Source organism: Pantoea sp. IMH (assembly GCF_000599885.1).
In the GTDB taxonomy this organism is placed as follows: Bacteria; Pseudomonadota; Gammaproteobacteria; order Enterobacterales; family Enterobacteriaceae; genus Erwinia.
Map to the genome: position 1 here is coordinate 800,648 of NZ_JFGT01000005.1, position 230,686 is coordinate 1,031,333.

Here is a 230,686-nt window from a genome sequence, read left to right on the forward strand (position 1 = left end):
CGTATTACGGCGCTCGGCCTGCCGCTGTTCGTTAAGCCAAGCTGTGAAGGCTCAAGCGTAGGCATCAGCCGCGTTAATGAAGCTGACGCGCTTCAGGCGGCGCTGAACGAAGCTTTCCGTCATGACGACGATGTGCTGGTTGAAGCTTTTCTGAGCGGCCCCGAATATACCGTCGCGGTAATTGGGGAAGATATTTTGCCTTCCATACGAATTAAAGTGATTTCTGAGTTCTATGACTATGAAGCAAAATATTTTTCTGACGATACTGAGTACTTCTGTCCGAGCGGTCTGAGCGCCGATCGGGAAGCGGAACTGAGCGATCTTGTGATCAAAGCCTGGCGTGCGCTGGGCTGTAGCGGCTGGGGCCGCGTGGACGTCATGATGGGCGGCGACGGTCAGTTCTATCTGCTCGAGGTAAATACCTCCCCAGGGATGACCGGACACAGTCTTGTGCCTATGGCGGCAAAACAGGCCGGAATGAGCTTCTCGCAGCTGGTAGCGCGTATTCTGGAGCTGGCCGACTGATATGTCTCAGGCGGCTCTGAATGTTCGTAACCGTGAAGCGCAGGAGAAAGCGCGCTCCGGAAGGAGTAACGGAACACGGCTGGCGGGTATCCTCTTTTTGCTGATGGTACTGGGTGTGATGCTGGCCGGCGGCTTTGCCGTGGTGAAGTGGATGAATGATGCCTCACGGCTGCCGCTGTCGAAGCTGGTGGTCACCGGGCAGACTCACTACACCACCAATGACGATATTCGTCAGGCGATACTCTCTCTGGGCGAACCGGGCACATTTATGTCGCAGGACGTGGATGTGATCCAGCAGCAGATCGAACGTTTGCCCTGGATCCAGCAGGTCAGCGTACGGAAGCAATGGCCGGATGAGCTGAAAATTCACCTGGTAGAATATGTGGCGGTAGCGCGCTGGAACGATCTGCATATGGTGGATGCCGAAGGCAAATCCTTCACCGTTCCGGTCAGCCATCTGGGCAAGGAGACGCTGCCAATGCTCTATGGACCGGAAGGCAGCGAGAAAGAGGTCCTGGCCGGTTATCACCAGATGAACAGCGCGCTGGCCGCAGGAAAATTTAAGCTGAAGGCAGCCTCAATGACAGCACGTCGGTCATGGCAACTGGTGACAGAGGATGATATCCGGCTGGAGCTGGGACGCAGCGACAATATGAAGCGGCTGAAACGGTTCATAGAGCTCTATCCTTCCCTGCTTCAGCAGGCGCAGACGGACAATAAACGTATCAGCTACGTGGACCTGCGATATGACTCTGGCGCGGCAGTAGGATGGGCACCGGCTCTTATTGAGAACACTGACAGTAATCAGCAACAGAATCAGGCACAGGTTGGACAACAATGATCAAGGCGACGGACAGAAAACTGGTAGTTGGACTCGAAATCGGCACCGCAAAGGTCGCCGCTTTGGTAGGTGAAATTCTGCCCGATGGCATGGTCAATATCATCGGCGTGGGAAGCTGTCCTTCCCGGGGCATGGATAAAGGCGGCGTTAACGATCTGGAATCCGTGGTGAAGTGCGTGCAGCGTGCGATCGACCAGGCTGAGCTGATGGCGGACTGCCAGATTTCGTCGGTCTACCTTGCGTTATCGGGAAAACACATCAGTTGTCAGAACGAAATAGGGATGGTTCCTATTTCAGAAGAGGAAGTGACGCAGGAAGATGTGGAAAATGTGGTACATACCGCTAAATCGGTCCGTGTTCGTGACGAGCACCGCATCCTCCATGTTATTCCGCAAGAATATGCGATCGACTATCAGGAAGGGATCAAGAACCCCGTTGGCTTGTCTGGCGTACGCATGCAGGCAAAGGTGCATCTGATTACCTGTCACAACGATATGGCGAAAAACATCGTTAAAGCGGTTGAACGTTGTGGCCTCAAAGTTGACCAACTGATTTTTGCCGGTCTCGCCTCAAGTTTTGCGGTGCTGACCGAAGATGAACGTGAGCTGGGCGTCTGCGTTGTTGACGTTGGCGGCGGGACGATGGATATCGCGGTCTACACGGGTGGCGCGCTACGCCATACGAAAGTCATTCCTTACGCGGGGAATGTTGTCACCAGCGACATCGCTTATGCGTTTGGTACGCCGCCGACCGATGCGGAAGCGATCAAGGTTCGTCACGGCTGTGCGCTGGGCTCTATCGTCGGTAAAGATGAGAACGTTGAAGTTCCCAGCGTGGGCGGACGTCCTCCACGGAGCTTGCAGCGGCAGACGCTGGCCGAGGTGATTGAGCCTCGCTATACCGAATTGCTGAATCTGGTCAATGACGAGATTCTTCAGCTTCAGGAACAGCTGCGTCAGCAGGGCGTGAAGCATCATCTGGCGGCAGGCATAGTGCTGACCGGCGGCGCGGCGCAAATCGAAGGGCTGGCGGCCTGCGCCCAGCGAGTATTTCATACGCAGGTGCGTATCGGCCAGCCCCTGAATATTACCGGCTTAACGGATTACGCGCAGGAACCTTACTACTCAACGGCGGTAGGCTTGCTGCACTACGGAAAAGAGTCTCACTTAAGCGGTGAGGCGGATGTCGAAAAAAGAGCCTCGGTGGGCAACTGGTTCAAACGAATCAACAGCTGGCTGAGAAAAGAGTTTTAATTTTGAGAAAAGGAGATCATGCTAGACTTTTTTATGATCTCCAGGCGACAGGCACATAACGGAGAGAAATTATGTTTGAACCTATGGAATTAACCAACGACGCGGTGATTAAAGTCATCGGCGTCGGCGGCGGCGGCGGTAATGCCGTAGAGCATATGGTGCGTGAGCGTATCGAAGGCGTCGAATTCTTCGCCGTTAACACCGACGCCCAGGCGCTGCGTAAAACAGCGGTCGGCCAGACGATTCAGATCGGTAACGGAATTACCAAAGGTCTGGGTGCCGGCGCTAATCCGGAAGTGGGGCGCAACTCCGCAGAAGAAGATCGTGAAGCACTGCGTCAGGCACTGGAAGGTGCAGATATGGTCTTTATTGCAGCAGGCATGGGTGGCGGTACCGGTACCGGCGCCGCGCCTGTTGTGGCTGAAGTGGCAAAAGACTTAGGTATTCTGACCGTCGCAGTCGTGACCAAGCCCTTTAATTTTGAGGGCAAAAAACGCATGGCGTTTGCTGAACAGGGAATTGCTGAACTCTCCAAGCATGTTGATTCCCTGATCACTATTCCGAACGACAAACTGCTGAAAGTGCTGGGGCGCGGTATCTCTCTGCTGGACGCCTTTGGCGCCGCTAATGACGTGCTGAAAGGCGCGGTGCAGGGTATCGCCGAACTGATTACCCGTCCGGGTCTGATGAACGTCGACTTTGCTGACGTACGCACCGTGATGTCTGAGATGGGCTACGCGATGATGGGCTCCGGCGTAGCATGCGGTGAAGATCGCGCGGAAGAAGCGGCTGAAATGGCCATCTCCAGCCCGCTGCTGGAAGATATCGACCTGTCCGGCGCGCGTGGTGTACTGGTTAACATTACGGCTGGCTTTGACCTGCGTCTGGATGAGTTTGAAACCGTGGGTAACACCATTCGTGCATTTGCTTCCGACAATGCAACCGTGGTTATCGGTACGTCACTGGATCCGGAAATGAACGACGAACTGCGCGTGACCGTGGTGGCGACCGGTATCGGCATGGACAAGCGTCCGGAAATCACGCTGGTTACCAACAAGCAGCAGACGCAGCCTGTGATGGATCATCGTTATCAGCAGCACGGTATGGCCCCGCTGCCTCAGGAGCAGAAGCCTGCGGCGAAAGTGGTCAACGATCCGGGTGCGCAGCCTAACAAAGAGCCTGATTATCTGGATATTCCGGCCTTCCTGCGTAAGCAGGCGGATTAAGAATTTCCTGAGAATTGGGATTCTCCGCTCTTTGTGTTAAAATCTTCGCCCGCTGGTAAGTTATACTGGCGGTCGGATGAGTAATTTTGCGAGATAATACGATGATCAAACAACGGACACTAAAACGTATTGTTCAGGCGACTGGCGTCGGTTTGCATACCGGCAAAAAAGTCACCCTGACGTTACGCCCTGCGCCGGCTAATACCGGGGTCATCTATCGTCGCACTGACTTGAATCCACCGGTTGATTTCCCGGCTGATGCCAAATCCGTGCGTGATACCATGCTCTGTACTTGCCTGGTTAATGAGCATGACGTGCGTATTTCAACGGTCGAACACCTGAATGCTGCACTGGCTGGCCTCGGTATTGATAATATTGTGGTGGAAGTGAACGCGCCTGAAATTCCGATTATGGATGGCAGCGCTGCCCCCTTTATCTATCTGCTGATGGACGCGGGTATTGAAGAGCTGAACACGGCGAAAAAATTTGTCCGCATCAAACAGCCAGTCCGGGTTGAAGATGGTGACAAATGGGCTGAGTTCAGGCCGCATAACGGCTTTACGCTTGATTTTACTATCGACTTCAACCACCCGGCGATTGATGCCAGCTCGCAGCGTTACAGCATGGATTTCTCCGCTGAGGCTTTTACGCGTCAGATCAGCCGTGCCCGTACCTTTGGGTTTATGCGCGACATCGAAGCGTTACAGTCCCGTGGCCTCTGCCTGGGCGGCAGCTTCGACTGCGCTATTGTGGTCGATGACTATCGCGTGCTGAACGAAGATGGACTGCGTTTTGAAGATGAGTTTGTTCGTCACAAAATGCTGGACGCCATCGGTGACCTGTTCATGTGTGGCCACAATATTATCGGCGCGTTTACCGCCTATAAATCGGGCCATGCGCTGAACAACAAGCTGCTTCAGGCAGTACTGGCTAAGCAGGAAGCCTGGGAATGGGCAACCTTTGAAGACGAAGCGGAACTGCCGGTGACCTTCAGGGCACCTAATCTGGTTCTGGCGTAAGCCTGCCTTACTTATTACGACTGGTTGAACTGGTACTCTCTCCGGCCAGCGAGGCCAGTCGTTCTATAATCTTTTTCAGTTTTTCCGGGCTACGGCTCGCGACGCTTCGTAAAATCTCCGCACTCTGCTCGCTGAGCTGACGTCCTCCGGTTTTTTCTTCTTCTCCTGACCGATTGCTGTTTTCCTGAACGCTTTCTGACCCTTTTGCTGCCAGCGAAGGATTTATCCTGATGTCGATTGCCGTCAATGATGGTAATATTTGCGCTCGTAAAGCTGAAAGCAGGCTGGACTGTTCATAGCGCAAGCGCATCAGCCAGCTGGCATTAGCCGTTTCGAGTACCAGAATGCCCTGGCGGAAATTCGCCACGCGGCACCAGGGATGAAGCTGAGCGGGGAGAACGCCCTGCACAGCGCGATTCAGCTTATTCAGGGCAATGGCCCGTTGCTGAATGGACTGTAGCATGCCCTGACCTTCGGTGGCTTCGAACAAACTTTCAATTGATTGCGGGCGACTATCACGCATGGCGGGCTCCGGCGGAAAACAGTGGGTATTCTAAATCGTTGGCGACAATTTGGCAGGCGTTACTTCTGGCCGCATCTCCTGTTGGGGATGGTCGCGGCAAGCCTCGGCCTGCCTCATGCGTCAGCCTGCGACCGTACAACTTTATCAGAATCTCCGGCCAGAAGTCTTAATATCAGCAGTGGGGTTCATGGCGATCGTCTTGCGCTCTTGCAGGAAAGCCTCCGCCGTTCAAATTTCACTGTAGATTACTGGCATCAGCATGCCATCCGCACCGTCATTCGCCACCTTTCTTTTACGCTGGCACCGGTCAGTCTTCCTGCCGCCGAGCAGGCAATGCCGCTGGCGGTTCAGAAGCTGGCACTGCTCAACACGCTCAACGCGCTGTTAACCCATGAGGCTCGCCCGCCGGTTATAGTCCGTCTGACAGCGCTGCCACAGCAGGCGACCGGGCTTCGCTACCAGACCGGGCTCTGGCTGGCGCAGGTGCAGGGCATTCGTGCCGGGCCCGTCTCTCACGCATAACGTCTGTAGTTAACCCTTACATTACACGCTAAGTGCTTCACCGCAGCGCGCGGTGGCAGAGAGAATTTATTTATTATGTTAACCAAATTATTGACCAAAGTTTTTGGCAGCAGTAACGATCGTACCCTGCGCCGTATGCGCAAAGTTGTTGACCAGATCAACAAGATGGAGCCGGATTTCGAAAAGCTGTCTGATGATGAGCTGAAGGCGAAAACCAACGAGTTCCGTGCCCGTCTGGAAAAAGGTGAAGTGCTGGAAAACCTTATTCCGGAAGCCTTTGCCACCGTGCGTGAAGCCAGCAAACGGGTCTTTGGCATGCGTCACTTCGACGTCCAGCTGCTGGGCGGGATGGTGCTGAATGACCGCTGTATCGCGGAAATGCGTACCGGTGAAGGTAAAACCCTGACGGCAACCCTACCGGCTTACCTGAACGCTCTGAGCGGTAAAGGCGTGCATGTGGTCACCGTCAACGACTATCTGGCGCAGCGTGATGCGGAAAACAACCGTGCGCTGTTTGAATTCCTGGGGCTGAGCATCGGCATCAATCTGCCTGGTATGCCTGCGCCGGCCAAACGCGAAGCTTACGCGGCAGATATTACTTACGGCACCAATAACGAATATGGGTTCGATTACCTGCGCGACAATATGGCCTTCAGCCCGGAAGACCGTGTACAGCGTAAGCTGAACTATGCGCTGGTGGATGAAGTTGACTCCATCCTGATCGATGAAGCGCGTACGCCGCTGATTATCTCCGGTCCCGCGGAAGACAGTTCAGAACTCTACATTCGTGTGAACAAACTTATTCCTCATCTGATCCGTCAGGAAAAAGAAGATTCGGATACCTTCCAGGGAGAAGGGCACTATTCGGTAGACGAAAAGTCGCGTCAGGTTCATCTGACCGAACGCGGCCTGGTGGCGATTGAAGAGCTGATGGTCAGCGAAGGCATTATGGAGGAGGGCGAGTCGCTCTACTCCCCGGGCAACATCATGATGATGCACCACGTCACTGCCGCACTGCGGGCGCACGTTCTCTTTACGCGTGACGTTGACTACATCGTGAAAGATGGCGAAGTAATTATCGTTGATGAACACACCGGCCGTACCATGCAGGGTCGCCGCTGGTCTGACGGTCTGCATCAGGCCGTAGAAGCCAAAGAAGGTGTGGAAATCCAGAACGAGAACCAGACGCTGGCCTCTATCACTTTCCAGAACTATTTCCGTCTTTATGAGAAGCTGGCCGGAATGACCGGTACAGCCGATACCGAAGCCTTCGAATTCAGCTCTATCTATAAGCTGGAAACCATCGTGGTGCCTACCAACCGTCCGATGGTGCGTAAAGATCTGCCGGATCTGGTCTATATGACCGAGAAAGAGAAGATCGATGCGATCATTGAGGATATCCGCGAGCGTACCGCTAACGGTCAGCCGGTGCTGGTCGGGACTATCTCTATTGAAAAATCTGAAGTCGTCTCCAATGAGCTGACGAAGGCAGGTATCAAGCATGCGGTGCTGAACGCCAAGTTCCACGCCCGCGAGGCGGATATCGTGGCACAGGCGGGTCAGCCCGGCGCTGTAACTATTGCTACCAACATGGCCGGTCGTGGTACGGATATCGTGCTTGGCGGTAGCTGGCAGGCTGAAATTGCCGCGCTGACCGACCCAACACCAGAGCAGATTGAAGCTATCAAGGCCGCCTGGAAAATCCGCCATGATGCCGTGCTGGCCTCCGGTGGTCTGCACATTATCGGTACGGAACGTCACGAATCCCGTCGTATTGATAACCAGCTACGCGGTCGTTCAGGCCGCCAGGGGGATAACGGTTCATCCCGCTTCTACCTTTCAATGGAAGATGCGCTGATGCGTATCTTTGCGTCCGATCGCGTCACCAATATGATGCGTAAGCTGGGCATGAAGCCGGGCGAGGCAATTGAACACCCGTGGGTAACCAAGGCCATCGCTAACGCACAGCGTAAAGTGGAAAGCCGTAACTTCGATATTCGTAAGCAGCTGCTTGAATATGATGATGTGGCTAACGACCAGCGTCGTGCTATCTACAGCCAGCGTAACGAATTGCTGGATGTGTCTGACGTCAGCGAGACAATTGCCAGCATCCGTGAAGACGTGTTTAAAACCACCATCGACACTTATATTCCGCCTCAGTCGCTGGAAGAGATGTGGGATGTGGCGGGTCTGGAAGAGCGCCTGAAAAACGACTTCGATCTTGAGCTGCCGATTGCCCAGTGGCTGGACAAGGAGCCGGAGCTGCACGAGGAAACGCTGCGCGAACGTATTCTTACTGAATCAAAAGCGCAGTATCAGCGCAAAGAAGAAGTGGTTGGCGTGGAAATGATGCGCAACTTCGAGAAGGGCGTCATGCTGCAAACCCTCGACTCCTTATGGAAAGAGCACCTGGCGGCAATGGACTATCTGCGCCAGGGGATCCACCTGCGCGGCTATGCGCAAAAAGATCCTAAGCAGGAGTACAAGCGCGAATCTTTCGCTATGTTCGCGGCCATGCTGGAATCGCTGAAATATGAAGTGATCAGCACCCTGAGCAAGGTTCAGGTGCGGATGCCGGAAGAAGTGGAAGAGATGGAAGAGCAGCGCCGTGAAGAGGCCGAGCGCCTGGCGCAGCAGCAGCAGTTAAGCCATGTCGATACCGAAACCGAAGCAGCGATGGCGCTGGCAGAACAGACCGGCGAGCGTAAAGTGGGCCGTAACGATCCCTGCCCATGCGGTTCAGGTAAAAAATATAAGCAGTGTCATGGACGCCTGGCATAATCGTCAGCCATGAGAGCGTGAAGGCCGGCGAAATCCGGCCTTTTTTACGCCCTGCGATCGCGCACTAAGGGGTTACTGCAAACGCCAGCCTGAAAGGTAATGCAGCCTGGTAAACAGTCTGGAACCTGAGATATTTTGTAGAAAGCGAGTTAAGAATGAAGCATTTACAAGTAGCCGTAGGCATCATCCGCAACAACCAGCAGCAGATCTTTCTGGCCCAGCGGCCTGCCACTTCCCATATGGCGGAAAAGTGGGAGTTTCCGGGCGGGAAGATTGAATCTGGCGAAACGCCCGCAGAAGCCCTGAAGCGCGAACTGCAGGAAGAAACAGGCATTGAGGTGACCAGCGCCACGCCTTATGAGGTTGTCGATCATACTTACAGCGATCTGCGGGTCACGCTCCATTTCTTTATCGTCGACGGCTGGCAGGGTGAGCCCTGGGGACGGGAAGGTCAGCCTTCGCGCTGGGTCAGCCAGCAGGCTCTGGTGGCCGACGAGTTCCCGCCTGCCAATGCAGAGATTGTCAGGCGATTACAGGCAGTAACAGACGCTGACAGAGACTGCTGATTGAAATAAAACAGGGTGTAGGCCATCTTCTGACTGGCCTGTTCCATGGCTGGCCCGCCCGGTAAAGCGAGCGGGCCTTAACGGCTCAGTCTCTTTCCGGCGGGTTCAGTTCGCTCCAGTCCTCATTCTCCGCGTAATCGCCGGCACTCGGGATCCGTTTTTCCTCTGCTGCCCATTCGCCCAGATCGATTAGCTGGCAGCGCTTGGAGCAAAAGGGCCGCCACGGGCTTAGTTCATCCCAGATGACCTCTTTACTGCAGGTCGGACAGTTCACTATCGTCACATCATTCATCAGTAATAACCTTAACAGCAGGCAAGTTCAAAATCGAGGCGGGCCGGGACATCGCCGTGTTCGCTATCCAGCGGCAGGAAGCGAATGGCGAAGCGGCTCTTATGGCCGGAAACCTGCGGATACAGCGATGATTCCAGATCCAGCTGCAGACGCAGAAGCTCGGCACCTTCCGCATTATCCTGAAAAAAGCCGTTCAGGCTGGTCTGATTACGGAAAATGCCTGACTGGCGAATCAGATCCAGGATAAGCGTCAGCGCCTCACGGATTGGGGTCAGCGTCGCCATCCAGCCAGCAACCTGCGCATCGCGTACGCTTTGCTCCAGATGCAACCAGATATGCAAGGTAGGAAGGTCGAAGCTACAGCAGCCGCCGGGAATGCTAAGACGCTGACGAACCAGCCCAATCAGACGCTCCTCACGCAGCTGCTGGCCCATACGCGGCGCGGCCATCAGGACGACGGAGCGGGTTTTCAGACTGTCGCTTAACGCGTTGACCCGTTCCATATCCACACCAGGCACTTCCGCCCAGGCACGCAGTTTCTGTTGCTGTTTTTCCAGCTCTTTAACAATTTCAGTGCGCAGCTCGCCGCGCTCAAACACATCCAGCAGCTCAGCCGCGTTACGGAAAAACGCCAGCGCACCGTGATGATCGCTGATCTGCTGACTCTTCTCTAGTTGTTTAATCAGGAATTCAATACGCAGCCAGGTACGCATTTTTTCATTCAGGGGATATTCAAATAAAACAGTTGTGCTCATACAGTTAATCCTGGTGTACTTCTGCGGCCAGCTTCCGGTAGCGCCGATCGAGAAGGGCAACTCGGGCGGCCACCGCATCGGGTGACCCGCCGTTATCAATAATGTCATCTGCCACGGCCAGGCGTCTTTCCCGCGTGACCTGAGCAGCAAGAATATGTTCCGCCTGTTCGCGGGTTACGCCATCCCTTGCCATGGTGCGCGATAGCTGCGTATCGCGATCTACATCCACAACCAGCACCCGGTTGGCCAGATGCTGCAAATTATTTTCTACCAGAAGCGGCACTACCCACAGGCACCAGGGTGACGTGGTCATCGCCAGCTGGCGTTGGGTTTCAGCCTGAATAAGAGGGTGAAGCAGCGCGTTAAGCCAGGCTTTCTCTTCCGGCACGGTGAAGATACGCTGCCGCAGCGCGGCGCGATTGAGCCTGCCATCAGGCAGAATAACCTCTTCGCCGAATTTCTTGCGGACCGCATTCAGGGCAGGCTGTCCCGGCTCAACGACCTGCCTGGCAATGAGATCAGCATCGACAACATCAATGCCTCTCGCCGCAAATGCGTTAGCGATGGTGGTTTTACCGCTACCAATACCGCCGGTCAGCGCAACAGTATAGCGCATCAGCTTCAGTTCCCCCGGCTAGTGAGTGGATGCAGCCTTTACACGTGAGAATGGGCAGCGGCTGCAGGGAAAAATGTGGCCCGGCTCACATGATGAGTTTTTAGATAGATTTAGGGGATTGTAGCGTAAATAATCTTGAATTCGCAGTCTTGTCGCGCCGTTTTTAGTGCGTATGATAGCGTCACTGGAGCTGGCAGCAGCACCCAATCGTTCGATTGCGCCACCAACCAGGAAACTCGTCATGCGTATTGAAGAAGATATCAAGTTAGGCTTTAAGGATGTTCTGATCCGGCCAAAACGTTCCACGCTGAAAAGCCGTTCTCAGGTCGACCTGAATCGTCAGTTCACTTTCAAACACTCTGGTATCGCCTGGTCAGGTGTGCCGGTTATCGCCGCTAACATGGATACGGTAGGCACCTTCAGCATGGCCGAAGCGCTGGCCTCCTTTGAGGTGTTAACCGCTGTGCATAAGCACTACAGCGTGGAGCAGTGGCAGGCTTTTATCGCCCGGGTTCCCGAGAGCGTTCTGCGCCATGTGATGGTTTCTACCGGCACATCCGAGGCGGACTTTACCAAACTTAAACAGATCGTTGCGTTATCCTCTGCGCTGAATTTTATCTGTATTGATGTGGCTAACGGCTATTCCGAACATTTTGTCAGCTTCCTCCAGCGCGCCCGTGAAGCGTTTCCGGACAAGACGATCTGTGCGGGCAACGTCGTTACCGGTGAAATGGTTGAAGAGCTGATCCTTTCCGGTGCAGACATCGTCAAAGTGGGGATTGGTCCCGGTTCGGTCTGCACAACGCGGGTGAAAACCGGCGTAGGTTATCCGCAGCTTTCCGCCGTTATCGAATGTGCCGATGCGGCACACGGCTTAGGCGGGCAAATCGTTAGCGATGGTGGCTGCTCCGTGCCGGGCGACGTTGCCAAAGCGTTTGGCGGCGGGGCAGACTTCGTGATGCTTGGCGGCATGCTGGCTGCGCATGACGAGTGTGAAGGCAAAATTGTGGAAGAAAACGGCGAGCAGTTTATGCTGTTTTACGGCATGAGCTCCGAGTCGGCGATGAACCGGCACGTGGGCGGCGTCGCGGAGTATCGTGCGGCGGAAGGAAAAACGGTGAAATTACCCGTCCGTGGTCCGGTAGAACTGACCGCGCGCGATATTCTCGGTGGCCTGCGTTCAGCCTGTACCTATGTAGGTGCGGAGCGCCTGAAGGAACTGACCAAACGAACCACCTTTATTCGCGTGGCCGAACAGGAAAACCGCGTATTTAACCGGTAATCTTCCTGCCCGCCGCACCGTTGCGGTGGGCAGATCGCCTGAACATGAGCAGGATTTCACCCTGCCAGGCGTTTCTTTTTTCCCGCCAGAAACTATCCACCCAGCGCATTCCCCAGATTGAACACTGGCAGATACATCGCCACAACCAGCGCACCGACAATAAGCCCGGTCACCATCATCATGAGCGGTTCAAGGGCGGCAGCCAACGTATCGGCACGTTCGCTCGTGCTGTTTTCATGCAGGGTTGCCAGTCTTGCCAGCATGCTGTCCAGCATGCCTGCTTCCTCGCCCACTTTGATTAACTGGCCGCAGAGCGGCGTAAATAGCGGATGCTGTTTCAGAATGGTATGGAGTGGATTGCCGGCAGAGATATGCTGCTGAAATTGCGCGATGCATTCTCGCCAGATCCGCTGATGAAGCGTTTGTTCCACAGCCTGAAGGCCCTGCAGCAGCGGCAGTCCAGCCTGTTGTGTCAGTGAGAGCGTAGTGAAAATCGCGCTGATCTGAGCGCCTTTGTACAGGGCGCCAGCGAGTGGTAACCGGATCAAACAGCGCTCCATGCTGCGCTGCCAGTTGACGGGCAGTCGCTGAATATTCTTCAGGCAGAGAGGTATCAGCACTACAGGCGGAAGCAGAGTGATGCCGTAGTGCTGAAGCCAGTCTGAAAATGCGATAACCGCTACAGTAAAAGCGGGTAAGGGCGCGTCGAATGAGTGATAGACTGCAGCAAACTCCGGCAAAATCCAGACCAGCATGCCGTATGAGACAATAAGAGCCAGCGCCAGAATAAAAAGGGGATAGCGCAGCGCTTTCATCACTTTTTTCTGCAACTGCTGCTCTCTTTCCTGTTGGCTGGCAAGCTGAAGACAGCATTCATCAAGCTTGCCCGTCAGTTCGCCAACGTTCATGAGGGAAGCGTAGAGCGGCGGAAATACCTCAGGCCACTGCGCCAGTGCCGCTGAAAAAGCTGTTCCTTCAGACACCCGTTGTTGGATATCCACAAGAAGCGCCTGCCAGCCAGCATCGGCGTGATCCCCTGAGAGAAGCCCCAGGCTGACTGAAAGGGTTAAGCCTGATTTCAACAGCGTGGAAAGCTGCCGGAAGCACGCTATTTTACTCTCACCCCGCCAGGCGCTTGGCGGGTAGCGTTTTCCGCGTGAAAGCTTCAGCGGAATATGACCCATAGCGATCAGCCGCCCGATGACCTGCTCGCGGTTTTGACAGAAGAAGGCCCCCTGCTGAAAACGGCCACCCTCATCCAGCGCCTGCCAGCTAAACAGTCGCAGCGCAGCCATCATCTTCACTCACAATGCGGTAGAGCTCTTCAAGCGTTGTATCGCCCCGGTTCACACAATGGAGCCCTTCGGTAAAAAGCGTGTTCATTCCCTGCTGCCGGGCAATGTCCGCCAGCGCCTCGGGCCTCTCGCCGGCGGCGATAGCGATTTGCAGACGTGGCGTAACCGGCATCAGCTCAAACAGCGCTACGCGGCCATAAAACCCTGAGAAACAGCGCTCACACCCTACTGCGCGCCAGTTACGCACGGTACCCGGCCAGACGGTCGCCGGAAAGTCGGCCACGGCAGCGGCTGGCTGGCGACAGTGAGGGCAGAGACGCCGGACCAGCCGCTGGGCAATGACCAGCTTAAGTGCGGAGGCGAGCAGGTAGCCGGGAATGCCGATCTGCCCCAGGCGGATTAGCGTTTCCGTCGTGGAGTTAGTATGTAATGTTGAAAGCACCAGGTGGCCCGTCTGCGCGGCTTTCACCGCCGTTTCGGCGGTTTCGCCATCACGGATCTCTCCCAGCATGATGACATCGGGATCCTGCCGGAGCAGCGCGCGGAGTACGAGGTTAAAATCCAGCCCTGCTTTCACATTGATTTGGGTCTGATTGACGCCCGGTAGAGGAATCTCTATCGGATCTTCCACGCTACACAAATTTCGCTGTGGATGATTAAGCCAGCTTAATCCGCTGTAGAGGGTAAAGGTTTTACCGCTACCGGTAGGGCCTGTGACCAGAATCAATCCCTGCGGCCGGGCCAGCGCCTGGCGGTAGCGCCGCAGCAAAGCCGGCGACATCCCAAGATTTTCCAGCGCGACATCCTGGGTATGGCTTTGCAGCAGACGAATAACGGCTTTCTCGCCGAAGCGCGTGGGGAGTGTGGCGAGGCGAAATGACGCCGTTGTGCCGTTCAGTTCAAGCATGAACTGGCCATCCTGAGGAATACGCCGTTCTGAGGTATCAAGGCTGGCCAGAATTTTCAGGCGTGCCAGCAGTGAACTGCCGGCGTCCGCCTGTTCTGCCGGCAGGGTCTGCAACACGCCGTCGACGCGCAGTCGTATTCTCAGTGAATCAGACTGCGGCTCGATATGAATATCCGACGCGCGGCGTTGAACAGCCAGGGCAAGAAGCCGGTCGATACGTTCAGGGGCCGCCTGTTGCGAATCGCCCGCAGGCTCAGCCTCGGCCAGCGGGACGTTATCATGGTTTTGCAGAAACTGTTGCAGGCGTGCCTGAGGCCAGTATTCCATCTCAATGGCACTCTGGCATGCAAAGCGCAGCGCCTCCATCATTGTGGTGGAAGGGGAGGCAGCAACGGCAATTTTCAGGCGTTGCGGCGTGTGTTCCAGAATTGCCGCCTGGTGATGCAGACAGAGTTCCTGGATGGCTTGCTGTGCTGAAGAGAAGCTCATTCAGTACCTCCGGTAGTTGCATCGTCAAAGCGAAAAATACTTTCGCAGGCTTCGGTTAGCGCAGCGGCTGTACTGGTGCAGCTTCGCCGCCAGCGGATCCCACCTTCCGTTTCTTCCCATTCAGGCGTCATTGTGACGTTCAGGCCGCTGAGGCTCTCCTGGCCGGTCAGGGTGATCGTCCCTGCCTGTACGGAGACGGCCGAAACGTAACGGGATCCTTTGCCCGCAGGAATGCCATTGCTGCCCGCCGTACAGTTCCCTGTTCCGCCGCTTTCCAGTGCGCAAAGTTCAACGGCAGTTTTGTAAGGCATCGCCACCTGTAGCATGTCGGTCAGTGCGGCTTTTTGCAGATAGTTTTGATAAGCCGGCAGCCCAATGGCGCTGAGAATAGCGACGATAGCGATAACGATCATCAGTTCAATCAGGGTGAATCCTTGCTGCTTTTCCATAGCAATACTCCTCTCACAGTCGAGACCGGCACGTTAGCCTTTGGCAAAGAAACGGACCAGTAGCAGAAGCGCTCTCAGGAATGAGGGATGGAAACAAACGGATGAGGTTGCACTGCTGTGTCATTCAGATGCGGAGGAGGCCGCAAAAACGAAGGTGTGGGAAACAACGCCATCCGCAACAGATGGCGTTGGTCAGCTCAGCGCCGTTAACGAAAGCGCATGGAGAGGTCCAGCGCCCGGACGTGCTTGGTCAGTGCGCCAACGGAAATATAGTCAACGCCGGTTTCCGCAAAGCTCCTGATTGTCTGCTCTGTGACGTTACCTGAAACCTCCAGCAGCGCTTTACCGGCGGTCAATGCCACAGCCTGGCGCATCTGATCAACGCTGAAATTATCAAGCATGATGATATCCGCGCCAGCATCAATAGCCTGGCTCAGTTCGCCGAGCGTTTCGACCTCAACCTCGACCGGGACATCCGGATGCAGCCAGAACGCTTTTTTCACTGCTTCCTGCACAGAGCCGGTGGCAATAATGTGGTTCTCTTTAATCAGAAATGCGTCAGAAAGTCCGAGGCGATGATTGGCACCGCCGCCGCACAGTACGGCGTATTTAAGCGCCGTCCGCAGCCCCGGGATCGTTTTGCGCGTGTCGAGCAACTGCGTGCGCGTGCCTTCAAGAAGTGCGACATAGCGGCTGACCTCGGTCGCCACGCCCGACAGCGTCTGGACAAAGTTCAGCGCAGTACGCTCGCCGGTCAGTATGATCGCTGAGGGACCAGTTACCTCAAACAGCGGCTGATCGGCACTAATTGGCTCGCCATCGTCAACGTGCCACACAATACGGGTCTGGTTGCCAAGCTGAATAAAAACTTCTTCGACCCAGCGTTTGCCGCAAAAAATGCCCGGCTCACGGGTAATGACGACGGCATGAGACGTTGTATCAGCAGGCAGCAGGCTGGCAGTAATGTCCTGGCAGGGATCCACTTCCCCACCCAGATCTTCCCGCAAAGCCTGGGCGACGCCCGGCGGGATATCTTCTTTAATGCGATTCAGTAAGGCGTCACGGCGGCTGTCCGGATCGTAGCGACGGGTGGACATTATTTCACTCCGGGTATCGGATAAGAGAGTCCGGCAATGCTAGCCTTTTTAGGCTTTTCTTACCAGATGCATGCAGACTGTGCGTCGGGCTGAGGCGTTTTTTAGCCTGTAAGGCAGGCTGAAAGCGTGTGCGTTAGTTGTACCAAAATGCCCTGAATCAGGCATGAAAGCCCGGTATTCCTTTAGTCGTTCGGAACCGCAGAAGTTTGGTTTTCCTGAAATGTTTCATGCTACTCTGATGAAATTGTTATAAAAGGAGAATAAAACATGCAGCTGCAAGCGGGCTGGATTGCGGGCGTCAGGCAGGTTCCTTCGCCGCATTTCGATACGCGACCTGAAAGCGACACGCCCAGGCTATTGGTTATCCATAATATCAGCCTTCCGCCGGGCGAATTTGGCGGTCCGTGGATCGACGCCCTCTTTACCGGAACGCTGGATCCTGAGGCGCATCCCTTTTTTGCCGAGATAGCCTCGCTGAAAGTCTCCGCCCACTGTCTGATTCGCAGAGATGGCGAGATCGTGCAGTATGTTCCTTTTCATCTGCGTGCCTGGCATGCGGGCGTCTCCTGTTATCAGGGCAGGGAAGCCTGTAATGATTTCTCAATTGGTGTTGAACTGGAAGGAACGGATACGCTGCCTTATACCGATGCTCAGTATCAGTCGCTTACTGCGCTCAGCCTGCTGCTGATAAGCCATTATCCTGCTCTGGCAGAACACATTACCGGGCACAGCGACATTGCGCCCCTACGAAAAACCGATCCCGGCCCCGCATTTGACTGGGTAAGATTCCGCCGCGCGCTGGTCGCTGGCGCTGATAACCGCACTGCGGATGGAAAGGAGTAGCGAGAATGACGCTTTTTAGTTTATTGCTGGTGCTGGGCTGGGAGCGCCTGTTCAAAATGGGAGAAAGCTGGCAGCTTGATCACCATATTGCGCCGCTGTTTCGCAAACAACACCGCTTTTCACTGATGCGTACGCTATTGCTGCTGCTGGTGGTAATGGCCGTTATTGCGCTCTGCCTGATGGCGCTGGAAGGCCTCTTTTTTGGCCTGCTGAAACTGCTGTTCTGGATCGCCGTCGGGCTGCTCTGCATCGGCGCAGGATCGGTACGTCTCCACTATCACGCCTACCTTAAGGCGGCCAGCCACAACGATACCGATGCGCACAGCGCGATGGCGGAGGAGCTGACGCTTATCCATGGCATCCCGGTCGGCTGCAGCGAACGGGAATATCTCTGCGCCCTGCAAAATGCCCTGTTGTGGATTAACTACCGTTTTTATCTGGCACCGCTGTTCTGGTTTGTGGTGGGAGGCGCATGGGGGCCGGTACTGCTGGTGGGTTATGCATTTTTACGCGCCTGGCAAGCCTGGCTGGCTCGTCATCACACGCCGCTGGAGCGTGCGCAGTCGGGCATTGATGCCATTCTGCACTGCATTGACTGGCTTCCGGTGCGTCTGGTCGGCGTAGCCTATGCGCTGCTGGGACATGGTGAGCGGGCGCTGCCCGCCTGGTTCGCGACGTTGGGCGATCGCCATAGTGCGCAGTATCAGGTGCTGACCAGCCTCGCCCAGTACTCTCTGGCGCGCGAACCGCATACCGATAAGGTCGAGACGCCACGGATTGCGGTGGCGCTCGCCAAAAAAGTCTCGCTGGTGATGTTGGTAGTGGTGGCGCTGTTAACGATTTACGGTGCGCTTGTTTAGCCACTCCCCTGAAACTAAACCGGCCATCATTCACTGATGGCCGGTTTACTTCCCTGACTCAGACAGGCGTTATCTGCGCTATAGCGCGGCCATCAACCGCGCTTTACGTTAACGTTCAACGCGCTGACTTCAGACAGTATCTGCCGGTGGAATACCAAACTGCGGCATGCCGTTATCATCCCAGCTGAAGGTTTTGATCCGCGTATGCCGGTTGGGATCGTAAAGGGGATCGCCTTCAATTTCCGTATAGTTTCTTGCGTGGTAGACCAGCACATCCTCCCCTGATTCCGTCACCGTGAAACTGTTGTGACCGGGGCCGAACTGGCGGTTTTCCCAACTGGTGGTGAAGACGGGTTCAGGTGACTTTTGCCAGTTTTCGACCGCCAGCGGATCGGCGTCGGCATCGATCCAGAGCAGTCCCATACAGTAATTTTCATCGGTGGCGCTGGCTGAATAACTGACAAACAGCCGTCCGCCGTGCCGGATAACCGCTGGCCCTTCATTCACGCTGAAGCCCACACACTCCCACCTATATTCGGGACGGCTGAGCATTACCGGTGTGCCTTTGATTGACCAGGGTGTCTCCAGCTCCGCCAGATAAAGATTGGAATTGCCCGGAATTGCCGGATCTTTTTGCGCCCACAGGTACCAGTTTTTCCCCTGATGGACAAAATGGGTGGCATCCAGCGCAAAACTGTCGATCGGAACCTGCATCTGGCCACATTCCTGCCACTCACCTGCAAGCGGATCCTCCGCTGAGCAGGAAAGCACGAACATCCGGTGCTGAAACAGGCCATCCTTGATCTCTCGCGTTGGTGCTGCGGCGAAGTAAATCACCCAGGTACCGCTGATACGGTGCAGTTCCGGTGCCCAAATCAGCTCGCTCATCGGGCCTGTCTCCGGCTTGCGCCAGACCACCACCGGTTCGGCTGTCGCCAGACCGGCAAGCGTGCTGGCGCGGCGGATTTCAAGGCGGTCGTATTCAGGTACGGATGCGATGAAGTAGTAGGCATTCCCCTCACGTAAAATGAACGGATCGGCGCGCTGTTCTATTAACGGGTTGGGCCATGTCTCTTTGCTCATCATGCTGCTCCTTCGGGATTGGCGGTGGCTTTACTCCCACGATAATCGTTCAGTTCCTGGTAATTGCGGCGGCGCTGTTCCAGATCGGACTGGATGCGCTGCATCATATGACGGTCGACCTTCATCAGCCTGACCACACCTGCGGTAATCAGATATCCCACGCCAGGGATCACGGTAAACAGCAGAATAATGCCGTGCAGTGCGTCAGGGGATTGTGCGGCAGCGCCCGCCTGATAACCATAAAATGAGAGCAGAAAGCCAACCATCGCTCCGGCCACGGCAAGGCCGACTTTCAGGAAAAACAGGTTGCCTGAGAAGCTGATGCCGGTGATGCGTTTGCCGGTTTTCCATTCGCCATAATCATCAACATCGGCCATCAGCGACCAGTGCAGCGGGGAAGGGATCTGATGCAGAATATTGAGGAAGAAGTACATGACCACGACCAGCACGGTAGCCTGCGGATTGAGGAAGTAGAAGCCGCAGGAGAAGATAGCCAGCGCGATGTTTGTCCAGAAAAACACCTTAAGTTTGCACCAGCGGTCCGTCATCACCTTAGCCAGCGTACTGCCGATCATCATGCCGATAACGCCCAGGCTGATAAACAACGTGGCGAACTGGGTGGACTGTCCCATAACCCAGGTAACGTAATACATGGTGGCTGCCATGCGGATAAAGCCCGGGCAGACGTTGCAAAATGTCAGAAGCAGAATACGTACCCACTGATCGTTTTTCCATACGTCTTTCAGATCGGCTTTCATCGCGTCGTTGGTCGGCACGGCGGGCTTGATACGTTCCCGTACGGTGGCAAAACAGAATAAAAACATGCAGAGGCCGATAAACGCCAGTACGCTCATCGCCATCTGGTAGCCGCGCGCTTTGTTTTCTCCACCAAACCAGTCGGCCAGGGGAAGCAGCGAGAGCGACAGGATCAGCGTTGCCACGCCGACCATCACAAAACGGTAGGACTGGCAGGAGACTCGTTCTCCCGGATCGTTAGTGATGACGCCGCCCAGCGAGCAGTAAGGGATATTGATCGCAGTATAGGTCAGTGACATCAGGAAATAGGTCACAAAGGCGTAAATAACCTTATTTTCATACGTCCAGTCCGGTGTGGTGAACATCAGTACGCTGAACAGGACATAAGGCAGGGAAACCCAGAGTAACCATGGACGAAAGCGTCCCCAGCGGCTCTGCGTCCGGTCAGCAATGGCACCCATAATCGGATCGGTGACAGCGTCCAGCACCCGTACTGAAAGCATCAGTATGCCGACCAGGGCGGGCGACAGGCCGAAAACGTCAGTGTAGAAATAACTCAGGAACAGCATGATGGCCCCGCCAATCATGTTGCAGCCGGCATCGCCCATGCCGTAGCCAATTTTCTCTTTAACCGAAAGCGCCGTGCCTTTCATGGATAATTCTCCCACCCTCTATTGAAGGCAACAGTATTAATGCCTTAAGCATGATTTGCGCTAGTTGAATGCGTCACAGAGATGGACAAAACAGCTGCCGGCACGAAACTGTGAGAAGGTTAACATTTAGTATCATAAGGAGTGGCGCGTAAATAAATTGTTAATAGACGCAAGGCGATACCAAAAGCGAAAGCAGTGATAATCGGACGCAGCGGGACAAAGATTAAATAGCGAAGCAGAGAAGTCTGGAGTTTTAGACGGAAAGCGGGAGTAAGAATTTCAGAAGGTAAGAAGGGGGCGCCAGCCCCCTTCCTCCATCACGCTTTTTGCAGACGGGATTTAAATGCATAGCCGACAGCCAGAATAGCGATCCAGACCGGAATCAGCCAGACGGAGATAGCCATGCCAGGCGTCATGGCCATAATCACCAGAATCGCGGCCATAAACAGCAGACAGATCCAGTTACCCAGCGGATAGAAGAGCGCCTTAAAGCGGGTTTCAACGCCCTGCTGGTCTTTTTTGCGACGAAACTTCAGGTGCGCAAGGCTAATCATCGCCCAGTTAATCACCAGCGCCGATACCACCAGCGCCATCAGCAGGCCGAATGCTTCGCCCGGCATCAGATAGTTGATTAGCACACAAATTGCGGTAGCCGCTGCCGATACGGCGATAGCCACTACCGGCACGCCGCGACTATCCACTTTCAACAGCGCTTTAGGGCCGTTACCCTGCTGGGCCAGGCCAAACAACATCCGGCTGTTACAGTAAACGCAGCTGTTATAAACGGAGAGAGCCGCCGTCAGGATCACCACGTTCAGCGCATTGGCGACCAGAGTGTCACCAAGGTCGTGAAAAATCATGACAAACGGGCTGGCGCCACCAATCACTTTGGTCCAGGGATAGAGCGACAGCAGCACGGTGAGGGAACCGATATAAAAAATCAGGATACGATAAAGCACCTGATTGGTGGCTTTAGGAATGCTTCTCTGGGGATCGTCCGCTTCCGCTGCCGTAATGCCGACCAGCTCAAGTCCGCCGAAGGAGAACATAATTACCGCCATCGCCATCACCATGCCGGAGATGCCATTCGGGAAGAAGCCGCCTTTTGCCCAGAGATTGGTGACGGTCGCCTCTGGTCCGGCATGCCCGCCGAACAGCAGCCACATACCAAAGATGATCATGCCAACAACGGCCACTACTTTGATGATCGCGAACCAGAACTCCATTTCGCCGTAAACTTTCACGTTGGTGAGGTTAATGGCGTTGATCAGCACAAAAAAGGCCGCTGCGGAAATCCATGTTGGGATATCAGGCCACCAGTACTGGATATATTTTCCGACGGCGGTCAGCTCAGCCATGGCCACCAGAACGTATAAAATCCAGTAGTTCCAGCCGGAAGCAAAGCCGGCAAAGTTGCCCCAGTATTTATAGGCAAAGTGGCTGAAGGAGCCTGCGACCGGTTCTTCAACGACCATCTCGCCAAGCTGGCGCATAATCATAAAGGCGATAAAACCGCCGATGGCGTAGCCCAGTAGGACGGAAGGCCCGGCCATTCTGATCGTATCAGCGATCCCCAGAAACAGGCCTGTGCCCACGGCACCGCCCAACGCGATAAGCTGGATATGGCGGTTTTTCAGACCGCGCTTCAGCGTTTCGCCCTGCTGTTGTTCCATATAAACCTCGTGGTGTCATTATTGTTCTTAACCCGGCCCACTGTCTTTGTAAGTCTGTTTTTACTGATAACGTATTAAAAGCTTTACAGCGCCAGAAGCACGAAAATGAGGCAGAGACTACCTTCGCGACAAGAATAGTGTTAAGCGCCTTTTAATGCACTCGCTTTCGCTTGCCAGCAGGCGGAATGATGAAATTTACAGCAGTTACGCGACCGATTCAGAAAGCACAAATGCATCAGAAAAGCGAAGATCGTTCCCTTATGGTCATGGGGGTTATTTCCCGCTAAGCGCTTGCAGAATTTCGGAAAAGTTAAAAAATTTAACATTTTCCGGGTAGTGTATTGCATCGCTGGCGTTCTGTTAAAACTGTGAGCTGAGTATGAAGTCACTGGCCTTTCGGTTTGCCACCTTATAGACATCAGGTGAATACTTTGTTACTTTACGGGCACCTTTTTGCAATTGGTATTACCAATTTACTCCGGCAGACGCAGAAGAAGGGATGATGGCTTACAGCAAAATCCGCCAACCAAAGCTATCCGACGCTATCGAGCAGCAGCTCGAATCCCTGATCATGGAAGGGACGTTGCGTCCGGGTGAGAAACTCCTCCCTGAACGCGAGCTTGCAAAACAGTTTGATGTCTCCCGCCCCTCTTTGCGCGAAGCGATCCAGCGTCTGGAAGCTAAGGGCCTGCTGCTGCGCCGTCAGGGCGGCGGTACCTTCGTCCAGACCAGCCTGTGGCAGAGCCTGAGCGATCCGCTGGTCGAGCTACTGGCCGGTCACCCCGAATCTCAGTTTGATCTGCTGGAAACGCGACATGCGCTGGAAGGCATTGCGGCTTACTACGCTGCGCTGCGCGGCACCGATGAAGATATCGAACGCATCCGCCACTGCCATTTGCAGATTCAGGCCGCCCAGAACAGCGGCGATCTGGATGCCGAAGCCGATGCGGTGATGCAGTATCAGATTGCCGTCACAGAGGCCGCCCATAATGTAGTGCTGCTTCATCTGCTACGCTGCATGGGACCCATGCTGGAACAAAACGTCCGACAGAATTTTGAATTGCTCTACTCGCGCCGCGAAATGCTGGCGAAAGTGAGCGGTCACCGCGCCAGTATTTTCGAGGCGATTGTGGCACGCGAACCCGAACAGGCGCGCGAAGCCTCACACCGTCACCTGGCGTTTATCGAGGAAATATTGCTGGACAGAAGTCGGGAGCAGAGTCGTCGAGAACGCTCCTTACGACGTTTACAGCAACGTAGGGACTAACGCGTAACCATAACGCGGCAACTCGCCCTGACGCCTCAGGCGTTAGGGATAAACGATGGGCCTGTCTCCTTGTGCTTTGTCAGCAGAGTACAGTGAGACAGGCTCCAGACAATTCAACGTATTAGACACAGATAAGGAATACCCCCCATGTCAGAACGTTTACACAATGACGTGGATCCGATCGAAACTCGCGACTGGCTACAGGCGATCGAATCGGTCATCCGTGAAGAAGGTGTTGAGCGCGCGCAGTTCCTGATTGACCAGGTTATGAGCGAAGCACGTAAAGGTGGCGTAAAGGTGGCAGCAGGCGTTGCTTCCCGTAACTACGTCAACTCGATTGCCGTTGAAGATGAGCCGGACTATCCGGGCAATACCTCTCTGGAGCGTCGCATCCGTTCCGCAATCCGCTGGAACGCCATTATGGCGGTTCTGCGCGCCTCGAAAAAAGATCTGGAACTGGGTGGTCATATGTCCTCCTTCCAGTCTTCGGCGACCATTTATGAAGTCTGCTTCAACCACTTCTTCCGCGCCCGCAGCGAAAAAGATGGCGGCGATCTGGTCTACTTCCAGGGTCACATCTCTCCTGGCGTTTACGCACGTGCTTTCCTTGAAGGCCGTCTGACCGAAGAGCAGATGAACAACTTCCGCCAGGAAGTGGATGGCAAAGGCCTCTCTTCTTATCCGCATCCAAAACTGATGCCGGAATTCTGGCAGTTCCCGACCGTATCAATGGGCCTTGGCCCAATCGGCGCGATCTACCAGGCGAAGTTCCTGAAGTACCTTGAGCACCGTGGCCTGAAAGATACCTCTCAGCAGACCGTTTACGCCTTCCTGGGCGATGGTGAGATGGATGAGCCGGAATCTAAAGGCGCGATCACTATCGCGACCCGTGAAAAACTGGATAACCTGGTCTTTATCATCAACTGTAACCTGCAGCGCCTTGATGGCCCGGTAACAGGTAACGGCAAAATCATTAATGAGCTGGACGGCATCTTTGGTGGCGCAGGCTGGGAAGTGATCAAAGTGATCTGGGGCGGACGCTGGGACGAGCTGCTGCGTAAAGACACTAGCGGCAAGCTGATCCAGCTGATGAACGAAACCGTTGACGGTGACTATCAGACCTTTAAATCCCGCGACGGTGCCTATGTGCGCGAGCACTTCTTCGGTAAATATCCGGAAACCGCTGAGCTGGTTAAAGATATGACCGACGATGAGATCTGGGCGCTGAACCGTGGCGGTCACGATCCGAAGAAAATCTACGCAGCGCTGAAAAAAGCGCAGGATACCAAAGGCAAACCTGTGGTTATCCTGGCCCACACCATCAAAGGTTATGGTATGGGTGATACTGCCGAAGGGAAAAATATCGCGCACCAGGTTAAGAAGATGAACATGGATGGCGTACGCTACATCCGCGATCGCTTCAACGTGCCGGTAGAGGATGCGGACATCGAAAAGATGCCGTACATCACCTTCGACAAAGAATCTGAAGAATACAAATACCTGCACGGTCAGCGTGAGAAGCTGGGCGGCTACCTGCCGACCCGCCAGCCGAACTTCACCGAGAAGCTGGAAATGCCTGCGCTGGAAGATTTCCGTCAGCTGCTGGACGAGCAGAACAAAGAGATCTCCACCACGATCGCTTTCGTGCGTGCCCTCAATGTGATGCTGAAGAACAAGTCGATCAAAGATCGCCTTGTGCCTATCATCGCCGATGAAGCGCGTACCTTTGGTATGGAAGGTCTGTTCCGCCAGATCGGTATCTACAGCCCGAACGGCCAGCAGTACACCCCGCAGGACCGTGAGCAGGTCGCCTACTATAAAGAAGATGAGAAAGGTCAGATTCTTCAGGAAGGCATCAACGAACTGGGCGCAGGCGCATCCTGGCTGGCGGCGGCAACGTCTTACAGCACCAACAACCTGCCGATGATCCCGTTCTATATCTACTACTCCATGTTCGGTTTCCAGCGTATCGGCGATCTGTGCTGGGCAGCGGGCGATCAGCAGGCGCGCGGCTTCCTGATTGGTGGGACCTCCGGTCGTACCACGCTGAATGGCGAAGGTCTGCAGCATGAAGATGGTCACAGCCACATTCAGTCGCTGACCATTCCTAACTGTATCTCTTACGATCCGGCGTATGCTTACGAAGTGGCAGTCATCATGCATGACGGTCTGGTGCGTATGTATGGCGAAGCGCAGGAAAATATCTACTACTACATCACCACGCTGAACGAAAACTACCACATGCCTGCGATGCCGCAGGGTGCGGAAGAAGGTATCCGTAAAGGTATCTACAAGCTGGAAACGGTAGAAGGTAGCAAAGGTAAGGTTCAGCTGCTGGGTTCAGGTTCTATCCTGCGTCACGTGCGCGAAGCGGCACAGATCCTGGCGAAAGACTACGGCGTGGGCTCAGATGTTTATAGCGTGACTTCATTCACCGAACTGGCGCGCGATGGTCAGGACTGTGAGCGCTGGAACATGCTGCATCCGACCGACGAACCTCGTGTGCCTTACGTCGCGCAGATCATGAACGATGCGCCAGCTGTCGCCTCAACCGATTATATGAAACTGTTCGCAGAGCAGATCCGGACCTTCATGCCAGCCAGCGACTACCGCGTGCTGGGCACCGACGGTTTCGGTCGTTCTGACAGCCGTGAAAATCTGCGTCACCACTTCGAAGTGGACGCGTCTTACGTGGTTGTAGCAGCGCTGGGTGAACTGGCCAAACGCGGTGAAATCGATAAGAAAGTGGTTGCGGAAGCCATCACCAAATTCAATATCGATGCCGATAAAGTCAACCCGCGTCTGGCATAAGAGGTAAAGAGTAATGTCTATTGAAATTAACGTACCGGACATCGGTGCAGACGAAGTGGAAGTGACCGAAATCCTGGTCAAGGTTGGCGACAAGGTTGACGTTGAGCAGTCGCTGATTACCGTCGAGGGTGACAAGGCCTCTATGGAAGTCCCTTCGCCAAAAGCGGGCGTGGTAAAAGAGATTAAAGTCGCCACCGGTGACAAAGTGGAAACCGGCAAGCTGATCATGATCTTTGATGATGCTGAAGGCGCTACTGAAGCGGCGCCTGCCCAGGCCGAAGAGAAGAAAGAAGACGCCAAGCCTGCGGCTGCCCAGAGCGCAGAAAGCAAAGACGTTAACGTCCCGGACATTGGTGATGATGAAGTTGAAGTCACCGAAATTCTGGTGAAAGTGGGCGATACCGTTGAAGCCGAGCAGTCGCTGATCACCGTTGAAGGCGACAAAGCTTCCATGGAAGTTCCGGCTCCCTTCGCGGGTACGGTCAAAGAGATCAAAATCAGCACCGGTGATAAAGTCAGCACCGGTTCCATGATCATGGTCTTCGAAACCGCCGGCTCCGGTTCAGCGCCTGCTGAAGCCAAGCCAGAAGTGAAAGAAGAAGCGGCAGCGGCACCTGCTGCTGGCGGCGGCGTGAAAGATGTCGCCGTGCCGGATATCGGTGATGATGAAGTTGAAGTCACCGAAGTGATGGTGAAAGTGGGCGATAAAGTGGCTGCCGAGCAGTCGCTTATCACCGTGGAAGGCGATAAAGCCTCTATGGAAGTCCCTGCGCCATTCGCCGGTACCGTGAAAGAGATCACTATCTCTACGGGCGATAAAGTGAAAACCGGTTCGCCAATCATGGTGTTTGAAGTTGAGGGCGCGGCTCCGGCGGCAGCCCCGGCGGCGAAGAAAGAAGAAGCTGCACCGGCTAAGCAGGAAACCAAAGCGGCGCCTGCGCCAGCCAAAGCTGAAGCGAAAGGCGAGTTCTCTGAGAATGACGCCTACGTTCACGCCACCCCGGTTATCCGCCGTCTGGCTCGTGAATTTGGCGTAAACCTGGCGAAGGTCAAAGGAACCGGTCGTAAAGGCCGTATTCTGAAAGAAGACGTTCAGGCTTACGTGAAGGATGCCGTGAAGCGTGCCGAAGCGGCACCTGCTGCTGCCGGCGGCGGAATGCCAGGCATGCTGCCGTGGCCGAAAGTGGACTTCAGCAAGTTCGGTGAGATCGAAGAAGTGGAAATGGGCCGCATCCAGAAAATTTCTGGTGCCAACCTGAGCCGCAACTGGATTGTGATCCCGCACGTCACGCAGCACGATAAAGCGGACATCACCGACGTTGAAGCCTTCCGCAAACAGCAGAACGCTGAAGCAGAGAAGAAGAAGCAGGATCTGAAGATCACCCCGCTGGTGTTCATCATGAAAGCGGCGGCGAAAGCGCTGGAAGAATTCCCACGCTTTAACAGTTCACTCTCTGAAGATGGCCAGAAGCTGACGCTGAAAAAATATATCAACATCGGCGTGGCGGTCGATACGCCGAATGGCCTGGTGGTTCCGGTCTTTAAGGATGTTAACAAGAAGGGCATCGTTGAGCTGTCCCGCGAGCTTGCTGTTATCTCCAAAAAAGCCCGTGATGGCAAGCTGACGGCGTCGGATATGCAGGGCGGCTGTTTCACCATCTCCAGCCTTGGCGGCATCGGCGGAACCGCGTTCACGCCGATCGTCAACGCGCCGGAAGTGGCTATCCTTGGCGTTTCCAAATCGTCAATGGAACCGGTCTGGAACGGCAAAGAGTTTGTGCCGCGTCTGATGCTGCCGTTGTCGCTCTCCTTCGATCACCGGGTGATCGACGGGGCGGCGGGTGCCCGCTTCGCCGCTTACATTGCCACCATCATGGCGGATATTCGCCGTCTGGTGATGTAAAAGTAACTCAGGCCGGCTTTCGCCGGCCTTCTCATAGCCGACTTTCGATGTCATAAGTCGACAAGGTAGTTGAAAACGTTTTGCATCAGGCAGTTTGCAGTTTGTTAACAACTCTGTAAACTCTTGCGGTGAAAACGTACCGGTAGGCGAGAGGAAGTTCTTCAGGGGATTGACGTTTTAGCAGGTAGTTAAGCACTCGCGTCCCGATGAGCTGACAGCGTCAGTGATTCAGGTAAAAGTTTGCAGCTCACCCCCGCTTAAGCGACAAAAGCCACGAGAATCGCCGGTAAAGTTAACTAAGAGGTCATGATGAGTACAGAAATTAAAACTCAGGTCGTGGTACTTGGGGCAGGTCCAGCAGGTTATTCTGCTGCTTTCCGCGCAGCAGATTTAGGTCTGGAGACCGTCATCGTTGAGCGTTTCAGCACCCTGGGTGGGGTTTGTCTGAACGTGGGCTGTATCCCTTCCAAAGCGCTGCTGCACGTTGCAAAAGTGATTGAAGAAGCGAAAGCGCTGGAAGAGCATGGCGTTGTGTTCGGCAAACCGCAGACCGATATCAACAAAATCCGTACCTGGAAAGATAAAGTTATCAACCAGCTGACCGGCGGTCTGGCTGGGATGGCGAAAGGCCGTAAAGTCAAAGTAGTGACCGGCGAAGCGAAATTCACCGGCGCGAACACGATGTTCGTGGACGGCGAAAACGGCGGCACCACCATTAATTTCGATAACGCGATTATTGCTGCCGGCTCCCGTCCGATTCAGCTGCCTTTTATTCCGCATGAGGATCCTCGCGTATGGGATTCCACCGCTGCGCTGGAACTGAAAGAAGTGCCAGAGCGTATGCTGGTTATGGGTGGCGGTATCATTGGTCTGGAAATGGGCACCGTTTATCACGCGCTGGGTTCACAGATTGATGTGGTCGAGATGTTCGACCAGGTTATCCCTGCTGCCGATAAAGACGTGGTGAAAGTCTTCACCAAGCGTATCGCGAAACAGTTCAACCTGATGCTGGAAACCAAAGTGACCGCGGTAGAAGCCAAAGAAGATGGTATCTACGTCACGATGGAAGGCAAGAAGGCGCCGGCTGAACCACAGCGTTATGACGCCGTGCTGGTAGCCATTGGCCGCGTGCCGAACGGTAAAGGCCTGGATGCCGGTAAAGCGGGCGTGGAAGTGGACGATCGCGGCTTTATCCGCGTCGATAAGCAGATGCGTACCAACGTGCCGCACATTTATGCTATCGGCGATATCGTCGGTCAGCCAATGCTGGCGCACAAAGGCGTGCACGAAGGCCATGTGGCAGCAGAAGTCATTTCCGGTAAGAAACACTATTTCGATCCGAAAGTGATCCCATCGATCGCCTATACCGAGCCAGAAGTTGCCTGGGTTGGTCTGACCGAGAAAGAAGCGAAAGAGAAGGGCATCAGCTACGAAACAGCGACCTTCCCATGGGCGGCCTCTGGCCGTGCAATCGCTTCCGACTGCGCGGACGGCATGACCAAGCTGATCTTCGACAAAGAGACACATCGTGTTATCGGTGGTGCGGTTGTCGGCACCAACGGCGGCGAGCTGCTGGGCGAAATCGGTCTGGCTATCGAAATGGGCTGCGATGCGGAAGATATTGCGCTGACCATCCATGCTCACCCGACGCTGCATGAATCCGTTGGCCTGGCCGCGGAAATTTTCGAAGGTAGCATCACCGATCTGCCAAACCCGAAAGCGAAGAAGAAGTAAGTCGCTTCAGGTATTAAGAATGGCTCCGCAAGGGGCCATTTTTTTGTCTTTATAATAATGCTCTCCTGCCTCTTTGTGTATGCATGACTTCATCCTTTATCCTGTCTGAAACAACTTACTGCAATCCGCCGTTTAAACGTCCTTCTTGATGATGACATTGTCGTGCAAAATGGTTTAAAACGACGGCAAAATTTCGGTAGAATTTTCCGTATAAGAAAAAATCAGTGGAATCATAGAGATAATCTTAGAGTGTTCCCCGCGTGAGCGGGGATAAACCGTTGTAGCGATTGCAATAGTTCCACATTGTGGTGTGTTCCCCGCGTGAGCGGGGATAAACCGGCCTTTGTGTAGGCTGGGGCGGGCTTGGGCCTGTGTTCCCCGCGTGAGCGGGGATAAACCGTTACAGGAAAGCAGCACCAGCACGTAAAACGCGTGTTCCCCGCGTGAGCGGGGATAAACCGCCTGGCTTGATGAGGAGCTTAATACAGCTGAAGTGTTCCCCGCGTGAGCGGGGATAAACCGAGTCCGCCCCGATCCCGGAATGGGCCGAAGATGTGTTCCCCGCGTGAGCGGGGATAAACCGATGCTCTGTAGTGACTACGCCAACTCGCCGCCGTGTTCCCCGCGTGAGCGGGGATAAACCGCACACTTCGATGATATGTGCGTTGCGGATGATGTGTTCCCCGCGTGAGCGGGGATAAACCGCGTGCTGAGGGTCGGCTGCAGGCATACGGGAAGTGTTCCCCGCGTGAGCCGGGATAAACCGACAGGGCTGAGTCAGCAGGTCACGTTCGTCGCGTGTTCCCCGCGTGAGCGGGGATAAACCGCTGACCAAACAAACCAGACTCCGATGGAGTATGTGTTCCTCGCGTGAACGGGGATAAACCGGCGAACGTCAGTACCCGCAACAAAATAAACCCGTGTTCCCCGCGTGAGCGGGGATAAACCGGGAGAATGAACATGGGCAGGGATTTCACAGAAGTGTTCCCCGCGCCAGCGGGATAAGCCATCATTTATTGAGCATCCACGCTTTCGGAAGGGAAAATAAAAAGCCCGCAGTTAAGCGGGCTGGTAGCGGTAATTAAAGGAACCATTGCGGCTTTACGCCGAACCGGTCTGAAAGCGCCTTAATATGTGAGATCGTCAGCGAACGCTGGCCGGAGAGGATCTGGCTCACCAGGGATTTAGAACCGATCTCCTCCTTCAGGTCAGCGTAGGACAGCTTATGCTGATCAATCAGTGTACGCAGCAGGGCGACGCCCACCGGCACTTCATCCACTGATTTATTGAACCCGGCGAACTGCTCGCTATGGTCCTCGTAGTCAGCGATTTTGGCTGCCAGAAAGTCAATCAGCGGGCTTTCGTCATCATGATTAATCAGATAGTCCACCAGCGCCAGTGCGTCACGGTAGTCCTTCTCAGAAACACTGCCTCCGAGGAACGGGACTGCATCCACCAGTTGCTTCGTTGCTTCAATAGCTTTTGTCGTGTCGGCGATCATTCTTTGTTCTCCCGATAGTAGCGAGTCAGCTTATCGTATTCAGCGTGGGTAACGATGTGCTTCACGTAGAAGCGTCGGTTCACAAAATTGATGTAAGCGATCACCCTGAGATTATTGCCACCAACATCTAAAACCCACCATTTATTACGGTACTTGAAATTGTCCAGGCTTGGCACTGCAGTGCGTAGTTCATCAGGCGATTTGAAATCGGTTTCACGAGCCAGACGATACAACGCCTTTATAGCGATAGCGTCGTTTGGGAAGAGCCGTGCCGCTTGCTCAAATGGTTCTCTGGAAATGACGTGCATTGAGCGATTCTCTTCGATTGTTCACATTATGTAAACACTTTAGCGTACATTGCCCGTACTGGCAATATGAGGAAACAGGGACAGAGATGAAGCGCGCCGCAGCGGGCGAGGGTTACAGACTCAGTAGGTAGCTGGATCCCTCTCTTGAACCCTTGATTGTGGGTTCTCAGTGCTGTGCTTTGATAGCAGGTTGCGCATCTGCTAGAGCGAAATTAGCGTCCCGCACCGCCTCCTCTCCGGTTCGTTAATATTGAAGCTGGGCGACCTTTGGCTATTAGTAATCAATTGGCAGATCACCGGGTAGCGCAGCAATTTTGCAGAAAGTCAGCGCAGTGGGATAAGCAATAGTTAGCGGCAACGGCACAGGGAGTACTACGCAGATTATGCTGGCAAGTACTTCGTTTACCTCCCATCATTAATGTCCGGACTGTTCCTTATGGCAGTAAGCCGTGGGCTCACCGGGTTTCCGGTAAATATAAGACGGAAAATCTGTGATTTCAGTTTCAGTATAAGAGGCGAAGTGTTCTGATCCACCAAAGCGAGTTCTGAATCCGTCCAGAAGGTTATTTTTTTCTTCATGGCTGGCACCTGGCAGGGATACCGCCATTGTGTCCGGATCGATGCGTAGATACACGCCCGACTGTTCAGCGCGTTCTGTGGACCGGAACGTCAGAGTCATGCCGCTGCTGTTTGCTCCCTCTGTCAGCCATGTGACTTTCACATCATAATCCGTAAGATTATTCCGACGGGTGATTACCGTTCCCCGGGTGGTTACAAGGGTGCGCCGGAGCATCTTTCCATCTCCGGGCAGGTCGGAGCGGCAGACAACAACACTACCGGGCGGATAGGCCGTATTGAGACGCTGAGCTTCCTCGAACGTTGCAGCTTGGGCACGCCCAGTCGTGCCGATAAGTATGGCTGCAATGCAAAACCCACCTGCGTAACACTTTACTTTTTTCATCTTCTTTTCATCCGGTTGCCAGACTGCTTACGCTTCCTGTGACTGGAACCAACAAATCTTGCTCGCACCTGCCACGTTTTTGCGATCTCAGGACGTCAATCACTTACTCACGGTCATCTATTAAGATATCGGGGATTGACGAGACCGCCCTTATAACCCAGGGGCATATCATGAATCTTACTTTGGCCCAGTTATCCACTCTTAAATCATTTCTGACCACAATTAGCCTTGTGCCCATACACGGATTTACAAGACGGGAAATCAGACTGTGTCATTATTTTGAGAAATCATAAACAGCCTGATATCAATCGTGACTGTATAGACAGTTTGATTGTCATCTCCTTTGGCCAGCTCATCAATATCCTGACGAACACACTTTGTCAGTATCAGCTAATAACTTAAGTTTTCGGCAATACGCGCTCCAGCGTCTTGGGTTCCAGAGTTTACTTTTTAGTAAAGCTTGATAAACCTGCCGTCGTTAGCCGTTTCAAGCTCCACATCCCTTCTTTGACCAGAGGATTGCACAGGCAGATGCGAAGCATATACATATACTTGCTATGATAGCTGCATGAAAAGGCCGTAAGGAGAGGAGAATTTCTATGAGAACCGTATCGATTTTTAAAAATGGAAACAACCGTGCCATCCGCCTGCCACGCGATATGGATTTTGAAGGGGCCAGCGAACTTGAAATTATCCGGTAAGGAGACAGTATCATCCTGCGCCCCATCCGGCCAACCTGGAGTTCATTCGCGCAGCTGGAAAAAGCCGATGAGGACTTTATGGCGGAGCGCGAGGACGTGATCGGCCATGAAGGACGGGGGATTCGTTAACAATTCCTATAGGCTCGATACCAAAACTTGCTCATTCATTATGCGCGAGCAGCCGGTAGCTGTTAGAGATCGCCTGGAGCAGGCGATGCTGCGCAATCACCGCAATGTGGTCCCAGCCATCACATACGCCGGAATGCATTGCGGGGCGATCTGATGACATACCGTCACGCTGGTGGCGTCAGTGCTGTTGCTATCAAGCCACACCGTCACGCCATATAAATGCGAGATGTGCGCCTCGGTTAACGCTGAAATATTCCCCACTGGCGTCAATAAACTGAAATAAGCTTCAGCCTGCAATGCTCAAAATGCCGTTTGTTACTCTGCCACGTGCTGCTTTTCCGCCGCTACCCGATCGATAAACATCTGTGCCAGTACGGCGATGGCCGCATTGCCCGGTAGCTTTTCTTCATTGATGCGGAGCACCAGTGACGTGGAACGCCGGCGCCCCTGCAACAGCTGAAGCGGGCACAGTTCGCCGCTTTCCAGCAATGCGGCGATGTTCTTCTCCGGTAGCCAGCCATAGCCCAGTTGATGCTGTACCGCCTCAATCGCCGCTGACAAGGTGGTAAATGACCAGTTTTCCGCCTGTTCGCCACTGACTTCTGACTGCTGCTGCTGCTGACGATCGAGAATGGTAATACAGGGCCAGCGCGCCAGCGTGGCAGCATTGAGCGGCGCTGGCTCGCGATGCAGCGGATGGTCGCAATGCGCAACAGCAATAAAATCGACGCTCATCAGGCTTTCACCGGCTAAAGGCTGGTCCCCACCGTGCGCCACCAGCCATAAATCGGCTTGCTGTTCTGCCAGCCTGCCCGGCGTTTCGCTGCGGACGATTTCGCTCAACCAGACTCTGACATGCGGATAACGCTGCTGAAACTGGTGAAGTACTTCGAATAACAGTGGCTTGGGCACAATGGCATCAACCATCAAATCGACGCGGGAAGGCTCACCACGTTGTAGCGCGGCAGCCTGTGCCTCAAGGCTGCTAAAACCAGCGAGCAATGGGCGCGCCTGCGCCAGCAACTGCTGCCCCTCAGCGGTCAGAACCGCCCGGCGTCCTTCCTGCTGAAGTAGCGCGATGCCCAGCCGCTGCTGTAGCAGACCGATCTGATAACTGACCGAGGACTGGCTGCGGTTATTTTTCTCCGCCGCCAGTGCAAAGCTTCCTTTATTAACTACCGAATCAAGCAGGAACCACTGTTCAAGCGTCGTTTTATGCATGGTGACCCATCGAAAAATTGAATGAAATAGTGCTAAAAATAGCGTTATTAATCGCTTTTGTAACGCGCAATAATCTCCTCAAGGCAAACAAATGAGGAATTAATCATGAGCACTTTTGATAAACATGACTTGTCTGGCATCGTCGGCAAACATCTGGTTTACACCTATGACAATGGCTGGAACTACGAGCTCTATATAAAAAATGGTGACACCGTCGATTATCGTATTCACAGCGGAATGGTCGGTAACCGCTGGGTTAAAAATCAGCATGTCTATGTGGTTCGTCTGGCGCATGATGTCTATAAAGTTTCCTGGACCGAACCAACCGGTACCGATGTTAGTCTGGCCGTTAATCTGACTGACAAAATCTTTCACGGCACCATCTTCTTCCCACGCTGGGTAATGAATAATCCGGAAAAAACCGTCTGCTTCCAGAACGAGCATCTGGAAGAGATGGCAAAATATCGCGAAGCAGGTCCGGCTTATCCTACTGAGGTAATTGACGAATTTGCCACGCTGACCATTATCCGTGATGTCGGTGAAAACAACGACAGCGTGATTGACTGTCCGCCTGACCAATTGCCTGCCAATTTCCCGGCCAATCTTAAAAATTAAGATGCGACAGAAGAGCTCATGGTGAGCTCTTCTGCTTTCTCTCTTATAAGGACGAAAAATGGAATTATCGACAAAGGTTTTTATCAGTAGTGATGCGCATGACGGATTCGGTGTCAGTTCCACCATTATCATGGGCGAGAAAGAGGCGATGCTGGTGGATGCCCAGTTCACCCTGGCGAATGCGCACCGGCTGGCCGCAGAAATTATTGAAACTGGTCTCGACTTGAAACGGATTTTTATCACTCACCTTCATCCCGATCACTTCCTCGGTCTTGAAGTGATCAAGTCTGTTTTCCCGGACGCTGAAATCCTTTCTTATAAGCAGGTAGCCGAAGATGTGAATGACGCCTTCGACTTCAAAATCGATTACTGGGGAAAACAGGTTTTGAAGGAGAATGGTGCCCGCACAACCTATCTTATTACGGAGACAGAGGAGGATACGTTCTATCTGGAAGGCCAGCAGATTAAGATTCTGGGGCTGCTCAGCGGGGATTGTATCAGGGTGACGCCGCTCTGGATCCCGTCGACCCGCACGCTAATCGCCTCCGATATCGTCTTCGCTGATGCGCACGTCTGGATTGCCGATATGCGCACGCCGGAACGCATTGCGAAATGGATGCAGAGTCTGGATACGCTGGAAGCGCTTGCGCCAAAAGTGCTGATCCCAGGTCATTCACGTACCACGTCGTCCCTTAGCCCTTCTGCGATTGGTTTCACCCGAACCTATATCAGAAATTTTATTAAAACGCTGCATCAGGTAAACAACAGTGCGGAGCTGGTGCAGGAGATGGAGAGAATATATCCCAATCTTCCTGTGAAGATTTGCCTCGACTACAGCGCCCGGATTTTAAAAGATCGTTATGTCTGGCCCGGTGACTGGCCTGTATCGTTGCGGGAAATGGAAAGCACCCTGTAGCATTATTATCAGGCCCGTTGTATCTGGCCTGATTTCAACAATACGGCTTCAATATAGCGTGCAAAAAGTATCTTCATTGCGGCGTTCTATTCCTGCCCGTTATCTATTCCATCTTTTACAGGGCAGGGGAAACCACGGCCGCCAGCTTTTTTCTGTGACGTTTTTGAGCAACGCGATCTTACTCTTCTCTGAGATAACCTCAGCGCGGCAGGCCTGCGCTGGCGGCGAAAAATCGGGCAGTTTTGGCCAGGTCTTTAATGTTGCTTTTTTGTAAACAGATTAACATCAGGCCGAAATCCTGCTATGCTGCCCCTCGCGAAACCGGGCACCTTACCCTACATAGAGCGAAACTCACGCCAAAGTGAGCATTGTGGGCCCGGTAAGCCAATAACAATGTGAGCGAGGAGAACGTCGTGCTAGAAGAATACCGTAAGCACGTTGCCGAGCGTGCTGCCCAGGGGATCGTTCCTAAACCGTTAGATGCTTCCCAAATGGCCGCGCTGGTTGAACTGCTGAAAAATCCGCCCGCGGGTGAAGAAGAATTCCTGACCGATCTGTTAATCAATCGAGTGCCACCAGGCGTGGACGAAGCGGCTTATGTGAAAGCGGGCTTCCTGGCCGCCGTCGCCAAAGGCGAAGCGACTTCTCCTCTGATTACTCCAGAAAAAGCGGTAGAACTGCTCGGCACCATGCAGGGTGGTTACAATATCCATGCGCTGCTCGACGCGCTGGAAGATGAAAAGCTGGCGCCTATTGCCGCTAAAGCACTTTCCCATACGCTGCTGATGTTTGACAGCTTCTACGACGTGGAAGAGAAAGCCAAAGCGGGTAACCCGCACGCCCAGCAGATCATGAAGTCCTGGGCCGAAGCGGAGTGGTATCTCTCCCGTCCGGAGCTGGCTGAAAAAATCACCGTAACCGTCTTCAAGGTGACGGGCGAAACCAACACTGACGATCTCTCGCCTGCGCCTGACGCCTGGTCCCGTCCTGATATTCCTCTGCACGCGCTGGCGATGCTGAAAAATGCCCGTGAAGGCATTGAGCCGGATGAGCCAGGCAACATTGGCCCGATCAAACAGATCGCAGCGCTACAGGCGAAAGGTTATCCGCTGGCCTACGTAGGCGACGTGGTCGGTACAGGCTCTTCCCGTAAGTCCGCGACCAACTCCGTGCTCTGGTTTATGGGTGATGACATCCCCTACGTGCCGAACAAAAAAGGCGGCGGCGTGGTGCTGGGCAACAACATTGCGCCTATCTTCTTCAACACTATGGAAGATGCGGGCGCACTGCCGATCGAAGTGGATGTGCAGAACCTGAATATGGGCGATGTCATCGACATCTATCCTTATAAAGGCGAAGTGCAGAATCACGAAACGGGCGAAGTACTGGCGACGTTCTCCCTGAAAACTGACGTGCTGCTTGATGAAGTGCGTGCGGGTGGTCGTATTCCACTGATCATCGGTCGCGGTCTGACCGCCAAAGCGCGTGAGTCACTGGGACTGCCGCAAAGTGATATCTTCCGTCAGGCGAAAGATGTGGCGGAAAGCAGCCGCGGTTACTCGCTGGCGCAAAAAATGGTAGGCCGTGCCTGTGGCACCGATGGCGTACGTCCTGGCGCTTACTGCGAACCAAAAATGACTTCAGTGGGGTCTCAGGACACCACCGGGCCGATGACCCGCGATGAGCTGAAAGACCTGGCCTGTCTGGGCTTCTCTGCCGATCTGGTGATGCAGTCATTCTGTCACACCGCCGCCTATCCTAAGCCGGTTGACGTCTCCACGCACCATACGCTGCCAGACTTTATCATGAACCGTGGCGGCGTCTCGCTGCGTCCGGGCGATGGGATTATCCACAGCTGGCTGAACCGTATGCTGCTGCCGGACACCGTAGGCACCGGCGGGGATTCCCATACCCGTTTCCCGATCGGCATCTCTTTCCCGGCAGGCTCCGGCCTGGTCGCCTTTGCGGCCGCCACCGGCGTGATGCCGCTGGATATGCCTGAGTCGGTGCTGGTGCGCTTCAAAGGAAAAATGGAGCCGGGCATTACGCTGCGCGACCTGGTTCATGCGATCCCTCTCTATGCGATTAAGCAGGGTCTGCTGACCGTTGAGAAGAAAGGGAAGAAAAACATCTTCTCGGGCCGCATCCTTGAAATCGAAGGTCTGCCGGATCTGAAAGTGGAGCAGGCGTTTGAGCTCTCTGACGCCTCTGCCGAACGTTCAGCTGCGGGCTGCACCATCAAGCTGGGTCAGGATCCGATTATTGAGTACCTGAACTCCAATATCGTTCTGCTCAAGTGGATGATCTCTGAAGGTTACGGCGATCGCCGTACGCTGGAACGTCGTATCCAGGGGATGGAGAAGTGGCTGGCAGATCCTCAACTGCTGGAAGCGGATGCGGATGCAGAATATGCCGCCGTTATCGAAATCGACCTGGCCGACATCAAAGAGCCGATCCTGTGCGCACCCAACGATCCTGACGATGCCCGTCTGCTCTCTGACGTGCAGGGTGAGAAGATTGATGAGGTATTCATCGGCTCGTGCATGACCAACATCGGCCATTTCCGTGCGGCTGGTAAGCTGCTGGACAGCCATAAAGGGCAGCTGCCGACGCGTCTCTGGGTAGCACCGCCAACCAAGATGGATGCCGCGCAGCTGACGGAAGAGGGCTACTACAGCGTCTTCGGCAAGAGCGGTGCGCGTATTGAAATCCCGGGCTGTTCACTCTGTATGGGTAACCAGGCGCGAGTGGCTGATGGCGCGACGGTGGTTTCCACTTCAACCCGTAACTTCCCGAACCGCCTGGGCACCGGCGCGAATGTCTTCCTGGCATCCGCTGAGCTGGCCGCCGTCGCCTCACTACTGGGCAAACTGCCGACGCCGGATGAGTATCAGCAGTTTATGGCGCAGGTGGATAAGACGGCGGTGGATACCTATCGCTATCTGAACTTCGATCAGCTGGCGCAATACACCGAAAAAGCGGACGGCGTTATCTTCCAGACCGCCGTCTGATCAGGCCGGGTGAGGCCCTGAGGTTTCACCCGTCCACGGCCAGAGTAGGACCGCGCACATTGCATATGAAAGGCGAATCATCGATTCGCCTTTTTTCTTGCCTGTAATCCTTACATACCTCTCCGCCTGCTTTTTTCCGTTGCCCCAAAATTGCCCCTCATTTGAAAAATTCTAATTTTACCTGGCTCTTCGCATTATATTTTCTCATGCTATTGCCTGTTACCGGCTGCTTTCTTTTTCCTTCATCGTCGGCTTCCGCTATTTTCTTCGCAGTTTTACCGCAGTCAATTGTTGTTTATGTGCGTAATGGCGCAGATTTATAGTGCAAAACTCTGGAAACTGCCTTCCCCAGGCTTCCTGCACCAAAAGGGTTCGGCCTTGTTTTTCTTATGGTTAAAGCACCTGTTCGGTGGTAACGTCAGGTCAAGGTTATCGTTTGCGTCGCGGCTCTTCAGGCCGGACGTAACCGTCTGAAACGTGTAAAAGCACAGGATTGTTATGACTCAGCAGACTCCCTTGTTCGAACAGCATCAGGCCTGCGGCGCACGCATGGTGGATTTCCATGGCTGGATGATGCCGCTGCACTACGGCTCTCAACTCGATGAGCACCACGCGGTACGAACCGATGCCGGTATGTTTGATGTGTCGCATATGACCATCGTCGATCTGCATGGCGCGCGTACCCGCGACTTCCTGCGCTATCTGCTCGCTAATGACGTCGCCAAACTGACTCAGCCGGGTAAAGCGCTTTATAGCGGGATGCTTAACGCTTCCGCTGGCGTAATTGACGATCTGATTGTTTACTTTATGACCGAAGACTTTTTCCGCATGGTGGTGAACTCCGCCACGCGGGAGAAAGATCTCGCCTGGATTTCCGGCCATGCGGAATCCTACGGCGTTGAACTTCACGTGCGTGACGATCTGGCGCTGATTGCGGTGCAGGGACCTCATGCAAAAGAGAAAGCTGCCACGCTGCTGGATGAATCTCAGCGACAGGCAGTGGAGGGTATGAAGCCCTTCTTCGGCATTCAGGCTGGCGATCTGTTTATCGCCACCACCGGCTACACCGGTGAGGCGGGTTATGAAATTGCGCTGCCGAACGAACAGGCGGCACCATTCTGGCAGAAGCTGGTGGCTGCGGGCATTAAGCCAGCCGGACTCGGCGCACGCGACACGCTGCGTCTGGAAGCGGGCATGAACTTATACGGTCAGGAGATGGACGAAGGCGTCTCGCCGCTGGCAGCCAATATGGGCTGGACAGTGGCATGGGAACCGGCAGACCGCAATTTTATTGGTCGTGAAGCGTTAGAGGCGCAGCGCGGGCAGGGCACGGAGCAGCTGGTCGGCCTGATCCTGACCAGTAAGGGCGTGCTGCGCAATGAACTGCCGGTGCGCTTTACCGACAGCGCAGGCAACCTTCAGGAAGGCATTATCACCAGCGGTTCATTTTCACCCACGCTGGGCTACAGCATTGCGCTGGCGCGCGTACCAGCGGGCATTGGCGAGCAGGCGATCGTTGAGATCCGCAATCGTGAAATGCCGGTTAAGGTGACCAAACCGATTTTTGTTCGCGCCGGAAAGCCGGTCGCATAATAACGATTACCTCAGGAGAGCAGCGCGATGAGCAATGTGCCAAATGAACTGAAATACCGTGAAAGTCATGAATGGGTGCGCCAGGAAGCCGATGGCACCTGCACGGTGGGAATAACCGAACACGCGCAGGAACTGCTGGGCGATATGGTGTTTGTGGATCTGCCGGATGTCGGGACCACCTATAATCAGGGCGACGACTGCGCCGTAGCGGAGTCGGTCAAAGCTGCTTCTGATATTTATGCGCCGGTCAGCGGTGAAATCGTTGAGGTGAACAGCGCGCTGGACGGCGAGCCGGAACTGGTTAACAGCGCCCCTTATGCAGAAGGCTGGCTGTTTAAAATCAAACCCAGCGACGCCGCCGAACTGGATTCGCTGCTTGACGCCGATGCTTATAAAACCAGCATCGACGAGTAATCCGCAACTGAACCGGACGGCGAGATCTTCCCCGTCCGGCAGCCTGTTCCATGCCGGGACAGGCTGTAAAAAGCGTGTTCGCCCTACACCCTCTTTTCATGCCGATTCAGGATTTACCGCTAATGACCCAGACTCTCAGCCAGCTTGAACATAACGGCGCGTTTATCGAACGCCATATTGGTCCATCGCAGGAGCAGCAGATCGCCATGCTGAATGCCACCGGTGCCAGCTCTCTCAGCGATCTGATCGCGTCGATCGTGCCGGCGGACATTCAGCTGCCAGGCCCGCCCGCTGTGGGAGATGCGCTTACCGAGCATCAGGCGCTGGCCGAGCTGAAAGCGATGGCCAGTCAGAATCAGCGTTATAAATCCTACATCGGCATGGGCTATTCGCCGGTGCTGACGCCGCCGGTGATCCTGCGCAATATGCTGGAAAATCCCGGCTGGTACACCGCCTATACGCCTTACCAGCCGGAAGTGTCCCAGGGGCGCCTTGAAGCGCTGCTCAATTTTCAGCAGGTTACGCTGGATCTGACCGGGCTGGATATCGCCTCAGCCTCGCTGCTTGATGAAGCCACGGCCGCCGCTGAAGCGATGGCGATGGCAAAACGCGTCAGCAAGCTGAAAACCGCTAACCGCTTCTTTGTGGCGGAAGATGTGCACCCGCAAACGCTGGACGTTATCCGTACGCGTGCGGAAACCTTTGGTTTTGAAATCCTGGTCGATAAGGCGGATAAAGTTCTCGATCACCAGGATATCTTTGGCGTGCTGTTACAGCAGGTTGGCACCACTGGCGAAGCGCATGATTACACAACGCTTATCGCTGAACTTAAAAACCGCAAAATCATCGTCAGCGTTGCGGCGGATTTTATGGCGCTGGTACAGCTTCAGGCCCCCGGCAGGCAGGGCGCGGATATCGTTTTCGGATCCGCCCAGCGTTTTGGCGTACCGATGGGCTACGGTGGCCCGCACGCGGCCTTCTTTGCCGCGCGGGATGAGCATAAGCGCTCTATGCCAGGGCGCATTATTGGCGTCTCCCGCGATGCGGCCGGCAATACTGCGCTGCGTATGGCCATGCAGACGCGAGAACAGCATATTCGCCGCGAGAAGGCGAACTCCAATATCTGTACTTCTCAGGTGCTGCTGGCCAATATTGCCAGCCTCTATGCGGTGTTCCACGGCCCTGAAGGCCTGAAGCGTATCGCTGCCCGTATTCATCGTCTGACGGATATCCTGGCGGCGGGTTTACAGAAGGGCGGCCTGACGCTGCGTCACGCGACCTGGTTTGATACGCTGACGGTTGAGGTGGCGGACAAAGCCGCGGTGCTCGATCGGGCGCTGAGTTTTGGCGTTAACCTGCGTACGGATATTCATAATGCGGTAGGGATCACACTGGATGAGACTACCACCCGTGAGGACGTGGTCGCGCTGTTCTCCATTCTGCTGGGTGAAGAGCACGGTCAGGAGATCGACGCGCTCGATGCCGCCGTTGCCCGCGAGAGCCAGTCGATCCCGGCTGCATTACTGCGTCAGGATGCGATCCTGACCCATCCGGTATTTAACCGTCATCACAGCGAAACTGAGATGATGCGCTATATGCACAGCCTTGAGCGTAAAGATCTTGCGCTGAACCAGGCGATGATCCCGCTAGGCTCCTGCACCATGAAGCTGAACGCTGCGGCTGAGATGATCCCGATCACCTGGCCTGAGTTCGCTGAGCTGCATCCCTTCTGTCCGGCGGATCAGGCTACCGGCTACCTGCAAATGATAGGGCAGCTCTCCCAGTGGCTGGTGCAGCTGACCGGCTACGACGCGCTCTGTATGCAGCCAAACTCAGGCGCACAGGGTGAATATGCCGGTCTGCTGGCGATCCGCCGCTATCATGAAAGCCGCAACGAAGGCGGACGTAACGTCTGTCTGATCCCAAGCTCCGCGCACGGTACCAACCCAGCTTCTGCACAGATGGCGGGCATGTCGGTCGTGGTGGTCGCCTGTGATAAGCAGGGCAATATCGATCTGCACGATCTGCGGATAAAGGCGGAACAGACCGGTGAAGCGCTCTCCTGCATCATGGTGACTTATCCCTCCACGCACGGCGTTTATGAGGAAACAATCCGCGAGGTTTGTCAGATCGTTCATCAGTTTGGCGGCCAGGTTTACCTTGACGGCGCCAATATGAATGCTCAGGTGGGCATCACTACGCCGGGCTATATCGGGGCGGATGTTTCTCACCTCAACCTGCATAAAACCTTCTGTATCCCTCACGGCGGTGGCGGACCTGGCATGGGACCTATCGGCGTGAAGGCGCATCTGGCGCCCTTTGTGCCGGGTCACAGCGTGGTGCAGATCGATGGTGTACTTACCCAGCAGGGCGCGGTCTCTGCTGCGCCCTTTGGCAGCGCCTCTATTCTGCCGATCAGCTGGATGTATATCCGCATGATGGGCGCGGAAGGGCTGAAGCAGGCCAGCTCCGTGGCGATTCTTAACGCAAATTATATTGCCACCCGCTTACAGTCAGCCTATCCGATCCTCTATACCGGACGCGACGGGCGTGTGGCGCATGAGTGCATCCTGGATATCCGTCCGCTGAAAGAGCAGACCGGGATCAGCGAACTGGATATCGCCAAGCGCCTGATCGACTACGGTTTCCATGCACCGACCATGTCTTTCCCGGTAGCCGGAACGCTGATGGTGGAGCCAACGGAGTCGGAAAGCAAAATCGAGCTGGATCGCTTTATTGATGCGATGCTCTCTATTCGCATGGAGATCGATCGCGTTGCGGCGGGCGAATGGCCGGCTGACGATAACCCGCTGGTCAACGCGCCGCATACCCAGATGGAGATTGTCGGTGAGTGGGCGCATCCTTACAGCCGCGAGCTGGCCGTTTTCCCGGCGGGGAGTGAGAACAAATACTGGCCAACGGTGAAGCGTCTGGATGATGTCTACGGCGACCGCAATTTGTTCTGCTCCTGCGTGCCGATGAGCGAATACGAGTAGTCTTCGTCACAAATGAAAAGGGCACCTGAGGTGCCCTTTTTAGTGGGGATAACGCTGTCCCCGCTGTCAGTGGACCTGCCGACCGTCTGATAATCCTCAGATATTTTCGCCGTTGCTGGCGATTACCTGCTGATACCAGTTAAAACTTTTCTTTTTCGAGCGATTCATCGTCCCGCTGCCGTCATCGTTTTTATCCACATAAATAAAGCCGTAGCGTTTACTGTACTGGCCGGTAGTAAAGGAAACGCAGTCAATGCAGCCCCAGGGCGTGTAGCCCATCAGCTCAACGCCGTCATAAAACACCGCCAGCTTCATCTGTTCAATATGCGCCTGGAGGTAAGCGATACGGTAGTCATCATTGATGGCCCCGGTTTCATCCGGCTTGTCGATGGCGCCAAACCCGTTTTCGACGATAAACAGTGGCTTCTGATAGCGCTCATAGAGCACCGCCAGGCTGTAGCGCAGGCCAACAGGGTCGATTTGCCACCCCCAGTCCGAGGCTTTCACGTGAGGGTTAGGCACGCTGCCTTCAAAACCAGAGACCGCGCTGCCGCTGCCCTGGGCATTCGCCTGCACCGCATTGCTCATGTAATAGCTCAGGCCAATGTAATCCGCACATCCCTCACGCAGGATGCGGTCATCTCCGGGCTCCATCTCGATCTGATAGCCTTTGCGCGCCCACTCATTAAGAATGTAAGAGGGGTAATAGCCGCGCATATGCACGTCGCCGAACAGATAGCGTTCCCGCATCGCTTCCTGGGCAAACATCACATCATCGGGATGGCAGGACCAGGGATAGAGCGGCACCATGGCGATCATGCAGCCAATCTGAAAATCCGGGTTGATCTCATGGCCCCGTTTAATCACGCGCGCGCTGGCGACAAACTGATGATGCAGCACCTGATACATCGCCAGTTCAGGCTGGTCGTGGTCGGTGAATACCACACCGGAGCAGCAGTAACCAAACAGCGGATATTTCCAGTTGCGCTGATTGTTAATTTCGTTAAAGGTCATCCAGTATTTCACTTTGCCTTTATAGCGCTCCAGCACCACTTCGCTGAAGCGGACAAAGAAATCGACAACTTTCCGGTTCAGCCAGCCGCCATACTCTTTCACCAGATGGTAAGGCATTTCGAAATGCGAAAGGGTAATCACTGGCTCAATGTTGTATTTCAGCAGTTCATCAAACAGATTGTCATAAAACTGCAGTCCCGCCTCGTTAGGTTCCTGCTCATCGCCGTTGGGGAAAATACGCGTCCAGGCGATGGAAGTACGAAAACATTTGAAGCCCATTTCGGCGAACAGCGCCACATCCTCTTTATAGCGCGAAAAGAAATCCACCGCTTCATGGTTAGGATAACTGTAGCCTTCCTGAATGCCGTCCGTCATGACGCGATCCACACCGTGGGCGCCGCCAGAAAGTACGTCGGCAATGCTGACGCCTTTGCCCCCCTGATTCCAGCCGCCTTCTACCTGATGAGCGGCAACCGCGCCGCCCCAGAGAAAGTTTTTTGGTAACTGCTGATGTGTGCTCATCAATCCCATCCTGTTTATCCGAAATGTTCTGAGGGTCAGCTGACCCTCCTGTATCAGGCCTTTGAGGTCTTAAGTTGTCTATTAGCGGTACGTGAAGCGTCCGGCTGCTCTTTAAAGCCCGCCAGCCAGGTAAAGAGCGCGCCCAGCACAAACGCCACGCTGATTGAGAGAAGGAAACCCAGGAACTGCGGCATATGGCCTTCCTTAAAAAACACCGGCAGTACGGCAATGCCAGGCAGGCAGTAGCTCCAGGAAACGGCGTTAAACAGCCCGGCAATTGCACCGCCAATCGCGCCCGCCAGACAGCCGCAAATCATAGGGCGCTTCAGCCGGAGCGCCACGCCGTAGATAGCAGGCTCGGTAATGCCAAACAGCGCTGTCAGACCGGCGGAGAGCGCGACGCGTCTCATCTCCTCATCTTTTGCCTTCAGCCAGACGCCGAAGGTCGCGCCCGCCATGGCAAAGACCGGCGACGCCTGCAGGCCGGTAAAGGTGTCATAACCCAGGGTCGCATAGTTACCTACCGTAACTGGCGTAATTCCCCAGTGGACGCCGAGCGTTACCAGCGGCATCCAGAGTGCGCCCACCACAAATCCGGCGATCGACGGGCTGAGAGCGTACAGCGTGTTATAGACGCCGCCAATCGCGCCGCCAATGGCGTTACCAACGGGACCAAAAGCCAGCAGCGTCATCGGCACCATAATGGCGATGCAAAACATGGGGGTGAACAGATTACGAACCACCAGCGGCAGGATGCGTTCAAAAAAGCGCTGCACGTAGGACATCGCCCAGACCATCAGAATGATCGGTATCACCGAGGCGGTATAACTGAGGTATTTGACCGGAATGCCGAAAAAATCGAGCGCGGGCGACTCAAGCGGAATACCGGCGACGCCGGAGAGGATTTTGGCAATTTCCGGATTGGTGACCGCCTCTTTCATCAGCTGCTGCATCGCCGGATCCGCTGAGTTTGCCAGCATAATTTTGTTGGCGGTCAGCATATTCATATAGTCAGGACTGACCAGCGCGCAAGCTGCGATCACTGCGGTGAACGGGTTGACGTTGAACTTCCTGGCCGCGGTAAAAGCAACCATCACCGGCAGGAAGGTGAAGCCGGTCCAGGAGACAAAGTTCAGGATCCGCCAGGCGCCGCTTGCCGGATCCATCCAGCCGAGCGCGGTCACCAGTGAGAGGATCCCCTGCAGGATACCGCAGGCGGCGAGAGGATAAAGAAAAGGGGCGAAAATACTGGAGATAATATCCATCAGGCGGCTGACGATGCCGACATGCGGCGCGGAAACGGGGGCATTTTCATCAATAGTGACGTGGCGAAGCACCTCGCGATAAGCATCGCCGACATGGTTACCGATAACCACTTGTAACTGGCCTCCCGCTTCAATAACGGTAATGACGCCTTTAACGCGTTTTAACGTTTCTTTATTAACCTTAGTATTGTCTTTTACTATAAACCGCAGCCTGGTGGCACAATGCGTGACGTTAATCACATTATCGCTACCACCAATAAGCTCAATAATTTCCACTGCTGTCGTGGCATAATTCAGCGCCATGGCTATCTCCTGAGTCGGGTACGGTTACTCCTCAGGCGGAAGGGCCCTGGAGCAGGATCTTTTATTATTGTGAGGAGTTTATCAACGGAAAAAAGAAAGTCACGATATAACAAATCCGTACCCGGCGTGATTTGTTACGCCGAAAAAACAGGGTGTTTTTTATTTTATCCGGCTGGCCAGGCGACGGCCAATGGTTTCCAGAATATAGATCACCGGCACCTGGGTCGTGACGTCATATTCATCGGAAACCAGCAGTTGCGGCATATGATAGGAGAGATTGAAGTCAGCCATCTTTGCCAGCGACGAATTATCATTATTAGTAATGGTAATAACCTGACAGCGATGCAGGCTGAACTGGCTGGCGAGCCGCAAAATTTCCGGCGTTTCACCTGAAACAGATAATATAATCGCCACGGCGTCTTTATACATATCGCTGTTAACAGGATAATAAGGATCGTCAATATGATTACTGAATTTACCAACATTCGAAAAGAAACGGGCGCCATATTTTCCCAGAGTACCGGAGGTGCCTGCACCAACAAAAATAATACGCTCGGCGCAAACCAGCTGCGTAACGGCTTTATCAATTAACGAATCGAACTCTTCATTATTGATGCTTTTAAAAAAGCTGACGATTTCGCTGATGCCGGAGTAGCCGGGCTGGCGCTGCTCCTGCTCAAGCCAGATCCTGAAGCGAATACGAAATTCGGAATAGCCGTCACAGTTCATCTTGCGGCAAAATCGCAGCACCGTTGTGGTTGACACGCCCGCAGCGTCGGCGAGCTCCCGAATGGTCATATACATGACCTTGTCGCGATTTTTAACCGTGAAGTTATAAACCTGGAGTTCAAGATCGTTCAGGGCGGCAAGATTGTGGTGCGTGAACATAGCGGCGCTCAAAGTCCCGGGAATCATTACCTTAACAGATTTTATCCGGGCCGGGGTGGCGTTTCGCCAGAGTTGCAGCGCGACTCACAGCAGCCAGCCTTTTTGCTGTGCCTGTTCAAGATGCCCTTTAAGATGTTGCCACAGCGTCGGCCACTCTGCCGCCAGCGCCAGATTTCGCGCCAGCACCTGTTCAAGGCGGATTTCATTTTCAATCCAGCTCCGGCCTTCATTATGCAAATTCTGAATAATCGGCAGGGCGCGGTCGAGCATATTGGCAAAGCGCGCCTCGGCGGTTTCACCCGCTTCATACTCATTCCAGAGGCCGCGAAAGCGGTCGCGCAGTGTGTCAGGAAGCAGGCTGAATATGCGATCGGCCGCCGCCATCTCCTGCTGGTGGATAGCTTCACGGGCGACAAGGTCATAGACCATCACATCACCGGCATCAATTTCCACCACGTCATGCAGCAACGCCATTTGCACCACGCGCGACATATCGACCGGAAACCCCACGTAAGGCGCCAGGCTCATCGCCGCCACGGCCAGGTGCCAGCTGTGCTCGGCGGAATTTTCGTGGCGCGCATTGCCGATAAGACGGGTGCGCCGCTCAACACGCTTCAATTTGTCCAGTTCCATCAGAAACTGCATAACTTCTGTCATTTCGCCGAAATTTAACGCGGATACCTTGCTGGACATGCTTCGCCTCGTCATCCCCTGAGGAAAAAAGTTGGGAAGGATTGTAAGGTAATCGTTTGCTTATTGCTTTTATAAAAGTGTTACATCCCTTCACAGACTTATTTGAGCGTACATCTGTACACTCAAACAAAACTCTGTCAGGCTGGGGCCGTCTGCTCAGTTATGCATCGCAACGTCAGCGCTTCGTAACGAGGCTGTCCGGAAAGCGTGCAGCAGACATCCCACCGAGGTTCAGGAGTCGCAAAGTCATGTCAGAGAAATCATTATCGGGTCAGGCCTATTCGTTTGCAGAAGAGATCGCCAACAGTATCAGCCACGGAATCGGTTTTATTTTCGGCATCGTCGGGTTGGTTCTGCTGCTGGTGCAGGCCAGTGAAAGCCAGGCGGGTATTATTGCCATCACCAGCTACAGTCTCTATGGCGGCAGTATGATCCTGCTGTTTCTGGCCTCCACGCTCTATCACGCGATTCCGCATCCGAACGCCAAGCTCTGGCTTAAAAAACTCGACCACTGCGCGATTTACCTGCTGATTGCGGGAACCTATACGCCGTTTTTGCTTATTGGACTGAAGTCACCGCTGGCGCATGGACTGATGGGCGTAATCTGGGGGCTGGCGCTGGCAGGCATTCTTTTTAAGCTGTTTTATGTGGACCGCTTTGAAAAACTCTCGGTGAGCACCTATCTGCTGATGGGCTGGCTTTCGCTGATCGTAATTTGGCAGCTGGCGCTTAAACTCCCTGCGGGGGGGATCTGGCTGCTGGCGGCGGGGGGCGTGATTTATTCGCTGGGCGTGATCTTTTATGTATCGAAGCGGATCCCTTATAACCATGCCATCTGGCACGGCTTTGTACTGGCCGGCAGCTTTTGTCACTTCCTCTCTATTTATCTTTATGTGATCTGAATGGGGGCCGTTTTGGCCCCCGGTCAGAGCCTCACTCCGTTAGCGAGTAGGGCAGCGTCTGGATGGTCAGTTTGCCGCCCTCATCACCTTTCACGCGCAGCTCACTCTCCGCTTCAAGGTCATTGTTTAAGACTGCCTGCACCCAGACCTCGCCGTTATCAAGCTGACAGGCCGCCAGAATAGTACCGGTACGACGCCAGTTCTCACCAAGCTTCAGCTCGAGAGAATCATTGGCTGCGGGAACCTGACTGGCCGCGCCAGCCAGCCAGTAGAGCGCCCGCTTGTTGGCACCGCGAAACTTGGCGCGCGCCACCATTTCCTGGCCGGTGTAACAGCCTTTCTTGAAGCTGATGGCCTCCAGCGCCTGGAGGTTAGTGGCCTGCGGAATAAACTGAGCGCTGGTTTCGGCGTCAATCACCGGCAGGCCAGCCTCAATATTCAGCGCCAGCCACTGCTTGCTGTCATTGGTCTGTGCCTGACCTTCCAGATGCCGGGCGATCGCCTGCGCTTTTTCAGCATCGGTCACCAGCAGAAAGCGCTCAGCGGGCGTGGGGAACCAGAGCAGGGTAGTGCCATCCTGCTGAACAACCGGATTTTCCGCATCCGGCAGGGTGGAGAACAGGGCGGTCAGTGCGGCGCGGCACTGAAAACCAGCCACGCCCAGCAATACGGCCTCATCATCGGCCGCGATAGTCACCTTAGCGAAAATGGCATACTTCTTCAGCTCGGCGATCTGATTGTCACGCAGGCTACGACGTTCGATATAAGCCAGACCTTCTGCGCGGTGGAAAAGGTGCAGGTTGCTCCACATCTTTCCTTTGGCATCGCAGTGCGCGGCAGGCAGATGGTTATTGTCGCCCAGCGCCGCGACATCCAGGGTAATTTGCCCCTGTAAATAGCTGACGCTATCGGCGCCGGTAACGTTCACCAGCGCCCACTCTTCCAGTGAAATCAGCGTAAGTGGCAGGCGCGCCGAAGCCGCAGGTTGACGTGGCGGAAAAGAAAAAGTCGGCATAATTCAGTCCTGAAGTGGGGTGAAAAAAACAGCTCTGTTTATCATGTTAAAAGAGCCGACCGGCTTTGCAACCAGTTTCCTGAAAACGACGCACAAAAGGTGTGATAACCCGGCAACGCATGCTGAGGTTGTGCGACAGGGCGCGAAAGGCGATAAAGGCCCGTCAACATTGCCAGTAAAACGCGTTACACTGATGCCCATCTTTGGCTGACTGACGATGGTGACAAATGGATATTAGCAATAAAGCACGGGTTCACTGGGCCTGCCGCCGGGGCATGCGCGAACTGGATATCTCCATCATGCCGTTTTTCGAATATGAATATGATTCCCTGAGCGATACCGATAAGCAGCTCTTCGTGCGGCTACTGGAGAGTGACGATCCGGATCTGTTTAACTGGCTGATGAATCACGGCGAGCCGGCGGATGCTGAGCTGAAACGTATGGTTAACCTTATCCAGCAGCGAAACCAACAACGTGGCCCTGTGGCAAGCTGATCTGCGGATCTCCTGGCGTGCGCAGTGGGTCTCGCTGCTGTTGCATGGCGCCGTGATGCTCGCGCTGCTGCTGGCACCCTGGCCCGCCAGCTATACCCCTGTCTGGATGCTGCTGCTGACGCTGGTTGTTTTTGAATGCCTGCGCAGCCAGCGGCGTATCCGCAGCCGGGAAGGCCTTCTCCGTCAGGTTGATCAGCGCGAGTTTGAGTGGCGGCGGCTGCGCTGGCGGCTTTGCGGGCGGCCTTTTATGACCCGTCAGGCGATGCTGCTGGCGCTGCGTTCGCCGCAGGGCGCAAAAGAAAAGCTGTGGCTGATGCGTGACAGCATGGATGAAGAAGCATGGCGACAGCTCAGGCAACAGCTGCTCAGCCTGTCGGAGGCTCCACCACGCCAGCCGGGACGTTAAAGCGATGCCGCCATTTCAGTAAGGATCTGCTCGCACCACTGCGCGATGCGTTCGTCGGTGACGTCAAACTGATTAATATCATCCAGCGCCAGGCCAACAAACTGCCTGCCATCTGCGGTGAGCGGCTTTTTGCTGGTGAACTCGTAGCCTTCATTAGGCCAGAAGCCGACAAATTTCACGCCCGACGGCAGCAGAACCTCGTGGAGCATACCCAGCGCATCCAGGAACCATTCGCTGTATTCAGCCTGGTCGCCCATGCCGTACAGGGCCACGACCTTGCCGCGCAGATTAAGTGCAGGCAGCTCGGTCCAGATGGCCTCCCAGTCTTCCTGCAGCTCGCCAAAGTCCCAGGTAGGGATGCCCAGGATCAACATGTCATACTGCTCCATGAGGCGCGGTGAGTCATCTTTCAGGTTATGCAGGGTGACGAGATCTTCACCGATAAAATCACGGATCTTCTCTGCTGTCATTTCGGTATAGCAGGTGCTTGAGCCGTAAAACAGACCAATTTTCATATCCGGTAAACTCAATTCGCTTGATGCAATGCCGCGAATTATATCAGAATTGAAACCGATGCCGGTAAATAAGGGGCGATGAAGTGCAGGATAGCGAGCGGATAGAACAGTTTCTGGATGCAACATGGATCGAGCGTAACCTGGCGGAAAATACCATCGCCTCCTACCGGCTGGATCTGATGTCGCTGGCGGAATGGCTGGCGCACCATGAAAGCGATCTGCTGCGGGCCAGCGCGGCCGATCTCCAGCAATTTCTGGCCGAACGGCTTGAAGGTGGCTATAAGGCCAGCAGCTCAGCCCGCCTGTTAAGCGCGATGCGCCGCCTGTTTCAGTATCTCTACCGGGAAAAGTGCCGGGAGGACGATCCCAGCGCACTGCTCTCATCGCCCAAACTGCCACAGCGGCTGCCGAAAGATCTCAGCGAGGCGCAAATCGATCGCCTGCTTCAGGCCCCGAGCGTGGAGGAGCCCATCGAACTGCGGGATAAGGCGATGCTGGAGCTACTCTATGCCACCGGGCTGCGCGTTACTGAGCTGGTGAGCCTGACGCTGAACAATGTCAGCCTCCGGCAGGGCGTGGTGCGCGTTATCGGCAAAGGCAATAAAGAACGGCTGGTGCCGCTGGGAGAAGAGGCGGTGCACTGGCTGGAGCAGTACATTGAGTATGGTCGTCCCTGGCTGCTTAACGGCCAGACGCTGGACGTGCTGTTTCCGAGCAGCCGTGCGCGACAAATGACCCGGCAAACTTTCTGGCATCGCATCAAACATTACGCCACACTGGCGGGGATCGACAGCGAGAAACTGTCGCCCCACGTGCTTCGCCATGCATTCGCGACGCACCTGCTGAACCATGGTGCTGATTTGCGTGTCGTACAGATGCTGCTGGGGCACAGCGATCTTTCCACCACCCAAATTTATACGCACGTCGCCACCGAGCGACTGCGGCAGCTGCATCAGCAGCATCATCCCCGCGCGTAGGGGAGCATTCTTTTAACAGCATAAACATCACGCCCGCGTGCGGATGATAACGGCCGCCTTTGCGGCCATGAGGATACCGAATGAACAAGCGTTACCTGTTACTTACCCTGTTGATGAGCGCCATCGGCGGCCTGGCGCATGCTGATGATGCGGCCATTCAGCAGTCGCTGAAAAAGTTAGGTTTGCAGCAGACTGAGATCCAGCCCTCGTCGCTGCCGGGCATGAAAACGGTGCTGACGGAAAGCGGCGTACTGTATGTGACCGAGGATGGTAAACAGTTTATCCAGGGACCGCTTTATGACGTGAGCGGCGGCCAGCCCGTCAACGCGACTAATAAGATGCTGGAGAAAAAAGTGGATGCGCTGGCGGAGGATATGATCGTTTATAAAGCGCCTAAAGAGCAGCACGTTATTACGGTCTTCACCGATATCACCTGTGGTTACTGCCGTAAGTTGCATAACGAGATGGCGGACTACAATGCGCTGGGTATCACCGTGCGCTATCTGGCGTTTCCCCGTGAGGGCCTGAATGGCCCGGTTGCCAAAGAGATGAAATCAATCTGGTGTACAGCCGATCGTCGTAAAGCTTTTGACGCTGCGATGAAAGGCGAAGAAGTTTCGCCCGTCGACTGTAAAACCGACATCTCACAACAGTATAAGCTGGGCGTTCTGTACGGTATCCAGGGCACGCCAGCCATGCTGCTGGAAAACGGGATGATGATCCCGGGCTATCAGGGGCCTAAGGAACTGAAACAGCTGCTGGACAGCCAGAAAGTGGGCGGCTGACGGGTGACGGGCAAAACTGAACTTCGCCGCCGTCAGGCGGTAGAAGGGGGAGAGCTTCCGGAAACGCTTCATCCTCTGCTGCGGCGGCTCTATGCCAACCGGGGCGTAACCCAGGCCGCCGAGCTGGAACGCGGGGCGAAGCATCTGCATGCGTTTCACTCCTTAAGCGGCATTGATCGCGCGGCTGAAATCCTGCAAAAGGCGATTGCCGACAACCTCTGCATTATGATTGTCGGCGACTTTGACGCCGATGGGGCAACCAGCACCGCGCTGACGGTGCTGGCGTTGCGCAGCATGGGCGGACGTAACGTTAAGTATTTAGTGCCGAACCGTTTTGATGATGGCTACGGCCTCAGTCCTGAAGTGGTGGAGCAGGCGGCGGCCCGAGGCGCACAGCTGATCGTGACCGTTGATAATGGCATCTCGTCTCATGCTGGCGTCAGTCTGGCTCACGAGAAGGGCATTGCTGTTGTTGTCACCGATCACCATCTGCCGGGCGAAACGCTGCCCGATGCCGACGCGATCGTCAATCCGAACCTCCATGAGTGTGCGTTCCCGTCGCGATCGCTGGCGGGCGTCGGCGTGGCGTTCTATCTGATGCTGGCACTGCGCGCGCGGTTGCGTGAAAGCGGAGCAGACACTTTGCCGAATCTGGCCGAGCTGCTGGACCTGGTTGCGCTTGGCACGGTTGCCGACGTGGTGCCGCTGGACACCAACAACCGTATTCTGGTCTGGCAGGGATTAAGCCGCATCCGCGCGGGGAAATGCCGGGCGGGGATCAAGGCGCTGCTGGAAATCGCCAATCGCGACGCACGTCAGCTGGCAGCCAGCGATCTCGGTTTCGCGCTTGGCCCCCGGCTCAATGCTGCCGGGAGACTGGACGATATGTCCGTCGGCGTGGCGCTGCTGTTAAGCGAAGATATTGCTCAGGCGCGCATGCTGGCCAGCGAACTGGATGCGCTGAACCAGACGCGCAAAGAGATTGAGCAGGGGATGCAAACCGAAGCGCTGGCGCTGTGCGATAAGCTGGAACGCAGCAGCGAAGCGCTGCCGCTCGGCATTGCCATGTATCATCCCGACTGGCATCAGGGCGTGGTCGGTATTCTGGCTTCACGCCTGAAAGAACGTTTTCACCGGCCGGTTATCGCCTTTGCACCTTCGGGAGATGGCACGCTCAAAGGCTCAGGGCGCTCCATCGCTGGTCTGCATATGCGTGATGCGCTGGAGCGGCTGGATACGCTTAATCCAGGTCTGATGCTTAAATTTGGCGGCCACGCGATGGCGGCAGGTCTGTCACTGGAGACGGCTAACTTCGATCTTTTTCGCCAGCGGTTTGCCGATTTGGTGGGCGAATGGCTTGATGCCGGGTCGTTACAGGGCGTCGTCTGGTCTGATGGCGAATTGATGCCGCAGGAACTGACGTTGCCAACGGCGGAACTGCTGCGGGAAGCCGGCCCCTGGGGCCAGGCTTTTCCCGAGCCGCAGTTTGATGGCAAATTCAAACTTATCCAGCAAAGGCTGGTGGGGGAGCGACATCTTAAGGTGATGATCGAGCCGCTGGGCGGCGGCCCGCTGCTGGACGGTATCGCCTTTAATGTGGATACCACGCTCTGGCCGGACCCCAGCGTCAGGCAGGTTGAGCTGGCTTATAAACTCGACATTAATGAGTTTCGCGGTAACCGGAGCGTACAGCTGATTATCGACCACCTCTGGCCACTCTAGCCGGACCGGGCGTAATCTCGCCCGGAGACGCTGTCCGCTCCTGCTCCTGTAGTGCGCCGTTCAGCCTGTGCAGGAGCAGGTCAGCGGAGAAATTGCCCCCGCTTCAACGCTACAAACCTCACAAGATTTCAGTTAAACTGCTTCGTTACATTCCAGTCCATTCGATCACCTAAAAAGATTCTAAAATCATGTTTGAAATTAACCCGGTAAAGAACCGCATTCAGGATCTCTCAGAGCGCAGCGGCGTTCTTAGGGGGTATCTTTGACTACGATGCCAAGAAAGAACGCTTAGAAGAAGTTAACGCCGAGCTGGAGCAGCCGGATGTCTGGAACGAGCCGGAGCGCGCGCAGGCATTAGGTAAAGAACGCTCCTCGCTGGAGGCGATCGTGCAGACGCTGGATCAGATGACCCAGGGCCTGGAAGACGTCAGCGGCCTGCTGGAGCTGGCGGTGGAAGCCGACGACGAAGAGACCTTCAACGAGGCGGTTGCCGAGCTGGATCTCCTTGATAAGAAGCTCGCGGAGCTTGAGTTCCGCCGTATGTTCTCTGGCGAATATGACAGCGCCAACTGCTACATTGATATTCAGGCAGGATCTGGCGGCACCGAAGCGCAGGACTGGGCGAGCATGCTGGTGCGTATGTATCTGCGCTGGGCCGAGGCCAAAGGCTTCAAAACCGAGGTGATCGAAGAGTCCGAAGGTGAAGTTGCCGGCATCAAATCCGCCACGCTGCGCATTATGGGCGACTACGCGTTTGGCTGGCTGCGCACCGAAACCGGCGTGCACCGCCTGGTGCGTAAAAGTCCGTTCGACTCCGGCGGACGCCGTCATACCTCTTTCAGTTCCGCCTTTATTTACCCGGAAGTGGAAGATGATATCGATATCGAGATCAATCCTGCCGATCTCCGTATTGATGTTTACCGCGCCTCTGGTGCTGGCGGACAGCACGTTAACCGGACCGAATCCGCGGTACGTATTACCCATATTCCGACTAATACCGTGACCCAGTGTCAGAACGACCGTTCTCAGCATAAGAACAAAGACCAGGCGATGAAGCAGATGAAGGCGAAGCTGTACGAGCTGGAAATGCAGAAGAAAAATGCTGAAAAACAGGCGCTGGAAGATAACAAATCCGATATTGGCTGGGGCAGCCAGATCCGCTCCTACGTACTGGATGATTCACGCATCAAGGATCTGCGCACGGGCGTTGAAACCCGTAATACCCAGGCGGTGCTGGATGGCGATCTGGACCGTTTTATTGAAGCAAGCTTGAAAGCAGGGCTATAAGGAACTGACATGTCTGAACAACAACCGCAGGGCGCCGACGTCGCACTTGAGCTGAATAATGAACTGAAGGCGCGTCGCGAAAAGCTGAGCGCGCTGCGTGAAAACGGCGTGGCATTCCCGAATGATTTCCGTCGCGACCGCACTTCTGATCAGCTGCATGCTGAATTCGATGCGAAGGAAAACGACGAGCTGGAAACGCTGGGCGTCGAAGTGAGCGTGGCGGGGCGTATGATGACCCGCCGTATCATGGGTAAAGCCTCATTTGTCACGCTACAGGATATGGGCGGTCGTATTCAGCTCTACGTTTCCCGTGACGATCTGGCAGAAGGCATCTACAACGAGCAGTTTAAAAAGTGGGATCTTGGCGATATCGTCGGGGCACGCGGCAAGCTGTTTAAAACCAAAACTGGCGAGCTCTCCATTCACTGTAGCGAACTGCGCCTGCTGACTAAAGCGCTGCGCCCGCTGCCGGACAAATTCCACGGCCTGGCCGATCAGGAAACCCGTTACCGCCAGCGCTATCTGGATCTGATCGCTAACGAAGAGTCGCGTAACACCTTCAAGATCCGCTCCCAGATTATGGCCGGTATCCGCAGCTTCATGGTCGGTCGCGACTTTATGGAAGTGGAAACCCCGATGATGCAGGTGATCCCTGGCGGCGCGTCAGCCCGTCCGTTTGTCACGCATCATAACGCGCTGGATATCGACATGTATCTGCGCATCGCCCCGGAGCTTTACCTGAAGCGCCTGGTGGTGGGTGGGTTCGATCGCGTATTCGAGATCAACCGTAACTTCCGTAACGAAGGCATCTCCCCACGCCATAATCCAGAGTTCACAATGATGGAACTCTATATGGCCTATGCGGACTATAAAGATCTGATCGAACTGACGGAAAGCCTGTTCCGTACGCTGGCTCAGGATATTCTTGGCACCACCGTTGTGCCTTACGGCGAGCAGGAGTTTGATTTCGGCAAACCGTTTGAAAAACTGACCATGCGGGAAGCCATTCAGAAATATCGCCCGGAAACCAACCTGGCCGATCTGGATGATTTCGAAAAAGCCTGTGGTATTGCACGATCGCTGGGCATTAAAATTGAGAAAAGCTGGGGTCTGGGCCGTGTGGTCACTGAGATCTTCGAAGAGACCGCAGAGGCGCATCTGATCCAGCCAACCTTTATTACCGAATACCCGGCAGAGGTCTCTCCGCTGGCGCGTCGTAATGACGATAACCCGGAAATTACCGATCGCTTTGAGTTCTTTATCGGTGGGCGTGAAATCGGTAACGGCTTCTCCGAGCTTAACGATGCGCAAGACCAGGCTGAACGTTTCCAGCAGCAGGTTAACGCGAAAGATGCCGGTGATGACGAGGCGATGTTCTATGACGAAGACTACGTCACCGCGCTGGAACACGGCCTGCCGCCAACGGCGGGACTCGGTATCGGCATTGACCGTATGGTGATGTTGTTTACCAACAGTCATACCATCCGCGACGTTATCCTCTTCCCGGCGCTGCGTCCGGGCAGCAAGTAAGCCTTAATCAGTGATTCCTTAAGGGGCGGAGTAATTCGCCCCTTTTGAAGCAGTCTGAAATGAAGCTTGAGCGTTAAAAAAACCATTAATTCATTACCTGATATCCAGCAACTCGCCTGGCTTCCCTTTTATATTGATAACTTTGTTGATCAGTTAGCCTATATTTTCCAGGCGGATTGCCGTCGCACGGAAGAAATAAACTGATAGCTGTTTTTTCTGTCATAAAACATCAACGCCTTTAGGACTTTTTCTGTTAAGAGACGGGTTTAACCAGCTGAAGTTCTATACCGAGACGCACAGCATGCCTTGAATTAGTCACACCCAACTTTTTGACTATGTTTGCCATGTGAAATTTCACAGTCGTTGTTTTTATTCCCAGAATCATTCCGGTTTCGGCATAGGTTTTTCCTACGCTGGCCCAATAAAGAATTTCGTTCTCACGAGTAGTCAAAATATCTTCATTGATGGGTTGATATTCATTTCTATATAAAGAGGTGAGTGCTAAATATTTTTCATGTACCGAGGCGAGTAAGAAATCTAATGTGCCTTTATTCTGATTAATAGCCCGTTCCGTTGCTTCTCTTTTTGTGGGGTCAATAAGTATGCTCAGGGTTACAAGATTTTTTTTGTAATCGTGTAGCACAAAAGTGTAGCCACTAAGGATGCTGTAAATCTTAGCATTTTCAAAAATAGTTGAGGGAGATATTTGTTCGCCCCAGCAAAATGGCGTCAGCCGGTTCAGAGCGGTAATGACAACAGGGTCAGTAAACTGGAGGTTATTATCCTGATAATATTTCACCCATCCCGAGGGGTAATTTGTTGCATAAGCGGAAATCGACATATTGCTTTTTGAGAGGACAACATAAGCCCAGATAAAATCACCTAACTCCTTTAGCTCGCATTCAAGGATGTTTTTAATGACGCCATTGATATAAAAGTCATATTCCATAAAAGCATATTTCCCTGTAAGTTAGTGTATTCAGCAGCGAGGTGGCAAGACAGACTATGATAAATATCTGGTTGGTTGTTAATCTACGGAGCCTGACGGTTACCAAAAATAAACAGGCAGCTATCTTAAGCTATAAAAAGTGCCGTTTAAAACGATTGTCTGCAACTTATTGATAAATTTAATATTTATTATATCGTAGACCGCTATTAGTCAGATTTTTTACTGAGGCTAGTGCGAATAAGGTTACTGACAGGTTTTAAGCTACGCTGAATTGTTCTAACAGGAAATGAGCATTGCTGCATCGGGAATCGAAGGTTGATAAAGCATAAGATGATGAAGCGCGAATGTGCTGTAATGAGAAGGTTATTTCCATTTCCAGCATCGCTTTATATCGCGCTTAAGGCAGATAAAAAATGACAGGAATTTATGAAATATTCCTGATTTTCAGTGGCTTAATCCTGTCCGATAAGCATAACGATACGCTTACAAAGCAGCATCTGAAATATTTATACCCCCGCCTTCTGACATGTTTTTAACTGCTTCTGACTTGTTGTAACCGTCATGCACAACCTGTATACCGGAGAACAAAACATTTGCCTCAACTTCCAGTATCACAGTTATGCCTACCACAAATCCGTAAAGCGTCTTAATTCATGACAAAGATGATGTACCTCCGTTAAGGTGGTCTGGTGCTGCATACCGCAGCTTCAGCCATTAAGGAAGGTTATGAACGCATCCCACCGTCCGGACTGTATCCGTCACTGGAAAGAGCTGGAAGAACCTGATAATACGCACTACCCGGGCAGCGATGAACTGATGGCGATTGGCTCGCCGCTGGCGCGTTCGCTGGGGCTGACCCGGCTGGGTATACATCATATCCGCCTGCTGCCTGGCCGCCGTATGTCCTATCCTCATGCTGAAAGCGCCGAAGAAGAGTTCGTCTATGTGCTGGAAGGCGCTCCGGATGCGTGGATAAACGGTGAAATTTATTCTCTCAAACCTGGTGATGCCGTGGGCTTTCCCGCCGGTACTGGCCTTTGTCATACGTTTATCAATAACAGCAGTGAAGAAGCCCAGTTTATGGTGGTGGGAGAAGCGAATAAAGCGGAAAACCTGATTCATTATCCCCTTAATCCCGTTCATGAAGCCACGCGAGAAGACCGCTGGGTGAATCCACCCGAACAGCAGTTTGGCGCGCATAACGGCCTGCCGGATAAAGTAAACCGTGACGACTGACAAATCACAAAGCGCAGAAAGGAGACAGAGATGAAAACTTTGGGACTGATTGGCGGCATGAGCTGGGCATCCACCGTGCCATATTATCAATTGATTAATCAGGGCATCAGCCAGCAATTAGGTGGGCTACACTCGGCAAAGCTGGTGCTCTGGAGCGTAGATTTTCACGAGATTGAGGCCTGCCAGTCATCTGGCGACTGGGAAAAAGCGGGACAGCTGCTGGCTGACGCCGCGCTGGCGTTAAAGCGGGCTGGCGCGGAGGGCATTCTTCTCTGTACCAATACCATGCATAAGGTCGCCGATCCGATCGTTGAGCAGAGCGGTCTGCCGTTTCTGCATATTGCTGACGGCACCGCAAAGGCGATCCTGGAACAAAAAATGTCTCGCGTGGCGCTGCTGGGCACGCGTTATACCATGGAACAGGACTTTTATCGCGGCAGGCTGGCAAAGCAATTTGGTATTGAAACCCTGGTGCCGGAGGAGGCAAATCGTAATGAAATTAACCGCATTATTTTTGAGGAGCTATGTCAGGGAAAATTCACCGCCGGGGCAAAAGCCTGCTACCAGAATATCATTGAAGGTCTGGTTGCACAGGGAGCTGAAGGGGTGATTTTTGGCTGCACGGAAATTGGCTTGCTGCTGAATAAGGAAGATTGCCCGGTTCCGGTCTTTGATACCACAGCGATTCATGCCTCAATGGCCGTTACGTTTATGCTGGAGTAATACCAGGAGTCGGCCAGCGTACATCAGCAGGCCGGCCTGTATCGTCTGGTTATGCCAATTCACCAGTTTTATAAAAGGTAACTGGTATGTTATACGTGGTTTAGTATAGTAAAAAAGGCGCACGGTATTAAAGTAATAAAATAGATTTTTAAATGTTTTATATATTTATAATGAAATTTAATCTCCTGGATAGATGACTGATTATCAATAGAGTAATGAGTTAGGGAGGGTAAATGTAATCGCTGCATTATTTATTATTGGTACCTGCAGTTATACTTTCTCATTTTAGTGCTCCGGCCTTCTGTTTTTGGTATGTTTGTTATTTTATTGTTAGCGTTGGCGGGGGCTTTCGGTTAAATCTTACAGCCTATTTTAGGCAGAGCGACGGATGCTCCGCATAACGCCTGAAAAGTTAGTGTCAAATAGGAATGGGGTGGCGCTTATTTGTTATGTTTGTTTTTTTAGATAGTTAAAATTCAGCGCTTTCACTCCGGTTTAGTTCAGTGTCCACTTAAGAAATCCTTTATCCCACAGGAAGAGGGGGTGGCTACCCAATGATAAACGTAACCTAAACAACAAGGTAGGTGTGCTTATCTGGTTATGAATGTTAAAAGTAAGGATATCGTATATTTATGTTGAAAAAAATCCATGTGATATATAGGATTGCCGTTTGAGATGATTCAAAATGTCCACATAATCAGTATTTCAATAATAAAAAGCATTTGAAGGGACTCTTTAAATGAATAAGGAACTATTTATTCTTAGTAATAATCAGATGTTGCTCGGTGGCGCCCAGCGACTCGCTGATCATATGATGTTAGGGAAAAATGCTACTGTAACAGTAAAGCGTGTTACCCTCATGGAGCTTATGAAAATTGATGCTAACTATAAATTCCACAAAAGATATAGCATCGCTATCGTACCTGATCATATTTATGAGGCCTTACATATTTTTTCTGGCCTGGAAAATATTAAGCTGATTCCCAGCAATATTAGCCTGTTGACTTTTTCAACATTACTTAGCGAATTGATGGTTTCTGCTTCCTTAACCCGATTGAAGAAAAAAAAGAAGAGTCTTTTTCTTACGGCAAAGGAAAGAAGGTACTGTTACCTGGTATTCAAAGGTGTATCTAATAAAAAAATCGCCTGTAACTTTCAGTGTACAGAGAAAAATATCAGTTATTTAAAGCGTAAAATTATGATGAAATGGAATTGTAAAAATAACGTGGAGTTTTTTAAACTTATTAATTATTTTTATTGTGGGGATTTGGACGGTAATGGTTCGCATGATTTTTTCTGACTGAGCTAAAGGGTTTTTTAGCCTGAATATTATTTCCAGAGTCGGTTGAATTCATGACGTTTATCATGATGAAAAATGACGGTGGCATCATGAGATCTAAAGTAAAAGACTTCTTTACAGTTGAAGTCTACCACTGTTAGCAAACTGGTTATCGATAAATTAACCTTTCTTATTTAGCGCTGTTTATAATTAATAAAATACTATTTTCTTTTGCCCGAGAAGTGCGCTTTTAGCAAAAAAGCGCACTTCGCTTGTATTATCAATGGGCCGAATGGAAAAAACTCAGTGCCGCATGCCAGACAGCATCGCAATTATCTCTCATTATTACACCAAAAAAAAACGCTATTTGCGTTTAATTAACAATGCATTTTTTCACACGCAATCTGAACGTAAAAGAGGCTTTTAACGAAAGATGCCTTGCACATCTTTAGAAGATAATAACCCTGAGTACAGGTTTAGTTGACATTTCGGCCTTTGTAGCATCCTCATGCTCAACGGGTTTACACATTGAGGCGATGATGATCTAAAATCATTCCTGATTGGTATTAAGTCAGCTTTGAACCACAGAAAATTCCGCAGTGTCAGCCTTGATTAGAAATGATGTAGAGTTCTTTTCTGATAATATCCTGCTATGCCTGAGTAGGGTGACCAGACTCCTCATCTGTCAAAATATTCCCCATATACTCAAGTCATGGGCAGCACTCTTTCTGAGCAATCAAATCAGGCATAATTACCCTATATAAGATAAACCCGTCATCCATTTTTAACATTCATCCTGTGGGATGCATCATTATGATGCACTGCATTTCATTAATTTTTGGGGAAAATATACTGTCTGAACTGATTGTTTTTTGAGCATCGCTTTCATTTTTACCTACTATAGGTTTTAAAGAAGGGGGGGTATCTCATGCTGAGTATTTTTTATTGCTTAATGAATGATTTGTTAAAATTATACAAAAAGTCAAAGTAAGGAATTATTATGGGTGTATTTTTGTCATGTTTAATGTTCTTTTTTCAGCGTTTTTAAAATATGCGGTTTCCTGTTGCTTTTCTGAATTAAGATAATTCACCATAAAACGTGAAGTAGCAAAAAAAAGGACACTTTTCAGGGCGAAAAGTCTGAAACGGCCTGATGAGGTTACTTAAATGGTTTTTTTGTAAGTTATTGTGTGGGTTGTGTTTTTTGATTTGTTTTTTTAATGCGACTTGTTTTGCTGGCTGGCATGTTTTTTATTTGGATTAATCCTATGTATTCCCGCATTCCCTTTATTTCTGTGTGTATGTATAAATAGCGCCGTGGAAAGTTGGGTAAGGAAGTTCATTTCCTGTCATATAACCAGCCACAAGATAAACAAACTGGCACCACTCGAATGCATGGAACAGTTTCGTTTATTCAATGAAACGTAATTAATCTACTTTAAGGATGATGTGAAATGAAAAAGCTTCAGTTAGCTATGGCTCTGGGTATGGTTCTGGCAAGCGGCAGCGTGTTTGCAGCAGATCAGGGTCACGGTACTGTTAAATTCACAGGAGAAATTATCGAAGCACCTTGCTCTATTACTGCTGATACCGTTGAGCAGACTATTGACCTCGGTCAGGTTGCCAGCTCAACATTAAAAGGTGGCAACAAATCTGCGCCAAGAACTTTCAGCATCAAGCTGCAGGACTGTGATGTGACTGGTCTGACTGATAAAACAGTTACTGCGACTTTTACTGGTAAAGTAGCGAGTTTCGATACAACTTCTTCCCTGCTGGCTCTGAGTGGTTCTGCGGCAGGTGCAGGTATCGCAATCACCGATAACAACGATGCTGTGATTAAACTGGGCACGCCTAGCACTGCTTATAACTTTACTGCCGACTCTACTGAAGCTGAGCTGCTGTATGCTGCTTACCTGCAGGGCGCAACCGATAACACCGCTAACCCAATCGTACCTGGTGAATTCACCAGCGTAGCCAACTTTACCCTGGCTTACGAATAATAATCTTATTGTAATAAACAGGCGTATTAACGCCTGTTTATTTCTAAAAAGCCAGCGAGTTTTAAAAAACAGAAAGCACCGGGTGTCGATTAATATGAGAATAGTTATTATCTCTATAATTCCCCTGGCTGTGCTGAGCCAGGTTGCGTTCGCCAGTGCTGCCGGACAAGGACATGGTAAAGTCCGTGTACAAGGCTCAATAATAGAAACCCCTTGTGCTATTGCGGCTGAAAGTCGCGATCAAAGTATCGATCTATCGACCATTCCATTAAGTACTTTAAGTAGTGAGGGAATGGGTCCAGCGAAACCATTCACCATCAAACTCCTTGGCTGCTCCCCGGAATCTTCTCTGAAAAGAAGTGCCGATTGGTCGAAGTTTTCAATCACGTTCGACGGTGCAAGTGCCCAGGAGAATCTGTTTAGCGTAACGGGAGAGGCCAGTGGCTTTGGCATTCAGCTAACGGACAGCGCAGGCAACATTGCGGTGCCAGGCAAAGCAATGCCTCAATATGCCATTACGCCAGACAGCATGAGCCTGAATTATAATTTACGATTAATGGCGAATCAGCAAAGGATGCGGGCTGGGGATTACCAGAGTACCATTCGTTTCAAAATGGATTATTACTGATGAATGGAAAACAGACAGCTTCAGGGGTGCCTGCCTTCAGGTGCAAGTTACGGCCATTAGTTATCAGTATATTATTTGCCTTAACGGGTAATTTTTATGCTGAAGCGGCAGGAAATGTTAACGGTCAGGAAATTCAGTTTAATACAGATGTATTAGACGTGAAGGATCGTGAAAATATAGACTTAAGCCATTTTGCGCGCGCTGGTTATATCATGCCAGGAAAATACCATATGATGCTGCGCGTAAATCATCATGAATTCGGCGAGCTGGATGTGGTTTTCCAGGTGCCTGCAGACGATCCTCAAGGCAGCGAACCTTGTATTACGCCTGAAATTGCAGAACAGATCGGTTTGAAAGAAGGGATGAAGGGCCAGTTAACCTGGTTAAATAACGGTGCCTGTTTAAATCTTGCTTCTCTCCCTGGCGCTAAGGCAACAGGAAATCTGACCGATAACGCACTGGATATATCTATTCCTCAGGCCTATATCGAATATATCTCTGATAACTGGGATCCGCCGTCACGTTGGGATGAAGGGATTCCGGGTGTGGTGCTGGATTACAATATTAATGCGCGTAATAGCCGTCGTTCGGATGATGGTAGAAGCGAGCAGGACGTTAGCGGTAACGGTGTCGTCGGAATGAATGTCGGGCCATGGCGCCTTCGTGGTGACTGGCAGGGTAACTATAATCACGTGACGGGCTTACAGCAGCCTTCGCAGCACCGGCTGCGTATGAGCCGGTACTATATGTATCGCGCTATCGGTGCCCTGCGTGCGAAACTGACCCTGGGTGAGAACTATCTCTACTCTGATATTTTCGATAGTTTTCGTTTTACCGGCGCGAGCCTGGTCTCGGATGACAGTATGTTGCCGCCAAATCTCCGGGGTTATGCGCCGGAAGTGAGTGGCGTAGCGAAAACAGACGCTAAAGTGACTGTTTCTCAACAGGGACGAGTCATTTATGAAACGCAGGTACCAGCCGGTCCCTTTCGAATACAGGAGCTAAGTTCTGCTGTATCGGGGACGCTGGATGTTCAGATCAAAGAGCAGGATGGTAGCGTACGCACTTTTCAGGTGAATACGGCTAATATTCCTTATCTGACAAGGCCTGGGTTGGTGCGTTATAAATTAGCATTAGGTAAGCCAACCGACTATTTACGCAACAGTCGCGGTCCAGGTTTTGCCAGCAGCGAGTTTTCCTGGGGGATAAATAACGGCTGGTCACTGTATGGTGGGGCGATCGCGGGGGGCGACTATAACGCGCTTTCTGCCGGTGTCGGTCGGGATCTTTTGGCGCTGGGCGCACTCTCAGTTGACGTTACTCAGTCCCGGGCGCATCTGCCTGTGCAGGGGAGCCAGACCGGTGAGTCTTATCGCCTGAGCTATTCAAAGCGGTTTGAAGAAATCAGCAGTCAGGTTACGTTTGCCGGCTACCGTTTTTCGGAACGTAACTATCTGAGCATGTCCCAGTACCTTGAGTTACGGTATATGGGAAATCATACCGGGCAGGGCAAAGAGCTTTATACGATTACCTTTAACAAACAGTTCGAAGATTTAGGATTAAGCGGCTATCTGAATTATAGCCATCAGACTTACTGGGACCAGCCAGAGAATGATAACTATACGCTTTCGGTTGCAAAGTACTTTGACTTTATGCGGCTTAAGAATGTTAGCCTCAATCTGACGGCGTATCGTTCAGTCTATAATGATACAAATGATGATGGCGCTTATATAACGCTGAGCGTGCCATGGGGGAATAGTGGTTCGATTAGCTATGACAGCCAGTATTATAATAGTAGCTCGTCACATTCAGTAAGCTTATATAATCGCATTGATAAAAACAGTAACTATCAGCTCAGTGCGGGCGTAGGGTCGAATGGTAATGGCAACGTTAGCGGTTATTATACGCATGATGGCGATTTAACCAGCGTAACAGCCAATGCTGGCTATGACAGTAACCAATATAGCTCCATTGGTATGTCATTACAGGGCGGAATGACGGCTACAGGTAAAGGCATGGCTTTACACCGTATTAGCACGCTGGGCGGAACACGCATGATGGTGGATACCGGTGGTGTGGGTGGCGTACCTCTGGTCGGAAATGGTGGCGTCAGCAACAGTAACATGTTTGGTAAAGCCGTTATCAGCGATCTTAATAGTTATTATCGCAGCAGCGTGCGTGTCGACCTGGATAAACTCGGAAATGATGTTGATGCTCCGCGCTCTGTTGTACAGAGTTCCCTGACTGAAGGCGCTATTGGTTATCGTAAGATGGGAATCGTTGCGGGCAAAAAAGCGATGGCGGTAATTAAACTAGCTGATGGTTCAACACCGCCTTTTGGCGCCACAATAAAAAATAAAAACGACTATCAGACGGGTATAGTTAATGATGATGGTAGCGTATGGTTAACGGGGATTAATGCCGGCGAAGTCATGAACGTGACATGGGGCGATAAAGAGCAATGTCGCGTGAATCTACCGGAGATTTTACCACCATTAACAAGCGCACTATTACTTCCTTGCGTAAAGGCTAACGTTAATTAATAACACGATTATTAAGAGAGAATTATAATGAAGATGAAAAATTTGTCCGGTTTACTGGCAGGGCTGCTGTTTGGCAGCCTCTTCCTGCCGCAGGCAGCATTTGCTGCTATCGCATTAGACCGTACGCGCGTTATTTTTGATGGTGGTAATAACTCACTAAGCTTAAATATAAGCAATAAAAACAAAGAGCTACCTTATCTTGCTCAGGGATGGATTGAGGATGCCAGCGGTAAAAAAATTGAGTCGCCGCTCATCGTATTACCCCCTTTGCAGCGAATGGAGCCTTCGGCCAAAAGTCAGGTCAAGATCCAGGCTTTGCCAGCGATTAATTTGAATGCTCAGGATAAGGAAACGCTTTACTACTTTAATCTGCGTGAAATCCCGCCGAAGAGTAATAAGGCGAATACATTACAAATTGCTTTGCAAACCAGAGTTAAAATGTTCTACCGACCTCATGCGTTGGTGAAAAATGCGGCGGAGATGATTAACACCTGGAAAGAAGACATTACACTCACGCGTGAGGGGGGGAAGTACCGCGTTAACAATAAATCACCTTATTATTTCACCATTGTTACCGTTGAATCTGCGGGTAAAGATGTTTCTGAAATAAAACCAGTAATGATTGCACCACGTAGCAGCGAGGTTCTGTCGGCCAGCGCTGATAGAATTGGTAACGCGCCTAAAATCACCTTTATCAATGACTATGGCGGGCGTCCAAAATTAACCTTCCATTGTGCAGGTACCAATTGCAGCGTTGCGGAATATAAAGAAGGCTAGCGCTAAAAGAAACGGTTTACAGTGAGTAAATATAAGCCATTAGGGAGGGCATATGGATAGCGAAGCTTCTTCTCCGGGAAAGCGTCCAGGTCAGATGAGTCGTCACGTAAGTGTAAGGCGTACAGCCGGTCTGCTTTTAGCATGTATTATCTCTGCATTACCTGCTGCGCAGGCAAAGGATTTTAGTCAGGTCGAGGGTGAAACAGGGGTGCTTCATATTAGCGGAACATTGACGCAGGGAGCGTGCCGCTTAGAAATGCAAAGCGCCTGGCAACAAATTGAACTGGGTTCCATTGTTACCGGCGACCTGACTTCAGTTGGTCAGCAGGGGACGGCGATACCTTTTCAGTTGATTCTCACTGATTGCCTGACGGATGGCGGCCTTCAGCGCGATGCGTTGACTAACAGCGCCGTTTGGGATAGCAAACAGCCGGTTGCATCCGTCTCTTTTGTGGCGCCTGCTGATGATGAAACGCCCGAACTGGTCAAAGTGGATGGCGCTGAAGGACTCGGCCTGCGGCTTCTCGACAGCCGTATGCGGGATGTACGCCTGGGTAACCAAAGTGAACCGCTATTGGTGGCACCCTATCATGACGTACTTACCTGGTATGTGGTACCTGAGCGGACGTCTGCGCCACTGGTTGCCGGTGCTTTTAAAACGACCGTTAGCTTTCGCCTGAATTATGACTAAGGTCTGGGATATGCTCATGCGACAGATTATAAAGCCGCTGCTGAAGTGCCGCTGTGTACGCTTATTTTTAAACGGGTGTGTGGCCGTGTTTGCGTTAATAGCCGCTGCACCTGGTTATGCGCTGGATCCGGTAGCGATAAATATTAGCGGGACTGTTACCGCCAGTGCGTCATGCCAGTTCAACGATGAAACAATAAATCTTGAATTTGGTAATGTGTATATTAATAAGATTACCGGTAATTTCTATAAACTTCCAGTTCCTTATTTCTTAAACTGTGAAGGTGATGCTGATGGAAAGAATATCCGCATGCGATGGGTGGGCACGGCCTCTTCATTTGACGAAACATTAATCGCTACCGATGTGACTGGTCTGGGAATAAAATTCCTCAAAGATAGCAGTAACGTTAGTGCTAATGCCTGGTTTGATATTGATGTAGATTCGCCGCCTTCATTGAATGTTGTGTTAATCAAAGAAGCCGGCGCCTTTCTGAGGAATGGGCAAGAGTTTAATGCATCCGCAACCCTAGAAGTGGCCTATTTATAAGGAATGATGAGGATGGATATCAGGCGTAAATACCTTCGTGGTATAAATATACCAGGCGCTCTATTACTGCTATTAATAGTTAATTTCGGAGCCAGTGCAGATCAGACTGGCGATACGCTTAACGTGAAAATTCACGGTACGCTCAGACGTATGCCCTGCGTGATAAATAATGACAAGGCCATAGTAATTGACTTTGGTAACGTAGGCGTGAATAAAGTTAACGGAGATAATTATAAACAATCAATTGATTATCTGCTTGAGTGTAAAGATCCTGATGCAACGGCAAATTTGAATATGACGTTAAGAGGTGTGCAGTCGTCATATAACACTGGTGCGATTAATACCAATGTGCCAGGTCTCGGCATTGAAATTTTACAGAATGGTTCCCCGGTCACAATAAACAAGGCTTTTGTTATTGATTATAACAATCCCCCCAGGCTGGAGGCGGTGCCTGTATCTTCTGGCGTACCACTTACTGAAGGGGCTTTCAATGCGACAGCAACCTTAATGGCGGAGTATGAATAATGGTTCAGGACACAGTAAAAATTTTTACCCGCCGTTTCGCTAACATCAGTCTGCTTTTTGCTGGCGCTTTGAGCATGCTGATACAAAATCACGCGATGGCTGTTACGGATAATCTGCAGTTTTCCGGCAATCTGGTGGCCGATCCCTGCGTACTTGATCCAGAAACTGAAAATATCGAACTCGATTTTGGCACCATTATTGATAAGTACCTTTACATCAATAAACGCGTACACAGTCAGCCTTTTACGGTGCGCTTACTGGAATGTAATTTAACGTTAGGCAATACAGTTTCTCTTACCTTCAGCGGCACGGCGGACAATGAATTAACCGATATGCTGGCGGTAACGGGCGCGGCCAGCGGCATCGCTATCGGACTGGAAACTACGGATGGCACAGCGTTACCCTTCAATCAGGCCACCCCAATGATGGCGCTGACTGCCGGGACAACGGATCTCGTTTTTAACGGTTATGTTCAGGGTAAGCCGACGGCTATTCAGAACCGTTCAATAGTCCGGGGTGCGTTTAATGCAACGGCGAATTTTACCCTTACCTATGAATAAGCCCGACTGATAGTTCTGCGAGTCTCTTTTCGGCTGTGACGCCGACTGATTGAATTACAGGGCAGTAATGAGCGTATGGCTCAGCTGAGCTATGCGGGAGAAAATAATGAAGACATTAATGAAGTTCGCCAGCTTGATCCTGACGAAGAGCGTTTTAGCGGGTTTTGTTATCTTAGTGGGGTCAGTTGACTGTAGTGCCTATGATTTTACCGTAACTTGCTATGGTGATAATGGTAAGTGCGGATCAAATATAAACTTTACTTTAACTAAAATATCCAATGCTCATGATGGGGTGCCAATAGGTTTGCCTCTCTCTGCAGTTGTTAATGGTGGTGCATTTCAAATATATTTGGCTCAATGTACTTCTGATACTAGTTGTACCAAAATGCCTGGGCCTGTTTATTCGCAATCACTCGGCACTCTCTATAGTGGGAATACCCCAGATTGGGGGGCTTTCGGTAAGCGGTTTCTTTCAGGAAATAATAATCTTAATGGTATGTTTGTTAAAACCACTAGTGCGGATCGTGGAGAATACTGGGAGCGGAGCAATCTTTGTCTAAGCCTCACCCTGGTTAATTCAACAACTAGCTGGTATATATGGGGTATAAATTATACTTATCCGATGGGAACTGTTATGTGTACCGTGCCTGTTAACCGGGCTCCGGCAGATACCTGTAGCGTTTCAACACCCAGTATCGATATCGCTTTTGGCCAGATTGAGCGTTCTACGATCGGCACTTCCACGCCTACCAAAAAGGACGTGACTAAAAACCTTTCGCTGAGCTGCACCGGTACCAGTACGCATAACTTTTCGCTGAAGCTGAATATGACGCCGACCTCCTGGTCCAACTCACAAATCGCGACCAGCAACAGGGCGCTAGGGGTGAGCATCAGCAAAGACGGCACCCTACTGAGTAACGGTACAGGGTTCGATATGAGTGTGTTAGGTTCTGGAACGGCAACACTATCGTTTAGCTTGCTTAAAAATCCGACGGTGGCCAGCAGCGATATCGCCACCGGTGATTTTACCGCCTCTGCAACGTTGATTGTGACGGAACAATAAGAGTGGCGGTTCTGAAAAGGGCATAACACTCTGGCATCATGTCAGACTGCCGCCAAACTCCTGGGAGGAAGCAGGGTTGGCAGGAAAATGTCCCGCGCCATGGCAGGCGCGGGACCCGCTATCAGCGAGAAGGTTTTTGCGACCTTACTGGGTTTTAATCTCTTCCTTTAACCAGCTCTCAAAACGCGCATAGGGAATATAAAGACCGACGTTTTTATAGAGCAGCTTACCGCTCGCATTATCGTTAATACGATCGCTGTAGCCGACGATAACCCCAGCCAGCGTATCATCGGCAGCGTTATATACCGCACCGCCAGACATGCCTTTGACCACGCCAGCATCTGTCGCGACCACCACGCAACTCAGCTTGTTCCAGCTATTTTTAAGTCCCGTGTTCACCAGGCTGGTGCCGGCTGACGACACCGGCAGCGCAGAAATAAAGCTGTAGCCGTAGAGCGTGATAGCGTCGCCAATGTGACCATTGCGAAAGCGGGGCGGCGTGATGCCGCTGTTTTTATGGTAAACCACCGCAAGATCGCATTCAGGATGGTAGGACTTCACCCGATAGAGCGAGTATTTCGCCACATGCGCGGCGGTCAGACTGTATTCGGGCGTCAGCGGAATAGTGGTGCCGAGCGTGCCGAGGCCCAGAATGGTGGGAATGCCGGTCACGGTCATATCCACCCGTTTCTCTGCCTCGCGGCTGTACTCATACTTCCCCACCGAACAGCCGCAAAGCAGCAGCGCCAGCAGGCAAACAGCGTGTCGCATTCTCTCTCTCCGGCAAAGAATCAGATCTCTTCCCACTGCTGCGTTCGCCGCATTTACTTACCTTAGCATTTTAGCCGACACTGATCGGCTGCAGGCATGCGGGTTTTCTGTACTGTCCATTTTTAGCATCTCAGCCCGTTCTATCGGCTTAATTTTGCGAAACTTTATTCCTGAATGCCTTGATCAAAGGTAGACCGTCGCAGATACACGCCACGCTTTTTATCACCCCCGAGCCTGGCAAGTTAAAAACACAGCAAGGATCGGGAAATGACACCGGCAGGCAAAGTGCAGAGAAAAGTCTGTTTAAGACAGGCAAAAGGTGAAGTTTTCAGCAGTGAAAAGGCGTAACTCCTCTTTTATCGACATTATTGTGCTCTGCGCAAAAGTCTCTTGCGCGGGCCTGCTGTCCGGCGGCGCCAGCCTGTGCTTTAATTGGAACTGTGACGTAGATCAATATTTCAAGCCGATCGGCGATTTTCATTTTACCCTTACTGAACTGCTGCTCCTGTGAAGGAGCCATTACTGGAGAGTGTGTTATGCCTGTTTCTCTGCTGGCGCTGGCGCTGAGTGCCTTTGCTATCGGCACAACGGAGTTTGTGATTATGGGACTGCTGCCGGAAGTCGCCGCCGATTTACAGGTGTCGATCCCCTCCGCAGGCTGGCTGATCAGCGGCTATGCCCTTGGCGTGGCGATTGGCGCGCCGATTATGGCGCTACTGACAGCGAAGTTGCCGCGCAAGCGGACGCTGATCCTGCTGATGTCCATTTTCATTGTGGGTAACGTGCTTTGCGCTGAGGCGGCCAGTTATGACCTGCTGATGCTGGCGCGTATTGTTACCGCGCTTTGCCATGGTGCATTCTTTGGCATCGGCGCCGTGGTGGCGTCAAGCCTGGTGGCGCCGGGCAAGCAGGCTTCCGCGGTGGCGCTGATGTTTGTGGGACTGACGCTGGCTAACGTGCTCGGCGTACCGCTGGGTACCTGGTTCGGTCAGCTCTTTGGCTGGCGCGCCACCTTCTGGGGCGTGGCGGCTATTGGCGTGCTGGCCTTTGTGGCGCTGATCGCCAGCCTGCCGAACAACCGTGAAGAGAAACCGGTGCATCTTGCCAGTGAGATTGGCGCGCTGGCCAACGGCAGGCTCTGGCTGTCGCTGCTGATGACGGTCTTTTTTGCCGCCGCGATGTTTGCACTGTTCAGCTACATTGCGCCGCTGCTGCTTGAGGTGACCGGCATCAGTAATAAAGGGGTGAGCTGGACGCTGTTCCTGATTGGTGCCGGCCTGACCGTTGGCAATATTCTGGGCGGCAAACTGGCAGACTGGAAGGTGTCGTTCAGCCTGATCCTGAGTTTCTCGCTGATTGCCCTGTTTTCGCTGGCGTTCAGCTGGACCAGTCAGGCTATCTGGCTGGCTGAGATCACGCTTTTCCTCTGGGCGATGGCCACCTTTGCCACCGTGCCGGGACTGCAAATTAACGTGGTGCGCCACGGTAAGGACGCACCAAATCTCGTCTCAACGCTGAATATCTCCGCCTTTAACGTCGGCAACGCCTTTGGTGCCTGGGCTGGCGGCGCCGTGATTGGCGGCGGCTATGGCCTGACGGCGGTGCCGGTTGCCGCCGCGCTGCTGGCCGCTGTGGGGCTGCTGATCTGTCTGATTACCTTCCGGGGACAGCGCGGACAATCGCGGACCGTCACGGCCGGTTAAGGCCTGGTTAGAGCTGCGCCAGGCGCTGGTTGAACAGGCCGATCTGCTGCTGAAGATGCAGACTGAAAGCCTCAACCAGCGCCGAGGAAGGACGATGTCGGGGGCGGATCAGGTTAACGGTGAAAGGTACATCCACGCTGAACCGCCGGATAACCACGCCGCTGCTGGCATAGTCGAGCGCTGTTAACGGGTTGACGATCGAAATCCCGACGCCAGCCCGCACCATAGCGCATACCGACGCGGCGCTGTGCGTCTCCATCACCATTCTGCGCTCAACGCCATTTTCACTGAACAGATGATCCAGCAGCTGGCGATAGCTATCGCTTCTGGAGAGGCTGATATAGTTATATCCGGCAAAATCCTGCGGCGTCAGGCAGCGTTTTTTCGCCAGCACATGTCCTTCTGGCAGCACACAGACTTCATTGCCGGTAAAGAGTCCGGTGCGCGTGGTGCCGGCGGGCGTCTGATTCGTTTCCGTCAAGCCGAGGTCGTAACGCTGCGCCGACAGCCACTCCTCAAGCAGCGGCGACTCCTGCGGAATGATATTCAGGCTCACGTCAGGATAGCGCTGCAGAAATGGCTGGCAGATTGGCGGCAGCAGCGACTGAGAAAAGGCGGGCAGACAGGCGATGGACAGCTCGCCCTGGCGAAACTGACGCAGCCCGTCGGCCGCCGCGATAATGCGATCCAGCCCGTACCATGAGCGCTGAACCTCTTCGAACAGCCGCAACCCCTGAACCGTAGGCTGAAGGCGGCCCCGCACGCGGTCGAACAACGCCAGTCCGGTCAGCTTTTCAAAGCGTGCCAGCTCGCGGCTGACCGTTGGCTGCGAGGTATGCAGCATCGCTGCCGCCTCCGTCAGATTGCCAGTCGTCACTACCGCATGAAAAATCTCAATATGTCGCAGCGTAATCCCGTTCATGATGTTCCTGACTACCATGCCTGAAGCCATATCATGGATGAATAGAGTTCGATAAAAAAGATATTTTTGATCGCATCCCGGCTGTGGCGTAATAGTGACATTGTTTTAAGGAGAACCGATGCCACGCCTGCTCAGCAATACCGACATAGCCTTGACCCACGAAAAGCTGCTTCCGCTGGCCGTTCAGTACGGCGGCCCCGTCTGGGTCTATGACGCGAACATTATTCGTGAACGTATCAGCCAGTTAATGCAGTTCGACGTGGTGCGTTTCGCGCAGAAGGCCTGTTCCAATATTCACATTTTACGGTTGATGCGCGAGGCGGGCGTTAAAGTCGATTCCGTGTCGCTGGGTGAGATAGAGCGTGCGCTGGTGGCGGGTTATCAGCCTGGCGGCGACGAGATTGTGTTTACCGCTGACGTGATCGATGCGCCCACGCTACAGCGCCTGAGCGCGCTGAAAATCCCGGTGAATGCCGGATCGGTGGATATGCTGCATCAGCTTGGCGCCGTTTCACCGGGCCACCCGGTCTGGCTGCGTGTCAACCCGGGCTTCGGTCACGGTCACAGCCAGAAAACCAATACCGGCGGTGAAAACAGCAAACACGGCATCTGGCATGGCGATCTGTCGCTGGCACTGGCAGCCATTCAGCTGTACGGCCTGAAGCTGGTCGGCATTCATATGCATATTGGCTCTGGCGTGGACTATGGTCACCTTGAGCAGGTCTGTGACGCTATGGTGAATCAGGTTATCGGTTTCGGTCAGGATCTTGAGGCGATTTCAGCGGGCGGCGGGCTTTCCATTCCTTACCGTTTTGAAGAAGAGGCGATCGATACCGGGCATTACTTTGGCCTGTGGGACGCGGCCCGCCAGCGGATAGCCCAACATCTGGGTCATCCGGTCAAGCTGGAGATTGAGCCGGGACGTTTCCTGGTCGCGGAGTCAGGCGTACTGGTGTCACAGGTGCGGGCGGTGAAGCAGATGGGCAGCCGCCACTTTGTGCTGGTGGATGCGGGCTTCAACGATCTGATGCGGCCTTCCATGTACGGCAGCTATCACCATATTTCAGCGATGGCGGGTGACGGCAGGGCGCTGGATGAGACCCAGACGGTGGAAAGCGTGGTGGCCGGTCCACTCTGTGAATCAGGAGACGTGTTTACCCAGCAAGAAGGTGGCAAGGTGGAAACCCGGTCGCTGCCCGACGTGCAGCCGGGCGACTATCTGGTTTTCCATGATACCGGTGCCTACGGCGCTTCTATGTCCTCGAACTACAACAGCCGTCCGCTGCTGCCGGAAGTGCTGTTTGAGCATGGAGAACCGCGACAGATCCGCCGTCCGCAAACCATTCAGGAGTTGCTGGCGCTGGAAATCTGATCCGCCGCGATTGTCCGCACGCATTACCGGCCCGGCTGGAAAATCCCTGCTGCGACCTGGGCCGGTGTGACCACGCCGGTATCCAGCACCCAGCCGCTAATCAGTGACGCTGGCGTCACGTCGAACGCCGGGTTATAGACTGCCGCCCCCTCAGGCGCCCACTCAACCTCGCCAAAGCTGCCGGCCACGCCGGTCACTTCGCTGGCGGCGCGCTGCTCAATCGGAATCGCCGAGCCGTCCGGGCAGGTCGCATCAAGCGTGGTATGCGGCGCGGCAACGTAGAAAGGGATGCCGTGATAATGCGCCAGCACCGCAAGGCTGTATGTGCCGATCTTATTGGCCACGTCACCGTTAGCGGCGATGCGGTCGGCGCCTACCCATACGGCATCCACCTGTTTTTTCGCCATCAGGCTGGCCGCCATGCTGTCGCAAATCAGGCGATAGGGCACGCCCATTTCGCCCAGCTCCCAGGCGGTCAGGCGGCCTCCCTGAAGCAGCGGCCTTGTCTCATCCACCCAGACATTTTCCACTTTCCCTTCCTGCCAGCCGCGGGCGATAACGCCCAGCGCCGTGCCGACGCCTGCCGTTGCCAGACCGCCCGTATTGCAGTGGGTCAGCAGGCGGCTGGCGGGCGTAATCAGCTGCGCGCCAGCGGCGGCAATGTTGTCACACAGCGCTTTATCTTCTTCCACCAGGCGCAGCGCCTCAAAACTCAGGGCCGTCACATGATCTTCCTGCGCCAGCGCCAGCTTCATGCGATCCAGGTTGTTCATCAGGTTCACCGCAGTTGGCCGCGCCGCCCGCAGAACCGCCAGCGACTCAGCCAGTTCAGCCTTTGGCATTCCATTTTCCGCCAGCAGCGCCAGCAGCAGGCTGGCCGAAAGGCCAATCAGCGGCGCACCGCGCACCCGCAGGGCTTTGATATGGGCGACAAGCGCGGCAACGTCCGGCGTCGGGCACCAGATTTTTTTCTGCGGCAGGGCTTGCTGATCGAGGATCCAAAGCTGATTGTCACGAACTTGTAAGCTGGTGGTATTCAGTGTCTGCATGAGAAGTTAAATCCTGGTTGCGTTATCTGGGCATAGTGTGCCAACATGCCTGACGGATGTATAGACGTCTGAACGGCTTATAACAAAAGAATTCGCAAGATATCGCGTTTGATGAGGGGCAAGTCAATGTCGCAATACCGTACGTTCACCGCAGCAGATGCCGTGGAATATGCCCGCCAGTTTGGCGGCGTCAGCGATCCGTCCAGCCTGATCGACTCTGAGGAAGTGGGCGACGGTAATCTGAATCTGGTCTTTAAAATTTTTGACCGCTCAGGCGTGAGCCGGGTCATTATTAAGCAGGCGTTGCCTTACGTGCGTTGCGTGGGGGAATCCTGGCCGCTGACGCTCGATCGTGCCCGTATCGAAGCGGAAGTATTACGTATTCATGGTCACTATTGCCCTGACCATACGGTGAAGATCCTGCACTACGACGCCGATCTGGCGGTGATGGTGATGGAAGATCTCTCTCATCTTGCCATCTGGCGCGGTGAGCAGGTGAAAGGGCTGGATTATCCTCAAGCCGCCACCCAACTGGGTGAATACCTGGCACAGACGCTGTTTCATACCTCCGATTTTTATCAGCATCCTCATCAGAAAAAAGCGGATGTTATTCGCTTCACCAATCCCGAACTGTGCGACATCACTGAAGAGCTGTTCTTCAATGAGCCTTATGAAGTGCACGAGCGTAACGGCTATCCGCGCGAGCTGGAACCGCTGATTGCCACACTGCGCGATGATGATGAGCTGCGCCTGAAGGTGGCAGGGCTGAAGCATCGCTTTCTTTCACATGCCGAGGCGCTGCTGCACGGCGACGTCCACAGCGGCTCCATCTTTGTGGGTGAAGGCACGCTGAAGGTGATCGATGCCGAATTTGGCTACTACGGCCCCATCGGATTTGACGTTGGCAGCGCGCTTGGCAATTTGCTGATCAACTACTGTGCGCTGCCTGGCCTGCTTCCACCGCGCGAAGCGGCAGACGTCCGCGAAAAGCGGCTGAATGATGTGCGGGCGCTCTGGCAGAGTTTTGCGGAGGGTTTCCTGGCGCTGGCGGCGGAAAAGTCCCGCGATCGCGCGCTGGCTTATTCCGGTTACGGCGCGGCATTCCTGCGCAAGGTCTGGTGCGATACGCTGGGCTTTTGCGGGACCGAGCTTATCCGCCGGACGGTGGGTATGTCCCAGGTCGCGGACATCAAATCCATAGACGATGAGGCGATGAAGGCCGGATGCGTTAGCCAGGCGGTAACGCTCGGCAGGACGCTGATCCTGGCCGCGGAGCATGTAGAGGATATCGAAGCACTGATCGCACGCATCCGGCAGAATGGCTGAAGACACCTTCAGAGCAGACATTTTGATTTGTTGCCGCCCTCAAAACGGACTGGTTCGCCAGTCCGTTTTGCATTTATTACTCGAACAAACGGGATTAAAGGGTGCTTTCGCTATGCCTTATTTTCACCGGCTGAGCGCATAGAGTTTTGCGCTCTGAAGTGAACCATGCTTATAAAATCGCCCAGCCTGTTCCGGCGGCTACGTTATCAAGGCTGCGGCCAGCATCGCCGATAAATAAAGACCACAACCAAAAACCAGATGGGTCAGTAAACTTTTCAATCTGGCCTTCGCGGGATTCGCCGTGGCCGACGCCGCCATCCCAAAACCGAGTGCGGGCTGCATAATAAAAAAAGGCGCCGCAAGACTTATCAGGCCTGTCGCCATGGCTGTACCAACATCAGGTGCGTGAAACCATTGCGGGCCGGATAACAGCAGCGGAAGAAACGCGAACAGAATGCCCGTTGCGTAATGAAACGCCCAACCGGTCACTTTTTCGCCGCTAAGGGCTGGTGCGTTGAGGATAGTGCGGTGAACAAATTTTCCCTTAAGCATCCCTAAGAGCCACCGCCCTGGCAGCGCATAATCCAGCGATGCAATACCCCATTTCCGCCTTAACAGTAGCGCCCAGCCATCCATACACAGCGTTGCGCCAGCGCCGGTAAACAGAATACGCAAAAGGATCTCTGTGCTCATTTTTGCCTCTCAATATGCCATGTTATGCTGGCAGGCATTGTGCAACTTAAAGCTCACTTCAGGTCAACCATGAAAGAACTTGATATTGCTGAGGTCGCTCAGCTGGCAAATGTTGCGCCCTCTGCGCTGCGGTTTTATGAGAAGAAAGGCCTGATTTACCCCACTGGACGAAACGGCCTGCGAAGGCAGTACTCTGCTGATGTGCTGAACCGGCTGGCGTTAATAGCGCTGGGTCAGACGGCGGGCTTCACGCTGGATAATATTGCGGCGATGTTCGATCGGCAAGGGAGGCTGACGCTTGAACCGCAGCGCCTGCTGAGCAGGGCGGACGAAATCGATCAAACCATCCGCGAGCTGAAAAAGGTCAGTGAAGGATTAAGGCATGTGGCTGGCTGCACCGCGCCAAACCATATGCAGTGCCCGCAGTTTCTGAAGCTTTTAGGGAGAGTGAAAACGGCTTCATCAGAAGGCGCGCGTTAACAAATGGGTTATGCAAGGACGGTGGAAAGAGACACAGGATGTAGCGGCAGCGAAGCTGAAAAGCGCTCCGGCTGCCGCTTGTTACTGAACGTTGTTAGCCTGACGGTTTATCACTGTGTTGTCAGGCAAGGGCCGCTGATTTTCAGGCAGCTTCCGTTTTCCTCACCGTTTCCGGCAACTTAACGGGCTGCTGTTCAGGCTTTACCGGCTGAGTCGCCAGCGCATCCGCGTCAAATTCGTCCACGTTGATCGAGCGCAGGCGGCTCACTTCAGCACGTGTCAGAATGCTCGCTTCCTCTTCGGTAATCCATTTTTCCTGAATGCCCTGTTGCGCTAACACGTCCAGACGGGTAAACGGCAGATGTTTTTTCTGCTGCTTACAGAGGCGATCGTGAATGACCTCCGCCGCCATAATATCCTCAAGCGCTTCTTCCAGCTGGCCTGCCGGATTATTTTCCCCCGGCGTCAGGTACTGGCCACGGCCCAGGCGGGAACGCGTCGCCGAAGGAATTTGCAGGATGCACGCCAGCTGGTGATCGAGGCGATCCGATGGCGCGCGGCAGTGGCGTCCGGTCGGGAAAATAATGCCGCACAGCAGGCTGGCAACCATACGGTTAGGGAAGTTACGCAGCAGATCGTCAATGGCGACTTCCGCCTGGTTCATCGCATCCTGTACGCCCCAGTGCAGCAGCGGCAGATCGGCTTCGTTACGGCCTTCATCTTCATAACGCTTCAGCGCGGCCGAGGCGAGATAGAGCTGGCTGAGCACATCGCCAAGGCGGGCGGAGATCCGCTCACGCCGCTTCAGGCTGCCGCCGAGCACCGACATGGAAATGTCGGAGAGCAGCGCCATATTGGCGCTCAGCCGGTTCAGGTGCTGATAATAGCGGCGGCTGGCGTCGCGGGTTGGTGTCTTGCTGGTACGTCCGCCAGTCAGGCCAAGCCACAGGCTGCGCACCATATTGCTGCCGACGTGGCCGACATGGCTGAACAGGGCCTTATCAAAAGCGTCCAGGTCATTGTTCTGCGCTGCCGCCATTTCCGTCAGCACGTAAGGATGACAGCGAATGGCGCCCTGACCGAAGATAATCATGCTGCGGGTCAGGATATTCGCACCCTCGACGGTGATGGCAATAGGAGCGCCCTGATAGGCGCGGGCCAGGAAATTACTGTTGCCGAGCATGATGCCTTTGCCCCCGGCAATATCCATTGCGTCAACGATGGCGCGCTGGCCGCGATGGGTACAGTGATATTTTACAATGGCAGAGAGCACGGCCGGTTTTTCACCCTGCGCGATGCCGTAGGTGATCAGCGAGGCTGCGGCATCCATTACCCAGGCATTCCCGGCGATGCGTGCCAGCGGCTCTTCAATCCCTTCCATTTTTCCGATCGGCAGACGGAACTGGCGACGAATATGGGCGTAGGCGCCAATCGCCAGCGCGATGCTTTTCAGGCTGCCGGTAGAGTTAGAGGGCAGGGTAATGCCGCGTCCCACCGACAGGCATTCGACCAGCATCCGCCAGCCCTGGCCCGCCATTTTCGGTCCGCCAATGATGTAGTCGATCGGCACAAATATATCGTTACCGCGCGTCGGGCCGTTCTGGAACGGCACGTTAAGCGGGAAGTGGCGTTTGCCAATCTCCACACCAGGCGTCCGGGTCGGGATCAGTGCACAGGTAATGCCTAATTCGTCGGTGTCGCCAAGCAGATGATCGGGATCGTAGAGCTTAAACGCCAGGCCCAGCACCGTCGCTACCGGTGCCAGCGTAATATAGCGTTTGTTCCAAGTCAGGCGCATGCCCAGTACCTGCTCGCCCTCCCAGTCACCCATACAAACCACACCTTTATCCGGAATGGCGCCCGCGTCGGAACCCGCTTCCGGGCTGGTCAGTGCAAAGCAGGGGATCTCTTTGCCAGCGGCAAGGCGCGGCAGGTAGTGATCTTTCTGTTCATCCGTCCCGTAATGCTGAAGCAGTTCGCCGGGGCCGAGGGAGTTAGGTACGCCAACGGTGATCGCCAGAATACCGGAGACGCCAGCCAGCTTCTGTAGTACGCATGCCTGCGCGTAAGCTGAGAATTCAAGGCCGCCATACTCTTTCTTGATGATCATCGCAAAAAAGCGATGCTCTTTCAGATAGGCCCAGAGTTCGGGCGGCAGATCGGCCATTTCATGCGTAATGGCAAAGTCGTTTGACATGCGGCAGGCTTCTTCCACCGGGCCGTTCAGAAAAGCCAGCTCCTCTTCACTCAGGCGCGGCTGCGGATAGTTATGCAGTTTTTCCCAGTCGGGATTGCCGCGAAACAGCTCGCCTTCCCACCAGGTGGTACCTGCCTCAATCGCTTCTTTTTCCGTACGGGACATCGGCGGCATCACTTTCTGAAAAGTATGCAGCATCTGGCGGGAAAACAGGGCGCGGCGCATCGGCAGCAGGTTGAAAGGCAGCAGAATAATTGCCAGTGGGATCAGCAGCCATGGGGTCCAGACTTGCGCAACCGCCCAGGCAACCGTCCACGCCAGCAGCAGCAGGCTGGCTGTGAGCAGATTAACGCGGTGATAAAAGAGCGCGCCAATCAGCACGATCGTTGCCACGATACTGAAAACCATCATATCCATCGCTCCGTAAGTAGTAAGAGGTCTGACCTGTTAGCTACAGGTGTAAAGCAGATGCATTCTGTTAGCAATGCCTTTACATCATAATTACAATGTGGCTCACATTCCGGCCGCCTCAGCGGGCTTAGCCACCACTTCGCGGGCTGGGTGCTTTTCGCCCTTCATCCAACTTGCTAGACTGACGAAAACTCTTCCCGCTAAAGGACTCCCCCATGTATCAGGACATCATTCGCGCAGAACTTAACGAGGCGGCGGAAACGCTCAATAACTTCCTGAGTGACGAAGCCAATATTCATGCTATTCAGCGTGCAGCGGTGCTGCTGGCCGATGCATTTAAAGCGGGCGGCAAGGTGCTCTCCTGCGGCAACGGCGGTTCACACTGCGACGCGATGCACTTCGCGGAGGAGCTGACCGGCCGCTACCGCGAAAACCGACCTGGCTATCCGGCGATTGCGATTTCCGACGTCAGCCATCTCTCCTGCGTCAGCAACGACTTTGGCTATGATTTTGTTTTCTCGCGCTATATCGAAGCAGTGGGCAAGTCAGGGGACGTTCTGCTGGGGCTTTCCACTTCCGGTAACTCAGCCAACATCATCAAAGCGGTGGAAGCGGCGCGGGCACAGGGCATGAAGGTGATCACCCTGACCGGCAAAGATGGTGGCAAGATGGATGGCATGGCCGATGTGGAAATCCGCGTACCCCACTTTGGCTATGCTGACCGTATTCAGGAGATCCACATCAAGGTGATCCATATCCTGATGCTGCTGATTGAAAAAGAGATGGTGAAGTAACCGCTTAAGGCCATCTCGGTATGGCCTTTTTATTTGAGGTGACGCTATGTGCGAACTGCTCGGGATGAGCGCCAATGTGCCTACGGATATCTGTTTCAGCTTTACCGGGCTGGTGCAGCGTGGCGGGGGAACCGGACCGCATAAGGATGGCTGGGGTATCACTTTCTATGAAGGAAAAGGCTGTCGCACATTCAAAGATCCTCAGCCAAGTTTTAACTCGCCGATCGCCCGGCTGGTGCAGGAGTATCCCATTAAATCCTGCTCGGTGGTCGCGCATATCCGCCAGGCTAACCGGGGAGAAGTGTGCCTTGAAAACACCCATCCCTTTACCCGTGAGCTCTGGGGCCGCAACTGGACCTTTGCGCATAACGGGCAGCTGAAAGGCTATCGTCAGCTGAGCACCGGCCAGTTTCGTCCGGTAGGTGAAACGGACAGCGAGTATGCTTTCTGCTGGCTGTTGCACAAACTGGCCACGCGCTATCCGCGCACGCCCGGAAACTGGCCTGCGGTGTTTCGCTATATTGCGGAACTGGCGGCAGAGCTACGTGGAAAAGGCGTCTTTAATATGCTGCTGTCGGACGGGCGCTATCTGATGGCCTTCTGCTCAACCAATCTTTTCTGGATCACGCGGCGGGCGCCGTTCGGGAAAGCAACCCTGCTGGATCAGGACGTGGAGATCGACTTTCAGAAGCAGACCACGCCAGACGACGTGGTCACAGTTATCGCCACTCAGCCTCTGACCGGCAACGAGACCTGGCATAAAATTGAACCCGGCGACTGGGCGCTATTTTGTCTCGGTGAGCGCGAGCGCCGATCCGGTGACTGAGGAACCCAGGAGTGAACCCGGTTCATTCAGGACATAGCGGCCGCCGGTCACGCTGATGGCGGGCGGGACGCGATGCTGCACAAACTCACGATAGCCCGGCTGGAGCTGCTGCCAGAAGCTGGCGTAGACCGAGTTGCGGTGGCGCTGTAAATTGCTGTCGGTCATGCGAAACGGATAGATGCTTACGCCGACGCGTGTCTGACCGTTACGCAGGGCAGCTTCCACGTAATTGTAGATATCTTCAATATAGGTATCCGTCATGGCGTAGCAGCCCACGGAAACGCAGCTGCCGTGGATCATCAGGTATTTCCCTTCATAACCCTGCTGACGATCGAATTCGTTCGGGAAACCGACGTTAATGGCCCGGTAGAACCGACTGTCCGGCTTCAGTTGGGAAAGCCCCACGCTGTAAAACCCTTCAGGACTTTTGAAGTCGCCCTGGCGACGCTTGGGGCCTAATCCCCCGGAGAAATTACAGATCCGGTAGCTGTCGAGCAGGCGATACTCATTGCCGATCTTGCCATAGAGCTCAAGCGTACGTTCTTCTTTAAAGATCTGGATGTACACAGGGGTGCCGAGTAACTGCTTCTTTAACTCTTTGCTTACCGGTGCCAGCGGGGTGACCGGGTAGGTGGGGACGCTGGCGAAGACGACGGCTGGCAGTAAAAACATCGCAAACAACAGTGCGATTTTGCCCATTCTGGTTCCCTATAAAAAGCGGGGTGGATGCGGCGTCGGGGGACGCGTTAACAACAATATCGGAACAATCCGCTATCGGTGCGTCACATTAGCATTGTCTGTTTTTTTATCAAGTGAGCGGCGCCTAAAATCTGTAAGAAAAGCGGTAAAACCCTCTGCCGCTGCGCTTTGCCGGACGATCGTCATCTTGATATCGGCTGGGTTGCCTGTATACTTATCCAGTGCTGCCGGAGGGGGATATGCGTAAGATCATTCATGTTGATATGGACTGCTTTTTCGCCGCCGTGGAAATGCGCGACAACCCGAGCCTGCGTGATATCCCCATCGCGATTGGCGGTAGCCACCTGAAGCGGGGCGTGATCAGCACCGCCAACTATCCCGCCCGTAAGTTTGGCGTACACAGCGCGATGTCCACCGCCATGGCGCTGAAGCTTTGTCCCCATCTGAAAGTGATCCCGGGCCGCTTTGATGCCTATAAAGAGGCAAGCGCGCACATTCGGGAAATATTTTCCCGTTATACCTCGCAGATTGAACCCCTTTCGCTGGATGAGGCCTATCTGGACGTTTCCGACAGCCCGCACTGCCAGGGCTCGGCCACGCTGATCGCGCGGGAGATCCGCCAGACCATTGCTAAAGAGCTGAACCTCACCGCCTCTGCGGGCATCGCACCGATCAAGTTTGTTGCCAAAATCGCCTCCGATCTGAATAAACCGGACGGCCAGTTCGTGATCACGCCAGCCGATCTTTCTGGTTTTCTGCTGACGCTGCCGCTGGCGAAGATCCCGGGCGTGGGGAAGGTGACGGCAAAGAAGCTGGAAGAGATGGGCCTGCAAACCTGCGGCGACGTGCAGAAAACTGACCTCGCCGCGCTGCTGAAGCGCTTCGGGAAGTTTGGCCGCGTGCTCTGGGAGCGCAGCAACGGCATTGATGAGCGGGAAGTGATTACGGAACGCCTGCGTAAATCGCTTGGCGTTGAGCGGACGCTCTCCGAAGATATTCACAGCTGGGAAGCCTGCCTGGAGATTATCGACTACCTCTATGAGGAGCTGGAGCGGCGCCTGACCAAAATCAAACCTGACCGGCTGATTGCCCGTCAGGGCGTGAAGCTGAAGTTTGATGACTTCCAGCAAACGACCCAGGAGCACGTCTGGCCGGAGCTGAATAAGGAAGATATGATTGCGGTGGCGAAAAAAACCTGGGATGAACGCCGCGCCAGCCGGGGCGTCAGGCTGGTTGGCCTGCACGTGACGCTGCTGCATCCGCAGCTTGAAAGGCAGCTGCTGCTGGGGCTGTAGGGAAACCTGCGTGGAGGACACGGGCTTGCTGCCCGCTTTTGTCTGATGCGCGTTAGCGAAAAAATGACGTGCTTTATCTGGGTAGAGTGAACTGCTGAGTGATAGCGACTAAAATACAGGCGGCTGATAAGAAGGAAATAAAAAGCCCTCCGGTGCGTTTTGTCACACCGGAGGGCAGGCAGGTTATTTGGTCGGGATCGCTTTCAGTACCGCGGTCAGCAGCTGCCAGTAAAGGCCAACGCTTTCAATATGGACCTGTTCATCCGGCGAGTGCGGGCCGGTGATAGTTGGACCAATCGACACCATATCCATATCCGGGTAAGGCTTTTTGAACAGGCCGCACTCCAGTCCGGCATGGATCACCTGAATATTTGGCGTTTTGCCAAACAGTGATTTGTAGGTCTCGCCAACCAGCGCCATCACCGGTGAGCTCGCATCCGGCTGCCAGCCAGGATAGCTGCCTTTGGCGAGCGAACGGGCGCCTGCCAGATCGCTCAGCGCAGTCAGCATTTCAACCACGTACTCTTTGCCGCTGTCAATCAGGGAGCGGACCAGGCTGTTGATCACCGCTTCCTCTTCTTTCAGCTTCACCACGCCGACGTTGAGCGAGGTTTCCACCACGCCTTTCATCACATCAGAGTTACGGATAACGCCGTTCGGGGTGCTGTTCAGCAGCGCGATAAACGCATCGCGGCTTGCTGCGGTCAGGGCACGATCGCCAGCCGCCACGTTTTCCACTACCAGGTTAAGGTTCTTCTCTTTCTGGCTCAGCTCGTTTTGCAGCGTCTCCAGATAGCTCAGCGCCAGGCTTTTTAGCTGGTCCAGCTTATCCGCCGGTACGGCCAGCGTGGCGATCGCCTCGCGCGGAATGGCGTTACGCAGCGTGCCGCCGGTGAAGTCCACCAGACGCAGATCCAGCGATTTGGCATGCGCGAACAGGAAGCGTGCCAGCAGTTTGTTGGCGTTACCCAGACCCACATGGATATCGCAGCCGGAGTGGCCGCCTTTCAGCCCTTTCAGGATCAGCTGAATATGCTCATAGCCCGCAGGTACCGCCTCACGGCTGACTGGCAGCGTGGCGGTGAAATCGATTCCGCCCGCACAGCCCATATAAACTTCACCCTCTTCTTCAGAGTCGGTGTTAATCAGGATATCCGCCTGGAGCCAGCCTGGCTGAAGGCCAAAGGCGCCCACCATGCCGGTCTCTTCGGTCATGGTCAGCAGCACTTCCAGCGGACCGTGTTCAACGCGGCTGTCGGCCAGCACGGCCAGTGCGGAGGAGAGGCCGATGCCATTATCCGCGCCCAGCGTGGTGCCGCGCGCTTTTACCCATTCGCCATCAATCCACGGCTGAATCGGGTCTTTAGTAAAATCATGTACCGTATCGTTATTTTTCTGCGGCACCATATCCAGGTGCGCCTGCAGCGCGACGGGTTTCAGATTTTCCAGGCCCGGCGTGGCCGGCTTGCGGATCAGGATATTGCCCACTTCATCGCGGTCGGTCCAGAAACCCTGCTCTTTCGCCCAGGAGAGAACGTATTGCGCCAGTTCTTCTTCGTGGTAAGAGGGATGGGGAATGGAACAGACTTTGGCAAAAATATCCCACAATGGCTGTGGTGACAGTTGAGACAATTCAGACACGATAAATCTCCTGTGTCATCACCATCAGCCGGCAAAGCCTGCGATGGCGAGCATGATTAGCGGTTGGATAACTCCCGTCAGCGGATCTGACGTGATGAGCAGAGAATATCATTCTTCCGCAGTGGATGCTTACTTCGCCTCAGCAAAAAAGCGAGCCCTGCGCCGATCGGTGCTGGTTTTTAGCGCCTCAGATCTCTATAATTCCGCGCAACCTCTCCCATAGTACATTTTTAAGCCAACACCATTGGTCGGGACTCCTTTATGAGCGAAAAATACGTCGTCACCTGGGACATGCTACAGATTCATGCCCGTAAACTGGCTCAGCGCCTGCTTCCTGTTGAACAGTGGAAAGGCATTATCGCGGTCAGCCGCGGTGGTCTGGTTCCTGCTTCCCTGCTGGCCCGCGAGCTGTGCATCCGCCATGTGGATACCGTCTGCATCTCCAGCTACGACCACGACAACCAGCGTGAAATGAAAATCATCAAGCGCGCTGAAGGTGACGGTGAAGGCTTTATCGTCATTGACGATCTGGTGGATACTGGCGGCACCGCCCAGGCGATCCGTGAAATGTATCCGAAAGCGCACTTCGTCACTATTTTTGCCAAACCGGCAGGACGCCCGCTGGTGGACGATTACGTGGTGGATATTCCGCAAAACACCTGGATCGAACAGCCCTGGGATATGGGCGTGGTTTATATTCCGCCTATCGTTAAAGGCTGATTGACCTCCGTCATTGCAACGCCCGGTTCTGCCGGGCGTTGCTGTTTTTACGGTTAGCGCCCCCGCCGGTGCTGAGATAGACTAGCCTGAAGCCCTGTACGCTGGAGGAGTGTCACGCAATGTCACCGAAGAACCTGAGCGAAGAGCTGTTTAAACCTCGCTTCAAGCATCCTGAAACCTCATCATTAATCCGTCGCCTGCATCGCCACAAGCCGCTGCCGGTGCATTCTGCGCTGGAAGGGGAGAGCCTTGCGGGCTGGTACCGGATGATTAACCGCGTACTCTGGACCTGGCGTGGCCTGTCGCCGGTCGAGATCAGCGAAGTACTGGCGCGCATCGCTGTCAGCCGGGTTGAGCATACCGATGAGCGCCTGCTGGATACGGTGATCGGCTACCGCGGCGGCAACTGGATTTATGAATGGTCAAAGCAGGCGGCGCTCTGGCAGCAGAAGGCCAGCGAAGCCGCCGATGACGAACAGGCCGGTCAGTGCTGGCTGCATGCGGCCAATCTCTACGGCGTGGCCGGTTATCCCCATCTGAAAGGGGATGAGCTGGCGGAGCAGGCGCAGCTGCTGGCCAACCGCGCCTATGAAGAGGCCACCTCGCGCCTTCAGGGCGAGCTGCGGGAAATTGAGTTCGCGATTCCGGGCGGCAGCCCGATATTTGGCTTCCTGCATATGCCTGCGCAGGTCAGCGCGCCCTATCCGACGGTACTGCTCTGTGGCAGCCTGGATTCCCTGCAGACCGATCACTATCGCCTGTTCCACGACTACCTGGCCCCCCGCGGGATCGCTATGCTGACTATCGATATGCCTTCCGTCGGCTTCTCCTCAAAATGGAAGCTGACGCAGGATACGAGCTTCTTACATCAGCAGGTATTGAAGCAGCTGGAACATGTGCCCTGGGTCGATCATACGCGGGTTGGCGCATTAGGTTTCCGCTTTGGCGCTAACGTGGCGGTCAGGCTGGCCTATCTTGAATCGCCCAGGCTGCGCGCCGTCGCCTGTCTGGGGCCGGTGGTGCACAGCCTGTTAAGTGATGAGAAAATTCAGGACCGCGTGCCGGAAATGTATATGGATGTCCTCGCCAGCCGCCTTGGCATGGCTTCCGCCTCCGATACCGCGCTGCGCACGGAGCTGAACCGCTACTCGCTTAAAACCCAGGGTTTGCTGGGGCGCCGCACGCCGACGCCGCTGCTTTCTGCCCACTGGCCCGGCGATATCTTCAGTCCGGAAGAGGAATCGAAGCTGATTGTCAGTTCGTCCGCTGACGGAAAACGGATGCCGATCGCCCTCTCACCCGCGATGCGCAACTTCGATCAAGCATTACGTGATATTGTCGACTGGTTAGCGAAGCGGTTAGCACGATGAGTTGCTAAACTGCAAGGCAGGCTTTGTAATAACCTGACGTGTTTATTAATGGAGATGAAAACAATGGCGTTACCGAGTGGGCATCCTAAAAGCCGCTTAATGAAGCGATTTGGTACTCTTGGCCCCTATATTCGCGAAGCGAAATGTCAAGACGAACGCTTCTTCTTCGACTGCCTGGCCGTCTGCGTCAATGTTAAGCCCGCGCCTGAAAGCCGTGAATTCTGGGGCTGGTGGATGGAGCTTGAAGCACAGAGCGATCATTTCACCTATGAGTACCATTTCGGCCTCTTCGACAAAGAAGGCAACTGGAAGCCTACCGCGGTGAAAGGAAAAGAGAACAACGAACGGCTGGAAGAGACGCTGCGTAATTTTCACGTCCGGCTGAAAGCGCTGCTGGCGGAGATGGAGCTGGATCTGAAACCGGCTGCCGATTTCGCCGATGAGCCGGTGAAACTGACCGCCTGATGGCGGCACAGAGAAAAGCAAAGAGGCTGCCAGTGGCAGCCTCTTTTAAGATGATAACGAATGCAGGTAACCCGTCCCTGCAGCGGAGACGGGGTCAGACTCAGAACTGGTAAGTCACACCCAGCGCGACAATATCATCGGTATTGAGCGCCAGCTTGTTATCGTCATTCAGCAGGTTGATTTTATAATCAACAAAGGCGGACATATTTTTGTTGAAGTAGTAAGTTGCCCCCACATCCGCAAATTTCACGATATCCGCATCACCAACGCCGTTTTCAATCTCTTTTGCTTTGGTCTGAACATAGGCCAGCGAAGGACGGAAGCCGTTCTCAAACTGGTACTGGGCCACCAGCTCAATATTCTGTAAGCGATTGGCGTAGCCGCTGACCGCCACCGCGTTACCCGCCACCTGAGCCGTACCGCTGATAGGGGACATATTCCGCGTTTCAGCATAGGTCGCGGCAAGGTAGACGCCGTTGCTGTCGAACTTCAGGCCTGTTGCCCAGGCTTCGGCTTTATCTCCGGTACCATAGGCGCTGGCACGCTGATCGTTAGTGCGGTTAGAGGAAGAGAGGGCCGCGTTAAGGGTCAGGCTATCCAGGAAGGTATAACCCAGTGAAGCCGCCATGCCGTCGCCGTTCGAGCTGCTGTCTGCACGGTTATCGTTCTCGTTTTTACCCTGATACTGCAACGCAAATTTCAGGCCATCGACCAGACCAAAGAAGCCGTTGTTGCGATAGGTGGCGACGCCATTGGTGCGGGTCAGCATATAGTTGTCGGTTTTGGTGTACCCCGTTCCCCCAAATTCCGGCATCATATCGGTGAAGGCTTCCACATCGTAAATCAGACCGTAGTTACGGCCATAGTCGATAGAGCCATAGTCACCAAACTTCAGTCCGGCAAAACCCAGACGGGTTTTACTGCCGGCAGAGCCTTCGCTTTCAGCCGTGCTGGCTGGCAGATGATATTCCCACTGGCCGTAGCCGGTCATCAGTTCGTTGATCTGGGTCTGGCCTTTAAAACCGATACGCACATAAGATTTGTCACCGTCATTGTTAGCGGCGTCGCTGAGGTAATGCATCGCTTTAACTTTGCCGTAAAAATCAAGCTTGTTGCCATCTTTATTATAGATTTCGGCAGCCTGTGCAGCGGAGGTCAGGGTCATTGCTGCGGTTAAAATTGCCAGTGCGCTTTTCATCATTTTGTGATCAATCCCAAAAAAGTAAATTTGCGAGGCCTTAGGAAATATCCTGGGCAGGAACGTTTTACCCTGATTTGATGAAACTTTTATTTCAGTCATGCGCATTTCTTATGACGGGCAAGGGAGATAACGGCAGGTTATGCGGCTTTTTCACCGCCGCCTGTTGGCTTACCGCACCACACCTGATAAAAAGTCCTATTCCATCACTTGATGTAACGGCAGGAAATAATGAGCAGTAGCCAGACCCTGGTAGTGAAACTGGGGACCAGCGTATTAACCGGCGGATCGCGCCGGCTGAACCGGGCGCATATCGTGGAACTGGTGCGGCAGTGCGCGCAGCAGCACGCGGCGGGCCACCGTATTGTGATCGTCACCTCTGGCGCGATGGCCGCCGGACGAGAGCACCTGGGCCACCCGGATCTGCCGCCGACCATCGCCTCAAAGCAGCTACTGGCTGCGGTGGGGCAGAGCAGGTTAATACAGCTCTGGGAGCAGCTGTTCTCCATTTACGGTATCCATATCGGGCAGATGCTGCTGACGCGGGCGGACCTGGAAGATCGGGAACGCTTTCTGAATGCCCGCGACACGCTGCGGGCGCTGCTGGATAACCATATCGTGCCGGTTATCAACGAAAATGACGCGGTGGCGACTGCCGAGATCAAAGTCGGCGACAACGATAACCTCTCTGCGCTGGCGGCGATGCTTGCCGGTGCCGATAAGCTTCTGCTACTGACCGATCAGCCAGGGCTGTTTACCGCCGATCCGCGTAACAACCCGGCGGCGGAACTGATCCGCGACGTTCACGGCATTGACGATGCCTTGCGCGCGCTGGCGGGTGACAGCGTTTCCGGATTGGGCACCGGCGGTATGGCGACCAAGCTACAGGCTGCCGATGTGGCCTGCCGGGCGGGCATCGATACCATTATTGCCGCTGGCAGCCGTCCGGACGTGATCGCCGATGTGATCGCCAGCAAACCCGTCGGCACCCGTTTTCACGCGCTGGAAACGCCGCTGGAGAACCGTAAACGCTGGATCTTCGGTGCGCCACCGGCAGGCGAAGTGACCATCGACGATGGTGCGCTGGCGGCCATTCTCGAACGCGGCAGTTCGCTGTTGCCAAAAGGCATTCGCCAGATCGCAGGCAACTTTTCCCGTGGTGAAGTGATCCGCATCCGTAATCTGCAGGGGCGCGACGTGGCCCACGGCGTCTGCCGCTATAACAGCGACGCCATGCGTATGATCGCCGGCCACCACTCGCAGCAAATCAGTGAAATTTTAGGTTATGAATATGGTCCGGTGGCGATCCACCGCGACGATATGATCGTCAGCTAAGGAGCGGACATGCTAGAAGAAATGGGTAAAGCCGCCAGGGCCGCGTCTTACCAGCTGTCGGTGCTCTCCACCGCGCAAAAAAATCAGGTGCTGATGACCCTGGCCGACCGGCTGGAGGCGCAGGGCGCTGAGATCCTGGCCGCCAATGCGCTCGACCTGGCAGACGCGCGTGAGAAGGGAATGGGAGAGGCGCTGCTTGACCGCCTGATGCTGAATCCGCAACGGCTGAAGGGCATTGCTGACGACGTGCGCCAGGTGTGTCGTCTGGCCGATCCCGTTGGAGAAGTGATCGATGGTGGCAGGCTCGACAGTGGGCTGCGCATTGAGCGCCGTCGCGTGCCGCTCGGCGTGGTGGGCGTGATTTATGAAGCCCGTCCTAACGTGACGCTGGACGTCGCTTCCCTCTGTCTGAAAACCGGCAATGCGGCGATCCTGCGTGGCGGCAAAGAAACTTACCGTACCAACGCGGCCACCGTTCGCGTTATCCAGGCTGCGCTGCAAGAGCATGGTCTGCCGGCAGCGGCGGTTCAGGCCATTGAGAGCCCGGATCGTGAACTGGTGAATCAGCTGCTGAAACTCGATCGTTATGTGGATATGCTGATCCCGCGTGGCGGCGCCGGGTTGCATAAACTCTGTCGCGAGCACTCCACGATCCCGGTGATCACTGGCGGTATTGGCGTCTGTCATATTTTTGTCGATCGTGAGATCGAACCGGAAGCGGCGATGAAGATTATCGTTAATGCCAAAAAACAGCGTCCCAGCGCCTGTAACTCGGTGGAGACGCTGCTGATCCACAGTGATATCGCGGCAGGCTTCCTGCCCGCGCTGAGCCAGCGTATGAGTGAGGAAGGAATCACGCTGCACGCCGATCCCCGTGCGCTGCCGCTGCTGCAACAGGGTCCGGCAGAAGTGAAAGCGGTCACTGAGGCGCAGCTGCGCGACGAGTGGCTTTCGCTGGATCTTAACGTCAGGTTGGTGGACGGGCTGGATGAAGGCATCGCCCATATCCGGGAATATGGTACGCAGCACTCGGATGCCATTCTGACGCGTAATATGCATAACGCTGACCGCTTCGTCAGCCAGGTGGATTCCTCTGCGGTCTATGTAAATGCCAGCACGCGCTTTACGGACGGCGGCCAGTTTGGCCTTGGCGCCGAGGTTGCCGTGAGCACGCAGAAACTCCATGCTCGCGGACCGATGGGGCTGGAAGCCCTGACCACCTATAAATGGGTGGCGTTTGGCGATGATACGGTGCGCGGCGGATAACGTGATATCGCACCGGTAACCACAGCGGCCTCAGTGGATGAGGCCAGTTTTTAGCGCTGCTGAAAGAGCCAAATCCGAAGTTCATGCCTTACTTTTCTGAAAAGGAACAGATCCTGTGGTGACGCTCTCGCAACTTTTTCCTTTTGCCGCTATCGCGCTCGGGCTGGTGCTGACGCCGGGGCCGAATATGATCTATCTGATCTCCCGCTCTCTCTGCCAGGGCCGCCGCGCGGGCTATATCTCACTGCTGGGCGTGGCGCTGGGCTTTCTGTTTTATATGCTCTGCGCGGCGGCGGGCATAACCGCCCTGATTATGGCCGTGCCGCTGGCCTATGACGCGCTGCGCATCGCTGGAGCGCTCTATCTGCTGTATATGGCCTGGCAGACGCTGTTTGGCGGCAAGTCGCCGTTCCAGCTGCGGACATTGCCGCCCGACAGCACTCGTAAACTCTTCGCCATGGGGCTGCTGACCAACCTGCTTAACCCCAAGGCGGCGATCCTTTACCTGACGCTGCTGCCGCAATTTATCCGGCCGGAGCAGGGGCAGGTGCTGATCCAGTCCCTGACGCTGGGCTTCACCCAAATCACCATCAGCATGCTGGTCAATGGCACCATCATTTTTGCCGCTGGCGCCATTGCGACTTTTCTGGCACAGCGACCCAGCTGGCAAAAATTGCAGCGCTGGGTCATGGGCACCGTGCTGGCTGGGCTGGCGGTTCGCATGGCGATGGAAGGCAAAAGGTAAAGGACCGTCACAGACCTCCGATAACCGGCGATAAGATGGCTGGCGAAGGGAATATTCTGAAGGCTACCGTTAAGCTCGCCGGGAAAGGGCAGGCTGGCGGCCCTGATACGTCTGTTGTGGTGCGGCAGGCTCAACGGCTGGCGATAATTTGACTTTACTGCTGTAAAAACCGGCAGTCAGGTCCGGGCCTCTTGACTCATAAGCCGCTTTTTTTTAACGTATCGCCTCGTAGTCTCCCTCCCCAAGCCGATATAGCTCAGTTGGTAGAGCAGCGCATTCGTAATGCGAAGGTCGTAGGTTCGACTCCTATTATCGGCACCATCAACATCAAACACTTATATACTACCATTGCCATCCCGCAACGCCATGTCGGACAGATTTGGGACAATCCGACCGAAAATCGCATCAATCTGCTTCGCATGCTCTGTCATATGGCTTGGTGCCAGGTCCAGGTTTGCACCCATTCTCCCCATCTCCTTTGCCAATAAAAAACCCCGCCGAAGCGAGGTTTGCATCTTACCAGCTGACTAAGCTGGCCGGACCCTGACTTTGTCTGGATGACCACTCTTTCCATTGTCGTGGGTATGATCGGGGTCAGGTTCGATGATAACGATATAATCGACGCCTTTACCTTCCCGCATTAACGTCACTAACTCCCCAGCCCGGGGTTCCGAATCAAAATCATGTTCTTCTTCAATGCCACTATCTTCAAACGTCACGGTTATTTTCATTTATCTTCCTCTTTCCGATAAACCGGGTCATTACCCCGAAGAGAGTTTGCTAACTCTTACCTGTAGAAGGGTAGCCTATCCTGAAAATAACCCCTCAGCCCGGCGGACTGCTGCATATCTGAGTGCGACTATCCTTTTGCGCCCACCGTTATACGACGATACCTTGCGTTACCAGCCATGTTCTGATGTACGCGGCGCTCTTACTGGCAAACGCCAGGCTGTCCCGCCGCAAAATTACGACGGCTTTTGCAGATTCTGTTCATGCTGCATCCGGCGGGCGCGGCAGATATCGGCATGATTTTCATCGGCCCAGCGAATAAGCGTCTGTAGCGGCACCAGAAAAGAGTTGCCCAGGTCGGTTAAGGCATATTCCACGCGCGGAGGCACTTCAGCATAGACGGACCGGCTGATATAACCATCCGTTTCAAGGCGTCTTAAGGTACGGGAAAGCATCTGCCGGGAGATATCACCAATTTCCCGGTTGAGCTCATTAAAACGAACCCGCCGTCCTGCCAGCGCTTCAAGGATGAGCAGGCTCCATTGATCGCCAATCTGATCCAGCACATCGCGTATCGGGCAGGGCTGCCCAAATTCAGCGATATCGTTATTGTTGTCCATCCTGTCTCTCCCTTCGCCGCTATAAGTCAGTTTGGTGTGACTTAGTGAATAAATTTTGACCTCTTGTTGAGGCTCCGGAAGCACTGTACCATCCAGTTTTCTGACAGTCTATTTTTGTTACCTATGTAAAAACAAGAGGAATTCATAATGGCACACGTCGCGCTTATTGGTGCTTCAGGACAGGCAGGTTCACGTATTTTGAAAGAACTTTCAGACCGTAATCACAGGGTGACCGCCATTGCGCGCCATCCGGAAAAGATTGCAGCGCTTCCGCACGTCACCGCCCATGCCGGTGACGTCGCAGACCCGGTAAACCTTGCCCGGTTGCTGGCCGGACACGACGTCGCGATCAGCGCGGTCACCTTTATAAATACAGCGCCGCAAACGTTAATTGATGCCGTCCGCTCGGCGGGCGTCCCCCGCTATCTGGTCGTAGGTGGCGCAGGCAGCCTTCTCGTTGCCCCCGGGCAACGGCTCATGGATCTGCCTGATTTTCCCGCGGCTTATCTTCCGGAAGCCAGGCGGGGCGCTGAATTTCTGGCATGCCTGCGCGAGGAAACAGCGCTGGACTGGACCTTTCTGTCGCCTTCAGCGGAGTTTGTCGCGGGTGAGCGTACCGGCACCTTCCGGATCGGCAGCGAATATCTGTTGTCGGGTGAAAAGGGGAGTCTGATTTCATTCGAGGATTATGCAGTTGCGCTGGTGGATGAAATTGAGCAACCCGCACATTCACGTCAGCGATTCACGGTAGGTTATTAAAAAATGAGAAAGTTTATCCTGCGTTTTATGCTGGTAGTGGGACTTGCAGCGGCGGGCAGCACGCTGGCGGCGCCCGCCCCGACGGCACGGAATATTGCCGCTGAAGAGGCTAACCGGCAGCGGGTTGTGGCGTTCTATGACAGATTTTTCAACCATCACGAGGTGAAAGAGGCGGCCACCTTCGTTGCTGAAAACTACCGGCAGCATAATCCCGACGTGCCAGATGGCAAAGCGCCCTTTGTGAACTATTTCACCGGCTTTTTCAGGGATAATCCGCACTCCCGCGCCCGTATTGTCCGCAGCGCCGCCGATGGCGATCTGGTCTGGCTGCAGGTGCATTCCACCAACGGCAGTCAGGATCGCGGGCAGGCCGTGCTGGACATTTTCCGCGTGAGCAACGGTATGATTGTTGAACACTGGGATATTATCCAGAATGTTCCTGAGCAGGCGGCCAATAATAATACAATGTTCTGAGTAACGGGCGCTGCGGCGTTAACGCGGCGCCTGTGTAGTCGTCAGCCTCGCGCGCCTCAGGGCGGCGTATTTTTCGTTAGCTGCGGCTTCAGAAAACGCAGATTCACAATGGCGCCATCGGTCGGCACCGTTTCCAGTTCGTTCACCTCCATACTCTTACCCTCAGGCAGGCTCATGCTGTCCACGGTGATGCGGTTAACCCGCCACGGCGTCAGATAGCTGACCAGCAGATTGCCGTTCGCGCTGGTGGTTGAACCAAACTGATTATAAAAACCGATACCGGGGCTTTCCGGCACCTGCACCAGCGCCACCGTACTGCCCAGCGTCTGGCCGGGAACGATGCCCTGGTCATAAAGCAGTATGCTGCCGCTGACGTCACTGTGATAGTCGCGCTGCGCACCGCTACGGTTCATGCTCAGGTTCAGTTCACCGCTGTTGTACTGATAGCCAAAACTGGTTTTCAGAGCGTCATCGCCGTGTTCGGTATGCTGGGCGGTGACGTCATAGCGCAGGCTGTAATCATCCAGTGCCGAACCGTAGAGGTTCACTCCGGCGCTGTTATGATCCCGGCTGGCTAAATCAGAAACCAGCGCGACGTTGCTGAAATGGCTGCCAAAGGTGAAGGGGATGCTGATGTTGATGCCGAGGGTCGACTCCGGCGCAGCGTCGGCGTAGCGGTCATAGCCGCCATAAAGGGAAATATCGACCTCTTTCCAGGTGGCGTTGACGCTCAGGGTCAGGCTGTTGCTCCCCGCGTCCAGGCTGCGCGATTTCAGCCAGCGCCACGACAGGCTCAGACTCGAATCCTCGTCAAAATTCTGCGTCAGCTCCAGTTGGGTTTCCAGGGTACGCTGGGTGGTAGTGTCATCCCATCCCCAGGCCAGCATGGTGGCCCGCTCCAGACGCTCCTCAAAGGAACGGTACTGGCTGCCGGAGGGGTACCATTGTAGCTGGGCATTCAGGCTGGTTTCGGTACGAAAAAACGCTTTCGCGTATCGCAGACGCCCGACGCTGCCGCGCAACGCCTCATGCTGTTGGGTGTAGCGCGCCGTACGCATATCCGCTGACAGCGCGCCCCATTTGCCCAGGTTGCCCCCCACGCCAGCCACATAACTCAGATAGCGCTTGCCCTGCTGAACGCCGCCAAAAAGGGTCGTGCGGGGGGCGATGCCCCAGGAAAGGGAGCTTTGCCAGAAGCGCGCTTTCTCCGTCTCCACGCCGTGTGCCGGTTTATAACGTCCTGCGGCCAGTTCGTAGCTGAACATGCCATGCTGCGCCAGGTTTGGCATGATGGAGTAGGGCAGCGAACGGGTGCGCTCGGTACCGTCGCTCTCCTGAATAGTGAGCTCCAGGTTGCCCTGTGAGTCCGGCGGATAAAAATCCCTGATGATAAAAGGGCCTGGCGGAACGTGGATACGGTAAACGCGTGCGCCATTCTGGTGAATCGTCACCTCTGCTTCAGAACGCGCATAGCCGTTAATCTGCGGCGAATAGGGCCGCCAGCTGTCCGGGAACATCGCCTCATCGCTGGCAAGCGACAAGCCCCGGTAGGCCATACTGTCGAACAGATTTGATGAGGTGTAACCGTCGCCGGCGTTAAGGCGCGAGCGCAGCGGCGTAATGCTGCGCCACAGGGAGGCGGAGTTGCTGTATGAACCCTGCTGTTTATCCGCTTCCCGCCAGAAAGTGTTCTGATAACGCAGTCGCCATGGCCCCACGTTCAGGCCGTTTTCCAGCACCAGCGTGGCGTCGGTGCCGGACGTATCCCAGTTGTACTGCGCCCGTTTGTTATCCACATCCAGCCGGTAATTCACAAAGAGCGCGTTGATGCCATCATCCCAGCGACTGGTACTGACGCCGTTCTGCTGCGGGTTAAACGCCTCTTCCGGAAAAAGCAGGGTCAGCAGATTGGCTTCCGGGCGGTACCAGAACTGAAGTGAAAACTGCCTGGCGGCTTCTGCGGTAAGGCAGCCACTGGCATCCCAACTGAGCTGGCTGAGGACGAAAGATTTTACGCCCCACTCTTCCAGCAGCGGGCGGGTCAGGCAAGGGGTGCCGGAACGGAGATTGAGAGAAATGGCGCCTTTATAGGCGTTATTAAGAATGACCCAGGTTTTTGTATAGGCAAACGCTGCCTTTATCGTCAGTAAAAGCAGTAACATCAGTAAGGTAGCGCGAATCGTCATCCCTGACTCAGCCATCATCACGGGCAGCCAGGCCGCCCGTGATGGCTTTGCGATGGTGTATTACTTCAGAGAAGCCAGTTCGGCGCGAGCCTGATTTAGCTCTTCCTGAATTTCACGCACATCGGCCTGTTTTTCCGCCAGTTTACGCTGGTATTTAGCGATCTTCTTAGTATTGCCTTTCGCTTTCGCTTCGCTCAGATCTTCCTGAACTTCAGCAACGTCTCCCCGTTTTTCCGCCAGCTTTCTCTCCAGCTTTCTCACGTCTTTCTGGGCATCAGCCAGCACGCTGGCGTTAGTGCAGTGCGCTTTGACTTCAGCCAGCGCCTGTTTCAGGCCTGCAACTTTGTAAGCGTTGCCAAACTGCTGGCTGATTTTGATCTCTTTTTCCAGTGCGGCGCTTTTGGCAGCGCAGCTCTCTGCGGCATAGGTAGAAGCGGAAGCGAACATACCTACTGAAGCCACTACAACCAGAACGGATGCTAATTTTTTCATCGTCTTTCTCCATCGTTGATGTATCACCGGGGCGGGATGTCCCGGCGATCTCCTGATAACAACAGAGTACTGCAGTAGCAGAGGTCAAAACGACGCAGAAGCGTCCTCAATTTCTGTAGTCCGTGGCCTGGGAAAGTTGTGCGCCCTCAAACCAGTGCTGCAATGTGGCGCGAAGCAGCATAAGCTCCGCTTCAAGTCGCCGTAGTCCTTCAGGGTCCGGAGCCGCTTCCTGCGTTTCGCAGGCGGCTTCCAGCGTCGGGATATCCAGTAGCTGAATGCCGCCGCGCAGTTTGTGCAGCGTCTCCCGCAGTGAGAGATGCGGCGCGTCATACCAGGCGCGTATCTGCGTCAGGGACTCATCCAGCACGGAAAGCTGCAGCGAGAGGAACAGGGATAAATGATCGCCTTCCAGCAGTTCGGGAGGCAGATTCTTCGCAGGAGACCACTGTGGCAGCGGCGGAACGTTATCTGCAAGCGTTACGCTTGCGAGTAACTCCGTCAGCATGTTCAGCGTCACCGGCTTAAAGAGGCAGTCACGCATGCCAGCTTCACGGGCCTCTTCCCGGATGACCTCGCGAGCATCCGCCGTTACCCCGAACACGATGATGCCGGGATACTGCTCATGGATGATCCGCGTCAGTTCAACACCGCTCATGCCGGGCAGATTACAGTCGGTAATGACCACGTCAGGCCGGGTGCCAGCCAGCTTTTCCAGCGCGGCTTTCGGGCTTTCTGTGCTGATAACCCGGTGTCCCAGCCAGCCCAGCTGCTGGGCGAGTAACATTCTCCCCGCCGGATTATCATCCACAATCAGCAAGCTGAGCGACACACTGCGCTCATGCGCGCAGGACGTGATGGCAGGGACGTCGGGCAGCGCGGCCATGACGGGCAGTTTAAGTTGGACTGTCACCAGAGTGCCGCTACCCGGTTCGCTCTGTAAATTTATGCTGCCTGCCATCATCTTCGCCAGATTCTGACAGATATAGAGGCCCAGCCCGCTGCCCTGGGAGACACCCGGATTGTTCCCCTGGGAAAAAGGGCGGAAAAGCCGCTGGCGCGTGGCCTCATCAATGCCTTCACCGGTATCTTCCACGTCGATACGCAGGCGCAGATAGCCATCGTCCCGCCCGTCAAGCTGCACGCGCAGCGTGACCTGGCCGCGCCGGGTAAACTTGATCGCATTACCGGCCAGATTAACCAGGATCTGCCGGAAGCGGCTGCGGTCTACCAGCACGTCATCATGAAGATCGGCATCAAGCTCCAGCACAAACGCCAACTGTTTTTGCGCGGCCATGCCTTCTAACAGCATGGCTGGCTCTTCGATCAGCTTACGTAACGACGTACGTTCGGGACGAAGTATCAGGCGGCCTGACTCAATGCGCGAGACGTCAAGAATATTGCCAATCAGCAGTAACAGCGCACCGGCGGCATCCCAGGCGACCTTCACCGATTGCCGGTTTTGCGGCGTATCGCCGGGCCGCTTCATCACCAGCTCTAACAGCCCAAGAATGGCGCTGACCGGCGTGCGGATTTCATGACTCATGGTAGTGAGAAACGCGCTCTTTGCCCGGCTGGCGCGGTTGGCGCGGCGCTGGGCCTGCCTGAGCCTCTTCACCAGCGCCACGACCCGTTGCCGGTGACGTCGCTGATGGCGATAGCCAAAGGCGACAGCGATAAGCAGCAGCACCATTGTCGCCATCACGATGATGAACGCCATGCTCAGCGGAATCGTTGCTGGCGCGGTTGAAGAAAAACTGTTACCTGCGTTACCGCCCCGCGTAATCGCATGGAGATCCTCAGGTGGGATATTGATCAGCGCTTTATTCAGAATGGTAATCAGCGGCCATGCCTGACGCGATGTACCAAACGCGAAGCGCATCGGATCGATATCGATACTGCCGAGAATATGCAGCGACGCGTACGCTTTATTCTGCAACAGGGTGTTAGCGACAATCAGCGGCATCGCGATCATTTTCCTTTCGCCGTGGATCACCCGGTTAAATCCGTGTCGCCAGGTATCAACCTTTTCAGGCATTCCGCCGCTCTGCTTGCGCAGCCAATCTTCAGGTGACTGGCCGTCCAGGCTGATGACGGTGGGATTAATCGCATCCGCTACGTGATCCACGCGGCCCACCATGACCCAGGAGTTGTAGAGCCAGGTTCGGGTGGTCAGCAGATCGGATCGCCAGATATCCTTTTGCGTCACGCCCGCGATGACATCGTCCTTACCCGACTTTACCGCGTCGAGCGCGGCTCGCTGGGTAGGATAACGCTGGATATCAAAAGTAAAGCCGGTACGGAGCTGAAGCGCAGTGAGAATGCTGGCGATAATGCCGTGAAGCTGTCCGCTGTCGTCAAAAAAGGCCACGGGAGGATTATCCTCCGCCACGGCTACCCGGATGCGTTTGTGTTCGCGGATCCATTTATGCTCCAGCGAGGTAAAAACGGGCTGCTGCTCGCTCAGGGAAAGCGGAATGCCGCCGTTCCAGCGGCGGTGGATCTCCACGCTGGCGCTTTCCGGCAGGGCCTTCATCACCTTATTCAGCACGTTAATCCAGGTCTGCATCTGCGGCAGAGCGGCAAAGGAAAACCCAGAAACGTGAAACGGCGAAGCGAGAGGCCGGATCAAAAGATTGCTGATATTGGACTGGCTCACCAGATAACGTGCGGTCACGCCATCGCAAAAAAAGAGATCGGTTTTCCGGAAGGCGAGCGCCTCCAGGGCGTGGCGGGGAGAATGGAAAGAGACGATCTCCGCCTGCGGATAACGCCGCTGCACTTTTTGCTGGTCATAGCCCGGCGCGATGGCGATTTTCCTGATGACGTTATCAGGGCTGGCCTCGTTATTGACCACCTCAACGGCGATATTGGGACTGTAAGGCTGGCTCAGCACCAGACCCTGGCTGCGCTGATTGTCGCTCGCCTGGGCGATAAAATCAGCCTGACCCGCGCGCAGAGCGGCCAGCGCCGCATCATAGTTTTCATAGCGTATAACGGCGATCTCAATGCCAAGGTTATCCGCTGCCAGACCGATAAAATCGGCGTTAATACCGCCATAATCATTCAGCCCGGTGGTGATATCGTAGGGCGGCGACATCGGCAGCCAGACGGCAAGGCGGATCCTGCGGTGTTCCCGTACCCAGCGCCATTCGCTGGCGCTCAACCCCGGATCGGCAATCACTTCAAGGCTGCGGGAGAGAAGCTTAAGCGGTTCCTGGGCCGCCGCACAATGCGCCATTGCGCCGGTAAAAAAGAGCAGCAGCCAGCTAACGATTCGCATCGTCGCCCTCCCCGAAAACCAGAGCGATGAGCTGGCTGAGATCGTCGCAGCCACATTTTTGCAGCATTCGCGCTTTATACGTACTGATGGTTTTGTTGCTCAGCATCAGCAGATCGGCAATCTCTTTATTGCTTTTTCCCTGCTTCAGGTAGTTGAGCACCGCGATTTCACGATCGGAAAAACGGCTCAGCAGCGCAGCCGGATCGTCGCGCTTTTCGCTCACGATGGCGGCCCGGAACAGGGTGCCTTCCGGGAAGCACTGGTAGCCAGCCACGATCAGCCTGCAGAGCGGCTCGACGTTTTCCAGCGGCATATTTTTATTTACGAATCCCTGTGCGCCTGCCTGTAGCGTTCGCAGGGCATAGATTCCCGCGGGCTGGCTGGTGAAAATGATTATTTTAAGATCCGGAAAGTGATGTTTAATGCGGGGCAGTAAATCGAGGCCGTCGGCGTGCCTGAGCTCAAGGTCCAGAATCAGTAATTCCGGACGCTGCTGATGCAGCTGTGCCAGCAGGTTCTCGCCGGAAGAGGTGCTGACGACGATGTCGCCCTGCTTTTCCAGCAGCACCTTCAGCGCAAAACAGATTGCCGGGTGATCGTCGACGAGCAGAATTGAAATCATACTTTTCCCTGTACTAATGGCGTCGTACCGCCTGACGTCAGCGCGCTCCTGCGCTGGCAGAGCGTTATCATAGACAATGCCGGGTAAAAAGCACAATCTCAAATACGTTAAGGTGGCGTCAGCCGTAGGGGAACGGCGCTGAAAACGCAGGACAGTGGCGCGATCTGACGGGGCTGGTGCTTAAAAAAGGTGGGGCATCGCCAGCGATATCCCACCGGGAGGCTGACTTAAAAAGAGCAGTAGCCGCCTTTATGATGCGATCCTGTGCCACCGTATGGGTGCTGCCCTTTAGGACAGGCGAAAGCGGAGGCTGACATGATGCCTAATACCGATACCAGAAGGATCGCACTAATTTTTTTCATTTTGTTCCTGAGTTGCTAAGCGTTAAGGGAAAGTTTCACCGGCAATATACGCCGGTAAAGGATCGCCAAACCTGATAAAACGCAGTTTTTTAGCCTCTTTTCGACGCCATTCCTGCCGTAGTTACGCAAGAAAAGATAGCGGGCGGCGCCTGATCCTGAGAATGATAATGACTGGCCGTTTGGGTTAGTGGGCGCGCTTAACTACACTTAAACTTCTTTAAGTGAAAAGCAGGAGATGAATATGACTGACAGACCAGTGAATGGCGATCATCCAGACTATGCTCCAGTTCCTGACGATCTGGAAAAGGACAAATCTGGCCAGCAGGGAAACCGGGAAGACGATCCGGGTTCTGCCCCAGAGTCTGGCGATAAAGACCCTGAATAATGCCTGAACTGCCCTGGAGAAGCTTCCTTATCTGCCAGGCAGTTGATGCAGCGGGACCAGCCTGAGTCCGCGACAGGACTCAGGCCTCACCATGGGCTGGCTGAGCAGTAAACTTGCTTTAACCTCTTCAAATACGGGCTTTGCACGCTCAGCGATGTTGCAAACTGGCCTTACAACTCCGTAATTGTGGTGCCGGCTTCCACGGCATTGTTGCCGGATTTTCTGAATAACAGCACCGCACCGATAAACGCCAGACCTGCCAATGCTCCGCCAACATAACCCACCGCAGAAATAGTCATATCGCTGCTGATCCTGTTGCCAAGAAGCGCCCCGGCGCCGATGCCGATATTGATGATCCCTGAGGCGATAGCCATCGCCACATCGGTGGCATCCGATGCCAGCTTCAGCACTTTCATCTGCATGCCCATACCGATGATCATAAAGGATGCGCCCCACAGCAGGGACAGTACGATCATCCCAAGGTGGCTGAAAGCGAAGGGATAGAGCAGCAGTAAACAGACCGAAAGCGTGAACAACGCGCCGGTAATTAGCCCGGAAATCCACATTTCGGCATATTTACTGAAAATGATGCTGCCGATAACGCCAGCGGAACCCAGTACAAACAGCAAGACTGTGGCAAAGCTTTCGTCAAAACCGCCTACCTTCAGCGTGAAAGATTCAATATAGGTAAAGGCGGTAAAGTGCGCGGTTACCGCGACGACGGTCAGCGCATAGATGCCGACCAGCGCAGGACGGCGGAGCAGCGCCGGTAAACTCTTCGCCGATCCCGTGCTGGCCGAGGTAAAGTCCGGCATCATTTTCACGATCAGCCAGAGCAGCGCAAACGCGCCCATACCAATCGCCATAAAAGTGCTACGCCAGCTGAACACCTGACCTATCAACCGGCCAAGCGGCAAACCGAGTACGGATGCCAGCGCCGTCGCCGTTGCCAGCAGGCTCAATGCCCTGGCTTGTCTGCCCGGCGGCGCCAGATTAAAGACCAGCGACGCCGTAATTGACCAAAAGAGCGCATGCGCCAGTGCGACGCCGACACGGCTGATCAACAGCACATTGAAATTCCAGGCAAAAAACGACAGCACGTGGCTGGCGGTGAAAAGGGTAAATATGCCAATCAGCAGATGACGACGGTTCATCGAACTGGTCATCAGCATCATGGGGAGCGAGGTTAAGGCCACTATCCATGCATACACTGTCAGCATGATGCCGACCTGGGATGAAGGCATACCAAAACTGTCACCGATATTACTCAGCAACCCGACGGGGATATATTCGGTGGTATTAAAAATAAAGGCAGCAGCGGCCAGCGTCATGACACGCGACCAGGCAAGCTTCCGGGAGACCGGCGTTATATCTGTCATCAAGTTTGCCCTCTTCATCCGGCGATTCGAAAGCGCAGAATTGTAGGGCACACAACGCACACTTCAAGAGAAAATGTGATCTGGATCTCATTAAGCCCGGCGCGGCTGAGCTGCCTGAAAGAAGTACAGCCCTGAAATCGTTTCAAAACGATAAATACAACGCCGCAAAGGAAATTTTTATCTTACTGTTTTGGATAGTTAATTTTTAAGAGTCTGTTGATAGGCAGCGTATCGCTGCACTATTAACGGCCTGTTGCGGTACGGCGCAAGTCGGACTGGCTATTACTCACAGCTATAAAAAGATGCTTTTTAATAAAAAAATTTCATAGGCCTGCCCGGCCGCCAGTTACAGTCCGTTACCTGCGGCCAGCTTAACCGGAATAACAGAAGCAGACAGGAGGTACTTTTTTGACTGCGTGCTACAGCCCTGTGAGTGGAACGCAGTGAAACAGGGGGTATTCTCCCGGCTGGATTAAATCAGCTTATTCATATTAAACCCGTTCACTCTGAAGCCACTTGTTTCATAAACGTGTCTGGCGCGCTCGTTACCTGCCGCAACCCTGAGTTTTATCTGGGTGAAACCCTGCTGGCGTAACGCCTTCTCCAGCGTGTTCATTGCAGCGCTTCCTAAACCTTTATTCCGCCAGGCGGGGAAAATAGAAAAGTCATAAATAAAGACGGATTGTGAAGCTTCATCAGGCTTATACCAGAAATAGCCGACATGATGCTCTTGCACTGCGTCCTGATAAAAAATAGATAAAAGTACCTGGCCTGAGGTTTCCACGCCTTCCGGCAGACTGGCGTCGATCTGATCCTGCGCCTGTTTAAAGGCATCCGCTTTCGGCAGCCGGTAGCTGGATGAGATCTCTTCGGCGTAATCTGGTATCAAATAGTTCAGGAAAGCTGAGAATTCTGCTGCTGTCATAGGCTTAAAATTGATCATGATCTTCCTGCCGGGTTAATTATCAGTGTCAGCAATCTAACAATAAAATCTCGTGATGGCATCTGGAGTGCTTTATTTCCCAGCAGGAAGCCGATCTGAAAAGAATCTTGTTGCCGCAGCCCGGAGAGGTAGAAAAAGCTCATAAGAATTCAGCCGGGATCTCTACCTCTTGTCAGCCCGCTTCAGGATCTTTGATCGATGCATCAGGGAAAGCACGTGGAGCGCATGACGTTTCGGGAAAATTGCAGGACGAACGGCGGTAACGCTTCTCGCCAGCAGCATTGAATCAGGCAGAATAAGTATTGCTGTCATGACGAGCCTGAAAGCCCGTCATCAGTAAGACTTATCAGAGATGCGCGTTGAACCACGCTGTCTGAACGCGTACGACCTGCTGAAAATGGTCGCCGGTGTAAATATCGTAATGACGTGCGCCTTTCTCCTCATACAGCTGTTTCTCTGTAGTGGCTACCGCTTCAAAAAGCGCCCGTCCCTGCTCCGGTGGGTTGACTTTATCTTCGCCAGCGATAACAACCAGCGTGGGGCAGGTGACCTGTGCGGCACAGGCTGCTGGTTTGTAGTGCAGCGTTTCGCGAACGGTGAGAAAGGGAATTTTGATGTCCATTTTCGGATATAACACCTTATTTTCCTCAAAAAAGGCTCTGGACTCCGTATCGCTTAATACGCGGGTGATGCCAACAAACATCTCTTTACCGCTGATCTTCTGTTTATCCGCCATTTTATCCAGAGTAGCCAGAAAGCCCGCTTTTTCCGTTTTGTCCATGTGCCCGGTGACAATGGCTTCACCATCGGCAAAGGCGAGCTGGCTGACAATACACTTGATGTCCCGATCCTTTGCCGCGGCGCCAAAGACGTGGCAACCCCCAAACGAAGTTCCCCAGAGTCCCACTCTGGAAGCATCGATGCCAGGCTGTGTCCGTACCCAGTTAACCACGGTCAGGATATCCTCAATCTGCATCGCAGGGACCAGGCGGCCAGGTTCTCCCTCGCTGTCGCCAAAGCCGCGATAGTCAAAGGTAATAGTGGCGAAGCCGGCACGGGTAAAGGCGTCAGCGAAGTCAGGCAGCAGAATTTCTCTGATGCCACAAAAGCCATGGCAGAGAACAATCGCCGGTGTTTGGGTACCACCCGCAGGAGAGCGAAGCGTTAAAGCAATGCCTTCAGCAAGTGTATGTGTTGAAATTTCTGTCACAACAGACCTCCTTCAAGTAAGTTGAGGTGAAATATCGCCCTGGCGCCGGTTGTGATGGCGCAAGGCGCGGATGCTGGTCGGGCTGTCCGGGTTACCGCCAGAACATCAGGGCGGTGCCATGGCGCCTTCAGTCAGCGCACTACGGCTAATCAGTTCTTTCAGATGCTGTTCGCTCTGCTGCTTTAGCGTGGCCGGAGTAACAGCGCCGTATTCAGCGTCACTCAGTTTTCTGAGTTGCTCTTCAGCCGGGACGGTGCGGCTGAACGCCTGAGTAATGGTGAAAACCTGCGATTTCAGCTCGCTCACCGTCATATATTTACCGCGTTTTTCATCCAGTGCGTTCAGCCTGTCGCTCAGTTGCTGAAGCTGCGTCATGCCGTCGTGCCAGCCGCGCATCGCCGTCAGCGGCAGGGCACTGGCGAGAGTTTGCCGCTGCCATGCCTGCTGAAGCTGAACCGCTTCCGGATTATCCGGCCATAGCGAATGAACCTGTGCCGTGAGGCTCTGTCCATAACGCTGCGCCCAGTCCGGCGGCAGCGACATCAGCCATTTCAGCTGCAATCTGGTCTGCGCCAGTAGCGCATCCTGTTGGGCTGCCAGAGATGAACTTTGCCTCAGCCGCGCGATCTGTGCCGGCGTCAGGGCAGCAGGCAAGGGATGGAGAGAGGCAACAAACTGCTGTTCCGCCAGCGATGTTCTGGTGAGCTGATGCCATCCCCACAGCATCAGCGCGCCAGCAAGGAACGCGCAAGCCGCGCCAGCAAGGAACGCAGCGAAATGGTAGCGGCGACGGCGAGGCGGGATGCCGCTTATCGCTACAGGTTCAGGCACTGAGGTCTGATCATGCAGGCGCGAAACGGGCAGTGTTACGGCGTCCGGCTGCGCCTGTTGCGGGAGCGGAAGAACCGCCGGTGCGGGCGACTCAGTGTCCGGCACTTCCTCCAGCCGCTTAATCGTCTGCCGGATCTGCTGGCGCAGGCGATCTGTTTGCGTCAGCGGTTTCAGATCGTGACGCAGCAGCGTCTCAGCAAGCAGCGCAAGGTTTTTTTTACATGAATAAAGCAGCGGAAGGGCAGCGGAAGTGAGCTGAAACGTGCGGAAAACCGTCTGTAAACGCCGGTTCAGTCCGGCAATGATTTCTTTACGGGCGGCCAGGTTGGCAGGCCAGAGCCCGGACCAGTAATGCACTGTCAGATGGCGGATAAGCGTCAGCCCCTCATCCATACCGGCGAGTCCGCTGGTGTGCGTGCTGGCAAGGGTGAACCAGGCTGCCGTCTGGAGATCCATGCCGTTACTGTCGGCCAGCCGCAGACAGAGCGTTTCGGCATAGGGCCAGTTCACATCCGGGCGGGCAGGATGAGATAACTTCATCATCTCATCCCGCAGGGCGGCGTAATCAGGCTGTCCACGCGGGTCACTGCCGTTTTTAAATTGTTGTCGGTTCATCGGTTCGACTCCGTCGGGCGTTAACAGAGGAGGCTGCTAAGCTGGTTGTTTACCGGCCAGCTGTTCTCTTTTCAGGTGGCGCAACAGCACCTTGCCCTCAGGCATAAATTCGGTGCCGTAGCGCACCAGCCCGAGACCTTTCAGTTCAGCATCGATGGCATAGCGCAGTTCGCCCGGCATCTGCTGCGTCAGCATCACGACCTCGATTTTTATCAGACGCGGTTCATATTTCAGTAGCACCGCCGACAGCGTACTCATTAACTGATGCGCGGTACCGGGCATTCCCTGAAGCATCGTCGTCATATCCGGCAGGCCGTAATCGGGGAGATGCGCCAGCGCGCCAGCCCGGCAGTTGAGAATGCGCTGCATATTATCCAGCACCGAGAGAATAAGCTGGTTCTCGTCGCTGAGCGCCTCCAGGCGGAGACCACCCGCAAAATGGCCCGTCAGCATTTCATACAGCGAAGGTGTTTCAGTGGAGTGCGGCATTTATCTTCCTTAATGGGCTTCAACGCTGCCCGGGTCCGTCATCTGGCGCTTCGGCGAGGCCCACCTCGCCGGGTTGACTGACGCCAGCCTGTTGCGTTGCGTTTCACTTCATTCCGCTTTACGTGGAGTAAGAGGGCTGAGCGATAACGGCGAATAACAGGCATTTTCTGCTCAGGGTGCGGTTAACCGCACAGCACCGCCGCCCGGGCCGGATCCAGCCTGATCAGGCCGGAAAGCAGCGATTCCATCGCTGGCTGTAGCCGGTTTTTATCCGCCTCACTGCGGCCTGCTTTGGCGCGCAGCAGCTTCAGCTGGCGCGCTTTAACCTCAAAAATCAGTGCCGGCATCCACCGGTCAAGCGTCAGGTTTTTCGCACCGCTGTCCAGCTCGCCCAGTAAATAGAGCGCCATCTCATTTTTGCCATATTGCTCCGCCACCCGCGCCATCAGCAGACGCATCAGCCACTGGTCGCGGCATGAGGTATAGCCGGGACGCGCCTGGAGCCAGTTCAGCGCGGCTTCAATGCCTTCGCTGTCGGCCAGCTGCAGCACTTCTGGTTCAAGCGTCAGCACATCATCGCCAGAAGAGGCGGCTGGCGTGACGGGTTCATCCTGCCAGCCGGTAACGTCATCCATCACCTTTTCGCGGATCCAGTGCAGCGTCACCTCATCCGCAAAAGGGGTGCCGTCGTTAAAGGCGAGCGCTTCCAGACCGGGCAAGCGGGTCAGCAGCCCTTTCAGATCGCGGCAGATAATATCGGCGCGCACGTTATCACCGTCCATTTTCACCAGTGCCTGCCAGGTGTACCACTGCAAATCCAGCCACAGATGATTGATGCTCTGCGCCAGCAGAATGTCATTCTGCTCCAGCAGTTCAGACCAGCTTTGTTGCAGGCAGAGACGCTTCAGGTGGGCGCGGTGATCCGGTTTGGGCGGCACCAGACGCGTCCGTCCGGCACCATCCAGCGGCGGCAGCTCCGTCAGCGTGTCCCAGCGAATGCTTTTCATCAGGTGATGTCCAGCCAGCCAGCCGCCCGGCTGATCGCGCAGATATTTTGCCAGGACTTTCGCCTGATCGAGCAGATCGCGGCCAGAGCTGACGGCGGTCATTACAGGGGCAGAAGGGGAAGTGGCTGCGCTCTCCGTGCGCGCTTCACGGCTGGTCTGCGGCACCAGGCTGCGCGCGCCGCCGCTTTGCACCAGACGATTCTCCAGCGCCTGGCAGAATGCCGAAAGCGTTGGCGGCGTGGCGTCACCAGGCATTTGCATCGCCTGTTCTGCCAGCAGGAGTGCGCCCACAATACGCTGCATAACGGCCATATCGACTTCAGGAAAAAGCGAAAGAGTGTCGCTCATCCGGCTGCTTCCCAGCCATGTCAGCGCGGCCTGACGGCTACGATCACGCAGAGGATGCAGCTCAGGGCCGAAGCGCTGTAGCATCGCGGCGAGCAGCTCCAGGCCTTCAGCCAGGCCCAGTTCACCGTCCTGATGCAGACGGGCCCAGACGTAAAAGGTGATCACCCGCAGATCTTTACTGACGCCGGTCAGCAGCCTCTCTGCGAGCTGGCAAATCAGCGCCGTATCGATACCGGATAGCTTATTGACCTCTTCACGGATGCGCTGAAAATCATCATCGTAGCCCGGATCTTCGCCGGTGGGCTGATTCTCACCGATCGGTATCAGCCACGCGTTCCATTTTTGAATATGTAAGCGGGCCTGCTCCAGCAGAGCTTCTTTATCCGCGGCGCAGGCATGCACTAAATCCGGCAGGGTTGTCATTATTCCGTTCCATCACGACGACAAATTCCATTAGTGGTGATAGTAGAATAACTGACACAGCGTAATCAAACGTTAATAGCAGATGCGTTTATTTAATCCTGTCCTGAATGACTTATGTGATTTTTAACGGGTAAAAATAACTTGTATGTTAATTCAGTGATAACGGCATGGCGGGGCTGATATAACCTCAGCAATAAATAAACGGCAGAGATCAGAAAGCATAATGTGTAACGGGTGATTCGCTGTTATAAGAATTTACAGGATGTTTTTGGTGATATTTGTCGCGGGGTGTTATTGGTAAGCCGTCAGAAAATAATGAAATAGTGATTAATGCTATGGGTACTCATTGGATAACCGCCCAAAATTTAACGCGACCGGGAAGCCAGTTATACTGGCTTCCCATAAACATCCTGTTTATCGCACTATTTTACCAGACCCATCGCCTGTGGCAGCGCCATGGAAATGGCGGGCAGATAGGTCACCATCATCAGTACCATCGCAATCACCATAAAGAAGGGCAGCAGCGGTTTTATCACACCTTCAATACGCACATTCCCCACCTTGCACCCGGTAAAGAGTATCGGGCCGACCGGCGGCGTGATGGTCCCCAGCGAGAGGTTGAATACGATCATAATGCCGAAATGCACCGGATCCATCCCGAACTGCATGCAGATAGGCAGGAAAATCGGGGTGAAAATCAGTACGGCAGGCGTCGGATCCATAAAGGTGCCAACGACCAGCAGTACCAGGTTCATGATCAGCAGGATCACCAGGAAGCTGTCGGTAAAGGAGAGCAGGCCGGATGCGATAAGCGCCGGAATTTTCGTAAACGCCATGACCCATGACATGATTGAGGAGGCCGCCAGCATGAAAATAACGATGGCGGTCATTTTCGCGGTGGCCAGGAAAATCGCCGGCAGGCTGGAAAGCGTAATATTGCGGTAAAAAATGCCCAGCGCCAGCGAATAGACAACCGCGATGGCGGAGGCTTCAGTGGCGGTAAAAATACCGGCAAGGATGCCGCCAATAACCACGACGATCATCATCAGGCTGGGGATTGCATCCACCAGGATACGACGACGGGCGCCTTTAACCCGCACGGCCTTGGAAAACATATAACCACGACGACGCGCAATAATCCCCGCCACCAGCATCACGCCCAGCCCCCAGAGAATGCCCGGCACATAGCCTGCCATAAACAGGGCGGAAATCGAGACGCTGCCTGCGATAGTGGCGTAAACAATCAGCGAGTTGCTTGGCGGAATCAGCATGCCTGTTGGCGCCGAGGCGATGTTAACTGCGGCGCTGAAGGCCGGATCGTAGTTCTCTTTTTTCTGAATCGGCGACATGATGCCACCGACCGCAGCGGCAGATGCCACGCCAGAGCCGCTGATGGAGCCAAACAGCATGTTGGCGACCACGTTAGTCTGGGCCAGCGGGCCTGGCAGAAAACCACTGACCATTTTTGCACAGTTGATCAGGCGGATGGCTATCCCGCCGTTATTCATCAGGTTGCCCGCCAGAATAAAGAAAGGAATGGCCAGCAGCGCGAAGGAGTCTAGACCGACGAAAACGCGCTGCGCGGAGGTGAGAATTGAACCTTCAAATGGCAGGATCAGGGCCATCGCGGCAAATGAAGCAAGGCCGATACTGATGCTGATTGGCGTGCCGATCAGCAGCATAAAGAAGACGCCAGCAAACATGACCAGCGCGACGTTGAGAGCCATATCCATAATTACACCTTGCCCTGTTTCGAAAACAACTGACGGAATAACGTTAACTGGTTACTGATGCAGTAAAAAATAATCAGCGCGCCGCTGAGCGGGATCGCGGCGTAAATAACGCCTATTGGGATCTGTAATGCTGAATCGAGCTGTCCCATTTGCCGGGTCATACCGATATAACCTCCCATCGTCAGCACCAGCAGTGCAAAGACGGTGGTGGCGAGTTCACCGATAATTTCGAGTATCGTACGCAGGGCAGGCGGCATTTTTTCGCGGAGATAAGTGATCGCCATATGTTCCCGCTGACCAAAGACGTAAGCGCCGCCAATTAATACCAGCCAGATAAAGAGGTAGCGTGCCAGCACTTCACTGACGGCGCTCGGGCTGTTAAAGAGATAACGGGAAACAACCTGATAGGTGACCAATATTGTCATCGCGGCGACAATAAGAATGCATAACCAGGAGACGAGCTTATCCAGCACGTTTTTAATTTTGCTCAGCGCATTAATTTCCTCTAAGGGCTGAGGCGTTGCGGTAGGCGTGACTAAGGAGGAGGAGGTGACTTTCATAACTGAACTCCATACCTGAAAAGGTCAGGCGGCATTCTGTAATACCACCTGACATATCCGGAAATTACCCTGGAAAATTATTCTGAAAGAGCGCGAATCTTCTGGAAGATCTCTTTCTGTTCTGGTGTGGTCAGTAGCTGCGACTGTAATTTTTCACAGCGGGCCTGGAACGGTTTAATATCGACATCGGTAAAGGTTGCGCCGTGTGAAATGGCATTCTTTTTCGCCGCGTCCAGCGCCTGATTCCACATGTCGAACTCGACTTCAGTACTGGCTTTGGCCAGACGGCGGAAGGTTGCCTGATCCTCAGCGGACATTTGCGTCAGGAAGGTGTTATTCACCACCAGCAGATCCGCGACCATAACGTGGCGTGTATTCGAGAAGAAAGGCGCCACTTCATACTGCTTCAGATCGTTGTAGGTAATTTCGTTATTTTCAGCACCGTCCAGTACGCCCTGCTGTATCGCGGAGTAAACTTCACCCTGGCCCATTGGGACACCCGTGCCGCCCATGCAGCTCAGCATTTTGATCATGGTATCGGACTGCATCACGCGAATTTTCTTGCCGTTCATCTCCGCCGGGGTGTGAACCGCTGCACCTTTGGTATACATGCTACGCGCCCCGGCGGTATAGGCGGTTAACACTTCAAAACCCTGCGATGTGGTTGAGCTGAACAGGTTATCGAGGATCCCGGAGGTAAAGGCCTTGCGCTGATGTTCGGGATTATCGTAGACGTAAGGCATGGCAAGCACGGCGAAGTTCTTATTGAAGTTTTCCACCAGCGGGTTCGCAATCACCGCCAGCTGAATGGCACCAGATTGCACCAGCTCCAGCGAAGCACGTTGATCGCCCAGCAGTTCGTTAGGGTGGATCTCAAGCTTATATTTTCCCTGGGTCTCCTTCTCCAGTTTCTGGCTGAAATCTTCCAGCGCCTTGAACTGTGGGTTGTTCTCCGACTGGTTAAAAGCAGTTTTGAGAATTACCGTGCTGTTTTCGGCTTTTTCATCATTGCAGCCTGTGAGGAGGAACGCTGCAACGAGCGCAGAGGTAATGAGGCTTTTTTTAAATATTGGGCTTTTCATTATGCAATCACCATGTAAGACGTTATGTGTCTATGTTACACGGGTCTCATTTTATTTAAGTGATCTTCATTGGATTTATGAACCGCTGTTTCAAAAGAAATGTAAAGGCGTTTTGTTTATTTGTTGTGATTGTTTTTGTTAATTTTATTAAGGATTTTGTCACGCTGGTGGGTTACTCAGCAGCGGGAACGGAAAGGAAAGAGCATCATCCTGTTTTCACTGATCGAGATGACTGAAGGAAGCGTCAGATAGGGCCATCCCGCGTACGCTCAAAAAGACTTTTTCACAGGAGAGGCCCGCTTCATACAGCATTTTTTATTGCCGTATCAAGGAACCAGATAGCGTCTAATAAGGTTGATTGTCAAACTGAATTTTTCAGAAAAGCCTGTAATGTCGCGGGAAAAGATCGTGCCGCTTGCAGCGGCATTATCCGTCCGGTAAAGGAGGCCTTTTAACGCGTCAGGCGCTGGTAAAGCGATGTGGCTCTCCAGTGAAAGGTGTTCTCCAGCGTGACGTGCAGAACCGCTATTTCTCTCCCCGACAAGATGAACCCCTAACAGGCTCATTCTTCGGGGAAAGCTCGTCGCAGGGCGGGGAGAGCACGACGCTATCAAAAGCAGGCAGATTACCGCGCCTGTCAGCCTAACGGATTGAGCTTTTCTGGCCAGGCGACGGCGGGAATGCCGTTAAGCCTGGGCCGGGCGAAAAGAAATCCCTGGAAGTTAAAGATGCCGGCGGACTCCAGCCACATCCACTCCTCCGGCTTCTCAACGCCCTCGGCAATCACCGAGATTTCAAGCGCCGAGCAGCATTTCAGGATCGCCTGCAAAATCGCCTGTTTCGGGCCGCTCTTATGCACGTCAGAAATCAGGCTACGGTCGATTTTAATCGTATCTGGCTGGATCCTGGCGAGCAGCAGCAACCCGGCTGAACCGGCGCCAAAGTCATCGATTGCCAGACTCATGCCCGCTGATTTCAACTGCCTGATGGCCGTTTCGAACTCATCAATGCGGGAAATTACTTCGTTTTCCGTCACTTCCACCACGATCTGCTCAGGAACCAGGCCATTTGCATGGATCTCCTGAAGCAGAAATTCCACGGCATTGGGCACCATCACCAGCGACATCGGCAACAGGTTAATCGAGAGCGTCAGCCCTTCCATCCCTAAATTTTTTGCCATGGCAAAGGCGAGCTTTTTGGCTTTCAGGTCCGCTTCGTAAATATCTTCCTGGGGTAGCTGAGCAAAATATTCATGGGGCGAGCCGCCCTCTGGCGTGCGGATCAGCGCTTCAAGCGAGACGATCTCTAACGCCAGCGGATCGATAATCGGCTGAAAAGCAAAGCTGAACGCTTCCTGACGGGCAAGCGCCGGACCTCCGTCAATTTCCCTGCTGGTGTCGGGAATAAAATCCCAGGAGCCATCAAGCGGAATTTCAAAATAGTTTTCACGTTCTTTTGACTCAACAAAAGAGCGGAGAAACTGCAGCGCTCTGTCATCGTAAGTCAGCTGATATTTTGAGGTCCCTTTATCCAGCACGGCTTCAAGCACGGAGGGGCGATCGTATTTAGTTAAATCGAAAAGCTCCATACCGGCATTGCCGAAGCGTCGGGCAGGCGCGTAGTCCCGCATCAGCTGGACGACATTATGGTGCCGCTTGTCTTCGCAAATGCGATCGTAAATCTGGCTGACGGCCTCTTCCGGACCTTCGAGCAACTGAAAAAAGTGGGTGCCGTTAAAAAGCAATATGCCCGTTACGCCAAGCAGCTCATTGAATTTATTTGCTTTGTTAACCAGTTCTTTCAGGGATTTCATCGGTACGTCATCATAAAGATGACTGCGGTAGATGAGTGTTGACAACATATCGTTTTCCAGGCGCTCCGCTTTCAGGCCATATACATTACCAGAAGTTTCTGTAATTTTGTGGGTCTTTGCTAATGCTGACGGCAGCGTTAACCGGCCACAGACATTTTGGCGAAATGTAATATCACGGGCAGCCCGGCGTGTACATTTTTTCTGCGGCTAAAGCCGGTAATTTACGCTTTTTTTGCCGCTGCTATTCAGCCAGGTCAGTGAAAAGAGGAGGGCAGAAGCGCTCTGTTGTAGCGAACAGGGGAGCACAGGCGTGCCAGTAGCGCAGGTGGTGCCGGCGGGGTAAAAGCGAACGCTACTCTGTCTGGGGGATTTTGCAGTAAAGAGGTGAGAAAAAGGCTGACTCGCTTAATAAGCGAGTCAGCCTTTATCGAATTTCAGCGGATTATTTCAGAACCTGAAGGCGCTTCACATCGATCTCAACGCTGTTCCAGTCCTTGTCAACTTCACCTTCGATGCGCACCTTATCCGTTGGCGTGGCGCTTTGCCCCAGCCAGCGCTTGTCATCAATATCAACAGTGATAACGCCAGTGCTGTCGCGAAACTCATAAAGCTCATGGCCAAGCTGTCTGACAACGTTGCCTTCAAGCACTACCCAGGCGTCATCCCGTAGCGTTTTAGCCTGGGCAACAGAGGAGAGGCCGGGCGTGGGGCCTTTAAAACCGCTTTGCGTGGTAGTTGTATTATCCGGAGCAACAAAGCCTGTCTGAGCGAAGGCGCCGAGTGAAAGCGTGCCAAGAACAATGGCAATTAACGTGTTTTTCATGACTTATTTCCTTGTAGTCATCTGATGGTGGATACACAGAGTATCAGGGAGATCTTAACAAATCCTTAAGGCCGCATTAAAAGTGCGGTTTTTGGCGAGGATATACAACAGGGCGGAGCCGGCGTTGATAAACCAACAGGCTAAAAAGATTGCGTCAGGCGGCTTTTCAGGAAAAGAACAAACGCTGCACGGCGAGGGAGAAGAGTGACTGCCGGGACGCAATAGTCTGGATCCAGAGATTACCGGATCCAGACCGACTAGCCGGAAACCTGGCGGGGAAGCTGAAGCCTAAACGTTGGTGAAAATATAGTGTTCCGGCGCTTTTTCCGTCAGAACATAATCGCCGCTGACACGATCCTCTCCCGTAAAGCTGAAACGCTGCCCATCCGGCAGAGCATCAAAGGAGGCCGCGCTTTGATCGTTAACGGGAATGGCTAAGGTTTTATCCACTTTATCAGCAGTGGTGGTTTCGCTGAATTCAGCGTCGAATGCGAGTCCGTTATAGGTTACCTGGTACGTCTTCATTAATCATTCTCCTGAGCCTGTTAAAAGTTATCCAGTTAAGTATATGACGCTATTCTTAAAACAGGAGGCCGCTATGTGTGGACGTTTTACTCAATACAGAACGCGTGAAACCTATCTGGACGAACTGCCCGGCGATATACAGCGCACGATAGTTTACGATCCCGAGCCGACAGGCCGCTATAACATTGCGCCCGGCAGCCGGGTACTGCTTCTCAATCAGCGGGAGGACACACTCTGTCTCGATCCGGTGTACTGGGGATATGGGCCGGAATGGTGGAACAAACCGCCGCTGATCAACGCCAGAGTGGAAACGGCGGCGACCGGACGTATGTTCAAGCCGCTCTGGCAACATGGACGCGCTGTGGTAATGGCGGATGGCTGGTATGAGTGGAAGCGGGTCGGTAATAAGAAACAGCCTTATTTTATCTATCCTGCCTCCGGCAAACCGATCTTTTTTGCCGCCATTGGCAAAGCGCCCTATCACCAGGCGTCAGGTAAAGAAGGCTTTGTTATCGTTACGGCGGCCAGCGAGAAAGGCCTGGTGGATATTCACGATCGCCGGCCTCTGGTCCTTCGCGCCGACGCCATTCCGGACTGGCTTAACCCCGCCACCCACCCCGGGCAGGCTCAGGAAATTGCCCACGACGCTTCTCTGCCGGCAGAGGCGTTCAGCTGGCACCCCGTGTCGGTAAGCGTCGGCAGTGTGAAAAATCAGGGCGCGGCGCTTATCGACGAAGCAGATCGGCCGCTGGGGTGAGCCGTCACCGGAAGTCCGTCAGAACCTGGCAGGGTAAAGCAGGTCAGAAGAATCCATTGCCAGATTCTTCTGCCAAAGCGGTTTTTATCCGTTAAGCTTAAAAATCATCACTATGGAAAAGTGCGAAACATATGCTCTGGCTGTATAACACTCTGATCGTCCTGTTTACCATTGTTGTCATGGAAATTGTGGCCGCGCTTGCCCACAAATATATTATGCATAGCTGGGGATGGGGTTGGCACCATTCCCATCATGAACCGCATGAGGGCGGCTTTGAGCTGAACGATCTCTATGCGGTGGTCTTTGCCGCCCTGGCGATTGGCCTGATCTATCTGGGATCGGTAGGCTACTGGCCGCTGCAGTGGATTGGTGCCGGGATGACAGCTTACGGCGCGCTCTATTTTATCGTTCATGATGGGCTGGTGCATCAGCGCTGGCCTTTTCGCTATATCCCACGAAAAGGCTACCTGAAGCGGCTTTATATGGCCCACCGGATGCACCATGCGGTCAGAGGTAAGGAGGGCTGCGTCTCTTTTGGTTTCCTCTACGCGCCGCCACTGACCAAACTACAACAGACGCTCCGCCAGCGGCACGGTAAACCAGTTAGCGGGGACGCTGCCACAACCCGGCAGGACGCGGAGACGCCGGCACAAGACGGGAAGTAACGGCCAGCCCTGCGCCAGCGATCAGCAGCCCCAGCTTTTCCGCTTTGCTGGTGCCCTGGCGGCGATCCCAGGCCCCTTCACCCGCACGGCGTACCTTAACGCCGATTTCCCGATAGACGCCGCGCGCGGTGGCAATCGCCCAGGCTGACCGCAGCGGCAGGCCCGCCAGCCCGGCGCGGGCCGAGGCGTAGTAAGGTTCCGCTTCGGCAACCAGCCTTGCAGCCAGCCTGGCCAGTGCGGCGCGGTGAGTGGGATGAGCATAGTTCTGTAAGCTCAGCCCCTCAGCGGCAAGCCAGTCAGCGGGCAGATAACAGCGTCCCGCCTGGGCATCCTCAACGATATCGCGGGCGATATTGGTCAGCTGAAATGCCAGCCCCAGATCGCAGGCGCGATCCAGCACCGCCTCATCCCGTACGCCCATCACCTGGGCCATCATCAGCCCCACCACGCCCGCCACGTGATAGCAATAGCGCAGGGTATCGTCAAAGGTCAGATAATGTTCATCGCGAACGTCCATGGCATAGCCTTCAAGATGATCGAATGCCACCCGTTCAGGAATAGCGCTGGCGAGGGCAACCTCCTGGAACGCCGCAAAGGCGGGTTGTTCCATCGTGACGCCCTGAAAGGCCTGGTGCGTCAGGCTGCGCAGCCGTTCCAGACGTTCATCAGGCGTCCCTTCAGCTGCGGGCGCGGTAAAGCCCATCTCCTGACCATCAATCACATCGTCGCAGTGCCTGCACCAGGCGTAAAGCATCAGCGCCCCGCGCCGTGTTCTGGCATCAAACAGTTTGGCGGCGGTGGCGAAGCTTTTTGACCCAACCGCGATGGTTTGCGTGGCGTGCTCAAGCAGGGGCTGATTCATGGCGCCAGATCCTCAAGCATCAGGCCGGCGGTCGCTTTTGCGGAACCAATCACGCCAGGCACCCCAGCGCCCGGATGCGTGCCAGCACCGACCAGGTAGAGATTCGCAATCTGGCTGTCACGATTGTGGGGACGGAACCAGGCGCTCTGGGTCAGGATCGGCTCGACCGAAAACGCCGACCCCTGATGTGCGCCTAACTCGTCGCGGAAATCAAAAGGCGTAAAGATGCGGTGGGTGACAAGCTGCTCACGCAGGCCGGGCATATAGTGCTTCTCCAGATACTCAAAAATGCGATCGCGCAGACGCGGCCCCTCTTTTTCCCAGTCGAGATCGGCGGTGCCAAGATGCGGGACAGGCGCCAGCACGTAATAGCTGCCACAGCCTTCGGGCGCAAGGGAGGGATCGGTGACGCAGGGAGCATGAAGATAAAGTGAGAAATCGTCTGCCAGCGTATCGCGGTTAAAAATATCGTTGATCAGCTCCTTATAGCGCGGGCCGAAGCAGACCGTATGGTGGGCCAACTGACTGTGATGATGATTCAGGCCAAAATAGATAACGAACAGGGAGTTGCTCATGCGCTTGCGCTTGAGCGACGCGGCACGTGAGCGGCCACGGGGATGCCCGGCGAGCAGCTTCTCGTAGGTGTGTACCACGTCAGCGTTTGAGGCGACGGCAGGCGTTTCGAAGCGGCGACCGTCGGCCAGCGTGACGGCAGAAATTTTGTCACCCTGGGTTTCCATCTGGCTGACGTGAGCATTAAGCGCCATTTCGCCGCCCAGATCCTCAAAAAGTTTCACCATGCCCGCGACCAGCGCGCCCGTGCCGCCGCGCGGGAACCAGACGCCCCATTCCCGCTCCAGCGCGTGGATCAGCGTGTAAATCGAGGAGGTGCTGAACGGGTTGCCGCCAACCAGCAGGGAGTGGAAGGAAAACGCCTGGCGAAGATGCTCCTCTTCGATAAAGGATGACACCATGCTGTAAACGCTGCGCCAGGCCTGAAGGCGCGCCAGCTGAGGGCCGGCACGCAGCATATCGCGAAACGACAGAAAGGGGACGGTGCCCAGCTTCAGATAGCCCTCTTTAAACACGGCACGGGAATAGTCGAGGAAACGCTGATAGCCTTCAACGTCGCGCGGATTGAAGCGGGCGATCTGCGCTTCAAGGGCGGGCTGATCGTTGTCATAATCCAGTACCTTGCCCGATTCCCAGCAGAGCCGGTAAAACGGCTTCACCGGCATCAGCTCCACGTAATCTTCCAGCCGTTTACCCGCTAAGGTGAACAGCTCTTCTATCGCTGTCGGATCGGTGATCACGGTCGGACCGGCGTCAAAAGTGAAGCCCCGATCCTGGTAAACGTAGGCGCGGCCGCCGGGCTTATCACGCCCTTCAAGCAGCAGCGTGGGAATGCCGGAGGCCTGAAGCCGGATAGCTAATGCCAGTCCGCCGAAACCGGCGCCAATTACAATCGTTCTGTTCATTAATAGGCTCGCAGCCGGGGAGTGTGCTTGAGCACGGCCCGCAGAGCTTCGCCAACCGGAACCGGTGGCTTGCCTGTGAGGATCCGTGCCATATCTTTTAGCGTCGGATGCCCGGCGTAAAACCGGGCAATCAGCCCGTCATCAAGACGGTAAAAACGTTGCATAACCCGCCAGCGTCGGGCGGGCGGGCCAGCCAGAAACAGCATACGGTTAAGCAGCCGGAAGAAACGCTGCCGCTGCCACTGTTGCAGGGCGAACTGCCGGATAACGCCAGCAAGCGCCGCATGATCGTGCAGAGGCTCAGCGGCAATCCGATCGGCCAGCGCCGCGGCCAGCGGCAGTGAATAGCCGGTGGTGGGATGAAAAAGGCCGGCACGCATGCCGCTGCACGGCTGGCCCTCTCTCTGCTGCCAGTATGCCTGAGGCGCACCCGCCAGCGTGATCGGCAGATTACCCTGTTCTTCACGAAGTAACGTTTTCAGCCCCATCCCTTTGCTGGCGGCATAGGCGGCAATCCGCTCGCGTGCATCGCTGATATTCAGCGCCGCACTGTCGATATAGTGAGTATCCTCAATCAGTACGCGATCGGCGGTAAGCGGCAGCGTATAGACGAAGCGATAACCTTCAAGCTGATCGACCGTGGCATCCATCAGAATGGGGCGGGTCAGGCCGTGTGGACGATGCAGCTGCCACTCCTGGCCAAGAAAAGACTGAAACCCCGCCTGGAGATGCGGGCTGGGCTGGTAGCCTCGCCCATCGATGACCGCTCGTGCCGTGTGGACTTCGCCACCCGCCAGCGTGATCCGATCGGGAGCAAGTGAAACCACCTCGGCATCCGGCTGAAAATGCAGGCCGGGCAGGTTGCGGATAACCTGCGCAAACTGCGTGGAAGTAACCGTCAGATAGCCTCCTTCCAGCGTGCGGGTAAACTCAGGAAACTGCACGTCATAACCGTCCCAGCGGTGCGCCACCAGAGGCGCAATCCAGTGATGCTGTTCTGGCGTCAGATCGTGCTGATGGAATGACCAGGTATGGTTGCCGCCGGGCTGTGGGCCATTTTCAGGCATCAGGATCTTGAGCGAAGGCTGACGCTCAAGCAGACGAAGGGCGATCAGGCCATTCGCCAGGCCACCGCCGGCCAGGATTAAATCCCACTGTTTCACCACGCCCCCCCGGCCAGTGCCTGCGTGGTCGAGCCCATCGCCTGTTCAACAATCTCTGCCGCTCTGGCGGTACCGCCCGCTTTTTTTAGCTGCGGCTGTAGCGCATCCAGCCGCAGCCGGTAGCTTCCATCCTCAAGCAGCACGCTGAGGTTCTTCGCCATGGTGTCACTGCTGCAAAAACGCGATACCCGACGGCCAATGCCGCGCCAGACCACCCGGGCCGCCACGCCAGGCTGATCGAAGGCGATGGGCACGGTCAGGATGGGCGTCAGGCTCGCTATCGCGTCCGCGACGGTATTCAGCCCGCCGTGGGTGATCACCACCTGCGCCTGCTTCAGAACGGCAGGCTGATCGGCGAAATCGGTCACCCAGGTCGCACCGCTGGCTTTTAAGGCGTCGCACTGAGTGGCGCTGAGGCCGCCGCAGTGGGCGATAAGCAGCTGTACGCCCAGCGAATGGCAGGCGCGGGCGATGGTTCTGAACAGGCGGAAGCGATGGCCCTGCAGGGTACCAAGCGAGGCGAAGACAAAAGGGGCGTCAGGCGAAACCGGCCAGCTTTCGCCGCTGGCGGCCGGGGCTGGACGAAGCGGGCCGACCGCATGATATCCCACCGGCAGGGCGCGGCGGGGAAAGTCAAGGGCGGGCAGGGTCTGGCTGATCTGTGCCAGTGGCGACAGGCATTCATGCAGGCCTTGTCTGGCAGAGAGGCCGAAAGCCCGCGCATGACGGTTAATCACCCGGTTGTGCCGGCGCATCATCCAGTCATAGATGCGCTGGCTGGTGGCATAGCGTTTCAGCGCCCGTTCGCCGGTGGCGTAATCAAAAGGCATTACCGGCAGCGGCAGGCCCGGCTCCCGGTTGACCGGCAGCGCGCAGGCCACCGAAACGAAAGGCAGCCCCAGCGCCTCAGCGACCAGCGCGCCGGCTGGCTCCATCTGATCGACAATCAGCCCATCGACATGCAGTTTTTCCAGCGCGGCGGGCAGCGTTTTACAGAGCATATCGGTATTACGCGCCATATCCTCGATCAGGCTGAGTACCGAGAGGCCGCCCGGGCTGGCGGCCAGACTCAGCGTGCGGGCAAGCGTACCCGGCGGGTGCGTGGTTTCGCCAACGGGCAGGAAGTCGATATGCGGATCGCTCAGTAGCGTGCGGGCTTCAACCTGTTGAATAAATGTGAGGCGGTGACCGCGCGCCATCAGTTCCTGCGCCAGCGCCTGAAGCGCGCGCTGGTGGCTGAAAAGCGGTGGAGCGATAACGGCGTAATGACTCATGTCTCACTTCCCGTATAGCGCAGGGGAGCGTCGCGCAGCGTGAGGAAACTGGCGCTGCCGGTACAGAAGCAGGCCGTTCTCAGCTGATCGATGATGATCTGGAAACGTGCCATTACCGCCTCGCCGGAGATGCTGGCGCTGGGCAGAATGGCGGCAGCCAGCCCGACCAGATCGGCACCCAGCGCGATCGCTTTCGCCACATCAATGCCGTCGGCGATGCCGCCAGAAGCGATCAGGGGAATATCCGGCAGGACCTGGCGGATCTCCCGCAGCGCGACCGAAGTGGGGATTCCCCAGTCGGCAAAGGCCATGGCGACGGCACGCGCATGAGCGCTGGCGGCACGCTCACCCTCCACCGCCGCCCAGCTGGTGCCGCCCGCGCCCGCCACGTCCAGCATGGCGATGCCAGCCGCGGCCAGGCGCTGCGCCACAACCGGCGACAGCCCCGCGCCAACTTCTTTGACCACCACGGGAACGTCCAGATCGCTGGCCAGACGGGCGAGCGCCTCCGTAATGCCAAGCCAGTTACGATCGCCGCCGGTCTGCAGCACTTCCTGCAGCGGATTCAGATGCACAATCAGCGCATCGGCCCCGATCATGTCGACGGCCCGCCGGGCATAGTCGAGTCCGTGCGGCTGGGCAATCTGCGCCGCGCCCAGATTTGCCAGCAGCGGAATATCAGGGGCGATGTCGCGCAGCTGGCTGTTCAGGCCAAAATCAACGTCGCTCTCCAGCGCCACGCGCTGCGATCCGACGCCCATCGCCAGGCCGAGCGCCTGCGCGGCGGCGGCCAGATGGCGGTTAATCTCCTCTGCGCGCTGCGCGCCGCCCGTCATAGAACTGATCACCAGCGGCGCACTCATCCGGCGGCCAAAAAGCGAGGTGCTCAGATCGACAGCGTCATAGTCCAACTCGGGCAGGGCGCAGTGGTCAAAGCGCCACGAGGCGAAACCCGTACGCACCTTACTGACGGCCTGCGCTGGATTTAACACAATATCAAGGTGATCGTTTTTTCGCTGAATCAGATCCGCGTCCTTCATTGGCTCTCCACCGGGTCACTCATTATTAAAAAAGCCTCAGCCGAACGCGGCAAGCTGCTGCTCGAACCAGCTATGCATGAAATGCCGGGTCGCCAGACCCTTATCGCACACATAGGCGAAGTGTCTGTCGGCGCTGTTCAGATGGTCACGCAGACGCTGATGGACGACCTCGGCGCCCAGCAGGGCGACCAGTGTCGATTTTCCCTCGTCCTGGTGCGGATCTTTGCCTGTTCCAGCGTGACTGTCAGCAAGATCGTCTAAAAGCTGGAAAGCTTGCCCCAAATCCTGAGCAAAGTAGCGCAGCTTCTGGCGCACTAACGGCGAAGCGTCGGCGGCAAGGGCGGCCATTTGCAGCGTGGCATCAAACAGCATGCTGGTCTTAAGATCGTTGGTTCTGGCGATTGCCGTCGGGCTGCGCATATCGCCACCTTCGTTTAAATCCTGAAACTGCCCCTGAACAAGCCCCTGCAGGCCGACCGCCGAGGAGAGCTGCGTTACCGCCTGCGCCCGGCAGTCGGCGGGCAGTCCCTCCGCAGAAGCGATAATACCGAAGGCGTTACTGAGCAGCGCCACGGCCGCCAGTATCGCCACATCCTGACCATACTGGCGGTGGATAGTTGGCCTGCCGCGTCGCAGCGTGGCGTTATCCATACAGGGAATGTCGTCCAGGATCAGCGAGGCGGAGTGCACCATCTCCACAGCGCAGGCCAGATCGAGCAGGCCCGGATGAGATTTATCACAGCCCAGGTCGTGGGCAGCAAGGAGGAGCAGCAAAGGACGAATACGCTTGCCGGGTGCCAGCGTGCCTTCACGCATAGCGGCACTGACCCGGTCGCGTTCGCCACCTGGCGGCAGAAGGCGGTCGAGGCGGCTGTTCAGCGCGTCGCGCAGGGCCAGCAGTTCCGTTTCCTGATTCAGGGATTTTTCTGCATTGACGGTCATGGTCACTCTTACTGGTTACGCTGGTGCTGTTTAAATGGTCATAACCGGAGGCGCTCATAGTCCGGGCCTGCTTGCTGTTCAGCAATCGGATGAGGAGCAGGAGGGCATCCGGTTAAGGTGCGACAAATGGCCACATGACCTGTTATATAAGGCCGCTATGGATAAGACTAGATGATTATCAAGAAATTGCGCTCGCTCCCGGCGAGAAAATGATGGGGAGATTTGCTGATGGCAGCCGCTTTCCCGCCTGAAGCGGGCCGCTTATCACGTCAGTAAGGATGAGAGCAGCGCAACGACTTCACGCACTTCCGCTGGCGACAGCGCACCGTCCCTGGCAAAACGCACTTTCCCCTCTTTATCCAGCACGATAACCGCCGAGCCTTCCTCTTTCAGCTGCCAGGCTTTGCGCGCCGATCCCTGGTCGTCGATGATAAATTGCGTCCAGGGAGACTCTTTTTTACTGCTCTTCAGGCTGGCGCGCACAAACATGGCGCTGCCGGGAACGGCATCGTCGGTGTTGACTATCAGCGTGGTCTGGTAGCGATCAGCCGGGAGACGTAACCCGGCCAGCGCCTGCGTCAGCGGTTCATTCTGCTCTTTGGCAGTCATTCGTCCGGCAAGGTGCAGCACAACGCGAACTTTCCCTGGCAGATGCGCGCTGTTCCACGGCAGATAGCTGAACTCCGCCTGCTGATAGGTCAGCTCACCGTTAGCTGCGATGCCGACAGGCGGCACGGGTTTGCCGTTCACAAGGTTATGCGCGGAGGCACAGGAGATCGCAAAAAAGGTGAGGATAAAGAGGGTAAGGCGAACGGGCATGGTGTTCTCCGGAAGGCGGCACGCGGTGCCGCCATAAAAGTCCCTGTGCGATCAGGCCTGTTTGGGCTGGCCGTTTGAGGCCGTAATCCCTCCGTCGACAGGCAGGTTGACGCCGGTAATATAGCGGGCATCGTCACTGGCAATAAAGGCGATCGCATCGGCGATATCCTCAGGCTGCCCGGCGCGGTTCAGCGGGATACGCTCATAAAATTTGTTCAGCAGGGCCTGATCCTCTTCCATATCTTTGGTCAGTTCGGTCAGGGTAAAGCCGGGACAGATAGCATTAACGCGCACGCCATCTTTGCCGTAATCCATCGCCAGCGCACGGGTGAAGTTGGTGACGGCACCCTTGGCGGCATTATAAACACTCATGCCCCAGTCGCCACCCATTCCGGAGACTGAGGAGATGTTCACGACGTTTCCCTGCGTCTTCAGCAGCGCGGGCATAAAGTAATGGACGCAGTGGAAGACGCCATCCAGATCGATTTTCATCATTTTTCGCCACGCATCCAGCTCAACCTCGTGGATGCGGCCCTGAACGATGATGCCCGCATTGTTGACCAGCACGTCAACGTGGCCATATTTCGCCACAACTTCCTCCGCCAGCGCTTTGACCTGATCGGCTTCGCCCACATCGCATGCGGCGATCAGATGGTCACCAGCGGAAAGGGTTGTCAGCGCTTTTTCAAGCTTCTCGCGGGTGCGGCCCACCAGCACCACGGACGCGCCCTCACGGGCAAAGCGCTGCGCGGTCGCCTCGCCAATGCCAGAACCTGCGCCTGTCACTATCACCACTTTCTGCGTAAAACGCGCCATGTTGACCTCCTGTTCGGGTTAATAGGTTGCAAAATCACTTTATAAACCTGGCAAACCCAACGGGAAGCGCAAGCGATCTGCTCTGTTCAGGCGTTATCTGCATAGCGTTTGCTGAAAAGATCGCCGGTGAGGCTGGTCAGGAATGTATACGTCTTTCAATGCTTCACACCCAGAAACGGCCAGAGAAAGGCGTCACCCTGGATTGGCCGATCGTCACGGATGCGGCTACTGTTTAGGAGCAAATACTCTTTTCTCCCAACCAATGCGACAGGGAACCGTCATGAAAAAAGTGCTGGGCACGTTTTTACCTCTCTATACCACCACGCTACTGATGCTACTGGGATCCGGTCTGCTGACGACCTATATTTCCCTGCGGCTTGCCAGCGAGCAGGTGAGCGGCGGAATGATCGGGGCGATTATTGCGGCTAACTATATTGGTCTGGTGATTGGCGGTAAGGTTGGGCACAACCTGATCGCCCGCGTCGGCCATATTCGCGCCTACGTCGCCTGCGCCGGGATCATCACCGCCTCAGTATTAGGCCATGGCCTGACTGACATTCTGCCGCTCTGGATTTTCCTGCGTATGATTATCGGGCTCTGCATGATGTGCCAGTATATGGTGCTGGAGAGCTGGCTTAACGATCAGGCGGAGGCGGGACAGCGAGGCCTGATTTTCGGCTTCTATATGGTGGCCACCTACCTGGGGCTGGCGGCAGGCCAGATTATACTGATGACCCAGATTGGCTCCGGTCCCAGCAGCCTGATTATTGTGGCGCTCTGCTTTGCGCTCTGCCTGGTGCCTATCGCCCTGACTACCCGGACCAAGGTGCAGCCGATGTCTCCCGCGCCGATGGAGCTGGGCTACTTTTTCACCACTATTCCCAAAATTTTATTTATGACGCTGGTGACCGGCATGGCGGTTGGCGCTTTTTATGGGCTGGCGCCGGTCTATACCAGCCAACTGGGCTTCACGACCCAGCAAACCGGTCTGTTTATGGGCATCACGATTTTTGCCGGTCTGATCTCGCAGTTTCCGCTGAGCTGGCTCTCTGACCGGGTGGATCGCCACCGTCTGCTGTTTATTACCGCCTTGCTCTATGCGCTGGCGGCGCTGCCGCTGACGTTACCCTCGCTGGTTAACGTCGCCTGGGTGATCGGTGCGGCCTTTATTGCCAGCATGATGCAGTTTTCGCTCTATCCGCTGGTGGTGGCGATGGCTAACGACAGCGTGGTTCCGGAACGTCGCGTGTCGCTCACCGCCTGTCTGCTGATGGCATTTGGCGTCGGGGCCTGTATCGGGCCGCTGGGCGTTGGCGCGGTTATGCAGCCGCTGGGCGGCAATATGCTTTACCTCTTCTTCTGCCTCTGCGGGCTGGTTATTGCCGGAATGAGCTGGTATCGCAGTACGACCCACCAGCAGAGCAGTGAGCCGCCGGTGCCGCACGTCCCGATGCCGGATACCATGGCCAGTTCGCCGCTGGCCGCCGCGCTGAATCCCACCAATACCGAAGAAGAGATCCAGGCTGCGATGATTAATACCGGCGATCTGGCTGAAGAGAATGCCGACAGCGCAGAGCCTGACGATCTGACTGAGTTTGATACGGCGCAGGCGGAACCGGCCGTTGATGCTGTGACGCCAGCTCCTGATGAACTGACCCGCGCTACAACCGCTGGCGCAGCGCCCGGCAGTCCGGGCGGGCGTACGCAGCCTGACGTCTTCGCTGAGACGGTTAGCGCGGATTCGCTGCCTGATAACGCTGCTGACCGGACAAAATCTGTTGAGCTGACTAAAGCCGTTCTGAGGCGGGATGGGGCTGATGAGCCGGTCCAGTCCACGGAAACGGGTAAAGAAGAGGAGAAGCCGGGACCAAACCTGACGAAACGCCAATAAAAAAGTGTAATTCTTCTTCGTCTCAAACATTTTCTGCAAGTCAGTCAAGGGCCTGCAGCGGTTGAAAACCTGATTAACGGGTAATTTTCGGGAGTACCTGGCTTGGTGATGGTCTTAAATTTCCGTTAAGTTCAGTAATTTTATTTTTTTGCATTCAGGAAATTCTGAAAAGTTGACCGCTCTTTGCGAATGTTTATACTAGCCCTAACTCAGTGAACAGTTCAGGGCAGCTTATGAAGGGTTGGTTATCTACCAGAGGCAAAGTTTGGTTGGCAATAATAGTCGGCTGTGTGCTTGTCTGGACAGTGATCCTTACGGTGATCTTTTGATAAGGCTAAGGCCTTAAGCGAATGGAGAAAACGTCCGTTACGACGGCTTGCCACGGGCTACGCTTGGCGTTTGCGGCAGCCTCAGTTTGCCGCTGGCAACCAATAAGAAAGGCTTACTTTCATTCGTAACATTCTGACATCTTTTCAGCCAGGCATTGCGGCTACTCTCGCTGCAACGGCGTGAATTTTTCTTCGGTGAGAGCAAAAGCGTTCCCGCTTTTTTTGAGCCGCTTCTGAGCGGTTTCCTGTTATCCCGCCACTACTGCTCAGGTTTTGCTGTTATGTAGTCGCTTTAACCCTCGAAGAATATAAACTTCTCCTCGCTGGCACCTCTGCTTTTCCGCCCCCTTCGCCACGCTTGAAATAGACGGCCATTCTGATTAGGCTTGCGCAGCAAGGTGAGGGCGTTCCACCTTTTCCAACCGCCCACTTTGAAAGGGGCTGATGACGCCTGAAACGCCTTCTTTTTGCTAAGGAGAGGGTCAGGCTGCCTGAAAGGTTTCGCCATGCACACCTCGCCGCTTGTCCAATGAGGAACTTATGATCAAGTCTGTGATTGCCATTATGATTGGCGGGGCTGTCGGCTGCGTCATCCGCTGGCTACTGGGCGTACGTCTTAACGCGTTATTTCCAGCGTTGCCGCCTGGTACCCTGGTGGTCAACCTGCTCGGCGGGTTTATTATCGGCGGGGCCATGGTCTATTTTCTGCGTCATCCCCAGCTCGATCCGGCCTGGAAACTGCTGATCATGACCGGGCTTTGTGGCGGTATGACCACTTTTTCCACTTTCTCGCTGGAAATAATGTCGCTACTCCAGGCGGGGAATTATCTCTGGGCGATGACTTCCGTATTGATCCATGTTGTCGGTTCGCTGCTGATGGTATTTGCCGGTTTCTGGGTAGTGTCGCTAATCCTGTGATGAAGCTAAGCGTGAAGTAAGACAGTGACGCGCCGGCGTCACTCAGAGGGCTTAAGCATAAAGCGAAGGGAAAGGGATGGGAGTCAAACATGCTGGCCTATGGAAGGCGCGGGTTGAGCTGTCAGGAATGATGTGTTTTACGGGCAGGCTCCGTTCCCGGAGCCGGCAATTTGTCTTTACCCTCAGCGACGTGCAGCGCTTACTCTTTCTCCGCCTTTTCCTGCGCTTCTTCTCTTTCTTCTTCAGCCTTTCTGACCGCCTTCCTCTCTTTCTCTTTCTCCGCTTTTTTCTGTGCTTCGGCTTCCGTCTCATCCATCAGTTCAATAGCACTGGCGCTGGCCGCATCAAACAGAGAGAGACTTTCGATCTGGTCGAGCATGATCACTTTACGAAATGCCATCGCCGATTTCGGTTCAGAATCGAGGGTGATATCGTGTTCGTGGTACCATTTACTGTAGTTATGCTCAATGTTCAGCTTAAACGTTTTACCATCGCGGTAGCCGCTCAGCATCGGGATCAGCACCAGATTGGCGGTTGAGGTTGCTTCGTAAGATGCCGTATGCACCATGCCAATATAGATGCGGCGCGATTTAAGCGTAATCCAGGCGAGATCGCCTTCTTCCATGCACTGATATAACAAACCTTCCACGCCGTTTGCGCGTGAGAGTTTCTGATACAGTTTTTTTCTGCCGCTACTGTCCAGTCTGGCGCTGCCTGACCAGCTCGAACGATAGAGACAAAAGGTGACGGCAAAGGCGAGCATTACCACAACCGGGGCCTGAATGCCGAGGAAACTCCAGGTCATAAAATCAACCTGCCAGTTATAACTGCCGGCGTCAAAAAACTCGGGTAGCGCGTTCATGAAAGCGGATAATGCGAGTAAAATCAACCAGATAATCCCGGTTGCAATGACGCCTTGTAAGACGAAAATACAGCCATAGAGCGCAACGAGGAAATAGACATCCCAGCCAAAGGAACGCTTGATTTTAAAGCGGGTAGAGAGATCGCGGCTGGTATACCAGTAACCACACACCATCAGTACCATAAAAATTGCCGTACCCATGTCAAGCCCTCTTCAGTGCGTTAACGTGGCGGGTAAAGTCACTGTGGACCTCGTTACTGTTGATATTGACCGATGCGCTACCATCTTCATCGATGATGATACGTTCCCCTTCTTCGATAGACTCTTCGATATCACGCTGTGACATGACCTGTAGCAGGGAATCGGGGCTGGAAAAAAGCGACATAATAAAGCGAAACATAGTGGACTCCGGTTATGACCAGATTTAAGCCTGGCATTATGTTGACGCTCCCGCTATCAGAAGTGTGAGAAAGCACAAGGCGCCATCCCTGGCGCACCTGGCCTAGCTGCCGGTCTGGGGCACGGGGTCATCCTGAAGATGCTTTTTAAGGTGTTTTTCGATCTGCTCCAGCGATTTCCCCTGAGTTTCAGGCGCAAACAGGATGGCGAAGATCCCGCCAGCCACGCCGATGGCCGCAAAAGCAAAGAAGGTCATCGTCAGCCCGAACGTCTCCAGCAGAATGGGGAACATAAAGGCGATGGAGAAGTTGGTCATCTGCATGGCGAACACCGAAACGCCGTTCGCCATTCCGCGAATACGCATCGGGAACATTTCCGACAGCAGCAGCCAGGTGACCGGAGAGAGCGCCCCCTGCTGGAAGCAGAGGAACACCAGCATACCGGCAAGCACCAGGTAGCTGCGCACCACGTCGGGATGACCGTTGACGGTTTCCGGCATCAGCCAGGTGATTAAGCCGATGGCCAGCAGCGTACAGGTACAGCCGATTTGGCCGGTAAGCAGCAGCGGGCGGCGGCCAAAGCGACTGAGCAGCATAATGCCGACAAAGGTCATAATGACCGAAATTACGCCGTTAGCGATAGTCGCCATCAGCGAGGCGTTGGTGCTTAAGCCTGTGGCCTGCAGCATGGTTGGCGCATAGAACATGATGGTATTTACGCCGGAGAGCTGTTGCAGCATGGCGATGCCGATGCCCAGCGCGACCAGCCGCTTCATCCAGACCGAGATGGTTTTCTGACGGCGGGCACTTTTCTCGCTTCGGGAAGACATGGAGTGGCGAATCTCCCCCAGTTCCTTCTCGACTATCCGCGATTTACGGGTGCGCTCAAGCACATCGCGAGCCTCACGGTAACGGCCATGCATCACATACCAGCGCGGCGTGTCGGGCAGGAACAGCATGCCGACCCACAGCACGACGGCAGGAACGCACGCCACGCCCAGCATCCACCGCCAGGTGGTTTCCCCGCCCCAGACCTCATTGATCGCGGCGTTGCTGGTATAGGCGATAAGCTGGCCGGAGACAATCATCAGCTCCTGCAAGGTGACAAACTGCCAGCGCCGGTTGGCGGGAACAATTTCCGCAATATAGATAGGCACGATCGCCGCCGCGCCACCAACGGCCAGACCGAGAATAAAGCGAAACAGGATCATCAGAACAACGTTGGGGGCCATCGCACAGCCCAGCGATCCCAGCATAAAGATCAGCGCCATCGCCAGAATGATCTTTTTCCGCCCAAGGCGATCCGCCAGGCGTCCCGCACAAATCGCCCCAAAGGCTGATCCCAGGATCAGAAAGCTGGTGACCATCCCTGTGGTCAGCGGGGTCAGATGGAGATCCTGTTTCATAAAGAGTAGCGCGCCGGCGATGACGCCGGTGTCATAGCCAAACAGCAGCCCGCCCAGCGTGGCGATAACGGCAATGACTTTTACCAGCGGTTCGGTCGACTGCGGCGTTTTGACTGCGCTGTCGGACGTCGCGCCGTTGAGTTGATTGGACACAAGTACTCCCTGAGAAATCGCGATGATGAAAATTTCATGTGATCTCTGTCACATGAAATGTAAATCTACTTCAAGATAGCGATTTTGCCAGGTATTGGACGTAAAAGAGGGATGATTGCTCATAATAAGAACAAATGAGACTAAAACAGGGGAAGAAAGGGTAAAAAGCGGGAAGGGCGGACGTCAGAAACTGCCGGAGCGATTTCCGGCAGTGCATTAACTATCGTTGTGCATTCTGAGTCAGCCTGGAGGCGGTAGTGAACCGGGAAGCGGTAACGTTCACTGAGGTGCGGTGATGATTTTCATTCAGCAGCGAACGCGGCGCGGCGCTGCTTTTCAGCTCGCTCACAGAATGAGCATCCGTTCTGACTTCGTTATATTCGTGCAACCAGCGAAGATACTCATCCATCACCAGCGTCATATCTTCACCCGGCTGGGTGGTACGAATATAAAGTTGTGCGCAGGAGCGCGTTTTATCCTGAATATAGATTTCGTATTTTTTATCCCAGGCGACGGTATCCTGACGTTCCCGAAGGATAACGTCATTAAAGCGCAGATGCTGCCAGCGCATTAAACGTTCATAAAAATGTTGTTTATCCATGACGGATTACTTTCTCCGTTTTTCGTATTATCGCTGTGTTTACCAACCCAACAGCCTGCCCGCAAAGCGCGGGAGTCAGTAGCCGAAGCGACATGAGCTTGAGGGAGTGATACTGCCGTGTTTTTTTTATTACGGCCATTTCAATTTAGACGAAAACGGCCCATAAGCCAGCGGAACGCGAATTTTCAGAAAAGTTCCAGAATCTGCTGGCGTCGGTTATGCGCTAACTGAATGATAATTTTGGTTTTACCTGAAAAGTTACAGAAAGAGGCGGATCTGTTTGTTCAGCGCAGCGTTGCTCGATGCGGGCGGCAATGGTAATTTCAGGGGAAAATTTATCAGGGATATGGGTATGAAGCAGCTAGTGATCGATATTTTAATGAAAATGGCCAAAATTGAAGTGGACGCCAAAGAGCTGATGGCCCAGGTTGAAGCCCAGTCCCTGCTGCTGACAGCGCTTCTGCTGACGGTAGGTAAACGGGGCAGCAGCGGCTCGACCGTTTCTGAAAATATCCAGAATGCGATTATGGCTGCCTCCAGCGGCGAGCAAAAATTTATGCAGTCGGATATCGATTTGCTGTTAACTCACGTCAATCGCCTGCTGGCAGTAGCCACCTATGTTGATGAAGTGGCAAAAAGCGAAGAGCAGAGTTGAAGCCTGCGGCGCATAACCGTCTCACTCCCTCTCTCATCACGGTAAACCGGGCCAGTCACATGGCCCCTCTTCTAAAGCAGCTTGTTGCGGGCACCTTATGCGTGATTAAGACCGCTTTTCCTGTTATCTGAACGCGTTATACCAGGAAGATACCTTATTTCTTCGATCTTTAAACCGCCCGTTGCCATCCTCGTTAGCGGGTTTACCGACGCTCCGCTTTTCAACCCGTCAGGCAACTTTCCTTACTGCTGTTCGTTGGTGGCAAAAAGAACGCATTAGCAGTCTTGTTTGGCTTAGGGCGAGGTATTACACCCTAAGCTCTGTCTCCAGAGTAAAGGCATGTCGCACCGGACGGGCGCTTAATGGGTTAACCTTTAATCAACTAGTTGAAAATCATAGGAAATATAATCACAACTTCCGACATAATTAATCATTGAGTAGCGGGCTGAAAAGCCCTATATTGGCCGCGCTTTTCACACAGTGGTTATTTTTTAATTCAATTTAGTCAACCGCGGTATAAAAATCCCCCGGTTGTAGGAGTGATATGATGACGGCTAAAGTCCGTATTGATAATTTTGATGCGAAATCAGTAAATGGCAACAATGAAGCCTACTTAGCGAGACAGGCGGAGTTTGAATCGAACGTCCGGAGTTACCCTCGTAAACTGCCTTTAGCGATTGCGAAGGCGGAAGGCGTCTGGATCACCGACGTTGAGGAGAACCAGTATCTTGACTGTCTGGCGGGCGCGGGGACCCTGGCGCTGGGCCACAATCACCCGGCTATTCTGCAAAGCATCCAAAATGTCATTACCAGCGGCTTGCCGTTACACACGCTCGATCTTACCACGCCGTTAAAAGACCGTTTCTCGGATTATCTGCTCTCGATGCTGCCGGGACAGGGCAAAGAGTACTGCCTGCAGTTCTGCGGGCCGTCGGGCGCGGATGCGGTTGAGGCTGCGCTGAAGCTGGCGAAAAAGCATACGGGCCGCAGCGGCGTTATCAGCTTCTCCGGTGGCTATCACGGCATGACGCATGGCGCGCTGGCGGTCACGGGGAATCTGTCACCGAAAGAAGCGATTAACGGCATGATGCCGGAAGTGCAGTTTATGCCTTATCCGCATCAGTACCGCTGCCCGCTGGGCATTGGCGGTGAGGCGGGCGTTAAGGCGTTAACGTACTATTTCGAAAACCTGATCAATGACGTTGAAAGCGGCGTACGTAAGCCCGCCGCGGTGATCCTGGAAGCTGTTCAGGGCGAGGGTGGCGTTAACCCTGCTCCTGTCGAATGGCTGCAGCGCATCCGTAAAGTGACTCAGGAACATGGCATTCTGCTGATTATTGATGAAGTTCAGGCAGGTTTTGCCCGTACGGGTAAACTTTTCGCCTTCGAACACGCGGGGATTGAGCCAGATATCATCGTGATGTCCAAAGCGGTAGGTGGCGGCTTGCCGCTGGCCGTGCTGGGGATCAAAAAAGTCTTTGATGCCTGGGAACCTGGCCACCACACCGGCACCTTCCGCGGCAACCAGCTGGCGATGGCGACCGGATTAACGACCCTGCAATATCTGCAGGATAACCAGGTGGCCGCGAAGGTCGCTGAACAGGGCGAGTGGCTGAAAGCACAGCTGGCGGCGCTGCAAAAACGCTATCCGGTCATCGGACACGTTCGCGGGCTGGGGCTGATGATCGGCATTGAAATCGTGAAGCCTGACGAGGCGCAGGATCATATGGGTTGTCATCCTGCTGATGGCGAGCTCTCTGCGCGACTGCAAAAAGAGTGCTTTAACGCGGGGCTGATTCTGGAGCGCGGTGGCCGTAACGGCTGCGTGCTGCGTCTGCTGCCTTCCTTGCTGATTACCAACGATGAACTGACCATTTTCCTCGATAAATTTGAAAGCGCCCTGTTAGCTGCCGGCGTTAAACCTGTTGCAGCGGAGTGAAGGTAATGTCTGACGCTAATCCAATTCTGGCTTCCTCAGAGCAGAGTATTGCCGCTTATCAGCAGGCTATCGCGCAAAGCAGCCAGGCGGTTGTGCAGTGGCTACAGCAGCCAGAGATGTACCAGGGCAAGACCGTCGCCGAACTGCGTGAACGCATCACCCTAGATTTTAATCCTGAAGGGCTGGGCAACCAGGCGGCCATCGGGCGGGCGATCGACTATTTTCTCAAAGACAGTCTGTCAGTCCATCATCCACAGTGTGTGGCGCATCTCCACTGCCCGAGCCTGGTGATAAGCCAGGCTGCCGAAGTGCTGATCAACGCCACCAACCAGAGCATGGACTCCTGGGATCAAAGCCCGTCCGCGACGCTTATTGAGATCAAGCTGATCGAATGGCTGCGCGGCCAGGTGGGCTATCCGGCGGGAGATGCCGGCGTGTTTACCAGCGGCGGAACCCAGAGCAACCTGATGGGGCTGATGCTGGCCCGCGACGCGTTCTTTGCCCGCCGTGGCCACTCCATTCAGCAGGAGGGTCTGGTCGGCGATCTGCGGAAAATCAAAGTGTTCTGTTCGCAGCACGCGCACTTTTCCGTGCAAAAAAATATGGCGCTGCTGGGGCTTGGCTATCAGTCCGTTACGCTTGTCAAAACCGATCGCTTTGCCCGGATGGATCTTAACGATCTGACCGATAAAGTGGCACAGGCGGAAGCGAACGGCGAGCAGATCCTGGCGATTGTCGCCACGGCGGGAACGACGGATGCTGGCGCTATCGATCCTCTGCGCGACATCGCGTCGCTGGCGGCGAAGCATCAGATCTGGATGCACGTTGATGCGGCCTGGGGCGGCGCGTTGTTGCTTTCAGAGAAATATCGCGATTATCTGGATGGGCTGGAACTGGCCGATTCCGTTACGCTGGATTTTCATAAGCAGTTCTTCCAGACCATCAGCTGCGGCGCCTTCCTGCTGAAGGATGCCCGCCATTACGAACTGATGCGCTATCAGGCTGCCTACCTTAACTCCGAATTTGACGAGGCTCAGGGCGTACCGAATCTGGTGGCGAAATCCTTACAGACCACCCGCCGTTTCGATGCGCTAAAACTCTGGATGGGCATGGAAGCGCTGGGGCAGAAGCAATACGCAGCGATCATCGATCATGGCGTTACGCTGGCGCAGGATGTTGCGCGTTACGTTTCCAGTCAGGATTCGCTGGAACTGGTTATGGAGCCTCAGCTGGCAAGCGTCCTGTTCCGCTATCGCCCCGCTCAGCTTGCGTCAGCAGACGCAACCACGGTGGCGCTGCTTAACCAGAAGATCGGCGATGCGCTGCTGGCGTCGGGGCGGGCTAACGTCGGGGTAACGGAATTTGCTGGCGTTACCTGCCTGAAACTGACGCTGCTGAACCCAACCGTGAGCCTGGAGGATATTAAAATCCTGCTTGGGCTGGTGGAGCGTACCGCACTGGAATTGCTGAACGCATAATGCGCTGCATAAGCAGATAACAGCCAAAGCCGATAACACTGCGTTATCGGTTTTTTTTTGTCTACAGGCTCAGGTCAGCGTGACGTTATCGCGCGACAGATAGTCACTCAACGAGATGAAGGGAGAAGGTGGCAGGTCAGCGTGCAAAAAAATAGATCAATTAATGGCCTTGATTGCCTGGGTGGTAGTCGTGTCGGGATGACGGAAAACCTCGCCGCAGAGCAGCACCGCCTCAGGACGACGCTCACGGACGCGCTCAGCCATCCGCTCGCAGACATAGCGCGACGGAAAGAGGTGTTCGGATACCGGCAGCGCCTCGCAGGCGTCGTGACCGCAGGCGCTCACGAGTAAAACAAATCCAATTAACATAGCTCACTCCTTTGAGATAAAAAGGGGCCAGTTGATAAGTATAGGCGAGCCGCTGAATGAAGGATCGGGAAACGTCTTGCAATATTTCCACACAGGTTAACGGCAGGGGTTTGACGGGGAGCAGCAATAAAAAAGCCTTTTCCGCTGAAAAGGCTTTACTGGCGTCACGACAAGCGGATTAGCGGGGCGTGGTAGCCGTTGTGGTGGTGCTGCTGCCGGTGCCCGATCCATCGTTACCGCCCATGGTGGCCAGCGCAACGCCCAGCAGAGCCGCAACGGCGCCCACGCCTGCAGCATCAGAGTTACCGCTGGACATGGCGGTCGCTTCACTGCCTGCGGCAGCGCCGGTCGTGGTGGCCGCCTGAACGGCAGTGCTGGCGGCAAGCGTCAGTAACAGGGCTAAAACAGTCGATTTTGTCATTTTTATTTTTCCTCAGGCGGATGGCTGTCAGTGCCGGAAGCATAAAGTGATTTACCGGACCTGAAAACCGGGGCGAAAAGCGGCTAACGCGCAGTTTTTACTAATGATTTTTGCTATCAGCGCCAGGCTTAACCTGAGCCTCCGGCAAAAGTCAGGAAAGAAGCCGGCAGCCGGGTTTAGCCTGAGGCAGGCAGGGCGTGACAGCCAGGCCCGCTAATTCAGATTTTTCCGCCAGTCCATACGGAATAATCCCGGTAACAGCCTTATCAGCGCCTGGCCATAAAAAAGATCCAGTACATCAAAGAGCGGGAAGGCTATTTTAGGATTAAATACGGCCCTGTTTTTTTTGCTAATTCTCCCTTTTTTATCTTAAGCCAAATATTATTTTTATTGCCGGGGATATGTGCTGATATTTTTGGCTGTTTCGAAATGTGAACAGGGCGCTTAAAAAACCGCATCCGGGATGCGAATTATCTTAGTTTTTTCGATAGCCGGTCTGTTTTAAGAACTCTGTCTCCTGACTGTGGCCTGATGGAATATCTGTCACAGCCCGGAGCTGACGTTATTATGCTGTTAACTGCTTTTACGTATATTAAAAACAAGACGGGCTATTTACAGGAATTCCTCACCGATCCACGAAAAACGGGCACCATAGCGCCTTCCTCTATGCGCCTGTGCAGAACCATGAGCGAGGCGATTGACTGGCACCGCTGCGAAAGCGTCGCCGAGCTGGGGGCGGGAGACGGGGTATTGACCAGACATCTGCTCACCAAAATGCGGCCAGATGCCGCACTGCTGGCATTTGAAACAAATCCCCGTTTTCTGCCCCGGCTGCAGGCCATCGGCGATCCTCGCCTGCAAATCAGCAGTGCCTCAGCCGAAACGCTGAGCGGAGACTATGACGCGATCTTCTCCGGCCTGCCGCTGCTGTCGCTGCCCGCGTCGGTACGCCACCGCATTCTTGAACGTGCGGCAGCGCGGCTTCGCCCGCAGGGCATTTTTGTTCAGTTTCAGTACACCGCCTTATCTGAATCCCTGCTCTCAGATTACTTTGCCTGGGAGCGGAGGCGCGTCTTCTGTAATTTGCCGCCAGCCTGGGTCTACCGCTGCTGTCCGCCTGAAAAGGTATCAGACAGTGCGGCCCGGCAGGTTATCAAGACGGCAGTATGACATTCAGATGAAGTTGAGATGGCAATCTTGCCACTCTTTGCCAGGCTTAAAATTCACTCAAACAGCAGGGGGAGAAAATGCACACTGAAACCGGGACGGACGCATCAAGCGATGAAGAAGTCTGCAACATTATTGGCAAGGCGGTGGTTGACCTGAGTATAACGGGACAGCCGGTTAACAGAGCTACGCTGGCACTCAAGCTGCTGACGATGGCGGATCAGGATGGGGATGACGAAAGAATTTTGCTCTACTGGATTGCCCGGCGGGCAATCAACGAGCCACACCGGTTTGCTGCGGCAGGCGTCTGATAGTGTGACTGCCCGGCACGGGATGCCGATGAACGGCCGCTTATCAAGGCGGCCGTTTTTGTTTCAGACGATGCGCCGGACGCCCGGAATGCGCGCCAGCAGCCCGCAGATCGCGGCGGAAATGGCATAACAGAGCAGCGCCAGCAGCGGAATAGTGATAATGGCCGAGTAGCTGTCGAAGCGGAGCTCAAGCAGGCGCAGCAGCGTTTCCAGAACCATCATATGCACAAAGAAGATGCCCAGGCTCAGCCTTGCAAGGGCGCGGATCAGGCCAATGCTTTTTCCGGAAAAGGCGAGCGGCGCATTGAGCAACATAAAAAAGAACGACAGCGAAACCACTACCAGCGTGGGGGCGGAATAAAACAGAAAGATTTCATTAGGCGAAAAAGTGCTGAGCGACAGCGAGTAACTCATTACCGCCGTTAATACGGATGAAAGAATAAAAATAATGGCGGCAAGGGTCACTTTAGGGTTGATATTATAACGACGGATAACGCCGCCAATAATATAAAACCCTGACAGGTAAACCACCATATCAATATTACTGCGCGCCGGGAGCGCATGTCCTTCCAGCAGATTAAGCTTCATATTATCAAATAACATATAGACTGAAGCCAGAACAAACCAGATGGTGACAATATAGTTAACCCGCTGCTGGCTGCCATGCTGAATAAAAGTATTGAGCAGCGGCGTGAGCAGATAGAGCAGCACCATGGTGTAGATAAACCATAAGTGCGGCCAGGCAGGGGTGCTTAACAGGTTAAGCAGGCTTATCGGCGTCGACAACCCGTTCAGCCTGCCATACAACAGATAGATCGCGGACCAGACCACCAGCGGAATCACTAAATTTTTTACCCGGTGCTTTAACGTACTGAGCAGGGATTCCGTTTTATTCAGTGAGATATAGCCAGCAAGCAGCAGAAAGAGAGGAAAAGCGATACGGCCAATCACCTCATACATGACGGAAACGGACCAGGCCGTGTGGAAATAGCTGAACGGGGCCGCCGCCGTGTGCAACAGAATAACCAGATAGGTTGCCACCAGCGTCAACAGCTTAATATTGAGTGTCTTCAACGCCTAACTCCTTGTCATGAAGCATAAACTGGCTTTTCTTTTTCAGTTTATCGCCAATGGGCTAAAGGTATCATATTCCGCTGGCTGGCGTATCTCTGTCCGTAAAAAAAGCACAGTTAATCGATCAAAAGGAGTGGCTGTGCTTCGCCATCGTTTCTCAAAGCGTGAAAGCCGCGAAGCGGCGCTTTTCAGGCGGACAGACCAGCACTACAGAATAAAAAGATGGCTGGCGCAAAGCCGAACATGCGCGGATTTTTATGCCGCATCAGGTTGATAACCGGAAACCGGGCGGGGAGCGTAGCTAAGGCATCAGCATAGTAAGGAGAAGTGAGGTGAAAAAATTCACTCAGGGGCGTGAAACTTGTTAAAATTGATCTTTCCCCCTTTTATCATGGAAGCGCTTATGTCATCTCCGATTTCTGAAATTGCTCATCCGGCCAACAGCCCAAAACAGGCAGCGTTACAGTTAGTGATTGAACTGGTCCGGGCAGGAAAACTCAGCCCGCTTCAGGGCGACGCGTCAAATATGATCTCGATCTACGAGCAGTTTAAAGCGCATTTCGAAGCCGACAAGCAGAAGCACTCCTCCGGTTCGGCGATTTCCTGATAACCCCAGGCAATCAGCCTTTGCGCGCGGCAGCAGGGGCGTTATCTCAGAAAAACGGGCGACGTTTGTCGCCCGTTTTTTTCTGCCCGCTTGATGCCCGTCCTAGCCGACGATGCGTCCCTGAGCCATACGTACAGCGTTATCACACATATAGTCGATCACGTCCGGATCGTGGCTCACCAGCACCATCGTCAGATTATCCTGCTGCTTGAGCGAGTTCAGCAAATTCAGAATTTCGGCCTGCACCGACATGTCCAGCGCAGAAGTCGGCTCGTCCAGCAGCAACACTTTCGGCTCCAGCAGCAGCGCCCGTACGATAGCCACACGCTGGCGCTGACCGCCTGAGAGCTGGTGTGGATAACGGTCAGCCAGCGCCGGATCGAGGCCCACGTGGCGGAAACCGCTGTCGATACGATCGTCGATGTCCGTTTTCTTCAACAGCCTGAGGGGTTCGGCAAGCGTACGCCGCAGCCGGTGACGCGGATGAAGCGAAGCGTAGGGATCCTGAAAGACCATCTGCACATCCTGACGAAGCTGGCCGGTAAAGGCTTTGCCCGGTCTGACGCTCTCTCCTGCGAGGCTCATCTGGCCCTGCCAGTGAGGATTCAGGCCCGCCATCACCCACAGCAGGGATGACTTGCCGCAGCCGGAAGGGCCGACCAGCCCGAAACATTCACCGGCGCGGACGTTCAGCGATACTTCATGCACTACCGTGCGGAAATCGTAACCCTGGCGATGCGAAACGCTTATATCAGAGAGTTCAATCATGTTCAGCGTGCACCTCCAGAGCGGCACGATCGAGGACGGGCAGCGGATGGCCGTGGGTCGCTTTACTGGGGCGGCAGGACCAGAGCGTACGCGTATAGGGATGCGTCGCCCGCGGCAGTTCGGCTGCGGGCAGCGTGTCCAGAATCTGGCCCTGATACATCACCATTACCCGCTCGCAATGTTCGGAAACCTGCTGAAGATCGTGGCTGATAAGCAGCAATCCCATATTGCGCTCTTCAACCAGACGGCGGATAAGCAGCAGCACCTGGTCGCGCATGGCATGATCAAGTGCAGAAGTCGGCTCGTCGGCGATCAGAAATTGCGGGTCGGCTATCAGCGCGATCGCCAGCATCACGCGTTGCCCCATCCCACCCGAAAGCTGATGCGGATAGCGATCCATCAGCTGGCGCGGCTGGGGCAGCCCGACCGCATCCAGCATTTCGCACACTTTTTCCGTGCGCTCGGCGCGGCTCAGCCTGGCGTGAAGCTTGAGCGGTTCAGCCACCTGCCAGCCGATAGTGCGCAACGGGTTCAGCGCGTATTTGGGGTCCTGCATCACCATTGCGAGCTGGCTGCCGCGCAGCTGACTCCAGCGTTTCTCGTTCAGCGTCAGCGCATTATGACCTGCCACCGTCAGCGTGCTGGCATGCAGCCTGAGCGAAGGCGAAAGCAGCCCCATCAGACTACGGGCGGTAAGCGATTTACCGGAGCCTGATTCGCCAACCAGCGCCACGCGCTCGCGCCCCAGCGAGAAGCTGATGTTGTTGACCAGCGTACTGCCGGTATTGCTGTAAATATGCAGCTGGTCAGCAACCACCAGCGGAGACGTATCATCCATTATGTCGGGTATCCAGTCGGTCACGCAGGCCATCGCCCGTCAGGTTAAAGGCCAGGCTGGCAAACAGGATCGCGCCGCCCGGCGCGGCGGCCACCCACCACTGGTCGAAAATCACCTTACTGCCTTCCGCCACCATGGAGCCCCATTCCGCCATCGGCGGCTGAACGCCCATGCCAAGAAAGCCAAGGCCGGCGGCGGAGAGAATAATGCCGCCCAGACTGAGCGCGGCACGCACCACGGCACCAGGCATACAGAGCGGCAGAATATGGCCAAACATCAGGCGCAGACCGTTAATGCCCTGCATGCGGGCGGCGGCCAGATAGTCGCTTCGCCGCAGCGCCAGCGTTTCCGCGCGCGCCTGACGGGCGAAGGGTGGCCAGCTGGTGAGCGCCAGTGCCAGCGCACCGTTAATCAGGCCAGGCCCCAGCATCGCAACCAGCGCGAGCGCAATAACCAGATTCGGCAGCGAAAGAAAAATATCGGTGATGCGCAGCAAGACGCGCTCCGTCCAGCCGCCCAGGTAGCCCGCGCTGATGCCGATCAGCAGGCCCACCGGAATGGTCAGCAGCAGAATCAGCGAGACCAGCAGCAGCGTGGGCCTCGCGCCATAAATCACTCTGGAAAGCAGGTCGCGGCCAAAGCCGTCAGTGCCAAACCAGTGCACGGACGAGGGCGGTAGCAGACGTTCGGACATCATCTGCACGTTGGGATCGAAGGGCGCCAGCAGCGGAGCCAGCAGCGCGGCCAGGATCAGCACTGCCACCAGCGCACCGCCGACGGCTAGCGACGTCACGCGCCGGGCGCGACGCGGTGGAGCGAGAGCGAGGTCGGTTACATTTTGCGTCATCGTGTTCTCGGATCGGTAAGCCAGGTTAAGCCGTCCGCCAGGGCGTTGAGCGTGATAAAGCAGCCGCCAATCAGCAGCGTCGAGCCCAGAATGGCGGGCGTGTCGGACGCGAACAGGGCGGTTGTCATATAGCGCCCGACCCCGGGCCAGGCAAAGACCGTTTCGGTCAGCACTGAGCCTTCCAGCAGCGTGGCATAGGAGAGCGCGAGCACGGTAATCAGCGTGCCGCGCACGTTAGGGAAGACATGCAGTAGGAGGATCCGGCCACGGCTGGCGCCTTTAGCCCGCGCCAGCGTGACATACTCTTTATTGCTCTCTTCAAGCAGCGCCGCGCGCAGCAGTCGGGTAATGCCCGCCATCGACAGCAGGCCAAGCACCACCACCGGCAGCCAGAGGTGGGCGATCGCATTGCGGAACATTTCCGCATCGCCGGAAAGCCAGCTGTCGACCAGCACCAGTCCCGTTTTGGGTTCGAGAGTATATATCCAGATGTCATCAAGCCGTCCCGGTCCGGCAGACCAGTGCAGTACGGCATAGAACAGCAGCAGCCCCAGCAGCCCCAGCCAGAACACCGGAACGGAATAGCCCAGCAGGGAGATCAGTCTGGCAGCATTATCGAGCAGGCTGCCCGGTTTCCATGCTGCCAGCAGCGCCAGCAGGATGCCGAAAAAAGAGCCAAACAGCATCGCACAGGTCGCCAGCTCAATCGTCGCCGGAAAAGTGCGCTGGAGATCGTCTGTCACTGGCTGACCGGTCAGCCGTGAAATACCCAGATCGCCGCTAAGCAGATGAGTAATGTAATGCCAGAATTGCATCAGTACCGGCTGATCGAGCCCCAGGTCATGACGAACCTGCGCATAGGTTGAGGCGCTGGCATGATCGCCGGCGATTTGCAGCACCGGATCGACGGGGGAAAGATGCGAAAGCAGAAAGGTAAACGCCAGCAGGCCAAGCAGCGTAATCGCCAGCGAGAGAAGGCCTCCCGCCACGCGACCGCTGCGCCGCCAGAACAGCCGGGCGAACCCGGCCTCAGAAAGCGACAATGCCATTACTTACTGACCTGACCGTAATAGACCATATCCGGGTTAATCCCCTGGACGTACCCTTTGATATTGTCGCGGACCGCAATCAGGTTGCGCGCCTGCAGGCCAATCACGTAAGGCGAGTTTTTCTGCACCTCGCGCTGCATCTCCTGATAAAGGGCGACGCGCTTTGCCTTGTCGCTCTCGGCGGTGGCGGCCAGCGTCTGCTTGTTCAGCGCCGGAATATGCCAGTTGGAACGCCAGGCCAGCGTTGTGCTGCCGTTTTCCGGGTTGTAGGCAAAGGCGGAGGCGTTAGTGTTGGGATCGAAATAATCCGCTCCCCACGCATTCAGCGTCGCCTCATACTTGTGCGCTTTCACCGTGGTGGCAACTTCGCTGCTGATCCCCGGGATCAGTTCAACCTTAACGCCGCCGCGGGCAAAGCTTGCCTGGAGAGCCTGAGCGATATCCAGATAAGGCGGCTGGTTGCTGACCGCCAGCTTAAAGCTGACGTTGGTCAGGCCGGCCTTGCTGAGGATCGCCTTCGCCTTTTCGGGATCAAAACGGTACGGGTTTTCATTCAGCGCGCCCAGGAAGCCTTCTGGCAGGAAGGATTGATGCACCTGGAACTGGCCTTTAAGCAGATCGTCGGCAATACCGTGGTAGTCAAACAGGTAGCGTGACGCTTCCCAGAAAGCTGGGTTTTTCAGTGCCGGCTTGGCGTCGATATTGAACTGCATGTAATAGAGCGAGGCCATGGGGATCGCCATCGGCTTCACGCCCGCGCGGTTTTTCAGCGCCGCCATCTGATCGGCACCCAGATTACGCGCAATATCCGCATCGCCCTGTTCCAGCAGCAGACGACGGGTAGCCGGGTCTGGCACATTTTTGATCAGCACGTTTTTCAGCTCAGGCGCGCCGCCTGGCGAGGTCGGGTTAGCGGAAAGCAGCAAAACCTCATGCGGAATATATTTGCGGATCTGGAACGGACCGCTGCCCGCAGAGTGCATGGCCAGCCATTTATTCCCCAGATCCCCTTTCTGCGCGTGGGCCTGAACGGTCTTTTCATCCACGATGGAGGCGGCAGGCGCGGCAAGCAGGCTCAGAACGTAGGTCGGGCTGACATCTGCCGTCCAGCTCACCTTGACGTGATTCGCATCGATTTTTTCCAGCTGCGCATCAACGTTATCTTTTGACCAGCCAAGCTGGGTCAGGATAAAAGAGGGATCAAGGTTAAGTTTGACCACGCGGCTGAGGGAAAAAATCACATCCTCTGGCCGTAGCGGATTGCCGGAGGCAAAGCGAGCGCCCTCTTTAAGCGTAAAAGTCAGGCTGCGGTTGTCGCTGCCCGGCTGCCAGGCGCTCGCCAGGGTGGGCCTGAGATCGGTCGGATTCTGCGGATCGGACTGGATCAGCCGCTGATAAAGGTTGGTAAACGCCTGCACCGAGGTGAGCTCAAAACCTTCTGCCGGATCAAAACTGCTGGCGTCGTCAATAGACTGGGCAATCACCAGCGTATCGGGCGGCGTGGCGGCGTGAGCAGTAACGGCACCGGCCAGCGCGACGGCCAGCATTGACGGAACTACAAGTTTCATGACGTTTCCTTAACCTTGAAGTGTGACCGCGAGTGTAGATGAGGCGGGCGCCGGATAAAAAGTAGATTATCCGCTATCGTTATTCCTGCAGGTTATAAGGCGTGGCGGTTAGTTATAATATGGGATCAGGATGGCGGAGCCAGCGTCAGCCAGAGCCACGGCGAGACGCCGATAAAATTGTTTAGCATATGCAGAAACACCGGCAGCTTCAGGCCGCCAGAGCGCAGGCGGGCATAGCAAAGCAATAACGAGAGCAGCGTCAGGGCGATCAGCGTTTGCAGATGGACATATTGCGTGTGCGCTGCCGCAAAGGCGAAGGAGGTAAGAAGCGCGCAGGCCAGTCGCTGTTTCGGTAGCCAGGTCAGCAGGCCCTGCAGGAGGAATCCACGAAACAGAATCTCTTCAAAAACCGGCGCCAGCAGCACGACTGCGAGCACAAACGCCAACATGCCTTCCGTACTTTCGCCGACCTGGCTGGCGGTCCAGGTTTCCTTTTGCAAATAGAACGACTGGGAAAAAATCAGTCCCAGCAGCAGCAGGCTGAAGACCAGTAGCTGGCCGGTACGGATATCGCCTGGTGGAATATCCCGGTAGCGACGACAGTACGCGCGGTAAAGCGGCACCAGCACGGCAAACTCCAGCAGGCACAGCACCGGCATCAGCATGCCGCTCCCCCGCAGTTCAGCATAATTGGGCAGTGCGCTGACTATTTGCGTGATGGTATACCAAATCAGGCACATGCCGATGCCGATCAGAGTGGTGGTCACTCTTTCAGAAGGTTGATTCATCGCATAAGTCCCTGTGCCTAAAGTCAGCGGATGGTAGCAAGCCCGCCCAGGGCTGTCGATAACCAGGATAAACCGCTGGCAGGCGCTAAATTGTTCAGCCTTTACGCCGATAAAGAAATAACCATCGTGCCCGGATAAGAAGTGGAGCACGATTTTTTAATGCCTGTGGAGAAGGATTTCTGGCGCATTCCACTGGATAAGGTTTGAAGTAGATGAGTCATCTTCCTGAACTGCGTCACCCGGCAGCCGGTGGCGATCAGAATACGACGTTTTTTACCCGACGCCTGCTGACTTCCCTGACGCGCCTGCTGAGCGGCGTAATGGTCATGGCGATGCTGATGGTCGTGGGTATCGTCTGGCAGCAGAATAAAGCCGCCGTCCGTCAGGAAAGCGCCCTGTTACAGAACGCCTGGGACAACAGCCGTCAGCATATGATGACCGACGTTCGGGATTACGCTTTCTGGGGGGAGGCGTGGAACAACCTGCATCTGCAGGTCAATACCGTCTGGGCGTTTGAAGAGGAAAACTTCGGCCCTGGTTTATACAGCGAATATCACTATGAAGGCGTATTCGTTGTGGATGGGAACGGCGTTACGCGCTACGCGGTGATTGATGGCAAGCTGGAAAACATCCAGCTGGAAAGCTGGCTTGGCGCACAAACCGCGCCGCTTATCCGCCGGGTCCGCACCATGGCGGCGGACGAAGATGCATTAACGCAGAATGCGATTGTGGGCACCACGCCCGCCATTATTGCTGCCGCACCGATCACCAACGGTAAAATCACCGGGCTGAAAACGAAGCCAGGTCCACCTTCGGTCATGCTGTTTGTTAACCGGTTCACCCCTGAAAAGCTGAAAGCCTTTGGCGAATCCGTCGGGGTCAAAAATGCCCGGATTCCCCTTAATGAGCAGGATAAAACCATTCAGCCTTTTTTACAGGAAGAGATCACTGAGTCTTTGCCGTTGGTGATCCGCTGGGATGCCAGCCAGCCGGGACAGACTCTGCTGATTTATCTTCTGCCGGTGCTCTTTATCTCTGCGCTGATTCTGGCGCTGGTGGCCAGAAGAGTGACCCGGCAGGCGCTGCATAACGCTGCGCTTTCCGACCAGCGCTTTAAGCAGCTGACGGACAGCCAGCGCGAGCTTGCGGCCAGCGAGGCACGCTTTCGCGATGTGGCGGAAGCCTCTTCCGACTGGATTTGGGAAATCGACACCTGCGGAAAAATTACCTATCTGTCGTCCCGCTTCGCCGCCGTCACCGGTTTAGAAACCACGTCGCTTGCTGGCAGGCCGATCGATGAGATCCTCCGGCATGATCGGGTGCCGGTCTCAAGCTGGATATTTCGCCAGCAGATTACCGGGCCGCGTCAACAGCTACGCTGCTACTCCTGCTCCGCAAAAGGAATGAAGCGTATCTGTAGCCTGGTGGCCAATCCGGTGGAACGGAACGGCGAGATTATCGGTTATCGCGGTACGGTGTCAGACATTACGGAAGAGGTTGAAGCCCAGGCACGTATTCATTATCTCTCACAGCATGACACGCTGACCGGGCTGCCTAACCGGCATTATATGCGTGAGTATATTCAGAGCAGGCTGATGACAAAGCCGACGCTGGATCGTCCGCTGGTGGTGATCAGCCTCGATCTCGATCACTTTAAGCCGATCAATGATACCTGGGGACATGCTGTTGGTGACGCCGTGCTTAATGATGTTTCTCACCGTTTGCGCAGCGTGCTGAATGCGGGAGATCTTGTCTCACGCGACGGCGGTGACGAATTTACGCTGATCGTTTCCGGTTTAAATACCGATGAGATTAACACCTGCTGTCAGGCGCTGCTTGATGCGCTTTCCCTGCCGTTCTGTTTCGGCCAGCAGGAACTGTTTATGAGAGGCAGTATGGGGATTGCGCTGGCCCCGAAGGATGCAAACCAGCCGGATGAACTGCTGCGTCTGGCGGATATTGCACTTTATAAATCGAAGCGGGAAGGGCGCAACCGCTGGAGCTGGTATACGCCGGAAATGGCTGCGAACCTGTTTCAGCGTCGGGAAATGGAGCGGAATTTACGGCGGGCGATCCTCAGCGATGAACTGCGCCTCTTCTATCAGCCCCGATACTCTCTCAGGGAAGGGCGGGCGGAAGGAGCAGAAGCGCTGATCCGCTGGGAACATCCGGCGACCGGGCTAATCATGCCTGACAGCTTCATCCCGCTGGCGGAAGAAACCGGGCTGATTATTGACGTCAGTGACTGGGTGCTGCTACGGGCCTGTACCGATGCCTTAAGCTTGCCGGGCACGATGTACGTCTCCGTCAATATTTCGCCTATTGAGTTTCGTAGCGGCAATCTGGCGCAGCGGGTGGCGGCCGCGCTGGCGAAAAGCGGCCTGGCGGCGAACCGCCTGGAGCTGGAGATTACCGAAAATATTACGATGGAAAATCCGCAAAGCGCGTTGGAAATTATGCGGGAGCTGAAAAAAATCGGCGTGAGGCTGACGGTGGATGATTTTGGTGCGGGCTATGCGTCGCTGGGCTTTTTGAAAACCTTCCCGTTTGACGGTATGAAGCTGGATCGATCTTATATGCATGATTTTCCGCATTGCCGACAGGCCTATTCTATCGTCGAGGGGATCATCGGGTTGGGTAAAGCGTTCTCACTGACGGTGACCGCCGAGGGGATAGAAACGCGTGAGCAGCTTGAAGAACTGAAAGCTATCGCCTGTCAGGAAGGGCAGGGTTACTACCTTGGCCGCCCGATGCCGTTACGCGTTTTTCTGCAACAGCTGGAGAGGCCATTTATCCCGTCAGTGCGCTTATCATAAACAGCGAAAAGCCCGTCACAGACGGGCTTTGCCGCTAGCGGACTTTCACCGCAACAAGGATCATTATCGCGGCATAAAGAAGAAAGATTGCCAGTTCCATAATGCGCTCCTTTTTTAAGATACTTCTTAATTATAGTGCAACGCATGTTTAATTAATGAACAAATCTTGCCCTTACGGTACGCGTCACAAAACGCCAGGGTGGACAGAAAGCGATTCTCTTCAAGGCCTTTATTCTGCTAACCTTTTGGGAAATTGCTGAATGTTAATGCAGAGGAGAGAAACAATGACATTTTATGGAAAGGGTGCGGTTGTCGCGGCACTGGTCATGCTGGCAGGGTGCCAGTCGGCCTCTCAGAAAGAAAATAGTGCCGTGGATCCGGAAATGGATCGCTGCGGTGCATCGCAGTACCAGCAGTATGTGGGCAAGCCGCTGTCGTCAATCGATAGCGTCAAGTTTAGTCATCCGATACGGGCAATTCCCTATAACTCTGCCGTGACCATGGACTTCAACCTTAACCGCCTGAACTTTATGGCCGATCAGAAAGGGGATATTTCCCGCGTTTACTGCGGCTAAAATTGGGCTTTACGGCCTGCTGTCATGACGATTTCTCTGTCAAAGAGAGTGGCATTTTCGTTCCGCTGTCAGAGAAATCGCCTCTGTTGACTCTTATCTCCTTGTCTGCTTTTACTCTGCATGTCCCAGGACTGATGAACAGGATAATTGGCCTGATAACCGGCGCGAAATTTTGCTGTCATCTGCCTGCAATACCCTCCAGATAGGGTTGAGAGATAGCAAGGCGTTCTTTCCGTGCCTGCAATAACGTAATGCTTGTCTTATTCCCGCTTCGTGCGGGATTTTTTTTGTCTTACGCTGAATAAGGCCGCGTCGTTTTCTTAATCTGGCGAAGCGGGGGACAGACAACGAGCTGTGCCGCTGGCCGTTTTCAACAGCTTCCGGTGCTTTATTCGTTGTTTTCTTCCAGCAGCAGCGTCAGCAGATTCCGGTAGCCCTGAAGCCTGACCTCATCCACCTCGCCCTCAAGCCTGGCAATCGCGCTGGCAATCATCGCCTTACTGGCCGTGGTTCTGCCGCTGCGCATCACTTCCGTCATAATAGCGGCCAGCAGCTCGCTCTCCTGAGGTCCATGAAAGGCCGGGCTGTTGAAATAGTCTGTAATGGCACGGCCAGCACTTGGTGCGGAATGTCCCATGATCGCCCTCCAGAAAAGCCCTGACCCTCACCCGGCGATTTACGGGGGAGGGAGGAAATAACGTCCTAAACGATCCGGTTTGCCAGAACGGCAAGCCGCCAGACTGCATGAAAAATAAACAGATGAAGATATAAAATACTGTAGATGTGCGCATGGATAAATCCAGTAACATACAGAAATATTTTCGCTTCTTTACGGGGCCATGGCACCCTGAGCGGGTGCATGTAAATATTTGCTTGTTTTCATAAGGGTATGGCGCGCTGTTTTCTCTGTTTCAGTGCAGCATCGTTAACCATTTTATAGATCAGCCATGCACTGCTTTCTCTGTTTTAAGAATCGGGTCCTTAGCCTTGCTACCTGTCAGTTACAGACTGCTTTCTTTGCTCAAAGACGTAACCATCCGCCTTTTTACGTGATCCAGCGATGAAGTATTTGTCCGTTTAAGGTCAACATAACAGGAGGAGAAGAGAATAGCGTCCAGGCGAGGCACGATGGAGGGCAAAAGGGTTAGTAAAAAAAGGGGAGTAAAAATATAATAAATTCAATCATTTATATTTTATTATCGCTTATTTTAATTTTGGGGGTTGTATCAGGCGGAGCATTATGAGTAAATGCACCGTCGGTTTTGAAACAGACAACGTATGCGAGCAATTTTAGTAAAGCAGTTTTCAGTTAAAGCGCTATCTTAGATATCTCTTCTTCCTGACTTCCTTCTTAAGTGCCTCATAAGTCCACCCTGTTGACAAACCCCGTGCCCTTTGTGGCTTAATACTTACTGAAGGAAAGACAACATGTCTAACAAAATGACTGGTTTAGTAAAATGGTTCAACGCTGAGAAAGGTTTCGGCTTCATTTCTCCAACTGACGGCAGCAAAGATGTATTCGTACACTTCTCTGCAATCCAGAACGGCGGCTTCAAGACGCTGGAAGAAGGTCAGAAAGTTGAATTCTCTATCGAAAACGGCCAGAAAGGCCCAGCTGCAGCTAACGTAACTGCACTGTAAGTTTTCAGATAGACTCACTGACTGAGGATGATGGGGTCAACCTGCCATCGTCGTCACTGAGAAAGAAAACCCGCCACCGGCGGGTTTTTTGCGTTTAAGGCGCCGGTAAAGCGCGTTATACCCCCTTCAGCCTTTTTTATTCGTGGCTATAGCTTCATCCTTTACGGTAACCGGTCATTCCTCTCTTTCCTGAATCCTGGCTTTAAGTCGCTTACCTTCCCGCAATCGCCATCTGTTACTGTTACACTATGATTTCATCACGATGTTATAAGGCTTCGTCATCACACGATGGAATCCTGGAAGGTTAACCTCATTTCAGTCTGGTTCGGCTGCCTGTTTACCGGGCTGGCGATCAGCCAGATCATCCCTTTTCTGCCGCTTTACGTTGAACAGCTGGGCGTAACGGATCACGAATCGCTAACCCTCTGGTCAGGGCTAATTTTTAGCGTCACCTTTATGGTATCGGCCGTTGTGTCACCGATGTGGGGCAGCCTGGCGGACCGCAAAGGACGAAAGCTGATGCTGCTCCGCGCCTCGTTAGGCATGGGGCTGGTTATCTTTTTACAGGCTTTTGTCACGGACGTCTGGCAGCTGTTCCTGCTGCGGGCGCTGATGGGGCTGACGTCCGGGTATATTCCGAACGCGATGGCGCTGGTGGCGACACAGGTGCCCCGCGACCGCAGCGGCTGGGCCCTGAGTATGGTGTCGACCGCGCAGATCAGCGGGGTGATCATGGGACCGCTAATGGGCGGTTTTCTTGCTGACTGGGTTGGCCTGCGGGCTGTTTTCCTGATCACGTCAGCGCTGCTAATGACCAGCTTTCTGATCACGCTGTTTTTGATCAAAGAGGGGGGCCAGCCGCGGATCAAAAAAGAGGATAAGCTGAGCGGCCAGATGGTATTTCGTTCGCTTGCGCATCCTGGGCTTATTATCAGTTTGTTTGTCACCACGCTGGTGATCCAGCTTTGTAATGGTTCTATCAGCCCCATTCTGACGCTGTTTGTGCGGGAACTGGCGCCGGATGTGCAGAATATCGCTTTTGTCAGCGGGATGGTCGCGGCGATTCCGGGCGTTTCCGCGCTGCTTTCCGCGCCACGGCTGGGCAAGCTCGGGGACCGGATTGGCGCCCAGCGCATTCTTTTTGCCTCACTCATCCTGACTTTTTTCCTGTTTATGGCGATGACATGGGTAGAGAGCGCCCTCCAGCTCGGCGTATTACGCTTTCTGCTGGGCTTTGCGGAAGGCGCGATGATGCCTGCCGTGCAGACGCTACTGCTCCGCCATGCCAGCGATCGCGTAACCGGACGCATATTCGGCTACAACCAGTCGTTTATGTACCTTGGCAACGTCGTGGGGCCGCTGATGGGCTCGGGGATTTCAGCGATTGGCGGATTCCGCTGGGTGTTTGCGGCCACGGCGGTAGTCGTACTGGTGAATACGGTTCAGCTGATGATGGTATGGCAGCGTAAAACGATGAATGCCAGAAAATAGAAGCCTCTCTCCAGCAGTAAAATCCGCAGGCAGGCGGCAAAATTGCGCCTCTCTGCCGCTTGAGTGGTCAACGCCACGCGCATCTGCTGGCGCAGGGGGATGGTTACCGCTCTGCGCTCGTTAATAATTTCTTAAACATTTAATGTCTTTTCATTACAGCCAGTTACCTTAGTGATCCTGCCGCTCTGCTTACGGGTGGAAACCGCGAATCCTTATCAATGCCAGGCTTATTGCAACCTTTTGATTCCTGTCCGGAACCTGAAAATAATAAAGGAGCGTTGCGTGAGCTATCAAAATGCCATTGTGTTGCAGGACCTTCCTCAGATGAAACCTGTGCGGGTGCCTGTGGGAGAAACTGATATTCTTCTGTTCCGTGACGGAGAGGAGGTGAAAGCCTGGCAGGCAAATTGTCCTCATTCAGGCGGGCCTCTGGAAGAGGGCGCTGTGCGGGATGGCCGGCTAATCTGTCCGTGGCATAAAGCCAACTTCAGCACTGAAGACGGCAGCATGTGTGAACCGCTGGCGTTAAGCGATCTGAAGCGTTACCCGGTGCGGGTACTTAATGGCATGATACAGATCGATCCTGAGCCATTACCGCCGCTTTACGCTTTCTCCGCGGAAGAAGAAACGCCGGTTTTTGTCATTCTTGGTGCGGGCGCGGCAGGCAGCGCAGCAGCCTGGACGCTGAGGCGGGAAGGGTTCAGGGGGCGGCTGGTGCTGGTTGAGCGGGAGCAGGAGGCGCCCTATGACCGGACCGTTCTCACCAAATTTGTGCCTGCTGGCAAGATGAAAATTGAAGAGGTTCCACCGCTTCTGGATGACGATTTTTCCCGGTACGTCGAACGGATGCAGGGTGAAGTTGAACAGCTTGATACCCATCAGCGAAAGCTGCGTTTTGCCGACGGCGCTATTCTTCAGTACGACAAATTACTGATCGCCACCGGCGGTATTCCTCAGCGTCCAGAATTTGACGGCAAAGCGTTGTTCGGCGTGCATGTCCTGCGCAGCATTGAGCAGGCAGCAACGCTGCTTGAGGAGGTGGATAAAACCCAGCGGCTGGTCATTATCGGCAACAGTTTTATCGGTATGGAGTTAGCTTCCGCCCTGCGCAGTCGTGATATTAACGTGCAGATTATTACCCGCGATCCGCTGCCGTTCAGAAAGCCGTTTGGTGAAGAGCTGGCGCGTTTCTTCCGCGATCTGCACGAAGAGAACGGCGTGAAATTCACCGAAGGCGAAGTGGCCTCACTGGCAGGCGAAGCGGGCAAGGTGACTGGCGTAAGGCTGAAAGACGGCACGCTGGTGGACGCAGATATCGTGCTGCTGGCCACGGGCGTCGCGCCCGGCACCGGATTTATTCACGATCTCCCGCTACGGGATGATGGCAGCCTGACCGCAAACGATCATCTTGAGGTGGCAAATCATGTCTGGGCCGCCGGGGATATTGTGAGTTTCCCGGTGGCGGAAGGCTATCAGCGCATTGAGCATTTCCGTGTGGCAGAGCAGCAAGGCCGGGTGGCCGCGAAAAATATGCTGGAAAAGGATGAGGTATATGATCGCGTCCCCTTTTTCTGGACGGCACAATTTGGCATCCGCTACGAATATCTGGGCCACGCCAGCGAATGGGATGACTATCGCCTGCTGGGATCGCTTAAAGAGAAAACATTTGTGGCGCTGTATGGCTATCAGGGAGGGCTGCTGGCCGTGGCTTCCTGCGGCATGTATACGCTGACCGCCGATCTTGTGCTGCGCATGCAGAAGCCGATGACTATGGATGAAGCGGAAGCGCTGGTGGTCAAGGCGCTGGAAACAGAAGCGTAGATCGCCGCCCGTTAAGAGATGCGGCGTCAGAATGGCGCGGGGGCAGGGGCTTATTCAGCCCCTGCTGATCGTCAGGACTTGCCCATACTGGCTGACTTTGCCATGCAGCTCTGCATCGCTTCCATTACTGCAGAACGAAACCCTTTCTCTTCGAGTACTCTCACCGCTTCAATGGTTGTCCCGCCGGGGGAGCAGACCATATCCTTAAGCTCGCCAGGGTGTTTCCCCGTTTCCAGCACCATCTGCGCCGATCCTTTCACCGCCTGTGCAGCGAACTCATAGGCCTGGACGCGCGGCATTCCGCCCAGCACGGCAGCATCCGCCATCGCTTCGATAAACATAAAAACATAGGCTGGTGCGGAGCCGCTGACGCCCACTACGGCATGGATCATATATTCAGGCACCAGCGCCGCTTTACCAAATCCGTTGAAAATAGCCAGGATCTCATCCGCTTCTTCTTTTGATACCAGTACATTTGGCGTGACCGACGTCATGCCTTCATTCACCAGCGCGGGCGTATTTGGCATAACGCGAACCAGCTTACGATCGTGGCCCAGCACTTCTGCCAGCGAGGCGAGCGTGACGCCAGCCGCGATGGAAACCACCACCGTCTCTTTATTCAGGCTGCCGGAAACCTCTTTCAGCACGCTCAGAATGACATTAGGCTTCACCGCGCCAAAGAGAATATCTGCCTGTTTAGCCACCTCTTCGGCACTGGCACCCGGCGTAATGCCATACTCTTTCTGCATCGCCTGGTTCGTTTCCGGCTTGTGGTCATAGACCCAGATGTTCTCTGCCTTTACCTCTCCAGCCGACACCAGGCCACCGATAATGGCCTTCGACATATTGCCGCAGCCAATGAAGCCGATTTTCTTTTCCATCATGGTGCTCCCTGTTTAATTTGGTTGTCACTGCGCCTAGCTTACGTCATTCGTCACTATATGCCAGCTTCAGCTACGCTTAAGCCAGAAGGAGAATACCATGCAAAACAATCGAAAAGATGAGGGGATCAGCCGGGACTACCCCATTCAGGAGCATATGCGCTGGCAGCATATTGAATGGAAATTAGAGCGGGTGGGCTATTTTTTACTGTTTGCCATTGTGATTCTGGGCGCCTGTGGGCTGTTTTCCAAAGGCATTCTCAGCGACGCCACGGTGACCTCCGCCGACGGCGCGCTGCAGGTCGACTATGAGCGATTTGGCCGGCGGACCAGCGACATGAGAATGACGATCCGCATCAAGCCTCAGGCGGTGGACAGCGTCACTCTTACCCTTAGCGGCGAGGAGATGGATAATTTCCAGATTCAGTCACTTCAGCCACAGCCGCTCAAATCCTTAAGCCAGAGAAACAGCCTGAAGCTCACCTGGGCAGGCGCTGAGCTGAAAGAAGGCACTACCGTCTGGATCGGATCGCAAGCGCAGAATGCCGGTCGCTATCCGGTTACGGTAACGCTCGGTAACGCGACGAGCGTGCATTTTACCCACTGGATTTATCCCTAGGAGATCGAAATGGAAACAGTTTTACGTGCCGCCAGCATGTATTTGTTGCTGATGGTGGTGTTAAAAATTGCCGGACGGCGTACGCTTCTTGAAATGACCTCTTTCGATCTGATCCTGCTACTGATTATCAGTGAAGCGACGCAGCAGGCGCTGCTCGGCAATGATTTCTCCGTTACCGGCGCTTCGCTGACCATTATTACGCTGATTGTGGTGGATATTCTGTTTGGCATGATGAAGTCGCGTTTTCCCAGAGTGGACAGGCTGATTGACGGAACGGCTATGATTCTGGTGGAAGAGGGAGAAGTGCTGTCCGGGCGGGCGCGGCGGGCGGGCATCTCAATAGATGATATTATGACGGCCGCGCGAAGCCAGGGGCTGGAACGTTTCGATCAGATTAAATTTGCCATTCTCGAAAAGAACGGCAAGATCAGCATCATTCCCGTCTCAACGTAAAAGGAACTGGCGATGCCAATCTGGGTGGATGCCGATGCGTGCCCGAAAGTGATAAAAGAAGTGCTCTACCGTGCTGCCGATCGTGCGCAAATGATGGTCACGCTGGTGGCTAATCAGCCGCTTAGCGTTCCCCCATCAAAATTTCTGCGTACGCTACGTGTACCGGCAGGATTTGACGTGGCCGATAACGAAATTGTCCGGCGGGCGGAAGCGGGCGATCTGGTGGTCACCGCCGACATTCCGCTTGCCGCAGAAGTGATGGAAAAAGGGGCCGTGGCGCTGAATCCACGCGGCGAACGCTACAGCGAAGCGACCATCCGCGAACGGCTGACCATGCGCGATTTTATGGATACGATGCGGGCCAGCGGTGTGCAGACCGGCGGCCCTGCCACGCTGAATCAACGCGACCGTCAGCAGTTTGCCAACGAACTTGATAAGTGGTTACAGGCGCAACAACGATAAAAACGGCCAGAAGCGGCCAGCCATCGTCTGGCCGTTTATCACCTGAAGAGCGATCTTCTTCATTCGCTTTTTCCCCGCCCGCGCCCACTAACCTGCTGACGCCGTTATCCTCAGCTGCCGCTCCCCTTCACACGAGATTGTTCTGAGCAGCGCAACGGCATGAGGAAAGGTGTCATGAAAGTAAATGGTTTGTTTTTATCTGCATAAAATGAGCGGGTTAAGCGTTTTTTTCCTGTGGATCAGGGGAGGTTACTACTGGTCGCCATGGGGGATTATCGGTATGATGCGATGCTAAATTACTCTAATTTGCTTCTACCTCGGCACCTCTGGCCGCAGCGTAAAAGTTCAGGACTTTCCAGCTATGGCATTACCCCTTTATCTGATCGGCGCGCGCGGCTGCGGTAAAACCACGATAGGTGAGGCGCTGGCGGAGGCATCTGGTTACGCTTTTACGGATACGGATCGCCATCTTCAGCAGGCGACCGGTCGCTCCGTGGCGGAGATCGTCGCGGCGGAAGGGTGGGAAGGGTTTCGCCGCCGCGAAACAGCATCGCTGAAGGCGGTGACGGCAGCGTCCAGCGTGATTGCTACCGGCGGTGGTATGGTGCTGGCGGCTGAAAACCGTCAGTTTATGCGCGAGCATGGCCGGGTGATTTATTTGCAGGCCAGGGCCGACGTGCTGGCTTCCCGTCTTGAAGCTTACCCCATACAGGATCAGCGCCCGACGCTGACAGGCCGTCCGGTTGCGGATGAAATGGTGGAAGTGCTTGCCTCCCGTGAGGCGCTCTACCGTGAAACGGCGCACTATATCGTCAACGCCATGCAGACGCCGGAGCGGGTCGTCAGTGAGATTATGGCGCTGCTTTGTCTGGCCCGCGCGGGCTGAACGTGCCGGCCCGCCAGGCCCGGCTCAGGTGACCCCGATCCCGTTATCCTTCCCTCCATAAAAAAACGCCAGCTATTGTCTATACTTAAGGAAGTAGTGCGATCGGTTTTTTCGCACGGCTATCTGCCCCATCGCTTTTTAATCATTGTTCAGAAGGAGAGTTATATGCCAGGCAGACCTCCCTATCCGCGCGAGGCGCGTATCGTGCCGGTGGAAAAAGGAACGACAGGAAATACCGTAACCTGGTATGAACTGCGCGCCGATCACCCCACGCCGGATACGCTAATCAGCGAGCATGAAACCGAGCAGGAAGCGCAGGATTCGAAAGCGCGTTATGAGGATAAAGAAAAAGAATAAGTCACGTTGGCAGGGATGCCGCAGGAACGTCTGCCGGGGCGCCTTTCGCAAAAGGCAGGAAATCTTTAATTCGCTATTTTCTACTGCTTCAACCCGGTTTCCCCGACAAACTGGCCGGTATCCAGCCGCTTCTTCCCTGCAGGGGGTTTCACATTCTGTGATTTTTATAACATCCTTCTGCATCCCGTTGTCATTTCCTGCTGCCGATACTTGACCCTGGCCGGGCATCACTTTATTTTTCCTTATACAGGGTCCGACGGCGCGCTGCGCGCTGCCGGGTCAGTTTTAAAGCTTAACCGGATAGCCCATTGACTGATTTACTGATAAATCCTTTCCCCCCCCGTGTGTCACAGCCTCATTCAGAGGCAGATGCTATGCTTTCTCTATCCGTGGCCACCGGTTACGGCACAGCCAGCCGTGAGCGGGCTGAAAACGCTACCACAGCGGATAGTAAATCGATGAAACAGATACTCGCAACGTTAACATTAGGGAGCGATGCCCGTCGTGACGTCCGGCCTCTGCTGCTTGAACAACTGCCCGAAGATCAACTCTACTCTGTCGCCCTGCTGGACGGCCTGAACGAAGCGGAAATAAGAGGCGCTTTTGGGGCTGAGGCAGATGAAAAAGTGGTGATTACGCGCACCCCTGAGGGAAAAGATATGCTGCTTTCTCTGGCGCGGGTGGAAGAGGCATTTCAGGAAAAGATTGTGGCGCTGGAAGCGCAAGGTTTCGAAACCATCCTGCTGTTGGGCGGGGCGCGGTTCAGCCATCTGAAAGCGGACAGAGCCACGCTGCTGGAGCCTTACCGGTTACTGCCTTCGCTGGTTAATGCGATTACCGGCGAACATCAGGTCGGGATTGTTATTGCGCGCGAAGAAAACCTTTCAGAACAGCGCAGCAAATGGCGGAATCTTGTCCAGAAACCGCATTTCGCTATCGCCAGCCCCTGGAAAAGCAGCGATGACGATCTGGTCGATGCGGCACTGACGCTTCAGGAAAAGGGCGCTGACGTCCTGGTACTGGACTGCCTCGGCTACCATCAGCGGCATCGTGATTTTTTACAGAAACTGTTGGGAATCCCCGTGCTGCTGTCCAATATGCTGTTGGCAAAGCTGGCGGCAGAACTGCTGCTGTAACAGGCGGCGTTTCGGCATGTTACAGCGTCATTTAACCTTGTTTGTGATTACAATTTAAGGATGTGTCTATGCTCAACGTCAGCGAGTACTTCGACGGAAAAGTGAAATCAATTGGTTTCGACAGTGCCAGTACAGGACGTGCCAGCGTGGGCGTAATGGCGGAAGGAGAATATACTTTTGGCACCGGCCAGCCGGAAGAGATGACGGTGGTGAGCGGGTCGCTGAAGGTACTGCTGCCGGGCGAGACGGTATGGAAGCATTATGAACCGGGCCAGGTATTTAACGTGCCTGGGCATACGGAGTTTCATCTTCAGGTGGCGGAACCTTCCTCTTATCTCTGCCGCTATCTGAAAGGTTAACCGGCCGCATAGCTGAAGCGCCATGGCCGCTGAATGATAAAGGGGAGCAGTGCTCCCCTTCGTCCGCCTTTAGCGCTGTGCTTCGCCGCCTAAGGCTTCCACCGTATTAGCGATCAGGGCGCTCAGTTCGCTGGTCATCAGAATAAAATCGGCATCGAACCTCGCCTGAACGTCTTCACGATCGATATCATCATTCTGTTCGCGCAGCGTGTCTGCAAACTTCAGTCGCTTCAGGGAGCCATCGTCCGACAGCACCAGCTGGACGCGCTCCTGCCAGTCCAGCGCCAGCTTAGTCACCAGCTTACCCGCTTCGATATGGTTGGCAATTTCATCGCAGACTAAATCCTGTTTCTTACAGCGGATCACGCCGCCATCCTCCAGCAGCGCTTTCAGCTCCGCTTCATCCATCAGCGCAAAACCGGCTGGCGTATCGCCGGAACGTACCCATTCGGTCAGCGTCAGCTCAATCGGACTCTCCAGCGTCAGCGGGACGACCGGCAGCGAACCGAGGCTTTTACGCAGCAATGCCAGCGTATCTTCCGCTTTTTTGGCGCTGGCGCAGTCCACCATGATCATATTGTTAACCGTGTCGATCCAGACAAAGGTCTGGCTGAAGCGGCTGAAAGCACGGGGCAACAGGCTGTGCAGTACTTCATCTTTCAGCGAATCTTTTTCAGTTTTCTTCAGCTTGCGCTGCTGCTCCGCTTCCAGCTTGCTGATTTTGGCTTCCAGCGCCTGTTTGATCACCGGTGAGGGCAGGATCTTCTCTTCTTTGCGGGCGCAGATCAGGATCTGGCCATTATTTTCGTGGGTAAGCGCGTCGCCGCGTGGGCCCATCGGCGACACCCAGCCGGTTTTCGCCATATCCTGACTGCCGCAGGGAGTGAAGGAGAAGAGCTCAAGCTGTTTTTCCATCTCCTCAACCGCCAGTGGGATCTCGCGATTCAGACGATATACCATCAAATTCTTAAACCACAGCATTCTGCTTTCCCTCTCCATGCGCGCAACGGGCGCGCTAGTTCAACGTCAGGGCGCATGATAACGAATCGGCGGCGCTGTTTCATTGCCTTTCCGTCTCCCCCCTTCTAAGGTTAAGGACGAAGCATTAAATAATGAGGAATAACAAGTGCGTATCGGGATTGATTTAGGCGGAACGAAAATTGAGGTTATCGCATTGTCCGACCAGGGTGAGACGCTGTTTCGTCATCGCGTGCCGACGCCCAGGGATGATTATCCGCAGACGATAGAGGCGATCGCCGGGCTGGTTGCGCTGGCGGAAGAGTCTGCGGGCGAGCAGGGGAGCGTGGGGCTGGGGATTCCTGGCACGATCTCACCCTTTACCCGGCGGGTCAAAAATGCCAATTCAACCTGGCTCAACGGTCAGCCGCTGGATAAAGATCTGCATCAGCGGCTGGGAAGGGAAGTGCGTATCGCCAACGATGCCAACTGTCTGGCGGTATCTGAGGCGGTGGATGGCGCTGCCGCAGGCTGCCAGACGGTGTTTGCCGTGATTATCGGCACCGGCTGCGGCGCAGGGCTGGCGCTGAACGGTCAGGCGCATGCCGGCGGTAACGGTAACGCCGGAGAGTGGGGCCATAACCCGCTTCCCTGGATGGATGAGGATGAACAGCGGTATCGCGATGAGGTTCCCTGCTACTGTGGCAAATCGGGATGCATTGAAACCTATGTTTCGGGTACCGGTTTTGCCATTGATTACGCGCGGTTAAGCGGACAAACGCTGACCGGCGCGGAGATCATCCGGCTGGTGGATCAACAGGATCCGGTGGCCGAACTGGCGATGAGCCGCTATGAGCTGCGTCTGGCCAAGTCGCTGGCACATGTCATCAATATCTACGATCCGGAGAGGATCGTGATGGGCGGCGGCATGAGCAATGTGGATCGTCTCTACCAGACCGTGCCGCAGCTCATTAAAAAATGGGTCTTTGGCGGTGAATGTGAAACGCCCATCCGCAAGGCGATACATGGCGATTCCAGCGGTGTGCGCGGGGCGGCATGGCTCTGGCCGCTCTGATGCCAGCAAAAGCGTAGCGGGTGCGCGCATCAGACTGCGCGCTCCTGGTCCGGCATATCCGCCTTCCGCCGCGACGTTTTCCCGTCAGGCAGGTTTGAACACCAGCACGCTTTTCGCTGGAAAGTGTGGCGGCGGCGGCGGTAATCCTTCGGCGCTGCTGACCACGCCCCAGGCTTTCATGCAGAGCGCCTCATCGCCGGTGGTGCGCAGCACGCTGTAGCGCTGATTTTTGCCATACTCGATAGTCAGTTTGCACTCTCTGCCTTTATAGCGGTCAGCATCAATGAAGTTGTTTTGAATGCCATACTGCATCCGGTACAGATAGACACAATCTTCCTGTTTCATTTCGCTATTGCTGCTGCACTGCTGGCGGGCCTGAGTGTGGATCTCTTCCGCGCTCATGGGACCATGCTGCGCACTCTGACAGCCGCTCAGCATACCTGTCGCGCCCGCCATGATCAGCGCCAGCCCCCGGTAAAATGACATTTTATCTCCCTGTCAGATAAAGTTTTTTTGATTAAGGCCGATAGTTTAGCCTGTTAGCTTGCTGCTGACAGAAGAATCCAGCATTGCGGATGATTTACGGATTAATCACCCCCTCATCATGCTGCAGGCTTACTGAAGTCGCTGTTCAGGATGTAATGGTAATGCGCGTGACGTTGCTGGCTGCTTTTCAACTGATTCATGGAACTGAAATGAAAACACACCATAACCTTGCAGCCCTGGCGCTGTTCACCACGCTTACCCTGACTGGCTGCGCCACGGAATCCTCCCGCGCCATTGAGGCACCTCAGGTTGCCGCCGCCGCGCAGCCCGCTTATCAGGGCGTAAAAAGCCCGATCGCCGTTGGGAAATTCGATAACCGTTCCGCCTATATGAACGGCATATTTTCCGATGGTGTCGACCGTCTGGGCAATCAGTCTAAAACCATTCTCATTACTCACCTGCAGCAGACCGGGCGTTTCAACGTGCTGGACCGCGCCAACCTGGACGAACTGAAGGCGGAAGCGGGCTATAAGCGTAGCGCGCAGAACATCAAAGGCGCGGACTACGTGGTGACGGGCGATATCACCGAATTTGGCCGTAAGGAAGTGGGCGATCAGCAGCTCTGGGGCATCCTGGGCCGCGGTAAAACGCAGGTTGCCTATGCGAAGGTGAATCTGAACATCGTAGATGTGGCTACTTCTGAAGTGGTCTATTCCGTTCAGGGCGCGGGCGAGTATGCGTTATCTAACCGTGAAGTGATCGGATTTGGCGGCACCGCCAGCTACGACTCGACGCTGAATGGCAAAGTGATGGATCTGGCGATCCGCGAAGCGGTTAACCATCTGGTCAGCGGCATTGAATCCGGCGCCTGGCGCGCGGCAAAATAACAGGACGAAAAAGTGAACAAGTTAAAACTCATTCCGGCAGCCGCTGCGGTTCTGCTGCTGGCGGCCTGCGCGCCTAAAAAAGCCACCACCTATTATTGGGGCGACTATCAGCCTTCGCTCTATAACTATTACAAACACAGCACCTCACCGGAAAAAGAGATTGAAACGCTGAATCTGGTGATGGAACAGGCGAAAGCGAAGAATCTGCCGGTACCGCCGGGGCTGCACGCCCAGCTGGGGCTGCTGTATGTCGATACGGGCAATCCGGACAGGGCTTTTGCGCAGTTTACCGCCGAAAAAGAGGCCTTTCCTGAATCCGCCCATTATATGGATTTCCTGATGCGTAATAAGCAGGGAGCGAAGAAATGAAAAAGTTAATGATGATGGTTGCGCTGCTGGCGGCAGGGGTACTGAGCGGCTGCGCGAAAAAAGCGCCTTATGATTACAGCGCGTTTCGCGAGAGTAAGCCTGCATCTATTCTGGTGCTGCCTGCGGAAAACCGCTCACCGGATATCAAAGCGGCACACAGCTTTGTTTCGCTGGTCACTCAGCCGCTGGCCGAATCCGGCTATTATGTTTTCCCGGTTGCCGTGGTGGAAGAGACCTTCCGTCAGAACGGCGTTACCACGGCGGCGGATATCCGTTCCGTCAGCAAAGAGAAGCTGCGCGCTATTTTTAACGCCGACGCGGCGCTCTATGTTGACGTGACCGACTACGGCACCAAATACCTGCTGGTTGACAGTGAAACCAGAGTGTCGGCCACCGCGAAGCTGGTTGATCTGCGCAGCGGCAAGGAAATCTGGCAAGGCAGTGCGACGGCATCGGATGCTGAAAATAATAATAATTCGGCGCCGGGTGTCATTGGCATTCTGGTGGCTGCAGCGGTGAAGCAGATCCACAATACTGTGACGGATGGCGCGCATGATGTTGCTGTGGTGACCAGCAGCCGTTTGCTGACCGCGAGGGATGATGGCGGTCTGCTGGCCGGTCCCCGTGCAAAAATAACGAAGAAAATCTGAATCAGACGGGCGCTTTCGGGCGCCCGTAACGAACGCCGCGCTTCGCGGTGCGTTAACCACGCAATGGCATTTCTCTTTTTGCTATGACGGACAGTCGTGCTGGCTCCTTACAATCATCTTTCTCGTTTAAGCGGCTAACGCGTTCTGCGGTTTAGCATGAAGCGGGAACCACAACCGCGCAGGCTCCTCACTATCAGGTATTTTCCTTTAACCGGCCAATACCGTTCTTTTTGTGTCGTGCGCCTTCAGTATGCCGCGTACGCTTTTATCACTCTGGCTTCAGGTGGGCGTTTCCAGCCGGCTGTAGCCCAGGCCGTTGACCTTACGCACCTTAATCTGCACCGGAATACGCTCTTTCATCGCTTCAACGTGACTGATGACGCCGATAGTTTTGCCGCTGGCGTTCAGCGCATCGAGTGCATCAAGCGCGCTGTCGAGCGTTTCCGCATCCAGCGTACCGAAGCCCTCATCCAGAAATAGCGATTCAATCTGCGTTTTATGGCTGACCAGATCGGAAAGCGCCAGTGCCAGTGCCAGGCTGACAAGGAAGCTTTCTCCGCCGGAGAGCGTGCGCGTATCGCGTAGCGCATCCGCCTGCCAGGTATCCACTACCTGAAGCTCAAGCGCTTCCAGGGATTTGCGCTGAAGCAGATAGCGACCATGCAGCCGATCCAGCTGATTGTTCGCCAGCCAGACAAGATGATCCAGCGTCAGCCCCTGAGCAAATTTGCGGAATTTATCCCCCTCCTTTGAACCGATTAGCTGGTTCAGATAGCCCCACTCCTCGGCTTCGCGCTCCTGGTCGGCTATTCTTGCCAGCAAAGTCTGCTGCTCTGCTCTGCGGGCAGCATCGCTGTTCAGCTGCTGACGCGCTTCACCCTGATGCTGAGCATTTTCCCTCAGCCGCCGGGCAAGATCGGCAACGCTTTCTGCCAGCGGGTGATCCAACGCCGTTATCGCTTCGGGTTGTCCCGCCTGATGCAGCCTGAGGTGCTTTTCAGCCTGGGTCAGCAGCGTGGCCGCCTGCTGACACGCTTCTTCATGCCGTTTTTTCAGCGCGCTGAGACGAAGCATCTCGGCTTCATCCAGCAGTGCGGCACAGAAGGCCGCTTCATCGCTGAAGTGGCTGGCGGAAAGTGCCGCCAGAAACGCCTGCTGCGCCTGGGTCAGCCTTTCGGCCAGCATCGTCGTCTGTTCAGAAAGTGAGTTATGCTGTCCGGCCAGAGTATTCAGGCGATCCTGCTGCTGTTGCCACGCTTTCTGCTGCCGCTCCGCCTCCCCGGCGTGGCGCTGCGTCAGCGCTTTCAGCTCACTGAGCGCCGCAGCCGTTGGCCGCTCTCCAAAGAGTTCCAGACGTTGCTGCTGCCTGTCACGCAGCGTCAGCTGCTCTTCATTCAGGCGGCGGATAAGCGCCTCCAGGCGTGCCTGTTCTTTACCGATCTCCTCGTCAAGCGCCTGCAGTTGTGTCGTCAGCGTCGCCAGTTCAGGGGCCAGTCCGGCCAGCGCCTGCTCTGTCTGACGCCACTGCTGCCATTCAGCCGCTCTTTCAGCCAGCCAGCTTTCATAGTTTTCTGGCGCAGGCAGGGTTAAGCCGACGGCCTGCAAGGAAACCGCCAGCGTCGCCCGCTGTTCATTCAGGCTCTGGCTGCTGGCGGCCAGGCGCTGGGTGAGTTCCGCCAGCGCCTGTTCTGAAGTGAGTCGTTGCTGACTTGCCAGCTGTTGCTGCTGCTGAAGTGTCGTCAGATTGTGCTGTTGTCTGGTCAGGTCATCTTTATGCTGTTGCAGCGTACGGGTTGCCTGCTGCTGACGAGCCAGTTGCTCCTGTAAAGCGGCTTCCAGCTGCTCCTCGCCGCTCAGCCACGCCAGCGTCTGTTGCCTGTCGTCAGGCGCCAGCGTCAGCGCAAGAGCTGCCACGGTTTCGCGCCAGCGTTCGTGCAGAAGCGCGGCTTCACGATCGCTCTCTTCCCGTTCCTGCTGCAGTTTTTCATCCTGCTGTTGCAGGTTTTTCACCTCTTCCCGTTTCGCTGTTCCCCGATCGTGCAGCGTCTGGACCTCAGAGGTCAGCGCTTTCAGCCGCCTCTGGTTTTCTGAAGTTTCCAGCGCCTGATAGTCGGCAACGGCGGGATGTTCGCAGGCGCCGCATAGCGGGCAGGGCTGGCCGGCTTCCAGCCGCGCACGATGATGCTCAAGGCTGGCGATACGCCCTTCAAGCTCGCAACGCTGCTCAAGATCAAGCTGGTGCTGATGCTTCTCTTTCCAGCTGGCGCGCAGGCTTTGCAGTTGTTGCTCCGCTTCCTGCCGCTGCTGTTGCAGAGCCTGCTGGCTGAGCTGAAGCTTGTCGCGCCGCGCGGTCAGCTGTTGCCACTGCGGCAGAAGCAGTGCCAGCGTCTGACGCTGGGGGCGCTGCTGGTTGAGGCGGGATAAGGCAGCCTGCACCTCCGCTTCAGGATGCTGCTGTTCCAGCGCGGCAAGCTCACTTTCCGCTTTTGCTACCCGCAGTCGGATCGCTTCCAGCGCTTGCTGTTGCGGACGGGCCTGCTGCTCAAGCAGGGTCAGGCTTTGCTCAAGATCGTTAACGGCTTTTTGCTGCTCCGTGACGCGCTGTTGCAGGACCAGCAGCGCCTGAGCGCTTTCCTGCTGCTGGCTAAACGTCATGCGCCAGAGGGGTAAAGATTCGCCCCAGGCGGCAAAGCGGGCGTTATCCTGCTGCCAGCGTTGGTGCTCAGCCTGCTGCAACCCTTTATCCCGCTCCGACTGCTGCTGCTGCCGCTGCGTCAGGCGCCGTTGCTCCAGCAATTGTTTGTACTCACTAACTTCTTTGCTGAGCTGTTCTGTCTGCGCCGACAGCGTGATAATCAGGCTGTCCAGCGGCGCGACTTTATCCGTAATCAGCGTCTCCTGCTGCTGCCTGAATGTCTCGTGCTGCAGACGGGCCGCTTCAGCCGCGTCACGCTGGGCAGTACTCGCCTCCAGTACCGCGATAGCCTGCTGCCGCTGGGTGGATAGCTTGTTCAGTGCGACCACAGAATCTTCGTGATCCCGCTGCAGCTGATTACGCTGTTGCCAGACGGAACGAAGCTTTTCCGCCGGTTCGGCCCGCGTCAGGCGGGAGAGTTCCGGCAGCGCTGCCTGCTGCGCGGCAGCGGCTTGCTGCTGTGCCGCCTGCGCCTCATTCAGCGCGTTGACCAGCGCCTGATTCTGCTGCTGCCAGTGCAGCATCTGCTGCTGTCGCTGGTATTCAGAAGTGAGTACCTGCTCCTCTTCTGTTAACTGCTGTAGGCGGGAAGAAAGCTGCTGAAGCTGGGTTTCATCCAGCAGGGCCATGCCGCTGGCCTGCGCGCTTAATGTTTCCAGTGCCGCCCGGGCATTTTTATGCCGCTCAAAGACGCTGGCGGAAAGTCGCCCGTAGATTTCGGTGCCGGTCAGCTCTTCAAGCAGCCCGGCGCGGCTGTTGGCATCGGCGTTGAGGAAGGCGGCAAACTGCCCCTGAGACAGCATCATTGATTTGGTGAAGCGTTCAAAATCGAGCCCGGTAAGTGTGGCCAGCATATCAAGCTTGTCCTTTACCTTATCGGCCACGATCGTGTTGTCATCACAGCGCGCCAGCTCCACTCGCGGTGCCTGAAGGTTGCCATCGACGGCGCCTCTGGCACGGTTCTGGCTCCAGAAGGCGCGCCAGGCGACACCTTTTACCTCAAATTCAACCTCGGCCAGACATTCTGCGGTATCGCGCGTCATCAGATCGTTTTGCGACTGTGAGAGTTTCCCCAGCCGCGAGGTTTCATGGTAAAGCGCCAGGCAAATCGCATCCAGCAGCGTGGTCTTTCCCGCGCCGGTGGGGCCCGTGATCGCAAAAAGCCCGCTGCTGGCGAAAGGTTCGGCGGTGAAATCGATCTTCCATTCCCCCTTCAGGGAATTCAGATTCTTAAACCGGAGCGTCAGGATTTTCATGGCTGCGCCTCATCGTCTATCTCACTCAGCGTCTGTTCAAACAGCAGCGTGGCGCGGGCAAGCCGCGCTGGCGATTCGTTTTCTTCCATTGCCAGACGGCGGGCAAAAACCTCACCGACGCTCAGCTCGCTGAGGGTTTCATTATGCTGGCGGGCTATGCCCTGTTCGCGCTGCTCCCGGCTGCGACGCAGCAGCACCACTTCCACCGGCAGCCCGTCGGTTAATGCCTGAATCCGCCGCTGAATATCGTTCAGCCAGGCCTGGCTGACAATCTCAATATCCAGCCAGACCGGTTTCCCGTCTTCCCGCGGCTGGATGGCGGCAAGCTGCCGCTCGATCTCCTCCAGCGACCCTTTAATCATCTGCATCGGCTGAAACAGTGGCACCTTCAGCGGCGTTACCTGGCTGAGTTGACCTGCGCTGAATTCGACCAGGAAAACGCTCTTCTCTTTACCAAGCTCGTCAAAGCTGAGCGGAATGGGCGAACCGCTGTAGCGAATATGGTCGCTGTTGGCGATCCGCTGCGCGCGGTGAATATGGCCAAGCGCAATATAGTCCGCAGGCGGAAAAGCCTGGGCAGGAAAGGCGTCAAGCGTACCGATATAGATGTCACGCACCGCATCACTTTTGGTGACGCCGACGGTGGTCAGGTGGCCGGTGGCGATAATCGGCAGCGTCAGACCCAGCGTCTCACGCCGCGTTACGGCAGCCTGCCAGCAGCGCTGATAGTGAAGGGTGATCGCCTCCAGCAGGGTTTGCTGTTTTTCACGACCCGACTGGCCCGCCCGGCTCAGCGTGATATCCCGCGGGCGAAGAAAAGGAATGGCGCAGAGCAGGGCGCCCGGCTTACCGTCACGGGTGTTAAGCATCAGCACCTGCTCATCCGGCTCGCTGCTGGCAGCGGCAATCACACGGGTATTCAGACAGGCAAGCAGCTCGCGGGATTCATTCAGTGTGGCGACGGAATCGTGGTTGCCACCCAGCACCACTAACTGACACCCCGCCTGCTGAAGCTTAACCACAAACCGGTTATAGAGTTCGCGCGCGTAGCTCGGCGGCGATCCGGTATCGAAAATATCCCCTGCGACGATAATGGCATCGACCTGGTACTCAATCGCCTGCGCCAGCAGCCAGTCGAGAAAAGCCTGATGCTCAGGCGCCCGGCTCTTGGTGTAAAAAAATTGGCCCAGATGCCAGTCAGAAGTATGGATAAGTCGCATGGGAACCTTAAAGAAGCAAACCAGAAGCGTCGATTATAAACAGCCAGCATCAAAACCCCAGCCTGAAAGCGGTTCAGCGCTTAATAAAAGTGTTATAAAACGGCGATGTAACCCGTGCTTTTTTCATAAAACTGTCATAAAACTGACGCATAATGTCGCCGCAAACCCCAGTGACATTCCGTCACAGCTGCAGGAGCAATAATGGCTAAGCGCATTCTGGTCGTCGAAGATGAAGCCCCAATCCGGGAGATGTTGTGTTTCGTTCTTGAGCAAAATGACTATCAACCCGTAGAAGCGGAAGACTATGACAGCGCTATCGGACAGCTGATTGAACCCTGGCCCGATCTCATTCTGCTTGACTGGATGCTTCCGGGCGGTTCGGGCATTCAGTTTATTAAGCATCTGAAACGTGAAGCGATGACCAGAGATATTCCGGTGATGATGCTGACCGCGCGCGGTGAAGAAGAGGATCGCGTTCGCGGGCTGGAAGTGGGAGCCGATGACTATATTACCAAGCCATTTTCGCCCAAAGAGCTGGTGGCGCGGATCAAGGCGGTGATGCGCCGGATATCTCCCATGGCGGTGGAAGATGTGATCGAAATGCAGGGGCTGAGCCTCGATCCCTCGTCGCACCGTGTGATGTCGGAAACCCAGCCGCTGGAAATGGGGCCGACGGAATATAAGCTTCTGCACTTCTTTATGACGCATCCCGAGCGGGTCTACAGCCGTGAGCAGTTGCTTAATCACGTCTGGGGCACTAACGTTTACGTCGAAGATCGTACCGTTGACGTGCATATTCGCCGCCTGCGTAAAGCGCTTGAGGTCAGCGGGCACGATCGTATGGTGCAGACGGTTCGCGGCACCGGCTATCGTTTCTCTGCACGCTTCTGATCGTCCACACTGGAGTATAAACCGTGCTGGAACGCCTCTCCTGGAAGAGATTACTGCTTGAGCTGGTTCTCGCCAGCCTGCCGGCGCTGATTATTGGGTTACTGGTGGGCTATCTGCCCTGGCTGCTGTTACTGGCGGTGCTGGGCGTACTGGGATGGCATTTCAATAACCTGCTGCGGTTATCCCACTGGTTGTGGGTCGATCGCAGCATGACACCGCCGGCCGGGCGAGGCAGCTGGGAACCGCTTTTTTACGGCCTTTATCAGATGCAGGCGCGCAACCGTCGCCGTCGCCGCGAGCTTGGCCATCTGATCAAACGCTTTCGAAGTGGCGCGGAGTCTCTCCCCGATGCGGTGGTGCTCACTACCGAAGAAGGCACCATCTTCTGGTGCAACGGCCTGGCTCAGCAGATGCTGGGGCTGCGCTGGCCGGAGGATAATGGCCAGAATATCCTTAATCTCTTACGCTATCCCGAGTTCAGCCGCTATCTGCGCCAGCGGGACTTCGTCCGGCCACTGACGCTGGTGCTGAATAATCATCGCCACCTTGAATTTCGCGTCATGCCTTACAGTGAAGGCCAGTGGCTGCTGGTGGCCCGTGACGTCACCCAGATGCACCAGCTGGAGGGTGCCCGGCGTAACTTTTTTGCTAACGTCAGCCATGAATTGCGGACGCCGCTGACGGTGCTGCAGGGCTATCTGGAAATGATGAATGATGCGGTGCTGGAAGGCCCGGTTCGCGATAAAGCGCTGCACACCATGCAGGAACAGACCCGACGTATGGATGGGCTGGTGAGGCAACTCCTGACGCTGTCGCGCATTGAGGCCGCCCCGGCGCTGGATCTTCAGGAAGTGGTGGATGTGCCGACAATGCTACATCTTCTCCAGCGTGAGGCAGAAACGCTCAGCCAGGGGCGCCATGAGATTCAGTTCACCACCGATCCACATCTGCGCGTTTTTGGCAACGACGAACAGTTGCGCAGCGCGATATCAAACCTCGTGTATAACGCGGTAAACCACACGCCGCCCGGCACCCGTATTGAGATCGGCTGGCTGAAAACGCCAACTGGCGCTCTGTTCAGGGTTTCCGATAACGGGCCGGGCATTGCCGCTGAGCATATTCCACGCCTGACCGAGCGCTTTTATCGCGTCGATAAGGCCCGATCCCGGCAAACCGGCGGCAGCGGGCTGGGTCTCGCCATCGTCAAGCATGCGCTCAGTCACCATAACGCCAGGCTGGAGATTACCAGCGAACCCGGTAAAACGACCTGTTTCAGCTTCCTGCTGCCGCCACGGTTGATTGTCAGCGACGATCTGGCACAGAATGCGCTTCGGGAATCAAAACCGGTAATCTAAATGAAAAGGCTGTTTCTGCTCGCTCTGCTGTTCTGCAGTACGTTCGCTCAGGCAAAAGAAGGGATGTTAGCGGGGAATCTCACCAGCGTGGGATCGGATACCCTGGGTAACCTGATGGCGCTGTGGGGCGAACGGTTCAACCGGGAATATCCGGGCGTGAATGTGCAAATCCAGGCCGCCGGATCCTCTACGGCGCCCACAGCACTGGCGGGGGGAGCCGCGCAGCTTGGGGCGATGAGCCGGCCGATGCAGGGGGAGGAACGCCAGCGATTTGAAGCCCGTTACGGTTATCCGCCGCTTGCCGTGCCTGTTGCCATGGATGCGCTGGTCGTGGTGGTGAATCAGGACAATCCGCTGCCCGGACTGAATGTCGGGCAGCTCGACGCTATTTTTTCCATTACCCGCCGCTGCGGTGCGCATGCCTCTGTTGCCAACTGGGGCGATCTCAAGCTTACCCAGCCAGGCTGGCCTTCCCGGCCGCTGCAACGTTTTGGCCGCAACTCCGCCTCGGGAACCTGGGGCTTCTTCAAGCAGCAGGCGCTGTGTAACGGCGATTTTCGCAATGACGTGGCGGAATACCCCGGCTCAGCCGCGGTGGTGCAGGCCGTGGCGGCGACGCTGAACGGGATTGGCTACGCCAGCATGGGATTTCATCTTAGCGGCGTAAAAACGTTGCCAGTGGCCAGGCAGAACGAGGATTTTATCGTACCGACGGCAGAAAATATCCGCAGCGGGCGTTATCCCTGGGCGCGGCCTCTCTATATCTATATCAATAAGGCGCCAGGAGAAGCAGTGGAGCCGCTGACGGCAGCCTTTCTGCATCTGGTTCTCTCCCCTCAGGGCCAGGCGCTGGTCAATCAGGCGGGCTATCTTCCGCTGTCAGATGCGCAGCGGCAAGCCGCGCTGGCCATGATCGAATAAGTGATGCGACGGCTGCCATACGGTCTGAAGCCTGGCCTTTTGCCAACTGCCATTAGCCCACTACTCACTGCCAACCTCTAACCGGCCAATATGAATTTTTTTCAACTGTGTTGAATTTTCCTCGGTTGCACCTGAATCTTTCTCATGACATGCTCCGTTAAAGACATGCAGACATCTGGAAGTCTATAAATAACGAAACGTCATTATTTCCCCGGTAAATTATGCGCCGTTGCGCAGGTCAGGAGTAACTGAATATGCAAAGAGATTCCGCCCAGTTCCGCGCCGAAGTGGTTGGCAGCTTCCTTCGTCCCGCCGCTATAAAAGAAGCGCGTGAAAAGTTCCAAGCAGGCGAACTCGCGTCCGAAGCGCTACGGCGCATCGAAGATGAAGCCATTCGTGAGGTGGTTGCCCATCAGCGGGCAAGCGGCCTGAAAATTGTCACCGACGGTGAGTTCCGCCGCGCATGGTGGCATTTCGACTTTTTCGCCGGACTGGATGGCGTGGAGCGCTATGAAGCGGAGCAGGGCATTCAGTTTAACGGTGTACAGACCAAAGCGCACAGCGTTCGCGTGACGGGTAAACTGGGTTTTGGCCATCATCCGATGCTGGAAGATTTCCGTTATCTGCAAAGTATCAGCGGCGACGCGGTGGCGAAAATGACCATCCCCAGCCCAAGCGTGCTGCATTTTCGCGGCGGTCGTAAAGCCATTGATGCGACTATTTATCCCGATCTCAACACCTATTTCGACGATCTTGCGCAAACCTGGCGCGATGCCATTAAAGCATTTTACGATGCTGGCTGCCGTTATTTGCAGCTCGATGATACCGTCTGGGCCTACCTCTGTTCCGAAGATCAGAAAGCCCAGATCCGCGAACGTGGCGACGATCCGGAAGAGCTGGCCTGGATCTATGCGCAGGTGCTGAACAAAGCGCTTGAAGGTAAGCCAGACGACCTGACGATTGGCCTGCATGTGTGCCGTGGCAATTTCCGCTCCACCTGGATCTCCGAAGGCGGCTATGAGCCAGTGGCTGAAATCCTGTTCGGCAGCGTTAACGTTGATGCCTTTTTCCTGGAATACGATAACGAGCGCTCCGGAGGTTTTGAGCCGCTTCGTTTTATCAAACCGGGCAAACAACAGGTGGTCCTGGGGCTGATTACCACCAAAAACGGCGAGCTGGAAAACCGGGAAACGGTGAAAAAGCGTATTGAAGAAGCCTCGCGCTATGTCAGTCTGGATCAGATTTGCCTCAGTCCGCAGTGCGGCTTTGCTTCTACGGAAGAGGGCAACAGCCTCAGCGAGGAAGCGCAGTGGGCAAAACTGCGGCTGGTGGTGGATATCGCCAACGAAGTGTGGTGATACTGCATTAATTCCGGCAAAAGGCGCGAGAAATCGCGCCTTTTGTGCATCTTTCACCTGATATGTGCAGGAATAACCCCAGCCGGGGCAAAAAGAATGCAAATCATGTAAGGCAACCTGGCGATAACCTGAAGTGAAAAGCTGGATGTTGCCTTTTTTACGCTATATCACTCTGCTTTTCCGATCCCGTATTGCCTTTCACCGCTATAAACGGTTTACTTAGCGCCGTTTTTACTTTACCTCCCTGTAAAAAGATTAAAATCCGCGCAAATCCGCTGCGTTCACCGCTGTAAGGCAGCATTTATGCCTGCACTGGATTGATAATTCGGCGTTTTCAGAGCACACAGGGCGATTAACTCAACATCGCGACTTCATTCACACCAGTACAGGCAACACCGCTGACTATGACTAATCGTTTAACTACCCGAGATATCCTCGCATTGGGCTTTATGACGTTTGCCCTTTTCGTGGGGGCAGGCAATATTATTTTCCCGCCGATGGTGGGCATTCAGTCCGGTGAGCACGTCTGGATCGCCGCGCTTGGCTTTCTGATCACCGCCGTGGGACTTCCCGTTATCACCGTTATTGCCCTTGCGCGCGTCGGCGGCGGCATTGATGCGCTGAGTACCCCTATCGGCAGAACGGCCGGTATCGTACTGGCGACCGTCTGTTACCTGGCTGTTGGTCCACTTTTTGCCATACCGCGTACCGCGACGGTCTCTTTTGAGGTTGGCATTGCGCCGCTGACCGGCGATGGCGCGCTGCCGCTGTTTATCTACAGCCTGCTCTATTTTGCGCTGGTTATCCTGATCTCTCTTTATCCCGGCAAACTGCTGGATACGGTAGGGCATTTCCTGGCACCGCTGAAAATCATTGCGCTGGCGGTTCTGGGCGTGGCGGCTCTGCTGTGGCCTGCGGATGGCATGGCGCCAGCAACCGAAGCCTATCAGCATGCGGCCTTCTCCAGCGGTTTTGTCAACGGCTACCTGACAATGGATACGCTGGGTGCGCTGGTCTTTGGCATCGTCATCGTCAACGCGGCGCGTTCACGAGGCGTCAGCGAGGCGAAGCTGTTAACGCGTTATACCATTCTGGCGGGATTGATCGCCGGTGTAGGGCTGACGCTGGTTTATCTGAGCCTGTTCCGGCTCGGCTCCGACAGCGCCAGTCTGGTGGATCAGAACGCGAACGGCGCGGCTATCCTGCACGCCTACGTTCAGTATACTTTTGGGAATACGGGTAGCCTGTTCCTGGCCGCGCTGATCTTTGTGGCCTGTATGGTCACTGCCGTTGGCCTGACCTGCGCCTGTGCGGAGTTTTTTGAGCAGTATTTGCCGCTAAGCTATCGCCAGATGGTCTTTATTCTTGGCCTGTTCTCAATGCTGGTTTCCAATCTGGGGCTGAGCCATCTTATTCAGATCTCCGTGCCGGTACTGACCGCCATCTATCCGCCTTGTATCGTGCTGATTCTGCTCAGCTTCACGCTGAAATGGTGGAAAAAAAGCGGTCGCGTTATCGCGCCAACAATGCTGATAAGCCTGCTGTTTGGTATCATCGACGCGGCGAAATCCAGCGGGCTGACCTCGCTGCTGCCCGGTTTCGTTCAGCGCCTGCCGCTGGCGGAGCAGGGACTCTCCTGGCTGCCGCCTTCGCTGGCCATGCTGGTACTGGTCGCCATTTATGACCGGACGCTGGGTCGCCAGCAGATGAGCGTGCATCAGCAGTAAGCACTACCTATTACCCCTGTGGTTCCGGCAGCAGGGGAACCACAGGAAAGAAATAATGACCACAAACAAGCTTAAAAAGGGGCTGAGCACCCGCCATATTCGCTTTATGGCGCTGGGATCGGCGATTGGAACCGGCCTCTTTTACGGTTCGGCTGACGCCATGAAAATGGCCGGCCCAAGCGTGATCCTCGCCTATGTTATCGGCGGCGCTATTGCCTATATTATTATGCGCGCCCTGGGTGAAATGTCCGTCAACAACCCTCAGGCCAGCTCCTTCTCGCGCTATGCCCAGGACTATCTCGGGCCGCTGGCTGGCTATATTACCGGCTGGACTTACTGCTTCGAAATCCTGATCGTCGCCATTGCTGACGTGACCGCCTTTGGCATCTATATGAGCGTCTGGTTTCCCGATGTGCCGCACTGGATATGGGTGCTGAGCGTGGTGCTGGTCATCGGCGCGATCAATATGGCGACCGTTAAGGTCTTTGGCGAGGTGGAGTTCTGGCTGTCACTGTTTAAAGTTGCCACCATTATCATCATGATCGTGGCGGGCATAGGGATTATCTTCTGGGGCATTGGCAATGGCGGCCAGCCAACCGGCATTCATAATCTGTGGACCAATGGCGGATTCTTCGCGCATGGTGTTATCGGTATGGTGCTTTCCCTGCAGATTGTGATGTTCGCCTACGGCGGGATTGAAATCATCGGCATCACGGCGGGTGAAGCGAAGGATCCGGAAACCTCCATTCCAAAAGCGATTAATACCGTTCCGTTGCGTATTCTGGTGTTCTATGTCGGTACGCTGTTCGTGATTATGTCGATCTATCCCTGGAACCAGGTCGGCACCCACGGTAGCCCCTTCGTACTGACTTTCCAGCATCTTGGTATTGCGGCCGCGGCGGCTATCCTCAATTTTGTGGTAATTACGGCGTCGCTCTCGGCGATCAACAGTGATGTTTTTGGCGTGGGGCGTATGCTGCACGGCATGGCTGAGCAGGGGCACGCGCCGAAAATGTTTACCACCGTTTCCCGCCGGGGCATTCCGTGGGTGACGGTGCTGGTGATGATGCTGGCGATGCTGGTGGCGGTTTATCTGAACTATCTGATGCCGGAAAAAGTCTTCCTGGTGATCGCCTCGCTGGCCACTTTTGCCACCGTCTGGGTATGGATTATGATCCTTTTTGCCCAAATAGGCTTTCGTCGTACGCTGACCAAAGAGCAGGCGAAGGCGTTGAAATTCGCCATGCCTGGCGGGCGGTTTACCGCGCTGGTAGGGATTCTTTTCCTCGCCTTTATTATCGGCCTGATTGGCTACTTCCCGGATACCCGTATCTCGCTGTATGTCGGGATTGGCTGGCTGCTCCTGCTGCTGGTGAGCTGGCTGTTTGTCCGTAAAACCTCAGCGCCCGCAAGTAAGACCCTGCATTAAAAGAAAAGCCCTGCCGTTGCTGGAGATCCCCGGCGATGGCAGGACTTACTGTTTCTTCTGACCTTTCCTGCCATAAACACTCACTTCGGTAGCGTTCGCGATCCGACCCTGGCCCAGATCTGTAACAATCTGCAAAACGAGGGCATTGATGCCGTCTGTGTGCTGCTGTGGCTGACGCTGAGCGACGCTCGTATTCTGGGCGTGCCGCTGGCCTGTTTTCCTGAACTTGCAAGGGCCACGCCTGAAGCGCTGGCACGTTTTGAGCTGACTCCGCGAGGCATACACTGGGAGGCACTGGATGAAGATCTCTCATTTGATGGATTACTGACGACAGAGCCGCTGGAGGCGGGGCGTTCCCGTGGGGTCAAAAGACCCTGAGATGTCAGTTGGAAGGCAGGCCAGGGGCAGATATAAAAAAGGCCCGCCGGAGCGAGCCTTTTCTGGAAAGCGGCCGATTACAGCTTGGTCGCGTTCTCGGACAGGTATTTAGCCACGCCGTCTGGCGATGCGCCCATACCTTCTTTTCCTTTTTCCCACTGAGCCGGGCACACTTCGCCGTGCTCTTCGTGGAACTGCAGCGCGTCAACCATACGCAGCATTTCATCAACGTTACGGCCCAGCGGCAGATCGTTAACAACCTGGTGGCGAACCACACCGGCTTTGTCGATCAGGAACGAGCCGCGCAGGGCAACGCCTGCGTCCGGATGCTCGATACCGTAGGCTTTCTGGATCTCACGCTTGATATCAGCAACCATGGCATATTTCACTTCGCCAATGCCGCCTTTCTCAATCGGCGTTTTACGCCATGCGTTGTGTACAAACTCGGAGTCAAAAGAGACGCCAACCACTTCCACGCCGCGCTTCTGGAACTCTTCGTAACGCTTGTCGAACGCGATCAGTTCAGAAGGGCAAACAAACGTGAAGTCCATTGGCCAAAAGAACACAACGGTGGCTTTACCAGCGGTGTGTTTTTTAAAGTTGAAGTTATCAACGATTTCACCGTTGCCCAGCACGGCTGCGGCAGTAAAATCAGGGGCTTGACGAGTTACCAGGACCATATTCACTCCTGTAGAGATAAGTGGATGAAAAAATCGAATCGCCAGCAGTATACGGGGGGCGTCCGTTCGGTAACCAGCGCATAACGCCGATTATTCAGATAGGTTATACCTATCAAATACTTTAACTTTCAAGGCAGCCCACTACATTAACCTTTTTGCGCAAAAGGGCAATCTCTTTTCCCGGCTCAGAGTGCTTTTTGCTCTGCCAGTTTCGTCATTCGCGGATAGAACTGCCAGAAAAAATCCTCAAATAGTTGATAATTATCAATAAAATCTTGCCAGGAATCTGCCAGTGCTACCAGGCGCGGGCGACGACTGGCCATGCCGCGCAGCACACCCTGCAGATAAAAAGCGTCAGCGTACTGCTCCATCCACCGGTCACGCCATAAATAGTGGTTAAGGTTTTGAAAGCGCTCCGGCGTGGAGGGCAATTCGGGTGAGATCACAGATTCCGCATGAGACAGAAAAGCTGGCAGGGAAATTTCCGGCGCGATTTTGTTCCAGTGAAGCGAGATGAAATGATCCCAGATAACATCCAGGGTTATCGGTGAAACGCGACGAGTCTCATCACGAAAAAAGGCTTTCGCCGCGCGGACTTCCGGCAGTGAGTCCGTCATCACGTCAATGCGGCGATGCAGTAAAATTCCCTCAGCAACGGCACCCGGCCAGACGCCGCGCGGATTCCCACGGACGAAATCCGCCATCAGGTTGCCGAGCAGCGAACTCTCAGAGAGCGACGCGAGGTGGAGGTGAGCAAGGAAGTTCATTCAGACAGTATACCTTCTTCGTCCCCGACGTTATACCAGTGTTAACGGGGGCGCTTACATGAAGCCTTGATCTGAGAAATCAGGACTTGCGCCCCTGTGGCGCGGGCTGGCCGTAGCGTACTGAAGTCGATATTACAGCGACAGGCCAGCTGAATGCCGGACCGGCTGCGCGGATTGTTTAGAATTGATGGGTTTTCAGCTAGACTATGCGCCCTGATTTCCCTGACAGTGAATGATCATGCGCGTTGCCGACTTTTCCTTTGAACTGCCCGAATCTTTGATTGCCCACTATCCGCAGGCCCAGCGCAGCGGATGCCGTCTACTTTCCCTGAACGGGCCGGACGGCGAGCTGACGCACGGGGTCTTTACCGATTTGCTGGATATGCTCAATCCCGGCGATCTGCTGGTATTTAACAACACACGGGTGATCCCGGCACGGGTATTTGGGCGTAAAGCCAGCGGCGGCAAAATTGAAGTTCTGGTTGAACGGATGCTGGATGATCAGCGAGTGCTGGCCCATGTTCGCGCGTCCAAAGCGCCAAAGCCAGGGACGGAACTGCTGCTGGGCGATGATGACAGCGTGAAAGCGACCATGGTGGCGCGACACGATGCGCTGTTTGAACTGCGATTTGATGATGCCAGACCGGTACTGGATATCCTGAATGATATCGGCCATATGCCGCTGCCGCCTTATATTGATCGCCCGGATGAAGAAGCCGACCGCGAGCTCTATCAGACCGTCTACAGCCAGCGACCGGGCGCGGTCGCTGCCCCAACGGCGGGGCTGCATTTTGATGAGCCGCTGCTGGCCGCTCTGCGTGAAAAAGGTATCGAAACCGCGTTTGTCACGCTGCATGTTGGTGCCGGGACTTTCCAGCCGGTCCGCGTGGAAAGTATCGAAGACCATATTATGCATGCCGAATATGCTGAAGTGCCGCAGGAAGTGGTGGATGCCGTGCTGGCCTGTAAGGCACGCGGCAGCCGCGTGGTGGCGGTTGGCACGACCTCGGTTCGCTCACTTGAGAGCGCGGCGCAGGCCGCCAGTGATGCGCTTATCGCTCCATTTTTCGACGATACCAAAATCTTTATTTACCCGGGCTATCGCTATCAGGTTATTGATGCGCTGGTGACGAACTTCCATCTGCCGGAATCGACGCTGATCATGCTGGTTTCTGCATTTGCTGGCTACCGTAACACCATGCATGCCTACCAGCAGGCGGTGGAGAAGCAGTACCGCTTCTTCAGCTACGGCGACGCCATGTTTATTACCCGTAATCCCCGGGCGATTGATGAGCAGGTAGGAAATAGCATCAGCGAATAACGGACCTGCTGCGTAACACCGCCTGTTTGCATTTTTTACGGCGAAAGTGCGTACCCTTTCAGCGCCGGCGCGCTTTCGCAAAATGATGATCTTGCACCGCATAATAAGCGCTTACTTTACGGGCTGGCTTGTATAGCAGCTTGTATGGTTGATAGAATGCGCTCCTTTTAATCACACATCAGACTGTTTCTCTGGTGGAGGCAACGTGAAGTTCGAATTAGATACTACTGACGGGCGCGCGCGCCGTGGCCGTCTGGTCTTCGATCGCGGCGTGGTGGAAACCCCCGCTTTTATGCCTGTAGGCACCTACGGCACGGTAAAAGGCATGACGCCTGAAGAAGTTCAGGATACCGGTGCCCAGATTATCCTCGGTAATACCTTCCATTTATGGCTGCGTCCGGGCCAGGAGATCATGAAGCTGCATGGCGATCTGCACGATTTCATGCAGTGGAAAGGGCCTATCCTGACCGATTCTGGCGGCTTCCAGGTTTTCAGCCTGGGCGACATCCGTAAAATCACCGAAGCGGGCGTTCATTTCCGCAACCCCATTAATGGCGATGCAATCTTCCTGGATCCGGAAAAATCGATGGAGATCCAGTACGATCTCGGCTCCGATATCGTGATGATTTTCGACGAGTGCACACCTTATCCGGCCGACTGGGATTACGCTAAGCGCTCGATGGAGATGTCATTACGCTGGGCGCAACGCAGTCGCGATCGCTTTGATTCCCTTGAAAATAAAAATGCGCTTTTTGGCATTATCCAGGGCGGCGTTTACGAAGATTTACGAGATGTCTCCGTAAAAGGGCTGGTGGAGATTGGCTTTGATGGTTACGCTGTGGGCGGCCTGGCGGTCGGTGAGCCAAAAGAGGATATGCACCGCATTCTGGAGCATGTTTGTCCTCAGATCCCAGAGGATAAACCGCGTTATTTGATGGGTGTCGGCAAGCCGGAAGATCTGGTTGAAGGCGTTCGTCGCGGCATCGATATGTTCGACTGCGTGATGCCGACGCGTAATGCGCGAAACGGCCACCTTTTCGTGACCGATGGCGTGGTGAAGATTCGTAACGCCAAATATAAAGATGACGTGTCGCCGCTGGATGCCGAGTGTGACTGCTATACCTGTCGCCACTACAGTCGCGCCTACTTGCATCATCTCGATCGCTGCAACGAAATTCTGGGTGCGCGGCTGAACACGATTCATAATTTGCGCTACTACCAGCGTCTGATGGCGGGTTTACGTCAGGCGATTGAAGAGGGTAAATTAGAGCACTTCGTTACTGATTTCTATGACCGGACGGGCAAGGCGGTTCCGCCGTTAAACGTCTGATAATTAAACAAAGAGGGGAATTTAATGAGCTTGTTCATTTCTGACGCAGTGGCTGCCGCTGGGGCACCGTCGCAGGGAAGTCCTTATTCACTGGTTATCATGCTGGTGGTGTTTGGTCTGATTTTCTATTTCATGATCCTGCGCCCACAGCAGAAGCGTGCAAAAGAACATAAAAAACTGATGGATTCTATCTCCAAAGGTGACGAAGTGCTGACCACCGGTGGACTGGTTGGTCGCGTAACGAAAGTGGCTGAAACCGGCTATGTGGCAATCGCGCTGAACGATACAACGGAAGTTGTGGTCAAACGTGATTTCGTGGCTGCCGTTCTGCCGAAAGGTACGATGAAGGCGCTTTAATTTTTTGTTTTCCCTAAGGGAACTGCCGTGTTAAACCGTTATCCTCTGTGGAAGTACATCATGCTGATCGTCGTATTACTCGTCGGTCTGCTGTATGCGCTTCCCAACCTTTATGGTGAGGATCCGGCTGTTCAGGTCACTGGTGCGCGCGGAAGCGCCGCCAGTGAGCAAACGCTGGGTCAGATCCAGGCTGCATTAAAACAAGACAATATCCAGAGCAAGTCAGTTGCGCTGGAAAATGGCGCCATCCTGGCGCGTTTTGCTAACGGAGACGTGCAGCTGCGCGCCCGGGACAGCATCAGTCGCGTACTAGGCGACGACTACGTGGTTGCGCTCAACCTGGCGCCCGCCACGCCAACCTGGTTATCAAAACTTGCCGCTGAGCCGATGAAACTCGGTCTCGATCTGCGCGGCGGCGTACACTTCCTGATGGAAGTTGATATGGATACCGCCCTGGGTAAACTCCAGGAGCAGAATATCGACAACCTCAGAAGCGATCTGCGTGATAAAAGCATTCCTTATACCAACGTACGCAAAACCGATAACTACGGTCTTGAGATTCGCTTCCGCGACGCTGACGCGCGTAACGAGGCGTCCAGTTACCTGACAGGCCGCCATCGCGACCTGGTCATCAGCAATTCTGGCAGCAATGCGCTGCGTGCCGTCATGAGCGACGAACGTCTGCGTGAAGCCCGCGAATATGCCGTTCAGCAAAACATCACTATCCTGCGTAATCGCGTTAACCAGCTTGGCGTTGCCGAACCGCTGGTACAGCGGCAGGGCGCCGATCGTATCGTGGTCGAACTGCCGGGCATTCAGGATACCGCCAGGGCGAAAGAGATTCTGGGCGCAACGGCGACGCTGGAATTCCGTCTGGTCAACACCAGCGTTGATCCAACTGCTGCCGCCAATGGCCGCGTCCCGGGCGATTCAGAAGTGAAAAACACCCGCGACGGCCAGCCAATCACGCTTTATAAGCGCGTGATCCTCACCGGCGACCATATTACCGATTCCACCTCCAGCCAGGATGAATATAACCAGGCTCAGGTAAATATCTCCCTTGACAGTGCGGGCGGCAATATCATGTCCAACTTCACCAAGGATAATATCGGCAAGCCGATGGCAACGCTCTTTGTCGAGTACAAGGATAGCGGTAAGAAAGATGCCAACGGTCGCGCCATCCTGGCTAAGCAGGAAGAGGTGATCAACGTGGCGAACATTCAGTCACGTCTGGGTAACAGCTTCCGTATTACCGGCATCAGTAACCCAAATGAAGCACGTCAGCTCTCGCTGCTGCTGCGCGCGGGTGCGCTGATTGCGCCAATTCAGATTGTGGAAGAGCGGACTATTGGCCCAACCATGGGACAACAGAACATTAACCAGGGTCTGGAAGCTTGCCTGTGGGGCCTGGTCGCCTCCATCGTCTTTATGGTGGTTTACTACCGTAAATTTGGCGTGATTGCGACAACGGCGCTGGTGGCTAACCTGGTAATGATCGTCGGGATTATGTCTCTGCTGCCGGGGGCGACGCTGACCATGCCGGGTATTGCCGGTATAGTGCTGACGCTGGCGGTCGCGGTGGATGCTAACGTACTGATCAATGAGCGTATCAAGGAAGAGCTGAAGAATGGACGTTCCGTTCAGCAGGCGATTCATGAAGGCTATAAAGGCGCGTTCTCCAGTATTATCGATGCCAACATTACCACGCTTATCACCGCGATTATTCTCTACGCTGTGGGCACAGGCTCGATCAAAGGCTTTGCCATCACGACGGCGATCGGTGTGGTGACATCTATGTTTACCGCCATTGTCGGTACCCGCGCCATCGTAAACCTGTTGTACGGCGGCAAACGCATCAACAAGCTGTCTATCTGAGGAGTGCGTTGTGGCACAGGACTATAGCGTTGAACAATTAAACTACGGGCGTAAAGTGCATGACTTTATGCGCTGGGATAAACTGGCCTTTACCCTCTCCGGCCTGCTGTTGATCGCCTCGCTGGCGATCATGGGTGTAAAAGGGTTTAACTGGGGGCTGGATTTCACCGGCGGTACGGTTATTGAGATTACGCTCGAAAAACCGGCGGATCTGGATACGCTGCGGGCTTCGCTGGAGAAATCCGGCATTATGGATCCGCAGGTGCAGAACTTCGGCAGCAGTCGTGACGTGCTGGTACGTATGTCTCCAAACGAGGGGAATGCGGGCCAGGAGCTGGGTAACCGGGTGGTGACGATCATCAACCAGGCGACCGGTCAGAATGCCTCCGTCAAGCGCATTGAGTTCGTTGGGCCGAGCGTGGGCAGCGATCTGGCGCAGGCGGGCGGCATGGCGCTGCTGATGGCTCTGATTGCTATCCTGATTTATGTCGGCTTCCGCTTCGAATGGCGCCTGGCGCTGGGCGCAGTGCTGGCGCTGGCGCATGACGTGGTGATCACCATGGGCATTCTTTCTCTGTTCCATATTGAGATTGATTTGACCATTGTCGCCTCGTTGATGTCAGTTATCGGCTACTCGCTCAATGACAGTATCGTGGTGTCGGACCGTATTCGTGAGAACTTCCGCAAGATCCGTCGCGGCACCTCTTACGATATCGTCAACGTCTCGCTGACGCAGACGCTGAGCCGTACCATCATGACTTCCGCCACCACGCTGGTGGTGGTGCTGATGCTCTATATTTTCGGCGGCGCGCTGCTGGAAGGCTTCTCGCTGACCATGCTGATCGGGGTTTCCATCGGTACGGTTTCATCCATCTATGTGGCGTCGGCACTGGCGTTGAAGCTGGGGATGAAGCGGGAACATATGCTACAGCAGAAAGTGGAGAAAGAGGGCGCGGATCAGCCTTCAATTCTGCCTTAAGAAAGGCGTCAGGTTTGATGCTTTGTTATTGATAAGCGCCGCTGATGCGGCGCTTTTTTTATGGCTGCGTTGAGACGGGCTGCGGTGTGACGAGAATATCATGCACCCGTACGTAACCTAACTGCTGAGGAGAGACATTGCTCAGGCGTAGTGGAATCGCGATTTCGCTACGTGGCAGCAGAGACTCTCTGACGCTCACCTGCTGAGTCTGACTATTGACCTGCAGAGGTTGTCCGGACGTTTTATCCATCTCACCCCACTCGATCTGCGCGCTGAAAGCAGGAAGCGATCTGTCACCCGCGGCGCGAACATGCAGCGTCGCTCTGGTGCCGTTTGCTTCACTTTCAACATGGCTCAGCGAAAGCCTCACCTCACCAGCCTCACTCTTCAACAGCACGGCACTCTTGGTTGCTGGCAGCAGCCAGGCACCCTGCGACGAATTAAGATTCAGGCTGCTCTGCTGCTCAAGCGCGGTCGCCTGCCTCGTCAGTTGTCGCATCTCGGTATTCAGCTTGCCCACCTGATTAGTCAGCCTGTTCACTTCAGGCTGATTCTGTGATGAAGCACAGCCTGCAAGGAGAGCCGCCAGCGTTAGCAAAAGCGTTTTCTTAATCAGATGATTAGCCATAATCTACCGCTCCTTATACCATCGTTATTCCGGGATACGCAGCGTCTGACCTGGATAGATTTTATCCGGGTGGCTGAGCATCGGCTTATTAGCCTCAAAGATTTTGTTGTACTTGCTGGCATCGCCGTACATTTCTTTTGCTACGGCGCTCAGCGTATCGCCCTTTTTCACGGTATAAAAACGGGCTTCGGTGGCGGGTTCAGCAACGGTAACGTTATCTTCAACGGCAGTGATCCCCGCGACGTTACCCACCGCGACCAGAATTTTTTCTTTCAGTTCCTGAGATATCCCCTCACCGCTGATGCTGACTTTATCGTCATTTACCTTCACATCAACGTTGTCGCTGCCTGGCAGGTTCAGTTTAGAAATGTGCTCCTGCAGTTTTTTCGAGGAATCATTATTGTCGCCGGTAACGCTATCCCACAATTTCTCGCCTGCTTCTTTTACGAAGTTAAACAATCCCATATACCCTCCGGTTTATCCTTGTTAAGAGAAAAGTTACGCTCATTAGCACCCTCATTATAGCGGATTGGTTCGATTCTCTCTGACGACAGGCCGTTTAATGTAGTGTCAACGTGGCACGAAGGGCACAAAGCGGGGCAAAAGCCCGGTCCGTTATTCAGTTAGCGGCCACTTCGCGCTACACTGTGTGTCAATTTCCAGAATTAGCAGGAAGCATCATGCATTGCCCGTTCTGTTCCGCAGTGGATACCAAAGTGATCGATTCTCGCCTGGTGGGAGAAGGGACTTCTGTGCGTCGCCGTCGTCAGTGTCTGGTGTGTCATGAGCGTTTTACGACCTTTGAAGTGGCCGAATTAGTGATGCCGCGTGTGGTAAAAAGTAATGATGTTCGTGAACCTTTCAATGAAGACAAACTGTGCAGCGGCCTGATGAAGGCGCTGGAAAAAAGGCCGGTGAGCGCTGACGATGTTGAAAATGCCGTCAGCCATATCAAAAGCCAGCTGCGCTCCACCGGCGAGCGGGAAGTGCCGAGCAAAATGATTGGTAATCTGGTGATGGATGAGCTGAAGAAACTGGATAAGGTCGCCTATATCCGGTTTGCTTCCGTTTACCGCAGTTTTGAAGATATCCGTGAATTTGGCGAAGAGATCGCCCGCCTGCAGGATTAAATGATGCGTGATGAAATCTTTATGGCGAGGGCGCTTGAGCTGGCCCGTCGCGGACGCTTTACCACCACACCGAATCCCAACGTTGGCTGCGTTATCGTGCGCGATAGGGAGGTCGTTGGCGAAGGTTATCATTTCCGCGCCGGCGAACCGCATGCGGAAGTACATGCATTGCGGATGGCGGGTGAGAAAGCTCGGGGTGCCACCGCCTATGTCACGCTTGAACCCTGTAGTCATCATGGGCGGACGCCGCCGTGCTGCGATGCCCTGATTGCTGCTGGCGTCAGTCGCGTGGTGGTGGCGATGCAGGATCCCAATCCGGAAGTCGCCGGAAGAGGGATGTACCGCTTACAGCAGGCGGGAATCGAGGTTAGTCATGGCCTGATGATGCAGGAGGCGGAAGCGCTGAACCCTGGTTTCCTCAAGCGGATGCGTACCGGGTTTCCCTGGCTGCAGCTGAAAATGGGCTGCTCGCTGGATGGGCGCACCGCGATGGCCAGCGGTGAAAGCCAGTGGATCACCTCGCCCGAAGCGCGCCGGGACGTGCAGCGTCTGCGGGCACAAAGCGCCGCTATTTTGAGTAGCAGCGCGACCGTACTGGCGGACGACCCTTCGCTAACCGTGCGCTGGCACGAGCTGAGCGCTGACACTCAGCGCCAGCTTGCCGAAAAGGATCTGCGCCAGCCGGTTCGTGTAATCCTGGACAGTCAGAACCGCGTAACGCCGGCGCACAAGCTTATCAGTCAGCCCGGCGAAACCTGGCTTGCGCGACGCCACGCGGACGATCGCGAGTGGCCTGATAACGTCGGGCAGTTTATTGTTCCGCAGCATCAGGGTCATACCGACCTGGTCTCGCTGCTGATGCTGCTTGGTCGCCGTCAGATTAACAGCGTCTGGGTTGAGGCGGGTGCAGGCCTTGCCGGCGCGTTGCTGAAGGCGGGCGTGGTGGATGAAGTTATCTTGTATATCGCCCCTAAACTGATGGGCGATGCGGCACGCGGTTTGTGCCATCTGCCCGGTATAGCACATCTTGATGAGGTGCCCGAATTCAGTTTCAGCGATATTCGTCAGGTGGGACCGGATTTACGCCTGACCCTGGCTCCCCGGTCAAACGCTTGCTAAAAGCGGAAGCAGACCGGTAAAGAGTATGATAGAATCCGCCCCCCTGCGGGGCCATTACAGAACCCTGAAAGGAAGATTATGAACGTTATTGAAGCTGCTGTTGCTACTCCTGACGCGCGCGTTGCCATCGTGATTGCGCGTTTCAACAACTTTATCAACGACAGCCTGCTGAGCGGTGCGCTGGATGCGTTAAAACGCATAGGCCAGGTGAAAGATGAAAACATCACCGTGGTCTGGGTGCCTGGCGCCTATGAAATGCCAATGACCGCTCGTGCGCTGGCGTCAGCCGGTAAGCATGATGCCGTTGTCGCGCTGGGTACCGTGATCCGTGGCGGTACCGCCCACTTCGAATATGTCGCCGGTGAAGCCAGCTCTGGCCTGGCCAGCGTCGCAATGAACAGCGATATTCCGGTCGCCTTTGGCGTCCTGACGACGGAAAACATCGAGCAGGCCATCGAACGCGCCGGAACCAAGGCGGGAAATAAGGGCGCAGAAGCGGCCCTGACCGCACTTGAAATGATTAACGTATTGAAAGCCATCAAAGCCTGATTTTAAGGGGAATTTCGTGAAACCTGCTGCTCGTCGCCGCGCCCGTGAATGTGCCGTCCAGGCGCTTTACTCCTGGCAGTTGTCCAAAAACGACATCGCTGATGTCGAATACCAGTTTCTGGCGGAGCAAGACGTCAAAGACGTTGATATCAGCTATTTTCGCGAGCTGCTGAGCGGCGTTGCGACCAACAGCGCCTATCTTGACGGGCTGATGAAGCCTTATCTGTCTCGTCAGCTGGAAGAGCTGGGACAGGTTGAGAGGGCCGTTCTGCGGATCTCACTGTACGAGCTGAGCAAGCGTTCTGACGTTCCCTATAAAGTGGCAATCAATGAGGGGATTGAGCTGGCTAAAATTTTCGGTGCCGAAGACAGCCATAAGTTTGTCAACGGCGTACTGGATAAAGCCGCTCCGCAAATCCGCCCCAATAAGAAGTAATCCTCCCAGGCCGGTCTTCCGGCCTTCTTTTTTTTATACTCGGAACGCACTCTATGGCCTGTGGCGAATTCGAACTTATTACGCGCTATTTTGATCGCGTAACGAGCTCCCGTCGCGATGTGGAAAAGGGCATCGGCGATGACTGCGCACTACTGACTCTTCCTGAAAAACAGACGCTGGCGATCAGCACCGATACGCTGGTGGAAGGGGTTCATTTTCTGCGTGATATGCATCCGGCAGACCTTGGCTACAAGGCGCTGGCGGTCAACCTGAGCGACCTCGCCGCGATGGGGGCCGATCCCGCCTGGCTGACGCTGGCGCTGACGCTGCCTGAGATTAACGAGCCCTGGCTGAAGGCATTCAGCGACAGCCTGTTTGAGTTGCTCGATTATTATAATATGCAGCTGATCGGTGGGGATACCACCCGCGGCCCGTTAAGTATGACGCTGGGTATTCATGGCCTGGTGCCGCAGGGCAGGGCGCTGAAGCGATCCGGTGCGCGTCCAGGCGACTGGATTTATGTGACCGGGACGCTGGGCGACAGCGCGGCAGGACTGGCGCTGCTGCAGCACCAGATGAAAATCAGCGATCCTGTCGCTCATGAGGCGCTTATCAAAAGGCATCTGCGTCCCATGCCGCGTATTTTGCAGGGACAGGCACTCCGGGATCTTGCCAGCGCCGCTATCGATCTTTCAGACGGTCTGATTTCTGATTTGCGTCATATCCTGAAGGCCAGTGACTGTGGAGCCCGCGTTAACCTGGAGGCTTTGCCGATTTCCGGCGTTATGCAGCAGCATTTTGAGCCTGCGCAGGCACTGCGCTGGGCCTTAAGCGGTGGAGAAGATTACGAGCTCTGCTTCACCGTTCCCGAAATTAATCGCGGTGCGCTGGACGTTGCGCTCGGCCATTATGGCGTGCCCTTTACCTGCGTCGGCCAGATGGCACCGCAGTCGGAAGGGTTGGTGCTATTACAGGATGGCACGCCGGTAAATATCGACCTGAAAGGATTTGATCATTTTGACGCTCGATAAAGATGTGGCGAAAAGCCGCCTGAATATGCGCAATCCCTGGCATCTGCTGGCAACCGGCTTTGGCAGCGGGCTGAGCCCTTATATGCCCGGCACCGTGGGTTCGGTAGCCGCGATCCCGTTCTGGTGTCTGCTGACCTGGCTGCCACAGGATCTCTATTCGCTGGTCGTGATGTTCGGCATTTCTATCGGCGTTTACCTTTGCCATCGCACTGCGAAAGATATGGGCGTGCACGATCACGGCAGCATTGTCTGGGATGAGTTTATTGGTATGTGGATCACGCTGATGGCGATCCCGGTAAATAGCTGGCAGTGGGTACTGGCCGGTTTTGTGGTGTTCCGCATTCTGGATATCTGGAAGCCGTGGCCGATTCGCTGGTTCGATCGCAATGTGCACGGCGGGATGGGTATCATGGTGGATGATATTATTGCCGGGATCGTCTCTGCCGGTATTCTTTACTATGCAGGCCATCTGCTGGCGAGTTGATAAAGGGCGGGGCTGTTGCCCTGACGGTTTTTGCTAAAGTGCCAACGCCGGGAACAGTCCCTGCTCGTGAAGACGCAAAAGCGATCGTCTTTAATACCACAGCCCGCGCTGTGCATAGCGCGGGACGCTTTACTCCCCGTTCCCGTCGCATAACGCCTGTCAGAACGCTTTAAGCAATGCTATTCAAAACCGACCACCGGATGCGGCTGATAAACGCTCTCAAGCTCGATAATCTCTTCGCGGCTCAGCTCAACCTCTACGGCATTCACCAGATCCGCCAGCTGCTCCGCCCGTGATGCGCCCACAATAGGGGCAGCGACAGCAGGTTGGGTCAGCAGCCATGCAAGCGCAATCTGCGCCCGGCTAACGCCTTTATCACCGGCAATGGCGGCGAGGCGCTGTGCGATAGCTGCATCATTTTCTTCCGTCTTGTCATACAGCGTACTGGCAAACTCATCTGAAACGGAGCGGGCAGTAGTTTCCCCCCATGGACGGGTCAGACGGCCACGCGCCAGCGGACTCCAGGGCAGGACGGCAATGTTCTCAGCCTCGCAGAGCGGATGCATCTCGCGCTCTTCTTCCCGCTGAATCAGGTTGTACTGATCCTGCATCGTGACAAAGCGCGTCCAGCCATGACGATCGGCGGTATAAAGCGCTTTAGCAAATTGCCAGGCGTACATTGACGAGGCGCCGATGTAACGTGCTTTACCCGATTTCACCACATCATGCAGCGCTTCCAGCGTCTCTTCCAGTGGAGTGTTGTAATCCCAGCGGTGGATTTGCAGCAGATCGATATAATCCATGCCAAGCCGGGAGAGGCTGTCGTCAACGGACTGCATGATAGTCGCGCGGGAGAGGCCGCCAGCCAGATTGCTCATCGGGAAATAGACCTTGGTCGCGACGACGATCTCATCTCGGCGGGCAAAATCTTTCAGGGCGCGTCCTACGATCTCCTCACTGCTACCGTCGGAGTAGCTATTGGCGGTATCGAAAAAATTGATGCCTGATTCCAGCGCCTGTTTGATGAGTGGCCTGCTGCTTTCTTCCGGCAGCGTCCACGCGTGACGCCCGCGAGCAGGCTCACCAAAGGTCATACAACCCAGGCAGAGGCGGGAAACGGTCAGGTCGGTAGTCCCCAATTGCGTGGTTTTCATGCAGGCTCCTGCAGGTCGGTTGAGGGCATTAAGCCGGTTCACAATCCGGTAAGCATAGCAGGTGCATTGCTCCCCGGATGGGGAGCAGAATCTTATTTACAACGTCAGCCAGCGGTCTATCTGCTTCGCGATGCCTTCAGCATCCAGTTGATAATCATGGCGGATCTCGTCCTGCGTGCCCTGCGGAATGAACTCGTCCGGCAGGCCCAGATTCAGCACCGGTACCAGTACACGTCTGGCCATCAGCACTTCATTCACGCCGCTACCAGCGCCTCCTTTGATGGCACCTTCTTCCAGAGTAATCAGCGCCTCATGGCTGGCGGCGAGCTCGACGATCAGTGCTTCATCAAGCGGCTTCACAAAACGCATATCCACCAGGGTAGCGTTAAGCGATTCGGCAACGGTCTGAGCTTCCGGCAGCAGGGTACCAAAGTTCAGGATCGCCAGTTTCTCACCTTCACGTTTCACCACACCTTTGCCCAGCGGCAGAGAGGCGAGCGGCTGGAGTTCAGCGCCGGTCCCGGTACCGCGGGGATAGCGTACCGCGCTGGGGCCGTGCGAGTAGTGGTAGCCGGTATAGAGCATCTGACGGCACTCATTCTCATCACTCGGCGTCATGATCACCATGGAGGGGATACAGCGCAGGAAAGCGATATCAAACGCGCCCTGATGCGTCTGGCCATCGGCGCCGACGATGCCGCCACGGTCAATGGCAAACAGCACCGGCAGCTTCTGAATAGCCACATCGTGAATCAGCTGATCGTAGGCACGCTGAAGAAACGTCGAGTAGATAGCCACAACCGGTTTATAGCCGCCAATGGCCAGTCCGGCGGCAAAGGTGACTGCGTGCTGTTCAGCAATGGCTACGTCGAAGTACTGAGCCGGATAGTCACGGGAGAAGCTCACCATACCGGAGCCTTCACGCATGGCGGGCGTTACCGCCATCAGTTTTGCATCATCAGCGGCGGTTTCACTCAGCCACTGACCAAAAATTTTGGAATAGGTGGGCAGACTTTCTGCCGACTTTGGCAACAAGCCGCTGGCCGGATCGAATTTGGGTACCGCATGCCAGCTGATCGGGTCTTTCTCTGCTGGCGCGTAGCCTTTGCCCTTTTTCGTCATGATATGCAGGAACTGTGGCCCTTTCAGATCGCGCATATTGCGCAACGTCTGAACCAGTGTCAGCACATCATGACCATCAACAGGACCGATGTAGTTAAAGCCCAGCTCCTCGAAAAGCGTACCGGGCACGACCATCCCTTTCAGATGCTCCTCGGTGCGCCTCACCAGTTCTTTAATCGGCGGCAGACCCGTCAGTACTTTCTTACCGCCTTCACGCAGACGCGAATAGGTTTTACCGGAGAGAATCTGCGCTAGGCGATTATTCAGCGCGCCGACGTTTTCCGAGATCGACATCTCATTGTCATTCAGCACGACCAGCAGATCGGCTTTGATATCACCGGCATGGTTCATCGCTTCAAACGCCATACCGGCGGTAATTGCGCCATCGCCGATCACGCAGGCGGTACGCCGGCCCTTGCCCTCTTTCTCCGCCGCGACGGCCATGCCCAGTCCGGCGCTGATAGAGGTGGAGGAGTGCCCGACGTTCAGCACGTCATACTCACTTTCATCGCGCCAGGGGAAAGGGTGTAACCCGTTTTTCTGGCGGATGGTGCCGATACGGTCGCGGCGGCCGGTCAGAATTTTGTGTGGGTACGCCTGGTGACCCACGTCCCAGACCAGATGATCGAAGGGCGTATTATAGACGTAATGCAGCGCAACGGTCAGTTCAACCACGCCAAGACCAGAAGCAAAGTGGCCGCTGGAGCGGCTGACGCTATCTAACAGGTACTGGCGCAGCTCATCGCAGAGTTTTGGCAGGCTTTCTTTAGGAAGCAGACGTAGTTCCGTGACCTCGCTGGCCAGTGCCAGCGTTGGGTATTTTGCAGTATCAAAACTCATCAGAGACTCATGAAGTTATTTGTCGCGTTCAATTATGTAACTTGCCAGCGCCTGGAGTGACGTCGTTTTATAAGATTGCGCGGCAAGGATATCTAATGCGTTGAGAGATTCCTGATAGAGATCTCTCGCTTTTTCCCGTGCGCCTTCCAGTCCCAGCAGGGCCGGATAGGTACTTTTACCCAAATCCTGATCGGCTCCCTGCCGTTTCCCGATAATTGCGGTATCGCCAACCACATCCAGAATATCGTCCTGTACCTGAAAGGCGAGGCCGATCGCACTGGCGTAGCGGTCGAGCGCGGGCAACGCCTCGCGGCCACGCTCTCCGGCTGCCAGCGCGCCCAGGCGAACTGCTGAACGGATCAGCGCCCCGGTTTTGAAGCGATGAATTTGCTCCAGTGCAGAGAGCGTGACTTGCTGGCCTTCTGCGGCCAAATCAAGCGCCTGACCGCCGCACATGCCTGCGACGCCGCTGGCCTGAGCCAGCTCCGAAATCATCGCAATACGATCGGTGGGCGTGACGCCGGGCATGGGTGTATCGGCCAGTATAGTAAACGCCAGCGTTTGCAGGGCATCTCCGGCTAAAATAGCCGTATCTTCACCATATTTTATATGACAGGTCGGCTGGCCGCGACGCAGACTGTCGTCATCCATGGCGGGCAGGTCATCGTGAATAAGCGAATAGGCATGAATACATTCTACTGCAGCAGCCGGCGCGTCAAGCGCCTGGGTATCAGCATGTAACATCTCGCCGGTGGCATAGACCAGAAAGGGGCGTAGCCGCTTGCCCCCTAATAATGCACCATACTGCATCGCTTCCACCAGAGGAGAACTCTGAAAGGGCAGCGGAGCGATAAAGCGCGTCAGGGCCTGATTCACTCTGGCGTGGTGAGCATGGAGTAAAGCGGTAATATCCATCACTCTTGTTCCGGCGTGAAAGGGGCCAGTCCGGCCTCTTTGTCATCATTCAGCAGGATCTGCACACGCTGTTCTGCCTGTTGCAGCTTTTGCTGGCCCACACGCGCAAGCTGTACGCCGCGTTCAAATTCATTGAGCGCCTCTTCCAGTGGCAGGTCGCCACTTTCCAGACGGGAAACAATCTGCTCCAGCTGCTGCAGGGAACTTTCGAAGCTGGCGGGCTGTTCGGCTTTTTTTGGCATAATCGCTATCGGCTCGATCTTAAAATCACAGGTAAGTCGCTCATGGTAGCCGACTCGAAATGATTAGCAAAATAATGATATCGGCAACGGTTGAAGAAGCAGTTGCCGCGCGAATGTGATACACTCCTGCCCCTGGATGTATCCCCTTCATTCCTGAAGTCGCAGCGCTGTTGGCTGCGTGCATTCATCTCTGCCGCTTACCCGTAAGCCGTCAGAAACGCCTGCACTTGCCGCCTCGTTGTATTTTGGATAGCCAGGATAAAAGCTGCTGCAAGTCAATGATTTTACCTGCTAAGTGCCGATGTTTCAGCACTTAATTGCCCAACGAACCCGTGCCGCCATGAAGTTTATTATTAAGCTGTTCCCCGAAATTACCATCAAAAGCCAGTCTGTTCGCCTGCGTTTTATTAAAATTTTGACGACGAACATCCGAAACGTGCTGAAAGACAGCGATGAAACGCTTGCCGTGGTGCGTCACTGGGATCATATCGAAGTCCGGTCGAAAGATGAAAGCAAGCGTGAGACGATCGTCGATGAACTCTCCCGCATTCCCGGTATCCACCATGTGCTGGCTGTGGAAGATCGTCCCTATACCGATATGCATAACATCTTCGAACAGGCGCTGGAACTGAACCGCGACCGTATTGAAGGCAAAACCTTTGCGGTACGCGTGAAGCGCCGTGGCAAACACGACTTTAGTTCGCAGGATGTGGAACGTTATGTGGGCGGCGGGCTGAATCAGCATGTAGCAACTGCCCAGGTGAAGCTCAACCATCCTGAAGTGACGGTGAATCTGGAAATTGAAGATGACCGTCTGCTGCTGGTTACCGGACGCCACGAAGGGATCGGCGGCTTCCCGATTGGAACGCAGGAAGATGTGATGTCGCTGATTTCCGGCGGTTTCGACTCCGGCGTTTCCAGCTATATGCTGATGCGCCGTGGCTGTCGCGTCCATTATTGCTTCTTCAACCTCGGCGGGGCCGCGCATGAGATCGGCGTGCGGCAGGTAGCGCACTATCTGTGGAGCCGTTTTGGCCGTTCGCATAAGGTTCGCTTTGTGGCGATCGACTTTGAGCCGGTCGTGGGCGAGATCCTCGAAAAGATCGATGATGGTCAGATGGGCGTGGTACTGAAACGTATGATGGTACGCGCCGCTTCGCAGATTGCCGAGCGCTACGGCGTGCAGGCGCTGGTCACCGGCGAAGCGCTGGGGCAGGTATCAAGCCAGACGCTGACGAATCTGCGCCTGATTGATAACGCCTCTGATACGCTGATCCTGCGTCCGCTGATTTCGCATGACAAAGAGCACATTATCAACCTGGCCCGCCATATCGGCACGGAAGATTTTGCCCGCACCATGCCGGAATATTGTGGCGTGATCTCAAAAAGCCCGACGGTCAAGGCGGTCAAATCCAGAATCGAAGGCGAAGAGCAGCACTTCGATTTCGCTATCCTTGATAAAGTGGTGGCTGAAGCAACTAACGTCGATATCCGCCAGATCGCGGAAGAGACGCAGCAGGAAGTGGTTGAAGTAGAAACCGTCGTCTCCTTTACGGAGAACGATGTGGTGCTAGATATCCGCTCTGCGGATGAACAGGACGATCGCCCGCTCGCGCTGGAAGGCGTTGAAGTTAAAGGGATGCCTTTCTATAAGCTGAGCTCGCAGTTTGGCAATCTCGACCAGAATAAAACCTGGCTGCTTTACTGTGACCGTGGCGTGATGAGCCGTCTTCAGGCGCTTTATCTGCATGAGCAGGGATATAAAAACGTTAAGGTCTATCGTCCGTAGCGGCAGACAGGGAGCGGGCCGTCTCGCTCCCTTTTATAGTTGGCCTGCAACAACTTACTTAGCCGCCCGTTATTCCCATTCCCGATAGTCATAGATTCCCGCAGCGAGCACCAGCTGGCTCGCGACCTCGTGCGCTTTCTCCTTGCTTACCAGCAAATCGATCAGCTTAAGCGCGAAATCCATTGCGGTGCCAGGCCCCTGGCTGGTCAGCAGATTCACTCGTGGATCCCAGACCACGCGCTTATCCATCCACTTTTCTTCTGGAATGGTTTCCTTCAAACCTGGAAACCCGGTCATATTCCCAACCGGGAAGAGGTTGTGCGGCACCAGTACAGTTCCCGTAGCGGCACAAATAGCCGCGACTATGCGGCCCGCCAGATGAAACTGACGCACCGTTTCGACCAGCAGCGGGCTGTCGCGAAACGCCTCCGCGCCTTTTAAGCCGCCGGGCAGTACAATCGCGTCAAAGTCGTTATCGGCCACCTCAACGAGTGGAGCATCCGCCATCAGACGAACGCCACGTGAGCAGACGATTTCCCGGCTGCCGTCGTCAGTGACGCTGGCAGAGGTAACGTTCAGCCCGGCGCGGACCAGCAAATCGATCGTAGTAACGGCTTCCGTTTCTTCACTGCCAGGTGCCAGGCAGACCAGCACCGATGCGTTCGCGTTCATAGTTTTGCTCCTTACGCTTAATCATTTCATAAAGGCGGTTATTTTCCGGCGTACTCAGCCCCTGAGCCCGCGCACGGCGAATAAGGTAGCCGGTAATATAATCTATCTCCGTCCGGCGACCTGAGCGGATATCCTGCAACATGGAAGAGATATTGGCTGCGGTACTGTCAATGACTTCCATCACATAGGCCAGAAGCGTTTCTGGCGTGGTATGTTGTCCCTCTCGCTCCATGACTGCCGCCACCTCTTCACAAACTGCGCTAATCTCCCGCGGATGGTGAAGCAACTCACCATTAGGGCAGTCGAATTCAACCGTAAGTGGGTTGATGACGCAATTAACGGCCAGCTTGAGCCAGGCTGCAGGCGCGATATTATTATGCCAGGCCACGTCGGGCAGGGCATTATGCAGCGTCTCTGCCAGAGCGCTGAGCGATCCGGCATCCGGAGAAATTGGCCCGATATGCGTCACGCCTGCGGCTACATGCACGATGACCGTATCATCATGGCGGGCGGCGTGGGTGGTCATCCCCTTCAGTAACGGTTGAGAAAGGCCGGAAAGTTCATCCAGCGTGCCCATGCCATTATGCAACAGTAAAATCGGGCAGGAATCCCGTAATATAAACTGGAGATTCCTGACGGCTACGGAAACCTGCCAGGCTTTAAGCGTCACCAGCAGCAGGTCGCTATCTGCCAGAAACTTCGGGTCGTTGGCAATGAAGGTCTTATTGATGACGACTCCGTCCAGCCCCATAACATTGACTGAACAGTATGGCTGGGGGACCCGCAGCCAGCCCTGAACGTCATGACCTTGGCGTTCAAGCGCGGCCAGCCAGATTTGACCCAGCGCACCACATCCCAGTACGGTAATCTTCATTCGTCCTCCCTGCAGACGGACTGCGTTAATACAACCGGATGATGGTTGTCCCCTCAGAGCGCCCGCAGGCAGACTGAGGGAGAATCTCTTATTATAGCTTTCTGCGCCGACGGTTTTTTTAGCCGGCTTAAGTGGGTATTATGCATGTCACTTTTGCATCAGGAGAAGAGATCATGCCATCTTTCGATATCGTTTCAGAAATTGATATTCAGGAAGTTAAAAACGCGGTGGAAAATGCCAACCGCGAAATCGCGAGCCGTTTCGACTTCCGTAACGTTACCGCCAGTTTTGAGCTGAATGAGAAAAATGAATCGGTGAAGGTTTTAAGCGAGTCGGACTTTCAGGTTAAGCAGTTGGTGGATATCCTGCGTGAAAAGCTACTGAAGCGCGGGATTGAAGGGGCTGCGCTGGAAGTTCCCGATGAGATTGAGCACAGCGGTAAAAGCTGGAGCGTGGAAGCTAAAATGAAGCAGGGCATTCCGACCGACGTGGCAAAGAAAATTGTGAAGCTGATTAAAGACAGTAAGCTGAAAGTACAGTCTCAGATTCAGGGCGAAGAAGTGCGCGTTACTGGAAAATCCCGGGATGACCTCCAGGGCGCGATGGCGCTGATACGTGGCGGCGATCTGGGACAGCCTTTCCAGTTTAAAAATTTCCGCGACTAATGACCAGAGAGAGGCGGGGAAGCCTTCCCGCCTCTCACCGTTGGTCCGTCAAGCTGTCGCAACAAGCGCCTCCAGTTCCGGACGGCTGGTCACTTTACTGTCGATTTTGACGTAGGCGCTTCTCTCTTCCGGCACAATGAAAACGGACGATACGCCAGGCTGCGCCAGTAATTTTTGCTCAAGCTTTTTACTGTCGAGCGGTTTATCACCCAGCATAATCCGCAGGCTGCTGACATAAGGCGGCTCTTTCATGCTGGTGCTGACCAGCAGCCAAAGCGTAGCCACCACGGCGCCTGCCATAAAAACGGTTTGCGCGTCGAAATGCCCGAACAGCCAGCCACCCATACTGCCGCCAATGGCTACGCCAAGAAACTGGCTGGTGGAGTAAACGCCCATCGCGGTGCCTTTGTAGCCTGCCGGAGACTCTTTGCTGATCAGCGAAGGCAGGATCGCTTCCATTAAATTAAAACCGATGAAGAAAAGCTGAACGCCGATAACCAGCGTCCAGAAATGGTTGCCTGCGCCCCAAAGAACAATCTCAGCGATCAGCATAAGGGCGACGCAACTGATAAATACCCGCTTCATGCGGCGTTTTACTTCGGCATAAATAATAAAAGGGATCACGCTGCAAAAAGCGATAAGCATGGTGGCGAGATAGACTTTCCAGTGCTGTTCGGCAGGGAAACCCGCCTGTTCAAACTCCCCTGGAAGGGCAACGAAGCTCGACATCAGCAGGACATGCAGACACATAATGCCGAAATTAAGCTTTAGCAGCCGCTTATTTGCCAGCACGGCCCGGATACTGCCTTTTACCATGCCCGACTCGCGATTAAGGACATGGTTTGGCGTGGAGGGCACGACGAAAAGCGTAATCGCTATGCCGCATAGCGCCAGCAGGGCGATCATCCAGAACAGCGCATGCAGCCCCAGGGCATGGGTAATAATAGGCCCCAGCACCATGGCGATAGCGAACGTAATGCCAAAACTGATGCCGATAAACGCCATTGCTTTAGTACGGTTCTGTTCACGGGTTAAATCAGAAAGTAGCGCCATGACCGCCGCAGCAATAGCGCCGGATCCCTGCAGCGCACGGCCCAGGATAATGCCCCAGATGGAGGTAGTGGAGGCGGCAATCACACTGCCAAGAACAAAAATCAGCAAACCACCCACAATAAGCGGCTTACGACCGATACGGTCAGACATCAGTCCGAACGGGATTTGAAAGAGCGCCTGCGCCAGACCATAAATACCGATAGCCACGCCAATAAGCGTTTCGCTGGCACCCTGTAACGCCATGCCGTAAGTGGTAAGAACCGGTAATACCATAAACATTCCGAGCATTCGCAGGGAAAAAACTGTGCCCAAACCCCATGTCGCACGCAGTTCGACCGGCGTCATTTTATTATCTTTCATTACTACCTCAGTTTATCTGGTGCACGTATTTTAGGTGGCGGGGCAGGGCGGGTAAAATAATACTTTTTAAGGAGTCGTAACAAAAAGAAAGGGCGTGAGATACCGATCTTATTCAACGCATTATCACTGCCAGCAGCGCATATTTTCCCGGTCAGCTTACGCATAAGCGCCGGGAATCACTCGCTGGCTGCCTGATACGGCGCCAATTATCTCGGGTATTCTCACGCCCTCAGGCAGGAGATCTGTATTACCTGACCAGAGTCAGTAAATCGGATGAAGCGGGAGCCATAAAATCGACCGACATCATCACGCTCAAAGCGGTGATGGCGACAATCGAAAAGACAAACAGCTTACGGGCCCAGACGCGATCGTTCTGCGTCTTATAGCCTGAAAGTGCCATTCCCAGCCACCACACGCTGACCGCAGCGGCCACCACCAGATACTTATAGCCCGCATAACCCACCAGTGTCAGCATCAGCGTGGCCACCATAAACGCCAGAATATAGAGCGTGATATGATTTTTCGCCACGGAAATGCCTTTAACCACCGGTAAAACCGGGATATTCGCTGCCTGGTAATCCTTAAAGCGGAAGATGGCAATCGCGTACGAATGCGGCATCTGCCACAGGCTAAAGATTGCCAGCAGGATTAACGCACCAGCATCAAACTGGTTGGTAACGGCACAGTAGCCGATAACCGGTGGTGCTGCGCCAGAGAGGCTTCCGATCAGGGTGCCATAAACGGAATTGCGCTTCATATAGAGGCTGTAAACGCCGACATAAACCACAAAGCCCATTACCGCCAGCCACATGGCCAGCGGGTTAGCACCGAAATACAGCAACGCGAATCCAGCAATACCCAGAACGGTTGCGTAAACCAGTGAGGTTGTCGGAGACATGAGGCCTTTTACCAGCACCCGATTTCTGGTTCTCTCCATTTTTTTGTCGATGTCACGGTCGATGAAGTTGTTATAAACACAACCTGACGCGACCACCAGCGAGACGCCGACTAAGGTGGAGAGGAACAGGGCATAGTCAATGCTGCCTTTAGAGGCGAGCAGGAATCCCCCGATAACAGAAATTAAATTTCCGAAAATAATTCCTGGTTTCGTTACTTGTAGGTATTGCTTAATCATCACGAATAACTCGGTTAGTTGGGCATCATGTTGTAGTTGAGGTTCCACATGATCCACAGCGAGCCAACAACAACGATCAGAATGATGATTGCGGAAAAGACAATTGCCACAAGGTTCCATCGTTCTTCAGATGAGGTATTGAGGTGCAGGAAGTAAACCAGATGCACCAGCACCTGGATTACCGCACAAACCACAACCACACCGATGATTGTTGCCTTAGAGGCGCCGCCATCCATAACCATCCAGAACGGAATCGCGGTCAGAATGATCGACAGGATAAAGCCGATCATATAAGACTTCACGCTGCCGTGCGAGGCGCCATGTTCGTTTGCTGAATGACTCATTACATGGCTCCCATCAGGTAGACAATGGTAAATACGCAGATCCATACCACATCCAGGAAGTGCCAGAACAGGCTCAGGCAGAGGATACGGGTGCGGTTAGTGGCGGTCAGGCCGCGTTTGCTGATCTGATACATCAGAATCAGCATCCAGATCAGACCAGAGGTCACGTGCAGGCCGTGCGTGCCCACCAGCGTAAAGAACGCTGACAGGAAGCCGCTGCGCTGAGGACCGAAGCCCTCGGCGATCAGGTGATGGAACTCATAGATTTCCATCGCGATGAAGCCCAGACCAAACAGGAAGGTCAGTGCCAGCCAGCTGTTAACGGCGCTTTTGCTGCCCTTATTCATATTGATGACTGCCATACCATAGGTAATGGAGCTCAACAGAAGCAGGGCGGTTTCAACCAGTACGAACGGCAGTTCAAAAATGTCTTTACCAGCCGGGCCACCAGCGATGTTATTGACCATAACACCGTAGGTGGCGAACAGGGTGGCGAAGATGATGCAGTCGCTCATCAGGTAGATCCAGAAACCAAATATCTTATTGGATCCTGCATCGTGATGGTGATGCCCATGCTTCGCATGGGCGTCCAGGTTTTCAGTCAGAGTTTCAGTTGACATTTTTCAGACCTGCTTTGCTAATTTCGTCAAAGTGCTGATTCTCGATTTTTTCGATCTCGGCAACGGGAACGTAATAATCAACGTCTTCATCGAAGCTCTTGATGACCCAGGTTGCGATCATGGCGATGAACGACAGACCGACCAGCCACCAGATGTGCCAGATAGCGGCAAAACCAAATATCATGCTGAACAGACCAATGATCAGACCCGCGCCGCTGTTTTTCGGCATGTGGATCTCTTCATAGTGATCAGGACGTTTATAGGCTTCACCTTTCTCTTTCATTTCCCAGAACGCATCGCGCTCTTCAATGACAGGCACTTCGGCAAAGTTATAGAACGGTGGTGGCGAAGAGGTTGCCCACTCCAGTGTACGACCGCCCCATGGATCACCGGTCAGATCGCGGTTCTGTTCGCGGTCACGTACAGACACCCAGAACTGGATAACCTGGCAGAGCACACCACAGGCGATCAGCGCAGCACCGCCCGCAGCAACCAGCAGAAGCGAGTGGAACTGGGGATCGATATCCTGGCTCAGACGACGGGTCATCCCCATAAAGCCCAGCACGTAAAGTGGCATAAAGGCAACGAAGAAGCCGATGATCCAGAACCAGAACGCGCGGATACCCCATTTTTCGTTCAGGGTGAAGCCGAACGCTTTCGGGAACCAGTAGGTCACACCTGCAAAGCAACCGAACACCACACCACCGATAATAACGTTATGGAAGTGAGCGATCAGGAACAAGCTGTTGTGCAGTACGAAGTCAGCACCCGGCACGGCGAGCAGTACACCTGTCATGCCACCCACGGAGAAGGTGACCAGGAAGCCCACGGTCCACAGCATGGCAGAGTGCATCTGAATGCGGCCCTGATACATGGTGAACAGCCAGTTAAAGATTTTAACACCAGTCGGGATGGCGATAATCATCGTCATGATACCGAAGAAGGCATTAACGTTCGCACCGGCGCCCATGGTGAAGAAGTGGTGCAGCCACACGATAAAGGAGAGAATGGTGATAACCACCGTCGCCCAAACCAGTGAGGTGTAACCAAACAGGCGCTTTTTAGAGAAGGTTGCCACCACTTCGGAGAATACCCCAAAGACCGGCAGAACCAGAATGTACACTTCCGGATGACCCCAAACCCATATCAGGTTGACGTACATCATCATGTTGCCGCCCATTTCATTGGTAAAGAAATGGAATCCCAGATAGCGATCAAGGGTCAACAGCGCCAGCGTGACGGTTAATACCGGGAATGAGACAATAATCAGTACGTTAGTACAGAGTGATGCCCAGGTGAATACCGGCATTTTGAACATGGTCATGCCAGGAGCACGCATGTTCAGAATCGTCACAAAGAAGTTAATCCCGGTCAGGGTTGTACCAATCCCCGAAAGCTGCAGACTCCATATCCAGTAGTCGACCCCGACCCCCGGACTGTATTCCGCCCCCGAGAGCGGTGGATACGCCAGCCAGCCGGTCTGAGCGAACTCGCCCACACCCAGTGACAGGTTAACCAGCACTACGCCGACAGCCGTGAACCAGAAGCTCAGGTTGTTCAGGAAGGGGAAGGCCACATCACGCGCACCGATCTGTAATGGTACAGCGATGTTCATCAGACCCACAACAAACGGCATCGCCACGAAGAAGATCATGATCACGCCATGGGCAGTGAAGATCTGGTCGTAGTGGTGAGGAGGTAGGAATCCAGCTTCACCCGCCGATGCCAGCGCCTGCTGGCTACGCATCATCACAGCATCGGCAAAGCCGCGCAGCAGCATGACGAACGCCATGATGATGTACATAATACCCAGACGTTTATGGTCAACCGACGTCAGCCACTCGGTCCACAGGTACTTCCACTTACCGAAGTAGGTGAGTGCACCAGCAAGGGCCAAACCACCAAGAATGATGGCGGCAATCGTAACCATGATAATCGGCTCATGATACGGTACTGCATCAAGGGTTAATTTTCCCAACATCGTATTATTCCTCGGCTCCCGCATGAGAGGCTTCGCTCATGTCCATGCCTTCGTGACCAGACATGTCCATTTTCCCGTGGTTCATCTTGAATTTGCCAATAATCTGCTTGAACAATTCAGGATCTGCCGTCGAGAAGAACTCAACCGGATGGTTTTCGCTTGGCGCCGCCAGTTTTTCGAAATCTTCCATCGTCATCAGCGTATTAGGTGATTCCTTGGCTTTCGCAACCCACTGATCGAATGTCGCATTATCAGGGGTGGCAATCGCTTTGAACTTCATACCTGAGAAGCCGCGACCACTGAAGTTAGATGAAATACCGTCGAACGTGCCGGGCTCATTCGCAATCAAATGCAGTTTGGTCTGCATACCTGCCATCGCGTAAATCTGGCTACCGAGGGTAGGGATGAAGAATGAGTTCATAACGGAGTTAGATGTAATCTTGAAGTTCACGGGGGTGTTTGCCGGGAACGCGATCTGGTTAACTGTCGCAATACCCTGTTCCGGGTAGATGAACAGCCATTTCCAGTCCAATGCGACCACATCAATCTCCACAGGCTTCACGTCGGAAACCAGCGGCTTGCTTGGCTCCAGCGCGTGGGTTGATTTCCACGTCAGGATAGCAAGGAAAACGATGATCAAAATGGGCACAGTCCAGACCACGGCTTCCACTTTATTCGAGTGTGACCAGTTAGGGCTGTATTTCGCATTGGTATTGGATGCCCGATATTTCCAGGCGAATACCACGGCCATCAGGATTGCGGGAATAACGACGATCAGCATCAAGCCAAAGGCTGTCAGAATCAGCGAACGTTGCTCCAGTGCAATCTGTCCTTTGGGATTTAACAATGCACTATCACAGCCACTTAACAATAAAGTGCCTGCAATTAATGACAAAATCCCCAAACTTTTATTGTATTTCATGAGTCTCATTTAACGACCTCAATGACAAGGGCTCTATTGTCGTTTAAGTGTGGCGGCATTTTACGGGAAGGTTTCAGTACTGTAAACCAGCAACAGCTTGTGTCAGCACGGTGTTGACACCTTTTGCAAACACTGTCACAGATGTTGCCAGAGGTGATAAAAAATGAATATTAGCAAAGGGTTGCCTTCAATATAACAAAAAACCGCAAAAATCATCCAGTGAAAAACCGCGCTGCTATAACCAACAAAATTAGCGCCCAAACATTTAACATATCCGCATCATTTGCGTGATGAAAATTAAACAATAATAATTACGCACCGGTTTTATCCCCTATTTTCCAAAGCAGGTTGCATTATAAAACCTTTATGAAAATAGTTGGAAATCAGGAAATAGCAACCGGTGTAGCGGTTATCAACATTTGCGCATGAAAACGCCATTATGACACTTGCATCCCAAAAATCCGCAGTGTTGTTACATTTATGTTGAAAAAGGCCTTTTTCCGCGACGGGCTGTAGAAAGTTGCCCGTGGCGAATAAAGGCCGTTTTATCCCTTTGATTGAGCGATTAAATCACCGCCTCAGCGCGATGGTGTTCGTCTCTGCGCCAGATAATCCAGCGTTGTGCCCAGTGCTACTCCTCCCAGCGCCACAACCAGCGCGACGGAAAAGAGCAGACTGAGCATCAGATCGATAGCCAGCCAGCCGAGAAGATCAGGTATCAGCAGAATAAGGCCTGCACCCGCCACTAAAGCACCTGTTTTCAGCAGCCGGGTAGCCCAACTATAGGCACCGGGCCAGCGCGTTCGTGGTGTAAAGGTGCCGGTTTTCTGAGCATCATCCAGGGTTTGCCGACAGCCCAACAGGAGTAGCAAGCCTGGAAGCGCTGCGGTGACGGAGAACGCGTAAAAGGCAGGCCAGCCCCAGGATTCAACGAACCAGCCGGCAACGGGGCCAACATAGACGCGGCCCACGGCGGAAAGCGCTGAGAGCAGGGCAAACTGCGTGGCGGAAAATGACTTGTTACAGAGCGTCATCAGTAGTGCCACGAAGGCGGCAGTGCCCATCCCGCCGCAGAGGTTTTCAACAAAAACCGCCACGGCCATGCTGTAGATATTTTTATCCGTGACTGAGAGCACCCAGTAACCCAGGTTGGACACCGCCTGAAAAATGCCAAACAGCAGTAGGGCACGAAACAGGCTCAGCCGCTGCATTAACAGGCCGCCATAAAGCGCGCCCACAATGGTCGCGACCAGGCCCAGCGTTTTGTTTACCAGACCAACGTCACCGGCATCAAAACCAACACCTCTGATCAGAAATATCGTGGTCAGACTTGCTGCAAAAGCATCGCCCAACTTGTAAAGGACGATTAACGACAGAATCAGCCACGCGTTGTTACGATTAAAGAAGTCCTTAAGGGGAGCGATAACCGCCTGCTCAAGGCTGTGCGGTCTGGCAATGCTATCTTCGGGTTCTTTCGCCATCAGCGTCGCGATAACGCCAGGGACCATCATTGCGGCCATCAGCCACCAGATGGCCTGCCAGCCCAGAAAACGATCTGCCAGCCAGAGCGCCAGCCCTCCGGAAACCAGCATCGCCAGACGATAACCCAGTACGCTGATTGCCGCACCACTACCACGCTCTTCCGGGGGAAGAACGTCCGTTTTCCATGCGTCAAAAACGATATCCTGCGAGGCCGAGCAAAAAGCGACCAGCACCGCCAGCGCTGCCAGCAGCGTCAGATCGTGCGACGGCTGCATAAAGCCCATCAGGGCGATGCCCACAATCAGCAGAATTTGCGTGACCAGCAGCCAGCCACGACGCCGTCCCAGAAAAGGCGGCGTGTAGCGATCCATAAGCGGCGACCAGAGAAATTTGAAAACGTATGCCTGGCCCACCAGGGAAAAAAAGCCAATGGTTTTGATGTCCACATTCTCGACGGCCATCCACGCCTGCAGCGTACCAGAGGTGAGCGCCAGCGGCAGCCCGGAGGCAAAACCCAGGATCAGAAGAAGGGCAGCATTACGCTGGGTAAAGATGCGGATGTATTGGCTGGACATACAAACCTTAAAACAAAGCCCGCCGGCAAGGGCGGGCAGTGACAAATTAACGGGCGTTTTGCTTAATAAACTCGTGGATGCTGGTGTCCTGAGCCATATCGGCAATCACATCACTGAGAGTGGCGTTCACCGCATTAGTAATCTTGGCATTATTGGCGGAGAAGGCGCCCTCGACGCTGTACGTCTGGCGATAGTTTTTCACCTGTTTATTACCGTTCTTCGCCGTGGCAATAATGGAGATATCCGCTTTGGTGGTAATGCTGTAGCGCACGCTGCCCTGGGTAACGTCAGCGTAGAGGTTGTTCAACACAATTTGCAGGTTAACCGCACCGTCTGGTCCAATCATATAGCCACGGGCGCCCATCTGCTTCTCGAGCACTTCCTGAAGCAGGAAGCGAAGATCGCGGGAGGCCGTCAGGGTAACCAGCTGACCATCACGGTTCACTTTAGCCAGCGCCTGATCGCCTCGCTGATCGGCACCGTTGATGCTGATAGTGACGCCCATCAGGCTTGGATCCTGCTGCGGCAGTTCGATTTTAGGTAAAATAGTCAGGGTATTGTTTTTGCTTGCACAGCCAGCCAGCACAAAAACGGCCAGCAGAGGTAAAATGAATTTTTTTAGCATGCTTATTTTCTCAATAACAAAAGTGATGTGGGGCTGACAAAACTGCCGACATCATAACATTGCCAGAAACAAGAGGAAGCCCTGATAGTGCGTAAATTCATCGCCTTGCACTTTTAGCCCGGCACTGCGACGCAGCTGGGAACGTTTATGTGATATCACCGGATTGCACCGTAGCGGGAGGAAATGCACAGTAGCGCGACTGGATGTGCAGAAATATTTGCTTACCAGGGTCGGATGTAGCACGAAAACAGGCTAATATTTAATGGGATGGGGCGCATCTCAAGGTCTTAGAGGAGTATGGGTATGATCCGCGAACAAATAGAAGAAAAGTTGAGAACGGCGTTTACACCTGTGCACCTTGAGGTGCATGACGAAAGCTATCGCCACAACGTGCCTGCGGGGTCGGAAAGCCACTTTAAAGTTGTCCTCGTCAGTGACCACTTTATCAATCAGCGTTTTCTTATGCGTCATCGCGCTATCTATAGCGAACTGGCGGAAGAGCTGGCAGGAAGCGTTCACGCACTGGCATTGCATACTTACACTGTCAAAGAATGGGAAGGATTACAGGACACCGTACCTGCCTCACCAAACTGTCGTGGTGCCGGAACTCTGGCCTGATCGTCCACGCTGTTTTTCCAGGCGGCCTGCGGGCCGCTTTATTGTTTACGGCTAAAAAAGTCGTCATCGTCCATTTTTTCCGCTTTTCCCGTAAAAATCCCTGCTGTTAAGCCCATGTGATGGACGTGTAGCCTCGACTCGCTTAAACGTTGTCGCTATAATGCTGCGTCTATTTTTCCGGAATGTCTTCGGGACGCTTCTGGCAACAGGGAACGCGGTTCTGACATCAGAGGCCGTCCCGGTTCTTAGATTCCATGCTGCTTCACAGGAAGCGAAGTGGGTCTGAAGTTGACCGAGCACGTGATTTTTTGAGGGTATAAGATGCAAGTTTCAGTAGAAACAACTCAGGGCCTGGGCCGTCGCGTAACGATTACCGTAGATAAAGATGTGATCGAGAACGCGGTGAAAAGTGAGCTGGTCAGCGTAGCTAAAAAAGTACGTATCGACGGTTTCCGCAAAGGGAAAGTGCCAATGACTGTCGTTGCGCAGCGTTACGGTGCCTCCGTTCGCCAGGATGTTCTGGGCGACCTGATGCAGCGCAACTTTGTTGACGCCATCATTAAAGAAAAAATTAATCCTGCTGGCGCACCAAATTATGTGCCCGGCCAGTACACGCCAGGCGAAGACTTTACCTTTACCGTAGAGTTTGAAGTCTATCCGGAAGTCGAGCTGAAAGGCCTGGAAGCGATCGAAATCGAAAAACCAGTTGTCTCTGTGACTGACGCTGATGTTGATGCGATGCTGGATACCCTGCGTAAACAGCAGGCTACCTGGAAAGAGACCGACCGCGCTGCGGAAGTTAACGATCGCGCCACCATCGACTTTACCGGTTCAGTAGACGGTGAAGAATTTGAAGGCGGCAAAGCGTCTGACTTCGTACTGGCGATGGGCCAGGGTCGTATGATCCCAGGCTTTGAAGAGGGTGTTGTTGGCCATAAAGCGGGCGAAACTTTCACCATCGACGTCAACTTCCCGGACGATTACCATGCTGAAAACCTGAAAGGGAAAGCGGCGAAATTTGAAATCGTTCTGAAGAAAGTGGAAGAGAGCGAGCTGCCAGAATTCACTGAAGAGTTCATCAAACGTTTCGGCGTTGAAGATGGTTCAGTTGAAGGTCTGCGTGCCGAAGTGCGTAAAAACATGGAACGTGAGCTGAAAGGCGCTATCCGTAACCGTGTGAAAACCCAGGCGATCGACGGCCTGGTTAACGCCAACGACATCGACGTGCCGGCTGCCCTGATCGACGGTGAAATCGACGTGCTGAAGCGCCAGGCTGCTCAGCGCTTTGGTGGCAACGAGAAGCAGGCTCTGGAGCTGCCTCGTGAACTGTTCGAAGAGCAGGCTAAGCGTCGCGTTGTTGTTGGTCTGCTGCTGGGCGAAGTCATTCGCACTCACGAGCTGAAAGCGGATGAAGATCGCGTTAAAGCGCTGATCGAAGAAATGGCTTCCGCCTACGAAGATCCTGCAGAAGTCATCGAGTTCTACGGTAAAAACAATGAACTGATGAACAACATGCGTAACGTTGCGCTGGAAGAACAGGCTGTTGAAGCCGTTCTCTCTAAAGCAAAAGTGACCGAAAAAGAAACCAACTTCCAGGAACTGATGAACCAGACCCAGACGGCCTGATTTATCTGATTTCGAGTGGTTTACAAAAGCCCGCGGTCCTGTCGACTGCGGGCTTTTTGCTTTTATCCCCAGCCCGGAAGGCGCTTATGGCGCTTATTCGCTTATTAAACCGGCAAATTATCGTTTAAGCTACTTTTCCAGGTTAGCAGTAGCTCAAAACGTTGTTATGCTTGAAAGCGTCGGGGACCATCCCCAAATAGAACCTAGTTGTAATGATACTTGTCTGGCCCCGGATGGCGTCAGTGGGGAGGCGTTGAACACACAGTGTTCCGTATCGCCCTCAAGTAGATCTGATAGGGAGTGTTGCCAAATGAAATTTATCCAGGAGTCGATGATGTCATACAGTGGCGAACGTGAACAAACTGCACCTCACATGGCTTTAGTGCCGATGGTGGTCGAACAAACCTCTCGTGGAGAGCGTTCTTACGACATTTTTTCTCGCCTGCTTAAAGAGCGCATTATTTTCCTGACCGGACAGGTTGAGGATCATATGGCGAACCTGATCGTCGCCCAGATGCTGTTTCTGGAAGCTGAAAATCCGGAAAAAGATATTCATCTCTATATCAACTCTCCTGGTGGCGTAATTACCGCAGGGATGTCTATTTACGATACGATGAAGTTCATCAAGCCGGATGTCAGCACCATTTGTATGGGCCAGGCGTGCTCTATGGGCGCATTCCTGCTGACCGCGGGTGCCAAAGGCAAGCGTTACTGTCTGCCCAACTCCCGCGTCATGATCCACCAGCCGCTGGGCGGCTATCAGGGACAGGCAACGGACATCGAAATTCACGCGCGTGAAATTCTGAAGGTGAAACAGCGTATGAATGAGCTGATGGCTGAACATACGGGCAAAACTCTTGAAGAAATAGAGAGAGACACCGAGCGCGATCGTTTCCTGTCGGCGAGTGAAGCGGTAGAGTATGGGCTGGTCGATTCCATTCTGACGCATCGTACCTAAGCCCTGCGCCTTCAGTCGGCTATAGTTACTGATGGGCATGAGCGACGAAAGAGGGTGCCGCCGGGCGGCATCATCGCCGCAGTGAAGTGCGGACGAAGATAACAGAAGAGGTTAACTGATGACTGATAAGCGCAAAGACGGTTCAGGAAAGCTGCTGTACTGCTCTTTCTGCGGCAAAAGCCAGCATGAAGTGCGCAAGCTAATCGCTGGCCCGTCAGTGTATGTCTGCGACGAGTGTGTCGACTTATGTAACGACATCATTCGTGAAGAGATTAAAGAAGTTGCGCCGCACCGCGAGCGCAGTTCCCTGCCGACGCCGCATGAAATCCGCGAGCATCTCGATGACTACGTTATTGGTCAGGAAAGAGCGAAAAAGGTGCTGGCCGTCGCGGTCTATAACCACTACAAGCGCCTGCGCAACGGCGATACCAGCAACGGTATCGAGCTGGGTAAAAGTAACATTCTGCTGATTGGCCCTACGGGGAGCGGGAAAACGCTGCTGGCCGAAACGCTGGCGCGTCTGCTTGATGTGCCTTTTACCATGGCGGACGCCACCACGCTGACCGAAGCCGGTTATGTGGGCGAAGACGTCGAAAACATCATCCAGAAACTGCTGCAGAAGTGCGACTATGACGTGCAGAAAGCGCAGCGCGGGATTGTTTATATCGATGAAATCGATAAGATTTCCCGTAAATCGGACAATCCTTCCATCACCCGTGACGTTTCGGGTGAAGGTGTGCAGCAGGCGCTGCTGAAGCTGATTGAAGGAACGGTTGCAGCCGTGCCACCACAGGGCGGACGTAAGCATCCCCAGCAGGAATTCCTGCAGGTGGACACCTCCAAAATCCTGTTTATCTGCGGCGGTGCGTTTGCCGGCCTGGATAAAGTCATTTCCCAGCGCGTGGAAACCGGCTCCGGTATCGGGTTTGGCGCAACGGTAAAAGGCAAATCACAGAAAGCGAGCGAAGGCGAGCTGCTGGCGCAGGTTGAACCGGAAGATCTGATTAAGTTTGGTCTGATCCCGGAGTTTATTGGCCGTCTGCCGGTGGTGGCAACGCTGAGTGAACTGAGTGAAGAAGCGCTGATCCAGATCCTGCGTGAGCCGAAGAATGCGTTAACTAAACAGTACCAGGCGTTATTCAATCTTGAAGGCGTTGAGCTTGAGTTCCGTGATGAAGCGCTGACGGCGATTGCCAGAAAAGCGATGTCGCGCAAGACCGGCGCACGTGGCCTCCGCTCAATCGTGGAAGGCGCACTGCTGAACACCATGTACGATCTTCCTTCCCTGGATGACGTGGAAAAAGTGGTGATTGACGATGCTGTCATTGCCGGTGAGTCTGAACCGATGATGATTTACGGTAAGGGTGACGCCCAGCAGGCATCTGGTGAGTGACGCTACCTGGGATACGAACCTGCGCTATTCGTTCAGATAACGCATCCCCTTTTGAAAAGGCCCATGATAAATCATGGGCTTTTTTTATTCGAACCTCCGGTTTTCTTTAAACGCTATCGTACATCCTCTGTTTTGATCTCAAGCGCCATCGGTGCACTCCATTTCCCGGTGAATCAACATGTCAGCTGCGAGCTTTTAGTGTCTAAAACAGCAGGTTAGTACATTGGGTGACTCAAAATCTTTATACTTTTCTTTATTATCAATCCGATAGCAATATTTGACTGGCCAGACAGTCCGTCGTGGCTGACAACTAACCGTTAAAATGGGCTATATTGAAATAGGTTCATTTTAATTACGTCAGCCTGCAAAGGCCGAAAAAAGGCATGAGGTTAACTGATGACAGATAAGCGCAAAGACGGTTCAGGAAAGCTGCTGTACTGCTCTTTTTGCGGCAAAAGCCAGCATGAAGTGCGCAAGCTAATCGCTGGCCCGTCAGTCTATATCTGCGATGAGTGTGTCGACTTATGTAACGACATCATCCGTGAAGAGATTAAAGAAATTGCGCCGCACCGCGAGCGCAGTTCCCTGCCGACGCCGCATGAAATCCGCGAGCATCTCGATGACTACGTTATTGGCCAGGAAAGAGCGAAAAAGGTGCTGGCCGTCGCGGTCTATAACCACTACAAGCGCCTGCGCAACGGCGATACCAGCAACGGTATCGAGCTGGGTAAAAGTAACATTCTGCTGATTGGCCCTACGGGGAGCGGGAAAACGCTGCTGGCCGAAACGCTGGCGCGTCTGCTTGATGTGCCTTTTACCATGGCGGACGCCACCACGCTGACCGAAGCCGGTTATGTGGGCGAAGACGTCGAGAACATCATCCAGAAACTGCTGCAGAAGTGCGACTATGACGTGCAGAAAGCGCAGCGCGGGATTGTTTATATCGATGAAATCGATAAGATTTCACGTAAATCGGACAATCCTTCCATCACCCGTGACGTTTCGGGTGAAGGTGTGCAGCAGGCGCTGCTGAAGCTGATTGAAGGAACGGTTGCAGCCGTGCCACCACAGGGCGGACGTAAGCATCCCCAGCAGGAATTCCTGCAGGTGGACACCTCCAAAATCCTATTTATCTGCGGCGGTGCGTTTGCCGGCCTGGATAAAGTCATTTCCCAGCGCGTGGAAACTGGCTCCGGTATCGGGTTTGGCGCAACGGTAAAAGGCAAATCACAGAAAGCGAGCGAAGGTGAGCTGCTGGCGCAGGTTGAACCGGAAGATCTGATTAAGTTTGGTCTGATCCCGGAATTTATTGGCCGTCTGCCGGTGGTGGCAACGCTGAGTGAGCTGAGTGAAGAAGCGCTGATCCAGATCCTGCGTGAGCCGAAGAACGCGCTAATAAAACAGTACCAGGCGTTGTTCAATCTGGAAGGGGTTGCGCTGGAGTTCCGTGATGAAGCGCTGACGGCGATTGCCAGAAAAGCGATGTCGCGTAAGACCGGCGCGCGTGGTCTCCGCTCAATCGTGGAAGGCGCACTGCTGAACACCATGTACGATCTTCCTTCGATGGATGACGTGGAAAAAGTGGTGATTGATGATTCCGTCATCAATGGCCAGACTGACCCGATGCTGATCTATGGAAAACAGGACGCGCAACAGGCGTCTGGTGAATAAATAACCGCCTCTTTCCAGTCAGTTAACTGAATAAGGGGGAAATTTTTCCCCCTTTCGTTTTTCTCTCGCACATAACGTTGAATGTCGCGTATTCATCCCCATATACTCAACTACCTGTGGGGCAAACTGCACTTTAGTTGTCTGTTGTGGTTCCCTTCACCCTGGCGGAAATTAAACTAAGAGAGAGCTCTATGAATCCTGAGCGTTCTGAACGCATTGAAATCCCTGTGTTGCCATTGCGTGACGTAGTGGTTTATCCGCACATGGTAATTCCGTTGTTTGTCGGTCGTGAAAAATCGATCCGCTGCCTTGAAGCCGCCATGGATCATGATAAAAAAATCATGCTGGTCGCTCAGAAAGAAGCTTCAACGGATGAACCTGGCATAAACGATCTCTTCTCTGTAGGGACCGTAGCCTCGATCCTGCAAATGCTGAAACTGCCTGACGGCACGGTAAAAGTGCTGGTCGAAGGTCTGCAACGTGCGCACATTACTACGCTTGCCGATAACGGCGATCATTTTACGGCTCAGGCGGAATATCTGGCGTCGCCGGAGATTGACGAACGTGAGCAGGAAGTGCTGGTGCGTACGGCGATCAATCAGTTTGAAGGTTATATCAAGCTGAACAAGAAAATCCCGCCTGAAGTCCTGACCTCGCTGAACAACATCGAAGACGCCGCACGCCTGGCGGATACGGTTGCCGCGCATATGCCGCTTAAGCTGGCCGACAAGCAGTCGGTGCTTGAAATGTCAGATGTGAACGAGCGCCTTGAATATCTGATGGCGATGATGGAATCGGAAATCGACCTGCTGCAGGTTGAGAAACGCATTCGTAATCGCGTCAAAAAGCAGATGGAAAAAAGCCAGCGCGAGTATTACCTGAATGAGCAAATGAAAGCCATTCAGAAAGAGCTGGGCGAAATGGATGATGCACCGGACGAAAACGAAGCACTGAAGCGGAAAATCGACGCGGCAAAAATGCCAAAAGAGGCGCGTGAAAAGACCGAAGCCGAGCTGCAGAAGCTGAAAATGATGTCGCCGATGTCAGCAGAGGCGACCGTCGTTCGTGGCTACATCGACTGGATGGTTCAGGTACCCTGGAATGCGCGCAGCAAAGTCAAAAAAGACCTGATCAAAGCGCAGGAAACGCTGGATACCGATCACTTCGGGCTGGAGCGTGTGAAAGACCGTATCCTGGAATATTTAGCGGTTCAGAGTCGCGTCAGCAAAATTAAAGGGCCGATTCTGTGTCTGGTAGGGCCGCCGGGCGTGGGTAAAACCTCGCTGGGCCAGTCTATCGCCAAAGCGACCGGCCGGAAATATGTCCGGATGGCCTTGGGCGGCGTGCGTGACGAAGCGGAAATCCGCGGTCACCGCCGGACCTATATCGGCTCCATGCCGGGCAAACTCATTCAGAAAATGGCAAAAGTGGGCGTTAAAAACCCCCTTTTCCTGCTGGATGAGATCGATAAAATGTCGTCCGACATGCGCGGCGATCCGGCCTCGGCGCTACTTGAAGTTCTCGATCCTGAACAGAATATCGCCTTTAACGATCACTACCTGGAAGTTGACTACGATCTTTCCGACGTGATGTTCGTGGCGACCTCAAACTCCATGAATATTCCAGCGCCGCTGCTGGATCGTATGGAAGTGATCCGCCTGTCGGGTTATACCGAGGATGAAAAACTCAATATTGCTAAGCAGCACCTGCTGTCGAAGCAGATTGAGCGTAACGCCCTTAAACCGAGCGAGCTGACGGTGGATGACAGTGCTATCGTGGGCATCATCCGCTATTACACTCGCGAAGCTGGCGTGCGTAGCCTTGAACGCGAACTCTCCAAGCTGTGCCGCAAAGCGGTTAAAACGCTGCTGATGGACAAGTCGATCAAGCACATTGAGATCAATGCGGATAACCTGAAAGACTTCCTCGGCGTGCAGCGCTATGACTATGGCCGTGCAGACAGTGAGAACCGGGTAGGGCAGGTTACTGGTCTGGCCTGGACGGAAGTGGGTGGAGACTTGCTGACCATCGAAACCGCCTGTGTGCCGGGTAAAGGTAAGCTGACCTATACCGGTTCACTCGGCGAAGTGATGCAGGAATCTATCCAGGCCGCGCTCACCGTTGTGCGCGCGCGGGCGGAGAAGCTGGGCATTAACGGCGACTTTTACGAGAAGCGGGATATCCACGTTCACGTTCCGGAAGGGGCGACGCCGAAGGATGGTCCGAGTGCCGGTATCGCGATGTGTACCGCGCTGGTTTCCTGCCTGACCGGTAATCCGGTACGGGCTGATGTGGCGATGACGGGTGAAATCACGCTGCGCGGGCAGGTACTGCCTATTGGCGGCCTGAAAGAAAAACTGCTGGCGGCCCACCGTGGCGGCATCAAAACCGTCCTGATCCCAGACGAAAATAAACGCGATCTGGAAGAAATTCCGGATAACGTTATTGCCGACCTGGAGATTCATCCGGTGAAGCGTATTGAGGAAGTGTTGACGTTTGCGTTGCAAAATGCGCCTTACGGCATGCAGGTCGCGACCGCCAAATAGTGATATAAGACAAATACGCAGCAAAAGCAGAGCTGGCAGGTCAAAAGTGACTTGCCAGCTTTTTTTTGTGCCGTTAATTTAGAGAGCTGTTTAGCCAGTGACGGCGATGCCTTATGATTCCCTGTTACTGCCTGACAGGTTCCACTTAAGGCTCGTGGCGGTAGGATAGCCGGCACGATAATGAAAATTCAGAAGGGGATGATTGGGTGAATAAGTCACAGTTGATCGACAAAATTGCTGCGGATGCAGATATTTCTAAAGCTGCCGCTGGCCGTGTTGTAGATGCTTTTGTCGGTGCAGTAACCGAGACGCTGAAAGCGGGTGATGAAGTGGCGCTGGTAGGCTTTGGAACCTTCTCGGTGCGTGAACGTGCAGAGCGCACCGGTCGTAATCCACAAACCGGAAAAGAGATCACTATCGCAGCGGGTAAAGTTCCCGGTTTCCGCGCCGGTAAAGCGCTTAAAGATGCGGTGAACTGATCGCCGCGCTCTTAACCGCTAATTTCTTCGGTAGGGTGAGGATTGTCAAAGCATTCTCATGTAACATACAGGGCACACTGGAATCACCGGTGTGCCTTTTTTTATGTTTCAATGACAAACGCATACTGCGGTTGTTAAGGGCGTGAAGCGGCAGGCGAGTTACGCAGCAGCACGTCCCCTGGAATGCGGGACGCGCGCCAGGGGTTTACATTCACACTACAGCGGAGTGTTGTCACACCATGATGGACAATTTACGCGCGGCGTCGAACAATGTCGTGCTCAAAATTATTTTGGCTTTGATCATCCTGTCTTTCGTGCTGACCGGCGTAGGCGGCTACCTGATTGGCGGCAACGACGATTACGCAGCCAAAGTTAATGGCCAGGAAATCAGTCGCGCCCAGCTTGAAAATGCCTTTTCCCGTGAGCGGGCACGGCAGCAGCAGCAGCTGGGCGAGCAGTTCTCCCAGCTTGCCGGCAATCCAGCCTGGATGCAGCAAATGCGTCAGCAGGCGCTCTCCCAGCTCGTTGATGAGGCGCTCCTGACACAATATACGAAGGATCTCGGCCTGGCGATTGGCGACGATCAAATCAAAGACGCGATTTTTTCGCAGCAGGCGTTTCAGACCAATGGCCGGTTCGATAATACCAAATATCTTGGCATCCTCAGCAGCAACGGCTTAACGGCGGATGGCTATGCGGAAGCGCTGCGTAAGCAGATGACGACTCAGCAGCTGGTAAACGCCATTATCGGTACGGACTTTATGCTGCCGGGCGAAACAGATGCGCTGGCGGCGCTTATCTCACAGCAGCGGCTGGTACGTGAAGCCACCATTAACGTTGCGGACCTTGCGGGCAAACAGACCGTGAGTGAAGAAGAGATCAGGAATTACTACGAGCAGAACAAAAACAGCTTCATGTCACCGGAGCAGTTCCGCGTCAAATATATCAAGCTTGATGCCACCGCCATGCAGGAAAGCGTCAGCGAGGGTGATATCCAGTCATGGTACAACGACCATAAACAGGATTACACTCAGCCGCAGCGTACCCGCTACAGCATCATTCAGACTAAGACAGAAGCTGAGGCACAGTCCGTCCTTGATGCATTGAAGAAAGGTGAAGACTTTGCCGCGCTGGCGAAAAGCCACTCCATCGATCCCATTTCAGCCCGAAAAGGCGGAGACATGGGCTGGCTGGAACCGGATACCACGCCGGACGAGCTGAAAAACGCCAATCTGCAGAAGAAGGGAGAACTATCGGGCATTATTTCTTCCTCTGTGGGCTTCCTGATTGCCCGTATCGATGACATCGAAGCGCAGCAGGTAAAACCGCTGGCGACCGTTCATGACGAGATTGCCGCTAAGGTGAAACAGGAAAAAGCGCTTGATGCCTGGTATCAACTCCAGCAGAAAGTGAGCGATGCCGCCAGCAACGACAATGAGTCACTGGCGGGGGCAGAAGAAGTGGCTGGCGTGAAGGCGGTAGAGACCGGCTGGTTCAGCGCGGATTCTCTCCCTGCGGAGCTTAATTTCAAGCCGGTTGAACAGGCTATCTTCGACGGCGGTCTGGTTGGCGAAAACGGTACGCCGGGCAGCAACTCGGACATTATTACCGTAGAAGGCGATCGTGCGTTCGTGCTGCGCGTCAGTGAGCATAAGCCCGAGGCGGTGAAGCCGCTGGCTGAGGTGACCGCTGACATTACTGGCCGCCTTAAGGCTGATAAAGCGCAGAATGAAGCTAAAGCCGAGGCCGCGAAGCTGGTTGACGCATTAAAAGCAGGTAAGGGTGATGAGGCGATGAAAGCCGCTAACCTGCGTTTTGGTGAGCAGAAAACGCTGACCCGTAACGAACCCGGCGCGCTGGCCCAGTCGGTCTTCACCTTAACGCCGCCGCAGCAGGATAAACCTGTCTACAGCGTCAGTGAAGATGCCCAGGGCAACGTAGTTATTCTTGCGCTCGACAAAGTGACTACTGGGGCTATGCCAGAGGAACAGAAGAAAGCGCTGATGCAGGGTATGACCCAGAACAATGCGCAAATCGTCTTCGAAGCACTGATGAGCAATCTGCGTAAAGAAGGCAAAGTGAAGTACGGCGCTGCCGCACAAGCCCAGTAAGCTTCGCATTTCTACTGCAATTAGATGCAATAACAAAGGCCGCTTCTGCGGCCTTTTCCATTTCTGTTTTCTGCTGTTTGTCGCTGCTTTTGAAGGGGGTTAGGGTAGCTGTGCTGACACAAATAGGGAGAAAACAGCATGAAAAACAGGAAACTGGGCGCGGCCGGTCTGGCGCTGACGATAGGATTAATGATGGGCCTGTCTGCCCATGCAGCCCCCACCGCAAAGGCTGCCGAAACGAAAGCGCCAGCTCAGGCGGCTACGCTGACGCAGGAGCAGGTAAGTATCAATCAGGCCAGTGCGGAAGAACTGGCGGCAGCGCTGAATGGCGTCGGATTGAAGAAAGCAGAAGCTATCGTCAGTTACCGCGAACAATATGGCCCCTTTACGGAAATTTCGCAGCTGAAAGAAGTGCCGGGAATGGGGAATGCGCTCGTAGAGCGCAATCTGACAAGGCTGAAATTGTGATCCCCTTCGCGAGATCCACCGTTATCTTCTGGCACTGACCCGACCAGATGCTACTTTGTAAGAGGTCATACCAGTGGGTGTGACCTTTTTTAATGGAGCGGGGACGCTATGCATACCACGATCAAAGTTCGCGGCTATCATCTCGATGTTTATCAACATGTTAATAATGCGCGCTATCTGGAGTTTCTGGAAGAGGCGCGCTGGGAGTGGCTGGAACGGCTTGAATCTTTTCACTGGCTGAATGAAAACAACCTGGCCTTTGTGGTGGTGAATATCAATATTAACTACCGCCGGCCCGCCCTGATGGGGGATGTACTGGAAATCAGAAGCCAACTGCTGCAGCTGGGAGGTAAAAGTGGCGTGATTGGTCAGAATGTCACGCTGGCGCCCGGTGGTGAGGCGATAGCAGATGCCGCGCTGACGTTTGTTTGCATCGATCTGCGCACGCAAAAGGCGCAGCCGATGGTGGGAGAACTCAAAAGGCGTATGGAAGCGATGCTGTCAGAGTAAGCCGGTCTTGCGCTTCATCTCCTGCATCACCTGACGGGGGTTAGCCTGATAGTCGTGAAGCCCCTTTGCGCGCAGATGACAGGCGGCGCATTCTCCGCAGCCGTCTCCCTGAATACCGTTATAGCAGGTGAGCGTTTCACTACGGACCAGAGAGAGCTGCTGCCAGTAGTCAGCCAGCGCCCAGGTTTCCGCTTTATTCAGCCACATCAGCGGCGTTTCAAAACGGATATTGCGCGCCATACCGAGTTCAATCGCGTGGTTGAGGGCTTTGACAAACTCATCACGGCAGTCGGGATAACCGGAAAAGTCCGTCTCGCAGACGCCGGTAATGACCGCTTCGGCCTCAACCTGATAAGCGTAGATGGAGGCGAGCGTCAAAAACAGAATATTGCGGCCAGGCACGAAGGTGCTTGGCAAACCACTGGCTTGCGGATCGTAGGCTGGCACAGGAATACTGTCGCGCGTCAGGCTGCTCACTGCCAGCTCATTAAGCATGGTGACGTCGAGAACTTTATGCGCACGTGCGCCGAGCGAGGTAGCAAGCACCTGCGCAATTTCTATTTCCGCACGATGGCGCTGGCCGTAATCAAAAGTGATGCAGTGCACCTCGTCATACTGCTTAATCGCCTGAATCAGGCAGGTTGTTGAATCCTGTCCGCCGCTAAAAACCACCACTGCACGTTTCATACTCTTTACCTCATAAATACGCATGCGGCATATGGTACTGCCTGCCACGCCAGATGGGTAGCTTCGCTCAGGCGATCGTGACCGGCGGCGGTATCCAGGCGCGGGAAAAATCAAACCATCCCCGCGCGTTCAGCGCGATCCCTTCCACTCCCGGAGGCGCACTTATCTGATAGCGGTAGTTGAAAAGAGGGCGGATAACCGCCTGACTCATCAGTTCGTGAAAGACCTGTTGCAGTGCACGCTCTCTATCGCTTTCGCTGGGGCAGCTCTGAAGCGCCTCTAACTCTGAGCGCAGAGCGACAAAGGCCGCTTCGCCAAGAATCGCCGGCCAGAGCCGGTCAAGCCGGAGCCAGGTTTCAAGCGTAAAGCCGGGCGCTTCGCCTATCAGACGATCGCCCATAATCAGATCGGCTTTCTCCAGCGCGTCACAGGCCTGCCAGTTTTTCGCCGGATAAAAATGCAGCCTCAGCTCGCACCCTTCTTCAGCCAGCACTTCCCTCAGTTTTTCCGCCATGGCATGCAGCTCAACCGGCAGATGGTAATGCAGATGAAGTATGGTCGGCAGAGCAACAGTATCATCACTCCTGTAGTCCGGGACTTGCCAGCCAGGCAGGATCTCATGACTGGGTGCTATCAACCCTTCCTGTAGCGGCAGGCTGTCGATCATGCCTGGCGTTTGAATCAGCCTCATCAGTTTATGGCGCTGTGACGTGGTCAGTGAGGCGTTCTGGCGGATCGCCATATAGCAAAACCCCAGGCTGAGACGTCGGCTGACGGGGCGGAGTTGCGCCAGTTCATCCGGTTGGCCGATGGCAATCTGTACCGGATGACGGCAGCTGTTGCCCAGGGCCTGATCAAAAAGTGGCGGTGTGATCCAGTACTCTACCGCCTGCATCAGCGGATGAAAATCGTGATAGCGTTCATGGTTTTCAATTCTGATGAGTTCACGGGACCAGGCTGCGATACGCCATGGGCCCGTTCCCAGCCTCTCCTCATCGGGGTGCGCCAGCAAACAGGGTACGGTTGCCAGCCGCCAGGGCAGCCAGTTATCAGGAACGTGCAAATCGATACGCAGGCATAACGCCTGAGGCAGCGTCAGAGATTTGACGGCGGCCAGCAGTTTTTTGCCGGTCTGGCTGTGACAAATCTGCTGTAGCCGGTGAAGAAGCTGCAGCGAATCAACGCGCTCACCGTTATGCCAGTAAAGCTGTGGCCGGAGAAAAAAGAACCAGCTCAGGCCATCTCCGCTGCACTGCCAGTGATGCGCCATATCCGGCACCACCTTATCCTTCACAAACCGGGTCAGACCGGCATAGATTTGCCGCGCGAGATGCTGTTCGGCGCGTCCGGGCACATCGGGAAGGTGCAGCGGATCTAGAGGACGATAATAGGGAATTCGCAGAGTGGGCCGGTCATCCTGCCACTGTCCACCCATAAAGGGTTTCAGCAAGTGGTTCAGCTGATCCGGTTCGAGATTAATAAGCTCAAGGAGCTGATGCGGCTGTCCGAGACTGAGTTGCCGCTGTAACAGTTCACGCCGGATCAGATCGGGCGTTTTCAGAAAGCACAGCTCGCCACGCCGCCCACGACCAGACTGGGCCTGCCAGCTGAGCCAGCCCTGATGCTGCCACTGTCCGAGCAGCGTACGCATGTGGCGTTCGCTGCAAAAGCAGCGGCTGGCCATTTCAGTCACGCTGGTATACTGGATTTCACCGCGGCTGACAGACCAGAGCCGCTGATACTGATTGAGTCGGTTAAGCTGGCGCATGGCTAAACCCGGAACATTTTTTTGAAAGTATTCCCTATTCGTACCGTAATTACCAGGCGATACTCAGGATCCGACGAATAAGAACGCCACTGGAGTAATTATGGCTCGCCTTGCCGCGTTTGATATGGATGGAACGTTACTGATGCCTAACCACCGGCTGGGGGAGAGGACGCTGACAGCGTTGCGTTCCGTGGCTGAACGTGGCGTACTGCTAGCCTTTGCCACCGGGCGTCACTTTCTGGAGATGCAGTCGCTTATTGCGCAGTTCAAACTCAGTGCTTATCTGATCAGTGGTAACGGCACCCGGATCCACGACAGGCAAGGAAATCTGCTCTTCGCCTGTGACCTTGCACCTGAAGTGGCGGAAGAAGTGATCCACTCCCACTGGAACACGACGGCGAGCATGCACGTTTTCAACGATGACGGCTGGCTGACTCAGGAGGTTGTTCCAGAGATACTCCTTGCGCATCAGATGAGTGATTTCAGCTATCAGCTGACCGATCTTAAACGGCTGCCGGCGCATCAGGTCACCAAAATTTGTTTTATTGCGGAGCAGGCTGAGCTTCGCGATCTGCAGAGGAAACTGCGCGTTGCGCTGGGTGACGCTGCCCATCTCTGCTTTTCGGCAAGAAACTGCCTTGAAGTGCTGCCGACCGGCTGTAATAAAGGCACGGCGCTGACCGGGCTCTGCGCGTCGTTAGGGTTGACCCTGGCGGACTGCATGGCTTTTGGCGATGCGATGAACGATCGCGAGATGCTGGAAAAGGTTGGGCGCGGATTTATCATGGGAAATGCGATGAATCAGCTCAAAATGCATCTGCCGCACCTCCCCGTTATTGGACATTGCGAGACACAGGGCGTGTCTCATTATCTTAATCACTGGCTTTCTACCCCTCACCTCGCCTATTCCCCCGAATAAGGAGGCCCGTATCCAGTGTGCCGGGCAGGATACCCGGCTTTTTTATGCCAGCTCCCGCTGCCAGGCGCTGATATCACCTATATTTTCCGCCACCCAGCGCGGATTGTAATAGCTGTCGAGGTAGCGTTCGCCGCTGTCGCATAACAGCGTGACGATGGATCCGCTGCGTTGTTCCGCCACCATTTGTCTGGCGATCTGTAACGCGCCCCAGACGTTAGTGCCGGTCGAAGCGCCAGGCTTACGGCCCAGCTGCTTTTCCAGCCAGAGCATGGTAGCAATGCTGGCCCCATCCGGCACCTGCAGCATTTCATCGACCACGCCAGCAATAAATGAAGGCTCCACGCGAGGCCGGCCAATGCCCTCGATATTGCCCCCCCGCGTATTACGCAGCGTTTTGTCGCCCTGATGCCAGTAATCGAAAAAAACGGAATGCTCGGGATCGACGACCGTCAGGCGGGTAGGATGGCCGTGATAGCGTAAATATCGGCCAATCGTGGCTGAGGTTCCGCCAGTGCCTGCACTCATTACGATACTTTCGGGGACGGGAAAAGGTTCGTTCCGCATCTGCTGGAAAATGCTGTCGGCGATATTATTGTTGCCGCGCCAGTCGGTAGCACGTTCGGCATAGGTGAACTGGTCCATAAAATGCCCGTTCAGTTCTTTTGCCAGCCGTTCCGATTCTGCATACATCTGGCAGGGATCTTCAACAAAATGGCAGCGACCACCATAAAAGGCGATCTGCTCAACTTTACGTTTCGCCGTTGAAGCGGGCATAACGGCAATAAAAGGCAGGCCGAGCAGTTGAGCGAAATAGGCTTCGGACACCGCCGTGCTGCCTGAAGACGCTTCGATAACCGGCGTTCCCTCCCTGATCCAGCCGTTACAGAGCGCGTAGAGGAACAGGGAGCGCGCCAGCCGGTGCTTGAGGCTGCCGCTGGGATGGGTGCTCTCATCTTTCAGATAGAGCCAGACCCCGGGATAAGCTGGCAGCGGCAGGCGGATCAGATGCGTATCTGCCGAACGCTGGATATCAGCATTAATTTCTTTGATTGCCAGCGAAACCCAACGCGTAGTCATCTGTTTTCCCCTCCGAATAGTTTGCAACAGAGTACGGCATTCATGGGAAAAAAGGTTTGCTCTCTTTACTGTATAATAAGCCTTTATGAGAAAATTATTCTCCCGGAGAAGGCGATGCCAGATAAAACAGACCTGAAGCTTTTGGCGCTGCTGCAGCAGGATTGCACGCTCTCGCTACAGGCGCTGGCAGAAGCAGTTCACCTGACTACGACACCCTGCTGGAAACGCCTGAAAAAGCTGGAAGATGAAGGCTATATTCGCGGTCGGGTAGCGTTGCTTGATGCGGAAAAGCTGGCGCTGCCGCTGACGGCCTTTATGTTGATCAAAACCCAGCAGCACAGCCGCAGCTGGTATCAGCAGTTTGTCGCTGTCGTGCAGGCGATGCCGGAGGTGATGGGTTGTTACCGGATGGCGGGAGAGTATGATTACCTGCTGCGCATCCAGGTTTCTGATGTGAAAACCTACGATGCCTTCTATAAGCGTTTAGTGAACGCGGTACCAGGTTTACTGGATGTCACGTCAAGCTTCGCGATGGAAGAGATAAAATACACCACGGCGCTTCCTCTCGGCTGATGACGCCGCTCACTCTTGTCCAGGACGGTTTCTGTGCGATTGTTTACTCAACTAGGCTGGTACTTTATTCGCGAATGGCGACGCTATCTTGGCGCCGTTTTTCTGCTGATCATTATCGCTATCCTTCAGCTTCTGCCACCGAAGATCGTGGGCACGATCATTGATGGCGTCTCCAGAGCGCATATGAGCAACGCTCAGCTGATGATGTGGATTGGTGTCATGTTGCTGACCGCTATCGTGGTCTACCTGCTGCGCTACGTCTGGCGGGTTCTGTTGTTCGGTGCTTCTTATCAGCTCGCCGTGGAACTCCGGCAGGATTTTTACCGGCAGTTAAGTCGCCAGCATCCGGGGTTTTATCTGCGTCACCGCACAGGCGATCTGATTGCCAGGGCGACCAATGATGTTGACCGGGTGGTTTTTGCCGCCGGAGAAGGCGTGCTGACGCTGGTCGATTCGCTGGTGATGGGGCTTGCCGTGCTGGTCGTGATGAGCACCCAGATCAGCTGGCAGCTGACGCTGCTGGCGCTGTTACCGATGCCGGTCATGGCGCTGGTGATTAAGCGCTACGGCGATCAGCTTCATAACCGCTTTAAGCTCGCGCAGGCAGCCTTCTCCTCGCTTAACGATCAGACTCAGGAGAGCCTGACCAGTATCCGCATGATTAAAGCGTTTGGGCTGGAAGATCATCAGTCCGGGCAGTTTGCCACTATTGCTCGTGAGACGGGCCAAAAAAACCTGCGCGTCGCCAGGGTTGACGCTCGTTTCGATCCCACCATCTATATCGCCATCGGCCTCTCCAATATGCTGGCGATTGGCGGCGGTAGCTGGTATGTCTGGCATGGGCAGATGACGCTGGGGCAGTTGACCAGCTTTGTGATGTACCTTGGACTGATGATCTGGCCAATGCTGGCGCTGGCGTGGATGTTCAATATTGTGGAGCGGGGCAGCGCGGCCTGGAGCCGTATTCGCTCTCTGCTGGCGGAGGCGCCTGCTGTGGAAGATGGCAACAAGCTACTTCCGCCGGAGCGGGGAACCTTACAGATCGCTATCCGCGAGTTCTGCTATCCCGGCGCACAGAGACCCTCGCTAAAGCATGTCAACGTCAGCCTTAAACCGGGCCAGATGCTGGGCCTTTGCGGACCGACCGGTGCGGGGAAAAGCACGCTCCTGAGCCTGATTCAGCGCCACTTTGATATTTCGCAGGGCGATATCCGCTATCACGGCATTCCTTTGCCTCAGCTTCGTCTCGACAGCTGGCGCAGCCGGATGGCGGTGGTCAGCCAGACGCCTTTTCTGTTTTCGGATACCATTGCCAATAACATTGCGCTTGGGCGTCCCGCTGCCGGTAAAAGCGACATTGAGCAGGCCGCAAAGCTGGCAAATGTGCATGACGATATTCTCCGGCTGCCGCAGGGATACGACACTGAAGTCGGCGAGCGCGGCGTAATGCTTTCCGGCGGCCAGAAGCAGCGCATCTCAATCGCCAGAGCGCTGCTGCTTGATGCGGAAATTCTGATCCTTGACGACGCCCTTTCGGCGGTGGATGGGCGTACAGAGCACCAAATTTTGCATAACCTGCGCCGCTGGGGGGAGGGAAGAACGATCATTATCAGCGCGCATCGCCTTTCCGCGCTTACCGAAGCGAGCGAAATTCTGGTAATGCAACAGGGTGCCGTTGCGCAGCGTGGGCAGCACGTGGAACTGGCTGCAACGCCTGGCTGGTATCAGGAGATGTACCGCTATCAGCAGCTTGAGGCCGCACTTGATGAGGATGATAGTGAGAAAGGAGTACCTCATGACTAACCTTGCCCAACTCTGGCCAACGCTGAAGCGTCTGCTGGCTTACGGCTCACCCTGGCGCAAGTCCCTCGGCCTGGCCGTGCTGCTGCTGTGGATCGCTGCCGCAGCGGAAGTCACGGGTCCGGTACTGGTCAGCTATTTTATCGATAACCTGGTAGCGAAACATAATATGCCGCTGGGTATCGTCATCGGGCTGGTGGTCAGCTACTTTTTGCTGCAGGTTCTGGCGGCCTCGCTGCATTACTGGCAGGCACTGCTGTTCAATCAGGCCGCGGTGGGTGTGGTACAGCGGCTGCGTACCGATGTTATGGACGCCGCATTGCGTCAGCCGCTAAGTGCGTTTGATACCCAGCCCGTCGGGCAGATTATCTCCCGGGTAACCAATGATACGGAAGTGGTGCGCGATCTGTATGTGACCGTCGTGGCGACCGTACTGCGCAGCGCGGCGCTGATTGGCGCCATGCTGGTAGCGATGTTCAGTCTCGACTGGCGAATGGCGCTGGTGGCGATTGCTATTTTTCCTGCCGTGATTACGGTCATGCTTATTTATCAGCGCTACAGCACGCCGATTGTGCGCCGGGTGCGGGGTTATCTGGCGGATATTAATAATGGCTTCAACGAAGTCATTAACGGCATGAGCGTTATTCAGCAGTTCCGTCAGCAGGCGCGCTTTGGTGAGAGGATGGGGGAAGCCAGCCGTTCACATTATCTGGCAAGAATGGAAACTCTCCGTCTGGATGGTTTTCTGCTTCGTCCGCTGCTCAGCCTGTTTTCCGCCATGATCCTTTGCGGCCTGATGATGCTGTTTGGCTTTTCTCAGGCGGGCAGCAT

The 230,686-nt window shown here is 54.6% G+C and carries 215 protein-coding genes, 1 tRNA gene, 1 pseudogene, 1 CRISPR repeat array and 1 riboswitch (2 of these 219 cut by a window edge); of the genes and pseudogenes, 119 read left to right on the plus strand and 98 right to left on the minus strand.

The annotated features are described in order from the left end of the window. From EA20_RS0112035 to lpxC, 5 genes are all read left to right on the plus strand, one after another. Positions 1-525, plus strand: the 3' portion of a protein-coding gene (locus EA20_RS0112035) for a D-alanine--D-alanine ligase (protein WP_024967066.1). It extends 396 nt beyond the left edge of the window; 525 of the gene's 921 nt are visible here — the last part of the coding sequence; its start codon lies off the left edge, out of view; the stop codon is at positions 523-525. 1 nt (position 526) lies between these two features. Next, positions 527-1,366 carry a cell division protein FtsQ gene (gene ftsQ / locus EA20_RS0112040; RefSeq protein ID WP_024967067.1) on the plus strand — a complete coding sequence of 280 codons (840 nt, stop codon included), beginning with the start codon at positions 527-529 and terminating at the stop codon, positions 1,364-1,366. Further along, complete coding sequence (gene ftsA / locus EA20_RS0112045) at positions 1,363-2,619, plus strand: cell division protein FtsA (RefSeq protein WP_024967068.1); 1,257 nt, start codon at positions 1,363-1,365, stop codon at positions 2,617-2,619. Before ftsQ ends, ftsA begins: the two co-directional genes overlap by 4 nt. Positions 2,620-2,690: 71 nt before the next feature. Beyond that, positions 2,691-3,845, plus strand: a complete 1,155-nt coding sequence (gene ftsZ, locus EA20_RS0112050; RefSeq protein WP_024967069.1) for a cell division protein FtsZ — start codon at positions 2,691-2,693, stop codon at positions 3,843-3,845. Positions 3,846-3,946: 101 nt separating this feature from the next. Then, positions 3,947-4,864: a UDP-3-O-acyl-N-acetylglucosamine deacetylase gene (gene lpxC, locus EA20_RS0112055; protein ID WP_024967070.1), complete on the plus strand. Its 918-nt coding sequence runs from the start codon at positions 3,947-3,949 to the stop codon at positions 4,862-4,864. Positions 4,865-4,871: 7 nt separating this feature from the next. Here lpxC and EA20_RS0112060 read toward each other — a convergent pair whose 3' ends face one another. Then, positions 4,872-5,387, minus strand: coding sequence for a DUF721 domain-containing protein (locus tag EA20_RS0112060; protein ID WP_024967071.1), 516 nt, complete (start codon positions 5,385-5,387; stop codon positions 4,872-4,874). A 21-nt stretch (positions 5,388-5,408) separates the two neighbouring features. Between EA20_RS0112060 and secM the strand changes: the two genes are divergently transcribed. The 3 genes from secM to mutT all read left to right on the plus strand — a co-directional run bounded on the left by secM (position 5,409) and on the right by mutT (position 9,256). Beyond that, positions 5,409-5,909: a secA translation cis-regulator SecM gene (gene secM / locus EA20_RS0112065; protein ID WP_024967072.1), complete on the plus strand. Its 501-nt coding sequence runs from the start codon at positions 5,409-5,411 to the stop codon at positions 5,907-5,909. Between the two features lie 75 nt (positions 5,910-5,984). Then, the gene (gene secA / locus EA20_RS0112070; protein ID WP_024967073.1) at positions 5,985-8,690 is read left to right on the plus strand and encodes a preprotein translocase subunit SecA; all 2,706 of its coding nucleotides are present in this window, start codon (positions 5,985-5,987) and stop codon (positions 8,688-8,690) included. Positions 8,691-8,845: 155 nt separating this feature from the next. Continuing rightward, the gene (gene mutT / locus EA20_RS0112075; RefSeq protein WP_024967074.1) at positions 8,846-9,256 is read left to right on the plus strand and encodes an 8-oxo-dGTP diphosphatase MutT; all 411 of its coding nucleotides are present in this window, start codon (positions 8,846-8,848) and stop codon (positions 9,254-9,256) included. A gap of 85 nt (positions 9,257-9,341) precedes the next feature. On the opposite strand, the gene yacG is transcribed toward mutT, so the two are convergent. Genes yacG through coaE form a run of 3 tightly spaced genes read right to left on the minus strand, consistent with a single transcriptional unit; the run spans position 9,342 to position 10,919 of the window. Continuing rightward, positions 9,342-9,548 (minus strand): DNA gyrase inhibitor YacG, encoded by a 207-nt coding sequence (gene yacG / locus EA20_RS0112080; protein WP_024967075.1) that lies wholly within the window; start codon positions 9,546-9,548, stop codon positions 9,342-9,344. 11 nt (positions 9,549-9,559) lie between these two features. Beyond that, positions 9,560-10,303, minus strand: a complete 744-nt coding sequence (zapD, locus tag EA20_RS0112085; protein WP_024967076.1) for a cell division protein ZapD — start codon at positions 10,301-10,303, stop codon at positions 9,560-9,562. Positions 10,304-10,307: 4 nt separating this feature from the next. Beyond that, positions 10,308-10,919: a dephospho-CoA kinase gene (gene coaE / locus EA20_RS0112090; RefSeq protein WP_024967077.1), complete on the minus strand. Its 612-nt coding sequence runs from the start codon at positions 10,917-10,919 to the stop codon at positions 10,308-10,310. Between the two features lie 241 nt (positions 10,920-11,160). Between coaE and EA20_RS0112095 the strand changes: the two genes are divergently transcribed. Next, positions 11,161-12,201 carry a GMP reductase gene (locus EA20_RS0112095; protein WP_024967078.1) on the plus strand — a complete coding sequence of 347 codons (1,041 nt, stop codon included), beginning with the start codon at positions 11,161-11,163 and terminating at the stop codon, positions 12,199-12,201. A gap of 92 nt (positions 12,202-12,293) precedes the next feature. Here EA20_RS0112095 and hofC read toward each other — a convergent pair whose 3' ends face one another. The 4 genes from hofC to nadC form a co-directional block, all read right to left on the minus strand. Beyond that, a complete protein-coding gene (hofC, locus tag EA20_RS0112100) occupies positions 12,294-13,496 on the minus strand; it encodes a protein transport protein HofC (RefSeq protein WP_024967079.1) in 1,203 nt (400 codons plus the stop codon). After that, complete coding sequence (gene gspE, locus EA20_RS0112105) at positions 13,474-14,892, minus strand: type II secretion system protein GspE (protein WP_024967080.1); 1,419 nt, start codon at positions 14,890-14,892, stop codon at positions 13,474-13,476. Before gspE ends, hofC begins: the two co-directional genes overlap by 23 nt. Beyond that, entirely contained in the window at positions 14,889-15,341 is a 453-nt protein-coding gene (ppdD, locus tag EA20_RS0112110) for a prepilin peptidase-dependent pilin (protein ID WP_024967081.1), read from the minus strand. Before ppdD ends, gspE begins: the two co-directional genes overlap by 4 nt. 206 nt (positions 15,342-15,547) lie before the next feature. Then, positions 15,548-16,438, minus strand: a complete 891-nt coding sequence (gene nadC, locus EA20_RS0112115; RefSeq protein ID WP_024967082.1) for a carboxylating nicotinate-nucleotide diphosphorylase — start codon at positions 16,436-16,438, stop codon at positions 15,548-15,550. A gap of 267 nt (positions 16,439-16,705) precedes the next feature. On the opposite strand from nadC, the gene ampD reads away from it, so the two are divergent. Then, the gene (gene ampD / locus EA20_RS0112120) at positions 16,706-17,281 is read left to right on the plus strand and encodes a 1,6-anhydro-N-acetylmuramyl-L-alanine amidase AmpD (protein WP_024967083.1); all 576 of its coding nucleotides are present in this window, start codon (positions 16,706-16,708) and stop codon (positions 17,279-17,281) included. Between the two features lie 5 nt (positions 17,282-17,286). After that, entirely contained in the window at positions 17,287-18,141 is an 855-nt protein-coding gene (gene ampE, locus EA20_RS0112125) for a beta-lactamase regulator AmpE (protein WP_024967084.1), read from the plus strand. A 129-nt stretch (positions 18,142-18,270) separates the two neighbouring features. Here the strand turns inward: ampE and EA20_RS0112130 are convergent, their stop codons facing one another. The 3 genes from EA20_RS0112130 to aroP all read right to left on the minus strand — a co-directional run bounded on the left by EA20_RS0112130 (position 18,271) and on the right by aroP (position 22,306). Then, positions 18,271-19,224 carry a family 43 glycosylhydrolase gene (locus tag EA20_RS0112130; protein ID WP_024967085.1) on the minus strand — a complete coding sequence of 318 codons (954 nt, stop codon included), beginning with the start codon at positions 19,222-19,224 and terminating at the stop codon, positions 18,271-18,273. After that, positions 19,224-20,633, minus strand: a complete 1,410-nt coding sequence (locus EA20_RS0112135; protein WP_024967086.1) for a glycoside-pentoside-hexuronide (GPH):cation symporter — start codon at positions 20,631-20,633, stop codon at positions 19,224-19,226. The genes EA20_RS0112130 and EA20_RS0112135 overlap by 1 nt, the downstream gene beginning before the upstream one ends. Positions 20,634-20,950: 317 nt before the next feature. After that, positions 20,951-22,306: an aromatic amino acid transporter AroP gene (aroP, locus tag EA20_RS0112140; protein ID WP_024967087.1), complete on the minus strand. Its 1,356-nt coding sequence runs from the start codon at positions 22,304-22,306 to the stop codon at positions 20,951-20,953. A 502-nt stretch (positions 22,307-22,808) separates the two neighbouring features. Between aroP and pdhR the strand changes: the two genes are divergently transcribed. The 4 genes from pdhR (at position 22,809) to lpdA (ending at position 30,021) form a co-directional block, all read left to right on the plus strand. After that, complete coding sequence (gene pdhR / locus EA20_RS0112150) at positions 22,809-23,573, plus strand: pyruvate dehydrogenase complex transcriptional repressor PdhR (protein ID WP_024967088.1); 765 nt, start codon at positions 22,809-22,811, stop codon at positions 23,571-23,573. A 147-nt stretch (positions 23,574-23,720) separates the two neighbouring features. After that, a complete protein-coding gene (aceE, locus tag EA20_RS0112155; protein WP_024967089.1) occupies positions 23,721-26,384 on the plus strand; it encodes a pyruvate dehydrogenase (acetyl-transferring), homodimeric type in 2,664 nt (887 codons plus the stop codon). Positions 26,385-26,397: 13 nt separating this feature from the next. Beyond that, positions 26,398-28,287, plus strand: coding sequence for a pyruvate dehydrogenase complex dihydrolipoyllysine-residue acetyltransferase (gene aceF, locus EA20_RS0112160; protein WP_024967090.1), 1,890 nt, complete (start codon positions 26,398-26,400; stop codon positions 28,285-28,287). 309 nt (positions 28,288-28,596) lie between these two features. Continuing rightward, positions 28,597-30,021: a dihydrolipoyl dehydrogenase gene (gene lpdA / locus EA20_RS0112165; protein WP_024967091.1), complete on the plus strand. Its 1,425-nt coding sequence runs from the start codon at positions 28,597-28,599 to the stop codon at positions 30,019-30,021. 249 nt (positions 30,022-30,270) lie between these two features. Continuing rightward, a CRISPR array of direct repeats spans positions 30,271-31,031; the repeat unit is 29 nt; unit sequence GTGTTCCCCGCGTGAGCGGGGATAAACCG. 71 nt (positions 31,032-31,102) lie between these two features. Here lpdA and EA20_RS0112170 read toward each other — a convergent pair. The 3 genes from EA20_RS0112170 to EA20_RS0112180 all read right to left on the minus strand — a co-directional run bounded on the left by EA20_RS0112170 (position 31,103) and on the right by EA20_RS0112180 (position 32,791). Further along, a complete protein-coding gene (locus EA20_RS0112170; protein ID WP_024967092.1) occupies positions 31,103-31,522 on the minus strand; it encodes a type II toxin-antitoxin system HigA family antitoxin in 420 nt (139 codons plus the stop codon). Next, the gene (locus EA20_RS0112175) at positions 31,519-31,830 is read right to left on the minus strand and encodes a type II toxin-antitoxin system HigB family toxin (RefSeq protein WP_024967093.1); all 312 of its coding nucleotides are present in this window, start codon (positions 31,828-31,830) and stop codon (positions 31,519-31,521) included. Before EA20_RS0112175 ends, EA20_RS0112170 begins: the two co-directional genes overlap by 4 nt. A gap of 415 nt (positions 31,831-32,245) precedes the next feature. Beyond that, positions 32,246-32,791 carry a hypothetical protein gene (locus EA20_RS0112180; RefSeq protein WP_152540231.1) on the minus strand — a complete coding sequence of 182 codons (546 nt, stop codon included), beginning with the start codon at positions 32,789-32,791 and terminating at the stop codon, positions 32,246-32,248. A gap of 599 nt (positions 32,792-33,390) precedes the next feature. Here EA20_RS0112180 and vapB point away from each other — a divergent pair. Beyond that, positions 33,391-33,621 (plus strand): annotated as a pseudogene (gene vapB / locus EA20_RS19730) (type II toxin-antitoxin system VapB family antitoxin). A gap of 31 nt (positions 33,622-33,652) precedes the next feature. On the opposite strand, the gene EA20_RS21230 reads toward vapB, so the two are convergent. Next, positions 33,653-33,781 (minus strand): hypothetical protein, encoded by a 129-nt coding sequence (locus EA20_RS21230; RefSeq protein ID WP_255343114.1) that lies wholly within the window; start codon positions 33,779-33,781, stop codon positions 33,653-33,655. 155 nt (positions 33,782-33,936) lie between these two features. After that, complete coding sequence (locus EA20_RS0112195; protein WP_024967095.1) at positions 33,937-34,842, minus strand: LysR family transcriptional regulator; 906 nt, start codon at positions 34,840-34,842, stop codon at positions 33,937-33,939. Between the two features lie 102 nt (positions 34,843-34,944). Here EA20_RS0112195 and EA20_RS0112200 point away from each other — a divergent pair, with 102 nt between their 5' ends. The 6 genes from EA20_RS0112200 (at position 34,945) to gcvP (ending at position 44,387) form a co-directional block, all read left to right on the plus strand. Continuing rightward, positions 34,945-35,457, plus strand: coding sequence for a phenolic acid decarboxylase (locus EA20_RS0112200; RefSeq protein WP_024967096.1), 513 nt, complete (start codon positions 34,945-34,947; stop codon positions 35,455-35,457). A gap of 58 nt (positions 35,458-35,515) precedes the next feature. Beyond that, positions 35,516-36,373, plus strand: a complete 858-nt coding sequence (locus tag EA20_RS0112205; RefSeq protein WP_024967097.1) for an MBL fold metallo-hydrolase — start codon at positions 35,516-35,518, stop codon at positions 36,371-36,373. Positions 36,374-36,786: 413 nt separating this feature from the next. Further along, a complete protein-coding gene (gene acnB, locus EA20_RS0112215; RefSeq protein ID WP_152540232.1) occupies positions 36,787-39,384 on the plus strand; it encodes a bifunctional aconitate hydratase 2/2-methylisocitrate dehydratase in 2,598 nt (865 codons plus the stop codon). 498 nt (positions 39,385-39,882) lie between these two features. Next, on the plus strand, positions 39,883-40,977 hold the full coding sequence (gene gcvT / locus EA20_RS0112220) for a glycine cleavage system aminomethyltransferase GcvT (RefSeq protein ID WP_024967099.1): 1,095 nt from the start codon (positions 39,883-39,885) through the stop codon (positions 40,975-40,977). Between the two features lie 27 nt (positions 40,978-41,004). Further along, positions 41,005-41,391: a glycine cleavage system protein GcvH gene (gene gcvH / locus EA20_RS0112225; protein ID WP_024967100.1), complete on the plus strand. Its 387-nt coding sequence runs from the start codon at positions 41,005-41,007 to the stop codon at positions 41,389-41,391. 122 nt (positions 41,392-41,513) lie between these two features. Then, positions 41,514-44,387: an aminomethyl-transferring glycine dehydrogenase gene (gcvP, locus tag EA20_RS0112230; protein ID WP_024967101.1), complete on the plus strand. Its 2,874-nt coding sequence runs from the start codon at positions 41,514-41,516 to the stop codon at positions 44,385-44,387. A gap of 96 nt (positions 44,388-44,483) precedes the next feature. Here the strand turns inward: gcvP and EA20_RS0112235 are convergent, their stop codons facing one another. From EA20_RS0112235 to EA20_RS0112250, 4 genes are all read right to left on the minus strand, one after another. Beyond that, positions 44,484-45,923, minus strand: coding sequence for a 6-phospho-beta-glucosidase (locus EA20_RS0112235; protein WP_024967102.1), 1,440 nt, complete (start codon positions 45,921-45,923; stop codon positions 44,484-44,486). A gap of 53 nt (positions 45,924-45,976) precedes the next feature. Next, the gene (locus tag EA20_RS0112240; protein WP_024967103.1) at positions 45,977-47,491 is read right to left on the minus strand and encodes a PTS transporter subunit EIIC; all 1,515 of its coding nucleotides are present in this window, start codon (positions 47,489-47,491) and stop codon (positions 45,977-45,979) included. A 159-nt stretch (positions 47,492-47,650) separates the two neighbouring features. Continuing rightward, positions 47,651-48,379, minus strand: a complete 729-nt coding sequence (locus EA20_RS0112245; RefSeq protein ID WP_024967104.1) for a MurR/RpiR family transcriptional regulator — start codon at positions 48,377-48,379, stop codon at positions 47,651-47,653. 84 nt (positions 48,380-48,463) lie between these two features. Continuing rightward, entirely contained in the window at positions 48,464-49,072 is a 609-nt protein-coding gene (locus EA20_RS0112250; protein WP_024967105.1) for an HD family hydrolase, read from the minus strand. A 248-nt stretch (positions 49,073-49,320) separates the two neighbouring features. On the opposite strand from EA20_RS0112250, the gene EA20_RS0112255 reads away from it, so the two are divergent. Then, entirely contained in the window at positions 49,321-49,974 is a 654-nt protein-coding gene (locus tag EA20_RS0112255) for a hemolysin III family protein (protein WP_024967106.1), read from the plus strand. Positions 49,975-50,005: 31 nt separating this feature from the next. Here EA20_RS0112255 and ygfZ read toward each other — a convergent pair whose 3' ends face one another. Beyond that, positions 50,006-50,989 (minus strand): tRNA-modifying protein YgfZ, encoded by a 984-nt coding sequence (gene ygfZ / locus EA20_RS0112260; RefSeq protein WP_024967107.1) that lies wholly within the window; start codon positions 50,987-50,989, stop codon positions 50,006-50,008. 227 nt (positions 50,990-51,216) lie between these two features. On the opposite strand from ygfZ, the gene sdhE reads away from it, so the two are divergent. Together sdhE and EA20_RS0112275 are read left to right on the plus strand one after the other, a co-directional pair. Next, positions 51,217-51,483 (plus strand): FAD assembly factor SdhE, encoded by a 267-nt coding sequence (gene sdhE, locus EA20_RS0112270; RefSeq protein WP_024967109.1) that lies wholly within the window; start codon positions 51,217-51,219, stop codon positions 51,481-51,483. After that, positions 51,464-51,889: a protein YgfX gene (locus tag EA20_RS0112275; RefSeq protein WP_024967110.1), complete on the plus strand. Its 426-nt coding sequence runs from the start codon at positions 51,464-51,466 to the stop codon at positions 51,887-51,889. Before sdhE ends, EA20_RS0112275 begins: the two co-directional genes overlap by 20 nt. Here EA20_RS0112275 and fldB read toward each other — a convergent pair. Further along, positions 51,886-52,404: a flavodoxin FldB gene (fldB, locus tag EA20_RS0112280; protein WP_024967111.1), complete on the minus strand. Its 519-nt coding sequence runs from the start codon at positions 52,402-52,404 to the stop codon at positions 51,886-51,888. The genes EA20_RS0112275 and fldB overlap by 4 nt on opposite strands. Before the next feature lie 83 nt (positions 52,405-52,487). Between fldB and xerD the strand changes: the two genes are divergently transcribed. The 5 genes from xerD (at position 52,488) to lysS (ending at position 58,705) form a co-directional block, all read left to right on the plus strand. Continuing rightward, positions 52,488-53,381 carry a site-specific tyrosine recombinase XerD gene (gene xerD / locus EA20_RS0112285; protein WP_024967112.1) on the plus strand — a complete coding sequence of 298 codons (894 nt, stop codon included), beginning with the start codon at positions 52,488-52,490 and terminating at the stop codon, positions 53,379-53,381. A gap of 80 nt (positions 53,382-53,461) precedes the next feature. Next, a complete protein-coding gene (dsbC, locus tag EA20_RS0112290) occupies positions 53,462-54,166 on the plus strand; it encodes a bifunctional protein-disulfide isomerase/oxidoreductase DsbC (RefSeq protein ID WP_024967113.1) in 705 nt (234 codons plus the stop codon). A gap of 3 nt (positions 54,167-54,169) precedes the next feature. Then, entirely contained in the window at positions 54,170-55,888 is a 1,719-nt protein-coding gene (recJ, locus tag EA20_RS0112295) for a single-stranded-DNA-specific exonuclease RecJ (protein WP_024967114.1), read from the plus strand. A gap of 188 nt (positions 55,889-56,076) precedes the next feature. After that, a protein-coding gene (gene prfB / locus EA20_RS0112300) for a peptide chain release factor 2 (protein ID WP_152540233.1) occupies positions 56,077-57,175 on the plus strand; the annotation gives its coding sequence in 2 pieces (ribosomal slippage) (positions 56,077-56,151 and positions 56,153-57,175; 1,098 coding nt in all). A 9-nt stretch (positions 57,176-57,184) separates the two neighbouring features. Beyond that, positions 57,185-58,705 (plus strand): lysine--tRNA ligase, encoded by a 1,521-nt coding sequence (lysS, locus tag EA20_RS0112305; protein ID WP_024967116.1) that lies wholly within the window; start codon positions 57,185-57,187, stop codon positions 58,703-58,705. 253 nt (positions 58,706-58,958) lie between these two features. Here lysS and EA20_RS0112315 read toward each other — a convergent pair whose 3' ends face one another. After that, positions 58,959-59,654 (minus strand): LuxR family transcriptional regulator, encoded by a 696-nt coding sequence (locus EA20_RS0112315; RefSeq protein WP_024967117.1) that lies wholly within the window; start codon positions 59,652-59,654, stop codon positions 58,959-58,961. A 726-nt stretch (positions 59,655-60,380) separates the two neighbouring features. On the opposite strand from EA20_RS0112315, the gene EA20_RS0112320 reads away from it, so the two are divergent. From EA20_RS0112320 to EA20_RS20580, 12 genes are all read left to right on the plus strand, one after another. After that, entirely contained in the window at positions 60,381-60,890 is a 510-nt protein-coding gene (locus EA20_RS0112320) for a cupin domain-containing protein (RefSeq protein ID WP_024967118.1), read from the plus strand. 30 nt (positions 60,891-60,920) lie between these two features. Beyond that, positions 60,921-61,613 carry an amino acid racemase gene (locus tag EA20_RS0112325; RefSeq protein ID WP_024967119.1) on the plus strand — a complete coding sequence of 231 codons (693 nt, stop codon included), beginning with the start codon at positions 60,921-60,923 and terminating at the stop codon, positions 61,611-61,613. A gap of 739 nt (positions 61,614-62,352) precedes the next feature. Beyond that, entirely contained in the window at positions 62,353-62,913 is a 561-nt protein-coding gene (locus EA20_RS0112330; RefSeq protein WP_024967120.1) for a LuxR C-terminal-related transcriptional regulator, read from the plus strand. Between the two features lie 1,433 nt (positions 62,914-64,346). Next, the gene (locus tag EA20_RS0112335; RefSeq protein ID WP_024967121.1) at positions 64,347-64,892 is read left to right on the plus strand and encodes a fimbrial protein; all 546 of its coding nucleotides are present in this window, start codon (positions 64,347-64,349) and stop codon (positions 64,890-64,892) included. An 82-nt stretch (positions 64,893-64,974) separates the two neighbouring features. Next, positions 64,975-65,520, plus strand: a complete 546-nt coding sequence (locus EA20_RS0112340; protein WP_024967122.1) for a fimbrial protein — start codon at positions 64,975-64,977, stop codon at positions 65,518-65,520. Beyond that, positions 65,520-68,063: an outer membrane usher protein gene (locus EA20_RS0112345; RefSeq protein WP_051516355.1), complete on the plus strand. Its 2,544-nt coding sequence runs from the start codon at positions 65,520-65,522 to the stop codon at positions 68,061-68,063. The genes EA20_RS0112340 and EA20_RS0112345 overlap by 1 nt, the downstream gene beginning before the upstream one ends. 27 nt (positions 68,064-68,090) lie before the next feature. Then, positions 68,091-68,840, plus strand: coding sequence for a fimbria/pilus periplasmic chaperone (locus EA20_RS0112350; RefSeq protein ID WP_024967124.1), 750 nt, complete (start codon positions 68,091-68,093; stop codon positions 68,838-68,840). 52 nt (positions 68,841-68,892) lie between these two features. Next, on the plus strand, positions 68,893-69,531 hold the full coding sequence (locus tag EA20_RS0112355; RefSeq protein ID WP_024967125.1) for a fimbrial protein: 639 nt from the start codon (positions 68,893-68,895) through the stop codon (positions 69,529-69,531). A gap of 16 nt (positions 69,532-69,547) precedes the next feature. Then, positions 69,548-70,075, plus strand: coding sequence for a fimbrial protein (locus EA20_RS0112360; RefSeq protein WP_024967126.1), 528 nt, complete (start codon positions 69,548-69,550; stop codon positions 70,073-70,075). A 12-nt stretch (positions 70,076-70,087) separates the two neighbouring features. Then, a complete protein-coding gene (locus EA20_RS0112365) occupies positions 70,088-70,600 on the plus strand; it encodes a fimbrial protein (RefSeq protein ID WP_024967127.1) in 513 nt (170 codons plus the stop codon). Between the two features lie 74 nt (positions 70,601-70,674). Beyond that, positions 70,675-71,160: a fimbrial protein gene (locus EA20_RS0112370; RefSeq protein WP_051516373.1), complete on the plus strand. Its 486-nt coding sequence runs from the start codon at positions 70,675-70,677 to the stop codon at positions 71,158-71,160. A 106-nt stretch (positions 71,161-71,266) separates the two neighbouring features. Then, entirely contained in the window at positions 71,267-72,223 is a 957-nt protein-coding gene (locus tag EA20_RS20580) for a fimbrial protein (protein WP_161635082.1), read from the plus strand. A 144-nt stretch (positions 72,224-72,367) separates the two neighbouring features. Here EA20_RS20580 and EA20_RS0112385 read toward each other — a convergent pair whose 3' ends face one another. Then, on the minus strand, positions 72,368-72,994 hold the full coding sequence (locus EA20_RS0112385) for a trypsin-like peptidase domain-containing protein (protein WP_024967131.1): 627 nt from the start codon (positions 72,992-72,994) through the stop codon (positions 72,368-72,370). Between the two features lie 536 nt (positions 72,995-73,530). On the opposite strand from EA20_RS0112385, the gene EA20_RS0112395 reads away from it, so the two are divergent. After that, positions 73,531-74,697 carry an MFS transporter gene (locus EA20_RS0112395; RefSeq protein WP_024967133.1) on the plus strand — a complete coding sequence of 389 codons (1,167 nt, stop codon included), beginning with the start codon at positions 73,531-73,533 and terminating at the stop codon, positions 74,695-74,697. A gap of 7 nt (positions 74,698-74,704) precedes the next feature. On the opposite strand, the gene EA20_RS0112400 is transcribed toward EA20_RS0112395, so the two are convergent. Then, positions 74,705-75,619, minus strand: coding sequence for a LysR family transcriptional regulator (locus tag EA20_RS0112400; protein ID WP_024967134.1), 915 nt, complete (start codon positions 75,617-75,619; stop codon positions 74,705-74,707). 118 nt (positions 75,620-75,737) lie between these two features. Here EA20_RS0112400 and lysA point away from each other — a divergent pair, with 118 nt between their 5' ends. Then, positions 75,738-76,991: a diaminopimelate decarboxylase gene (gene lysA / locus EA20_RS0112405; protein ID WP_024967135.1), complete on the plus strand. Its 1,254-nt coding sequence runs from the start codon at positions 75,738-75,740 to the stop codon at positions 76,989-76,991. Between the two features lie 23 nt (positions 76,992-77,014). On the opposite strand, the gene mtnA is transcribed toward lysA, so the two are convergent. Continuing rightward, on the minus strand, positions 77,015-78,040 hold the full coding sequence (gene mtnA / locus EA20_RS0112410; RefSeq protein ID WP_024967136.1) for an S-methyl-5-thioribose-1-phosphate isomerase: 1,026 nt from the start codon (positions 78,038-78,040) through the stop codon (positions 77,015-77,017). Positions 78,041-78,166: 126 nt separating this feature from the next. On the opposite strand from mtnA, the gene mtnK reads away from it, so the two are divergent. Beyond that, entirely contained in the window at positions 78,167-79,366 is a 1,200-nt protein-coding gene (gene mtnK, locus EA20_RS0112415; protein ID WP_024967137.1) for an S-methyl-5-thioribose kinase, read from the plus strand. Between the two features lie 198 nt (positions 79,367-79,564). Here the strand turns inward: mtnK and EA20_RS0112420 are convergent, their stop codons facing one another. Next, a complete protein-coding gene (locus EA20_RS0112420) occupies positions 79,565-80,059 on the minus strand; it encodes a DUF2938 domain-containing protein (protein WP_024967138.1) in 495 nt (164 codons plus the stop codon). Positions 80,060-80,128: 69 nt separating this feature from the next. Between EA20_RS0112420 and EA20_RS0112425 the strand changes: the two genes are divergently transcribed. Beyond that, entirely contained in the window at positions 80,129-80,539 is a 411-nt protein-coding gene (locus EA20_RS0112425) for a helix-turn-helix domain-containing protein (protein ID WP_024967139.1), read from the plus strand. Between the two features lie 142 nt (positions 80,540-80,681). On the opposite strand, the gene fadE is transcribed toward EA20_RS0112425, so the two are convergent. Further along, entirely contained in the window at positions 80,682-83,147 is a 2,466-nt protein-coding gene (gene fadE, locus EA20_RS0112430) for an acyl-CoA dehydrogenase FadE (RefSeq protein ID WP_024967140.1), read from the minus strand. A gap of 215 nt (positions 83,148-83,362) precedes the next feature. Here fadE and lpcA point away from each other — a divergent pair, with 215 nt between their 5' ends. Continuing rightward, positions 83,363-83,941, plus strand: coding sequence for a D-sedoheptulose 7-phosphate isomerase (gene lpcA, locus EA20_RS0112435; RefSeq protein ID WP_024967141.1), 579 nt, complete (start codon positions 83,363-83,365; stop codon positions 83,939-83,941). Positions 83,942-83,987: 46 nt separating this feature from the next. Continuing rightward, positions 83,988-84,767, plus strand: a complete 780-nt coding sequence (locus EA20_RS0112440) for a class II glutamine amidotransferase (RefSeq protein ID WP_024967142.1) — start codon at positions 83,988-83,990, stop codon at positions 84,765-84,767. On the opposite strand, the gene dpaA is transcribed toward EA20_RS0112440, so the two are convergent. Continuing rightward, complete coding sequence (gene dpaA / locus EA20_RS0112445; RefSeq protein ID WP_024967143.1) at positions 84,726-85,466, minus strand: peptidoglycan meso-diaminopimelic acid protein amidase; 741 nt, start codon at positions 85,464-85,466, stop codon at positions 84,726-84,728. The two genes, EA20_RS0112440 and dpaA, sit on opposite strands and share 42 nt — an antisense overlap. A gap of 239 nt (positions 85,467-85,705) precedes the next feature. Between dpaA and dinB the strand changes: the two genes are divergently transcribed. Beyond that, positions 85,706-86,761 (plus strand): DNA polymerase IV, encoded by a 1,056-nt coding sequence (dinB, locus tag EA20_RS0112450; RefSeq protein ID WP_024967144.1) that lies wholly within the window; start codon positions 85,706-85,708, stop codon positions 86,759-86,761. A 183-nt stretch (positions 86,762-86,944) separates the two neighbouring features. Here the strand turns inward: dinB and pepD are convergent, their stop codons facing one another. Further along, positions 86,945-88,402 (minus strand): beta-Ala-His dipeptidase, encoded by a 1,458-nt coding sequence (gene pepD, locus EA20_RS0112455; protein WP_024967145.1) that lies wholly within the window; start codon positions 88,400-88,402, stop codon positions 86,945-86,947. 261 nt (positions 88,403-88,663) lie between these two features. Between pepD and gpt the strand changes: the two genes are divergently transcribed. The 3 genes from gpt (at position 88,664) to crl (ending at position 90,957) form a co-directional block, all read left to right on the plus strand. After that, on the plus strand, positions 88,664-89,122 hold the full coding sequence (gene gpt, locus EA20_RS0112460; protein WP_024967146.1) for a xanthine phosphoribosyltransferase: 459 nt from the start codon (positions 88,664-88,666) through the stop codon (positions 89,120-89,122). 119 nt (positions 89,123-89,241) lie between these two features. After that, positions 89,242-90,492, plus strand: coding sequence for an esterase FrsA (frsA, locus tag EA20_RS0112465; protein ID WP_024967147.1), 1,251 nt, complete (start codon positions 89,242-89,244; stop codon positions 90,490-90,492). A 63-nt stretch (positions 90,493-90,555) separates the two neighbouring features. Continuing rightward, positions 90,556-90,957: a sigma factor-binding protein Crl gene (crl, locus tag EA20_RS0112470; protein ID WP_024967148.1), complete on the plus strand. Its 402-nt coding sequence runs from the start codon at positions 90,556-90,558 to the stop codon at positions 90,955-90,957. A 100-nt stretch (positions 90,958-91,057) separates the two neighbouring features. Here crl and EA20_RS0112475 read toward each other — a convergent pair whose 3' ends face one another. After that, positions 91,058-92,158: a porin gene (locus EA20_RS0112475; protein WP_024967149.1), complete on the minus strand. Its 1,101-nt coding sequence runs from the start codon at positions 92,156-92,158 to the stop codon at positions 91,058-91,060. Between the two features lie 228 nt (positions 92,159-92,386). Here EA20_RS0112475 and proB point away from each other — a divergent pair, with 228 nt between their 5' ends. The 4 genes from proB to EA20_RS0112500 all read left to right on the plus strand — a co-directional run bounded on the left by proB (position 92,387) and on the right by EA20_RS0112500 (position 95,822). Then, positions 92,387-93,490: a glutamate 5-kinase gene (gene proB, locus EA20_RS0112480; RefSeq protein ID WP_024967150.1), complete on the plus strand. Its 1,104-nt coding sequence runs from the start codon at positions 92,387-92,389 to the stop codon at positions 93,488-93,490. A 9-nt stretch (positions 93,491-93,499) separates the two neighbouring features. Next, complete coding sequence (gene proA, locus EA20_RS0112485; protein ID WP_024967151.1) at positions 93,500-94,756, plus strand: glutamate-5-semialdehyde dehydrogenase; 1,257 nt, start codon at positions 93,500-93,502, stop codon at positions 94,754-94,756. Positions 94,757-94,871: 115 nt separating this feature from the next. Next, positions 94,872-95,501: a LysE family translocator gene (locus tag EA20_RS0112490; protein WP_024967152.1), complete on the plus strand. Its 630-nt coding sequence runs from the start codon at positions 94,872-94,874 to the stop codon at positions 95,499-95,501. Positions 95,502-95,746: 245 nt separating this feature from the next. Next, positions 95,747-95,822 (plus strand) — tRNA-Thr (locus tag EA20_RS0112500). A 206-nt stretch (positions 95,823-96,028) separates the two neighbouring features. Here the strand turns inward: EA20_RS0112500 and EA20_RS0112510 are convergent. Both EA20_RS0112510 and EA20_RS0112515 read right to left on the minus strand, forming a co-directional pair. Beyond that, on the minus strand, positions 96,029-96,232 hold the full coding sequence (locus EA20_RS0112510; RefSeq protein ID WP_024967153.1) for a hypothetical protein: 204 nt from the start codon (positions 96,230-96,232) through the stop codon (positions 96,029-96,031). A 234-nt stretch (positions 96,233-96,466) separates the two neighbouring features. Then, complete coding sequence (locus EA20_RS0112515) at positions 96,467-96,850, minus strand: helix-turn-helix domain-containing protein (protein WP_024967154.1); 384 nt, start codon at positions 96,848-96,850, stop codon at positions 96,467-96,469. Between the two features lie 147 nt (positions 96,851-96,997). On the opposite strand from EA20_RS0112515, the gene EA20_RS0112520 reads away from it, so the two are divergent. Next, the gene (locus EA20_RS0112520; protein ID WP_024967155.1) at positions 96,998-97,609 is read left to right on the plus strand and encodes an NAD(P)-dependent oxidoreductase; all 612 of its coding nucleotides are present in this window, start codon (positions 96,998-97,000) and stop codon (positions 97,607-97,609) included. 3 nt (positions 97,610-97,612) lie between these two features. Further along, positions 97,613-98,083 carry an ester cyclase gene (locus tag EA20_RS0112525; RefSeq protein WP_024967156.1) on the plus strand — a complete coding sequence of 157 codons (471 nt, stop codon included), beginning with the start codon at positions 97,613-97,615 and terminating at the stop codon, positions 98,081-98,083. 56 nt (positions 98,084-98,139) lie between these two features. Here EA20_RS0112525 and EA20_RS0112530 read toward each other — a convergent pair whose 3' ends face one another. The 5 genes from EA20_RS0112530 to EA20_RS21235 form a co-directional block, all read right to left on the minus strand. Next, positions 98,140-100,269 (minus strand): fimbria/pilus outer membrane usher protein, encoded by a 2,130-nt coding sequence (locus tag EA20_RS0112530; protein WP_038381674.1) that lies wholly within the window; start codon positions 100,267-100,269, stop codon positions 98,140-98,142. A gap of 60 nt (positions 100,270-100,329) precedes the next feature. Next, on the minus strand, positions 100,330-100,761 hold the full coding sequence (locus EA20_RS0112535; RefSeq protein ID WP_024967158.1) for a DUF1090 domain-containing protein: 432 nt from the start codon (positions 100,759-100,761) through the stop codon (positions 100,330-100,332). A 106-nt stretch (positions 100,762-100,867) separates the two neighbouring features. Continuing rightward, a complete protein-coding gene (locus EA20_RS0112540; protein WP_024967159.1) occupies positions 100,868-104,041 on the minus strand; it encodes a transporter substrate-binding domain-containing protein in 3,174 nt (1,057 codons plus the stop codon). Further along, positions 104,028-104,663 (minus strand): response regulator transcription factor, encoded by a 636-nt coding sequence (locus EA20_RS0112545; RefSeq protein WP_024967160.1) that lies wholly within the window; start codon positions 104,661-104,663, stop codon positions 104,028-104,030. The genes EA20_RS0112540 and EA20_RS0112545 overlap by 14 nt, the downstream gene beginning before the upstream one ends. A 227-nt stretch (positions 104,664-104,890) precedes the next feature. Beyond that, positions 104,891-105,025, minus strand: a complete 135-nt coding sequence (locus EA20_RS21235; protein ID WP_255343083.1) for a hypothetical protein — start codon at positions 105,023-105,025, stop codon at positions 104,891-104,893. Between the two features lie 241 nt (positions 105,026-105,266). Here EA20_RS21235 and EA20_RS20985 point away from each other — a divergent pair, with 241 nt between their 5' ends. Further along, complete coding sequence (locus tag EA20_RS20985; RefSeq protein ID WP_200868317.1) at positions 105,267-105,410, plus strand: hypothetical protein; 144 nt, start codon at positions 105,267-105,269, stop codon at positions 105,408-105,410. Between the two features lie 170 nt (positions 105,411-105,580). On the opposite strand, the gene EA20_RS0112555 is transcribed toward EA20_RS20985, so the two are convergent. From EA20_RS0112555 to EA20_RS0112610, 12 genes are all read right to left on the minus strand, one after another. Further along, positions 105,581-106,789, minus strand: a complete 1,209-nt coding sequence (locus EA20_RS0112555) for a sugar transporter (protein WP_024967161.1) — start codon at positions 106,787-106,789, stop codon at positions 105,581-105,583. A 472-nt stretch (positions 106,790-107,261) separates the two neighbouring features. Beyond that, positions 107,262-107,732 (minus strand): GNAT family N-acetyltransferase, encoded by a 471-nt coding sequence (locus EA20_RS0112560; RefSeq protein ID WP_024967162.1) that lies wholly within the window; start codon positions 107,730-107,732, stop codon positions 107,262-107,264. Positions 107,733-108,078: 346 nt separating this feature from the next. Beyond that, positions 108,079-108,942 carry an alpha/beta hydrolase gene (locus EA20_RS0112565; RefSeq protein WP_024967163.1) on the minus strand — a complete coding sequence of 288 codons (864 nt, stop codon included), beginning with the start codon at positions 108,940-108,942 and terminating at the stop codon, positions 108,079-108,081. 105 nt (positions 108,943-109,047) lie between these two features. Beyond that, entirely contained in the window at positions 109,048-110,388 is a 1,341-nt protein-coding gene (locus EA20_RS0112570) for a VasL domain-containing protein (RefSeq protein WP_024967164.1), read from the minus strand. 36 nt (positions 110,389-110,424) lie between these two features. After that, positions 110,425-110,877, minus strand: coding sequence for a type VI secretion system baseplate subunit TssE (gene tssE, locus EA20_RS0112575; RefSeq protein WP_024967165.1), 453 nt, complete (start codon positions 110,875-110,877; stop codon positions 110,425-110,427). Between the two features lie 182 nt (positions 110,878-111,059). After that, complete coding sequence (gene tssA, locus EA20_RS0112580; protein WP_024967166.1) at positions 111,060-112,655, minus strand: type VI secretion system protein TssA; 1,596 nt, start codon at positions 112,653-112,655, stop codon at positions 111,060-111,062. A gap of 422 nt (positions 112,656-113,077) precedes the next feature. Further along, positions 113,078-114,382, minus strand: a complete 1,305-nt coding sequence (locus EA20_RS0112585) for a TRAP transporter large permease (RefSeq protein ID WP_369699792.1) — start codon at positions 114,380-114,382, stop codon at positions 113,078-113,080. Between the two features lie 8 nt (positions 114,383-114,390). Then, a complete protein-coding gene (locus EA20_RS0112590) occupies positions 114,391-114,948 on the minus strand; it encodes a TRAP transporter small permease (RefSeq protein ID WP_081772577.1) in 558 nt (185 codons plus the stop codon). Between the two features lie 77 nt (positions 114,949-115,025). Further along, complete coding sequence (locus EA20_RS0112595; RefSeq protein ID WP_038381589.1) at positions 115,026-116,030, minus strand: TRAP transporter substrate-binding protein; 1,005 nt, start codon at positions 116,028-116,030, stop codon at positions 115,026-115,028. Positions 116,031-116,667: 637 nt separating this feature from the next. After that, positions 116,668-117,891 carry a diguanylate phosphodiesterase gene (locus EA20_RS0112600; protein ID WP_024967170.1) on the minus strand — a complete coding sequence of 408 codons (1,224 nt, stop codon included), beginning with the start codon at positions 117,889-117,891 and terminating at the stop codon, positions 116,668-116,670. 394 nt (positions 117,892-118,285) lie between these two features. After that, positions 118,286-118,666, minus strand: coding sequence for a YgiW/YdeI family stress tolerance OB fold protein (locus EA20_RS0112605; RefSeq protein ID WP_024967171.1), 381 nt, complete (start codon positions 118,664-118,666; stop codon positions 118,286-118,288). A gap of 288 nt (positions 118,667-118,954) precedes the next feature. Next, positions 118,955-119,191: a hypothetical protein gene (locus EA20_RS0112610; protein WP_024967172.1), complete on the minus strand. Its 237-nt coding sequence runs from the start codon at positions 119,189-119,191 to the stop codon at positions 118,955-118,957. A gap of 73 nt (positions 119,192-119,264) precedes the next feature. Here EA20_RS0112610 and EA20_RS0112615 point away from each other — a divergent pair, with 73 nt between their 5' ends. Both EA20_RS0112615 and EA20_RS0112620 read left to right on the plus strand, forming a co-directional pair. Beyond that, positions 119,265-119,948 carry an SOS response-associated peptidase family protein gene (locus EA20_RS0112615; protein ID WP_024967173.1) on the plus strand — a complete coding sequence of 228 codons (684 nt, stop codon included), beginning with the start codon at positions 119,265-119,267 and terminating at the stop codon, positions 119,946-119,948. Between the two features lie 131 nt (positions 119,949-120,079). Further along, positions 120,080-120,613: a sterol desaturase family protein gene (locus EA20_RS0112620; protein WP_024967174.1), complete on the plus strand. Its 534-nt coding sequence runs from the start codon at positions 120,080-120,082 to the stop codon at positions 120,611-120,613. On the opposite strand, the gene crtB is transcribed toward EA20_RS0112620, so the two are convergent. The 8 genes from crtB to EA20_RS0112665 all read right to left on the minus strand — a co-directional run bounded on the left by crtB (position 120,552) and on the right by EA20_RS0112665 (position 129,007). Further along, complete coding sequence (gene crtB, locus EA20_RS0112625; protein ID WP_024967175.1) at positions 120,552-121,475, minus strand: 15-cis-phytoene synthase CrtB; 924 nt, start codon at positions 121,473-121,475, stop codon at positions 120,552-120,554. The two genes, EA20_RS0112620 and crtB, sit on opposite strands and share 62 nt — an antisense overlap. Then, positions 121,472-122,953, minus strand: a complete 1,482-nt coding sequence (locus tag EA20_RS0112630; RefSeq protein WP_024967176.1) for a phytoene desaturase — start codon at positions 122,951-122,953, stop codon at positions 121,472-121,474. The genes crtB and EA20_RS0112630 overlap by 4 nt, the downstream gene beginning before the upstream one ends. After that, complete coding sequence (crtY, locus tag EA20_RS0112635; RefSeq protein ID WP_152540234.1) at positions 122,953-124,119, minus strand: lycopene beta-cyclase CrtY; 1,167 nt, start codon at positions 124,117-124,119, stop codon at positions 122,953-122,955. Before crtY ends, EA20_RS0112630 begins: the two co-directional genes overlap by 1 nt. Continuing rightward, on the minus strand, positions 124,113-125,390 hold the full coding sequence (locus tag EA20_RS0112640) for a glycosyltransferase (protein WP_024967178.1): 1,278 nt from the start codon (positions 125,388-125,390) through the stop codon (positions 124,113-124,115). Before EA20_RS0112640 ends, crtY begins: the two co-directional genes overlap by 7 nt. Beyond that, positions 125,387-126,430 carry a type 2 isopentenyl-diphosphate Delta-isomerase gene (gene fni, locus EA20_RS0112645; RefSeq protein ID WP_024967179.1) on the minus strand — a complete coding sequence of 348 codons (1,044 nt, stop codon included), beginning with the start codon at positions 126,428-126,430 and terminating at the stop codon, positions 125,387-125,389. Before fni ends, EA20_RS0112640 begins: the two co-directional genes overlap by 4 nt. Positions 126,431-126,466: 36 nt before the next feature. After that, complete coding sequence (locus EA20_RS0112650; protein ID WP_024967180.1) at positions 126,467-127,372, minus strand: polyprenyl synthetase family protein; 906 nt, start codon at positions 127,370-127,372, stop codon at positions 126,467-126,469. Positions 127,373-127,636: 264 nt separating this feature from the next. Then, on the minus strand, positions 127,637-128,191 hold the full coding sequence (locus EA20_RS0112660; protein ID WP_024967181.1) for a YtfJ family protein: 555 nt from the start codon (positions 128,189-128,191) through the stop codon (positions 127,637-127,639). A 51-nt stretch (positions 128,192-128,242) separates the two neighbouring features. Then, the gene (locus tag EA20_RS0112665) at positions 128,243-129,007 is read right to left on the minus strand and encodes an SDR family NAD(P)-dependent oxidoreductase (protein ID WP_024967182.1); all 765 of its coding nucleotides are present in this window, start codon (positions 129,005-129,007) and stop codon (positions 128,243-128,245) included. 280 nt (positions 129,008-129,287) lie between these two features. Here EA20_RS0112665 and EA20_RS19735 point away from each other — a divergent pair, with 280 nt between their 5' ends. Both EA20_RS19735 and crcB read left to right on the plus strand, forming a co-directional pair. Further along, positions 129,288-130,898, plus strand: a complete 1,611-nt coding sequence (locus EA20_RS19735) for an MFS transporter (protein ID WP_024967183.1) — start codon at positions 129,288-129,290, stop codon at positions 130,896-130,898. Positions 130,899-131,615: 717 nt separating this feature from the next. Further along, positions 131,616-131,688: riboswitch (Fluoride riboswitch) on the plus strand. Positions 131,689-131,767: 79 nt separating this feature from the next. Then, positions 131,768-132,145, plus strand: a complete 378-nt coding sequence (crcB, locus tag EA20_RS0112680; protein ID WP_024967185.1) for a fluoride efflux transporter CrcB — start codon at positions 131,768-131,770, stop codon at positions 132,143-132,145. A 199-nt stretch (positions 132,146-132,344) separates the two neighbouring features. Here the strand turns inward: crcB and EA20_RS0112685 are convergent, their stop codons facing one another. The 4 genes from EA20_RS0112685 to EA20_RS20990 form a co-directional block, all read right to left on the minus strand. Further along, on the minus strand, positions 132,345-133,208 hold the full coding sequence (locus EA20_RS0112685; RefSeq protein ID WP_024967186.1) for a hypothetical protein: 864 nt from the start codon (positions 133,206-133,208) through the stop codon (positions 132,345-132,347). Position 133,209: 1 nt separating this feature from the next. Further along, the gene (locus EA20_RS0112690; RefSeq protein ID WP_024967187.1) at positions 133,210-133,407 is read right to left on the minus strand and encodes a hypothetical protein; all 198 of its coding nucleotides are present in this window, start codon (positions 133,405-133,407) and stop codon (positions 133,210-133,212) included. 102 nt (positions 133,408-133,509) lie between these two features. Continuing rightward, entirely contained in the window at positions 133,510-134,964 is a 1,455-nt protein-coding gene (locus EA20_RS0112695; protein ID WP_024967188.1) for a sugar porter family MFS transporter, read from the minus strand. Between the two features lie 220 nt (positions 134,965-135,184). Further along, the gene (locus EA20_RS20990) at positions 135,185-135,565 is read right to left on the minus strand and encodes a hypothetical protein (RefSeq protein ID WP_024967189.1); all 381 of its coding nucleotides are present in this window, start codon (positions 135,563-135,565) and stop codon (positions 135,185-135,187) included. Positions 135,566-135,917: 352 nt separating this feature from the next. Between EA20_RS20990 and iraP the strand changes: the two genes are divergently transcribed. The 3 genes from iraP to EA20_RS0112715 all read left to right on the plus strand — a co-directional run bounded on the left by iraP (position 135,918) and on the right by EA20_RS0112715 (position 139,637). Next, complete coding sequence (gene iraP, locus EA20_RS0112705; RefSeq protein ID WP_024967190.1) at positions 135,918-136,220, plus strand: anti-adapter protein IraP; 303 nt, start codon at positions 135,918-135,920, stop codon at positions 136,218-136,220. Positions 136,221-136,767: 547 nt separating this feature from the next. Continuing rightward, a complete protein-coding gene (locus EA20_RS0112710; protein WP_024967191.1) occupies positions 136,768-138,159 on the plus strand; it encodes a diaminobutyrate--2-oxoglutarate transaminase in 1,392 nt (463 codons plus the stop codon). Positions 138,160-138,164: 5 nt separating this feature from the next. Continuing rightward, positions 138,165-139,637, plus strand: coding sequence for an aspartate aminotransferase family protein (locus EA20_RS0112715; protein ID WP_024967192.1), 1,473 nt, complete (start codon positions 138,165-138,167; stop codon positions 139,635-139,637). Between the two features lie 156 nt (positions 139,638-139,793). Here EA20_RS0112715 and EA20_RS0112720 read toward each other — a convergent pair whose 3' ends face one another. Together EA20_RS0112720 and yjbE are read right to left on the minus strand one after the other, a co-directional pair. Further along, on the minus strand, positions 139,794-140,006 hold the full coding sequence (locus EA20_RS0112720; RefSeq protein ID WP_024967193.1) for a hypothetical protein: 213 nt from the start codon (positions 140,004-140,006) through the stop codon (positions 139,794-139,796). A gap of 178 nt (positions 140,007-140,184) precedes the next feature. Continuing rightward, a complete protein-coding gene (yjbE, locus tag EA20_RS0112725; protein ID WP_024967194.1) occupies positions 140,185-140,427 on the minus strand; it encodes an exopolysaccharide production protein YjbE in 243 nt (80 codons plus the stop codon). Positions 140,428-140,994: 567 nt separating this feature from the next. Here yjbE and EA20_RS0112730 point away from each other — a divergent pair. Next, a complete protein-coding gene (locus EA20_RS0112730; protein WP_024967195.1) occupies positions 140,995-141,597 on the plus strand; it encodes a class I SAM-dependent methyltransferase in 603 nt (200 codons plus the stop codon). Between the two features lie 77 nt (positions 141,598-141,674). Continuing rightward, positions 141,675-141,905, plus strand: coding sequence for a DUF2767 family protein (locus EA20_RS0112735; protein WP_024967196.1), 231 nt, complete (start codon positions 141,675-141,677; stop codon positions 141,903-141,905). Positions 141,906-141,968: 63 nt separating this feature from the next. Here the strand turns inward: EA20_RS0112735 and EA20_RS0112740 are convergent, their stop codons facing one another. After that, the gene (locus EA20_RS0112740; protein ID WP_024967197.1) at positions 141,969-142,979 is read right to left on the minus strand and encodes an acyltransferase; all 1,011 of its coding nucleotides are present in this window, start codon (positions 142,977-142,979) and stop codon (positions 141,969-141,971) included. Between the two features lie 403 nt (positions 142,980-143,382). On the opposite strand from EA20_RS0112740, the gene EA20_RS0112745 reads away from it, so the two are divergent. After that, positions 143,383-143,586: a hypothetical protein gene (locus EA20_RS0112745; protein ID WP_024967198.1), complete on the plus strand. Its 204-nt coding sequence runs from the start codon at positions 143,383-143,385 to the stop codon at positions 143,584-143,586. Between the two features lie 102 nt (positions 143,587-143,688). Here EA20_RS0112745 and EA20_RS0112750 read toward each other — a convergent pair whose 3' ends face one another. The 6 genes from EA20_RS0112750 to EA20_RS0112775 form a co-directional block, all read right to left on the minus strand. Next, positions 143,689-144,354 carry an ABC transporter ATP-binding protein gene (locus EA20_RS0112750; protein ID WP_024967199.1) on the minus strand — a complete coding sequence of 222 codons (666 nt, stop codon included), beginning with the start codon at positions 144,352-144,354 and terminating at the stop codon, positions 143,689-143,691. Further along, positions 144,347-145,225, minus strand: a complete 879-nt coding sequence (locus tag EA20_RS0112755; RefSeq protein ID WP_051516356.1) for an ABC transporter ATP-binding protein — start codon at positions 145,223-145,225, stop codon at positions 144,347-144,349. Before EA20_RS0112755 ends, EA20_RS0112750 begins: the two co-directional genes overlap by 8 nt. Further along, on the minus strand, positions 145,185-146,039 hold the full coding sequence (locus EA20_RS0112760) for an ABC transporter permease (protein ID WP_024967201.1): 855 nt from the start codon (positions 146,037-146,039) through the stop codon (positions 145,185-145,187). The genes EA20_RS0112755 and EA20_RS0112760 overlap by 41 nt, the downstream gene beginning before the upstream one ends. Next, positions 146,036-147,088, minus strand: coding sequence for an ABC transporter permease (locus tag EA20_RS0112765; protein WP_024967202.1), 1,053 nt, complete (start codon positions 147,086-147,088; stop codon positions 146,036-146,038). The genes EA20_RS0112760 and EA20_RS0112765 overlap by 4 nt, the downstream gene beginning before the upstream one ends. Then, entirely contained in the window at positions 147,088-148,656 is a 1,569-nt protein-coding gene (locus EA20_RS0112770) for an ABC transporter substrate-binding protein (protein ID WP_024967203.1), read from the minus strand. The genes EA20_RS0112765 and EA20_RS0112770 overlap by 1 nt, the downstream gene beginning before the upstream one ends. A 125-nt stretch (positions 148,657-148,781) precedes the next feature. Further along, positions 148,782-149,444 carry a CPBP family intramembrane glutamic endopeptidase gene (locus EA20_RS0112775; RefSeq protein ID WP_024967204.1) on the minus strand — a complete coding sequence of 221 codons (663 nt, stop codon included), beginning with the start codon at positions 149,442-149,444 and terminating at the stop codon, positions 148,782-148,784. 212 nt (positions 149,445-149,656) lie between these two features. Between EA20_RS0112775 and EA20_RS0112780 the strand changes: the two genes are divergently transcribed. Further along, positions 149,657-152,260 (plus strand): EAL domain-containing protein, encoded by a 2,604-nt coding sequence (locus tag EA20_RS0112780; protein ID WP_024967205.1) that lies wholly within the window; start codon positions 149,657-149,659, stop codon positions 152,258-152,260. Positions 152,261-152,544: 284 nt separating this feature from the next. Then, positions 152,545-152,835: an I78 family peptidase inhibitor gene (locus tag EA20_RS0112785; protein ID WP_024967206.1), complete on the plus strand. Its 291-nt coding sequence runs from the start codon at positions 152,545-152,547 to the stop codon at positions 152,833-152,835. 388 nt (positions 152,836-153,223) lie between these two features. Here the strand turns inward: EA20_RS0112785 and EA20_RS0112790 are convergent, their stop codons facing one another. Continuing rightward, the gene (locus EA20_RS0112790; protein WP_024967207.1) at positions 153,224-153,472 is read right to left on the minus strand and encodes a biofilm development regulator YmgB/AriR family protein; all 249 of its coding nucleotides are present in this window, start codon (positions 153,470-153,472) and stop codon (positions 153,224-153,226) included. A gap of 791 nt (positions 153,473-154,263) precedes the next feature. Between EA20_RS0112790 and cspA the strand changes: the two genes are divergently transcribed. The 3 genes from cspA (at position 154,264) to EA20_RS0112810 (ending at position 157,788) form a co-directional block, all read left to right on the plus strand. Next, positions 154,264-154,476: an RNA chaperone/antiterminator CspA gene (cspA, locus tag EA20_RS0112800; RefSeq protein WP_013200976.1), complete on the plus strand. Its 213-nt coding sequence runs from the start codon at positions 154,264-154,266 to the stop codon at positions 154,474-154,476. A gap of 288 nt (positions 154,477-154,764) precedes the next feature. Then, positions 154,765-155,967 (plus strand): multidrug efflux MFS transporter, encoded by a 1,203-nt coding sequence (locus tag EA20_RS0112805; RefSeq protein ID WP_024967208.1) that lies wholly within the window; start codon positions 154,765-154,767, stop codon positions 155,965-155,967. 282 nt (positions 155,968-156,249) lie between these two features. Beyond that, entirely contained in the window at positions 156,250-157,788 is a 1,539-nt protein-coding gene (locus EA20_RS0112810; RefSeq protein ID WP_024967209.1) for an FAD-dependent oxidoreductase, read from the plus strand. A 71-nt stretch (positions 157,789-157,859) separates the two neighbouring features. Here EA20_RS0112810 and proC read toward each other — a convergent pair whose 3' ends face one another. Next, complete coding sequence (gene proC, locus EA20_RS0112815; RefSeq protein ID WP_024967210.1) at positions 157,860-158,672, minus strand: pyrroline-5-carboxylate reductase; 813 nt, start codon at positions 158,670-158,672, stop codon at positions 157,860-157,862. Positions 158,673-158,769: 97 nt separating this feature from the next. On the opposite strand from proC, the gene EA20_RS0112820 reads away from it, so the two are divergent. The 7 genes from EA20_RS0112820 (at position 158,770) to ppnP (ending at position 162,941) form a co-directional block, all read left to right on the plus strand. Continuing rightward, positions 158,770-159,288, plus strand: coding sequence for a hypothetical protein (locus EA20_RS0112820; protein ID WP_024967211.1), 519 nt, complete (start codon positions 158,770-158,772; stop codon positions 159,286-159,288). Between the two features lie 9 nt (positions 159,289-159,297). Further along, positions 159,298-159,741, plus strand: coding sequence for a DUF421 domain-containing protein (locus EA20_RS0112825; RefSeq protein ID WP_024967212.1), 444 nt, complete (start codon positions 159,298-159,300; stop codon positions 159,739-159,741). A 12-nt stretch (positions 159,742-159,753) separates the two neighbouring features. Next, positions 159,754-160,203 carry a YaiI/YqxD family protein gene (locus EA20_RS0112830; protein WP_024967213.1) on the plus strand — a complete coding sequence of 150 codons (450 nt, stop codon included), beginning with the start codon at positions 159,754-159,756 and terminating at the stop codon, positions 160,201-160,203. A 361-nt stretch (positions 160,204-160,564) separates the two neighbouring features. Beyond that, entirely contained in the window at positions 160,565-161,089 is a 525-nt protein-coding gene (gene aroL, locus EA20_RS0112835; protein WP_024967214.1) for a shikimate kinase AroL, read from the plus strand. Between the two features lie 165 nt (positions 161,090-161,254). Next, entirely contained in the window at positions 161,255-161,446 is a 192-nt protein-coding gene (locus EA20_RS0112840; protein ID WP_024967215.1) for a YaiA family protein, read from the plus strand. A gap of 374 nt (positions 161,447-161,820) precedes the next feature. Further along, a complete protein-coding gene (locus tag EA20_RS0112845) occupies positions 161,821-162,582 on the plus strand; it encodes an AroM family protein (RefSeq protein WP_235192646.1) in 762 nt (253 codons plus the stop codon). A 68-nt stretch (positions 162,583-162,650) separates the two neighbouring features. Then, a complete protein-coding gene (ppnP, locus tag EA20_RS0112850) occupies positions 162,651-162,941 on the plus strand; it encodes a pyrimidine/purine nucleoside phosphorylase (RefSeq protein ID WP_024967217.1) in 291 nt (96 codons plus the stop codon). Positions 162,942-163,010: 69 nt separating this feature from the next. Here ppnP and rdgC read toward each other — a convergent pair whose 3' ends face one another. Further along, positions 163,011-163,922 (minus strand): recombination-associated protein RdgC, encoded by a 912-nt coding sequence (gene rdgC / locus EA20_RS0112855; RefSeq protein WP_024967218.1) that lies wholly within the window; start codon positions 163,920-163,922, stop codon positions 163,011-163,013. 145 nt (positions 163,923-164,067) lie between these two features. Between rdgC and mak the strand changes: the two genes are divergently transcribed. Then, the gene (gene mak / locus EA20_RS0112860; RefSeq protein WP_024967219.1) at positions 164,068-164,973 is read left to right on the plus strand and encodes a fructokinase; all 906 of its coding nucleotides are present in this window, start codon (positions 164,068-164,070) and stop codon (positions 164,971-164,973) included. Positions 164,974-165,057: 84 nt separating this feature from the next. On the opposite strand, the gene EA20_RS20585 is transcribed toward mak, so the two are convergent. Continuing rightward, a complete protein-coding gene (locus tag EA20_RS20585) occupies positions 165,058-165,459 on the minus strand; it encodes a cell envelope integrity TolA C-terminal domain-containing protein (RefSeq protein WP_024967220.1) in 402 nt (133 codons plus the stop codon). Between the two features lie 209 nt (positions 165,460-165,668). Here EA20_RS20585 and EA20_RS0112870 point away from each other — a divergent pair, with 209 nt between their 5' ends. From EA20_RS0112870 to EA20_RS0112880, 3 genes are read left to right on the plus strand one after another with little or no spacing between them, the layout of a single operon-like run. Further along, the gene (locus EA20_RS0112870; RefSeq protein WP_024967221.1) at positions 165,669-166,346 is read left to right on the plus strand and encodes a CsgG/HfaB family protein; all 678 of its coding nucleotides are present in this window, start codon (positions 165,669-165,671) and stop codon (positions 166,344-166,346) included. Between the two features lie 12 nt (positions 166,347-166,358). Beyond that, a complete protein-coding gene (locus EA20_RS0112875) occupies positions 166,359-166,715 on the plus strand; it encodes a DUF4810 domain-containing protein (protein ID WP_024967222.1) in 357 nt (118 codons plus the stop codon). After that, positions 166,712-167,365, plus strand: a complete 654-nt coding sequence (locus EA20_RS0112880; RefSeq protein ID WP_024967223.1) for a DUF799 domain-containing protein — start codon at positions 166,712-166,714, stop codon at positions 167,363-167,365. Before EA20_RS0112875 ends, EA20_RS0112880 begins: the two co-directional genes overlap by 4 nt. Positions 167,366-167,644: 279 nt before the next feature. Here EA20_RS0112880 and EA20_RS0112885 read toward each other — a convergent pair whose 3' ends face one another. Next, positions 167,645-171,316, minus strand: a complete 3,672-nt coding sequence (locus tag EA20_RS0112885; protein ID WP_024967224.1) for an SbcC/MukB-like Walker B domain-containing protein — start codon at positions 171,314-171,316, stop codon at positions 167,645-167,647. Next, positions 171,313-172,536, minus strand: coding sequence for an exonuclease subunit SbcD (sbcD, locus tag EA20_RS0112890; protein WP_024967225.1), 1,224 nt, complete (start codon positions 172,534-172,536; stop codon positions 171,313-171,315). The genes EA20_RS0112885 and sbcD overlap by 4 nt, the downstream gene beginning before the upstream one ends. 201 nt (positions 172,537-172,737) lie before the next feature. Between sbcD and phoB the strand changes: the two genes are divergently transcribed. From phoB to EA20_RS19745, 7 genes are all read left to right on the plus strand, one after another. Beyond that, positions 172,738-173,427 carry a phosphate response regulator transcription factor PhoB gene (gene phoB, locus EA20_RS0112900; protein WP_024967227.1) on the plus strand — a complete coding sequence of 230 codons (690 nt, stop codon included), beginning with the start codon at positions 172,738-172,740 and terminating at the stop codon, positions 173,425-173,427. A gap of 23 nt (positions 173,428-173,450) precedes the next feature. Then, the gene (gene phoR, locus EA20_RS0112905) at positions 173,451-174,782 is read left to right on the plus strand and encodes a phosphate regulon sensor histidine kinase PhoR (protein ID WP_024967228.1); all 1,332 of its coding nucleotides are present in this window, start codon (positions 173,451-173,453) and stop codon (positions 174,780-174,782) included. Next, positions 174,783-175,703, plus strand: coding sequence for a PstS family phosphate ABC transporter substrate-binding protein (locus tag EA20_RS0112910; protein ID WP_024967229.1), 921 nt, complete (start codon positions 174,783-174,785; stop codon positions 175,701-175,703). Positions 175,704-175,957: 254 nt separating this feature from the next. After that, a complete protein-coding gene (locus tag EA20_RS0112915) occupies positions 175,958-177,061 on the plus strand; it encodes a cobalamin-independent methionine synthase II family protein (protein ID WP_024967230.1) in 1,104 nt (367 codons plus the stop codon). Positions 177,062-177,465: 404 nt separating this feature from the next. Next, positions 177,466-178,788: a branched-chain amino acid transporter carrier protein BrnQ gene (gene brnQ, locus EA20_RS0112925; protein WP_024967231.1), complete on the plus strand. Its 1,323-nt coding sequence runs from the start codon at positions 177,466-177,468 to the stop codon at positions 178,786-178,788. Positions 178,789-178,843: 55 nt separating this feature from the next. Then, positions 178,844-180,217 carry a proline-specific permease ProY gene (gene proY / locus EA20_RS0112930; protein ID WP_024967232.1) on the plus strand — a complete coding sequence of 458 codons (1,374 nt, stop codon included), beginning with the start codon at positions 178,844-178,846 and terminating at the stop codon, positions 180,215-180,217. A 159-nt stretch (positions 180,218-180,376) separates the two neighbouring features. Further along, on the plus strand, positions 180,377-180,595 hold the full coding sequence (locus tag EA20_RS19745) for a DUF2442 domain-containing protein (protein WP_024967233.1): 219 nt from the start codon (positions 180,377-180,379) through the stop codon (positions 180,593-180,595). 77 nt (positions 180,596-180,672) lie between these two features. Here the strand turns inward: EA20_RS19745 and EA20_RS0112940 are convergent, their stop codons facing one another. Beyond that, the gene (locus tag EA20_RS0112940; RefSeq protein ID WP_024967234.1) at positions 180,673-181,275 is read right to left on the minus strand and encodes a peroxiredoxin C; all 603 of its coding nucleotides are present in this window, start codon (positions 181,273-181,275) and stop codon (positions 180,673-180,675) included. Between the two features lie 185 nt (positions 181,276-181,460). Further along, positions 181,461-182,042 (minus strand): ACP phosphodiesterase, encoded by a 582-nt coding sequence (locus EA20_RS0112945; protein WP_024967235.1) that lies wholly within the window; start codon positions 182,040-182,042, stop codon positions 181,461-181,463. A 238-nt stretch (positions 182,043-182,280) separates the two neighbouring features. On the opposite strand from EA20_RS0112945, the gene queA reads away from it, so the two are divergent. From queA to secF, 5 genes are all read left to right on the plus strand, one after another. Beyond that, a complete protein-coding gene (gene queA / locus EA20_RS0112950) occupies positions 182,281-183,363 on the plus strand; it encodes a tRNA preQ1(34) S-adenosylmethionine ribosyltransferase-isomerase QueA (RefSeq protein ID WP_024967236.1) in 1,083 nt (360 codons plus the stop codon). 205 nt (positions 183,364-183,568) lie between these two features. Further along, on the plus strand, positions 183,569-184,693 hold the full coding sequence (gene tgt / locus EA20_RS0112955; RefSeq protein ID WP_024967237.1) for a tRNA guanosine(34) transglycosylase Tgt: 1,125 nt from the start codon (positions 183,569-183,571) through the stop codon (positions 184,691-184,693). A 24-nt stretch (positions 184,694-184,717) separates the two neighbouring features. Then, positions 184,718-185,050, plus strand: a complete 333-nt coding sequence (gene yajC, locus EA20_RS0112960; protein ID WP_024967238.1) for a preprotein translocase subunit YajC — start codon at positions 184,718-184,720, stop codon at positions 185,048-185,050. 27 nt (positions 185,051-185,077) lie between these two features. Further along, positions 185,078-186,925 carry a protein translocase subunit SecD gene (gene secD, locus EA20_RS0112965; RefSeq protein WP_071995409.1) on the plus strand — a complete coding sequence of 616 codons (1,848 nt, stop codon included), beginning with the start codon at positions 185,078-185,080 and terminating at the stop codon, positions 186,923-186,925. Between the two features lie 10 nt (positions 186,926-186,935). Next, positions 186,936-187,904 (plus strand): protein translocase subunit SecF, encoded by a 969-nt coding sequence (secF, locus tag EA20_RS0112970; RefSeq protein ID WP_024967240.1) that lies wholly within the window; start codon positions 186,936-186,938, stop codon positions 187,902-187,904. Between the two features lie 58 nt (positions 187,905-187,962). Here secF and EA20_RS0112975 read toward each other — a convergent pair whose 3' ends face one another. Together EA20_RS0112975 and lysM are read right to left on the minus strand one after the other, a co-directional pair. After that, a complete protein-coding gene (locus EA20_RS0112975) occupies positions 187,963-188,532 on the minus strand; it encodes a DUF3251 domain-containing protein (RefSeq protein ID WP_024967241.1) in 570 nt (189 codons plus the stop codon). A 24-nt stretch (positions 188,533-188,556) separates the two neighbouring features. Then, positions 188,557-188,997, minus strand: coding sequence for a peptidoglycan-binding protein LysM (gene lysM / locus EA20_RS0112980; protein ID WP_024967242.1), 441 nt, complete (start codon positions 188,995-188,997; stop codon positions 188,557-188,559). A gap of 215 nt (positions 188,998-189,212) precedes the next feature. Here lysM and nrdR point away from each other — a divergent pair, with 215 nt between their 5' ends. From nrdR to pgpA, 6 genes are all read left to right on the plus strand, one after another. After that, entirely contained in the window at positions 189,213-189,662 is a 450-nt protein-coding gene (gene nrdR, locus EA20_RS0112985; protein ID WP_024967243.1) for a transcriptional regulator NrdR, read from the plus strand. A 3-nt stretch (positions 189,663-189,665) separates the two neighbouring features. Continuing rightward, positions 189,666-190,781, plus strand: a complete 1,116-nt coding sequence (ribD, locus tag EA20_RS0112990; RefSeq protein ID WP_024967244.1) for a bifunctional diaminohydroxyphosphoribosylaminopyrimidine deaminase/5-amino-6-(5-phosphoribosylamino)uracil reductase RibD — start codon at positions 189,666-189,668, stop codon at positions 190,779-190,781. A 78-nt stretch (positions 190,782-190,859) separates the two neighbouring features. Then, positions 190,860-191,330: a 6,7-dimethyl-8-ribityllumazine synthase gene (gene ribE, locus EA20_RS0112995; RefSeq protein WP_024967245.1), complete on the plus strand. Its 471-nt coding sequence runs from the start codon at positions 190,860-190,862 to the stop codon at positions 191,328-191,330. Positions 191,331-191,346: 16 nt separating this feature from the next. Beyond that, entirely contained in the window at positions 191,347-191,766 is a 420-nt protein-coding gene (gene nusB / locus EA20_RS0113000) for a transcription antitermination factor NusB (RefSeq protein WP_024967246.1), read from the plus strand. A gap of 53 nt (positions 191,767-191,819) precedes the next feature. Beyond that, entirely contained in the window at positions 191,820-192,797 is a 978-nt protein-coding gene (gene thiL, locus EA20_RS0113005; RefSeq protein WP_024967247.1) for a thiamine-phosphate kinase, read from the plus strand. Then, on the plus strand, positions 192,784-193,281 hold the full coding sequence (pgpA, locus tag EA20_RS0113010) for a phosphatidylglycerophosphatase A (protein WP_024967248.1): 498 nt from the start codon (positions 192,784-192,786) through the stop codon (positions 193,279-193,281). The genes thiL and pgpA overlap by 14 nt, the downstream gene beginning before the upstream one ends. Before the next feature lie 179 nt (positions 193,282-193,460). Here the strand turns inward: pgpA and EA20_RS0113015 are convergent, their stop codons facing one another. From EA20_RS0113015 to xseB, 4 genes are all read right to left on the minus strand, one after another. After that, positions 193,461-194,435 carry an aldo/keto reductase gene (locus EA20_RS0113015; protein WP_024967249.1) on the minus strand — a complete coding sequence of 325 codons (975 nt, stop codon included), beginning with the start codon at positions 194,433-194,435 and terminating at the stop codon, positions 193,461-193,463. A gap of 96 nt (positions 194,436-194,531) precedes the next feature. Continuing rightward, positions 194,532-196,397 (minus strand): 1-deoxy-D-xylulose-5-phosphate synthase, encoded by a 1,866-nt coding sequence (gene dxs / locus EA20_RS0113020; RefSeq protein ID WP_024967250.1) that lies wholly within the window; start codon positions 196,395-196,397, stop codon positions 194,532-194,534. Between the two features lie 15 nt (positions 196,398-196,412). After that, complete coding sequence (gene ispA, locus EA20_RS0113025) at positions 196,413-197,312, minus strand: (2E,6E)-farnesyl diphosphate synthase (protein WP_024967251.1); 900 nt, start codon at positions 197,310-197,312, stop codon at positions 196,413-196,415. After that, on the minus strand, positions 197,312-197,554 hold the full coding sequence (gene xseB, locus EA20_RS0113030) for an exodeoxyribonuclease VII small subunit (protein ID WP_024967252.1): 243 nt from the start codon (positions 197,552-197,554) through the stop codon (positions 197,312-197,314). Before xseB ends, ispA begins: the two co-directional genes overlap by 1 nt. Positions 197,555-197,894: 340 nt before the next feature. Here xseB and thiI point away from each other — a divergent pair, with 340 nt between their 5' ends. Continuing rightward, positions 197,895-199,343, plus strand: a complete 1,449-nt coding sequence (gene thiI / locus EA20_RS0113035) for a tRNA uracil 4-sulfurtransferase ThiI (protein ID WP_024967253.1) — start codon at positions 197,895-197,897, stop codon at positions 199,341-199,343. Positions 199,344-199,412: 69 nt separating this feature from the next. Here the strand turns inward: thiI and yajL are convergent, their stop codons facing one another. Together yajL and panE are read right to left on the minus strand one after the other, a co-directional pair. Then, positions 199,413-200,015, minus strand: a complete 603-nt coding sequence (gene yajL / locus EA20_RS0113040; protein ID WP_024967254.1) for a protein deglycase YajL — start codon at positions 200,013-200,015, stop codon at positions 199,413-199,415. Continuing rightward, positions 199,969-200,889 (minus strand): 2-dehydropantoate 2-reductase, encoded by a 921-nt coding sequence (panE, locus tag EA20_RS0113045; RefSeq protein WP_024967255.1) that lies wholly within the window; start codon positions 200,887-200,889, stop codon positions 199,969-199,971. The genes yajL and panE overlap by 47 nt, the downstream gene beginning before the upstream one ends. 173 nt (positions 200,890-201,062) lie before the next feature. On the opposite strand from panE, the gene EA20_RS0113050 reads away from it, so the two are divergent. After that, the gene (locus EA20_RS0113050; protein ID WP_024967256.1) at positions 201,063-201,554 is read left to right on the plus strand and encodes a YajQ family cyclic di-GMP-binding protein; all 492 of its coding nucleotides are present in this window, start codon (positions 201,063-201,065) and stop codon (positions 201,552-201,554) included. A gap of 48 nt (positions 201,555-201,602) precedes the next feature. Here EA20_RS0113050 and EA20_RS0113055 read toward each other — a convergent pair whose 3' ends face one another. From EA20_RS0113055 to EA20_RS0113090, 8 genes are all read right to left on the minus strand, one after another. Continuing rightward, positions 201,603-202,967: an MFS transporter gene (locus EA20_RS0113055; protein WP_024967257.1), complete on the minus strand. Its 1,365-nt coding sequence runs from the start codon at positions 202,965-202,967 to the stop codon at positions 201,603-201,605. Positions 202,968-203,214: 247 nt separating this feature from the next. Then, entirely contained in the window at positions 203,215-204,102 is an 888-nt protein-coding gene (gene cyoE, locus EA20_RS0113060; RefSeq protein WP_024967258.1) for a heme o synthase, read from the minus strand. A 14-nt stretch (positions 204,103-204,116) separates the two neighbouring features. Further along, the gene (locus EA20_RS0113065) at positions 204,117-204,446 is read right to left on the minus strand and encodes a cytochrome o ubiquinol oxidase subunit IV (RefSeq protein WP_024967259.1); all 330 of its coding nucleotides are present in this window, start codon (positions 204,444-204,446) and stop codon (positions 204,117-204,119) included. Then, on the minus strand, positions 204,446-205,066 hold the full coding sequence (locus tag EA20_RS0113070; protein WP_024967260.1) for a cytochrome o ubiquinol oxidase subunit III: 621 nt from the start codon (positions 205,064-205,066) through the stop codon (positions 204,446-204,448). The genes EA20_RS0113065 and EA20_RS0113070 overlap by 1 nt, the downstream gene beginning before the upstream one ends. After that, complete coding sequence (cyoB, locus tag EA20_RS0113075; protein WP_024967261.1) at positions 205,056-207,047, minus strand: cytochrome o ubiquinol oxidase subunit I; 1,992 nt, start codon at positions 207,045-207,047, stop codon at positions 205,056-205,058. Before cyoB ends, EA20_RS0113070 begins: the two co-directional genes overlap by 11 nt. A gap of 4 nt (positions 207,048-207,051) precedes the next feature. Next, positions 207,052-207,978 (minus strand): cytochrome o ubiquinol oxidase subunit II, encoded by a 927-nt coding sequence (gene cyoA, locus EA20_RS0113080; protein ID WP_024967262.1) that lies wholly within the window; start codon positions 207,976-207,978, stop codon positions 207,052-207,054. A gap of 569 nt (positions 207,979-208,547) precedes the next feature. Continuing rightward, a complete protein-coding gene (gene ampG, locus EA20_RS0113085) occupies positions 208,548-210,026 on the minus strand; it encodes a muropeptide MFS transporter AmpG (protein ID WP_024967263.1) in 1,479 nt (492 codons plus the stop codon). A 46-nt stretch (positions 210,027-210,072) separates the two neighbouring features. Next, entirely contained in the window at positions 210,073-210,651 is a 579-nt protein-coding gene (locus tag EA20_RS0113090) for a lipoprotein (protein WP_024967264.1), read from the minus strand. A gap of 303 nt (positions 210,652-210,954) precedes the next feature. On the opposite strand from EA20_RS0113090, the gene bolA reads away from it, so the two are divergent. The 10 genes from bolA (at position 210,955) to EA20_RS0113140 (ending at position 223,031) form a co-directional block, all read left to right on the plus strand. Beyond that, positions 210,955-211,269 (plus strand): transcriptional regulator BolA, encoded by a 315-nt coding sequence (gene bolA, locus EA20_RS0113095; protein ID WP_024967265.1) that lies wholly within the window; start codon positions 210,955-210,957, stop codon positions 211,267-211,269. Positions 211,270-211,590: 321 nt separating this feature from the next. Continuing rightward, positions 211,591-212,895, plus strand: a complete 1,305-nt coding sequence (tig, locus tag EA20_RS0113100; RefSeq protein WP_024967266.1) for a trigger factor — start codon at positions 211,591-211,593, stop codon at positions 212,893-212,895. A gap of 334 nt (positions 212,896-213,229) precedes the next feature. Further along, positions 213,230-213,853 carry an ATP-dependent Clp endopeptidase proteolytic subunit ClpP gene (clpP, locus tag EA20_RS0113105; RefSeq protein WP_024967267.1) on the plus strand — a complete coding sequence of 208 codons (624 nt, stop codon included), beginning with the start codon at positions 213,230-213,232 and terminating at the stop codon, positions 213,851-213,853. Between the two features lie 118 nt (positions 213,854-213,971). Next, positions 213,972-215,246, plus strand: coding sequence for an ATP-dependent protease ATP-binding subunit ClpX (clpX, locus tag EA20_RS0113110; RefSeq protein ID WP_024967268.1), 1,275 nt, complete (start codon positions 213,972-213,974; stop codon positions 215,244-215,246). Positions 215,247-215,642: 396 nt separating this feature from the next. After that, positions 215,643-216,917 carry an ATP-dependent protease ATP-binding subunit ClpX gene (gene clpX, locus EA20_RS0113115; RefSeq protein WP_024967269.1) on the plus strand — a complete coding sequence of 425 codons (1,275 nt, stop codon included), beginning with the start codon at positions 215,643-215,645 and terminating at the stop codon, positions 216,915-216,917. A 191-nt stretch (positions 216,918-217,108) separates the two neighbouring features. Then, entirely contained in the window at positions 217,109-219,463 is a 2,355-nt protein-coding gene (gene lon / locus EA20_RS0113120) for an endopeptidase La (RefSeq protein WP_024967270.1), read from the plus strand. A 206-nt stretch (positions 219,464-219,669) separates the two neighbouring features. After that, positions 219,670-219,942, plus strand: a complete 273-nt coding sequence (hupB, locus tag EA20_RS0113125; RefSeq protein ID WP_024967271.1) for a nucleoid-associated protein HU-beta — start codon at positions 219,670-219,672, stop codon at positions 219,940-219,942. Between the two features lie 239 nt (positions 219,943-220,181). Further along, positions 220,182-222,053 carry a peptidylprolyl isomerase gene (gene ppiD, locus EA20_RS0113130; protein WP_024967272.1) on the plus strand — a complete coding sequence of 624 codons (1,872 nt, stop codon included), beginning with the start codon at positions 220,182-220,184 and terminating at the stop codon, positions 222,051-222,053. A gap of 138 nt (positions 222,054-222,191) precedes the next feature. Then, a complete protein-coding gene (locus tag EA20_RS0113135; protein WP_024967273.1) occupies positions 222,192-222,521 on the plus strand; it encodes a helix-hairpin-helix domain-containing protein in 330 nt (109 codons plus the stop codon). Between the two features lie 108 nt (positions 222,522-222,629). Beyond that, entirely contained in the window at positions 222,630-223,031 is a 402-nt protein-coding gene (locus EA20_RS0113140; protein ID WP_024967274.1) for a thioesterase family protein, read from the plus strand. Here EA20_RS0113140 and queC read toward each other — a convergent pair. After that, positions 223,023-223,718: a 7-cyano-7-deazaguanine synthase QueC gene (gene queC / locus EA20_RS0113145; protein ID WP_024967275.1), complete on the minus strand. Its 696-nt coding sequence runs from the start codon at positions 223,716-223,718 to the stop codon at positions 223,023-223,025. The genes EA20_RS0113140 and queC overlap by 9 nt on opposite strands. A 67-nt stretch (positions 223,719-223,785) precedes the next feature. Continuing rightward, complete coding sequence (locus tag EA20_RS0113150; protein ID WP_024967276.1) at positions 223,786-225,486, minus strand: SgrR family transcriptional regulator; 1,701 nt, start codon at positions 225,484-225,486, stop codon at positions 223,786-223,788. Between the two features lie 100 nt (positions 225,487-225,586). On the opposite strand from EA20_RS0113150, the gene cof reads away from it, so the two are divergent. Then, positions 225,587-226,405, plus strand: coding sequence for an HMP-PP phosphatase (gene cof / locus EA20_RS0113155; RefSeq protein ID WP_024967277.1), 819 nt, complete (start codon positions 225,587-225,589; stop codon positions 226,403-226,405). Positions 226,406-226,447: 42 nt separating this feature from the next. Here the strand turns inward: cof and EA20_RS0113160 are convergent, their stop codons facing one another. Beyond that, positions 226,448-227,482 (minus strand): PLP-dependent cysteine synthase family protein, encoded by a 1,035-nt coding sequence (locus EA20_RS0113160; RefSeq protein WP_024967278.1) that lies wholly within the window; start codon positions 227,480-227,482, stop codon positions 226,448-226,450. A gap of 114 nt (positions 227,483-227,596) precedes the next feature. Here EA20_RS0113160 and EA20_RS0113165 point away from each other — a divergent pair, with 114 nt between their 5' ends. The 3 genes in view from EA20_RS0113165 to EA20_RS0113175 are tightly spaced (at most 33 nt apart) and all read left to right on the plus strand, a layout consistent with a single transcriptional unit that may run on beyond the window. Further along, positions 227,597-228,055 carry an Lrp/AsnC family transcriptional regulator gene (locus EA20_RS0113165; protein ID WP_024967279.1) on the plus strand — a complete coding sequence of 153 codons (459 nt, stop codon included), beginning with the start codon at positions 227,597-227,599 and terminating at the stop codon, positions 228,053-228,055. A 33-nt stretch (positions 228,056-228,088) separates the two neighbouring features. Beyond that, positions 228,089-229,858, plus strand: a complete 1,770-nt coding sequence (locus tag EA20_RS0113170) for a SmdA family multidrug ABC transporter permease/ATP-binding protein (RefSeq protein ID WP_024967280.1) — start codon at positions 228,089-228,091, stop codon at positions 229,856-229,858. Further along, on the plus strand, positions 229,851-230,686 hold the 5' end (the start) of the coding sequence (locus EA20_RS0113175; protein WP_024967281.1) for a SmdB family multidrug efflux ABC transporter permease/ATP-binding protein. It continues 934 nt past the right edge of the window; 836 of the gene's 1,770 nt are visible here — the first part of the coding sequence; it begins with the start codon at positions 229,851-229,853; its stop codon lies beyond the right edge, outside the window. The genes EA20_RS0113170 and EA20_RS0113175 overlap by 8 nt, the downstream gene beginning before the upstream one ends.

Coding starts and splice junctions, on each gene's coding strand:
- mtnK (WP_024967137.1), top strand. CDS start 78,167: ATGTCGCAATACCGTACGTTCACCGCAGCAGATGCCGTGGAATATGCC.
- EA20_RS0113050 (WP_024967256.1), top strand. CDS start 201,063: ATGCCATCTTTCGATATCGTTTCAGAAATTGATATTCAGGAAGTTAAA.
- tig (WP_024967266.1), top strand. CDS start 211,591: ATGCAAGTTTCAGTAGAAACAACTCAGGGCCTGGGCCGTCGCGTAACG.
- thiL (WP_024967247.1), top strand. CDS start 191,820: ATGGCCTGTGGCGAATTCGAACTTATTACGCGCTATTTTGATCGCGTA.
- panE (WP_024967255.1), bottom strand. CDS start 200,889: ATGAAGATTACCGTACTGGGATGTGGTGCGCTGGGTCAAATCTGGCTG.
- gcvH (WP_024967100.1), top strand. CDS start 41,005: ATGAGCAATGTGCCAAATGAACTGAAATACCGTGAAAGTCATGAATGG.
- EA20_RS0112425 (WP_024967139.1), top strand. CDS start 80,129: ATGAAAGAACTTGATATTGCTGAGGTCGCTCAGCTGGCAAATGTTGCG.
- EA20_RS0112710 (WP_024967191.1), top strand. CDS start 136,768: ATGACGGCTAAAGTCCGTATTGATAATTTTGATGCGAAATCAGTAAAT.
- pdhR (WP_024967088.1), top strand. CDS start 22,809: ATGGCTTACAGCAAAATCCGCCAACCAAAGCTATCCGACGCTATCGAG.
- EA20_RS0112650 (WP_024967180.1), bottom strand. CDS start 127,372: ATGACCGTCAATGCAGAAAAATCCCTGAATCAGGAAACGGAACTGCTG.
- EA20_RS0112975 (WP_024967241.1), bottom strand. CDS start 188,532: ATGGCTAATCATCTGATTAAGAAAACGCTTTTGCTAACGCTGGCGGCT.
- EA20_RS0112770 (WP_024967203.1), bottom strand. CDS start 148,656: ATGAAACTTGTAGTTCCGTCAATGCTGGCCGTCGCGCTGGCCGGTGCC.
- sbcD (WP_024967225.1), bottom strand. CDS start 172,536: ATGCGACTTATCCATACTTCTGACTGGCATCTGGGCCAATTTTTTTAC.
- EA20_RS0112755 (WP_051516356.1), bottom strand. CDS start 145,225: ATGGCCTGCGTGACCGACTGGATACCCGACATAATGGATGATACGTCT.
- EA20_RS0112910 (WP_024967229.1), top strand. CDS start 174,783: ATGAAAAGGCTGTTTCTGCTCGCTCTGCTGTTCTGCAGTACGTTCGCT.
- EA20_RS0112520 (WP_024967155.1), top strand. CDS start 96,998: ATGGCACACGTCGCGCTTATTGGTGCTTCAGGACAGGCAGGTTCACGT.
- EA20_RS0112595 (WP_038381589.1), bottom strand. CDS start 116,030: ATGAAAAGCCCAATATTTAAAAAAAGCCTCATTACCTCTGCGCTCGTT.
- mtnA (WP_024967136.1), bottom strand. CDS start 78,040: ATGCAGACACTGAATACCACCAGCTTACAAGTTCGTGACAATCAGCTT.
- EA20_RS0112805 (WP_024967208.1), top strand. CDS start 154,765: ATGGAATCCTGGAAGGTTAACCTCATTTCAGTCTGGTTCGGCTGCCTG.
- EA20_RS0112240 (WP_024967103.1), bottom strand. CDS start 47,491: ATGGCGCTGAATTATGCCACGACAGCAGTGGAAATTATTGAGCTTATT.
- EA20_RS0112095 (WP_024967078.1), top strand. CDS start 11,161: ATGCGTATTGAAGAAGATATCAAGTTAGGCTTTAAGGATGTTCTGATC.
- EA20_RS0112730 (WP_024967195.1), top strand. CDS start 140,995: ATGCTGTTAACTGCTTTTACGTATATTAAAAACAAGACGGGCTATTTA.
- yajC (WP_024967238.1), top strand. CDS start 184,718: ATGAGCTTGTTCATTTCTGACGCAGTGGCTGCCGCTGGGGCACCGTCG.
- nadC (WP_024967082.1), bottom strand. CDS start 16,438: ATGTCCACCCGTCGCTACGATCCGGACAGCCGCCGTGACGCCTTACTG.
- sdhE (WP_024967109.1), top strand. CDS start 51,217: ATGGATATTAGCAATAAAGCACGGGTTCACTGGGCCTGCCGCCGGGGC.
- proA (WP_024967151.1), top strand. CDS start 93,500: ATGCTAGAAGAAATGGGTAAAGCCGCCAGGGCCGCGTCTTACCAGCTG.
- ppnP (WP_024967217.1), top strand. CDS start 162,651: ATGCTCAACGTCAGCGAGTACTTCGACGGAAAAGTGAAATCAATTGGT.
- EA20_RS0112780 (WP_024967205.1), top strand. CDS start 149,657: ATGAGTCATCTTCCTGAACTGCGTCACCCGGCAGCCGGTGGCGATCAG.
- lysM (WP_024967242.1), bottom strand. CDS start 188,997: ATGGGATTGTTTAACTTCGTAAAAGAAGCAGGCGAGAAATTGTGGGAT.
- aroL (WP_024967214.1), top strand. CDS start 160,565: ATGGCATTACCCCTTTATCTGATCGGCGCGCGCGGCTGCGGTAAAACC.
- cyoB (WP_024967261.1), bottom strand. CDS start 207,047: ATGTTGGGAAAATTAACCCTTGATGCAGTACCGTATCATGAGCCGATT.
- EA20_RS0112315 (WP_024967117.1), bottom strand. CDS start 59,654: ATGGAATATGACTTTTATATCAATGGCGTCATTAAAAACATCCTTGAA.
- cyoE (WP_024967258.1), bottom strand. CDS start 204,102: ATGATTAAGCAATACCTACAAGTAACGAAACCAGGAATTATTTTCGGA.
- xseB (WP_024967252.1), bottom strand. CDS start 197,554: ATGCCAAAAAAAGCCGAACAGCCCGCCAGCTTCGAAAGTTCCCTGCAG.
- ppiD (WP_024967272.1), top strand. CDS start 220,182: ATGATGGACAATTTACGCGCGGCGTCGAACAATGTCGTGCTCAAAATT.
- aroP (WP_024967087.1), bottom strand. CDS start 22,306: ATGGAACAACAGCAGGGCGAAACGCTGAAGCGCGGTCTGAAAAACCGC.
- EA20_RS0112170 (WP_024967092.1), bottom strand. CDS start 31,522: ATGATCGCCGACACGACAAAAGCTATTGAAGCAACGAAGCAACTGGTG.
- EA20_RS0112715 (WP_024967192.1), top strand. CDS start 138,165: ATGTCTGACGCTAATCCAATTCTGGCTTCCTCAGAGCAGAGTATTGCC.
- ribD (WP_024967244.1), top strand. CDS start 189,666: ATGCGTGATGAAATCTTTATGGCGAGGGCGCTTGAGCTGGCCCGTCGC.
- EA20_RS0112205 (WP_024967097.1), top strand. CDS start 35,516: ATGGAATTATCGACAAAGGTTTTTATCAGTAGTGATGCGCATGACGGA.
- EA20_RS0112395 (WP_024967133.1), top strand. CDS start 73,531: ATGCCTGTTTCTCTGCTGGCGCTGGCGCTGAGTGCCTTTGCTATCGGC.
- ampD (WP_024967083.1), top strand. CDS start 16,706: ATGCAGCTGCAAGCGGGCTGGATTGCGGGCGTCAGGCAGGTTCCTTCG.
- clpX (WP_024967269.1), top strand. CDS start 215,643: ATGACAGATAAGCGCAAAGACGGTTCAGGAAAGCTGCTGTACTGCTCT.
- EA20_RS0112175 (WP_024967093.1), bottom strand. CDS start 31,830: ATGCACGTCATTTCCAGAGAACCATTTGAGCAAGCGGCACGGCTCTTC.
- ribE (WP_024967245.1), top strand. CDS start 190,860: ATGAACGTTATTGAAGCTGCTGTTGCTACTCCTGACGCGCGCGTTGCC.
- yjbE (WP_024967194.1), bottom strand. CDS start 140,427: ATGACAAAATCGACTGTTTTAGCCCTGTTACTGACGCTTGCCGCCAGC.
- ftsA (WP_024967068.1), top strand. CDS start 1,363: ATGATCAAGGCGACGGACAGAAAACTGGTAGTTGGACTCGAAATCGGC.
- proB (WP_024967150.1), top strand. CDS start 92,387: ATGAGCAGTAGCCAGACCCTGGTAGTGAAACTGGGGACCAGCGTATTA.
- EA20_RS20990 (WP_024967189.1), bottom strand. CDS start 135,565: ATGGATAAACAACATTTTTATGAACGTTTAATGCGCTGGCAGCATCTG.
- lon (WP_024967270.1), top strand. CDS start 217,109: ATGAATCCTGAGCGTTCTGAACGCATTGAAATCCCTGTGTTGCCATTG.
- ftsZ (WP_024967069.1), top strand. CDS start 2,691: ATGTTTGAACCTATGGAATTAACCAACGACGCGGTGATTAAAGTCATC.
- lysS (WP_024967116.1), top strand. CDS start 57,185: ATGTCTGAACAACAACCGCAGGGCGCCGACGTCGCACTTGAGCTGAAT.
- gpt (WP_024967146.1), top strand. CDS start 88,664: ATGAGCGAAAAATACGTCGTCACCTGGGACATGCTACAGATTCATGCC.
- crtB (WP_024967175.1), bottom strand. CDS start 121,475: ATGAATCAGCCCCTGCTTGAGCACGCCACGCAAACCATCGCGGTTGGG.
- EA20_RS0113165 (WP_024967279.1), top strand. CDS start 227,597: ATGCCAGATAAAACAGACCTGAAGCTTTTGGCGCTGCTGCAGCAGGAT.
- proC (WP_024967210.1), bottom strand. CDS start 158,672: ATGATGGAAAAGAAAATCGGCTTCATTGGCTGCGGCAATATGTCGAAG.
- hofC (WP_024967079.1), bottom strand. CDS start 13,496: ATGGCTGCGCTGCGACTGTTTAGCTGGCAGGCGCTGGATGAGGGTGGC.
- ftsQ (WP_024967067.1), top strand. CDS start 527: ATGTCTCAGGCGGCTCTGAATGTTCGTAACCGTGAAGCGCAGGAGAAA.
- EA20_RS0112440 (WP_024967142.1), top strand. CDS start 83,988: ATGTGCGAACTGCTCGGGATGAGCGCCAATGTGCCTACGGATATCTGT.
- rdgC (WP_024967218.1), bottom strand. CDS start 163,922: ATGCTGTGGTTTAAGAATTTGATGGTATATCGTCTGAATCGCGAGATC.
- queA (WP_024967236.1), top strand. CDS start 182,281: ATGCGCGTTGCCGACTTTTCCTTTGAACTGCCCGAATCTTTGATTGCC.
- EA20_RS0112940 (WP_024967234.1), bottom strand. CDS start 181,275: ATGGTCCTGGTAACTCGTCAAGCCCCTGATTTTACTGCCGCAGCCGTG.
- EA20_RS0112720 (WP_024967193.1), bottom strand. CDS start 140,006: ATGTTAATTGGATTTGTTTTACTCGTGAGCGCCTGCGGTCACGACGCC.
- bolA (WP_024967265.1), top strand. CDS start 210,955: ATGATCCGCGAACAAATAGAAGAAAAGTTGAGAACGGCGTTTACACCT.
- secA (WP_024967073.1), top strand. CDS start 5,985: ATGTTAACCAAATTATTGACCAAAGTTTTTGGCAGCAGTAACGATCGT.
- EA20_RS0112365 (WP_024967127.1), top strand. CDS start 70,088: ATGGATATCAGGCGTAAATACCTTCGTGGTATAAATATACCAGGCGCT.
- EA20_RS0112420 (WP_024967138.1), bottom strand. CDS start 80,059: ATGAGCACAGAGATCCTTTTGCGTATTCTGTTTACCGGCGCTGGCGCA.
- thiI (WP_024967253.1), top strand. CDS start 197,895: ATGAAGTTTATTATTAAGCTGTTCCCCGAAATTACCATCAAAAGCCAG.
- EA20_RS0112530 (WP_038381674.1), bottom strand. CDS start 100,269: ATGACGATTCGCGCTACCTTACTGATGTTACTGCTTTTACTGACGATA.
- lysA (WP_024967135.1), top strand. CDS start 75,738: ATGCCACGCCTGCTCAGCAATACCGACATAGCCTTGACCCACGAAAAG.
- EA20_RS0113070 (WP_024967260.1), bottom strand. CDS start 205,066: ATGTCAACTGAAACTCTGACTGAAAACCTGGACGCCCATGCGAAGCAT.
- EA20_RS0112510 (WP_024967153.1), bottom strand. CDS start 96,232: ATGAAAATAACCGTGACGTTTGAAGATAGTGGCATTGAAGAAGAACAT.
- yacG (WP_024967075.1), bottom strand. CDS start 9,548: ATGAATGATGTGACGATAGTGAACTGTCCGACCTGCAGTAAAGAGGTC.
- dinB (WP_024967144.1), top strand. CDS start 85,706: ATGCGTAAGATCATTCATGTTGATATGGACTGCTTTTTCGCCGCCGTG.
- cspA (WP_013200976.1), top strand. CDS start 154,264: ATGTCTAACAAAATGACTGGTTTAGTAAAATGGTTCAACGCTGAGAAA.
- EA20_RS0112610 (WP_024967172.1), bottom strand. CDS start 119,191: ATGAAGACGTACCAGGTAACCTATAACGGACTCGCATTCGACGCTGAA.
- ygfZ (WP_024967107.1), bottom strand. CDS start 50,989: ATGCCGACTTTTTCTTTTCCGCCACGTCAACCTGCGGCTTCGGCGCGC.
- EA20_RS0112790 (WP_024967207.1), bottom strand. CDS start 153,472: ATGGGACATTCCGCACCAAGTGCTGGCCGTGCCATTACAGACTATTTC.
- EA20_RS0112345 (WP_051516355.1), top strand. CDS start 65,520: ATGAATGGAAAACAGACAGCTTCAGGGGTGCCTGCCTTCAGGTGCAAG.
- EA20_RS0112775 (WP_024967204.1), bottom strand. CDS start 149,444: ATGAATCAACCTTCTGAAAGAGTGACCACCACTCTGATCGGCATCGGC.
- ispA (WP_024967251.1), bottom strand. CDS start 197,312: ATGGATATTACCGCTTTACTCCATGCTCACCACGCCAGAGTGAATCAG.
- EA20_RS0112130 (WP_024967085.1), bottom strand. CDS start 19,224: ATGAGCAAAGAGACATGGCCCAACCCGTTAATAGAACAGCGCGCCGAT.
- gcvT (WP_024967099.1), top strand. CDS start 39,883: ATGACTCAGCAGACTCCCTTGTTCGAACAGCATCAGGCCTGCGGCGCA.
- EA20_RS0112330 (WP_024967120.1), top strand. CDS start 62,353: ATGAATAAGGAACTATTTATTCTTAGTAATAATCAGATGTTGCTCGGT.
- EA20_RS0112135 (WP_024967086.1), bottom strand. CDS start 20,633: ATGAAAGGCACGGCGCTTTCGGTTAAAGAGAAAATTGGCTACGGCATG.
- yajL (WP_024967254.1), bottom strand. CDS start 200,015: ATGAACGCGAACGCATCGGTGCTGGTCTGCCTGGCACCTGGCAGTGAA.
- EA20_RS0112355 (WP_024967125.1), top strand. CDS start 68,893: ATGGATAGCGAAGCTTCTTCTCCGGGAAAGCGTCCAGGTCAGATGAGT.
- fldB (WP_024967111.1), bottom strand. CDS start 52,404: ATGAAAATTGGTCTGTTTTACGGCTCAAGCACCTGCTATACCGAAATG.
- EA20_RS21235 (WP_255343083.1), bottom strand. CDS start 105,025: ATGAAAAAAATTAGTGCGATCCTTCTGGTATCGGTATTAGGCATCATG.
- lpdA (WP_024967091.1), top strand. CDS start 28,597: ATGAGTACAGAAATTAAAACTCAGGTCGTGGTACTTGGGGCAGGTCCA.
- EA20_RS0112195 (WP_024967095.1), bottom strand. CDS start 34,842: ATGCATAAAACGACGCTTGAACAGTGGTTCCTGCTTGATTCGGTAGTT.
- tssE (WP_024967165.1), bottom strand. CDS start 110,877: ATGCCGCACTCCACTGAAACACCTTCGCTGTATGAAATGCTGACGGGC.
- EA20_RS0112915 (WP_024967230.1), top strand. CDS start 175,958: ATGCAAAGAGATTCCGCCCAGTTCCGCGCCGAAGTGGTTGGCAGCTTC.
- EA20_RS0112400 (WP_024967134.1), bottom strand. CDS start 75,619: ATGAACGGGATTACGCTGCGACATATTGAGATTTTTCATGCGGTAGTG.
- EA20_RS0112555 (WP_024967161.1), bottom strand. CDS start 106,789: ATGACAGATATAACGCCGGTCTCCCGGAAGCTTGCCTGGTCGCGTGTC.
- EA20_RS0112235 (WP_024967102.1), bottom strand. CDS start 45,923: ATGAGCACACATCAGCAGTTACCAAAAAACTTTCTCTGGGGCGGCGCG.
- dxs (WP_024967250.1), bottom strand. CDS start 196,397: ATGAGTTTTGATACTGCAAAATACCCAACGCTGGCACTGGCCAGCGAG.
- EA20_RS0112590 (WP_081772577.1), bottom strand. CDS start 114,948: ATGAAAGTCACCTCCTCCTCCTTAGTCACGCCTACCGCAACGCCTCAG.
- EA20_RS0112830 (WP_024967213.1), top strand. CDS start 159,754: ATGCCAATCTGGGTGGATGCCGATGCGTGCCCGAAAGTGATAAAAGAA.
- EA20_RS0112640 (WP_024967178.1), bottom strand. CDS start 125,390: ATGAGTCATTACGCCGTTATCGCTCCACCGCTTTTCAGCCACCAGCGC.
- EA20_RS0112475 (WP_024967149.1), bottom strand. CDS start 92,158: ATGATGAAAAGCGCACTGGCAATTTTAACCGCAGCAATGACCCTGACC.
- EA20_RS0112250 (WP_024967105.1), bottom strand. CDS start 49,072: ATGTCCAGCAAGGTATCCGCGTTAAATTTCGGCGAAATGACAGAAGTT.
- EA20_RS0112685 (WP_024967186.1), bottom strand. CDS start 133,208: ATGGGTACGGCAATTTTTATGGTACTGATGGTGTGTGGTTACTGGTAT.
- crcB (WP_024967185.1), top strand. CDS start 131,768: ATGATCAAGTCTGTGATTGCCATTATGATTGGCGGGGCTGTCGGCTGC.
- frsA (WP_024967147.1), top strand. CDS start 89,242: ATGTCACCGAAGAACCTGAGCGAAGAGCTGTTTAAACCTCGCTTCAAG.
- EA20_RS0112690 (WP_024967187.1), bottom strand. CDS start 133,407: ATGTTTCGCTTTATTATGTCGCTTTTTTCCAGCCCCGATTCCCTGCTA.
- EA20_RS0112845 (WP_235192646.1), top strand. CDS start 161,821: ATGCTTTCTCTATCCGTGGCCACCGGTTACGGCACAGCCAGCCGTGAG.
- EA20_RS0112325 (WP_024967119.1), top strand. CDS start 60,921: ATGAAAACTTTGGGACTGATTGGCGGCATGAGCTGGGCATCCACCGTG.
- EA20_RS0112785 (WP_024967206.1), top strand. CDS start 152,545: ATGACATTTTATGGAAAGGGTGCGGTTGTCGCGGCACTGGTCATGCTG.
- EA20_RS0112945 (WP_024967235.1), bottom strand. CDS start 182,042: ATGAACTTCCTTGCTCACCTCCACCTCGCGTCGCTCTCTGAGAGTTCG.
- EA20_RS0113135 (WP_024967273.1), top strand. CDS start 222,192: ATGAAAAACAGGAAACTGGGCGCGGCCGGTCTGGCGCTGACGATAGGA.
- EA20_RS0112525 (WP_024967156.1), top strand. CDS start 97,613: ATGAGAAAGTTTATCCTGCGTTTTATGCTGGTAGTGGGACTTGCAGCG.
- EA20_RS0112335 (WP_024967121.1), top strand. CDS start 64,347: ATGAAAAAGCTTCAGTTAGCTATGGCTCTGGGTATGGTTCTGGCAAGC.
- EA20_RS0112765 (WP_024967202.1), bottom strand. CDS start 147,088: ATGGCATTGTCGCTTTCTGAGGCCGGGTTCGCCCGGCTGTTCTGGCGG.
- EA20_RS0113140 (WP_024967274.1), top strand. CDS start 222,630: ATGCATACCACGATCAAAGTTCGCGGCTATCATCTCGATGTTTATCAA.
- EA20_RS0112370 (WP_051516373.1), top strand. CDS start 70,675: ATGCTGATACAAAATCACGCGATGGCTGTTACGGATAATCTGCAGTTT.
- EA20_RS19735 (WP_024967183.1), top strand. CDS start 129,288: ATGAAAAAAGTGCTGGGCACGTTTTTACCTCTCTATACCACCACGCTA.
- EA20_RS0112630 (WP_024967176.1), bottom strand. CDS start 122,953: ATGAACAGAACGATTGTAATTGGCGCCGGTTTCGGCGGACTGGCATTA.
- EA20_RS0112880 (WP_024967223.1), top strand. CDS start 166,712: ATGAAAAAGTTAATGATGATGGTTGCGCTGCTGGCGGCAGGGGTACTG.
- mutT (WP_024967074.1), top strand. CDS start 8,846: ATGAAGCATTTACAAGTAGCCGTAGGCATCATCCGCAACAACCAGCAG.
- EA20_RS0112660 (WP_024967181.1), bottom strand. CDS start 128,191: ATGCCCGTTCGCCTTACCCTCTTTATCCTCACCTTTTTTGCGATCTCC.
- EA20_RS0112745 (WP_024967198.1), top strand. CDS start 143,383: ATGTCATCTCCGATTTCTGAAATTGCTCATCCGGCCAACAGCCCAAAA.
- EA20_RS0112060 (WP_024967071.1), bottom strand. CDS start 5,387: ATGCGTGATAGTCGCCCGCAATCAATTGAAAGTTTGTTCGAAGCCACC.
- EA20_RS0112540 (WP_024967159.1), bottom strand. CDS start 104,041: ATGCGAATCGTTAGCTGGCTGCTGCTCTTTTTTACCGGCGCAATGGCG.
- lpxC (WP_024967070.1), top strand. CDS start 3,947: ATGATCAAACAACGGACACTAAAACGTATTGTTCAGGCGACTGGCGTC.
- dpaA (WP_024967143.1), bottom strand. CDS start 85,466: ATGGGCAAAATCGCACTGTTGTTTGCGATGTTTTTACTGCCAGCCGTC.
- cyoA (WP_024967262.1), bottom strand. CDS start 207,978: ATGAGACTCATGAAATACAATAAAAGTTTGGGGATTTTGTCATTAATT.
- EA20_RS0112750 (WP_024967199.1), bottom strand. CDS start 144,354: ATGATTGAACTCTCTGATATAAGCGTTTCGCATCGCCAGGGTTACGAT.
- gspE (WP_024967080.1), bottom strand. CDS start 14,892: ATGAGCTTCTCTTCAGCACAGCAAGCCATCCAGGAACTCTGTCTGCAT.
- EA20_RS0112570 (WP_024967164.1), bottom strand. CDS start 110,388: ATGAACCGACAACAATTTAAAAACGGCAGTGACCCGCGTGGACAGCCT.
- cof (WP_024967277.1), top strand. CDS start 225,587: ATGGCTCGCCTTGCCGCGTTTGATATGGATGGAACGTTACTGATGCCT.
- EA20_RS0112825 (WP_024967212.1), top strand. CDS start 159,298: ATGGAAACAGTTTTACGTGCCGCCAGCATGTATTTGTTGCTGATGGTG.
- lpcA (WP_024967141.1), top strand. CDS start 83,363: ATGTATCAGGACATCATTCGCGCAGAACTTAACGAGGCGGCGGAAACG.
- EA20_RS0112180 (WP_152540231.1), bottom strand. CDS start 32,791: ATGAAAAAAGTAAAGTGTTACGCAGGTGGGTTTTGCATTGCAGCCATA.
- EA20_RS0112255 (WP_024967106.1), top strand. CDS start 49,321: ATGTCAGAGAAATCATTATCGGGTCAGGCCTATTCGTTTGCAGAAGAG.
- EA20_RS20580 (WP_161635082.1), top strand. CDS start 71,267: ATGAAGACATTAATGAAGTTCGCCAGCTTGATCCTGACGAAGAGCGTT.
- zapD (WP_024967076.1), bottom strand. CDS start 10,303: ATGAGCACAACTGTTTTATTTGAATATCCCCTGAATGAAAAAATGCGT.
- clpP (WP_024967267.1), top strand. CDS start 213,230: ATGTCATACAGTGGCGAACGTGAACAAACTGCACCTCACATGGCTTTA.
- fni (WP_024967179.1), bottom strand. CDS start 126,430: ATGAAGGACGCGGATCTGATTCAGCGAAAAAACGATCACCTTGATATT.
- EA20_RS0113015 (WP_024967249.1), bottom strand. CDS start 194,435: ATGAAAACCACGCAATTGGGGACTACCGACCTGACCGTTTCCCGCCTC.
- brnQ (WP_024967231.1), top strand. CDS start 177,466: ATGACTAATCGTTTAACTACCCGAGATATCCTCGCATTGGGCTTTATG.
- EA20_RS0112350 (WP_024967124.1), top strand. CDS start 68,091: ATGAAGATGAAAAATTTGTCCGGTTTACTGGCAGGGCTGCTGTTTGGC.
- EA20_RS0112515 (WP_024967154.1), bottom strand. CDS start 96,850: ATGGACAACAATAACGATATCGCTGAATTTGGGCAGCCCTGCCCGATA.
- fadE (WP_024967140.1), bottom strand. CDS start 83,147: ATGATGGTTTTCAGTATCGTGGCAACGATCGTGCTGATTGGCGCGCTC.
- EA20_RS0112600 (WP_024967170.1), bottom strand. CDS start 117,891: ATGTTGTCAACACTCATCTACCGCAGTCATCTTTATGATGACGTACCG.
- EA20_RS0113055 (WP_024967257.1), bottom strand. CDS start 202,967: ATGAAAGATAATAAAATGACGCCGGTCGAACTGCGTGCGACATGGGGT.
- EA20_RS0112665 (WP_024967182.1), bottom strand. CDS start 129,007: ATGGCGCGTTTTACGCAGAAAGTGGTGATAGTGACAGGCGCAGGTTCT.
- crl (WP_024967148.1), top strand. CDS start 90,556: ATGGCGTTACCGAGTGGGCATCCTAAAAGCCGCTTAATGAAGCGATTT.
- EA20_RS0113090 (WP_024967264.1), bottom strand. CDS start 210,651: ATGCTAAAAAAATTCATTTTACCTCTGCTGGCCGTTTTTGTGCTGGCT.
- EA20_RS0112885 (WP_024967224.1), bottom strand. CDS start 171,316: ATGAAAATCCTGACGCTCCGGTTTAAGAATCTGAATTCCCTGAAGGGG.
- EA20_RS0112560 (WP_024967162.1), bottom strand. CDS start 107,732: ATGATCAATTTTAAGCCTATGACAGCAGCAGAATTCTCAGCTTTCCTG.
- EA20_RS0112245 (WP_024967104.1), bottom strand. CDS start 48,379: ATGTTCACGCACCACAATCTTGCCGCCCTGAACGATCTTGAACTCCAG.
- EA20_RS0112760 (WP_024967201.1), bottom strand. CDS start 146,039: ATGACGCAAAATGTAACCGACCTCGCTCTCGCTCCACCGCGTCGCGCC.
- ampE (WP_024967084.1), top strand. CDS start 17,287: ATGACGCTTTTTAGTTTATTGCTGGTGCTGGGCTGGGAGCGCCTGTTC.
- EA20_RS0112545 (WP_024967160.1), bottom strand. CDS start 104,663: ATGATTTCAATTCTGCTCGTCGACGATCACCCGGCAATCTGTTTTGCG.
- EA20_RS0112605 (WP_024967171.1), bottom strand. CDS start 118,666: ATGAAAAACACGTTAATTGCCATTGTTCTTGGCACGCTTTCACTCGGC.
- aceE (WP_024967089.1), top strand. CDS start 23,721: ATGTCAGAACGTTTACACAATGACGTGGATCCGATCGAAACTCGCGAC.
- EA20_RS0112870 (WP_024967221.1), top strand. CDS start 165,669: ATGAAAACACACCATAACCTTGCAGCCCTGGCGCTGTTCACCACGCTT.
- EA20_RS0113150 (WP_024967276.1), bottom strand. CDS start 225,486: ATGCGCCAGCTTAACCGACTCAATCAGTATCAGCGGCTCTGGTCTGTC.
- gcvP (WP_024967101.1), top strand. CDS start 41,514: ATGACCCAGACTCTCAGCCAGCTTGAACATAACGGCGCGTTTATCGAA.
- EA20_RS20985 (WP_200868317.1), top strand. CDS start 105,267: ATGACTGACAGACCAGTGAATGGCGATCATCCAGACTATGCTCCAGTT.
- EA20_RS0112820 (WP_024967211.1), top strand. CDS start 158,770: ATGCAAAACAATCGAAAAGATGAGGGGATCAGCCGGGACTACCCCATT.
- EA20_RS0112615 (WP_024967173.1), top strand. CDS start 119,265: ATGTGTGGACGTTTTACTCAATACAGAACGCGTGAAACCTATCTGGAC.
- clpX (WP_024967268.1), top strand. CDS start 213,972: ATGACTGATAAGCGCAAAGACGGTTCAGGAAAGCTGCTGTACTGCTCT.
- proY (WP_024967232.1), top strand. CDS start 178,844: ATGACCACAAACAAGCTTAAAAAGGGGCTGAGCACCCGCCATATTCGC.
- EA20_RS21230 (WP_255343114.1), bottom strand. CDS start 33,781: ATGTCATCAGATCGCCCCGCAATGCATTCCGGCGTATGTGATGGCTGG.
- dsbC (WP_024967113.1), top strand. CDS start 53,462: ATGAACAAGCGTTACCTGTTACTTACCCTGTTGATGAGCGCCATCGGC.
- EA20_RS0112535 (WP_024967158.1), bottom strand. CDS start 100,761: ATGAAAAAATTAGCATCCGTTCTGGTTGTAGTGGCTTCAGTAGGTATG.
- aceF (WP_024967090.1), top strand. CDS start 26,398: ATGTCTATTGAAATTAACGTACCGGACATCGGTGCAGACGAAGTGGAA.
- EA20_RS0112840 (WP_024967215.1), top strand. CDS start 161,255: ATGCCAGGCAGACCTCCCTATCCGCGCGAGGCGCGTATCGTGCCGGTG.
- EA20_RS0112360 (WP_024967126.1), top strand. CDS start 69,548: ATGCGACAGATTATAAAGCCGCTGCTGAAGTGCCGCTGTGTACGCTTA.
- tssA (WP_024967166.1), bottom strand. CDS start 112,655: ATGACAACCCTGCCGGATTTAGTGCATGCCTGCGCCGCGGATAAAGAA.
- EA20_RS0113160 (WP_024967278.1), bottom strand. CDS start 227,482: ATGACTACGCGTTGGGTTTCGCTGGCAATCAAAGAAATTAATGCTGAT.
- nrdR (WP_024967243.1), top strand. CDS start 189,213: ATGCATTGCCCGTTCTGTTCCGCAGTGGATACCAAAGTGATCGATTCT.
- ppdD (WP_024967081.1), bottom strand. CDS start 15,341: ATGGAAAAGCAGCAAGGATTCACCCTGATTGAACTGATGATCGTTATC.
- EA20_RS0113065 (WP_024967259.1), bottom strand. CDS start 204,446: ATGAGTCATTCAGCAAACGAACATGGCGCCTCGCACGGCAGCGTGAAG.
- iraP (WP_024967190.1), top strand. CDS start 135,918: ATGAAGCAGCTAGTGATCGATATTTTAATGAAAATGGCCAAAATTGAA.
- EA20_RS0112385 (WP_024967131.1), bottom strand. CDS start 72,994: ATGCGACACGCTGTTTGCCTGCTGGCGCTGCTGCTTTGCGGCTGTTCG.
- ampG (WP_024967263.1), bottom strand. CDS start 210,026: ATGTCCAGCCAATACATCCGCATCTTTACCCAGCGTAATGCTGCCCTT.
- phoB (WP_024967227.1), top strand. CDS start 172,738: ATGGCTAAGCGCATTCTGGTCGTCGAAGATGAAGCCCCAATCCGGGAG.
- EA20_RS0112735 (WP_024967196.1), top strand. CDS start 141,675: ATGCACACTGAAACCGGGACGGACGCATCAAGCGATGAAGAAGTCTGC.
- EA20_RS0112320 (WP_024967118.1), top strand. CDS start 60,381: ATGAACGCATCCCACCGTCCGGACTGTATCCGTCACTGGAAAGAGCTG.
- EA20_RS20585 (WP_024967220.1), bottom strand. CDS start 165,459: ATGTCATTTTACCGGGGGCTGGCGCTGATCATGGCGGGCGCGACAGGT.
- coaE (WP_024967077.1), bottom strand. CDS start 10,919: ATGCGCTATACTGTTGCGCTGACCGGCGGTATTGGTAGCGGTAAAACC.
- EA20_RS0112620 (WP_024967174.1), top strand. CDS start 120,080: ATGCTCTGGCTGTATAACACTCTGATCGTCCTGTTTACCATTGTTGTC.
- EA20_RS0112585 (WP_369699792.1), bottom strand. CDS start 114,382: ATGGCTCTCAACGTCGCGCTGGTCATGTTTGCTGGCGTCTTCTTTATG.
- queC (WP_024967275.1), bottom strand. CDS start 223,718: ATGAAACGTGCAGTGGTGGTTTTTAGCGGCGGACAGGATTCAACAACC.